208 protein-coding genes, 15 tRNA genes, 1 pseudogene, 2 riboswitches and 1 other annotated feature (2 of these 227 cut by a window edge) are annotated in these 230686 nt (G+C 36.0%); of the genes and pseudogenes, 201 read left to right on the forward strand and 23 right to left on the reverse strand.

What is annotated here, in order from left to right; translation table 11 throughout:
• A protein-coding gene (locus KTB61_RS00830; protein ID WP_075759142.1) for a hypothetical protein crosses the window boundary here: on the forward strand, positions 1-94 show its 3' portion. Its footprint begins 470 nt before the window's first position; 94 of the gene's 564 nt are visible here — the last part of the coding sequence; the start codon falls outside the window, past its left edge; its stop codon occupies positions 92-94.
• On the opposite strand, the gene KTB61_RS00835 is transcribed toward KTB61_RS00830, so the two are convergent.
• Positions 91-1119: a 3-deoxy-7-phosphoheptulonate synthase gene (locus KTB61_RS00835; protein WP_216696610.1), complete on the reverse strand. Its 1029-nt coding sequence runs from the start codon at positions 1117-1119 to the stop codon at positions 91-93. The two genes, KTB61_RS00830 and KTB61_RS00835, sit on opposite strands and share 4 nt — an antisense overlap.
• A gap of 186 nt (positions 1120-1305) precedes the next feature.
• Positions 1306-1450: riboswitch (FMN riboswitch) on the forward strand.
• A 119-nt stretch (positions 1451-1569) separates the two neighbouring features.
• Here KTB61_RS00835 and KTB61_RS00840 point away from each other — a divergent pair.
• Positions 1570-2187: an ECF transporter S component gene (locus KTB61_RS00840; protein ID WP_075759140.1), complete on the forward strand. Its 618-nt coding sequence runs from the start codon at positions 1570-1572 to the stop codon at positions 2185-2187.
• 88 nt (positions 2188-2275) lie between these two features.
• Here the strand turns inward: KTB61_RS00840 and KTB61_RS00845 are convergent, their stop codons facing one another.
• Positions 2276-2665: a thioesterase family protein gene (locus KTB61_RS00845; protein ID WP_075759139.1), complete on the reverse strand. Its 390-nt coding sequence runs from the start codon at positions 2663-2665 to the stop codon at positions 2276-2278.
• 159 nt (positions 2666-2824) lie between these two features.
• On the opposite strand from KTB61_RS00845, the gene KTB61_RS00850 reads away from it, so the two are divergent.
• The 13 genes from KTB61_RS00850 to yajC all read left to right on the forward strand — a co-directional run bounded on the left by KTB61_RS00850 (position 2825) and on the right by yajC (position 18656).
• On the forward strand, positions 2825-3433 hold the full coding sequence (locus tag KTB61_RS00850) for a histidine phosphatase family protein (protein WP_075759138.1): 609 nt from the start codon (positions 2825-2827) through the stop codon (positions 3431-3433).
• A gap of 42 nt (positions 3434-3475) precedes the next feature.
• Positions 3476-3901, forward strand: coding sequence for a DUF1700 domain-containing protein (locus KTB61_RS00855; RefSeq protein WP_216696611.1), 426 nt, complete (start codon positions 3476-3478; stop codon positions 3899-3901).
• 14 nt (positions 3902-3915) lie between these two features.
• Entirely contained in the window at positions 3916-5049 is a 1134-nt protein-coding gene (locus KTB61_RS00860) for a M20 metallopeptidase family protein (protein ID WP_216696612.1), read from the forward strand.
• A 96-nt stretch (positions 5050-5145) separates the two neighbouring features.
• Positions 5146-6633, forward strand: coding sequence for a threonine synthase (gene thrC, locus KTB61_RS00865; protein WP_075759135.1), 1488 nt, complete (start codon positions 5146-5148; stop codon positions 6631-6633).
• 431 nt (positions 6634-7064) lie between these two features.
• The gene (locus KTB61_RS00870; RefSeq protein ID WP_216696613.1) at positions 7065-10715 is read left to right on the forward strand and encodes an isopeptide-forming domain-containing fimbrial protein; all 3651 of its coding nucleotides are present in this window, start codon (positions 7065-7067) and stop codon (positions 10713-10715) included.
• Between the two features lie 15 nt (positions 10716-10730).
• Positions 10731-11021: a hypothetical protein gene (locus KTB61_RS00875; RefSeq protein ID WP_075759133.1), complete on the forward strand. Its 291-nt coding sequence runs from the start codon at positions 10731-10733 to the stop codon at positions 11019-11021.
• A gap of 89 nt (positions 11022-11110) precedes the next feature.
• Positions 11111-11863 (forward strand): PP2C family protein-serine/threonine phosphatase, encoded by a 753-nt coding sequence (locus KTB61_RS00880; RefSeq protein WP_216696614.1) that lies wholly within the window; start codon positions 11111-11113, stop codon positions 11861-11863.
• Positions 11833-13242, forward strand: a complete 1410-nt coding sequence (locus KTB61_RS00885; protein WP_075759131.1) for a serine/threonine-protein kinase — start codon at positions 11833-11835, stop codon at positions 13240-13242. Before KTB61_RS00880 ends, KTB61_RS00885 begins: the two co-directional genes overlap by 31 nt.
• Positions 13239-15326: a hypothetical protein gene (locus KTB61_RS00890; RefSeq protein WP_216696615.1), complete on the forward strand. Its 2088-nt coding sequence runs from the start codon at positions 13239-13241 to the stop codon at positions 15324-15326. The genes KTB61_RS00885 and KTB61_RS00890 overlap by 4 nt, the downstream gene beginning before the upstream one ends.
• 62 nt (positions 15327-15388) lie before the next feature.
• Positions 15389-16090 (forward strand): S1 RNA-binding domain-containing protein, encoded by a 702-nt coding sequence (locus tag KTB61_RS00895; RefSeq protein ID WP_075759129.1) that lies wholly within the window; start codon positions 15389-15391, stop codon positions 16088-16090.
• Positions 16091-16102: 12 nt separating this feature from the next.
• Entirely contained in the window at positions 16103-17200 is a 1098-nt protein-coding gene (gene aroC, locus KTB61_RS00900) for a chorismate synthase (protein WP_216696616.1), read from the forward strand.
• Between the two features lie 10 nt (positions 17201-17210).
• Positions 17211-18335, forward strand: coding sequence for a tRNA guanosine(34) transglycosylase Tgt (tgt, locus tag KTB61_RS00905; protein WP_075760522.1), 1125 nt, complete (start codon positions 17211-17213; stop codon positions 18333-18335).
• A gap of 27 nt (positions 18336-18362) precedes the next feature.
• The gene (yajC, locus tag KTB61_RS00910) at positions 18363-18656 is read left to right on the forward strand and encodes a preprotein translocase subunit YajC (RefSeq protein ID WP_075759127.1); all 294 of its coding nucleotides are present in this window, start codon (positions 18363-18365) and stop codon (positions 18654-18656) included.
• A gap of 42 nt (positions 18657-18698) precedes the next feature.
• Here the strand turns inward: yajC and KTB61_RS00915 are convergent, their stop codons facing one another.
• Complete coding sequence (locus KTB61_RS00915; protein WP_216696617.1) at positions 18699-19544, reverse strand: PHP domain-containing protein; 846 nt, start codon at positions 19542-19544, stop codon at positions 18699-18701.
• 99 nt (positions 19545-19643) lie between these two features.
• On the opposite strand from KTB61_RS00915, the gene KTB61_RS00920 reads away from it, so the two are divergent.
• The 33 genes from KTB61_RS00920 (at position 19644) to KTB61_RS01080 (ending at position 54922) form a co-directional block, all read left to right on the forward strand.
• The gene (locus tag KTB61_RS00920) at positions 19644-20006 is read left to right on the forward strand and encodes a TIGR04086 family membrane protein (protein ID WP_216696618.1); all 363 of its coding nucleotides are present in this window, start codon (positions 19644-19646) and stop codon (positions 20004-20006) included.
• Positions 20007-20164: 158 nt separating this feature from the next.
• Positions 20165-21748, forward strand: coding sequence for a DEAD/DEAH box helicase (locus KTB61_RS00925; protein ID WP_075759124.1), 1584 nt, complete (start codon positions 20165-20167; stop codon positions 21746-21748).
• Positions 21749-21829: 81 nt separating this feature from the next.
• Positions 21830-21973, forward strand: a complete 144-nt coding sequence (scfA, locus tag KTB61_RS00930) for a six-cysteine ranthipeptide SCIFF (RefSeq protein WP_009203580.1) — start codon at positions 21830-21832, stop codon at positions 21971-21973.
• Positions 21974-22077: 104 nt separating this feature from the next.
• Positions 22078-23457: a thioether cross-link-forming SCIFF peptide maturase gene (gene scfB, locus KTB61_RS00935; RefSeq protein WP_075759123.1), complete on the forward strand. Its 1380-nt coding sequence runs from the start codon at positions 22078-22080 to the stop codon at positions 23455-23457.
• The gene (gene secD, locus KTB61_RS00940) at positions 23441-25741 is read left to right on the forward strand and encodes a protein translocase subunit SecD (RefSeq protein ID WP_216696619.1); all 2301 of its coding nucleotides are present in this window, start codon (positions 23441-23443) and stop codon (positions 25739-25741) included. The genes scfB and secD overlap by 17 nt, the downstream gene beginning before the upstream one ends.
• Positions 25742-25808: 67 nt before the next feature.
• Positions 25809-27536, forward strand: coding sequence for a single-stranded-DNA-specific exonuclease RecJ (recJ, locus tag KTB61_RS00945; protein ID WP_216696620.1), 1728 nt, complete (start codon positions 25809-25811; stop codon positions 27534-27536).
• 2 nt (positions 27537-27538) lie between these two features.
• Positions 27539-28363, forward strand: coding sequence for a Cof-type HAD-IIB family hydrolase (locus tag KTB61_RS00950; RefSeq protein ID WP_216696621.1), 825 nt, complete (start codon positions 27539-27541; stop codon positions 28361-28363).
• 17 nt (positions 28364-28380) lie between these two features.
• Entirely contained in the window at positions 28381-29517 is a 1137-nt protein-coding gene (locus tag KTB61_RS00955) for an exonuclease SbcCD subunit D (protein ID WP_216696622.1), read from the forward strand.
• Positions 29514-32039: an AAA family ATPase gene (locus KTB61_RS00960; RefSeq protein ID WP_216696623.1), complete on the forward strand. Its 2526-nt coding sequence runs from the start codon at positions 29514-29516 to the stop codon at positions 32037-32039. The genes KTB61_RS00955 and KTB61_RS00960 overlap by 4 nt, the downstream gene beginning before the upstream one ends.
• A gap of 73 nt (positions 32040-32112) precedes the next feature.
• On the forward strand, positions 32113-33297 hold the full coding sequence (locus KTB61_RS00965; protein WP_216696624.1) for a C39 family peptidase: 1185 nt from the start codon (positions 32113-32115) through the stop codon (positions 33295-33297).
• A 137-nt stretch (positions 33298-33434) separates the two neighbouring features.
• Positions 33435-33507 (forward strand) — tRNA-Val (locus tag KTB61_RS00970).
• Positions 33508-33537: 30 nt separating this feature from the next.
• A tRNA-Met gene (locus KTB61_RS00975) sits at positions 33538-33611 on the forward strand.
• Positions 33612-33712: 101 nt separating this feature from the next.
• On the forward strand, positions 33713-34189 hold the full coding sequence (gene ispF, locus KTB61_RS00980) for a 2-C-methyl-D-erythritol 2,4-cyclodiphosphate synthase (RefSeq protein WP_216696625.1): 477 nt from the start codon (positions 33713-33715) through the stop codon (positions 34187-34189).
• A gap of 1 nt (position 34190) precedes the next feature.
• Positions 34191-35267, forward strand: coding sequence for a GNAT family N-acetyltransferase (locus tag KTB61_RS00985; RefSeq protein WP_216696626.1), 1077 nt, complete (start codon positions 34191-34193; stop codon positions 35265-35267).
• 3 nt (positions 35268-35270) lie between these two features.
• Positions 35271-36863: an MBL fold metallo-hydrolase RNA specificity domain-containing protein gene (locus KTB61_RS00990; RefSeq protein ID WP_075759114.1), complete on the forward strand. Its 1593-nt coding sequence runs from the start codon at positions 35271-35273 to the stop codon at positions 36861-36863.
• Positions 36864-36994: 131 nt separating this feature from the next.
• Complete coding sequence (locus tag KTB61_RS00995) at positions 36995-37189, forward strand: heavy-metal-associated domain-containing protein (RefSeq protein WP_075759113.1); 195 nt, start codon at positions 36995-36997, stop codon at positions 37187-37189.
• A 139-nt stretch (positions 37190-37328) separates the two neighbouring features.
• Positions 37329-38063: a pseudouridine synthase gene (locus tag KTB61_RS01000; RefSeq protein WP_075759112.1), complete on the forward strand. Its 735-nt coding sequence runs from the start codon at positions 37329-37331 to the stop codon at positions 38061-38063.
• Between the two features lie 10 nt (positions 38064-38073).
• Positions 38074-40011: an NAD-dependent DNA ligase LigA gene (gene ligA / locus KTB61_RS01005; RefSeq protein WP_075760521.1), complete on the forward strand. Its 1938-nt coding sequence runs from the start codon at positions 38074-38076 to the stop codon at positions 40009-40011.
• Between the two features lie 30 nt (positions 40012-40041).
• Complete coding sequence (gene metA / locus KTB61_RS01010; protein WP_075759111.1) at positions 40042-40947, forward strand: homoserine O-acetyltransferase MetA; 906 nt, start codon at positions 40042-40044, stop codon at positions 40945-40947.
• Between the two features lie 15 nt (positions 40948-40962).
• On the forward strand, positions 40963-41757 hold the full coding sequence (locus KTB61_RS01015) for a Cof-type HAD-IIB family hydrolase (RefSeq protein WP_083638472.1): 795 nt from the start codon (positions 40963-40965) through the stop codon (positions 41755-41757).
• Positions 41751-42413, forward strand: a complete 663-nt coding sequence (locus KTB61_RS01020) for an HAD family hydrolase (protein ID WP_216696627.1) — start codon at positions 41751-41753, stop codon at positions 42411-42413. Before KTB61_RS01015 ends, KTB61_RS01020 begins: the two co-directional genes overlap by 7 nt.
• 2 nt (positions 42414-42415) lie before the next feature.
• Complete coding sequence (locus KTB61_RS01025; protein ID WP_216696628.1) at positions 42416-44149, forward strand: ComEC/Rec2 family competence protein; 1734 nt, start codon at positions 42416-42418, stop codon at positions 44147-44149.
• A 13-nt stretch (positions 44150-44162) separates the two neighbouring features.
• Complete coding sequence (locus KTB61_RS01030; protein ID WP_216696629.1) at positions 44163-45404, forward strand: bifunctional folylpolyglutamate synthase/dihydrofolate synthase; 1242 nt, start codon at positions 44163-44165, stop codon at positions 45402-45404.
• The gene (locus KTB61_RS01035; protein ID WP_216696630.1) at positions 45391-46569 is read left to right on the forward strand and encodes a tetratricopeptide repeat protein; all 1179 of its coding nucleotides are present in this window, start codon (positions 45391-45393) and stop codon (positions 46567-46569) included. Before KTB61_RS01030 ends, KTB61_RS01035 begins: the two co-directional genes overlap by 14 nt.
• Before the next feature lie 180 nt (positions 46570-46749).
• The gene (locus KTB61_RS01040) at positions 46750-47055 is read left to right on the forward strand and encodes an STAS domain-containing protein (protein WP_216696631.1); all 306 of its coding nucleotides are present in this window, start codon (positions 46750-46752) and stop codon (positions 47053-47055) included.
• 12 nt (positions 47056-47067) lie between these two features.
• Positions 47068-47496, forward strand: coding sequence for an anti-sigma F factor (gene spoIIAB, locus KTB61_RS01045; RefSeq protein ID WP_075759104.1), 429 nt, complete (start codon positions 47068-47070; stop codon positions 47494-47496).
• Complete coding sequence (locus KTB61_RS01050) at positions 47489-48226, forward strand: SigF/SigG family RNA polymerase sporulation sigma factor (protein WP_075759103.1); 738 nt, start codon at positions 47489-47491, stop codon at positions 48224-48226. Before spoIIAB ends, KTB61_RS01050 begins: the two co-directional genes overlap by 8 nt.
• A gap of 76 nt (positions 48227-48302) precedes the next feature.
• Positions 48303-49613, forward strand: coding sequence for a transcription termination factor Rho (gene rho / locus KTB61_RS01055; protein ID WP_075759102.1), 1311 nt, complete (start codon positions 48303-48305; stop codon positions 49611-49613).
• Positions 49614-49767: 154 nt separating this feature from the next.
• On the forward strand, positions 49768-49968 hold the full coding sequence (gene rpmE, locus KTB61_RS01060; protein ID WP_008390552.1) for a 50S ribosomal protein L31: 201 nt from the start codon (positions 49768-49770) through the stop codon (positions 49966-49968).
• Between the two features lie 188 nt (positions 49969-50156).
• Positions 50157-51092 (forward strand): DUF1385 domain-containing protein, encoded by a 936-nt coding sequence (locus KTB61_RS01065; protein WP_075759101.1) that lies wholly within the window; start codon positions 50157-50159, stop codon positions 51090-51092.
• The gene (gene prmC / locus KTB61_RS01070) at positions 51085-51939 is read left to right on the forward strand and encodes a peptide chain release factor N(5)-glutamine methyltransferase (RefSeq protein ID WP_075759100.1); all 855 of its coding nucleotides are present in this window, start codon (positions 51085-51087) and stop codon (positions 51937-51939) included. Before KTB61_RS01065 ends, prmC begins: the two co-directional genes overlap by 8 nt.
• Entirely contained in the window at positions 51932-53005 is a 1074-nt protein-coding gene (gene prfA / locus KTB61_RS01075; RefSeq protein ID WP_075759099.1) for a peptide chain release factor 1, read from the forward strand. Before prmC ends, prfA begins: the two co-directional genes overlap by 8 nt.
• Before the next feature lie 24 nt (positions 53006-53029).
• Positions 53030-54922, forward strand: a complete 1893-nt coding sequence (locus KTB61_RS01080; RefSeq protein ID WP_216696760.1) for an NAD(+) synthase — start codon at positions 53030-53032, stop codon at positions 54920-54922.
• Positions 54923-55043: 121 nt separating this feature from the next.
• Here KTB61_RS01080 and KTB61_RS01085 read toward each other — a convergent pair whose 3' ends face one another.
• Positions 55044-55247 (reverse strand): cold-shock protein, encoded by a 204-nt coding sequence (locus KTB61_RS01085; protein WP_075759097.1) that lies wholly within the window; start codon positions 55245-55247, stop codon positions 55044-55046.
• Between the two features lie 183 nt (positions 55248-55430).
• Positions 55431-55856: an RNA helicase gene (locus KTB61_RS01090; protein WP_075759096.1), complete on the reverse strand. Its 426-nt coding sequence runs from the start codon at positions 55854-55856 to the stop codon at positions 55431-55433.
• A 98-nt stretch (positions 55857-55954) separates the two neighbouring features.
• On the opposite strand from KTB61_RS01090, the gene KTB61_RS01095 reads away from it, so the two are divergent.
• The 3 genes from KTB61_RS01095 (at position 55955) to KTB61_RS01105 (ending at position 58623) form a co-directional block, all read left to right on the forward strand.
• Positions 55955-56410, forward strand: coding sequence for a PaaI family thioesterase (locus KTB61_RS01095; RefSeq protein WP_230973560.1), 456 nt, complete (start codon positions 55955-55957; stop codon positions 56408-56410).
• A gap of 212 nt (positions 56411-56622) precedes the next feature.
• Positions 56623-57654 carry a CobW family GTP-binding protein gene (locus KTB61_RS01100; protein ID WP_216696633.1) on the forward strand — a complete coding sequence of 344 codons (1032 nt, stop codon included), beginning with the start codon at positions 56623-56625 and terminating at the stop codon, positions 57652-57654.
• A gap of 15 nt (positions 57655-57669) precedes the next feature.
• Positions 57670-58623, forward strand: a complete 954-nt coding sequence (locus KTB61_RS01105; protein WP_216696634.1) for a TIGR03943 family putative permease subunit — start codon at positions 57670-57672, stop codon at positions 58621-58623.
• Positions 58624-58699: 76 nt separating this feature from the next.
• On the opposite strand, the gene KTB61_RS01110 is transcribed toward KTB61_RS01105, so the two are convergent.
• Together KTB61_RS01110 and KTB61_RS01115 are read right to left on the reverse strand one after the other, a co-directional pair.
• On the reverse strand, positions 58700-59263 hold the full coding sequence (locus KTB61_RS01110) for a chromate transporter (protein WP_216696635.1): 564 nt from the start codon (positions 59261-59263) through the stop codon (positions 58700-58702).
• Positions 59260-59820 (reverse strand): chromate transporter, encoded by a 561-nt coding sequence (locus KTB61_RS01115; protein WP_216696636.1) that lies wholly within the window; start codon positions 59818-59820, stop codon positions 59260-59262. The genes KTB61_RS01110 and KTB61_RS01115 overlap by 4 nt, the downstream gene beginning before the upstream one ends.
• 174 nt (positions 59821-59994) lie before the next feature.
• On the opposite strand from KTB61_RS01115, the gene spoIIID reads away from it, so the two are divergent.
• A complete protein-coding gene (gene spoIIID, locus KTB61_RS01120; protein WP_075759092.1) occupies positions 59995-60258 on the forward strand; it encodes a sporulation transcriptional regulator SpoIIID in 264 nt (87 codons plus the stop codon).
• A gap of 90 nt (positions 60259-60348) precedes the next feature.
• On the opposite strand, the gene KTB61_RS01125 is transcribed toward spoIIID, so the two are convergent.
• The gene (locus KTB61_RS01125) at positions 60349-61035 is read right to left on the reverse strand and encodes a hypothetical protein (protein WP_230973561.1); all 687 of its coding nucleotides are present in this window, start codon (positions 61033-61035) and stop codon (positions 60349-60351) included.
• An 80-nt stretch (positions 61036-61115) separates the two neighbouring features.
• Between KTB61_RS01125 and KTB61_RS01130 the strand changes: the two genes are divergently transcribed.
• The gene (locus KTB61_RS01130; RefSeq protein ID WP_216696637.1) at positions 61116-62444 is read left to right on the forward strand and encodes a replication-associated recombination protein A; all 1329 of its coding nucleotides are present in this window, start codon (positions 61116-61118) and stop codon (positions 62442-62444) included.
• A gap of 7 nt (positions 62445-62451) precedes the next feature.
• Here KTB61_RS01130 and KTB61_RS01135 read toward each other — a convergent pair whose 3' ends face one another.
• A complete protein-coding gene (locus KTB61_RS01135; RefSeq protein WP_075759089.1) occupies positions 62452-62655 on the reverse strand; it encodes a hypothetical protein in 204 nt (67 codons plus the stop codon).
• Between the two features lie 313 nt (positions 62656-62968).
• Here KTB61_RS01135 and KTB61_RS01140 point away from each other — a divergent pair, with 313 nt between their 5' ends.
• From KTB61_RS01140 to KTB61_RS01185, 10 genes are all read left to right on the forward strand, one after another.
• Positions 62969-63475 (forward strand): SEC-C metal-binding domain-containing protein, encoded by a 507-nt coding sequence (locus KTB61_RS01140; protein WP_075759088.1) that lies wholly within the window; start codon positions 62969-62971, stop codon positions 63473-63475.
• Positions 63476-63647: 172 nt separating this feature from the next.
• Positions 63648-64109: a MarR family winged helix-turn-helix transcriptional regulator gene (locus KTB61_RS01145; protein WP_075759087.1), complete on the forward strand. Its 462-nt coding sequence runs from the start codon at positions 63648-63650 to the stop codon at positions 64107-64109.
• Entirely contained in the window at positions 64102-66291 is a 2190-nt protein-coding gene (locus KTB61_RS01150; protein WP_216696638.1) for an ABC transporter ATP-binding protein, read from the forward strand. The genes KTB61_RS01145 and KTB61_RS01150 overlap by 8 nt, the downstream gene beginning before the upstream one ends.
• The gene (locus tag KTB61_RS01155) at positions 66284-68116 is read left to right on the forward strand and encodes an ABC transporter ATP-binding protein (protein WP_075759085.1); all 1833 of its coding nucleotides are present in this window, start codon (positions 66284-66286) and stop codon (positions 68114-68116) included. Before KTB61_RS01150 ends, KTB61_RS01155 begins: the two co-directional genes overlap by 8 nt.
• Before the next feature lie 52 nt (positions 68117-68168).
• Entirely contained in the window at positions 68169-69158 is a 990-nt protein-coding gene (locus KTB61_RS01160; RefSeq protein ID WP_075759084.1) for a Gfo/Idh/MocA family protein, read from the forward strand.
• 16 nt (positions 69159-69174) lie between these two features.
• Complete coding sequence (locus tag KTB61_RS01165) at positions 69175-69945, forward strand: peptidylprolyl isomerase (RefSeq protein ID WP_083638278.1); 771 nt, start codon at positions 69175-69177, stop codon at positions 69943-69945.
• A gap of 12 nt (positions 69946-69957) precedes the next feature.
• Positions 69958-71352, forward strand: a complete 1395-nt coding sequence (gene pdxR / locus KTB61_RS01170) for a MocR-like pyridoxine biosynthesis transcription factor PdxR (RefSeq protein ID WP_216696639.1) — start codon at positions 69958-69960, stop codon at positions 71350-71352.
• 17 nt (positions 71353-71369) lie between these two features.
• Positions 71370-72758 (forward strand): ATP-dependent Clp protease ATP-binding subunit ClpX, encoded by a 1389-nt coding sequence (clpX, locus tag KTB61_RS01175; RefSeq protein ID WP_216696640.1) that lies wholly within the window; start codon positions 71370-71372, stop codon positions 72756-72758.
• Positions 72759-72934: 176 nt separating this feature from the next.
• Positions 72935-74890, forward strand: coding sequence for a fructose-1,6-bisphosphatase (locus tag KTB61_RS01180; protein WP_216696641.1), 1956 nt, complete (start codon positions 72935-72937; stop codon positions 74888-74890).
• A gap of 32 nt (positions 74891-74922) precedes the next feature.
• Positions 74923-76611, forward strand: coding sequence for a S8 family peptidase (locus KTB61_RS01185; RefSeq protein WP_230973562.1), 1689 nt, complete (start codon positions 74923-74925; stop codon positions 76609-76611).
• 41 nt (positions 76612-76652) lie between these two features.
• Here KTB61_RS01185 and KTB61_RS01190 read toward each other — a convergent pair whose 3' ends face one another.
• Positions 76653-77963: an oligosaccharide flippase family protein gene (locus KTB61_RS01190; protein WP_216696642.1), complete on the reverse strand. Its 1311-nt coding sequence runs from the start codon at positions 77961-77963 to the stop codon at positions 76653-76655.
• A gap of 137 nt (positions 77964-78100) precedes the next feature.
• Between KTB61_RS01190 and KTB61_RS01195 the strand changes: the two genes are divergently transcribed.
• The 16 genes from KTB61_RS01195 (at position 78101) to KTB61_RS01270 (ending at position 93354) form a co-directional block, all read left to right on the forward strand.
• Positions 78101-78547 (forward strand): RrF2 family transcriptional regulator, encoded by a 447-nt coding sequence (locus KTB61_RS01195; RefSeq protein ID WP_075759077.1) that lies wholly within the window; start codon positions 78101-78103, stop codon positions 78545-78547.
• An 11-nt stretch (positions 78548-78558) separates the two neighbouring features.
• Complete coding sequence (gene nifS / locus KTB61_RS01200) at positions 78559-79740, forward strand: cysteine desulfurase NifS (RefSeq protein WP_075759076.1); 1182 nt, start codon at positions 78559-78561, stop codon at positions 79738-79740.
• A gap of 34 nt (positions 79741-79774) precedes the next feature.
• Positions 79775-80212: a Fe-S cluster assembly scaffold protein NifU gene (gene nifU, locus KTB61_RS01205; protein ID WP_075759075.1), complete on the forward strand. Its 438-nt coding sequence runs from the start codon at positions 79775-79777 to the stop codon at positions 80210-80212.
• Between the two features lie 9 nt (positions 80213-80221).
• Positions 80222-81307, forward strand: coding sequence for a tRNA 2-thiouridine(34) synthase MnmA (mnmA, locus tag KTB61_RS01210; RefSeq protein WP_143249365.1), 1086 nt, complete (start codon positions 80222-80224; stop codon positions 81305-81307).
• Positions 81308-81331: 24 nt separating this feature from the next.
• Positions 81332-82207, forward strand: a complete 876-nt coding sequence (locus KTB61_RS01215) for a putative ABC transporter permease (RefSeq protein ID WP_075759073.1) — start codon at positions 81332-81334, stop codon at positions 82205-82207.
• A gap of 148 nt (positions 82208-82355) precedes the next feature.
• Positions 82356-83234, forward strand: coding sequence for a DUF368 domain-containing protein (locus KTB61_RS01220; RefSeq protein ID WP_075759072.1), 879 nt, complete (start codon positions 82356-82358; stop codon positions 83232-83234).
• 152 nt (positions 83235-83386) lie between these two features.
• Complete coding sequence (locus KTB61_RS01225) at positions 83387-84481, forward strand: GntR family transcriptional regulator (protein ID WP_216696643.1); 1095 nt, start codon at positions 83387-83389, stop codon at positions 84479-84481.
• A 62-nt stretch (positions 84482-84543) separates the two neighbouring features.
• Positions 84544-86157, forward strand: a complete 1614-nt coding sequence (locus KTB61_RS01230; protein ID WP_075759070.1) for a xylulokinase — start codon at positions 84544-84546, stop codon at positions 86155-86157.
• A gap of 3 nt (positions 86158-86160) precedes the next feature.
• Positions 86161-86847 (forward strand): L-ribulose-5-phosphate 4-epimerase, encoded by a 687-nt coding sequence (locus tag KTB61_RS01235; RefSeq protein ID WP_075759069.1) that lies wholly within the window; start codon positions 86161-86163, stop codon positions 86845-86847.
• Between the two features lie 56 nt (positions 86848-86903).
• Positions 86904-88388 (forward strand): L-fucose/L-arabinose isomerase family protein, encoded by a 1485-nt coding sequence (locus KTB61_RS01240; protein ID WP_075759068.1) that lies wholly within the window; start codon positions 86904-86906, stop codon positions 88386-88388.
• Positions 88389-88577: 189 nt separating this feature from the next.
• Positions 88578-89252, forward strand: coding sequence for a response regulator transcription factor (locus KTB61_RS01245; protein WP_216696644.1), 675 nt, complete (start codon positions 88578-88580; stop codon positions 89250-89252).
• Positions 89253-89270: 18 nt separating this feature from the next.
• Positions 89271-90734, forward strand: a complete 1464-nt coding sequence (locus tag KTB61_RS01250) for a sensor histidine kinase (RefSeq protein WP_230973563.1) — start codon at positions 89271-89273, stop codon at positions 90732-90734.
• 9 nt (positions 90735-90743) lie between these two features.
• Entirely contained in the window at positions 90744-91514 is a 771-nt protein-coding gene (locus KTB61_RS01255) for a hypothetical protein (protein ID WP_075759065.1), read from the forward strand.
• A gap of 26 nt (positions 91515-91540) precedes the next feature.
• Positions 91541-92146, forward strand: coding sequence for an imidazole glycerol phosphate synthase subunit HisH (gene hisH / locus KTB61_RS01260; RefSeq protein WP_075759064.1), 606 nt, complete (start codon positions 91541-91543; stop codon positions 92144-92146).
• A 10-nt stretch (positions 92147-92156) separates the two neighbouring features.
• Positions 92157-92918, forward strand: a complete 762-nt coding sequence (hisF, locus tag KTB61_RS01265) for an imidazole glycerol phosphate synthase subunit HisF (protein WP_216696645.1) — start codon at positions 92157-92159, stop codon at positions 92916-92918.
• 28 nt (positions 92919-92946) lie between these two features.
• Complete coding sequence (locus KTB61_RS01270; RefSeq protein WP_075759062.1) at positions 92947-93354, forward strand: C-GCAxxG-C-C family protein; 408 nt, start codon at positions 92947-92949, stop codon at positions 93352-93354.
• 109 nt (positions 93355-93463) lie between these two features.
• On the opposite strand, the gene KTB61_RS01275 is transcribed toward KTB61_RS01270, so the two are convergent.
• Both KTB61_RS01275 and KTB61_RS01280 read right to left on the reverse strand, forming a co-directional pair.
• Positions 93464-93655: a YdeI/OmpD-associated family protein gene (locus KTB61_RS01275; protein WP_075759061.1), complete on the reverse strand. Its 192-nt coding sequence runs from the start codon at positions 93653-93655 to the stop codon at positions 93464-93466.
• A 207-nt stretch (positions 93656-93862) separates the two neighbouring features.
• A complete protein-coding gene (locus tag KTB61_RS01280; RefSeq protein WP_216696646.1) occupies positions 93863-98080 on the reverse strand; it encodes a 2-hydroxyacyl-CoA dehydratase in 4218 nt (1405 codons plus the stop codon).
• A 154-nt stretch (positions 98081-98234) separates the two neighbouring features.
• Between KTB61_RS01280 and KTB61_RS01285 the strand changes: the two genes are divergently transcribed.
• The 7 genes from KTB61_RS01285 to KTB61_RS01315 all read left to right on the forward strand — a co-directional run bounded on the left by KTB61_RS01285 (position 98235) and on the right by KTB61_RS01315 (position 103725).
• Positions 98235-98579 (forward strand): LysM peptidoglycan-binding domain-containing protein, encoded by a 345-nt coding sequence (locus tag KTB61_RS01285; protein WP_075759059.1) that lies wholly within the window; start codon positions 98235-98237, stop codon positions 98577-98579.
• Positions 98580-98661: 82 nt separating this feature from the next.
• Entirely contained in the window at positions 98662-99594 is a 933-nt protein-coding gene (locus tag KTB61_RS01290) for a magnesium transporter CorA family protein (RefSeq protein ID WP_075760518.1), read from the forward strand.
• Positions 99595-99614: 20 nt separating this feature from the next.
• On the forward strand, positions 99615-100487 hold the full coding sequence (locus KTB61_RS01295; protein ID WP_075759058.1) for a rhomboid family intramembrane serine protease: 873 nt from the start codon (positions 99615-99617) through the stop codon (positions 100485-100487).
• A 38-nt stretch (positions 100488-100525) separates the two neighbouring features.
• Entirely contained in the window at positions 100526-101959 is a 1434-nt protein-coding gene (pyk, locus tag KTB61_RS01300) for a pyruvate kinase (protein WP_075759057.1), read from the forward strand.
• Positions 101960-102066: 107 nt separating this feature from the next.
• Positions 102067-102384 carry a hypothetical protein gene (locus tag KTB61_RS01305; protein ID WP_075759056.1) on the forward strand — a complete coding sequence of 106 codons (318 nt, stop codon included), beginning with the start codon at positions 102067-102069 and terminating at the stop codon, positions 102382-102384.
• On the forward strand, positions 102381-103343 hold the full coding sequence (locus KTB61_RS01310) for a DUF2953 domain-containing protein (RefSeq protein WP_075759055.1): 963 nt from the start codon (positions 102381-102383) through the stop codon (positions 103341-103343). Before KTB61_RS01305 ends, KTB61_RS01310 begins: the two co-directional genes overlap by 4 nt.
• Positions 103344-103347: 4 nt before the next feature.
• Complete coding sequence (locus tag KTB61_RS01315; RefSeq protein WP_075759054.1) at positions 103348-103725, forward strand: GerW family sporulation protein; 378 nt, start codon at positions 103348-103350, stop codon at positions 103723-103725.
• 292 nt (positions 103726-104017) lie between these two features.
• Here KTB61_RS01315 and rpmB read toward each other — a convergent pair whose 3' ends face one another.
• Positions 104018-104203, reverse strand: coding sequence for a 50S ribosomal protein L28 (rpmB, locus tag KTB61_RS01320; protein WP_075759052.1), 186 nt, complete (start codon positions 104201-104203; stop codon positions 104018-104020).
• 222 nt (positions 104204-104425) lie between these two features.
• Between rpmB and KTB61_RS01325 the strand changes: the two genes are divergently transcribed.
• From KTB61_RS01325 to KTB61_RS01360, 8 genes are all read left to right on the forward strand, one after another.
• Complete coding sequence (locus KTB61_RS01325; protein ID WP_075759051.1) at positions 104426-104782, forward strand: Asp23/Gls24 family envelope stress response protein; 357 nt, start codon at positions 104426-104428, stop codon at positions 104780-104782.
• Positions 104783-104802: 20 nt separating this feature from the next.
• Positions 104803-106437 (forward strand): DAK2 domain-containing protein, encoded by a 1635-nt coding sequence (locus KTB61_RS01330; protein ID WP_075759050.1) that lies wholly within the window; start codon positions 104803-104805, stop codon positions 106435-106437.
• A 21-nt stretch (positions 106438-106458) separates the two neighbouring features.
• Positions 106459-108558 carry an ATP-dependent DNA helicase RecG gene (recG, locus tag KTB61_RS01335; protein ID WP_269145766.1) on the forward strand — a complete coding sequence of 700 codons (2100 nt, stop codon included), beginning with the start codon at positions 106459-106461 and terminating at the stop codon, positions 108556-108558.
• Positions 108559-108571: 13 nt separating this feature from the next.
• Positions 108572-108844 carry an acylphosphatase gene (locus KTB61_RS01340; protein ID WP_075759049.1) on the forward strand — a complete coding sequence of 91 codons (273 nt, stop codon included), beginning with the start codon at positions 108572-108574 and terminating at the stop codon, positions 108842-108844.
• A 108-nt stretch (positions 108845-108952) separates the two neighbouring features.
• Positions 108953-109174, forward strand: coding sequence for an alpha/beta-type small acid-soluble spore protein (locus KTB61_RS01345; protein WP_075759048.1), 222 nt, complete (start codon positions 108953-108955; stop codon positions 109172-109174).
• Positions 109175-109443: 269 nt separating this feature from the next.
• Entirely contained in the window at positions 109444-109992 is a 549-nt protein-coding gene (rsmD, locus tag KTB61_RS01350; RefSeq protein WP_075759047.1) for a 16S rRNA (guanine(966)-N(2))-methyltransferase RsmD, read from the forward strand.
• 13 nt (positions 109993-110005) lie between these two features.
• A complete protein-coding gene (gene coaD / locus KTB61_RS01355) occupies positions 110006-110485 on the forward strand; it encodes a pantetheine-phosphate adenylyltransferase (RefSeq protein ID WP_075759046.1) in 480 nt (159 codons plus the stop codon).
• Positions 110486-110500: 15 nt separating this feature from the next.
• Positions 110501-111109, forward strand: a complete 609-nt coding sequence (locus KTB61_RS01360) for an ATP synthase subunit B family protein (protein ID WP_075759045.1) — start codon at positions 110501-110503, stop codon at positions 111107-111109.
• Here the strand turns inward: KTB61_RS01360 and KTB61_RS01365 are convergent.
• Complete coding sequence (locus KTB61_RS01365; RefSeq protein ID WP_075759044.1) at positions 111095-112003, reverse strand: sporulation protein; 909 nt, start codon at positions 112001-112003, stop codon at positions 111095-111097. The two genes, KTB61_RS01360 and KTB61_RS01365, sit on opposite strands and share 15 nt — an antisense overlap.
• Before the next feature lie 49 nt (positions 112004-112052).
• Complete coding sequence (locus tag KTB61_RS01370) at positions 112053-113267, reverse strand: tRNA(Met) cytidine acetate ligase (RefSeq protein ID WP_075759043.1); 1215 nt, start codon at positions 113265-113267, stop codon at positions 112053-112055.
• A 292-nt stretch (positions 113268-113559) separates the two neighbouring features.
• Between KTB61_RS01370 and pta the strand changes: the two genes are divergently transcribed.
• The 15 genes from pta to KTB61_RS01445 all read left to right on the forward strand — a co-directional run bounded on the left by pta (position 113560) and on the right by KTB61_RS01445 (position 135035).
• The gene (gene pta / locus KTB61_RS01375) at positions 113560-114567 is read left to right on the forward strand and encodes a phosphate acetyltransferase (RefSeq protein WP_075759042.1); all 1008 of its coding nucleotides are present in this window, start codon (positions 113560-113562) and stop codon (positions 114565-114567) included.
• Positions 114568-114594: 27 nt separating this feature from the next.
• On the forward strand, positions 114595-115785 hold the full coding sequence (locus KTB61_RS01380; RefSeq protein WP_075759041.1) for an acetate/propionate family kinase: 1191 nt from the start codon (positions 114595-114597) through the stop codon (positions 115783-115785).
• Positions 115786-115871: 86 nt separating this feature from the next.
• The gene (locus KTB61_RS01385; RefSeq protein WP_216696648.1) at positions 115872-116387 is read left to right on the forward strand and encodes a YceD family protein; all 516 of its coding nucleotides are present in this window, start codon (positions 115872-115874) and stop codon (positions 116385-116387) included.
• A 4-nt stretch (positions 116388-116391) separates the two neighbouring features.
• A complete protein-coding gene (rpmF, locus tag KTB61_RS01390) occupies positions 116392-116577 on the forward strand; it encodes a 50S ribosomal protein L32 (RefSeq protein ID WP_075759039.1) in 186 nt (61 codons plus the stop codon).
• 142 nt (positions 116578-116719) lie between these two features.
• Complete coding sequence (gene plsX, locus KTB61_RS01395; protein ID WP_075759038.1) at positions 116720-117739, forward strand: phosphate acyltransferase PlsX; 1020 nt, start codon at positions 116720-116722, stop codon at positions 117737-117739.
• The gene (gene rnc / locus KTB61_RS01400; RefSeq protein WP_075759037.1) at positions 117739-118425 is read left to right on the forward strand and encodes a ribonuclease III; all 687 of its coding nucleotides are present in this window, start codon (positions 117739-117741) and stop codon (positions 118423-118425) included. Before plsX ends, rnc begins: the two co-directional genes overlap by 1 nt.
• Before the next feature lie 9 nt (positions 118426-118434).
• Positions 118435-121992, forward strand: coding sequence for a chromosome segregation protein SMC (gene smc, locus KTB61_RS01405; protein WP_216696649.1), 3558 nt, complete (start codon positions 118435-118437; stop codon positions 121990-121992).
• Between the two features lie 14 nt (positions 121993-122006).
• Positions 122007-122939, forward strand: a complete 933-nt coding sequence (gene ftsY / locus KTB61_RS01410; RefSeq protein WP_075759035.1) for a signal recognition particle-docking protein FtsY — start codon at positions 122007-122009, stop codon at positions 122937-122939.
• A 1-nt stretch (position 122940) separates the two neighbouring features.
• On the forward strand, positions 122941-124158 hold the full coding sequence (gene ilvA, locus KTB61_RS01415) for a threonine ammonia-lyase (RefSeq protein WP_075759034.1): 1218 nt from the start codon (positions 122941-122943) through the stop codon (positions 124156-124158).
• A gap of 428 nt (positions 124159-124586) precedes the next feature.
• The gene (gene glgB, locus KTB61_RS01420) at positions 124587-126803 is read left to right on the forward strand and encodes a 1,4-alpha-glucan branching protein GlgB (RefSeq protein ID WP_075759033.1); all 2217 of its coding nucleotides are present in this window, start codon (positions 124587-124589) and stop codon (positions 126801-126803) included.
• A gap of 40 nt (positions 126804-126843) precedes the next feature.
• Positions 126844-128028: a glucose-1-phosphate adenylyltransferase gene (locus KTB61_RS01425; protein ID WP_075759032.1), complete on the forward strand. Its 1185-nt coding sequence runs from the start codon at positions 126844-126846 to the stop codon at positions 128026-128028.
• Positions 128029-128040: 12 nt separating this feature from the next.
• Positions 128041-129174: a glucose-1-phosphate adenylyltransferase subunit GlgD gene (gene glgD, locus KTB61_RS01430; RefSeq protein ID WP_075759031.1), complete on the forward strand. Its 1134-nt coding sequence runs from the start codon at positions 128041-128043 to the stop codon at positions 129172-129174.
• Positions 129167-130603 carry a glycogen synthase gene (locus tag KTB61_RS01435; RefSeq protein WP_075759030.1) on the forward strand — a complete coding sequence of 479 codons (1437 nt, stop codon included), beginning with the start codon at positions 129167-129169 and terminating at the stop codon, positions 130601-130603. The genes glgD and KTB61_RS01435 overlap by 8 nt, the downstream gene beginning before the upstream one ends.
• Before the next feature lie 34 nt (positions 130604-130637).
• A complete protein-coding gene (locus KTB61_RS01440; RefSeq protein WP_216696650.1) occupies positions 130638-133088 on the forward strand; it encodes a glycogen/starch/alpha-glucan phosphorylase in 2451 nt (816 codons plus the stop codon).
• A gap of 21 nt (positions 133089-133109) precedes the next feature.
• Positions 133110-135035 (forward strand): glycoside hydrolase family 13 protein, encoded by a 1926-nt coding sequence (locus KTB61_RS01445; RefSeq protein ID WP_216696651.1) that lies wholly within the window; start codon positions 133110-133112, stop codon positions 135033-135035.
• Between the two features lie 94 nt (positions 135036-135129).
• Here the strand turns inward: KTB61_RS01445 and KTB61_RS01450 are convergent, their stop codons facing one another.
• Positions 135130-136776 carry a Na/Pi cotransporter family protein gene (locus tag KTB61_RS01450; RefSeq protein WP_075759027.1) on the reverse strand — a complete coding sequence of 549 codons (1647 nt, stop codon included), beginning with the start codon at positions 136774-136776 and terminating at the stop codon, positions 135130-135132.
• A 158-nt stretch (positions 136777-136934) separates the two neighbouring features.
• On the opposite strand from KTB61_RS01450, the gene glf reads away from it, so the two are divergent.
• The 44 genes from glf to ptsP all read left to right on the forward strand — a co-directional run bounded on the left by glf (position 136935) and on the right by ptsP (position 182412).
• A complete protein-coding gene (glf, locus tag KTB61_RS01455) occupies positions 136935-138032 on the forward strand; it encodes a UDP-galactopyranose mutase (protein ID WP_075759026.1) in 1098 nt (365 codons plus the stop codon).
• A gap of 196 nt (positions 138033-138228) precedes the next feature.
• Positions 138229-139647 carry a tRNA (N6-isopentenyl adenosine(37)-C2)-methylthiotransferase MiaB gene (gene miaB / locus KTB61_RS01460; protein ID WP_216696652.1) on the forward strand — a complete coding sequence of 473 codons (1419 nt, stop codon included), beginning with the start codon at positions 138229-138231 and terminating at the stop codon, positions 139645-139647.
• Entirely contained in the window at positions 139640-142258 is a 2619-nt protein-coding gene (gene mutS / locus KTB61_RS01465) for a DNA mismatch repair protein MutS (RefSeq protein WP_075759024.1), read from the forward strand. Before miaB ends, mutS begins: the two co-directional genes overlap by 8 nt.
• Before the next feature lie 2 nt (positions 142259-142260).
• Complete coding sequence (gene mutL, locus KTB61_RS01470) at positions 142261-144090, forward strand: DNA mismatch repair endonuclease MutL (RefSeq protein ID WP_075759023.1); 1830 nt, start codon at positions 142261-142263, stop codon at positions 144088-144090.
• A gap of 9 nt (positions 144091-144099) precedes the next feature.
• The gene (gene cdd, locus KTB61_RS01475; protein ID WP_143249363.1) at positions 144100-144471 is read left to right on the forward strand and encodes a cytidine deaminase; all 372 of its coding nucleotides are present in this window, start codon (positions 144100-144102) and stop codon (positions 144469-144471) included.
• 3 nt (positions 144472-144474) lie between these two features.
• Complete coding sequence (gene miaA / locus KTB61_RS01480; protein ID WP_143249362.1) at positions 144475-145419, forward strand: tRNA (adenosine(37)-N6)-dimethylallyltransferase MiaA; 945 nt, start codon at positions 144475-144477, stop codon at positions 145417-145419.
• Entirely contained in the window at positions 145412-146695 is a 1284-nt protein-coding gene (locus KTB61_RS01485) for a methionine gamma-lyase family protein (protein ID WP_216696653.1), read from the forward strand. The genes miaA and KTB61_RS01485 overlap by 8 nt, the downstream gene beginning before the upstream one ends.
• Before the next feature lie 124 nt (positions 146696-146819).
• The gene (radC, locus tag KTB61_RS01490; protein WP_216696654.1) at positions 146820-147518 is read left to right on the forward strand and encodes a RadC family protein; all 699 of its coding nucleotides are present in this window, start codon (positions 146820-146822) and stop codon (positions 147516-147518) included.
• Between the two features lie 10 nt (positions 147519-147528).
• Positions 147529-148494, forward strand: coding sequence for a rod shape-determining protein (locus KTB61_RS01495; protein ID WP_216696655.1), 966 nt, complete (start codon positions 147529-147531; stop codon positions 148492-148494).
• 18 nt (positions 148495-148512) lie between these two features.
• Entirely contained in the window at positions 148513-149379 is an 867-nt protein-coding gene (gene mreC / locus KTB61_RS01500; protein WP_075759019.1) for a rod shape-determining protein MreC, read from the forward strand.
• Positions 149380-149392: 13 nt separating this feature from the next.
• Entirely contained in the window at positions 149393-149908 is a 516-nt protein-coding gene (mreD, locus tag KTB61_RS01505; RefSeq protein ID WP_075759018.1) for a rod shape-determining protein MreD, read from the forward strand.
• Positions 149909-152824: a penicillin-binding transpeptidase domain-containing protein gene (locus KTB61_RS01510; RefSeq protein ID WP_216696656.1), complete on the forward strand. Its 2916-nt coding sequence runs from the start codon at positions 149909-149911 to the stop codon at positions 152822-152824. It abuts the gene before it with no gap.
• Between the two features lie 19 nt (positions 152825-152843).
• Entirely contained in the window at positions 152844-153569 is a 726-nt protein-coding gene (gene minC / locus KTB61_RS01515) for a septum site-determining protein MinC (RefSeq protein WP_075760516.1), read from the forward strand.
• Between the two features lie 18 nt (positions 153570-153587).
• Positions 153588-154373 carry a septum site-determining protein MinD gene (gene minD, locus KTB61_RS01520; RefSeq protein ID WP_075759016.1) on the forward strand — a complete coding sequence of 262 codons (786 nt, stop codon included), beginning with the start codon at positions 153588-153590 and terminating at the stop codon, positions 154371-154373.
• Positions 154374-154390: 17 nt separating this feature from the next.
• A complete protein-coding gene (gene minE / locus KTB61_RS01525) occupies positions 154391-154651 on the forward strand; it encodes a cell division topological specificity factor MinE (protein WP_075759015.1) in 261 nt (86 codons plus the stop codon).
• A gap of 13 nt (positions 154652-154664) precedes the next feature.
• Positions 154665-155780, forward strand: a complete 1116-nt coding sequence (locus tag KTB61_RS01530) for an FtsW/RodA/SpoVE family cell cycle protein (protein ID WP_216696657.1) — start codon at positions 154665-154667, stop codon at positions 155778-155780.
• A gap of 9 nt (positions 155781-155789) precedes the next feature.
• Positions 155790-156182 carry a methylglyoxal synthase gene (locus KTB61_RS01535; RefSeq protein WP_075759013.1) on the forward strand — a complete coding sequence of 131 codons (393 nt, stop codon included), beginning with the start codon at positions 155790-155792 and terminating at the stop codon, positions 156180-156182.
• 38 nt (positions 156183-156220) lie between these two features.
• Entirely contained in the window at positions 156221-157192 is a 972-nt protein-coding gene (locus tag KTB61_RS01540) for a D-alanyl-D-alanine carboxypeptidase family protein (RefSeq protein ID WP_230973565.1), read from the forward strand.
• A 1-nt stretch (position 157193) separates the two neighbouring features.
• Positions 157194-158138, forward strand: a complete 945-nt coding sequence (locus KTB61_RS01545; protein ID WP_075759012.1) for a TIGR01212 family radical SAM protein — start codon at positions 157194-157196, stop codon at positions 158136-158138.
• The gene (locus KTB61_RS01550; RefSeq protein WP_216696658.1) at positions 158139-159509 is read left to right on the forward strand and encodes an HlyD family efflux transporter periplasmic adaptor subunit; all 1371 of its coding nucleotides are present in this window, start codon (positions 158139-158141) and stop codon (positions 159507-159509) included.
• Positions 159510-159528: 19 nt separating this feature from the next.
• Entirely contained in the window at positions 159529-160224 is a 696-nt protein-coding gene (locus KTB61_RS01555; RefSeq protein WP_075759010.1) for a YggS family pyridoxal phosphate-dependent enzyme, read from the forward strand.
• Between the two features lie 13 nt (positions 160225-160237).
• On the forward strand, positions 160238-160777 hold the full coding sequence (locus tag KTB61_RS01560) for a cell division protein SepF (protein WP_075760515.1): 540 nt from the start codon (positions 160238-160240) through the stop codon (positions 160775-160777).
• 6 nt (positions 160778-160783) lie between these two features.
• Entirely contained in the window at positions 160784-161539 is a 756-nt protein-coding gene (locus tag KTB61_RS01565) for a YlmH family RNA-binding protein (protein ID WP_075759009.1), read from the forward strand.
• A gap of 9 nt (positions 161540-161548) precedes the next feature.
• A complete protein-coding gene (locus tag KTB61_RS01570; protein WP_075759008.1) occupies positions 161549-162130 on the forward strand; it encodes a DivIVA domain-containing protein in 582 nt (193 codons plus the stop codon).
• Complete coding sequence (aroB, locus tag KTB61_RS01575) at positions 162120-163205, forward strand: 3-dehydroquinate synthase (RefSeq protein WP_216696659.1); 1086 nt, start codon at positions 162120-162122, stop codon at positions 163203-163205. Before KTB61_RS01570 ends, aroB begins: the two co-directional genes overlap by 11 nt.
• Before the next feature lie 2 nt (positions 163206-163207).
• On the forward strand, positions 163208-163711 hold the full coding sequence (lspA, locus tag KTB61_RS01580; RefSeq protein ID WP_075760513.1) for a signal peptidase II: 504 nt from the start codon (positions 163208-163210) through the stop codon (positions 163709-163711).
• Entirely contained in the window at positions 163701-164615 is a 915-nt protein-coding gene (locus KTB61_RS01585; RefSeq protein WP_075759006.1) for an RluA family pseudouridine synthase, read from the forward strand. Before lspA ends, KTB61_RS01585 begins: the two co-directional genes overlap by 11 nt.
• An 18-nt stretch (positions 164616-164633) precedes the next feature.
• Complete coding sequence (gene proC / locus KTB61_RS01590; RefSeq protein ID WP_216696660.1) at positions 164634-165434, forward strand: pyrroline-5-carboxylate reductase; 801 nt, start codon at positions 164634-164636, stop codon at positions 165432-165434.
• A gap of 122 nt (positions 165435-165556) precedes the next feature.
• Positions 165557-165823 (forward strand): 30S ribosomal protein S15, encoded by a 267-nt coding sequence (gene rpsO / locus KTB61_RS01595; protein WP_216696661.1) that lies wholly within the window; start codon positions 165557-165559, stop codon positions 165821-165823.
• Between the two features lie 198 nt (positions 165824-166021).
• Positions 166022-168112, forward strand: coding sequence for a polyribonucleotide nucleotidyltransferase (locus KTB61_RS01600; RefSeq protein WP_216696662.1), 2091 nt, complete (start codon positions 166022-166024; stop codon positions 168110-168112).
• Between the two features lie 259 nt (positions 168113-168371).
• Positions 168372-168938: a nucleoside triphosphate pyrophosphatase gene (locus tag KTB61_RS01605; RefSeq protein WP_216696663.1), complete on the forward strand. Its 567-nt coding sequence runs from the start codon at positions 168372-168374 to the stop codon at positions 168936-168938.
• Positions 168929-170575, forward strand: coding sequence for a LytS/YhcK type 5TM receptor domain-containing protein (locus KTB61_RS01610; protein ID WP_083638274.1), 1647 nt, complete (start codon positions 168929-168931; stop codon positions 170573-170575). The genes KTB61_RS01605 and KTB61_RS01610 overlap by 10 nt, the downstream gene beginning before the upstream one ends.
• 19 nt (positions 170576-170594) lie before the next feature.
• Positions 170595-171314: a LytR/AlgR family response regulator transcription factor gene (locus tag KTB61_RS01615; RefSeq protein ID WP_216696664.1), complete on the forward strand. Its 720-nt coding sequence runs from the start codon at positions 170595-170597 to the stop codon at positions 171312-171314.
• Positions 171315-171467: 153 nt separating this feature from the next.
• Positions 171468-172868 (forward strand): carbon starvation CstA family protein, encoded by a 1401-nt coding sequence (locus tag KTB61_RS01620; RefSeq protein ID WP_075759000.1) that lies wholly within the window; start codon positions 171468-171470, stop codon positions 172866-172868.
• 91 nt (positions 172869-172959) lie between these two features.
• Positions 172960-173826: a DegV family protein gene (locus tag KTB61_RS01625; protein WP_075758999.1), complete on the forward strand. Its 867-nt coding sequence runs from the start codon at positions 172960-172962 to the stop codon at positions 173824-173826.
• Between the two features lie 93 nt (positions 173827-173919).
• Positions 173920-174675, forward strand: a complete 756-nt coding sequence (locus tag KTB61_RS01630; RefSeq protein ID WP_075758998.1) for a threonine/serine exporter family protein — start codon at positions 173920-173922, stop codon at positions 174673-174675.
• A gap of 3 nt (positions 174676-174678) precedes the next feature.
• Positions 174679-175137 carry a threonine/serine exporter family protein gene (locus KTB61_RS01635; RefSeq protein ID WP_075758997.1) on the forward strand — a complete coding sequence of 153 codons (459 nt, stop codon included), beginning with the start codon at positions 174679-174681 and terminating at the stop codon, positions 175135-175137.
• A 22-nt stretch (positions 175138-175159) separates the two neighbouring features.
• Entirely contained in the window at positions 175160-176857 is a 1698-nt protein-coding gene (locus KTB61_RS01640) for a S8 family peptidase (RefSeq protein WP_216696665.1), read from the forward strand.
• A gap of 92 nt (positions 176858-176949) precedes the next feature.
• Complete coding sequence (locus tag KTB61_RS01645; protein WP_216696666.1) at positions 176950-177603, forward strand: tetratricopeptide repeat protein; 654 nt, start codon at positions 176950-176952, stop codon at positions 177601-177603.
• Positions 177604-177619: 16 nt separating this feature from the next.
• Entirely contained in the window at positions 177620-178468 is an 849-nt protein-coding gene (locus tag KTB61_RS01650; RefSeq protein WP_075758994.1) for a MurR/RpiR family transcriptional regulator, read from the forward strand.
• Positions 178469-179707: a GTPase HflX gene (gene hflX / locus KTB61_RS01655; RefSeq protein ID WP_216696667.1), complete on the forward strand. Its 1239-nt coding sequence runs from the start codon at positions 178469-178471 to the stop codon at positions 179705-179707.
• A 12-nt stretch (positions 179708-179719) separates the two neighbouring features.
• Positions 179720-180235 (forward strand): CAT RNA binding domain-containing protein, encoded by a 516-nt coding sequence (locus KTB61_RS01660; protein ID WP_075758992.1) that lies wholly within the window; start codon positions 179720-179722, stop codon positions 180233-180235.
• Between the two features lie 171 nt (positions 180236-180406).
• Complete coding sequence (locus KTB61_RS01665; protein ID WP_006568975.1) at positions 180407-180670, forward strand: HPr family phosphocarrier protein; 264 nt, start codon at positions 180407-180409, stop codon at positions 180668-180670.
• A 32-nt stretch (positions 180671-180702) separates the two neighbouring features.
• Positions 180703-182412 (forward strand): phosphoenolpyruvate--protein phosphotransferase, encoded by a 1710-nt coding sequence (gene ptsP / locus KTB61_RS01670; protein ID WP_075758991.1) that lies wholly within the window; start codon positions 180703-180705, stop codon positions 182410-182412.
• Between the two features lie 122 nt (positions 182413-182534).
• On the opposite strand, the gene KTB61_RS01675 is transcribed toward ptsP, so the two are convergent.
• Positions 182535-182990: an Lrp/AsnC family transcriptional regulator gene (locus KTB61_RS01675; protein WP_075758990.1), complete on the reverse strand. Its 456-nt coding sequence runs from the start codon at positions 182988-182990 to the stop codon at positions 182535-182537.
• A gap of 255 nt (positions 182991-183245) precedes the next feature.
• Between KTB61_RS01675 and KTB61_RS01680 the strand changes: the two genes are divergently transcribed.
• Positions 183246-184661, forward strand: coding sequence for an aspartate ammonia-lyase (locus KTB61_RS01680; protein ID WP_216696668.1), 1416 nt, complete (start codon positions 183246-183248; stop codon positions 184659-184661).
• On the opposite strand, the gene KTB61_RS01685 is transcribed toward KTB61_RS01680, so the two are convergent.
• On the reverse strand, positions 184656-185930 hold the full coding sequence (locus KTB61_RS01685) for a lyase family protein (RefSeq protein WP_216696669.1): 1275 nt from the start codon (positions 185928-185930) through the stop codon (positions 184656-184658). The two genes, KTB61_RS01680 and KTB61_RS01685, sit on opposite strands and share 6 nt — an antisense overlap.
• Positions 185931-186033: 103 nt before the next feature.
• On the opposite strand from KTB61_RS01685, the gene KTB61_RS01690 reads away from it, so the two are divergent.
• The 6 genes from KTB61_RS01690 to KTB61_RS01715 all read left to right on the forward strand — a co-directional run bounded on the left by KTB61_RS01690 (position 186034) and on the right by KTB61_RS01715 (position 192476).
• Complete coding sequence (locus KTB61_RS01690) at positions 186034-186429, forward strand: hypothetical protein (RefSeq protein WP_075758987.1); 396 nt, start codon at positions 186034-186036, stop codon at positions 186427-186429.
• A gap of 16 nt (positions 186430-186445) precedes the next feature.
• Entirely contained in the window at positions 186446-187333 is an 888-nt protein-coding gene (locus tag KTB61_RS01695; protein WP_075758986.1) for a DNA/RNA non-specific endonuclease, read from the forward strand.
• A gap of 17 nt (positions 187334-187350) precedes the next feature.
• The gene (gene hydF / locus KTB61_RS01700) at positions 187351-188553 is read left to right on the forward strand and encodes a [FeFe] hydrogenase H-cluster maturation GTPase HydF (protein WP_075758985.1); all 1203 of its coding nucleotides are present in this window, start codon (positions 187351-187353) and stop codon (positions 188551-188553) included.
• 62 nt (positions 188554-188615) lie between these two features.
• Positions 188616-190085: a glutamate--tRNA ligase gene (gltX, locus tag KTB61_RS01705; RefSeq protein ID WP_216696670.1), complete on the forward strand. Its 1470-nt coding sequence runs from the start codon at positions 188616-188618 to the stop codon at positions 190083-190085.
• Positions 190073-191935 carry an ATP-dependent helicase gene (locus KTB61_RS01710; RefSeq protein WP_075758983.1) on the forward strand — a complete coding sequence of 621 codons (1863 nt, stop codon included), beginning with the start codon at positions 190073-190075 and terminating at the stop codon, positions 191933-191935. The genes gltX and KTB61_RS01710 overlap by 13 nt, the downstream gene beginning before the upstream one ends.
• Complete coding sequence (locus tag KTB61_RS01715) at positions 191925-192476, forward strand: DUF1653 domain-containing protein (protein ID WP_075760511.1); 552 nt, start codon at positions 191925-191927, stop codon at positions 192474-192476. Before KTB61_RS01710 ends, KTB61_RS01715 begins: the two co-directional genes overlap by 11 nt.
• 36 nt (positions 192477-192512) lie before the next feature.
• Here the strand turns inward: KTB61_RS01715 and KTB61_RS01720 are convergent, their stop codons facing one another.
• Positions 192513-192827 carry a DUF1292 domain-containing protein gene (locus tag KTB61_RS01720; protein ID WP_075758982.1) on the reverse strand — a complete coding sequence of 105 codons (315 nt, stop codon included), beginning with the start codon at positions 192825-192827 and terminating at the stop codon, positions 192513-192515.
• A gap of 178 nt (positions 192828-193005) precedes the next feature.
• Here KTB61_RS01720 and KTB61_RS01725 point away from each other — a divergent pair, with 178 nt between their 5' ends.
• Genes KTB61_RS01725 through KTB61_RS01740 form a run of 4 tightly spaced genes read left to right on the forward strand, consistent with a single transcriptional unit; the run spans position 193006 to position 199846 of the window.
• Positions 193006-194172 (forward strand): cation:proton antiporter, encoded by a 1167-nt coding sequence (locus KTB61_RS01725; RefSeq protein ID WP_075758981.1) that lies wholly within the window; start codon positions 193006-193008, stop codon positions 194170-194172.
• Positions 194173-194189: 17 nt separating this feature from the next.
• Entirely contained in the window at positions 194190-195128 is a 939-nt protein-coding gene (locus KTB61_RS01730; protein WP_075758980.1) for a M14 family metallopeptidase, read from the forward strand.
• Positions 195125-196072: a M14 family metallopeptidase gene (locus KTB61_RS01735; RefSeq protein ID WP_075758979.1), complete on the forward strand. Its 948-nt coding sequence runs from the start codon at positions 195125-195127 to the stop codon at positions 196070-196072. The genes KTB61_RS01730 and KTB61_RS01735 overlap by 4 nt, the downstream gene beginning before the upstream one ends.
• A gap of 15 nt (positions 196073-196087) precedes the next feature.
• Entirely contained in the window at positions 196088-199846 is a 3759-nt protein-coding gene (locus KTB61_RS01740; RefSeq protein ID WP_216696671.1) for a phosphoribosylformylglycinamidine synthase, read from the forward strand.
• A gap of 67 nt (positions 199847-199913) precedes the next feature.
• Here KTB61_RS01740 and KTB61_RS01745 read toward each other — a convergent pair whose 3' ends face one another.
• Complete coding sequence (locus KTB61_RS01745; RefSeq protein ID WP_075758977.1) at positions 199914-201188, reverse strand: HlyC/CorC family transporter; 1275 nt, start codon at positions 201186-201188, stop codon at positions 199914-199916.
• Between the two features lie 128 nt (positions 201189-201316).
• Between KTB61_RS01745 and KTB61_RS01750 the strand changes: the two genes are divergently transcribed.
• From KTB61_RS01750 to KTB61_RS13195, 6 genes and pseudogenes are all read left to right on the forward strand, one after another.
• The gene (locus KTB61_RS01750) at positions 201317-201778 is read left to right on the forward strand and encodes a methylated-DNA--[protein]-cysteine S-methyltransferase (protein ID WP_075758976.1); all 462 of its coding nucleotides are present in this window, start codon (positions 201317-201319) and stop codon (positions 201776-201778) included.
• Between the two features lie 145 nt (positions 201779-201923).
• A pseudogene (locus KTB61_RS13315) lies at positions 201924-202990 on the forward strand (MATE family efflux transporter).
• 10 nt (positions 202991-203000) lie between these two features.
• On the forward strand, positions 203001-203558 hold the full coding sequence (locus tag KTB61_RS01760) for a manganese efflux pump MntP (protein ID WP_075758975.1): 558 nt from the start codon (positions 203001-203003) through the stop codon (positions 203556-203558).
• A 134-nt stretch (positions 203559-203692) separates the two neighbouring features.
• Entirely contained in the window at positions 203693-205882 is a 2190-nt protein-coding gene (gene nrdD, locus KTB61_RS01765; protein ID WP_075758974.1) for an anaerobic ribonucleoside-triphosphate reductase, read from the forward strand.
• Between the two features lie 11 nt (positions 205883-205893).
• Positions 205894-206379 (forward strand): anaerobic ribonucleoside-triphosphate reductase activating protein, encoded by a 486-nt coding sequence (nrdG, locus tag KTB61_RS01770; protein ID WP_216696672.1) that lies wholly within the window; start codon positions 205894-205896, stop codon positions 206377-206379.
• A 129-nt stretch (positions 206380-206508) separates the two neighbouring features.
• Positions 206509-207234 carry a LytR/AlgR family response regulator transcription factor gene (locus tag KTB61_RS13195; protein ID WP_216696673.1) on the forward strand — a complete coding sequence of 242 codons (726 nt, stop codon included), beginning with the start codon at positions 206509-206511 and terminating at the stop codon, positions 207232-207234.
• Between the two features lie 300 nt (positions 207235-207534).
• Here KTB61_RS13195 and KTB61_RS01780 read toward each other — a convergent pair whose 3' ends face one another.
• Positions 207535-208542: an ABC transporter substrate-binding protein gene (locus KTB61_RS01780; protein ID WP_216696674.1), complete on the reverse strand. Its 1008-nt coding sequence runs from the start codon at positions 208540-208542 to the stop codon at positions 207535-207537.
• Between the two features lie 356 nt (positions 208543-208898).
• On the opposite strand from KTB61_RS01780, the gene KTB61_RS01785 reads away from it, so the two are divergent.
• The 3 genes from KTB61_RS01785 to KTB61_RS01795 all read left to right on the forward strand — a co-directional run bounded on the left by KTB61_RS01785 (position 208899) and on the right by KTB61_RS01795 (position 212290).
• Entirely contained in the window at positions 208899-210164 is a 1266-nt protein-coding gene (locus KTB61_RS01785; RefSeq protein ID WP_216696675.1) for a glycosyl hydrolase family 18 protein, read from the forward strand.
• A gap of 102 nt (positions 210165-210266) precedes the next feature.
• Positions 210267-210363: riboswitch (glycine riboswitch) on the forward strand.
• A gap of 156 nt (positions 210364-210519) precedes the next feature.
• Positions 210520-211932, forward strand: a complete 1413-nt coding sequence (locus tag KTB61_RS01790) for an alanine/glycine:cation symporter family protein (protein WP_075758969.1) — start codon at positions 210520-210522, stop codon at positions 211930-211932.
• Between the two features lie 70 nt (positions 211933-212002).
• Positions 212003-212290, forward strand: coding sequence for a YerC/YecD family TrpR-related protein (locus tag KTB61_RS01795; RefSeq protein ID WP_075758968.1), 288 nt, complete (start codon positions 212003-212005; stop codon positions 212288-212290).
• Positions 212291-212297: 7 nt separating this feature from the next.
• Here the strand turns inward: KTB61_RS01795 and KTB61_RS01800 are convergent, their stop codons facing one another.
• Positions 212298-212909 (reverse strand): DUF1836 domain-containing protein, encoded by a 612-nt coding sequence (locus KTB61_RS01800; RefSeq protein ID WP_075758967.1) that lies wholly within the window; start codon positions 212907-212909, stop codon positions 212298-212300.
• Positions 212910-213038: 129 nt separating this feature from the next.
• Here KTB61_RS01800 and pcrA point away from each other — a divergent pair, with 129 nt between their 5' ends.
• From pcrA to KTB61_RS01875, 15 genes are all read left to right on the forward strand, one after another.
• A complete protein-coding gene (gene pcrA, locus KTB61_RS01805) occupies positions 213039-215249 on the forward strand; it encodes a DNA helicase PcrA (RefSeq protein WP_216696676.1) in 2211 nt (736 codons plus the stop codon).
• 65 nt (positions 215250-215314) lie between these two features.
• Positions 215315-215581, forward strand: coding sequence for a DUF4366 domain-containing protein (locus KTB61_RS01810; protein WP_075758965.1), 267 nt, complete (start codon positions 215315-215317; stop codon positions 215579-215581).
• A gap of 204 nt (positions 215582-215785) precedes the next feature.
• Positions 215786-215860, forward strand: a tRNA-Pro gene (locus tag KTB61_RS01815).
• Positions 215861-215864: 4 nt separating this feature from the next.
• Positions 215865-215935 (forward strand) — tRNA-Gly (locus KTB61_RS01820).
• A 4-nt stretch (positions 215936-215939) separates the two neighbouring features.
• Positions 215940-216013: transfer RNA gene (locus tag KTB61_RS01825), tRNA-Arg, on the forward strand.
• Positions 216014-216049: 36 nt separating this feature from the next.
• A tRNA-His gene (locus tag KTB61_RS01830) sits at positions 216050-216123 on the forward strand.
• A 27-nt stretch (positions 216124-216150) separates the two neighbouring features.
• Positions 216151-216223, forward strand: a tRNA-Lys gene (locus tag KTB61_RS01835).
• A gap of 21 nt (positions 216224-216244) precedes the next feature.
• A tRNA-Leu gene (locus tag KTB61_RS01840) sits at positions 216245-216326 on the forward strand.
• Positions 216327-216420: 94 nt separating this feature from the next.
• Positions 216421-216495: transfer RNA gene (locus tag KTB61_RS01845), tRNA-Pro, on the forward strand.
• 4 nt (positions 216496-216499) lie between these two features.
• Positions 216500-216570 (forward strand) — tRNA-Gly (locus tag KTB61_RS01850).
• 6 nt (positions 216571-216576) lie between these two features.
• Positions 216577-216650 (forward strand) — tRNA-Arg (locus KTB61_RS01855).
• Positions 216651-216687: 37 nt separating this feature from the next.
• A tRNA-His gene (locus KTB61_RS01860) sits at positions 216688-216761 on the forward strand.
• 20 nt (positions 216762-216781) lie between these two features.
• Positions 216782-216853, forward strand: a tRNA-Gln gene (locus tag KTB61_RS01865).
• Positions 216854-216859: 6 nt separating this feature from the next.
• A tRNA-Lys gene (locus KTB61_RS01870) sits at positions 216860-216932 on the forward strand.
• 286 nt (positions 216933-217218) lie between these two features.
• Positions 217219-219831 carry a cation-translocating P-type ATPase gene (locus KTB61_RS01875; RefSeq protein ID WP_216696677.1) on the forward strand — a complete coding sequence of 871 codons (2613 nt, stop codon included), beginning with the start codon at positions 217219-217221 and terminating at the stop codon, positions 219829-219831.
• Between the two features lie 99 nt (positions 219832-219930).
• Here KTB61_RS01875 and KTB61_RS01880 read toward each other — a convergent pair whose 3' ends face one another.
• A complete protein-coding gene (locus KTB61_RS01880) occupies positions 219931-220185 on the reverse strand; it encodes an HPr family phosphocarrier protein (protein WP_075760510.1) in 255 nt (84 codons plus the stop codon).
• 119 nt (positions 220186-220304) lie between these two features.
• Between KTB61_RS01880 and KTB61_RS01885 the strand changes: the two genes are divergently transcribed.
• The 13 genes from KTB61_RS01885 to KTB61_RS01945 all read left to right on the forward strand — a co-directional run.
• Positions 220305-220856, forward strand: a complete 552-nt coding sequence (locus KTB61_RS01885; protein WP_075758963.1) for a sugar O-acetyltransferase — start codon at positions 220305-220307, stop codon at positions 220854-220856.
• 140 nt (positions 220857-220996) lie between these two features.
• Positions 220997-221950, forward strand: coding sequence for a biotin synthase BioB (gene bioB / locus KTB61_RS01890; RefSeq protein WP_216696678.1), 954 nt, complete (start codon positions 220997-220999; stop codon positions 221948-221950).
• Between the two features lie 28 nt (positions 221951-221978).
• Positions 221979-222533 carry a biotin transporter BioY gene (locus KTB61_RS01895; protein WP_216696679.1) on the forward strand — a complete coding sequence of 185 codons (555 nt, stop codon included), beginning with the start codon at positions 221979-221981 and terminating at the stop codon, positions 222531-222533.
• A 54-nt stretch (positions 222534-222587) separates the two neighbouring features.
• Positions 222588-222820 (forward strand) — a binding site (T-box leader).
• A 180-nt stretch (positions 222821-223000) separates the two neighbouring features.
• Positions 223001-223687: a serine O-acetyltransferase EpsC gene (gene epsC, locus KTB61_RS01900; RefSeq protein ID WP_075760509.1), complete on the forward strand. Its 687-nt coding sequence runs from the start codon at positions 223001-223003 to the stop codon at positions 223685-223687.
• A gap of 3 nt (positions 223688-223690) precedes the next feature.
• On the forward strand, positions 223691-225094 hold the full coding sequence (gene cysS / locus KTB61_RS01905) for a cysteine--tRNA ligase (protein ID WP_075758960.1): 1404 nt from the start codon (positions 223691-223693) through the stop codon (positions 225092-225094).
• Complete coding sequence (locus KTB61_RS01910; protein ID WP_075758959.1) at positions 225079-225516, forward strand: Mini-ribonuclease 3; 438 nt, start codon at positions 225079-225081, stop codon at positions 225514-225516. The genes cysS and KTB61_RS01910 overlap by 16 nt, the downstream gene beginning before the upstream one ends.
• Positions 225506-226246: a 23S rRNA (guanosine(2251)-2'-O)-methyltransferase RlmB gene (gene rlmB / locus KTB61_RS01915; protein ID WP_216696680.1), complete on the forward strand. Its 741-nt coding sequence runs from the start codon at positions 225506-225508 to the stop codon at positions 226244-226246. The genes KTB61_RS01910 and rlmB overlap by 11 nt, the downstream gene beginning before the upstream one ends.
• A gap of 3 nt (positions 226247-226249) precedes the next feature.
• Positions 226250-226843 carry a sigma-70 family RNA polymerase sigma factor gene (locus KTB61_RS01920; RefSeq protein WP_216696681.1) on the forward strand — a complete coding sequence of 198 codons (594 nt, stop codon included), beginning with the start codon at positions 226250-226252 and terminating at the stop codon, positions 226841-226843.
• A 16-nt stretch (positions 226844-226859) separates the two neighbouring features.
• Complete coding sequence (locus KTB61_RS01925) at positions 226860-227585, forward strand: metallophosphoesterase family protein (protein ID WP_230973567.1); 726 nt, start codon at positions 226860-226862, stop codon at positions 227583-227585.
• 60 nt (positions 227586-227645) lie between these two features.
• Positions 227646-227718, forward strand: a tRNA-Thr gene (locus KTB61_RS01930).
• Positions 227719-227907: 189 nt separating this feature from the next.
• Positions 227908-229083 carry a glucosaminidase domain-containing protein gene (locus KTB61_RS01935; RefSeq protein ID WP_075758956.1) on the forward strand — a complete coding sequence of 392 codons (1176 nt, stop codon included), beginning with the start codon at positions 227908-227910 and terminating at the stop codon, positions 229081-229083.
• 33 nt (positions 229084-229116) lie between these two features.
• Positions 229117-230412, forward strand: coding sequence for a hypothetical protein (locus tag KTB61_RS01940; RefSeq protein ID WP_216696682.1), 1296 nt, complete (start codon positions 229117-229119; stop codon positions 230410-230412).
• Positions 230413-230520: 108 nt separating this feature from the next.
• On the forward strand, positions 230521-230686 hold the 5' portion of the coding sequence (locus KTB61_RS01945) for an ABC transporter substrate-binding protein (RefSeq protein ID WP_075758954.1). 842 nt of this gene lie beyond the right edge of the window; only the first 166 of its 1008 coding nucleotides appear in the window; it begins with the start codon at positions 230521-230523; the stop codon falls past the right edge of the window.

Raw genomic sequence — 230686 nt, forward strand, 5'->3', positions numbered from 1 at the left:
TCAGTTAGAATTAATTTTTCTTTTTTTCGGAACTGTACTTGAAAGCTATGTAAATCCATGGCTTATGACAGGAATCATAAAAATGCTGAATTAAACATTTTCAGCCATACGGTACAGTAATGCGGCAGATTTATCCCATCCAAGACAAGGGTCAGTAATGGATTGTCCATAAACTCCATTTCCGATAGACTGATTTCCATCCTCAATATAACTTTCGATCATAATACCTTTTACCAAAGTTTTGATTTCAGGAAGGAAGCTTCTGCTGTGGAGTACTTCCTGGACAATACGAGGCTGCTGATCCCACTGTTTTCCTGAATTAGAATGGTTTGCATCAACAATGACTGCCGGATTTTTCAGCTGGAATTTTTCGTACATATATGCAACACGAATTAAATCTTCGTAATGATAATTTGGAATATTATTTCCATGACGGTTGACGGAGCCACGAAGAATAGCGTGTGTCAGAGGGTTACCATCAGTTTTCACTTCATAACCGTTTGTAATGAAATCATGACAATGCTGTCCAGCGGTAATGGAGTTCATCATAACAGTTAAATCTCCTCCTGTAGGATTTTTCATTCCGGCTGGAATATCAAAACCACTAACAGTTAAACGATGCTGCTGATTTTCAACTGATCTTGCTCCAACAGCAACATAAGAAAGAATGTCTTCCATATACTGCCAGTTACCAGGATATAACATTTCATCAGCCGCAGGCATATGGAAAGCTTCTAATGCATCTACATGAAGCTTACGAACAGAACGAAGACCGCTTGCCATATCTGGAGCTTTCTCAGGATCCGGCTGATGAACCATTCCTTTGTATCCATCACCTGTAGTTCTTGGTTTGTTTGTGTATATACGAGGGATAATTAATAATTTATCCTGTAAATCTTTCTGAACTCTTGCAAGACGTCCAAGATAATCCATAACGGCATCTTCATTATCAGCAGAACATGGTCCGATGATAACAATAAATTTATCAGACTCGCCGGTAAATACCTTGCGGATTTCTGCATCTCTGTCAGCCTTTACTTTCTTCAGTTCTTCACTCAAAGGAAATTCTTCACGTAATTCCTCTGGAGAAGGCATTTTTGCGATTCTGTGCATTCCCATAATCAATTTCTCCTTTACTTTAACAATTCAACTTGTTATAGTTTATCAAATTATAGAGTTTGTGTAAAGAAAGGAAATGATAAAAAAAACTTTACAAATATAAAAACATTCACTATAATGAAAAAGGAAACAGAAAACACTTTCATTTTCTGTAAATTGAATATTGAAGTAGAGAAGAGAATATTTCTCCAACTTCAGGGCAGAGTGAGACATGGATTATGTCAATTCTCGACTGGTGGTGATAACCTTTTACAGGGATAAGTCCACGAGCGCAAGCCGATCAGGTGAGAATCCTGAACCAACAGTATAGTCTGGATGAAAGAAGTAGCAGGATGGTATAAGTTTACCATTCTCATTTGTGAGCCCTGTCGTTTTATGCAATGAAACGGACAGGCTTATTTTTTTGCGAATAGTTTTCGTAAAATAATATTAAAAAAAGGAGAATATATTATGACAGGAGAAACAATGACAATGAAAAGCAACAGAGTAAATGTTAGAACAATTGCAATGACAGGAATGTTGGGAGCATTAGCAACAATTTTGATGTTTTTGGAATTTCCGATTCCAATGCTGATTCCACCGTTTATTAAATTTGATTTTTCCGAATTACCAGCTTTACTGGCAGCATATTCTATGGGGCCGGTTTCAGGGATTGCAGTATGCTTCATTAAAAATATTATTAATTTGCTTCACACTCAGACCGGAGGAGTAGGGGAACTGTCAAACTTTATTTTAGGAGTTTGTTTTGTCCTGCCGGCAGGACTGATTTATAAGAAAAATAAAACGCAGAAAAATGCAATGATTGGAGCAATAGCAGGAGCTGTATTAATGGCAGTTATCAGTGTTTTCTCAAATTATTTTGTTGTGTATCCGGTATATACTAATTTTATGCCAATGGAGGCGATTCTTGGTGCATATCAGGCAATTAATAAGAATGTTAACAGTCTTTGGGATGCATTGATCTGGTTTAATATGCCTTTTACTTTTGTAAAGGGATTATGCAGTGTGGTTATTACGTTTCTTATTTATAAAAGAGTATCACCAATCTTAAAAGGAACAAACCGTTAGAGTAAACTTAAATATTAAGAAATAAAAAAAGAAACATGAGTGATTTCATGTTTCTTTTTTGTTTAAGAACAAACGGTTTGTTGTGATTTTAATCAAATTTATGTTTTGCTTTCTCCATAAATGGTTCTGATTCAACAATGAAACGTTCATGTCTTCCTATTCCCACGCGTCCTTTTGCATCTGTTATTTCAACATGGAATTCAAGACGTTTACGATCAATTTCAGATAAAGTACACTGGCATTTGATGGTTCCGCCGATAGGTGTTGCAGATACGTGGGCAATATTAAGATTCGTACCAACAGTTGTGAAACCTTCATCAAGTTTATCAGACAGCAGTTTTACAGCAGCTTTTTCTACCAGTAAAACCATGGCAGGTGTTGCATAAACCGGAAGACTGCCACTTCCCCATGTGCTTGCAGTATTATCAGAAACCACTTCTTCTGATAAAATGATACTATCTCCAACTTTCATTTCCATAAGCATTTTCTCCTCTGTCATTATATTATCAATATAAATCATAGTATAACAAATACAAATAAAAAATCTATAGTTTCCCGACAAAATTTAAGAATTTTTATAAAACGTCTAAATATGTGATATAATGTCCCAAAGGGACAGGTCATAGGAGGTATTATTTTGAAATTATATATCATTCGACATGGAGAGACAGATTGGAATAAAGAAAGAAGAATGCAGGGAAGTGCCGACATAGAGTTAAATGAATACGGCAGAAAACTTGCCTTTATAACAAAAGAGGCATTAAAAGATATACCTTTTGATATTGCTTATACAAGTCCTTTAAAAAGAGCAAGTGAAACCGCCAAAATCATCCTGGAGGGAAGAGATATACCTTTATATAAAGATAAACGTATAGAAGAAATGAATTTTGGGAAGTATGAAGGAAAATCAGAGGCAGAGCTGATTGCAGTAAAAGATGATTTTATGAATTGTTTTAATTGTCCTGAAAAATATTATCCAAAAGACGGGGCAGAAACACACAAGGAAGTTATTGGAAGAGCAAAAGAATTTTTAGAACAGGTTGTTCTGCCAGCAGAAAAAAAGTATGAACATATGGTTGTTTTTTCACATGGAGCATGGATTCATGGAATGTTAACATATTTATATCAAAGAGAGATTAAAGATTTCTGGCATGGACCAAGACAGCAAAACTGTGGTGTTACAACAATTCAGATTAGCAATGGAGATTGTAAAGTTTTGAAGGAATCAGAAGTTTTTTATAAATAGGATATAATCAGATATTCTTTAAGTTAGAAGATGGAGATAATTATGACAAAAAAAGAATTTATCAGCCAGCTGAAAGATACATTAGAAGGAATGGTACCGGCGTCAGTGTTACATGAGAATATTCAGTATTATGAGAAATATTTTTATGAAAAGATATCAGAAGGAAAAACAGAGGCAGAAATTTCAGAGGAACTTGGGAATCCGCGACTGATTGGGAAATCAATTATTGAAGCAAATGGTGATCAGCAGATATATTATGATGAAGAACCAGAAGAAAAAGAGGAATCTTATACTCGTACCAGAGTATATACTGCAGATTCCAGAAAGTTTAAAATAGGTTGTGCAATTACTGTATTTCTGATTTTAGTGGCATTAATTGCAATTTTTAAAGTTGTTTTGACATTTTTAGGGCCAATTTTTATTATAGGAATCGTAATTTATTTCATTTATCAGATATTACATCGATAAAGAAGGGATCAGGTATGAATATTACAGAAGCAACATCTAAAATAGAAAAAGATCTGATAGAATTTCGAAGATATCTTCATCAGTGCCCGGAGACTGCATATCATGAAATGATGACTATGGAGTATATTCGTGAACATCTGGAAGAATGGGGGATATCTTATCGGATTCTTGATCCATCAGGAATTCTTGCAGTAGTTGGAAGTGGAAAGAAAACCATTGCATTACGGGCAGATATGGATGCATTGGAAGTGATGGAGGAGACTGGATTAGATTTTACATCAAGAAATGACGGATATATGCATGCATGTGGACATGATGGACACGTAGCTATTTTAATGGCGGCAGCAAAAATATTAAAAGAGCATGAAGATGAACTTGATAAAAAAATAATTTTTATTTTTCAGCCTGCAGAGGAAACAGCACAGGGTTCCAGAGATATTCTGGAAACGGGAATTTTAAAAGGTATTGATGCAATTTATGGATTGCATATTTTTTCTGGAATTGAAGCAGGAAAAATTTCCCTGGAACCAGGACCGAGAATGGCTGCTACAAACTGGTTTTCTATTCGAATAGAAGGGAAATCCGGACATGCAGGAAAGCCACATGAGTGTGTGGATGCAGTTACAGCTGCAGCATCTCTTATTATGAATCTCCAGACAATTGTCAGTCGAAATATAAATCCGCTGGAAAGTGCTGTTTTGACAATTGGAAAAGTTACTGCAGGTACAGCAAGAAATGTGGTGGCGGGAGAAGCGGTTTTAGAGGGTACAGTTCGGACTTTTTCGAAAAAAGTTGAAGAAAAAATGAAAGAAAGAATCATGGTCATGGCAGAATCTGCGGCAAAGATGTATGACACAGATATTATGGTGGATTATCAGCCATCGAGTCATCCGGCACTGATAAACGATTACAACATTGTAATGGAAGCCAGGAAAAAAGCCCAGGAAGTATTTAAACCAGAAGAATTTGTTCATGTTCCAGCGATGATGCTGGGAGAGGATTTTTCCAATTATCTTGAAGAAATTGATGGATGTTTTGCATTTGTTGGTGGTGGAGGAGCTTATCCAAACCATCATGGAAAGTTTGATTTTGATGAGAAGGCTTTGATTCAGGGTGTAAAACTTATGCTGACATTTGCTTTTGTATAAGATATTGAGCAAGAAAAGATATTGTAGCAGAGATAAACATATGATATAATCAGAAACCAAAAGAAACACATATTATAGAAGAAAAGGTAGGGAAATATGAATTTAGTATATCGCAGTACAAGAAATGGTGAAGAAACAGCAACTGCATCTGAAGCTATTCTAAAAGGGCTGACCAGTGATGGAGGATTATTTGTCCCAGACAGTATTCCAAAATTAAATGTAGCACTGGAAGATTTAACCAAGATGTCTTACCAGGAGATTGCTTATGCGGTTATGAAAGAATTCCTGACAGATTTTACAGAAGAGGAATTGAAAAACTGCATTAATAATGCATATGACAGTAAATTTGATACAGCAGAGATTGCACCGATGGTAAAAGTTGGAGATGCATACTATCTTGAATTATTCCATGGTTCAACTATTGCTTTTAAGGATATGGCACTGTCTATTCTTCCACATTTACTTGTTACATCTGCACGAAAAAATCACGTGGAAAATGAGATCGTAATCCTTACTGCCACTTCTGGAGATACAGGAAAAGCAGCTTTGGCAGGATTTGCTGATGTGCCAGGTACAAAGATTATTGTATTTTATCCAAAATCAGGTGTTAGTCCAATTCAGGAAAAACAGATGATCACACAAAAAGGTGAAAATACATATGTTATTGGAATCAAAGGAAACTTTGATGATGCCCAGACTGGTGTTAAAAAGATGTTTTCTAATAAAGAACTGGCAGAAGTGATGAATGGAAAAGGATTCCAGTTTTCTTCTGCGAACTCAATTAACATTGGACGTTTGGTTCCACAGGTTGTATATTATGTGAAAGCCTACGCTGACATGCTCAGAAATGGTGCAGTTAAACCGGGAGAACCTATAAATGTTGTTGTTCCAACAGGAAACTTTGGAAATATTCTGGCATCATTTTATGCAAAACAGATGGGAATTCCTATTGGAAAATTTGTATGTGCATCTAATGAAAATAAAGTACTCTTTGATTTCTTCCAGACAGGAGAATATGATCGTAGGAGAGAGTTTGTTGTAACAACATCTCCATCTATGGATATTTTAATTTCAAGCAACCTTGAGCGTATGATTTACAGAATCGCAGGAAATGATCCTGTTCAATGTTCTGCATTTATGAAAGCTTTGACAGAAGATGGTGCTTATACTATTTCAGATGAAATGAAAGCACAGCTGGGAGAATTTTTTGGAGCTTATGCTACAGAAGAAGAAACTGCAGCAAAGATAAAAGAAGTTTATGAAGCAGAGAAATATGTAATGGATACACATACATCAGTAGCTGCAGTGGCATACGAAAAATACAAAACAGCAACTAAAGATCAGACACCAACAGTTATTGCTTCAACAGCCAGCCCATATAAGTTTACAAGAAGTGTAATGGACGCCATTGATCCGGCATATGATACTAAGACTGATTTTGAGCTGGTAGATGAATTAAATAAGATTTCAAAAGTTGCAATACCAAAAGCAATTGAAGAAATTCGTACAGCACCTGTTTTACATAATACAGTATGTGAAACTGAAGAAATGGAAGCAGAAGTTAAAAAGATTTTAGGACTGTAAATATTATACTGTAATTATAAGTTAGAAAAAGCAATTCATGAAAAATGAGTTGCTTTTTTTGTTAACTTATGATACATTGTTGTATAGAAGATAGGGAATATTTGGAAATAAATACAATTTTACCAATTTATCTTATTGATAACAGCATTTCTAACGCATATGCGTTCTACATTTCTGTGAATGATTGATATCCGGGAGATTTTTACAATTGAATAAGACCATTTTTCGATACATTCTGTTTAGACATATTCCGCCATGATCTGATAGTCCGGGGAGCGATAAAATGGATATGATAATGATACTTCTGCATGGTCATGGAGGTGAGTGCAGCCTGTCATAAGAATGAGGGGAGCCTAAAAAGGGTTATGAGACTTTTGTCTGTCGGGAAATGAGGAAAAACTGAGGTTTAGACAGAACAAAGGAGACTTATTATGAAAATGAAAGTTTTAAGGAAAAAATGGAAAGTTTTTATTTTGATAGCAGGCGTTTTTTTATCATGGTTATATTCGTCCATCAGAGTATATGCTCAGTTAAATACAGATGGTGCAGAGAAAATCAATGCAGGATGGAAAGATGAACATCATCAGTTTTCATCGTTTGATGATGAAGATGCATTGAAGGTCGATGCATCCTATGGATTTAAATTGAAAATGACCAGTGAGACTAAAACAATCGTAACAGTGGGAAAAACCACAACGGATCTTCCGGATATTAGTATTCCGGATGAACTAAGAAAATTTACATGGTTTAAAACAAGTGAAAACAAACCAGGAAGCATAGCAGTGAAAAAAACCAATATGGAAATATATCAATGTGAAGCAGACGGAAGTAAGGGACATTGGGAAAAAATCGATCTTTTGATGACAGTATCCGCCATAGAAAAATATGAAAATCAGGATGGATATGTGGCAATAGGAAATGGAATAAGCGGCTGTTCCTATATTGGTATTGAAGAAATGACTATGAAAAGTCAATTTTTTAAAGCAGGAACGCAAACACCTGTGACAATAAAAAGTAATGTGACGTTAAAAGATATTGATACAAAACAGTATATCGGCGTGAAAGCAGATAGTATTCATGGACAGTATGTATCAGGAAATACAAAACTCAGTTACAAAAAAACAAATGGTATGAATATTTACTATGCAGATTTTGAAACAGATTATGACAGTGAAGATTTCACGTGTGCAGGTTTTACTTTTATTTCCAGCTGTTTTGAATATACCTTTGGAAGGAATCTGAATCGTCAGCCGACAAGACAGGAGCAATATGTGGGATCTGGACAAAATATGGTAAAATTTGATTCACCTGATCCAAGGAAGTATATTTCTGATGAAGATCGAAACAGAACTGAAAAGTATCAGGGCAGGAGTCTTGGAGATTCATGGACATATGAAATTGATCAGGCAATAGCAGGTGAAATACCACAGGCACATTATTTTAAAAAATTCATGTTTAAAGATCAGATTGAAAAATGTTTGAAAATTTTGAATGTAAAAATAATGGGAGATGGTAAAGATGTTACCGATGATTTTTCGATTGAAACAAAAGATAATCTGGTAACAGCTTTATTAAAAAATCCAAAAGACCCTTCTTTTTATGAGAAAAGTCTTTATACGATGAAAATTAAAGTAAAAATGGATATACCGGAAAATTCAGGGAAGCAACAGTTAGACAATCTACGGGAAATATGGAAACAGCATGGCCATTATGACTCTACAAGTACTGTATTAACAGAAACAAATAAGGCTGAAACCATTGTAGATGAAAGGACAGCACCAACCAATCAGGTAATAACAGAGATTGAATTGCCGGAAGAAGAGAAAGATGTTCCGGGGTTAAAAATAATTAAGGAAACACCTAAGTATGAATATCAGGCAAAAGATAAGGTGAATTACAAAGTTACTGTAAAAAATACCAATGAAAATGCTGACACTGCATATTTTACTATTCAGGATATTTCATTGCCGGGTAATATGAAAATTCAAAAGGATTCTGTTAAAGTCACCGGAATTGAAGAGGGGCAGTATATACTGGAGGAGGTGAAAAATGGATGGATCTTAAAATCAAAAGGAGATTATGCTCAGCCATGGAATAAGGATATTGTGATTTCATATACAGCTGTTGCAGAGGTGTCCACCAATGGAACATTAGTGGATAATACAGCGTCCGCATGGGCAGCAGGAATTCCACAGACATATGATGATTGTCAGGTTTATATTAATTCACCAAAGACAGAAGTTGTAAAGTCTGCTCCTGAAAAAGTCTATAAACAGGGAGACCATATATCGTATAAAATTGAGCTTACCAATAAAAATCCGGGAACTTTTATGCAAAATATAGAATTCTCTGATCAGATTCGAACGGATGGGGTTCGCCTTGTCCCTGGAAGTCTTGCAATTATGTCAGGAGAAAAAGATATTACAAAGGATTGTAACATTTCATATAGTAAAGACGGAAGAAGCTATCGTGTTTCAACGCCATTGGAGTTGAAAAATGGTTCTATTCCAGCTATTGAATCTGAGACGGGAAGGAGTACAGGAGATTATGATGATTTATGGTTATCAGATAACATACAGGTTACTTATCAGACACTGATCGAGAAAGATGGATTAGAAGGTGCCAGTATTTTAAATACTTTTGTAGCTCCGGCTACAAAAAATACAAATGGTGATCTTATTAAAGAAGATCAGGAAATTCCTTCAGGCGGAGGGAAAGCAGAGGAAACTGTAAAAGTGAAAGCGCCACAGCTTCAGATTGTAAAAGAATCAGACAAAAAGGAATATGGAGTAGGGGAAAAGGGGCTGTATACTTTAAAAATAACCCAGAAAAAAGAAAATCTGATAGCCTGTAATGTTAAAGTGACAGATACATTTGCTCAAACAGGTATGGAGACATCGGAAATAAAAGTGCTTCTAAATGATAAGGATATTACAGATGATTGCAGAATAAATCATATGAGCCAGTCTTTTTGTATAGAAACAGGGAAAAATCTTGGAGAAGATGATATTTTAAAGATTACATATAAAGTATATTTTAAAGAAAAGATTGTCGGGGAAATAAAGAACACAGCTGTTGCAGAAAGTGATAATACTTTAAAAGTTCAGGATGAAAATATTGTTACCCTTCAGTCGCCTGCATTGGACATTGAGAAAGATTCAGACAATACTGTTTACAAAGAGGGACAGATGGGAATCTATCAGCTCAAAGTTACGCAAAAGAATAAAGGAATGATAGCTCATCAGGTTGTTATTGAGGATTCTTTTGAGAAAGAAGGAATGGAGATTTCAGGAATCAAAGTAAAATATAATGGGACAGATATTACAAAAGATTGTGAAATTATTTTATCTGAAGGACAAAATCAATTTCAAATCCATACAGGAAAAGATTTAAGTGATAAAGACCATATATTGATAATTTATCATGTTCTATTTAAGAAAATGATTTCCGGCAATATATTAAATACAGCAAAAACCTATGGAAAAGATGCAGATATATGTCAGGATGAAAATATTGTTACAATGGATGTTGTTATACCTGAATTATCTATATTTAAGAGCTCTTCAAAATCTGTTTTAAAGAAGGGAGATATTAGTGAATATCAGGTTACTGTGCTACAGACAATAAAAGATGCCATTGCTAAAAATGTGGTTATTTCAGACAAATTATATCAAGAAGGAGTAGTAATCTGCACAGATACAATACGAGTAACAGATCCTGAAGGAAGAGATATTACTAAAAACTGTAAAATTAACGCAGATGAAAACAGTTATATTATCCAGACAGGGCAGAATCTCTCTTATGATCAGAAAATGGTTGTTTCTTATAAAGTTAAAATTTTAAAAGTTAAAAGCAAAAAACTTATCAATATAGCATCTGCAAAGGGAGATAATACAAAAAAAGTCAGTGCAAAAAATACGGTGAAATTGCAAAAAGAATCTTATGTAAATGGAACTTCAGGTCAGAATACCGAGGTGCCGAAAACAGGAGAAAAGAGCTGGATACCGTGGCTTGTTCTATTAATCGTCGCAGGCGCTTCCCTTGTTTTTTCTTGCGGAAAAAGGTATAATAGAAAAAAATAATAGGAGTGAGCGCTTATGGCAAAAGATTTTTTTGGTCGGCTGGAAGAGACTATTTCCACAAAAGGGAAGGTCGCTGCTAATAAGGCGAAAGAAGTAGCTGATTCAGCCAAAAGACACAATGATATTCGTGTAGCAAAAAAACAGCTCAATGATCTGTATCAACAGGTAGGAAAGATGTATTTTGAGGAAACCATGGATTATCCTCAGGCGGATTATATTGATTTATTTAATCTGATTGAAAAGCTTCGTGGTGATATTGAGATTCTTCAAAAAGAAATCGATGGAGAAGAAGATACAGAAGAATAAGAAAGACCTTGCAGAGAGTAATTCTTTGCAAGGTTTTTTCTATGCAGGGAAAGCAAAATGATTTCCCTTGGTCTTTGAAAGGAGTATATATGATTCATTCAGTTGAAATGACAGATATTGGAAATGGGCGTCCGACAAATCAGGACGCTTATTTGTTAAAACAAAGAGAATATAAAGGAAGATTGTATTTACTGGCTGCGGTATGTGATGGAATGGGAGGATTACGTCGGGGAGAAATAGCAAGCAGATATATTATTGAAATACTAAAACAGTGGTTTGAAGAATCACTTCCTGCTTTTCTGGAGAATGGAAATATAAAAGATATACAAAAGGAGTTGATTCGTTTAATAAAAAAAGCAAATAGCAATCTTTTACTTATGAGCCAGGGAGTAGAGGATGCCATGGGAAGTACATTAACGTTGCTGTTTGTTATGGATCATCAGTTTTTTGTATTAAATGTGGGAGATTCCAGAACATATTGGTTTGACCACAGAAGAAAGTATGTAACAACGGATCATACGTTGGTTCAGCTTGAAGTTAAAGCAGGACATTTAAGTAAAGAACAGGCACGAAAAGATCCAAGAAGACATATTTTGATACAATGTGTTGGTGTTACAAAAGATATACGAGTGGATTGTTATAATGGACGACTTCGACCTGGGATGGAGTTTTTACTCTGTACCGATGGTTTTTATAGTTTGCTTGAGGAAGAAGAAATATATCAGGTAGATGCATCAGAGGAAATAATGAAAATATGGGTGAAAAGATGTTTTCAAAAAGTAAAGGAGAGGGGGGAGCTGGATAATCTTTCATGTATTTTAATAAAAGTTCCGGAAAAATAATATTAAAAAGATTTCAAATATTGTCTTTGCTGGGAGAAGGAGGAATGGGGAAAGTCTTTTTAGTCCGTGAACAGGGTACAGGAAAAAAATATGCCATAAAATCTATTGATTATAATTTACAGGGATGGAAGGAAAAAAGTGTTTTTGAGGAGGTATCAGGTAATGATGGAATTCCTGATTATTACGGTTATGAGATAGAAGATGGAAAATTATATTTAATTATGGAATATCTTCAGGGAATGAATATGAGAGAATACATTAGAGTTCATGGTATGCCAAATTGCAAACGGTATCTTAAGTGGGGCATACAGTTGTGTCAGATACTGGAGTGGATACATAAGGGAAAAAACAAGATAGTATATATGGATTTGAAACCAGAAAATATTATGATACATTCTTCAAAAAAACTATATCTTGTGGATTTTGGTGCTTCTGTCTATTTTGGAGAGAATAATACTGGCTGTGGAACTAAAGGTTTTGCTGCTCCAGAACAATATATTCCAGGACATAAAGCTGATGTAAAGGCAGATATATTTAGCTTAGGGAAAATATTAGATTACTGCTGTCCTGAAAAAATGAGGAAAAAGATGGGGAATATTATAGGTATCTGTACATCTAAAAGTTTGGATAAGCGTTATAAGGATGTAAAAGATGTGGAAATGGAGTTATTAAAACTGGTAAAAAAAGAAAGGGTAAAAAAACAGATTTTTTGTGCCGGTATTCTGATTATTTTTATTCAGATTTTGTGGAAACCTGAAAAGAAAGAAAATGTTTCTTTTATATCACCATGGAAAAGTCTGGAAAAATGGGAAAATGATGAAGAAGGTAAAAAAGATTATAAAGATTTATGGAGAAATCTTTATCTTTGTGAGAAAGATTCCAAAAGTTTTTTCAGGAAGAAATATATTTTAAAAATGTACATTACCTATGAAGATTATCTTGAAAAGTATGGAAGTCCATTGAAAAAAGCCCTGAAAATAATTGAAGATATGGAGATACAACAAAAAAAGTCAGAGAAAGAGTTTTTATTGAATGAGAAAGTGGAAATTTATGAAAGACTTGCCAATAAAGGTGAGAAAGAGCTTTTTGTATCTTTTATTCAAAGATATATGAAAAAGGAAGAAGAGCCTTACAGGGCATGGAATTATTATCGGCGATATCTGCTTTTTCAAGAAGAACATGGTAAAAAGATATACTCTGATTATGAAATATTTATAAAAAAGTATCCTCATTTTCCAGATGCATATATTGATTATTGTATATATCTGTGCCGTTATAACCAGTGGGAAAAAGCAAAACAGATATATAGAAAAGGAAAGAAGAAGGCAGATATTACTGGTAATAAGGCATCAAAGTTAAAGGAGAGATTGGGATTATGAGTGTATTAAAGATCAAAGGGGAAATAATATTTGGATTTTTCGTTGTTTTATGTTTTGCCTTTTGGACAGGGATACAGGTGAAAGGGGATGAAAAATTATGGGATTTGAAATTTACAGGAGGCGGAAATGCACCATATTTTCAAAGTAGTGTAAAATTAGAGATACAATTAGTAGAAAATGTTTTACCAGATGATATTAAACTGTTTGTGAATCATCAGGAGCAGGACGTTGAATGGCAGGATGAAACAATGGCAGAATTGTATTTCGAAAAAGAAGGAATCTATTCTATTAAAATAGAGCATGAAAGTGGACAAGAAGAAATAAAAACCATATATGTTGAAATAAATTCTCCGGAAAGACCGGAAATTGATGTTGGGGATTATAATCTGGGAACATGGACTTCAAAAAATATTAATATAAAAGCTAGAAAAGGGGAATCTTTGTCAGGAGTTTCACGGTATGAGTATAAATTTTTTGGACAATCATGGACAACTATGAAAGATGGTCAGCTGACTCTTGATGAAAATTTTGAAGGTGTCATTTCCTTTCGGACTGTTTCCAATGCAGGACAAGAGGGAAGCATAGTTACAATACCTGTTCGATTGTGGAAAACTTCACCTGATCCACCTGAATTTGTGCAGAATCATTTTAAGGAAAATGGATGGTATCAAAAAATTCCAGAAATAAAATGTAGGATTTTAAAGGAAAAAGGTCCTGAAGTTTTCTTTTTTGCAAAAATGAAAAATGTAACAACAGGCGAAACCTGTACTATGAAAAATAAGATTCCACAAGCGAAAGAAGATGGAATATATAAATGGTATGGGTGGTGCGTTGATGAAGCTGGAAATATATCAAATCAGTCGGAAACTGATTATGTGAAGATTGATCGGTTAGAACCGCAGATAAAAGTGAAATATATATATCCATTTAGAAATTCTGAATATTGTAAAAAACAAAAAGTAAAAATATATATCAGAGATTTAAATCTGAATAAACAAGATGTTCAGATAGAGACAACTGGGAGAATAGGTTCTCAGTGGAAAAATTTTTCAAATGGATATAGTATTGTTGTAGACTTTTCTTCAGAAGGGAAACAGTATTTAAGTATCAAAGCAAAAGATTATGCAGGAAATCAAAGCAATACCATAAAAAAACAATTTCAAATTGATAATGAGAGACCTAAGATTATTCTTGATGGAATCAGAGATTATGATTCATATAAAAATAATGTAAAAATTAAGATAATGATATCAGATTCCAATCGAAAAAAAGATAGTGAAAGAATTTATCTTAATGGAGACAGATGGATACCAGCTACAATAAAAAAAGATGGCTATTATTGTCTGGAAATATATGCAAAAGATTATGCAGGGAATTTTTCGAAAGTCAAAAGACATTTTATTGTAAATAAAAAGGGAATTAAAATACAATTATCAGATAAAAATCTTCAAAATAGCTATATTCGAAAGAAAAAATTTATTCCGGCTTTTAAGGTGGAAAGTCTAGAACCTGTTCAAGTAGTAAAATATAAAATAAACGGGGAAAATAAGGAATATAGATGGAACGGTAATTTATTGGAAGCAAGGGAACCGATAAAAAGTGATGGGAAATATGTAATAGAAGCATTATTGATTGATTCCTCTGGAAATACGGCAGAGTCAGAAAAAATGAAATTTGTTTATGATACAGAAGCACCTGAGATTATGATGAATGGAATAGATAGTAACCATAACAGCTGGTATGGTCAGAAGATTCGGATCCAGACTAAAAAGAAAGAAGATAAGTTTGTCAGAATAATTTTAGATGGAGTTCCAATAAAGTTTAAAAGAAATCTGGTGATTTTAAAGATATTAGAACCAGGTAAACATCTGATTCATGTTAAATCTACAGACAGAGCAGGAAATTTAACAAATTTAACCATGAAGTTTGCGGTTAAAAAGATTACGCCAAAACAGATGGTCAAAGTGGTAAAAGGGAAACAGAGAAAACAGCATAAAGATGATGATCGATGCTTATTGGTAATATTATTTGTTTTTTTGTGGCTGGCTGTAAGAATTAGAAAAAAGGAAGTTACAAGGTTATAATCTTAATAAATCTATGCTATAATATTATTCATGTATGTTTTATTAGATGGAGGAAAAGAATTATGGCAGAAGAAATAAAAGAAACAAACGAAGACTTTGGAAAAGCACTGGAAGAATCTTTAGAGAAAGCAGAAAACAGTGAAGCAATGGTATGGGCAAATCTGGAACAGATGAAAGAAGAAGGTACAGTTCTTTCCCTGACTGTTGGTGGAGTAGTAAATGGAGGAGTAATCGTTTACGTGGAAGGTGTTCGAGGATTTATTCCAGCTTCTTTATTATCCACAAAGTATGTGGAGGATTTAAATGTGTGGCTTCAGAAAGAGGTAGAGGCAAAGATTATCACAGTTGAAGAAGAAAATCAGAGACTTGTTTTATCAGCAAAGGCTGTGGAAATTGAGAAAGAACATGCAGCTTTACAGGAAAAAATTCAGCAGCTGAAAGTTGGAACAGTGGTAGAAGGTACTGTAGAAAATCTTATGCCATATGGTGCGTTTGTTGATATTGGTGATGGAATCAGCGGATTAATCCATATTTCCCAGTTCAGTAAAAAAAGAATTAAAAGTCCGGAAGAGATGGTAAAAGAAGGACAGAAGGTAACAGTTAAAATTATAAAAGTTGCTGATGGAAAAGTAAGTCTGAGCATGAAAGCTTTAGAAGAAGATGCTGAAGAAGAAAAGAAAGCAAAAGAAACAGGTATAGAATATACAGAGAAAGAGGCAGCAGGAACAAGTCTTGGAGATTTGTTGGCTAATATTAAGTTATAGAGGGGATTACATATGGCAGGATCAAGTTTTGGAACATTATTTCAGATAACCACATGGGGAGAAACTCATGGTGCCGGTCTTGGCGTTGTGGTTGATGGATGTCCGGCAGGTTTAGAACTCTGTGAAGATGATATACAGAAATATCTGGATCGAAGAAAACCAGGACAGTCCCGATATACAACTCAGAGAAAAGAAGGGGACAGAGTTTCTATTTTGTCAGGTGTTTTTGAAGGTAGAACTACAGGAACACCAATTTCTATGGTTGTTTACAATGAAAATCAGAAATCCAGAGATTATAGTAATATAAAGGATGTTTATCGACCTGGACATGCAGATTATACTTATGATATGAAATATGGTTTCCGTGATTACAGAGGAGGAGGTCGTTCTTCAGGAAGAGAAACCATTGGGCGTGTGGCAGCAGGAGCAATTGCAGCAAAAGTCCTTAGTGAACTTGGAATTCAGATTACAGCCTATGCTGAGTCTATTGCCGGAATCAAGATTTCCCGTAATCATTTCAATAAAGATGAAATTCAAAATAATCCTTTTTATATGCCAGATGCACAGGCAGCTGCTAAAGTGCAGGAAAAAGCAGATCGGATGATAAAGGAGATGGATTCTGTAGGTGGAACCATTGAATGTGTTATTACAGGAATGAAACCAGGAATAGGAGATCCGGTCTTTGATAAATTAAGTGCACAGCTTGGAAAAGCAGTTTTATCAATTGGTGCTGTAAAAGGATTTGAAATCGGAGATGGATTTCAGGCGGCAGATGCAAAAGGATCAGAAAATAATGATGCTTTTATGATGCAGGGAGAGAATGTTCTTAAATGTACCAATCATTCAGGCGGTATTTTAGGGGGAATCAGTGATGGAAGTACAATTTTATTCAGAGCGGCAGTAAAGCCAACTCCTTCTATTGCACAGACTCAGAAAACAGTAAACAGAGATGGTCAGGATGTGGAAATTGAGATTCATGGACGACATGATCCAATGATTGTCCCGCGTGCAGTTGTTGTGGTAGAATCTATGGCAGCTATTACAATTCTGGATGGATTATTGAAGAATCTTGCAGCAACAATGGATAATGTAAAAAAACTTTATGAATAATGGTGAAATAATGTATGAATTAATAGCAAAAGATGGAAGAGCAAAGCGAGGACGTCTTAAAACTGTTCATGGCACAATTGAGACACCTGTTTTTATGAATGTAGGAACAGTGGCAGCGATTAAAGGTGCAGTAAGTACAGATGATCTAAGGGCGATTGGAACACAGGTTGAATTATCTAATACCTATCATCTTCATGTGCGAACTGGAGATAAGTTGATTAAAGAATATGGAGGACTTCACAAATTTATGAATTGGGATCGGCCGATTCTTACAGATTCTGGAGGATTCCAGGTATTTTCACTTGCAAAACTTAGAAAAATTAAAGAAGAGGGAGTTTCATTTTCTTCTCACATCGATGGAAGAAAAATATTTATGGGTCCTGAGGAAAGTATGCAGATCCAATCAAATCTCGGCTCAACAATTGCCATGGCGTTTGATGAATGTCCGCCACATCCTGCGACAAGAGAGTATATGCAAAATTCAGTGGATCGAACTACAAGATGGCTTGAGCGTTGTAAAAAAGAAATGAATCGTCTTAATTCATTGGAAGGCACTGTAAATCCTAATCAGATGTTATTTGGAATAAATCAAGGTGGAACCTTTGAGGATATTAGAATTGCTCACGCAAAGACGATTTCAGATATGAATCTGGACGGATATGCTCTTGGGGGTCTTGCCGTAGGAGAAAGCCATGAGGAAATGTACCGTATTTTGGATGAGACAGTACCATACCTTCCGGAAAATAAACCTACGTATCTTATGGGGGTAGGGACACCTGCCAATATTCTGGAAGCAGTAGACCGTGGAGTGGATTTTTTTGATTGTGTATATCCAACAAGAAATGGACGACATGGACATGTGTATACTAATCATGGAAAGCTGAATTTGTTTAATAAGAAATATGAACTGGATCATCGCCCTATAGAAGAAGGATGTCAGTGTCCGGCGTGTAAAAGTTATAGCAGAGCGTATATACGGCATCTGTTAAAAGCGAAAGAAATGTTAGGAATGCGATTATGTGTCTTGCATAACTTATATTTTTATAATACAATGATGGGTGAGATTCGTGATGCCATAGAGGAAGGAAGATACAAAGAATATAAAAGTCAAAAACTCGAAGGCATGATGGGTTAATGATATCTTTAATTATGGAGGAAACAAATGAACGGAACAGGGTCAACAATTTTAATGCTTGTTTTACTGTTTGGAATGATGTACTTTTTAATGATTCGTCCACAGAAAAAACAGGAACAGGAAAAGAAAGAATTAATGGGATCTCTAGAGGTAGGAGATAGTGTTTTGACTGTTAGTGGTTTTTACGGGGTTATTGTGGATACTGTAGATGATAGTACAATCATCGTAGAATTTGGAAATGATAAACATTGTCGAATTCCAATGGAGAAAGCAGCAATTTCCGCAGTTGAAAAGGCAAATGCTCAGCAGGAAGAAGCGTAGAAAAAAGGAACCTGAAATAACAGGTTCCTTTTTTTCTTTTATTTATAAGGTGCCGGCAGATGCATGCTCCAGAAGATTAAATAGATGATCTGGAACATACATACCACCTCTTCCGGTTCCTATGACAATATCCGGTTTGTTGTTTCCGTGAAAGTCAGAACCTCCGGAACCTAAAAGGTGATATTTTTTCTGCCATTCCAGCAGTTTTGTTATCTGCCCCAGATGATGTGTGGAATGATATATTTCCAGTCCTTTTAACCCGTAGGTCATTAATTCTCTGATAAGATTCTCAATTTCAAGATTTGAGAAATGATATTGAAAGGGATGTGCCAGAACGGGAATACCATTTGCATCCAGTATAAGTTTTAAAGCATCTTTAGGATGAAAAAAAGGTTTTGGAAGATAATATTTACAAGTATCTCCTAAATATTTTTTAAATGCCTGATCAGAATTTTTACAAATACCTTCTTCAATAAGAACTCTGGAGAAATGGGCACGGGTAATTACTGTATTAGGATTTCCGTTTTGCAATTTTTCTAAAGTTATAGGGTATCCGTCTTTTTGAAACAGAGCAATCATATCAAGATTTCTCTGCATTCTCTTTTGTCGAAGATCAGAGAGAGTCTGGTTTAAAGTTTCACTTTTATAATTAATTCCATATCCTAATATATGAATTTCATGCTTAGGAGTATCACAGGAAATTTCGATACCAGGAAGGAAATGAATTTTTTGGGGAATGCTACACTCAATAATTTTAGGAATTCCTTCAGTAGTGTCGTGATCGGTGAGGGAAAATCCATAAAGTCCTTTTTCTGTTACCTTTTTAATAATGTCAGCAGGTGAACAAGTTCCATCGGAATAGGTGGAATGAATATGCAAATCTATCATAGTGTCTCCTTTATTTTAGATTTTATATTCTTAGTCTAACACAAAAAGGAATAGATGCCAAAATAATAGCATAAATTGATGATATGAGGAGGATGGTTTATGGAAGCGGGAAAAAAAAGTTTTATTGTAGTTCAGAGCCTGGTTATTTCTTATATTATTACAGGGATTATTTTATGTATTTTGGCCTTTCTTATGTATCAGTTAAGAAGTGGAGATAAGATTGCAAATGTTGGTATTACGATAACCTATATTATTTCTTCTGTTTTAGCGGGAGCCATGGTTGGTAAAAAGATAGGAAAAAGAAAATTTGTATGGGGACTTATAACCGGTATGCTGTATTTTCTGATTTTATTAGGAGTTTCTCTGCTGATTCATGAAAATACACTGCTGTTGTCAGGAGAAAAAATAACCGTATTTTTATTATGCACAGCAGGTGGTATGCTGGGTGGAATGATAGCATGAAGATATTTCCTTGACGTGCCTGAAAATAATATGATATATTTGATAACGTTACTCAAAGCGGATAAGTCTTTATTTTCAAAAGTTTGGAAGATGGAGAACATCTAGGGACTTATTCGCTTTGTTATTTTACGATCAAATAAGAAAGACAAGAAGGTATTATGGAAACAATTCAGTTTAATGACTTAAATTTAAATGAGAAAATATTAAGAGCAGTGAAAGAAATGGGATTTGAAGCGGCTTCACCAATTCAGGCAAAAACCATTCCTTTGGCATTAGAAGGAAAAGATCTTGTGGGACAGGCACAGACAGGAACAGGGAAAACGGCGGCTTTTGGAATCCCGGTATTGGAACTGCTGGATACCAAGTTGAAAAAGCCGCAGGCTATTATTTTATGTCCAACGAGGGAACTGGCAATTCAGGTTGCAGATGAACTTCGAAAATTGGCAAAATTTATGCATGGAGCAAAGGTGTTGCCAATATATGGAGGTCAGAATATAACCAATCAGATTCGTTCATTAAAAAATGGAGTGAATATTGTTGTTGGAACCCCTGGAAGAGTTATGGATCATTTGAGGCGTCATACGTTAAAAACAGATTTTATAAAAACAGTCATTTTAGATGAAGCAGATGAAATGTTAAATATGGGATTTCGTGAGGATATTGAGACGATTCTTGAACAATTGCCAGAGGAACGTCAAACATTGTTATTTTCTGCAACTATGCCAAAACCAATAATGGACTTGAGAAAAAAATATCAGAATAATGCCAAGGTAATAAAAGTTGTTCGAAAAGAATTAACTGTACCTAATATTGAGCAGTATTACTATGAGGTTCGTCCTAAGAAAAAACTCGAAGTTCTTTGCAGACTGCTGGATATGTATGCTCCAAAGTTATCTGTAGTATTTTGTAATACAAAGCGTATGGCAGATGAAGTGGCACAGCAGCTAAAGGACAGGGGATATTTTGCTGAAGGTCTTCATGGAGATTTGAAGCAGAGCCAGCGTGACAGAGTTATGAAAAGTTTTCGAACAGGACGCGTGGATATTCTCGTGGCAACAGATGTAGCCGCAAGAGGAATTGATGTTGATGATGTGGATGCGGTATTTAATTATGACCTTCCCCAGGATGATGAGTTTTATGTTCATCGAATTGGAAGAACAGGACGTGCAGGAAGAACAGGTAATGCATTTACTTTTGTAGCAGGAAAAGAAATATATAAACTTCGGGATATTATGCGTTACTGCAAAACAAAAATTAAAGCGATGCCAATTCCAAGTTATAATGATGTGCAGATGACTAAATCTGAAAATCTGCTTCAGGAAATCTCAGGAATTATTGATGATAATCATATGGACAAATATGTAGAAATGGTTGATGGGTTTATTAACGAAAGTGATTATACAGCTCTTGAGATAGCCGCTGCCTTTTTGAAGAAAAATCTCCAGGAAAATGATACAGAAATAAACTATGATGAATTTGAGGACACAGGTGCAGAAACAGGAATGGCCCGTCTTTTTATAAATATTGGAAGAAAAAATGGTGCAAGACCAGGAGATATTCTTGGTGCAATTGCAGGAGAATCAAATATTTCAGGAGATTTGGTAGGTGCAATCGATATGCATGATAAATATACCTTTGTAGAAGTGCCAAAGGATGTTGCCAGAGAGGTAATGTATAGCATGAAAAGAGCTAAAATAAAAGGGAAAACCATTAATATGGAACCTGCCAATAAAAAGTTATAAGAAAGAAATAGCCATTGTCAACTATAAAAGGATATGATATAATATTCCAAGTTATTTATTAGATAATAGGAGGAAGATAAGATGAAACATATTAAAACTCTGACAAATAAAACTTTACAAAATACTGTGAAAAAAGGTGGATGTGGAGAATGCCAGACATCTTGCCAGTCAGCTTGTAAAACATCTTGTACAGTAGGAAATCAGACTTGCGAACACAGTAAATAATCAAATAATGATTTGTAAGGTGAGGCGTTCCGTGGGGGCCGCCTCATTTCCTTATGTACAGATATTATTGTAAGAATATATAGAATAAAGGGAGAATAAAGAAAGTGGTTCATCAGTATAAGAACAATGGATACAACATGGTTCTCGATGTTGCCAGCGGTTCTGTTCATGTTGTTGATGATCTTAGTTATGAAGTTATTGCTTTATACGAGGATTATTCCCTGGAAGAGATCCAGGAAAAGCTTACACAATATGATGAAGCGGACATTAGAGAAGCATATAAAGAAGTGACAGAATTAAAAGAGGCAGGAGTTTTATTTACAGAAGACTGTTATGAACAGTATATTTGTGAATTTAAAGAACGTCCAACTGTTGTAAAGGCGTTATGTCTTCATATTGCTCATGATTGTAATCTGGCATGCAGATATTGTTTTGCAGAAGAGGGAGAATACAAAGGGCGTCGTGCACTTATGAGTGCAGAAGTTGGAAAAAAGGCATTGGATTTTCTTGTAAAAAGTTCAGGAAACAGGCGCAATCTGGAAGTGGATTTTTTCGGTGGAGAGCCATTAATGAATTTTGATGTAGTAAAAGAAATAGTTGCTTATGGACGTTCTTTAGAAGAAGCTAACAATAAGAAGTTCAGATTCACTCTCACAACCAATGGTGTACTCCTCAACGATGATATTATGGAATTTGCCAATAAGGAAATGGATAATGTAGTATTAAGTGTGGATGGAAGAAAAGAAGTTCATGATTTTATGCGTCCGTTTAGAAATGGAAAAGGTAGTTATGATTTTGTCATAGACAAGTTTAAAAAATTTGCTGATAGCAGAAATCAGCAGAAATATTATGTAAGAGGAACTTTTACACACCATAATCTGGATTTTTCAAAAGATGTATTTCATCTGGCAGATGAAGGATTCCAGCAAATTTCTGTGGAACCTGTAGTTGCACCTGAAACGGAAGACTATGCTATTACAGAAGAGGATCTGCCAAAAATCATGAAAGAATATGATAAACTTGCAAAGGAAATGGTCAAACGTGAGAAGGAAGGCAGAGGCTTTACATTTTTCCATTTTATGATTGACTTGACAGGCGGCCCTTGTGTGGCAAAACGATTATCAGGATGTGGTTCAGGAACTGAATATCTTGCAGTTACTCCATGGGGAGATCTTTATCCATGTCATCAGTTTGTAGGTCAGGAAGAATTTTGCATGGGAAATGTCTTTGATGGAATTTCCAGAGAAGATATTGTAAAAGACTTTAAAGCAAGTTGTGTATATACAAAAGATGAATGTAAAAAGTGTTTTGCAAGATTTTATTGCAGTGGAGGATGCAGTGCTAATTCCTATAATTTTAATGGGACAATTAATGGAACCTATGAAATTGGATGTCAGTTGGAGCGTAAACGTGTGGAATGTGCACTGATGGTAAAAGCAGCACTTGCACTGGAAGAGGAGACAGAAAATGAAGAAGCAGAATAAGAAGGGAAGATATATTGCAGGTCTCGTGGCCTTGATCGTTTTATGTGCATTTGGAGTTTTTATTACAACGAAAGGTATCACAAAGGAAAAGATTGGACGTGCAAGTAATATTGAACTTGGATTGGATCTTGCCGGAGGAGTTAGCATCACTTATGAAGTAGATGGAAAAAATGTATCTGAAAGTGATATGAAAGATACTGTTTATAAGCTTCAGAAACGTGTGGAAGGATACAGTACGGAAGCTGAGGTTTATAGAGAGGGTAAAGACCGGATCAATATTGAAATTCCTGGTGTCTCAGATGCAAATAAAATTCTTGATGAGCTGGGGAAACCGGGAAGTCTTTCTTTTGCAACAATGAAAGAAGTAAAAGTAAAAGAAAACGGTAAAACTACAACCCAGAATCAAATGTCTACAATATTGACAGGACAGAATGTTAAACGTGCAAAAGCAGTAACGAACGAAGATCAGACTACAGGACAGAAAGAATATCTGGTTGCATTGGAATTTGATGCTAAAGGAACAAAAGCTTTTGCAAAAGCTACAAAAGAAAATATTGGAAAACCAATCTATATTATTTATGATAACCAGATTATCAGTGCTCCGAATGTTAAGGAAGCAATTACAAAAGGAGAATGTACCATTGATGGAATGGAAAGTTATGAGGCAGCAGAGAATCTTGCATCATCTATTCGAATTGGATCATTACCTGTAGAATTAAAAGAACTGCGCTCAAATGTTGTATCTGCAAAACTTGGAGTGGATGCCATTGAGACTACAGTTAAAGCAGGTATCATAGGATTTGGAATAGTGTGTCTCATCATGATTGGATTTTATGCACTTCCAGGTGCGATTGCCTGTGTAGCTCTGTCAATTTATCTGCTGATGACTCTTCTGGCATTAAATGGATTCAATGTTACACTGACATTGCCAGGTCTGGCAGGTATTATCTTAGGTATCGGAATGGCAGTGGATGCCAATGTTATCATTTATGCAAGAATCCAGGAGGAAATTGCAGCAGGTAAAAGTGTTGGCGCAGCAATTAAATCGGGATTCGGTAAAGCTGCTTCTGCCATTATCGATGGAAATGTGACCACTTTGATTGCAGTACTGGTACTTTGGTTTAAAGGATCAGGTACAGTTAAAGGATTTGCACAGACTCTTGGAATGAGTGTGGCAATTTCCATGTTTACAGCACTGGTGATCAGCAGACTTCTTATAAATTCGGCATATACATTTGGATTGCGTAATCCAAAATTATATGGAAAAGCAAGAACAATCAAGAAGCGTGATTTTGTAAAAGCAGGAAAGAAATATGTAGCAGTGGCAGCAGTTATCATTGTTGCAGGACTGGCATTTTTGCCAATCAATAAAAGTCAGATTGGTACTGCATTGAACTACGATCTGGAATTTTCAGGAGGAACAGCTTCAACTATTACTTTTGACAAAAACCAAAAAGTTAATGATTCTTTAGAGAAAAAAGTGGTTGCTGCCTATGAAAAAGTAAGCAAATCTTCATCTGTTCAGAGCCAGAAGGTGAAGGCAAATAATCAGATGGTAATCAAAAGCGTGGAATTAAGTTTAAATCAGAGAAAACAAATTGAGAAAACATTAAAAACCGATTACAATGCTACATCTGTAGCTACAGAAAATATCAGCTCAACAATCAGTAGTGAGATGCAGAGAGATGCGTTTATTTCAGTTTTGATTTCTACAGTATGTATGTTAATTTATATTGCAATCAGATTTAAAGATGTGAAGTTTGGATCAAGTGCGATTATTGCACTGATTAATGATGTGCTTGTTGTGTTTGCAGCCTATTCCATTGGAAAACTGGCTGTTGGAGGTACTTTTATTGCCTGCATGCTGACAATCATAGGTTATTCCATTAACTCAACCATTGTAATATTTGACCGTATCAGAGAAAATCTGAAGACTGCAAAACCATATCAGGTTAAAGATGTTGTAAATAGCAGTATCTGTCAGACATTAACACGTACAATTAATACATCTTTGACAACTTTTGTTATGGTATTTGTGTTATTTGTGCTTGGTGTTTCTTCATTAAAAGAATTCTCTCTGACATTAATGGTAGGTGTTATAGGTGGAGCTTTTTCATCTGTATTTCTTACAGGTCCGCTTTGGTATTTTATGAAAACCAGAATAGGAAAGGAAAAAGATAAATACCAGGCCAGACCGGAAAAGCAGCAGGATGAACAGCAAATGCCTAAAAAAATAACAGCAAATCCTAATCGTAAAAAAAAGAAAAAGAAAAAAAGAAAATAAAAATTGTATCAGAAAGAGTATTTAGAAATATCTAAGTGCTCTTTTTCTGACATGATGGAGAAGAAAAATGGAACAGTGGTTTATATATAAAAAAAAGGCAGATTTTCAGAAGATTGCTAAACAATTTCATATAGATCCTGTAATTGCAAGACTTATACGTAATAGAGAAATTATCCAGGAAGATGAAATTAGAAAATATTTGTATGGAAATTTATCTGAAATCTCGGATCCTTTTCTGATGAAGGGAATACGGGAAGGAATAGAAATCCTAAAACAAAAAATTCATGAAAAGAAGAAAATTCGGATTATTTCTGATTATGATGTAGACGGGATTGTATCTAATTACATTTTGTTAAAAGGAATTGATAATCTGGGTGGAAGAATTGACTTTACGATTCCAAACAGAGTGACAGACGGGTATGGGATTAATGAACATTTAATAGAGAAAGCTCTAAAAGATCAGGTAGATACTATTATAACATGTGATAATGGCATAGCTGCAAAAGAGGCAGTTTCCTTTGGAAAAAGCAATGGACTTACTATGATCATAACAGATCATCATGAGGTTCCTTTTGAAATCCTTAAAGATGGAAGCAGAAGAGAAATTTTGCCGCCGGCAGATGTGGTTATTGATCCGAAGCAAAAAGAGTGCAGTTATCCATATCCTTATCTGTGCGGAGCAGGTGTGGCTTTTCAGTTTATGCGTGCATTGTATCATGAGATGGGAAAGGATCAGAAGGAGCTGGAACCATTACTGGCTTTTCTCGCAATTGCAACTGTATGTGATGTAGTAGATCTGACAGGTGAAAATCGTATTTTTGTCAAAGAAGGCTTAAAAAGAATTTCTGAAACTCAAAATACAGGGCTGAGAGCATTGCTGAAAGTGCATGAGATGGAACATAAAGATTTAAAATCATATGATCTTGGATTTGTTATCGGTCCATGTATGAATGCCAGCGGACGTTTGGATACAGCAGAGAGAGTCATGTACCTGTTCCTGGAAAATGATATGGAGACGGCACTTGTTACGGCACAAGAATTAAAGGACTTAAATGAACAGAGAAAGAGACTGACAGAGGAAGGAGTGGAGCAGTCTCTTGAACAGGCAGAAAAATATCTGGAATCAGGGGACAAGGTATTGGTAATTTATCTGCCTCAATGCCATGAGAGTATCGCGGGAATTATAGCAGGACGTGTAAAGGATCGTGTACATCATCCTGTTTTTGTCTTGACAGATGCTGAAGAAGGAATCAAAGGTTCGGGGCGTTCAATCGAACAGTATTCCATGTTTGAGGAAATGATGAAAATAGGTGATGTTTTTACAAAGTTTGGAGGGCATCCAATGGCTGCAGGATGTTCTATGGAAAAAGAAATGATTAATATATTTCGCGATAAAATCAATGAGAATTGCAGCCTGAAGGAAGAAGATTTTATAAAAAAAGTTCATATTGATATTGATATGCCGGTAGATTATCTGAATTTAGATTTGATTCAGCAGCTTTCAATTTTGGAGCCTTTTGGGAAAGAAAATAAAAAACCACTGTTTGCTCATCGAAAACTAAGAATTGAAAAGGTTATGGTATTTGGAAAAGGTAAAAATGTAATTAAATTATCGTTAAAGGGTAGCCAAGGTACCAGAATTGATGGTATGATTTTTGAGGAAGAGGACAGTTTCCGGGAAAAAATGGGGGATAAGCGATTGATTACGTGTACATATTATCCTGTGATCAATGAATATCAGGGATATATTAGCCTTCAGATTAATATTCAGAACTACTTTTTTACGGAGGAATGATTATGAGCGAAATTAAATTAATTGCTATGGATTTGGACAATACTTTGCTGGACAGCGACAAGCAGATTTCAGAGCATACTAAGGATGTATTGAAAGCGGCTATTGCAAAAGGGGTACAGATAGTACCAGCTACAGGAAGGATTTTTAAGGCGATTCCAGAAGAGCTGCGTAATATAGAAGGAGTGCGATTTGCACTTTGTTGTAATGGGGCTACAGTATATGATAAGGAAGAAGATAAAATTATTTATACCAACCACCTATCGAAAGAAACAGTATTTCAGCTGTTTGATGTTATGGATAAATATCATTGTACGCAGGATATTTATAAAAATGGACAGGGTTATATGGAAGGAAGATTCCTGAATCATTTGGAGGATTACAATGTAGAAAAGCATATTTATAAATTGGTTCATGAGACTCGTCTGGAAGTGGATAACCTTAGAGAATACATAGAGAAGGACCCTGAAGGAATTGAAAAAATTCAAGGTTTCTTTGATGATATGGAAGAGCGGGAAAAATGTATAGATGAATTAACCGGATTAAATATTGCCAGTGTTGTCAGCTCTCTGACAAATAATATCGAAATGAATCAGTTTGGGTGTGACAAGGGTGATGGATTGACTCATCTGGCACAATATCTTAATATTCCAATGAATCAGATTATGGCCTGCGGAGATGCTGGTAATGATACAAAAATGATCGAAGTGGCAGGAATAGGTGTTGTTATGGAAAATGGAAGGGAAGAATTAAAGGCAATTGCTGATTTTGTTACAAAAACCAATGATGAAGATGGAGTAGCATATGCGATTGAAAAATATGTTTTATAGAGTCAGAAAGGAGAAGTATGAAGCTTGTTCATGTTGCAGATTTACATCTGGGTAAAACAGTGAATGAAATAAATCTGTTAAAAGATCAAGAATACATTTTACAGCAGATTTTGAAAATTACAGTGGAAGAAGAGGCTGATGGAATATTGATTGCAGGCGATATTTATGACCGAAGTATTCCACCGGCAGAGGCTGTTGTTATTTTTGATCGTTTTCTTACAGAACTGTCGGAAAAAGGTATATTTGTCTGTTGCATTGGCGGCAATCATGACTTTGGAGAAAGGTTGGATTTTGGAAAACACTTTTTTGAAAACAGAGATGTTTATATAGAAGGTATGTTTTCCGGTAAAATCAAAGTAATAGAAAAGAGGGATGCATATGGAAGTATTTATATCCATTTGCTTCCTTTTTTTAAACCAATTCAGGTGAAGGCATATTATCAGGATAAAAAAATAGATAGCCCTGAGACTGCTATGAGAGTGCTGCTAGAGGAGCATAGTGTGAAAAAGGATACAAGGAATATTCTTGTAACTCACCAGTTTGTGACTGGGGCAAATACAATGGAAACATCAGAATCTGAGCAGGAAATACTTGTAGGTGGTATGGGACAGATTTCATATGAGTTGTTTTCTGGATTTGATTATGTAGCCTTGGGACATCTGCATGGTCCGCAAAAAGCCGGAAGAGAAGAAATCCGGTACAGTGGTTCACCATTAAAATATTCTTTTTCTGAAGAGTTTCAAAAAAAATCTGTGGTAATAGTGAATATAAAGGAAAAGGGAAACATGGAAATTCATAGCAGATCTTTAAGTTTTTTACATGATATGCGAACCATAAAAGGCCCCATAAAGAAATTGCTTGACCCTGAGGTGTCAGGACAGGAAAATGTGGAAGATTATCTTAGGGTATGTCTGACAGATCGAGAAGAATTGGTGGATCCTGCAGCAAAACTGAGAATGGTTTATCCGAATCTCATGGAATTAACCATGGAAAAAAATCAGGTATCGGAAGAAAAAGATTATATTATCGGAAGAAAAGAGAAAACACCAATGGAAATGGCAGAAAGTTTTTTGAAATTAACATTTGGTGAGGCTGAAGAGGAAAGAATGAAATGTCTGCAGGCACTTCTTGAGGAAGGAAGGCAAGAATTATGAAACCTTTATTATTAGAATTATCTGGATGGGGACCATATCCGTCTGTCAATAAAATAGATTTCTCCAAAATACAAAAGGGTGAGTTGTTTTTAATTACAGGACCCACAGGAGCAGGAAAAACTACGGTTTTTGATGGGATTACTTATGCGCTTTATGGAGAGGTAAGCGGGAAGACCCGTTTAAAAGACGGTCTCCGCAGTGATTTTGCTATGCCTCAGACCGAAACATATGTGATACTGGAATTTTCTCATGGAAGAAATGTATATAAAGTGGAACGACATCCTAAATATATGAGACCGAAAAAAAGAGGCGAAGGAATGATCGCAGAAAAAGAGGATGCGGTATTATATCTAGAAGATGGTTCTGTTATTTCAGGGGTTAATCAGGTAAATCAGAAAATCCGGGAAATTCTGTCAGTAGATTATCAGCAGTTTAAGCAGTTATCTATGCTGGCACAGGGAGAATTTATGGATTTACTAATAACAAAATCAAAAGATAGAGTAGAAATCTTTCGTTCAATTTTTCATACACAGATTTATGAGAAAATGCAGACTCTGGCAGGTGAAAAAGCAAGGAGCCTGAAAAATGATATCATTCAACTGGAAAATAAAATTGAGGAAGCAGTTTCCGGGATTGAAGAAGACCCTCTGATACATGCTGAGTTGGAAAAGAAGGACTATTATGGTGCTTTTTCCAGAGTTCAGGTTATTAAAAAACAGATTTCGGCAGAGGAACAAAAAATAGAAAAAGAACTCCAAAAAACAGAGGAGAAGTTAAGAAAAATTGAACAATTTTGTCAATCTGTTGTAGACTTACAAGAGCGGGTCCGTAAAACAGAATCTGAAGCAGATTATTTGAAAATTGAGGCAGAAGAGGCTAAGGACCGAAAAAATCATTCCAAAGAAAAAGCTGAATTAATGAAAACTGAGATGATTGAAATCCAAAAAAAGAAAGAACGGAGAATGATTTTAGGAGATGCTTTTAGACGGGTGGAAAAAGGAAAATTGCTGATAGTTCAAAAAGGAGAAATAGAAAAGAAACTGGAACAGCAAAAAATACGATGTGCTGTTGCAAAGCACCAGAAGTGGGAAGAAATAGTTAAAAAGCAACAGCAGATGCAGCAACAATTGCTAACAGACAAACAACAGTTAGACCGATGGAAAGAAAAATATCAGAATGCTGATGAGAATTTATTATCAGAAAAAAATAAGCTGTCTAAAATGCAGTCCAGATATTTTGCAGCAAATGTGGGAATTCTTGCAGCAGAATTGAAAGACGGACAACCCTGTCCTGTCTGTGGTTCGATTCATCATCCCCAAAAGGCAAACACAGTTGAGAATGCACCAAAGCAGAAGGATGTGGAACAACAGGCTCTCCTGGTTGAAACGATCCAGAAAGATTTTCATGAATGTTATCAGAAGTTAATGGAATATCAGGAAAAAATTTCAGTTGAAGAACGGATGTTAATAGAGCTGCAAAAAGATATACCGGAAGAACCAGAATGGAATGATGGATGGAATAGAAGGGAGAAACTTAATGTAGCAGATGAAGAGTCTTTATATCAGCAGATACAAAGAGAGTTTGCACTGTTATGCGGTAAAATAGATGGACTTCCTATGGAAATCAAGGAACTTTTAAAAGAGGAAGATAAAATGCGAAGGGAAGATGCGCAGTTATCGAAGGAAATAGAATCTTTTGAAAAGGAACTTGAAAAGGTTTTGAAAAATGCAGAGAATGATACAGTCGATTACGCAAGGAAAAAAGTTTTGCTTGAAGATGCCCAGCTTAAACTGGAACATCTGCAAAAACAACTTCCTGAACAGTCTTTTGTTGAAAATCAAAAACTGCAGAGAGAGCAATTGCATCAAGAGCAGTTTAAGCTAAAAAAACAGAAAGAAGAAAAACTGGTATACTTAGATCGACTTTGTCTGGCGGGAAGTTCATTAAAAGAAAAACTAAAAAAACGAGATAATCTGGAAAAGAAATATGGAATAATAGGAGATGTGGATCGATTAATTAATGGTTCGAATCATTTAAAGCTTAATTTGGAACAATTTGTATTGATTTCATATTTCAAGGATGTATTGAAAGCTGCTAATTTAAGACTTCGGAAAATGACAAATGGAAGGTATGAGATGTATCGTCAGGAAAATGTCAGCGACGGTAGAAAAAAAGATCATTTGGAAATAGAAGTATTGGATTATTACACAGGAAAGAAAAGATCTGTTCGGACACTTTCAGGAGGAGAATCATTTAAAGCGGCGTTATGTCTGGCTTTGGGGTTGTCAGACGTGATTCAAAGTTATGCAGGTGGAATTCAGATAGATATTCTTTTTGTAGATGAAGGGTTTGGTGCACTTGATCATGAGAGTTTGAATCAGGCAATTGATACTTTAGTACATCTTGCAGGAGAGCAGAGAATGATTGGAATCATTTCTCATGTAGAAGAATTAAAAGAAAGAATTGATCGGCAGATTATTATTAAAAAGAAAAAGGAAGGCAGTCAGATTATCAGCAGTTGATTATATTACAATGAAAACTTGACAGAAAAAGTAATAGTGGTATGATAGCCATTGATAAACAAGGGGGAGACTTATGAATAGATTTTTAAAAGCAGGAGTATGTATGGCTTTATGCATGATTATGGCTTTAAACTCAAAATATATTGCAAATGCACAGGAGATTTCTGAGGCAGATGCAACAACAGAATATCAGACAACAGAAGAGGAGAAAGTCACAACAGAGGTAACAACGGAACAGAAAAAAGAATCAACAACACAGTCAGAATCAAAGGTAACAACGGAAACAAAAACAACAGAAAGGAAAAAACATTCAGCCAATATAGCATCTTCAAAAAAAGTTAAAACCAAAAAAGTTAAAACAAAGGAAGATAACAAAAAAGTTAAGAAGGTTATTCCTAGGATTTACAATGATACAAGATTGAAGATGAAGGATTATAAAGAATATATTAATGGATTTGTTTATTTTAATCAGGCAGATCAGGCATGGAATGAAAATGGATATCAAATCCGTAGCAGCGGATGTGGGCCAACAGCAATGGCTGTTTGTATTTCTTCTTTAACAGGGAAATGGATTACCCCGTTGGATACAACTATCTGGGCGTATAAGCATGGCTATTACAGCGGTGATGGAGCCGTACATGAGATGGTGCCCCAAATGGCCGAAGAATACAAGCTGAAATGTAAAGGTCTTGGAACTGATTATGAAGCGATTCGAAAGGCATTATTAAAAAAACATCCGGTAGTAGCATTGATGGGTCCGGGATATTTTACCAATAATGGACATTTTATTGTTTTAGTTGGAATTGATAAGAATGACCAGGTTACAGTGGCAGATGTAGGCAGCAGACAGAGATGCAATTATAAATATCCTTTGAAAAGCATTATAAAACAGGCAAAAGAAGCATCTGCAGGAGGACCGTTCTGGGAAATATTCAAACAGGTGAAACATAAAAAGAAGATACCTGAACAGCCAAGCAAAGAATTTATTTTTTTATATAATGATATGAAATCAGTTCTGCAAAAGAATTATCAGTTAGTTGTTCCGTTAAAAAAGGGGAAATTGGTACAGGAAGATCAATTTGTGACAGTTTCTTCTTTGGATATTAATGATAAAGTTATAGTTTGCGACATCCATAATGGAATAAAATTTGATGTAGGATTGAAAAATGTGATAGAAGAAGTAAAAAAAGAAGCTATAAATTGTTCTTTTTCAAAAACAGTTACCATTGAACCAAATAAAATGAATCGGATGAAATAAAAATAAATATGGCAGAAACCACGTGTTTCTGCCATTTCTAAGATTAAAACTAAAAAAAATGAAAAAAAGTGTTGACATTTGAATGAAAAAAATGTATATTATTATTTGTCGCGAGGCAAGAGAGACATTAAGTCGATGGGATCATAGCTCAGCTGGGAGAGCACCTGCCTTACAAGCAGGGGGTCACAGGTTCGAGCCCTGTTGGTCCCACTCCATGAAAGTGGATTTATAGTTTAATATGGCGATGTAGCTCAGTTGGCTAGAGCATACGGTTCATACCCGTAGTGTCAGCAGTTCGAATCTGCTCATCGCTACTAACAGAGGATGTATTCATAAGAATACATCTTTTTTCTTTTTATTGGTAGATGTGTGGTATAATAAAATATATAAAAAATCATTTAGAAGGAGAAGGAATATGCGGATTGGAATGGGATACGATGTACACAAACTGGTTGAAGGCAGAGATTTAATTCTTGGCGGAATTCATGTGCCTTATGAAAAAGGTCTTTTGGGACATTCTGATGCAGATGTACTGCTGCATGCCATTAGTGATGCATTGCTGGGAGCGGCAGCATTAGGTGATATCGGAAAGCATTTTCCAGACACGGATCCGGAATTTCATAATGCAGACAGTATGAAACTTTTGGAAGAAGTAGTACGGCTTGTGGAAGAAAAAGGATATAAAATAGAAAATGTTGATGCAACAGTTATTGCGCAAAAACCAAAACTTGCATCATTTATTCCTGATATGAAGAAAAACATCAGTAAAGTATTAAAGGTGACAGAAGATCAGGTGAATGTGAAGGCAACAACGGAAGAACATTTGGGATTTACAGGAGAAGGACTGGGAATTAGTTCAAATGCAGTCTGTCTTTTGACAGAAAGGAAATGACATGAATTTATTTTATGACAGGAAAGAAAATAAAGAATCAATTTATCAGATGTATCAGCAAATATTTGAAGATCCAGAAGCGTTTGCCCAATATTATTTTAGAGAGATTTATCCACATAATCAGGTTTTGCTAGCTGCAGAAGATGATGAAATTAAGGGGATGATACATTTAAATCCATATAATATAAAGATTGGAATTGAAGAACAGAAATTAAATTATATTGTTGCAGTTGCTGTCAGAGAAGAATTTCGAAGACAGGGAATCATGGCAAAAATGCTTAAAAAGTGTTTGAATGATATGGCAGGACAAAGGCAGCCTTTTACTTATTTAATGCCTGCAAATAGAGCTTATTATGAGCCGTTTGATTTTGTGTTTATTATGGATTGGAATGAAACTGTCGTAAAAGGAAAAGAAGCAAAACGAGAGGGAGAAATTCTTCCAGCGGCAAAAGAAGAGTATGAGGATATATCGGTCTTTTTAACCTCATTTATGGAAGAATACGGAGTATATACAATACCGGATATAAAATATCTAAAATTAACTGAGAAAGAAAGTAATAGCTGTGATGGAGGCCTGATGGTCTGGAAAAGAAACGGAGAAATAGCCGGAGTTTTTGCACAGGGGTTGGAAGAGGATACGGTTTTTCTTCGCTGGGCATTTTCAATTAAGCCGGAGAAGATGTTACAACAGATTCAAATGTATTATCCAGGTCGTGAAATTGAAATAACAGGTGGAAATTTGCTTCAGGGAGAAAATAATCCCAAAATTATGGCACGAATTACATCATTACAATCATGGGAAAAGTACTTGAAAGGAGACGAAAGTTTTCGGTTTCAGATATTAGTGGAAGATTCTTTGATAAAAGATAATCAGGGAACTTTCCAATTTGAATATCAGGATACGGAACAGAAAATGACAATTAGAAGAATCGAGGAGAAAGAAGGGATTTCCAAAATATCTATTGGTGATTTGACACAGGTATTTTTTGGGTATCATGCGGAAAAAATTTTAGAACAGTATGAATGCCTGCGCAGTATAATACCAGTTGGTCCAGTTTATATTTCCGAGGAGGTATGACTTATGAAACTGATGTTTATTGGAGCTGATCATGAAGTTACAGGTAGCTGTCACTATGTGGAAGCCTGCGGCAAGAAATTTGTTGTTGATTTTGGAATGGAGCAGGGACAGAATATCTATGAAAATGCTGAACTGCCGGTTAGTGCGGCAAAAATAGATTTTGTTCTTCTGACCCATGCTCATATTGATCATTCCGGAATGTTGCCAATGCTTTATGCAAAAGGATTTCGTGGGAAAATATATGCAACTAAAGCAACGACAGATTTATGTCAGATCATGCTTCGTGATAGTGCACATATTCAGGAATTTGAAGCAGAGTGGAGAAACAGAAAAGCCAGAAGATCAGGAAAAGCTGAAGTTGTTCCGGTTTATACTGTTGAAGATGCAATAAATGTCATGAATTATTTTGTGGCTTGTCCATATGATAAAAAAATTTCGCTGTATGATGGAATAGAGATAAGATTTACCGACATAGGGCATCTTTTAGGGTCTTCTAGTATTGAAGTATGGCTTAGGGAAGAGGATAATGAACGAAAACTTGTGTTTTCTGGCGATATTGGGAATTATAATCAACCGCTGATCAAGGATCCGCACTATACAGACTCAGCCGATTATATTATTATGGAATCTACCTATGGTGATCGGTTTCATGGAAAACATCCTAATTATGTAGATGAATTGGCGGAAGTTATCCAAAGAACCTTTGATCGGGGAGGAAATGTGGTGATTCCATCATTTGCAGTTGGAAGAACGCAGGAATTGTTATATTATATCAGACAGATTAAAGAGGATAATCTGGTAAAAAATCATGGAGATTTTAAAGTAATCGTAGATAGTCCTTTGGCAGTTGAAGCTACTCAGATTTTTAACAGTGATGTGGAAGACACCTATGATGAAGAGGCCATGGAATTGGTACAAAAAGGAATCAATCCTATTACGTTTTCAAATCTTCATTTATCCATTACCACAGATGAATCCAAAGCCATAAATTTTGACCAGGAGCCTAAAGTAATCATTTCAGCATCTGGAATGTGCGATGCAGGAAGAATCAGACATCATCTGAAGCATAATCTTTGGAAAACTGAAAACTGTATTGTGTTTGTAGGTTATCAGGCTTATGGAACATTAGGAAGAGCTTTGGTGGAAGGTGTTAAAGAGGTAAAACTCTTCGGAGAAAATATTTCTGTAAAAGCAGAAATATTACGTCTGGAAGGAATTAGCGGGCATGCAGATAAAAATGGATTGATTCGATGGGTGGAAGAGTTTAAAAAGAAACCGGAAAAAGTATTTGTTGTCCATGGTGAAGATAAAGTTTGTGATATGTTCGCAGAATGTTTGAAAGATGAACATGGGATTGATGCCCAGGCACCTTTCAGTGGAGATGTTTTTGATTTGATATCAGGAAGATGGATTGCATGGGGAACAAAAGAACTGGTTAAGAAAAAAGCACATCCGGCAAGCAGTGCATTTATCCGTCTGAAAACTGCAGGAGAACGGCTTCAGGTAGTAATTGATCATAATGAAAATGGCACAAATAAAGATCTTGCCAAATTTGCTGATCAGATTCTGGCTCTTTGTGAAAAATGGGAAAGGTAGAAACATCGTGTATCAAAAGCCGGAAGTTTTATATGGGACTATCCAAAAGGGAAGAAATCTGTTATGATGTTAGGCGGCGGAATGTTGTAAATGCTTTATGTCTATGGAACAGTAGGAGGAAGAGTTTAAATATGACAGTATTAAAAGCAGAAGATATGATGTGTGACCATTGTGTGGAAAGAATCAAGAATGGATTAGAAGATGAAGGAATACAGGTGGAAGTTGATTTAAGTGAAAAAACAGTTTCCATCGATGGTGATGATAAAGATGTTGAAAAGGCAAAAGATATTCTTGGAGACCTGGGGTTTTTTGCAGAAGAGATTTGAACTGGAGTAGAATTATAATAAAAAAGGGTATTGCGGATGTAATACCCTTTTTGCATTTTCAGAAAGAGTGTGTTACTATCTAATATGGTGTGCTAGGATAAATTAAGAAAGAAAAAGTTCTGTATAAAAGGAGCAGATTATGAAAGAGACAAAAAGAAAATCAGAAGAATCCGTTCGGATTAACAAGTATTTAAGTCAGGCGGGAGTCTGTTCCAGAAGACAGGCAGATGTTTATGTTGAACAAGGGAAGGTTTTGGTTGATGGAATACCAGCTGTCAGTGGAACCCGGGTATTGCCGGGACAAAAAGTGACATTTGAAGGAAAACCGATTTCCATACAGGAAGATCTGGTATTTCTGGCTTTTCATAAACCTAAAGGAGTTGTATGTACATCAAGTAAAATTGAAAAAAATAATATTATCGATTATATAAATTATCCCGTAAGAATATATCCTGTAGGGAGACTGGATAAAGACTCTCAGGGATTGATTCTACTCACCAATGACGGTGAAGCTGCTAATAAAATTATGAAAGCAAGAAATTATCATGAAAAAGAATATGAAGTAACGGTAAATAAAAGAATTGAAAAAGAATTTATTGATGGAATGAGAAGACCGGTACCACTTGATGAAATAGGAGCGGTGACCAGAAGCTGTCAGGTGAGAAAAGAGGGACCAAATCAGTTTCGTATTATTTTGACACAGGGATTAAATCGTCAGATTCGAAGAATGTGTGAATATTTTGGATATCGTGTGACAAAATTAAAAAGGGTTAGAATAATGAATATACATCTGGGAGATTTAAAAGAAGGAGAATATAGAGAATTAACTTCTGACGAATTGCATCAGTTAAAAAAGGAGCTTAATCGTGAGTGATTTAAAACGAATGAAAGAATTAATAGAGATTCTAAATAAAGCAGGAAAAGCCTATTATCAGGAGAACCATGAAATTATCAGTAATTATGAATATGATAAATTATACGATGAGCTTCTTGCATTAGAAAAGGATACAGGGACAATATTGTCTAACAGCCCAACCATCCATGTTGGTTATGAGCTAATGACTGCGCTGGAAAAAGAAGATCATCCATCTCCAATGTTGTCTCTTGATAAGACAAAGGAACCACAGCAGCTGGCATCCTGGCTTGGAGAAAAAGAAGGGCTGCTGTCGTGGAAACTGGATGGATTGACAATTGTGCTGACTTATGAAAATGGCGACCTGGTAAAAGCAGTAACAAGAGGAAATGGCGAAGTTGGAGAAGTTGTAACCAACAATGCAAAAGTATTTGTTAATATTCCAAGGAAAATCAAATATCAAGGAACATTGGTTATTCGTGGCGAGGCAGTTATTCCGTATTCTGTTTTTAAAAAAATGAATGAAGAAATTGAAAATGTGGATAGTCAGTATAAAAATCCAAGAAATTTATGCAGTGGTTCAGTAAGACAACTGAATAATGAAATCACTGCAAAAAGAAATGTTCACTTTTATGGATTTAGCATTGGTGATGTGGAAGATGTGGATTTTCACAATTCTCTGGAAGAAAAAATACAATGGGCTGAAAATCTTGGATTTGATATGGTGGAGTATGTAAGAGTAAATCGTGATAATATCCAAGAAGCAATCCAGAAATTTGCAGAAAAAATAGCTGGTTTTGATTTGCCGTCAGATGGTCTGGTTTTGGCATATGATGATATTGCATATGGAAAAAGTCTGGGAAGAACAGCAAAATTTCCTAAAGATTCCATAGCTTTTAAATGGGCGGATGAAACAGCAGATACAAAATTAAAGGAGATAGAATGGAGTCCATCTAGAACAGGATTAATTAATCCTGTAGCCATATTTGAACCGGTAGAACTGGAAGGTACTACAGTAAGTCGTGCAAGCCTTCATAATATCAGTGTAATGGAAGAACTGGAATTAGGTATTGGAGACGAGATTACAGTGTACAAGGCAAATATGATTATTCCGCAGCTGGCAGAAAATAAAACAAGAAGCGGAAAAATTCATATTCCTGAACATTGCCCTGCATGTGGAGGAGAGACAAAAGTTCAAAATGAAAATGGTATCAAAACTCTAATCTGTACCAATGAATTTTGCAGTGCCAAAAAGATAAAGTCTTTTTCTCATTTTGTTTCTCGTGATGCAATGAATGTAGATGGCTTATCAGAAGCAACCCTGGAAAAAATGATTCATCAGGGATTTTTAAAAGAGCTATATGATTTGTTCACGTTAAGTCAGTATAAAGATGAGATATTGGAAATGGAGGGCTTTGGAGAAAAGTCTTATGAGAAGCTCATTCAGTCTATTGAAAAATCCAGAGATGTACTTCTGGCAAACTTTATTTATAGTCTTGGTATATCAAATGTGGGATTGTCTAATGCAAAACTTATATGCAGACATTTTCAGGATGATTTCAATGCTATTAGAAAAGCAGAAGTTGAAGATTTTATTGCAATAGATCAGATCGGACCAATGATTGGAGAAGCCATAACAGCATATTTTAGAACAGAGCACAACAGGATGGTTATAGATAAGCTGCTGGAATGGATCAGGTTTGAAAAAAATGAAGAGCAGTCCAAGGAACAGATTCTAGAGGGCCGGATTTTTGTAATTACAGGTTCCTTGAATCATTTTGAAAACAGAAAAAAACTTCAGGAGAGGATAGAGTCTCTTGGAGGGAAAGCAACAGGATCTGTATCTAAAAAGACCAGCTTTTTAATTAATAATGATAAAGAATCAACATCATCAAAAAATAAAAAGGCAAAAGATCTTGGAATTCCTATTATTAGTGAGGAAGATTTTTTGCAGATGATTGAAAAATAGAGTTTTATAAAATGAAGGAGATGAAACACTATGCCAATACGTATTGATAGTGATTTGCCTGCAAAGGCTATTTTGGAGGAAGAAAATGTTTTTGTTATGGACAATGAGAGGGCATGTACACAGGATATTCGTCCGCTGCGCATTGCAATCTTAAATCTTATGCCAAATAAACTGGATACAGAACTTCATCTATTAAGAAGTCTTTCTAATACTCCTTTGCAGCTGGATATTGTTTTTTTACAAACAGAGTCTTATGTTCCAACGCATGTTCCAGAATCACATCTTGAAAAGTTTTATAATTACTTTTCAGAAATCAGAGATAAAAAATTTGATGGACTTATTATTACCGGAGCACCTGTTGAGCTAAAAGAATTCGAAGAAGTTGCATACTGGGATGAAGTTGCAGAAATCATGGAATGGTCCAAAACCCATGTAACATCGACTTTACATATTTGCTGGGCGGCACAGGCCGGTTTATATTATCACTATGGAATTAAAAAGAACATTCTGAATAAAAAGATTTCAGGGGTATATGAACACCATCCGGTACATAATAAAATTCCTTTGGTAAGAGGATTTGATGATAAATTTTATGTTCCACATTCAAGGAATACCGGGGTAGATGGTGATGCAATCAGAGCTAACAAAGAACTTACAATTGCAGCAGAATCAGAAGAAACAGGTCCTTATTTGATTTTAAATCATGATGGAAGTCAGATTTTTGTAACAGGACATCCAGAATATGATGTGATGTCACTTCATCAGGAATATGTCAGAGATATGAAAAAAGGATTAAATCCGGACATACCTAAAAATTATTATAAAGATGATGATCCGAAAAAGGGACCGGTAAAATCATGGAGATGTCATGCAAATGCAATGTACTATAACTGGCTGAATTATTATGTTTATCAGGTAACTCCGTATGAGCTGTAGATGAAAGGAATTTTTATGATCAGATTAATTGCCACAGATATTGATGGAACATTAGTAAAAGACGGAACATTGGATTTGAATCCGGAATATTTTGATGTGATTCGCCAATTAAGAAGCAGAGGCGTTTTATTTCTGGCAGCAAGTGGACGTCAGAGAGAAAGTATTACAAAAGTTTTTACACCGGTAAAGGATGATATTGCTTTTATTTCAGAAAATGGGACATGTATTCATTCAAAAGATTATCAATATGTTGATGTAATCCAGCCGGAAGTGGTACGTGCTTATATTGATGAAGCAAGAAGATTTCCAGGATGCGAAGTATCTATTAACAAAGATAATATGGGTTATTTTGAGAATTATGGAGTCTATAATCATTTAGTGAATGATTATGGATATCGTGGGAAAATGGTAGATGATATAGGAGAATACGCAGAAGATGTTTGTAAAATTTCAATGTTTCACCACCGTGATATTGAAAAAGTTGTTGGACAGGATTTTCTGGAACGATGGAACAGGATTATGCATGTAACTTTCTCAGGGAAGTTCTGGATTGACTGCTCTAATAAAGGTGTGACAAAAGGCTCAGCGCTGAAACATTTTCAGGATGATTATCATATTACTCCAGATGAAACGCTGGCATTCGGTGATAATCTCAATGATATAGAAATGCTGCAGAGGGCAAGTCATAGTTTTGCTGTAGCGAATGCAAGAGATGAAGTAAAGGCTGCTGCTAATTTTATAGCACCTTCCTATAAAGAAGATGGTGTGTTACAGGTATTAAAAGCAGTATTAAGAGGTGAATTATGTTAGAAGCTGTTATATTTGATATGGATGGTGTTATTGTTGATACAGAACCTGTTTATTTTAGAGCAATTAATGGTTTTTTGAATCAATTTGGATATCATATGGATAAAAAATATAATGAAAAATTTTTTGGAGTTTCTTCTTATGATGCATGGTCAACCATTAAAAAGGATTTTGCCCTGGAAAATGTTTCTGTTGAAGAATGCGTGCAGGGAATGATGCAAATACGAAATCAGATTATTAAAGAAGAAGGTTATGCTCCAATTAAGGGAACCGTTTCATTGATTAAAGAATTGCATGAAGCAGGAATTCCAATGGCAGTGGCATCTTCTTCTGCTTTGAAAGATATTGAAGAAATTACAAAATATTTCGGTATCAGAGATTGCTTTAAAGATATTGTATCTGGGATAGATGAATGTGAAAATGCGAAACCTTTTCCAGATGTATTTTTAAAGGCAGCAGATAAACTGGGAATCAGACCTGATCGATGTCTTGTGATTGAAGATTCTGATAATGGAGCACTTGCTGCAAAAAGAGCGGAAATGAAGGTAATAGGATATCGAAATCCTGATTTTGGTAATCAGGCACTGGAAAATGCAGATTATATTGTGGAAACCATGGAAGACGTAAATCTAAAATTATGCCGTACAGTGGGAGAGTAATTATGAGAAGGAAAGAAAAGAAAATATTAAAATTTGTATTTCTTTTTGTTGTAGTTTTTGGAATATCTGTATTATCAGAAAATCAGGAGAAAGTAGTTTCAGCCAATGAAAAATTTTCTGTGCATTACATCGATGTAGGTGCCGGAGATGGAGCATTACTTCAGTATGGAGAAGGAGAAAATGCAAAATATGCATTGATTGATGCAGGACCAATCAAATATGAAAGAACAGACGATGCATGGGTTAATACAAGTGATGTTGTTTTAAATTATTTAAAAAGCCATAATATTACGAAATTGGAGTTTGCATTGGTAACGCATCCCCATGTAGATCATATGGGAGGATTTTTATCTATTTTTGAAGATGATGATATCCATATAAAAAAGATTTATGTGAATCAAAATACCATCAATCTGAATAATCCAAATTTTTCTACAACAGATAATCTTTATGACACAGATATTATCCGAAGATTTAATGAAGCTTTAGAAAAAAGACAGAGGAAATCCAAAGAAAAGAAACTGGAAGAATTTGTTGTAGAAGAACCTGTTGCAGGGAAGAAGGTATGGCTTGGACCGGAGGGTGAAGGTATGCTTATGGAAATACTTGGACCGGTTGATACAGATTTTATTTTTGGACGTGCGGTAAGTCTTGTAGCCCGACAGGTAAATAAATATTCAGTGGTCTGTAAACTGACATATGGAACGAATACGTTTTTAATGACCGGAGATACACAGAAAGAGCCTGTACAGGATATGATATCAAAAGGTAAAAATCTTCAGGCACAGGTTTTGAAAGTACCTCATCATGGTAAGCAGGACATTACAGAGGAAAACAAAAAAGGAGATTACACATCAGATCATAAGCTGCTGTTTGACCGTACACAAGGAGCATTGGCTATTGTAAGTAATGGATATAAAAACGTAAACAGATCACCAATGGACAGAACGGTACGGGATCTTGGAGAGTATAACATATATACCACTAGCCATAACGGAAGCATAAAGGTTGTATCTGATGGAAAGAAACTTTCTATTGAAGGCAGCAAGTCGTCAACTGCAGAAGAATATGGAGAATATATACCCAAAACAAGAAGCTCACGGCTTTTAAGTACTGTAAATGTTAAGACAACAGGGGCAAAAACGTTGAATCCTACAAGAAGTGATGCAGCCAATACATATAATTTATATGAGAAAAAAACAGTTACAGTGAGTTTTTCAGCAACAGCACGTTCATTTACTGACCTGACGGCAATTCAGTATAAAGTGGTAAATAAAGGCTGTAGCAATACAAAAGTGTCTTATAAAAATGGAAATCAGGTAACTATAGGGGATGGATTCTGTGGGCGTATTTATGTCAGATTTGTGACACCTCTTGGCTCAACAGTCATGAAATTGCCGGGATTTACTGTGGATACCAAGGCACCTGTATCGGCTAAGATTAAAGGAAATAAAAAAGGTATTAAAACTTTATCTCTATCTTCAAAAAACAGTTACAATACAAAATTTAAAAAATATATTAAGTTATATTTCTCTGCCTCCTATGGAACAAGCGGCAAATATTGCACAAAATATAAAATCGTACCAAAAGGAAAAAGTGCATCCGGATATAAGTGGAAGACAGGAAATAGTGTAACTTATAAGACCAAAAAGAAAAAAGTCAGAGTGTATGTAAGATTTACTGATAAATCCGGAAATATTACAGAACGAAAAACCAATGGTTTTTATATAAAATAAAGGAAGCAGATTCATGACATATGAAGAATCAATAAATTATTTAAATAAAACAGCAGGATTCGCCAAGAAATCACCGATTAATAATATAGAATATCTTCTGGAGTGTCTTGGAAATCCTCAAGATAGCTTACGACTGATTCATGTGGCAGGAACTAATGGCAAAGGCTCTACATGCATGTTCCTGGAAGCGTTACTAAAGGAAAAAGGCATGAGAACAGGAGTGTTTTCTTCTCCTCATTTGCTATGTGTCAATGAACGTATTCGTATCAATGGAGAGAATATTGAAAATCAGTTATTTTCAGAAGTCTTTAAAGAGGTATCAGAAGCTGTAAAAAAAGCAATAGGAGATGGGAGACAGCATCCCTCGTTTTTTGAAATGCTTTTTTTAATGGCAATGGTATCATTTCAAGAAGAAAAACTGGATTATTGTATTGTGGAGACGGGAATGGGTGGAAGATATGATGCCACCAATATGATTTTACCTAAAGTAAGTATATTAACAACAATCAGTATGGACCATATGGAATTTCTTGGAGAGTCACTTGATAAAATTGCTTATCATAAGGCAGGAATCATAAAAGAAGGAGTTCCTGTAATTTCTGCAAAACAGGAAAAGCAATGTATGAGAGTTATACAGGAAGAAGCAGAAAAGAAAAATGCGCCGTTGGAAATACTTTCTGAAGATAATCTTAATTTTATAGAAAAATATGGGAAATATATTGATTTTTTAAATTCCAGTGCGTATGATAAGAAGAGAGTTACTGGTAAAAATGTTGCGGGAAAATTCCAGAGAGAGAATCTAGCTCTTGCCCTGAAAGCGGCAGAATGTATTTTAGGAACATTTGAAGAACCGGTAATTTTTCATGCATTGGAAAAAATCAGAATGCCAGGACGTATGGAAGAAGTACTGCCTGGGGTTTATGTGGATGTGGCACATAATATACAGGGGATTGAAGCTTTCTGTGCTACCGTTGAGGAACACTTTAAAGGCAGAAAGAGAATAATATTTGGAGCTTCCCATAAGAATGAAGAAGATCATATGCGCCATATTCTGGAATCAATGAATGGACTAGAATCATTCCAGACAATTTCCATTAATGGAAGGGTTGTAGATGAAAAAGAATTTCAGAACGCATTTGAAGAAATGATAAGAGTAAAAGATAAAGAAACCATTTGTTTTGTAGTAGGATCATTTTATCTGGTTGGAATAACCAAACAGTATATATCCAGGAGGAAAGAATATGTTAAATTTTAATGAAGAATTAGAAAAATTTCAGCCTTGTGCAGATTTAGAACAGGCAGTGGAAAATATTTATGGCGATGAATTAAAAGAAATTAAAAAGAATAAAACAGAATTATATAAGGCAAATCAGATTATAAAAAAGTATAATCAGGCATTAAATTATGCTAAACAGGGAAATGATGACCTGGCAATGCTCCAGTTAAAGAATGTAGTATCTGCGATTCCTAATTTTGTAGATGCATATCTTTTAATGGCATTGTTATCTGTGAAAGCAGAAGATTTTGAAACAGCCCAGGAAGCTGTTAATAATATTTTTAAAGTTGATCCGGAAAATGAATCTGCAAAGGAATATATGAAGGAATTTAATGCAGAAATTAAGAATCCAGAAGATGTTGAACATGAGTCTGAAGAAAAAGAAAAGAGTAAAAAGTCAACAGAGACTGCAAAAGGAATAAAAAATCCATTTAAAGCAAAATCATTTGATAATACTGATTCTTCTAAAGGACCGATGTTTTACATGGTAACAGGTCTGATCATTGGAGTGATTGTATCTGTAGCGTTGATTTATCCAACAGTAAAAGCAAGTTTTTCTCACAAAACATCTACACAGGTGGAAGATTATAAAGAGCAGATTCTTGCAAAGGACACACAGCTTAAAGCAGGAGAAAAGAAGATTAAAGAGGCACAGGAAGCACAGAAAAAAGCAGAAGATGAGCTGGAAGAGTATATTGGTACCAGTAAAAAAGATGGTATTTATGATCTTCTTTTAAAAGCTTTACAGCAGTATAGTGATAAGAATTACACTGAATCTGCAAATGCACTTTTGGATATAGATCGTAAAAAGCTTACTACAAAGAATATGAAGAGTATTTATGATGATTTAAAAACTAAAGTTTATCCAAATGCACAAAAAGGGCTTTATACAGAAGGATTGAATGCATATTATGCAAAAGATTATAAAAAGGCAGTTGATTATTTTAAAAAAGCAATCAAGATCAGTGATACAGATGTAAACTCTTATTATTATCTTGCAAGAGCTTATGAAGACAATGGAAATACGAAAAGTGCCATTAGCACTTATGAGAAAATAATTAAAAAATTCCCTGGAACAAGAAGTGCTACTAATTCACAGAATCGTATGAATGCATTACAGCAGAAAACAAGCAAGAATTTATAGTTTGTTTTTGTTAAAGGATATACATCATTATTTGAACTACACAAAAGATAAAAGAAAGAAGGATGATCTGGAAGAATCCGCCTTCTCTTTTATCTTTTTTTTATTACATAGGAAATTTCACTATGAAAGAACTTGTATGAACTGATGCTAAAGCATAATAGATTGGAAGGAGAGAGAAAAATGGCAACAGAATATCAGATAGAAAACAGGAAATTATGCATTAAGCTTGATGGAGAACTAGATCATCATATGGCGGAGAAAGTCCGGCATCAATGTGAAATTATATTAAAATCTTATCCGATTCAGGATATAGAATTTGATTTTGAAAAATCAGATTTTATGGATAGTTCAGGAATAGGAGTAATTCTTGGAAGATATAAACAGATTCAGCCAATGGGAGGCAAAGTGTATTTAAGTCATATGAATGATGTTATTCAGCGAATTGTTCATATGGCGGGTCTTGAGAAACTGGTAATAGAAATATAAGGGAGGAATATTATGGTACATTTAGAATTTAACAGTGAATCTGAGAATGAAGGAATTGCACGAGTGGTTACAGCAGCATTTATAATGAAGTTTGATCCCACAGTAGAAGAAATGGCAGATGTAAAAACAGCTGTTTCAGAAGCTGTGACAAATTGTATTGTACATGCTTATAATGACTCAGAGGGAATGATTCAATTTGATTTATGGAATAAAGATAAGACCCTTTATCTTGCGGTTGAAGATTTTGGTATTGGTATTAAGGACGTTCAAAAAGCTATGGAACCAATGTATACAACAAAACCGGAAGATGAAAGAACAGGCATGGGATTTTCTTTTATGGAGGCTTTTATGGATAAGGTAGAAGTTTTTTCTAAGGAAGGAAAAGGTACAAGAGTAGAGATGTCAAAAACTTTTGGAGGAAATGATAATATACATGGATGAGACAAGAAATCTTTTGAGGCTTACAAAAGATGGAGATGTACATGCCAGAGAGAAATTGATTTTAGATAATATGGGATTAATATGGAGTGTGGTTAAAAGGTTTACCAACAGAGGATATGATCCTGAAGATTTATTCCAGATTGGAAGTATCGGCCTGTTAAAAGCAGTGGATAAATTTGATCTTGCTTATGATGTTAAATTTTCTACCTACGCAGTACCTATGATTACAGGGGAGATAAAAAGATTTTTAAGAGATGATGGAATGATTAAGGTCAGTCGTTCTTTAAAAGAAAATGCATATAAAATAAAACAGGCAAGAGAACAGATTTCAATGAAATATCAGAGAGAAGCAACGATAGAAGAAATTGAGAAAGAAACATGTCTGGGTCGAGAAGAAATTGTTGTAGCATTGGAGTCTAATAAAGAAGTGGAATCTTTGCATCAGACAACTTTTCAAGGAGACGGGAATGAAATTCAGCTGTTAGATCGATTAACAAAAGATGAAAATCAGGAAGAAATGATTTTAAATCATGTGCTGCTTGAAGAATCATTAAAATGTCTTAAAGAAGAAGAACGAAAGTTAATTAAATATAGATATTTTTGTGGAAAGACACAGCAGGAAATTGCAGAAATTCTACAGATTTCTCAGGTTCAGGTATCCAGGATGGAAAAAAAGGTATTACGACGTTTGAAAGAACAAATCGTTGGACATTCAGGGAAAATGTGTTAGAATAAGATAAATTAGTATGAAATTAATCAAGTCTGTGGATAATTCATCCATTTTCCCAAACAAAGGAGAACAACTTATGATATATCAGGAAAAATCGGTGGTGGAACTGCGTGAAATTGCCAAAGAACGAAACATATCGGGAATATCTGCTCTTAAAAAAAGTGAATTGATTGAGACTTTAGAAGAGTATGATAAAAAGAACAGCCCTAAAAAAACAACAGGAAAAGAATTTCCTAAAAATATGAAAAGTCTGGATAGCGGTGAAAAGGCCAATGGAATTCTGGAAGTTATGCCAGATGGTTATGGATTTATTCGATGTGAAAATTATCTTCCAGGAGATAATGATATTTATGTCTCTCCGGCGCAGATTCGTAAATTTAATTTGAAGACGGGAGATATTTTATCAGGAGCAATTCGCGTAAAGACTCAAAGTGAAAAATTCAGTGCGTTACTTTTTGTGGAATCGGTAAATGGCTATAAGCCGGATATTGCAGCAAAAAGACAGCATTTTGAGGATTTGACTCCAATTTTCCCAGATGTAAGATTAGGAATGGAAACAAGAAAATCTTCATTGCCAATGAGAATGGTTGATTTATTGTCTCCAATTGGGAAAGGACAGAGAGGAATGATTGTTTCTCCTCCGAAGACAGGAAAAACAACACTGTTGAAACAAATTGCACAAAGCATCAGCAATAATTATAAAGATATCAAATTAATCGTATTACTTATTGATGAGCGTCCTGAAGAAGTAACTGATTTTAAGGAGTCTATTGAAGGAGAAAATGTAGAGGTAATTTATTCAACTTTTGATGAACTTCCAGAGCATCATAAGCGTGTATCTGAAATGGTTTTAGAACGTGCAAAAAGACTGGTAGAACATAAAGAAGATGTGGTTATTCTGCTGGATAGTATTACACGTCTTGCCAGAGCTTATAATCTGACAGTTCCGCCAAGTGGAAGAACTCTGACAGGTGGTCTTGATCCGGCGGCACTTTATATGCCAAAGAAATTTTTTGGTGCAGCGAGAAATATGAGAGAAGGCGGAAGTCTGACAATTCTCGCAACAGCACTGGTAGAAACCGGAAGCCGTATGGATGATGTTATTTTTGAAGAATTTAAAGGAACTGGTAACATGGAAGTTGTTTTAAGTCGAAAACTGGCAGAAAAAAGAATTTTTCCTGCTGTTGACATTGCCAAATCCGGTACGCGAAGAGAAGAATTATTACTTACAAATGAGGAATTAGAAGTTGTAACGGCTCTTCATAAAGAATTATCCGGTAATAAATCCGAAGAATTTTTAGAGCAAATGATGGATCTGTTTAAAAGAACAAAAGATAACAAAGAATTTGTTCAGTATACCAAAAAATCATTATTACGAAGCAAATAAAAGTGTTTTTTTATAATAATGAAAAAATCATTGCAATTTAAATATTACTATGATAAAATAAAAAAGCTGTTTGTAAAATAACAGTGACGAAAGTCGAAGTATGTGTACGTTGGCAAAATCCAACGAATTTGTTTTAGAAGAGGAGATAGATAACATGCGTGAAGGAATTCATCCAAATTATTATCAGGCTAAAGTAGTATGCAACTGTGGAAACGAATTTGTAACAGGATCTACAAAAGAAGATATCCACGTAGAAATTTGTTCAAAATGTCATTCATTCTACACAGGTCAGCAGAAAGCTACTCAGGCTCGTGGACGTATTGATAAGTTCAATCGTAAATATGGTGTTAAGTAGAAAAGTAAGGAATCAGGTTGAGGTTATCATTAATCTCAACCTTTTCTTTTTTTATTGTACAGAGAATTTCTATATAATAAAAAACGCTCCGTGAGGATGCGATTAGATGCAGGTCCTTTAAAAATGGAGGATTTAGGAAGTTAATGCGGACTTGTCCGCTTTGTTTAGTAGTAAAAGGGAGATAAAATATGGCGGTTTTAATTGGCGGTCAGGCGGTTATGGAAGGTGTAATGATGAAGAATATGAATCGTTATGCTGTTTCTGTAAGAAAACCCAATGGTGAAATAGAAACAAAAGTGGATGATTGTGTTAGTTTTTCAGATAAGCATCCGTTATTTAAGCTGCCAATTCTTCGGGGAATGGTAAATTTTGTAGAATCCATGGTCATCGGAATGAAGACTTTGAATTATTCTGCTTCTTTTTTTGAAGATGAGGAAGAGGAAGAATCAGGAAAATTTGAAGAAATAGTAGAAAAGCTTTTTTCAGGAAAAGGTGAAAAAGTCATGATGGGAATCATCATGTTGATTTCTTTTGCGATATCCATTGGATTATTCATGGTACTTCCATATCTTGTTTCAGAAGGTGTGAGTTACTGGATTAAAAATAAATATATTATACTATTAATAGAAGGAATAGTAAGAGTCGGCATTTTCCTTGGTTATATTGTTCTGATTTCAAAAATGAAGGATATTAAGCGTGTATTTATGTATCATGGAGCAGAGCATAAAACGATTAATTGCCTGGAAGCGGGAGAAGATCTGACTCCACAGAATGTTATGAAATATACACGGCTTCATAAAAGATGTGGAACCAGCTTCCTGTTCATTGTTATGATTATCAGTATGGTGTTTTTCTTCTTTATTCGTGTAGATACCATCTGGCTTAGGGTAGTATCAAGATTGCTTCTTTTGCCAGCTGTAGCAGGAGTATCCTATGAATTTATTCGTTTGGCCGGGAGAAGTGACAGTAAGGTGATAGAAAAATTAAGTAAGCCAGGATTATATCTGCAGAAACTGACTACCAGAGAACCTGATGAATCAATGATAGAAGTTGCTATTGCATCGGTAGAGGGTGTTTTTGACTGGAGAGAATATTTAGAAAAGGAACGGGAGAACCATGAATAGAAGAGAATGGGTCCAACATGGGCAGAAAATTCTGGAAGAGCAAAATATCGACAATGCTTCAGGAGAAGCATGGTATATGTTTTCCCATTGCCTGAATGTATCCAGAGAAGATTATCTGTTTGGAATGACAGAAGAGGTATTAGATGAAAAAGGACTGATAAAATATCAGGATATGATAAGAAAACGTGCAGAAGAAAGAATCCCGTTACAATATTTGATTGGAACACAGGAATTTATGGGGTATACTTTTTTAGTAACTCCAGATGTACTGATTCCAAGAGCAGATACGGAAACTGTTTTAGAAGAAGTGATAGCTACAGGAATTCGCCCTGAGAAGATTCTTGATATGTGTACGGGTTCTGGTTGTATTGCCATTAGTTTATCATTGATTTTAAAACCAGGATTATGCATAGGAACAGACATAAGTGAAAAAGCATTAAAGATTGCGAAAGATAATGGCGAAAATCTGTCTCCTATGGTAAAATTTATTCAAAGTGACCTTTTTGAGAATGTAACAGGAACGTATGATTTGATTATCTCCAATCCTCCTTATATTACAACAAAAGAATGTGAAAAATTAATGCCAGAAGTCAGAGATCATGAACCCATGCTGGCATTGGATGGAAAAGAGGATGGACAGTACTTTTACAGGAAAATAATAAAAGAAGCAATGGATTATCTGGAACCAGGAGGAATGCTTGCTTTTGAGATTGGATATGATCAGGGAGAAGCAGTGAAGAAATTAATGGAAGCAGAGGGATTTGTTTCCGTTACAATAAAGAAAGATCTGGCAGGACTGGACCGACTGGTCTTTGGAAACGCAAGAGAAGGAGAGAAACATGTTTGATAAATTAGAAAGTTTGGTAGATCGTCTGGATACAGTACTTCAGGAGTTAAATGATCCTGATGTGGCATCTGATCCAAATCGTTTTCGTGATTTGATGAAAGAACAGAATGATTTAACCCCAATTGTGGAAAAATTTAAAGAGTACCAGGCAGAAAAACAAAATGTAGAAGAAAGTCTGGAACTATTGGATGAAGAAACAGATGAAGAAATGAAAGAACTTGCAAAAGAGGAATTGGCAGAATCCAAGGCAAATGTTGAACGTCTGGAAGAAGAATTAAAAATTCTCCTGATACCAAAGGATCCAAATGATGATAAAAATATCATCGTGGAAATGCGTGCAGGTGCAGGTGGAGATGAAGCTGGACTGTTTGTTGCTGACGTTGCAAGAATGTATCGAAGCTATGCAGAAGGACGCAGATGGAAAGTCAATACATTAAGTTTTAATGAAAGTGGTATTGGTGGATTTAAGGAACTGGTGTTTATGGTTTCTGGTCAGGGTGCATATTCACGTTTCAAATATGAAAGTGGTGTTCACCGTGTGCAGAGAATTCCAGCCACAGAATCAGGAGGAAGAATTCATACTTCTACAATTACAGTGGCAATTATGCCTGAAGTGGAAGAAGTTGAAGTTGAAATTGATTTAAATGATTGTCGTTTTGATGTATTCCGTGCATCAGGAAACGGTGGACAGTGTGTCAATACAACTGATTCCGCAGTAAGACTGACTCATATACCAACGGGAATCGTAGTATCCTGTCAGGATGAAAAATCCCAGTTAAAGAATAAGGATAAAGCTTTAAAAGTACTTCGTTCTCGTCTGTATGAGCTGGAGCAGCAGAAAGCCCACGATGAAGAAGCAGCAAAACGTAAAAGTCAGATTGGTACAGGAGATCGTTCTGAAAAGATTCGTACCTACAATTATCCACAGGGACGTGTTACAGATCATAGAATTAAGCTGACACTCCATAAACTGGATTCGATTATGAATGGGGATCTGGATGAGTTGATTGATAGTCTGACTGCAGCAGATCAGGCAGCAAAGCTTGCAAATATGAATGAAGATTAAGAATAATAAAATCTGAGGTGTATGATGAAAGATGGATTTATAAAAGTTGCTTGTGCAACACCAAAAGTTAAAGTAGCAGATCCTGTATATAATGCCGAAGAAATTATAAAGATCATCAAAGAGACTGGAGCCAATGGGGCCAGTCTTTTGGTGTTTTCAGAGCTAACCATTAGTGGTTACACATGTGGCGATTTATTTTTACAGGAACCATTGTTGAAAGCATGTAAAGAACAGTTAATAAACATAGCCAGATCAACAAAAGATATGAATATGGTCGTAGTAGTAGGATGTCCATTGGTTGTTAAACATAAATTATATAATTGTGCAGCTGTTTTGCATGATGGAGAAATTCTTGGAATCGTACCAAAGACCCATTTGCCAAATTATGGGGAATTTTATGAACTGCGTCACTTCACATCTGGAAAAGATATAGATGAAATGATATGGTTTGGTGATAATCCGGTAAGTGTCTATACCAATCAGTTGTTTGTCTGTGAGGAGATTCCGGAATTAGTGATTGCCTGTGAGGTTTGTGAGGATTTATGGGTTCCATTGCCGCCAAGCACTTTTCATGCAATGGCTGGGGCAACAGTAATCTGTAATCCATCTGCCAGCGTAGAAACAACAACCAAGGAAGTTTACAGAAGAAGTCTGGTTGCCAATCAGTCTGCAAGACTTTTAGCTGCTTATGTGTATGCCAATGCAGGAGAGGGAGAATCTACACAGGATGTTGTATATAGCGGACATCATTTAATCTGTGAAAATGGTTCTGTTCTTGCAGAAGCTGAAAGATTTACCAATGAAATCATTTATGCGGATATTGATGTTCATAAACTGGCAGCAGAACGAAGAAAGATGACTTCTTTCCCAGGTGGAGAGACAGAAGATTATGAAGAAGTTCTTTTTTCATTAGAAATTAAAGATAATAATATTTCCAGAACATTCCCAAGAGCACCGTTTGTACCGGATAATAAAGAGGAGAGAGAAAAACGATGTAATGAAATTTTGTCTCTCCAGTCTATGGGTCTGAAGAAACGTCTGGAACATACCCATTGCCAGCATGCGGTGGTAGGAATATCAGGTGGACTGGATTCTACATTGGCTGTACTGGTTACAGCCAGAGCATTTGATATGCTGAATATTCCAAGAGAAAATCTAATCTGTGTTACTATGCCTTGTTTTGGCACAACAGACCGCACCTATCAGAATGCAGTTTCACTGATTCATGAGCTTGGGGCAACCCTAAAAGAAGTAAATATTGAAAAGGCAGTACGCCAGCATTTTGAAGATATTGGCCATGATGAAAATGTGCACGACGTTACTTATGAAAATTCCCAGGCAAGAGAACGTACACAGATTTTAATGGATATTGCAAATAAGTATAATGGAATGGTTATTGGAACTGGAGATATGTCAGAGCTGGCTCTAGGATGGGCAACATATAATGGTGACCATATGTCAATGTATGCTGTAAACTGTTCAGTGCCAAAAACTCTGGTGAGATATCTGGTATTATATTATGCAGACACTGTTGAAAATAAGAAATTATCAGAGGTATTAATGGATGTTCTTGATACACCAGTAAGTCCAGAACTGTTACCACCTGTAGATGGTGTGATTTCTCAGAAAACGGAAGATCTGGTTGGTCCATACGAACTTCACGATTTCTTCTTATACTATATGATGCGTTTTGGATTCCCTAAATCAAAATTATATCGAATGGCAAAACAGACTTTTGATGGTGTATATGGCGATGAAACAATTAAAAAGTGGCTGGATAAATTCTACTGGAGATTTTTCAGCCAGCAATTTAAACGTTCCTGTCTGCCAGATGGACCTAAAGTTGGAAGTGTGGCAGTATCTCCAAGAGGAGATTTAAGAATGCCAAGTGACGCAAGTCCGTCTGCGTGGATTTAAATAAATCATAGAGTGTTAATCTAAAAAATAAAAGCAACTTTGATGATTAGTGTCTGAATCAGATTCAGATATAAAATCAAAGTTGCTCTTATAATTTAGAAAATCTATAAAATTTCTTTCATTAAGCAAGTTTTGCTACATTTTCGGCCTGTTTTCCACGAGGGCCTTCTGCAATATCAAAGCTTACTTTCTGTCCTTCTTCCAGAGTTTTGAATCCTTCTCCCTGAATGGCTGAGAAGTGTACAAATACATCGTCTCCTTCAGCCTGGGAAATAAATCCATAACCTTTTTCTGAGTTAAACCATTTTACTGTACCAGTGTTCATTTGGGTACCTCCATTTTTTTCTGCTATAAATTGATAGATCATTGAAGATGTAAACAAATTTTGGGTAAAAAAATACAACCGGATACTACAGCTATGCATTCATAGAATTGAATGCAGCCTTTCTCGGTCGTGAACATTACATCTATCAATAACAGTTTCAATCATAGCACAACCTGAAATAATTTACAAATATTTTTTTAGGCTATCAATACTTTTTTGATGCTGAATAGAAAGCTGCTGAGCAAGTAAAAGAGTATCTTTTGAAGCATCACAATATTGACGCCATTTCTGAATAGACTGGATCATTCCCATGGTATATCCGGTAATGCACATTTCTGAAAGATGGCTGGTAGATTTATCAGTCATTGCTTTTAGTTTTGTCATCCATTCAGAATAGTTTTTTAAAAGTTCATTTATTTCTTCAGGTGTATAACCTTCTGCATCCAGTCGCTGACGGGTTACGGAAAGTAGATTTTGATAAGTTTGTTCGTGAGAATTAAGAACCTCTTTAAAATCACAGTCCGTAGTTACTTTACGAATTTCAGGAATTGTTTCCAAAACCATCTGGATATTTTGATAAATGCTGTTTAATAATTGTTCGTTATCCATAATTACACTCCTTTTTCATTAGTTTGCCAATTGGAGGATGATTCTATACAATAAAAATGAAATATGATAGAATATTTGCAGAAATTTCTGGAGGGATTATGAGTAAAGAGACATTTGAAACAAATATTAAAAGAAGAATAGAGGCAATAAATCATATAAAAGATAATAGTATTTTTAATGAATTAAAAGGAAAAATCATAGATTATGATTACGATAATAAAAGCCTGATAATGGAGTATGAAGCAACAGATTTTCATGAAAATGCTTTTGGAATTATGTTTGGAGGATCTCTGGCTGGAATGTTTGATATTACCTTTGGAACTTTAACTGCAGGTCTGGGAGATTATGATGTTGCACCAACGGTACAGCTGTCTACGAATTTTCTGAAAGGGATTCCAACAGGTTCTCTGGTTCGTGTAAAAGCAGAAGCATTATCCACAGGGAAAACGATTATGAATTTTATGGGAAAAGCATATGTAGAAGATAAACTGGTGGGAAGTGCAACGGGAACCTTTATGACGCCAAGACCTTTTAAAAAATATGTAGAGGATTAAAAAATGAAGGATAATCTTATTTATTTTTCTGATATTTAGCAGGAAAGTAAGGAAGAGTTGTATAATAAATTAACAGTGGAAGAAATCAGACAAATGTGGACGAATTTAAGATTATATGTACTTTATGGGTATACCACACTTGAAATGAAAGACTTAGAAGTAGTACAATAAATTTTAAATGATGAATAAATTAAAGAAAGAAGGATAAATCCATGACAAAGATTGATATTATTTCAGGATTTTTAGGTGCAGGAAAAACAACTTTAATCCAGAAATTATTAAAAGAAGCTTTATCAGAAGAGCAAGTTGTTTTAATAGAAAATGAGTTTGGCGAAATAGGTATCGATGGAGGATTTCTGAAAGATGCAGGAATTCAGGTAACAGAAATGAATTCAGGATGTATTTGCTGTTCTCTGGTAGGTGATTTTGGAACAGCTCTTAGAGAAGTTGTTTCTCAGTACCATCCAGATCGTATTATCATTGAACCGTCTGGTGTTGGAAAGCTTTCTGATGTCATAAAAGCGGTTCAGGATGTTGCAGAAGACACAGATCTTATATTAAATAGTTTTGTTACAGTTGCAGATGCAAAAAAATGTAAAATGTATATGAAAAATTTTGGAGAGTTTTATAATAACCAGGTAGAGTATGCCGGATCTATTATTTTAAGCAGAACTGATGCTATGGCAGAAGATAATCTTGGAACATGTGTATCGCTTTTAAGAAAACATAATGGAACAGCAGCCATTATAACAACACCTTGGACAGAACTTTCAGGAAAACAGATTCTTGGAGTAATGGAAGAAGGAAACGATTTGGGAAAAGAATTAATGGAGGAAGAGGATATCTGCCCGGTGTGTGGTGGACATCATCATGACCATCACCATGACCATGAATGCGGATGCGACCACGCTCATCATCATGATCACCATGATCATCATCACGACCACGCTCATCATCATGCAGATGAAGTATTTATCAGCTGGGGTAAAGAAACACCAAAAAAATATAAAAAGGAAGAATTGGAAGATATTTTGAAAAAATTATCACAAAGTGAAGACTTTGGAATCATTCTCAGATCCAAAGGCATTTTACAGTTGACAGATGGAAGCTGGATTCAATTTGATATGGTTCCCGGAGAGTATGAAATTCGTAAGGGAAGTGCTGACTATACAGGAAGAATTTGTGTTATTGGTTCAAAATTGAAAGAATCTGATTTGGAAACTTTGTTTATGATAGGAGCATAAGGGGGCAACATTGATATGTATGAACTTCCGGTTTATCTTTTCTGGGGATTTTTGGAAAGTGGAAAAACAACGTTGATTAAAGATACATTAAGTCAGGATTATTTTAATGATGGAGAGCGGACAATGATACTGACCTTCGAAGAAGGAGAAGTAGAATATGATGCTCAAATGCTTGAAAAGACTAATTCTTTTGTTATTCAGCTGGATAATATCGAAGATTTTACAAAAGATTTTATTATATCCTGTCAAAAAAACTATTATCCTGATAGAGTGATGGTAGAATATAATGGTATGTATTCCATTGAAGAATTTATGGATGTGGTCGATGAAACAGATCTTGAATTATATCAGGCGATTGTCACAGTAGATGCTTCTACTGCAGATATGTATCTTAAAAACATGAGATCGATTTTTGTTGAAATGTTTAAAATGGCAGATTTGGTTATTTTTAATCGCTGTGATGATAATACGAATATTGGAAGTTATCGTCGAAGTATTAAAGCAGTGAATCCAAGAGCTCAGGTTGGGTTCGAACGGGCAGATGGAAGAGAAATGGAAATGGAGGAGATCCTGCCTTATGATCTAAATGAAGACGTCATTGAGATAAAGGATGAGGATTATGGTATCTGGTACATTGATGCTATGGAGAGACCAGAAGTATATGAAGGAAAGACAGTGGAATTTAAAGGAGAAGTCCGAAGAAGTCCGAAAATGCCAGGAGGATTGATTATTCCCGGGCGTAAAGCAATGACTTGCTGTGAAGACGATATTACATTCATTGGATATCTATGTAAACTTAGTAAAACTAAATCTAAAACGTTAAAACGTGTTTTAAATAAAGAATGGGTGATGGTTACAGCTGAAATTCATATAGAATATAATGATGGATATGGGCGAAAGGCACCGGTATTATATGCAAGTCGTATCGAAAAAGCAGAACCACCAAAACAATCTTTAATTTATTTTTAAAAAAAGTGTCTGTAGTAAAATACTACAGGCACATTTTTTGTTACATAAAGGAGTTGGAATGGACTTGTCCGCTTTGTTATAACTGGAATATTATGCCGCAAACTGCTGCAATTGCAATATAGATTACAGGATGTTTCTTGAATTTAACCAAAGCAATATAAAGAATCATACCAAGAAGCAGATGTTTCCAGTTTAGTAAATCCAGATAATGTCCGGTTTTTTTGAATACATTCAGCTGTAAAAAAGCTGTTTTTGCAACCAGACACAGGGCACAGGCAATCAATGCTGTGGAGGCGGGCCGCAGGCCATAAAAAATGTTCTGTACAAGTTTTGCATCTTTAAATCGTTGAAGAAAATTTGCAACAATAATAATGATGATAATGGAAGGAGTAACCAATCCGATGGTGGCGGTAATTCCTCCTATAGGTCCTGCGGTGAGATTTCCTACATAAGTTGCCATATTAACTCCAAGAGGTCCCGGGGTACATTCGGAAACCGCAATCAAATTGGTAAGATCCTGCATGGTAAACCATCCGGTTTCATGCATTATGTCATATAAAAATGGCAAAGTTGCCAGACCGCCGCCAACAGCAAAGAGTCCGGCTTTTAAAAATTCAATAAACAATCGAAGGAAGATCATGAAATATGACCTCCTTTCAGAGCCTTTGTTTTTACAAGACTGAAGATAATACCTAAAAGCCCGGCAATGATAATCAGATAAGCTGGTGATAAATCAAAAATGATAGATAATAAAAAGGTTAATAAGAAAATAAAAACACCAGCAGCATCAGTTATGGATTTTTTCCCTAAACGGATGACTGCATTTAATATCAGAGCACATACACACACTGTAATCCCGCTGAAAGCATGCTGAACAATTGGGTACTGTGCAAAATTTCTAAGAAATAAAGCTACAACGGTAATAATCACAAAAGAGGGGAAAATTACTCCTAAAGTTGCAAAAACTGCTCCTGAAATACCGGATATTTTGTATCCAATAAAGGTTGCAGTGTTAACTGCAATAACTCCCGGTGTACATTGTCCGATTGCATAATAATCCATTAGTTCTTCCTCAGAAGCCCATTTTTTCTTATCAACGACTTCTTTTTGAAGCATAGGGAGCATGGCATATCCACCTCCAAAGGTCAACCCACCGATTTGTACAAAAGTTAAAAATAAATCCAATAATATTTTCATCAATACATCTACCTTTCTTTTCAGAGAGTATAGCACAATAAGACTACTATGAAAAATACATTTTTTTATTGTAACCATATAAAAACAGTATAATGCATAATGAAATAATATGCTATACATACCAGAAGGAATATCAGCATACATTGTAAAAACAATATTTCCAGGGGATTTTTTTTGAAAGATTATATCGCTCAAAGAGCTGTAAAAATTGCTGATTATATTGTACAAAACAATGCCACTGTGAGACAAACTGCTAAAGTATTTGGAATCAGCAAAAGTACTGTGCATAAGGATGTCACAGAACGTCTGGAGCAGATCAATCGATCTTTGGCAGGATGTGTCAGGGAAGTTCTGGATCTTAATAAATCAGAACGTCATATTAGAGGTGGACTAGCTACAAAAGAAAAGTACCAGAATTACAGAAATAAGAAAGAATAAAAGGTCTCTAATGAATAAGGAATAGAGGCGTTAAGCGGACTTGTCCGCTGTGTTATGTATTAAAAAAGTGTCGGACAATGTCCGGCACTTTTATTGTGCTAATAATGTATTCTGAAAGTTTAAAAGACTCTCCATAGGTTTTGATAAGGTTAAATATTGTCTTGTGTTACGACGTAGACTGTTGGCTTTAACTGACTTAAGTTTTGGTGGCTCATCTGCAAAAAAATCTTCTCCTGTGTAAGGTGTTCGAACAATAGAAATATCAACAATTTCATCAAGAAAACGATTCTGATGAAAAATTTTACGGATACATTCTTTCTTATAAGTCGGATGAAGTTTATTCACAGTAAATTGAAAATACAGTGAATTAAAAGACGGATCGTCATTGTCTAAAAGAAACTGATAATCGCCATTTAAAATCATACGGCCTTGTTCTTTTGTCAAAGAGTATTTTGTTTTAAAAACAACGCCTCCTTTACGCTGGCGCTGAACAAGATATAGATCATCATGATTTTCTTCGTAAAAGTAATAAACAAACTGAGGATCCTCTTCAACTCCTTTAAACATTAATACACGGATTGGAAGACTGATCATATATTTTTCCGGAGATTTAGATAAAATATATTCTTCCTGAGTTTTATTATATTCAGTCTGACTGATGTTTTTTGTAACTTCTGTATAAGAAATTTTTTCAACTAATATTTTTCCCATAATAACTCCCGTCATTGCTTGTTTTTCTACTTGTTTTATTATATCAGAGACATATGATAAAATCATGTCCTATTTATAAAAAAACTCTTAAGAATTCATAGATTTTGTGAAAGTGCTGTGTTAAGATATTTTTCTGGAGGAATATTATGGATTTATTTGATTATGCAAGAGAACTAAATAAAGATAAAGAGGCACCCCTGGCTGGAAGGATGCGTCCTGCTACCCTGGATGAAGTAGTGGGACAGTCTCATATTATTGGAAAAGATAAACTTCTGTATCGTGCTATTCAGGCAGATAAGCTCAGTTCAATTATCTTTTATGGACCGCCGGGAACAGGAAAGACTACTCTGGCAAAAGTTATAGCCAATACGACCAAAGCAAATTTTGTTCAGATGAATGCAACAACTTCGGGAAAGAAGGATATGCAGGAGGCGGTAAAAGATGCAAAAGAAGCTCTTGGTATGTTTCAGAAGAAAACCATTTTATTTATTGATGAAATCCATCGTTTTAATAAGGCACAGCAGGACTATCTTCTTCCGTTCGTAGAAGATGGAACGATTATATTAATAGGTGCAACAACGGAAAATCCATATTTTGAAGTGAATCAGGCATTGATTTCCAGGTCTAATGTTTTTCAATTGTATTCTCTTGAAAAAGAAGATATAAAAAAGTTAATTTGTAGAGCGGTATACGACGAAGAAAAAGGAATGGGTATTTATCATGCATCTATAGACGAAGATGCACTGGATTTTCTTGCGGATATGGCAGAAGGAGATGCAAGAAGTGCTTTGAATGCAATTGAACTTGGTATATTAACCACTGAGCCAAATGAAAATGGTGATATTATTATTAATATTGATGTTGCACAGGAGTGTATTCAAAAAAGGGTTACCAGATATGATAAAGATGGAGATAATCACTATGATGTGATTTCAGCTTTCATCAAAAGCATGAGGGGATCAGATCCTGATGCGGCAGTGTATTATCTGGCAAGAATGATTGATGCTGGAGAAAGTGTTACATTTATTGCAAGGAGAATCATGATCTGTGCATCAGAAGATGTTGGGAATGCAGATCCTCAGGCAATTCAGGTAGCTGTTGCAGCAGCCCAGGCTGTGGAAAGAATCGGTCTTCCGGAAGCAAGGATTCTTCTTGCACAGGCAGTAACTTATGTTGCCAGTGCACCAAAGAGTAATGCTGCATATATGGCAGTAGATAAAGCGCTGGAGAGTGTTAGAAATCATAAGAATGGAGAAGTGCCTAATCATCTAAAAGATGCCCATTATAAAGGAGCATCGAAATTGGGACATGGAATAGGATATCGGTATGCCCACGATTATCCGGATCATTATGTGAAACAACAATATTTGCCGGATAATCTCCTTGGAACCCGGTTTTATGAGCCGACAGAAAATGGATACGAAAAAAAAATCAAAGAATATTTGAAATTTATAAAAAACAGAGATTATGAATAATATGCTTTTATTTGTCTGTATCCTTGTTGTTTTTACTCCATTTATAAACAAAGGACATTGCCCAGAGAAAAATAGGATAGAAAAACATTAATACCATCATTCCCCAGAAATATTCGTTTCCGGTAATGGCAAAAAATAATGTCAGGCCAACGACTGCGATCAGTGATATTATAAGAATAACTGCAAATATTTGTTTTAAAATAGATTTCATTTTTTATCCTTTCAAATTAAATTTTGACAACATATCAGTGCTGATCATATTGTAAAGATCATACTTTTTGCTATCCTATCATATTTTTTATAATATATCCATGTTTCTGGATAAGAAAATGTATAGAAATATAAAATGAGGAGATAATACAAATATCCAATCAGAGATTGGATGAGAAATACTTATCCTCCCCTTTAAGAAGCCCCTGTTCTGCAAAGATGCAGAATAGGGGTTTTTGTATTGAAAAAAAATATAAAATTTGTTATAGTAGCAAGAGTAAATAACATTTTTAAGAGAAAAGGTGGAAAGATTAATGGCATTATTACAGGATTGGCGTGATTACGCATATAAATTCGATGACAGAACAAAAGAAGGACAGCAGTTCTGGCTGACATATTTTAATATTGAAAAAGGGATCTATGAAAAGATTCTGGCAGATAAAGATGTTGTTGTAACAGGAACTGTTAAAGAGTTGGCAGAAAAGTTTGAGACAGATTTACAGATGTTTGTTGGATTTTTAGATGGAATCAACGACAGTTTAAAAGAACCAAACCCAATTGATACAATGGAAGAAGATACACAGGTTTCTTTAGATATCGATTTTGAAAAATTGTATTACAATATGGTTGGATGCCGTGCAGAGTGGTTATATACATTAGATGCATGGGATGATATTCTTACAGAAGAAAGACGAAAAGAACTTTACAAAGAATCAAGAAATTCAACAACTGTTGTAAAAGGTAAAAAAATTGGCCGTAATGATCCATGTCCATGTGGAAGTGGAAAGAAATACAAAAAATGCTGCGGTAAAAATGCATAAATAGTAAATAATATTGTAATTTATCAGGAAAGATGCACTGTAATCAAAAAAAGATTACAGTGTATTTTTTATAAAAAGTTCATAATTTTATAGTTGAAACAATGTATACACTGTGATAGTATATTAGTCGACTAACTATTAGACGCCTAATTAATTTTGGAAAGGAGATAAGATGTATCGCAAGGATGGTATTTTTTCATTATTAGGGAAAATAAATCATAGAAATTTTGTATATGGCATGCGCCTTTTAAAAGGAGAAAATGTTCATCCAGGTCAGATGCCATTACTTGTTACCCTTAGTAACAAAGACGGACTTGTCCAAAGAGAGCTGGCAAGAAAACTGGGTGTGAAACCGTCAACATTAAATGTAATGGTAGGGAGGCTTGAAAAAAACGGAATGATTATTAAAAAGCAGGATCCCGATGACCAGAGAAAGAGTCGGATTTTCATTTCCGAAAAAGGAAGATCCATTGTGGAGTCCATCAAAGAGAGGGCTGATAACATAAATACACATGTGGAAGATTTCCTTACGGAAGAGGAGAAAAAAGAGCTTAGAAGGCTTCTTACAAAATTAGATGATTGTTTAAAGCAGCGAATAGAACTTGAATTTGGAAAGGAAGAAAACAATGCTTAAATTATTTCGATATTTAGAAAAAGCATATCTGCCTATTGCAGGAATTGTGATTCTGTTGATTATGCAGGCAACATGCGAACTATCATTGCCAACCTATACGTCTTCTATAGTAAATGTAGGTATCCAGCAGGGTGGTATTGAAGATGCGGTGCCTGAAGTAATGAGAGAAGAAACTTTTCAGGGACTTTCAATGGTAATGAAAGAGAAAGATGCAGATAAAATGAGAAAAGCTTATGAGCTTTATAGTAAAAAGCAGGTAAGTGATTCAAAATATAAAACATATAAAGAAGGAAAGTTATATGTTCGTAAAAAAATTTCTGCAAAAGAAAGAGCAAACCTGGATAAGTCTATGGCAAAAGGTATGCTGACAATGTCATCTCAGATGGCAAAACAGATGGCTGCTAATCCTCAGGCAGAAGCAGGTTTGAGTAAAAGTCAGAAAAAAATGATGAAACAGATGGAAAATATGAATGTTGATGATATGCCAGACAGTATTATCAGTCAGGCAGCCATCTCTTTTGTAAAATCAGAATATAAGGCTATTGGAATGAATCTTGAAGATATTCAGACAAAATATATGCTGAAAACAGGTGCAATAATGATTGGTATTGCTCTTCTTGCCATGGCAGCCGCAGTATCTGTAACTTTATTGTCTGCGAGACTTGCAGCAAAATTAAGTCGTATTATAAGAGATAAGATTTTCAAAAAAGTTATGGATTTTACTAATTCAGAATTCGATAAATTTTCAACAGCTTCATTAATTACCAGAAGTACCAATGATGTTCAGCAGATTCAGATGTTTGTGACAATGATGTTCCGAATAGTTGTATTTGCACCGGTCATGGGGATTGGAGGGATTTTTAAAGTATTGACCACCAATGCACAGATGACATGGACTATAGCAATTGGAGTAGCAGCCATTATGATGGTAATCTTTGTTTTATTTACGGTTGCTATGCCAAAATTTAAAATTCTACAGAAGTTAATTGACCGGTTGAATCTTGTAACAAGAGAAATCTTGACAGGGTTGCCTGTTATTCGTGCATTCAGTACAGAAAAGCATGAACAGAAACGTTTTGATAAAGCCAATATGGATTTGATGAAAACCAATCTTTTTGTAAATCGTGCAATGACTTTTATGATGCCGGTTATGATGTTAATCATGAACGGACTGACAGTTTTGATTGTGTATGTAGGTGCAGGAAACATTGATCTCGGAAGGATGCAGGTAGGAGATTTGATGGCATTTATCCAGTATGCAATGCAGATTATTATGTCATTTTTGTTTATCTCTATGGTTTCCATTATGATGCCGCGTGCACAGGTAGCTGCAGAACGTGTTAATGAGGTGCTGGATATGGAGATTATGATCAAAAATCCAGAAGAACCAAAAGAGTTTATCCCTGAAAAGAAGGGAGAAGTAGAGTTTAAGGAAGTTTATTTCTGCTATCCGGATGCTGACGAAGCAGTTTTACATAATATCAGTTTTGTAGCACCGGCAGGGAAAACTACTGCATTTATTGGAAGTACAGGAAGTGGTAAATCTACATTGATTAATCTGATTCCAAGATTTTTTGATGTAACAAGAGGAAGTATTTTAGTTGATGGAAGGGATATTCGAGAAGTAAAGCATGAGGATTTGTGTGAGAAAATCGGATATGTACCTCAGAAGGGTGTTTTATTCTCTGGAACTATTGAGTCAAATCTTAAATATGGAAAAGAGGATGCAACACAAGAGGAAGTAAAACGTGCAGCCCAGATTGCTCAGGCAACAGATTTTATTGAAGAAAAAGAAGAAAAATATAAGTCTCCGATTGCACAGGGAGGAACCAATGTATCTGGTGGACAGAAGCAGCGTTTGTCTATTGCAAGAGCAGTAGCAAAAGATCCGGAAATATATATTTTTGATGATAGTTTTTCTGCACTGGATTATAAGACAGATTTAGCACTGCGAAATGCATTGGAGAAGGAAACCCATGGAAGTACAAAGTTAATTGTTGCACAAAGAATTAGCACCATTCTTCATGCGGATCAGATTATTGTTCTTGATGAAGGAAATATCGTGGGAAAAGGTACCCATGAGGAATTATTGGAAACATGTCCGGTATATCAGCAGATTGCAAAATCACAATTGTCTGAAGATGATCTTAAGAAGGCAAAGGGGGTGTCAGCACATGAGTAATGGAAGAAGAAGAGGACCGATGGGTCATGGACATGGACCGGCAATGGCAGGTGAAAAAGCGAAAGACCTAAAAGGAACTATGGTGAAGCTGCTGAAATATATTCGAAAATATTATGTGCCTATTTTGTTTGTTATTGTTTTCGCAATTGCAAGTACAATATTTAATATTGTTGGACCAACTATTTTAGGAGATGCTACAACAGAAATATTTAATGGATTGATGAGAAAAGTCAGTGGAAGCGGTGGAATTGATTTTGATAAAGTAACCGGGATTCTGATGACACTTATGGGATTATATGTAATCAGTGCAGTGTTCTCATTTGTTCAAGGACTGATCATGACTCATGTATCCAATAATATTACTTATCAGATGAGAAAGGATATTTCAGAGAAAATTCACAGAATGCCGATGAAATATTTTGAAAGTAGAACTTATGGAGAGGTACTTTCTCGTGTAACCAATGATATTGATACACTTGGTCAGAGTTTGAACCAGAGTATGACACAGATTATTACATCTGCAACACAGATTATAGGTGTTGTTATTATGATGGTTCGTATTAATATTCCAATGACAGTTGTGGTACTTTTAACATTGCCATTGTCTATGGGGCTGATTGGAGCAATAATGGGAAAATCCCAGCCATATTTCAAGGCACAGCAAAAGCATCTTGGAGAATTAAATGGGCAGGTTGAAGAAATTTACAGTGGACATAATATAGTGAAAGCCTTTAATAAAGAAAAAAGTGTTATTAAAGATTTTGAGGAAGTCAATGGGCAGCTGTATCATTCTGCCTGGAAATCACAATTTTTCTCAGGTGCAATGATGCCGTTAATGCAGTTCGTAGGAAACCTTGGTTATGTACTGGTGGCAATTCTTGGCGGATTTATGGTTGTTAAAAATACAATTGAAGTAGGACAGATTCAGTCTTTCATACAATATGTAAGAAGCTTTAATCAGCCAATTACCCAGCTGGCACAGGTTGGGAATATGATGCAGACAACTGCAGCTGCAGCAGAACGTGTTTTTGAATTTCTGGAGGAAGAGGAAGAAAAAGAGGTAGCAGAAAATCTGGTGCCAATTGAATCTCTAAATGGAAATGTAACTTTCGAGCATGTTCATTTTGGATATAATCCGGAACAGACAATTATCAATGATTTTTCTGTAGACGTAAAAGAAGGACAAAAAGTGGCCATTGTCGGACCAACAGGAGCAGGAAAGACCACATTGATTAAACTTTTAATGAGATTTTATGATGTTAATGGAGGAGCAATTAAGATTGACGGACATGATATAAGAGAATTTATCAGAAGTGATATACGTCAGATGTTTGGAATGGTTCTTCAGGATACATGGCTTTATAATGCATCCATTCGTGATAATATTCGATATGGAAAACTGGATGCAACAGAAGAAGAAATACAGGGCGCAGCCAGAGCTGCATTTGCTCATCATTTTATCGTGACACAGCCAGGTGGATATGATATGGTAATAAATGAAGAAAGTAATAATGTTTCTCAGGGACAAAAACAGTTATTAACAATTGCAAGAGCAATTCTGGCAGACCCGAAAATACTGATACTGGATGAAGCAACCAGCTCTGTTGATACAAGAACAGAGGAGCGGATTCAAATGGCAATGGATAATCTGATGGAAGGACGAACCAGTTTTATCATAGCACATCGATTATCAACCATTCGAGATGCAGATGTTATCCTTGTAATGAATCACGGAGATATTGTTGAACAGGGAAACCACGAGGAACTTCTTGCCAAAGGTGGCTTTTATGCAGATCTTTATAACAGTCAGTTTGAGAGTGCTTAAAGTCTGAATAGAAAAACTGTTTATGTCAGTATTCGATATAAGGAGGATGATTATGGTACGTCTGGCAACTATTGGTACAAATTTTATTACAGATTGGCTTATGGAAGGAGTTTTAGAGCTTCCAGATATTGAATTAGTAGCAGTATATTCAAGGAGTATGGAAAAGGGCAAGGAATTTGCTGCCAAATATGGAGTAGAAAAAGTTTATGATAACTATGAAGAAATGGCGAAAGATCCTGAAATTGACGCAGTATATGTGGCAAGTCCTACATGCTGTCATTATATACATTCCATTACAATGATGAACTATGGTAAGCATGTATTATGTGAAAAACCAGTTTGTTCGAATCGTAAAGAACTGGATCTTTTGATTCAGGCTGCAAAGGATAATGGCGTTATATTTATGGAAGCAATGAAAAATGTCCATTCACCAGGATTCTATGCAATGATGGATAATCTCCATAAAATAGGAACTGTTCGGCGTGCAACCATTCAGTATTGTCAATATTCTTCAAGATATGACAAGTTTAAAAATGGGATTATTGAAAATGCATTTAATCCTAAAATGTCAAATGGGGCATTGATGGATATAGGCTCTTATTGCATTCATTTCCTTGCCAGTCTTTTTGGAGCACCGGAAAAAATACTATCAGATAGTATTATTCTGGAAAATGGTATTGATGGAGCAGGAAGTATTATAGCATCTTATGGGGATAAACAGGCAGAGTTAATGTACTCTAAGATTACAGATTCCAAACTTCCAACACAGATTCAGGGTGAAAAGGGATGTATGATAATTGAACAATGTCCTATAATTAAGAAAATTACTATTATTTATAGAGACGGAAATAGAGAAGAACTTGAATTTGAAGGAAGAGACAATCCAATGATTTATGAAACAATGGATTTTATAAAATTAATTGAAGAAAATAATGTGGATCATGAATTCCTGAAATCTTCCTGCATCGAAATGGATATTACAGATGAAGTGAGAAGACAAAATGGAATTGTTTTTCCGGCAGACAAGATTAGAGAACAATAAAAGGAGACATTCAGTTATGAAAAAGAGACTAATTGCAGGATGTCTTATGTTTACAATGATATTCTGTGCAGGCTGCAGTACAGCAAAAAGTGAAGATTCATCCAAAACAACGACGGAAAAAAAGAAGGAAGATAAGGTTTTAGATAAATATAAAGTTCCTGAAATCAATGGTGCAAAAAAGACAGATCAGCTGGGAGAAGTATCAAAAGGAGAAACCATTGCGGTAATGAAAGTTAAAGGATTTGGTGAAATGAAATTCAAATTCTTTTTGAAAAAAGCACCTCTGGCAGTGAAAAATTTTGTGACATTGGCAGCTAATGGATACTATGATGGTCAGATATTCCATAGAGTTATAAATGATTTTATGATTCAGAGCGGAGACCCTACGGGAACAGGAACAGGCGGAGAAAGTATCTGGGGAAAAGAGTTTGAAAATGAAACGTCAGGTGATCTTCTTCCTTTAAGAGGCTCTATCTGCATGGCAAATGCAGGACCGGATACCAATGGGAGTCAGTTTTTTATTGTACAGGCAAAATCTGATACTGCAGAAGAAGCTTTAGATGCAGGAACTATAAAATTAACAGAAAAACAGGAAAAACTGTTTAGAGAACAAGGAGGATATCCTTCACTTACAGGAAGCTATACAGTATTTGGACAGATGATTGAAGGATATGATATACTGGATAAAATTGCTGCTGTTGAGACACAGGATTCAGGCAGCGGAGAAGTCAGTCATCCGACAAAAGACGTGGTAATTGAAAAAATAACAATTGAAAGTGCAAAATAAGCAGGTGGTTTTATGTTAATTGTTGGATTGGATCCATCTAAAAAAGAACCACTGTATGAACAGATTTACACTTGTATTAAAGAAGAAATCAGAACAGGAGCTTTGCCCTTTGGGTCGAAGCTCCCTTCTGCTAGAAGGATGGCGAAACACTTAGATGTAAGTAGAAATACAGTGGATCTGGCATATGGACAGCTGGTGGCTGAAGGTTATATTGAATCTAAACCCAAACGAGGATTTTATGTTTGTCAGGTGGAAGAACTGGCAGCTTTAAATATTCCAATAAAGAAAGAGGAAGAAGAGACGGAAGTTAAGGAAGAAATCATTCCTTTTGATTTCTCACCTAATGGTGTTGATATGACACAATTCCCATATCATATATGGAGAAAAATTTTAAAGGAAATAATGATTGATGACAACAGTGAGTTATTTCAAAAAGGAAACTATCAGGGAGATCTGGAACTTCGTCGAGCTATCATGTATTATTTAAGACAGTCTCGTGGAGTACATGTAAATACCAATCAAATTGTTCTTGGTGCAGGAATGGAAAATCTTCTTTTTGACCTTCGACAAATGCTTGGAAATCATCAGATTGTTGGAATCGAAAATCCTGTTTATCCCAATGCATATGCTATATTAAATGAACTTGGATTTGGAATTCAGCCTGTTTCTATGGATGAAGATGGACTTAGTGTGAGTGAACTGGAGAAAACCTGTGCAAATCTTGCCTATGTCACGCCAGCACATCAGTATCCGACAGGTGTTGTTATGCCTGTAGGCAGACGTAGTCAGCTGATTCACTGGGCAAAAGAGAAAGAAGAACGTTATATAATAGAAGATGATTATGATAGCGAATTTCGTTATCATGGAAAACCTATACCAGCTTTGCAGGGACTGGATCAAAGTGATAAAGTAATTTACATGGGAACATTTTCAAAGGCGATTGCACCGGCGATTCGTATCAGTTATATGGTGCTTCCCCAAAAATTAGTGCCTGTTTATAAAGAAAAATGCAGTGCATTTTCATGTTCTGTATCCAGAATAGACCAGAGGATTCTGACATTATTTCTTTCAGAAGGACATTTTGAAAAGCATCTGAATCGAATGAGAAATATTTATAAAGAAAAACACGATTGTTTATTAAAATGTATGAAGGAAATGCCGGTGGATACAAAAATTTCAGGACAGGGATCAGGACTGCATGTAATTGCTGATTTTAATATAAGCAATGATGCATCCTTTCAACAGAAACTGGAAGCAGAAGGTGTAAAAATATATCCATTGTCAAAATATTATATCCAGGGGAAACCGGAAAAAGAACAGTATATTTTAGGCTTTACTAGAATGGAGAAAAAGGATATCATAGAAGGAACTAGGAAGATGAAAGAAGTACTATTCCAGTTAAACTAAGAAATGAGGAACCGAACATGTCAGAAGAAAAGAATAGCAATGAAATAATAGAAGAAGTAGTCAATGAAGATGATCATAAGGAATTAGAGCATTACTGTTATCTTTGCAGACGTCCGGAATCAGTTACAGGAAAAATGCTGACACTTCCAAATGATATTTATATTTGTACTGATTGTATGCAAAGGACTTTAGACTCAATGAGTCAGGGACAATTCAGTTTTATTGATGCAAGAAATATGGATCTGGATCAAATGGATATTTCCAAATTGATGGGAGATTTTCAAAATATGCAGCCAAAACCTGCGGTTAAGAAGAAAAAGAAAGACAAGAAGGAAAAACAGCCATTAAATCTTCAGAATATTCCAGCACCTCATAAAATTAAGGCAATGCTGGATGAATATGTAATTGGTCAGGATTATGCAAAAAAAGTAATGTCTGTGGCAGTTTATAATCATTATAAACGTGTGGTGACCAACACAATGGATGAGATTGAAATCGATAAGTCTAATATGCTGATGATCGGACCAACAGGAAGTGGTAAGACATATCTTGTGAAAACACTGGCAAGGCTGCTTCAGGTGCCGCTTGCCATTACAGATGCAACATCGCTGACAGAAGCAGGCTATATCGGAGATGATGTGGAAAGTGTTTTATCAAAATTACTTCAGGCTGCAGATAATGATGTGGAAGAAGCAGAGCATGGTATCATTTTTATTGATGAGATTGATAAAATTGCAAAAAAACAGAATACTAACAGTAGAGATGTCAGCGGAGAATCTGTCCAGCAGGCACTTCTGAAATTGCTTGAAGGTGCAGAAGTTGAAGTTCCTGTAGGAGCAACCAGCAAAAATGCTATGGTACCGCTTACAACGATGAATACTAAAAATATTTTATTTATTTGTGGAGGTGCTTTTCCAAATCTTGAGGGAATCATTAAAAAACGTATGAGAAGGAAAACATCCATTGGTTTTGAGGCTGATTTAAAAGATCGTTTTGATAAAGCGGAGAATATCATTGCCAATGTAACCAATGAAGATTTAAGGGAATACGGTATGATTCCTGAATTTATAGGAAGACTTCCGATGGTATTTACTTTAGAAGGATTGACGAAAGATATGCTGGTCCAGATTCTGAAAGAACCAAAGAATGCGATTTTAAAACAGTATCAGAAGTTACTGGAGTTAGACGAGGTAAAATTGGAATTTGATGATGGTGCGCTGGAAGCAATTGCAGAGAGGGCATTGGAAAAGAAAACAGGAGCAAGGGCACTGAGAGCTATTATAGAAAAATTTATGCTGGATATAATGTATGAGATTCCAAAAGATGATTCTATTGGAAAGGTAGTCATTACCAGAGAATATATTGAAAATCATGGAAGTCCAGTGATTCAGCTGAGAGATCAGTAAAATATCAAACAGACAGGTTTCTATTTATAACAGAAACCTGTCTGTTTTTTTACACATATTTTCATTTTTTTTAAATGAAAATATGTTATAATATTAAAGTAAGGCAGCAAGGAGTTTTGAGGGTGAGTTTTTCCAATTGTTGCTTTTTTTATTTTTTAATAATGGGAGGTTACTTTATGGATCAAATCAAGTACTTAAAAGAACTTGCTGTGCGTTATCCAAATGTTGCGGCAGCATCCACAGAAATTATCAATCTTCAGGCTATATTGCATCTTCCGAAAGGTACAGAGCATTATATATCAGATGTTCATGGAGAATATGAAAAATTCAGTCATATTATACGTAATGGATCTGGAGCAATAAGAAGTAAAATTGAAGATGAATTTGGAAATACATTGACAACAGAAGAAAAGAAAAATCTGGCATCTGTTATTTATTATCCGGAACAGAAGATGGATATAATGGAAGAAAAACTTCCAAGAAATGAATTGTTAGAATGGCATCATGATACAATGGTGCGTCTGGTCCATGTGGCTAGAGCTGTCGGGAATAAATATACACGTTCTAAAGTCCGTAAGGCAATGTCACCGGAATTTGCTTATGTAATGGAAGAATTGATGGTGGAGCATCGAACAGCAGATAAGAAAAAGTATGTTGAACAGATTCTTGAAACTATCATCACAACAGGAAGAGTACGTCAGTTTATTGCAGCAATGGCACATTTAATTCAAAAACTATCTGTTGATCAGTTACATGTTATAGGTGATATATATGATAGAGGACCAGGACCACATCGAATTATGGACTGTATTATGAAATCTGCTAATGTGGATATACAGTGGGGAAATCATGATATGCTGTGGATGGGAGCAGCTTCTGGTCATAGGGCATGTATTTGTAATGTTGTAAGAATTTGTGCGAGATATAATAATCTGGATGTATTGGAAAATGGATATGGAATCAATCTGATTCCGTTGGCAAGATTTGCACTGGAATGTTATAAAGATGATCCGTGTGATGTATTCCATGTATCCGGAGAAGTAAACCAGGAGAATATCAGAGAAGCGGAATTGAATAAAAAAATGCATAAAGCTATTGCCATTATGCAGTTTAAAGTAGAAGGACAGCTGATCAAAAGACGTCCGGATTTTCTTATGGATGAACGTCTGCTGCTAGATAAAGTAGATTATAAAAAAGGCACGATTATGATTGATGGACAGGAATATAAGCTGAATGATACAAATTTTCCAACTATTGATCCTAAAGATCCATATAAGCTGACAAAAGAAGAAGAATATGTTATGGAGCATATGGTAACTGCATTTAAATATTGTGCTTATCTTCAGGAGCACGTTAGATTTTTGTTTTCAAAGGGTAATTTATATAAAGTCTGCAATGATATGTTGTTATATCATGGATGTGTTCCGTTAAATGAGGATGGAACATTTAGAGAAGTCCAGATTCAGGGAAATAGCTATTCAGGGAAAGCCCTGTATGATGTTCTTGATCATTTGGCACGACAAGGATACTATGAAGATAAAGACATAGATGCCCGCCGATATGGACAGGATATTATGTGGTTTATCTGGTCTAATGAGAATTCTCCAGTTTATGGAAAAGCCAAGATGGCTACGTTCGAGAGATATTTTCTGGAAGATTCAGATATTAAAAAAGAGAAAAAAGATTATTATTATCAATGGTATGAAAATGAAGAAGTTATCAATCAGATTTTAAAGGAATTTGGCTTAGATCCTGAAACAGGGAAAATCGTAAACGGGCATATGCCGGTGGCAGTGAAGAAAGGCGAGAGCCCAATTAAATGTGGTGGCAAATTGTTTGTTATTGATGGCGGGTTTTCAAAAGCATATCAAAAAACAACAGGGATAGCAGGATACACGTTGGTATCTAATTCATATGGATTGAAGCTGGTTGCTCATGAACCGTTTGTATCAAGAAGTGTGGCCATTAGAGAAGAAACAGATATTCATTCTGATACAATTGTTATAAAAAAAGTTACCAGACGAAAATGTGTTGAAGATACAGATATTGGAAAAGAGATTAAAGGAAAAGTGGCAGATCTGGAACAGCTGCTTTGGGCATATCAGAAAGGTCTTTTGAAAGAACAGATATAAAGGACAAGATTCCATCATATATTTATAAAAAAATGAGGTGGAAAATGGACTGTTACGGAGTAGCGGAAAATGATGATTATTTTGAGTTTATTGCAGAATACAGCGGGGTATTGGAAGATGTAAAAGAGCAGATGCAGACAGAATGTGTAACGGTAATTAATAATCGATTTTCCATTGCTTATGTTCCTCGCAGGGGAATGGATTTATTTCGCAGTGGCGATTATCAGTATAATGCCATTCCACGGTGTTTTGGACTTATGGATCTTTCCGTAATGGAAGATGCAGGAGTGGCACCGGTTCGAAGATCCGGTCTGGATTTATATGGAAATGGTGTTTTAGTAGGAATTGTCGATACAGGAATAGATTATCAGAATTCTGTTTTTCAATATGATGATGGGACAACCAAAATATATTCCATATGGGATCAGACTATCAAAGATGAAGAAAAAAAATCTATTCTCGGATATGGTAAAGAATTTTCAAAAGAAGAAATCGAAAAAGCACTTCAAAGTGAAAAACCAGTGACAAAAGTACCATCGACGGATGAATCCGGACATGGTACTTTTTTAGCTGGGTTAATTGCCGGAAATGAGGTATCGGAAGAAGGATTTTCAGGAGTTGCTCCCAATGTTCAGCTGATTGTGGTTAAGCTTCGGCAGGCAAGGCAGTATTTAAAAGAATATTATTGTCTGGATCCTTCTTTTGAAGCTTATTCGGAAACTGATATAATGCTTGGTGTCCGGTATATATCAATTATAGCAGAAGCTTTGCGAAAACCACTGGTTATTTATATGGGGATAGGAACAAGCCAGGCATCCCATCTTGGCACCGGACCTCTAGATCAGTATCTTGGTACGATTGCCCCGTTAAAAGGAGCAGCAGTGGTAACAAGTGGAGGAAATGAGGGGCAGGCAAGACATCATTATTCTGGAACGGTTTCAAATAGTGCAAGTAAAGTGGAACTGAAAGTTGGAAGTTCAGAATATGGCTTTACACTGGAATTGTGGGGAATGCCACCTAATGGATATTATGTGGATATTGAATCACCTTCTGGACAGAGAACAGGAAGAATTGCCGGAGGAATTCGCGGGCAAAGGGAAGTAACATTTTTACTGGAAAGAACCAGGCTGTATGTAGATTATTTTACTGTTGATACATCTGCAGGGGCTCCGGTTATTGTTATGAGATTTTGCAGACCTGCAGAAGGCGTATGGAATATTTATGTAAGTGATGACGGAATGGGCAGCAGGGAATTTGATTTATGGCTGCCATTGACTAATTTTTTATCGGAAGATACATTTTTCTTAGAATCAACACCATATAATACGCTGGTGGCACCTGGAAATATGGATTTACTGATGTGTGTATCCAATTATAATCAGAATAATGAGAGTATTTATATTGATAGCAGTCGTGGATTTCCAAGAAATGCTATAAAACCAGATTTTGCGGCTCCAGGAGTGGAGGTATTGGGACCGCTTCCTAAAGGCCGATTTGGAAGAAAAACAGGGACCAGTGTATCAGGGGCAATTGTTGCCGGGATGGCAGCATTAATGCTGGAATGGGGATATGTGGAAAAAAACGATGTGGAAATAAATACAACCAGGATAAAAAATTATCTGATTCGGGGAGCTGATCGAGATGCGAACCGGAGTTATCCTAATCAGGAGTGGGGATATGGAACAGTGAATCTTTATGAAACATTTTTAAGAATAAGGTAAGTGGATTGAAGAAAAAGAGTGGAGAAATGATTTTCTCCACTCTAAAAATTGTATAATTCTTTTTTTAGATAATGAAAGTTTAATGTAACAAGTGTAATGGAACTTGCCATTAATCCCCAAAGATATCCGTAAATCCCCTCAATTGGTATGATGAAAACAACAAAAATAATTCGAATAATCAAAGAAATACTATTGTGAACAAAGGTAATTTTGGTTTTTCCAAGACCATTTAAGATGCTGGTTAAAGTTCCTGAAAGATATAAGAATGGACATAAGAAAGAGAGAGAACGCAGGTAAGCCCCACAGGAACTATTGTGAAAAACAACTTTTCCAATCCATGGCCCCATTGTGAAGAAGCCAATAAAGCCGAAGAATCCAAGAAGCGTACAAAAAAGAAGAGGGTATTTTGAAGCTCGATGGAGAGAAAGAATATTTTTTTCTGCTTTTGCAGCAGAAACTTTTGGAAGAAGCATTACAGCTAGAGAGTTTGTAATTGTTGATGGAAATAAAATAAAAGGCAGTGCCATACCAGTGAGGATTCCATAAGTTTCAATAGCATTATGCTGATTTCCACAAAAACGAGTCATCATCATTGGAATAAGAATGCTTTCAACACTTTGGAGAAGTGTGACAGATAATGCGTTACAGGTTAGTGGAATACCTAAAGTGAGAAGTTCCTTAAAGAGAGAAGCGGATGAATGCACAGGCTGTTTTTTTATATTATTACTGGAAAAATGAAAATAGAGAGTAAGGATGAAAGACACCAGTTCTCCAATTACCATTCCAAGAACAGCAATCATTGCAGGAACAGGAAGTTCGGCATAAAAGGTTATGGAAATCAGGAAAATACTCAGAACTCTGGATATCTGCTCAATACATAGAGAAAGAGCAGGCAGTTCTGACTTTCCAATACCAAGAGAGTAACTGTGGATACATGCTTTGATGCCTACAAAAGGCAGTGCAAAAACAGCAATCTTTAAACATGGGATACAATCATCTTCTTTCAGGAAAATGTGTCCGATATCATCTGCTGTAAAAAAGATAGTAACAGAAAAAATAATGGAAAGTGTAACGGTAAAAATAGTTGCGATTTGAAGGACTTTTCTTCCTTCTGATTCTTGTCCCTGAGCTTTTCTTGATGCAGCAATATTAGAAAGGGCAGTTTGGAATCCTTGAAAGCAGACAGAAAAACCTACAAGATAAATTGGAAAAATCAGCTGGTATACTCCCATTTGATGAGCACCAATCAGACCTGCCAGAAATATTCTATTATAGAATCCAATAAAACGGGAAAACAGGTTGGCTGTAGTTAAGATCAAAGTTCCATGGATGAAAGGACTCGACTTTTTCATAAAGATACCTGATATACTTTTTTTAATTGTATGAAAATAAAAAATAGTATATGACCATTTTTAGTTGACATTAAAAAATGTCAGTGATACTATATCAATGGAAATCCTAGTTAAATAGTCGGGATTGAGGTGAGGCAATGAAATTATCAACAAAAGGACGGTATGGATTGCGTGCATTGGTGGACATTGCTGTTTACAGCGAGGAAGGGCCAGTGTCAATCAGTGCCGTTTCAAAAAGACAAAATATCACAATACGATATTTGGAACAGCTTCTCCCAAAACTTAAAAAAGCAGGAATTATAAAAAGCATTCGTGGAGCACAAGGTGGATATTATCTTGCTAAGCCGTTGGAAGATATTTCAGTTGGAGATGTACTTCGGAGTTTGGAAGGAGATCTGAATCTTGTGGAATGTTCCGAGATTACAGGAGATGGGAAAGAGTGTGTTGGATCAAAATATTGTGTGACGAAGACTGTCTGGAAGAAGATTAACGATAGTATCAGAGAAACCGTTGATTCCATCTGCTTAAAAGAATTGGTAGAAGAGTCAAAAGAAATACATAATAATTGCAAAACAGAAAGGTAGGAATATAAATTATGGGTAAATTAATTTATTTAGATCATGCAGCAACAACAGCAGCAAGGCCGGAAGTTGTCGAGGCAATGCTTCCATATTTTACAGAAAATTTCTGGAATCCATCTAGTGTGTATACACCAGCAGCACAAAATAGAAAGGCAGTTGATAACAGCAGAGAAATTATTGCCGATTCATTGGGAACAGATGCTGCAAATATTTATTTTACAGCTGGAGGTTCAGAATCAGATAACTGGGCATTAAAAGCAACAGCAGAAGCTTATCAGGACAAAGGGAAACATATTATCACCAGCACCATTGAGCATCATGCAATTCTTCATACTTGTGAATATCTAGAGAAAAAAGGATTTGAGATAACTTATGTTAATGTCGATGAAAATGGGATATTAAAGCTGGATGAGCTGGAAGCCGCAATCCGTCCGGATACGATATTAATATCTGTAATGTTTGCAAATAATGAGATTGGAACAATACAGCCAATAAAAGAAATTGGTGAAATTGCTCAAAAACATGGTATAATCTTTCATACAGACGCTGTGCAGGCATATGGACAGGTTCCGATTAATGTTGATGAGTATCATATTGATATGTTAAGTGCAAGTGGTCATAAATTAAATGGACCAAAAGGTATAGGATTTTTGTATATTCGCAAAGGATTAAAACTTAGATCTTTTGTTCATGGGGGTGCACAGGAAAGAAAACGTCGTGCCGGAACAGAGAATGTGACAGGAATCGTGGGACTTGGTAAAGCGGTGGAAATCGCTTTTGATACAATGGAACAACGAACAGCTAAGGAAACAGAGCTGAGAGACTATACTATTGACCGTATTCTCTCTGAAGTACCATATTGCCGTTTGAATGGAGACAGAAAGAGACGTCTTCCTAATAATATTAATATTAGTGTACAGTTTATTGAAGGAGAATCATTGCTTATTATGCTTGATATGGCTGGAATTTGTGCTTCCAGTGGTTCTGCTTGTACATCAGGATCTTTAGACCCTTCCCATGTACTTCTGGCAATTGGACTTCCTCATGAAATTGCTCATGGATCATTGAGAATGACACTGGGTGAAGAGAATACAAAAGAAGATATGGATTTTGTTGTAGACAAATTGAAAGAAATCGTAGAAAAGTTGAGAACAATGTCACCTTTATATGAAGATTTTGTAAAGAAAAACAGCTAAAAAGATAAGTATGAGATAACAGGAGGAATTGATTATGTACAGCGAAAAAGTAATGGACCATTTCCAGAATCCTAGAAATGTTGGAGAAATTGAAAATGCAAGTGGTGTTGGAACAGTTGGAAATGCAAAATGTGGAGATATTATGAGAATGTATCTGGATATTGACGACAATGGAATTATCCAGGATGTCAAATTCAAAACCTTTGGATGTGGTGCTGCGGTTGCCACAAGTAGTATGGCAACAGAACTGGTAAAAGGGAAGACAATTCAGGAAGCTTTACAGGTAACCAATAAAGCTGTAATGGAAGCTCTTGATGGGCTTCCACCAGTAAAAGTTCATTGTTCCCTATTGGCGGAGGAAGCAATTCATGCAGCACTTTGGGATTATGCAGAAAAACACGGAATAAAAATTGAAGGTCTGGATAAACCTAAGTCAGATATCAGTGAAGGAGAAGAAGAGGAAGAATATTAGGAGGAGATTGTGAAAGAAAAAGTAGTGGTTGGAATGTCGGGAGGAGTTGATTCCTCTGTGGCAGCATATTTGTTAAAAGAACAAGGATATGATGTCATTGGTGTAACCATGCAGATCTGGCAGGAGGAAGAGGAAATTGTTCAGGAAGAAAACGGCGGATGCTGTGGACTTTCAGCAGTGGACGATGCCAGAAGAGTTGCACAGACACTGGAGATTCCTTATTATGTAATGAATTTCCGGCAGGATTTTAAAGAGAAAGTGATTGATTATTTTTGTGATGAATATCTCAATGGGAGAACTCCAAATCCCTGTATTGCATGCAATCGTTATGTAAAATGGGAATCTTTATTAAAACGTTGTCTGGATATTGGAGCAGATTATATTGCCACTGGCCACTATGCTCGGATTATACAGTTAGATAATGGCAGATATACTTTAAAAAGATCAAAAACACTGGCAAAGGACCAGACATATGCTTTGTATAATTTAACTCAAAATCAGATGTCCAGAACTTTGATGCCAGTAGGACAGTATTCAAAAGATGAGATTCGCGAGATAGCAGGCAAAATAGGTCTTCCTGTTGCAGGAAAACCAGATAGTCAGGATATTTGTTTTGTAGAAGATGATTATGGCAAATTTATTCAGGACAATACAGGAATATCTATTCCAAAAGGAAATTTTGTAGATACTCAGGGAAATATTCTTGGAGAACACAAAGGAATTATTTATTATACAGTTGGACAGAGACGAGGATTGGGATTATCACTAAAACAGCCGGGATATGTCATCAGAGTTGATAAAGATACCAATGAAGTGATTATCGGAACAAAGGAAGAACTGTTTTCCAATGTTTTGTATGCAGATCATGTGAATTTTATGTCTGTACCGGAACTTACGGGGGAATTAAGAGTAAATGCAAAAATCCGTTATAATAGTCCAGAGGTTCCATGTACTATTTCTATGGTAGATGCTGACAAAATAAAAGTTTTATTTGATCAGCCCCAGAGAGCAGTTGCACCAGGTCAGGCAGTTGTGTTTTATGATAATGACATGGTTGTGGGAGGTGCGACGATATTGAAAGGCGCTAACGAATAAAAATAGAAAGAGCGAGGATAATCTATGTCAGTTTATTATGTGGTTTTATCATTTTTTGTATATGGATTTTTAGGATGGTGTACGGAAGTTGCATTTGCAGCTGTAAAGGAGCGCTATTTTGTAAACCGTGGATTTTTAAATGGTCCAATTTGCCCGATTTATGGACTGGGAGTAACAGCAGTTGTATTTTTTTTGACAAGGTATCGAGAAAATCTTCTGCTTCTTTATATTGCATCAGTTGTTCTGGTAACAGTTCTGGAGGGACTTACCGGATGGCTGATGGAAAAGATTTTTCATGCCAGATGGTGGGATTATTCGGAGATGCCTTTGAATATTGGAGGATATGTTTGCCTGTTGTTTTCTTTAATCTGGGGTGTTGCCTGTGTATTAATTGTTGATTTTATACATCCTGTGACAATGAAGCTTCTTTCTTGGATTCCATATTATGCAGGGTGTGCAGCTCTTGTTTTATTCATGATCGGAATGTTTGCTGATCTATATGTAACAGTTGCATCTATTCTGAAGATGAACAAACGCCTTGCTGCTATGCAGGAAATTGCACAGGAATTGCATAGAATATCTGATGAGATTGGTGAAAATATTTATGAAAATGTTAAAGATGCCATGGATCATCATAATGAGATAAAACAAAAGTCTAAAGAGTTATCTGACGGTATGGAACAGAAGAGAAAAGAGATAACAGATGAATTTGAGCAGCGTAAAAAGAAAATGAAAGCGGAGAGAGATCAGCGCAGACAGGAATTGATAGATAGATATCATGAAATATCTGAAATGATTCAACAAAACAACCAGCGTTTGCTTAAGGCGTTTCCTAGAATTCATGCAAAAAGAAATCAGGAAATCCTCAATTATATAAAAAATAGAATGAGCAAAAAATAAAAATCTACATAGTTATTGCGTTGATTTAAGTAAAAATAAAATATGGGAATTGTTAAAAGACAATAAAAATATAAATGAAATACTTTAATAGGACAAAAAGGTGTGATACAATAACTGAGTTATTAATTTTTAATTAGGAGATAGGAGTATGATAATTAATTTTATACGAGGTTTTTGTATGGCATTGGCAGACAGTGTTCCTGGTGTATCAGGAGGAACAATAGCATTTCTGCTGGGATTTTATGATAAGTTTATTACTTCTCTGGATTATTTAATGTCTGGAACCAGGCAGCAGAGGATGGAAGCAATTAAATTTCTCATAAAGATCGGTATTGGATGGGTTATAGGAATGGGTGCAGCAGTATCTGTTCTGGCAAGTATTTTTGATGATAGAATCTATGAAATCAGTTCTGTGTTTCTTGGTTTGATTATTTTTGCAATTCCAATTATCTGGAAAGAAGAAAAGGAATCACTTCAGGGAAAATATCAGAATATTCCATGGGCAATACTTGGAATTATTCTTGTTGCAGCAATTACTTATTTTAATCCGGTTTCTGGAAAAGGAATCAGTGTTAGCGTGGAGCATCTGACTATTACACTGGCAATTTATATTTTTGCTGTAGCTATGGTTGCTATTTCTGCAATGGTACTACCTGGAATTTCAGGTTCTACCATGTTATTAATCTTTGGATTATATATTCCCATTATTTCAGCGGTAAAGGAATTGCTTCATTTGAATTTATCTTACCTTCCTGTATTGATTATTTTTGGACTTGGTGTGCTTACCGGAATTGCATTAGTCATTAAAATAATTAAAAATGCTCTGGATAAGCACAGATCCCAGATGATTTATTTTATTATTGGAATGATGATGGGATCATTATATGCAATTATTATGGGTCCTACTACTCTTGAGAATACAAAGCCTGCAATGGATATGAGCACATTTAAACCAATATTTTTTATTATTGGAGCAGTAATTATATTTGGATTAGAAAGATTTAAAACAATTTCTACAGATAATTAAATTTTAAGAAAGGCGATATGATACGTGTATCATATCGCTTTTTTTTGTAAATTATTAACAAAATCGATGATAGAATCTTGTAAAAAGTGTCAGATGCAACAACTTGTCGCTATGACCGTACAAGTTTTATAATGGATTTATAGGAGGATATCATGGAAAAAATATCAGGAGAAATGAAATATTATTCAATAAAAGAATCTTTAAAAAACGATATTTTGTCAGGTGTTTATCAGCCTGGAGAGAAGATGCCTTCAGAGTATCAGCTGGTAGATTTTTTTGGTGTAAGTCGTCATACCATTCGAAAAGCCCTTTCTATTTTGGAAGATGAGGGATATATCATAGCCAAACATGGAAAAGGGACATTTTGTACAGAGAGAGTAATTCATAAAAAAGAATCTATGAACATTGCAGTGGTGACAACTTACATATCTGATTATATTTTTCCAAGGTTGATTCAGGGAATTAATCAAGTGCTTGCCAGGCATGGATACAGCTTGATTTTTAAAACGACTGGAAATAGCCGCAGAGGAGAAACGGCATGTCTGGAAGATGTTCTCACAAAGGATATTGATGGAATGATTATCGAGCCCAGTAAAAGTGAAATTATATGTCGCCATCCAAAGCTTTTTGAAACTTTTGACAGTTATGAAATTCCTTATGTGTTTATTCATGGAGTATATGCGGAAATGAAGGATAAACCACATATTTTGATGAATGATTGCAAAGGAGGATATTTACTTACAGCTTATTTAATACAACTGGGACACAAACATATTGCTGGTGTCTTTAAAGCTGATGATTATCAGGGAAAAGAACGCCATAAAGGATATGTTAAAGCCTTACAGGAAGCAGGTTATGCCTATGATCCTGATATGGTCGTATGGTTTCATACAGAAGACAGAGAAATTAAACCAGCCAATATGATTTTACAGATGAAGCAATCAGGAAAAGAAATGGATGCGGTAGTTTGTTACAATGATCAGATTGCATTATCTGTTATGATGAAGCTGCAAAAAAACGGAATTTCCGTTCCTCAGAATATTTCCATTACGGGGTATGATAATTCCTTTTTGGCGCAGTTTAATTCGATTCCATTGACAACCATTGCACATCCACAGGAAAAACTTGGAGAAATGGCAGGACAGCTTTTACTGGAAAAAATTAAAGGCATTCCAGAAGAACAGTCTGCAATTCCACGATTGATTGAACCGGAGTTAATCATTGGAAAATCCTGCATGAGAAGATAAAGATCCATGAAAAAAAGAATGAGATGCCGTAGTAGTAAAACGTCTGAAAAGGAGGCTTCAAATTGGGAAAAAACGAGCTGAAAGAATCGATTGTAAGCGGAAAAACAGCATTGGGAATTGAATTTGGATCTACGAGAATTAAAGCGGTTCTTGTTGATGAAAATAATGTACCAATTGCGTCTGGAAGTCATGACTGGGAAAATCGTTTGGAAAATAATATCTGGACATATCGTTTGGAGGATATCTGGAAAGGACTCCAGGATAGTTATGAAAAAATGTCGGAAGATGTTAAAAAGCAGTATCAGGTGGAACTTAAAACTATTGGGGCAATTGGTTTTAGTGCCATGATGCATGGGTATATGGCTTTTGATTATAAGGGCAATATTCTTGTACCATTTCGTACCTGGCGTAATACAATGACTGAGGCGGCTTCATTAAAACTGACAGAAGTATTTCAGTATCATATTCCTCAGAGATGGAGCATTGCCCATCTGTATCAGGCAATCTTAAATGGAGAAGAGCATGTTAAGGATATTTCATATCTGACAACTCTGGCAGGATATGTTCACTGGAAGCTTACTGGAAAAAAAGTTCTTGGTATAGGTGAGGCATCAGGAATGTTTCCGATCAATGTAGAGACTCATAATTATAATAAAGATATGATGACGGAATTTGATAAACTGATAGCAGATAAAGATTATCAATGGAAGCTGAAAGATATACTTCCGGAAGTTTTAATGGCAGGAGACAGGGCCGGAACATTGACGGAAGAAGGGGCTAAACTTCTTGATCCTTCAGGAAAATTAAAAGCAGGAGTGCCACTTTGTCCTCCGGAAGGTGATGCGGGAACAGGAATGGTGGCAACGAACAGTATTGCCAGAAGGACGGGAAATGTATCTGCAGGAACCAGTGTATTTGCAATGATTGTTTTAGAGAAAGAATTATCCAAAGTTTATGAGGAAATTGATCTTGTAACAACACCAACAGGAAATCTTGTTGCAATGGTACATTGTAATAACTGCACATCGGATTTGAATGCATGGATAAATTTGTTTAAGGAAGTTGCTGAAAGTCTTGGAATAGAAAATTTGCATAAAAATAGGTTGTTTGAAATTTTATATAATAAAGCTTTGGAAGGGGACTCTGATTGTGGAGGACTTCTGGCTTACAATTACTTTTCTGGTGAGCATATTACAGGATTAGAAGAAGGAAGGCCATTATTTGTACGCCGTCCAGATAGTAGATTTAATCTTGCCAATTTTATGAGGGTGCATCTATTTACCGCTCTTGGTGCTCTGAAAATTGGGTTTGATATTTTAATGAAGCAGGAAGGTGTGAAAGTTGATCAGCTTTTTGGACATGGAGGATTGTTTAAGACTAAAGATGTAGGTCAAAAGATAATGGCGGCAGCAATTAACGCACCAGTTGCAGTAATGGAGACTGCCGGAGAAGGTGGCGCCTGGGGTATGGCTCTTCTTGCTTCATATATGATGAGAAAAGCAGAAAGAGAGATTCTGGATGATTATCTTGCAGAGAAGGTATTTACGGGAAATAAAGGAAAGGAGATTCTACCAGATGAAAAAGATGTAAAAGGATTCAATCTATTTATGGAACAGTATATCAAAGGAATACCAATTGAAAGAGCAGCTGTTGATACATTAATAATGGAAAGGTAAAATATGTTAGAACAATTAAAACAGCAGGTGTATGAGGCAAATATAGAGCTTCCCCGGAGAAAATTGATTACCTATACATGGGGCAATGTCAGTGGAATTGACAGAAAAAAACAATTGTTTGTTATTAAACCAAGTGGAGTAGATTATGATAAGCTTACTCCAGAGGATATGGTTGTTATGGATCTGGCTGGAAATAGGGTCGAGGGAAAGCTAAATCCATCTTCTGATATGCCTACACATTTGGAGTTATATAAAGCATTTAAGGAATTAGGTGGAATTGTACATACACATTCTCCATGGGCAACATCATGGGCACAGGCAGGACGAAATATTCCCTGTTATGGAACAACTCATGCTGACTATTTTTATGGAGAAATTCCATGTGCGAGATCTTTAACTAAGAAGGAAACAGAAGAAGCATATGAGAAAAATACAGGGTTAGTTATCATAGAAGCCATTCAAAATAAAAATCCTGAATCTGTGCCAGGAGTGCTGTGTATAAATCATGGACCATTCACATGGGGGAAAGATGCGGCAGAAGCAGTTCATAATGCAGTGGTATTAGAAGAAATTGCTAAAATGGCATATAGAACAGAATTTTTAAATGGAGAAGCAAATCAGGCCCCACAGTATTTACAGGACAAACATTTTTTCCGTAAACATGGGGAAAATGCATATTATGGACAATAAATGAAAGTAAACGAAGAAAATTATATAATGAGTGTATTTTACAAGGAGGTAGCAGAATGAATAACATGCCTAAAATTAAAGTGGGAATTGTTGCAGTCAGTCGTGACTGTTTCCCGGAGAGCTTGTCTGTGAACAGACGAAAAGCACTTGTTGCAGCATATAAGGAAAAATATGATGAATCAGATATCTATGAGTGTCCGGTGTGTATTGTAGAAAGTGAGATTCATATGGTGCAGGCACTGGAAGATATAAAACAGGCAGGATGTAATGCTTTGGTGGTATATCTTGGAAATTTTGGACCGGAAATATCAGAGACTCTTCTGGCAAAGCATTTTGAAGGGCCAAAGATGTTTATTGCGGCAGCAGAGGAAAGTGGAGATGATCTTTTGGATGGTCGTGGAGATGCTTTCTGCGGAATGTTAAATGCCAGTTATAATCTGAAACTTCGGAATATAAAAGCATATATTCCGGAATATCCGGTAGGAACAGCCGAAGAATGTGCAGATATGATACATGATTTTGTTCCGATTGCAAGAACTGTCAAGGCTTTAAGTGAACTGAAGATTATCAGTTTTGGACCACGTCCATTAAATTTTCTCGCATGCAATGCACCTATAAAAGCATTATATAATTTAAATATTGAAATTGAAGAAAATTCCGAACTTGACTTATTTGAAGCTTTCAAAAATCATGATAGAGATGAGAGAATACCAGAAATCGTGAAAGAAATGGAAGAAGAACTTGGAGAGGGAAATAAAAAACCGGAAATTCTTTCTAAATTGGCTCAGTATGAGCTGACATTAAAAGATTGGATTGAAGAACACAAAGGTTATCGTAAATATGTAGCTATAGCGGGAAAATGCTGGCCGGCATTTCAGACTCAGTTTGGTTTTGTCCCATGTTATGTTAACAGTCGTCTGACTGCACAAGGTATTCCGGTATCCTGTGAAGTTGATATTTATGGGGCATTGAGTGAGTTTATTGGAACTGTTGTAAGCGAAGACACTGTAACATTGCTGGATATTAATAATACAGTACCTGCGGATATGTATGAAGATAGCATCAAAGATACATATGGATATGACCAAAAGGAAACATTTATGGGATTCCATTGTGGAAATACTGCTTCCAGCAAACTATCTTTCTGTGAAATGAAGTATCAGAAAATTATGGCAAGAACTTTGCCGGAAGAAAATACTCAGGGAACACTGGAAGGTGATATAATTCCTGGTGATATTACTTTCTTCCGTTTGCAGAGTACGGCAGATACAAAACTGAGAGCTTATATAGCACAAGGTGAAGTTCTACCGGTTGCAACAAAATCTTTTGGAGGAATTGGAGTATTTGCAATTCCAGAGATGGGAAGATTTTATCGTCATGTATTAATTGAAAAAAATTTCCCACATCATGGAGCGGTTGCTTTTGGTCATTTTGGCAAAGCCCTGTTTGAAGTATTTAAATATATAGGAGTCGATGTTTCAGAAATTGGATTTAATCAGCCAAAAGGAATGTTGTATCCAACGGAAAATCCATTTATCTAATAAAAAAGTATTGAGAAAGAACTGTGCTAATGCATGGTTCTTTTTTTATTACATAGGAAATTCCTTTGAATTTCCTATGTAATTTAATAAAAAAGAGTGTCAGAAAAGTAGAAAGATTCACATTTTTTACATAATAGTGTGATAAAATAAATTTAAAATAAGGGGAAAGTAGACTGGAGGAAGGAAAAAATGGGTGATTTAAAAATATTAGTTGTAGATGACGAAAGCAGAATGCGTAAACTGGTTAAGGATTTTCTTATAAGAGCGGGATATCAGGTATTGGAAGCTGCAGATGGTGAAGAGGCTGTTGATATTTTTTTTAGTACAAAAGGAATAGATTTACTTGTTTTAGATGTTATGATGCCTAAAATGGATGGATGGGAAGTTGTAAAAGAGGTACGAAAAGTATCAAAAGTTCCTATCATTATGTTAACAGCCAAAGATCAGGAACAAGATGAACTGCAGGGATTTGATCTCGGGGTAGACGAATATATTTCGAAGCCTTTTAGCCCTAAAATATTAGTTGCCAGAATAGGTGCAATTTTGAGAAGGACCAGTCAGATAGAAGGAGAAAATATTGAATCTGGTGGAATTGTTATGGATGTGGGAGCACATCATGTATTGATTGACGGAAAAACAATTGAATTAAGCTTTAAGGAATTTGAGCTTCTTCAGTTTTTTATGACCAATGAGGGAAGGGCGTTAACAAGAGAGAATATTTTGAATCAGGTCTGGAACTATGATTATTTTGGAGATGCCAGAACTATTGATACACATGTAAAGAAGCTGCGTAGTAAATTAGGAGAAAAAGGAAAGTATATTCATACCATATGGGGTATGGGATACAAATTTGAGGTTGAATAGAAATTGAAGAATAAAATAATGAAAAATCAGTCAATAAAAATAAAGATGACTTTAATGCTGATTATTATTATGACTGTAACAATATTAATGTCAATACTTATTAATCTTACAATGTTAAAACCTTATTATATTTTGAAAGAAAAGAAAAATATTACATCAGCATATGAGGAAATACAGTCGCTTTTTCAAAAGGATACAGTGAAAAAGGAGGAAATTGACCAGGTTGCACGAAAATATAATTACAGGGTTCTGATCAGTGATCCGGTGAATCAGATGATATATAGTTCTGAGGATGAACGGGGCGTTATGTATAAAGATATGAAGAATATCCTAAAGAATTTTGATAGAATTCAAAGTCAGGTTGAAAAAAAAGGATATGCAGTTACTACTATATCAAATAAAAGCTCTGGAACAGGTATTAATCTGATAGGATATCTGGATGGTCAGTATACGGTTATTCTTAATACTCCCATGGAAAGTATAAAAACCAGTGCAGCCCTATCAGGAAGGTTTACTGCCTATGTTGGAATAATGCTGATTATTGCAAGCGGAATTGCCATGTACATTTATAGTAAAAATTTTACAGAACCTATTGAGGAAATGGCAAGGGTGGCAAATAGAATGTCCAATCTCGATTTTGATGTCAGGGTTAAACCTTACGGAGAAGATGAGATAGGTAAGTTAGGTAATAGTTTAAATGACTTATCCGGGAAACTGGAAATGACTATTTCAGAATTAAAAACAGCTAATAATGAACTTCAAAAAGATATCGAACAAAAGATTCAGATTGATGAGATGAGAAAAGAGTTTCTGTCTCATGTATCTCACGAATTAAAAACACCAATTGCATTAATTCAGGGATATTCTGAAGGTTTGAAAGATAATATTTTTGATGATGAGGAAAGTAAAAATTTTTATTGTGATGTTATTGCTGACGAAGCACAGAAAATGAATCGAATGGTTCAGAAACTTATGACATTAAATCAAATAGAATTTGGAAATAATCAGGTGGAAATGGAACGATTTAATATCTCTGAACTGATTCAAAATATGGTGGATTCCAATAAAATATTATTGGAAAAAGATAACGTTTCCATAGTATTTAATGAAGGTCCGGTTACTGTATGGGCGGATGAATTTATGATAGAAGAAGTGGTCAGCAATTATCTAAGTAATGCCAGAAATCATGTCAGTGAAAATGGAGTCATTCAAATCAGTTATTGTTATCATGGTGATAATCTCCGTGTAAAAGTATTTAATAGTGGAAAACATATCCCGGAAGAAGATCTGGATAAACTGTGGATAAAATTTTACAAGGTGGACAAAGCCAGAACAAGAGAGTATGGCGGAAGCGGTGTTGGATTATCTATTGTTGAGGCTACTATGAAAGCTCATGGAAAAGATTATGGAGTTTCTAATATTTCAGGTGGCGTAGAATTCTATTTTGAAGTAGAATTAGATAAGAATAATATTGAAGGATAGGATGATAAAATGTTAAAAGATTATTGTGAACAAATAAAAGATGCTGATTTAGTACTGGTGGGAATAGGAAAAGAGCTTCATGCCAATCGTTTGATTGATTATGAAAAAGAAATAGATAATTCCTATTATCAGAATCTTCTGGGAAAGGAAGATGAGAAATCAGTTTGGATGAGAAATGTATATGAGAGATATTATCTTCTGACACTTGGAGATGTAGATTATTTTAAAGCACTGGAGGAAGTGCTGGAGAATAAGAATTATTTTGTTGTTACAAGTAACGATGATGGTCTTGTCTATCATTCCAGATTAAAAAAAGATCGAATTACATCTCCATGTGGAAACGGTGATTTTTTTCAGTGTAGCAAGCCATGTAGTGAACAGTTGTATCCTGCAAAACCCGGACTGGAAGATTTAATTTCCTATTATGAGTCAACCGGTAAAATTGAAACATTGGAATGTCCTAAATGTGGTCAGCAATTTATTTTTAATGTCCGCACAGAAGATACAAAGGATGTTTATATTGAAGGTGCTTATTTAACTTCCTGGGCGAATTATACAAAATGGCTTCAAGGGACTTTAAATAAAAAGATTTTTATATTAGAATTAGGGGAAGGGTTCGAAACACCAAGTCTGTTCCGCTGGCCTTTTGAGAAAGTTGCATTTTATAATGAAAAGGCAACTTTTGTAAGAGTACATAAATCTCTGTATCAGATGAACAAGGAATTAAAAGGTAAAGGGATAGCAGTACAGATGGACAGTAAGGAGTTTCTGGGTCTGTAATAATAAAACATAAGAGGAGGCAGCGTATGATTGCAATTATTGATTATGATGCCGGAAATATAAAAAGCGTTGAAAAGGCTTTGAATTTTCTGGGAGAAGAAGCAGTGATAACACGGGACCACGATGAAATACTTAAAAGCGATAAAGTGATTCTTCCTGGAGTCGGGGCTTTTGGAGATGCCATGGAAAAGCTTCACAAATATGGTCTGGTTGATACAATTGGACAGGTTGTAGAAAAGGGTATACCGTTTCTTGGAATATGTCTTGGACTTCAGCTGATGTTTGAAAGCAGTGATGAGGCTCCAGGAGTGAAGGGACTGGGTATTTTACCTGGAAAAATTTTGAGAATTCCTAAACAGGAAGATATGAAGATACCTCATATGGGCTGGAATAATATTAAAATAAAAGATGGGGCAAAATTATTTAAAGGATTGGAAAAAGATCCATATGTATATTTTGTTCATTCCTATTATCTGGAAGCAGATGACGAGAACATTGTTGCAGCAACAACAGAGTATGGAGTAACAATTCACGCCTCTGTTGAGAAAGATAACGTCTTTGCCTGCCAGTTCCATCCGGAAAAGAGCAGTACGGTAGGACTTCAGATACTTAAGAATTTTATTTCACTATAGGAGGAATGGCATGCATACAAAAAGAATTATTCCATGTCTGGATGTAAAAGGCGGACGTGTTGTAAAAGGTGTAAATTTTGTTAATTTAATTGATGCAGGGGATCCTGTGGCTATTGGAGCTGCTTATGATAAAGCAGGAGCAGATGAACTGGTATTTCTTGATATTACAGCATCATCAGATGCAAGAAATATTATGATTGACATGGTAAGAAAGGTTGCAGAAACAGTATTTATTCCATTTACTGTTGGTGGCGGGATTCGTACCGTGGATGATTTCAAGGCAATTCTCAGGGAGGGTGCCGATAAGATTTCTATCAACTCTTCTGCAATCAATACACCGAATCTGATCAATGATGCAGCGGATAAGTTTGGAAGCCAGTGTGTTGTTATTGCCATTGATGCCAAGAGAAGAGCAGATGGTTCCGGATGGAATGTTTATAAAAATGGTGGACGAATTGATGTTGGACTTGATGCTGTGGAATGGGCTATGGAAGCTAACCGTCGTGGTGCAGGAGAAATTTTGCTGACCAGTATGGATTGTGATGGAACAAAAGCAGGGTATGATAATGAATTAACCAGAATTATTGCTGAAAATGTTGATATTCCGGTTATTGCATCCGGCGGAGCCGGAACAAAAGAACATTTTTATGATACTTTAACAGAAGGAAAAGCAGATGCAGCACTGGCGGCATCTTTGTTCCATTTTAATGAGCTAAAGATAACTGATCTGAAAGATTATCTGGCTGGTCGGGGAATCAGTGTCAGAAGATAAATTTTGATAGAAAAAAGGAGACGATCATATGAATTCAAAAGCAAAAAAAGCCGATGAAAATCATAAAAAAGGCTATAATTGCGCTCAGGCAGTTGCGTGTGCATTTTGTGATGAAACAGGAATTGATGAAAAGACAATGTTTCGTATGATGGAAGGCCATGGGCTGGGAATGGGTGGTATGCAGGGAACCTGCGGTGCCATTACAGGAGCAGTAGCGGTTTTAGGAGCTGTAAACAGTAATGGAGATTTAGAACATCCGGTTTCTAAATCTGATACTTACAAATTGTCTAAAGAATTGGTAGAACAATTTCAGGAGAAAAATGGTGCCATTGCCTGTAAAGATTTAAAAGGTGTTGAGACAGGAAAAATGGTAAGAAGCTGTCCGGGATGTATTGAAGATGCAGCTACTATTCTGGCAGATATTTTGAAAAAGTAATAGCAATATATTAAAATAAAAATACTATACCACAGATGCCATATGACGTCTGTGGTATAATTTTTTTAGAGCATATTTTCTAATATTCCATTTTCAGAAAAGAGTAATTTTAACTGTAATGGTCAAAAACTGCAAGGGTTGATACATAATGTCTCATTTCTTCTCTGCTACTGATATGGCGGGCCTGTTCAATAACAGCATCTTGTTCTGATTTAGAAAGGGAAGAAAACTGTTCCATGGCTTTTGAGTTCTTTGCTAATTCCATGGCAAGTCCCACAGGCATTTCATTATTTGAATGCATTTCTATCACCTCGGTTACAGTATGAGTTGTCTTTTGGAAAAATATACGATATATATGTATGTCAAAGAATCATAATTTTGTATCTTTTCAAATTATTAGAAGTTTTTAATGAAAAAGTTGAGAATAAAAAACACATGGACCACAAACCATCCAGCCCAGGCCGTTAGGCCAGGAAGGCGGTTGCGGGCATGTGTTTTTATATTTCCTTTATGATTCTAAATTCTTTTCTGCTGCAGAGAGCATCAGTTTGATTCGGTTAATCTGGTTGACTTCGCTGGCTCCCGGATCGTAATCAATGGCTACGATATTTGCTTCAGGGAATGCCTGACGAATTTCTTTAATAACACCTTTTCCAACCACGTGGTTTGGCAGGCATGCAAATGGCTGGGTACATACAATATTTGGTGCCCCGCTATGAATCAGTTCTACCATCTCACCAGTCAGGAACCACCCTTCACCGGTCTGGTTTCCGATGGATACAAATGGTTTCGCATAAGCAGCCAGATCTTTGATATAGGCAGGAGCTTCAAAACGTTTGCTCTTTGCAAGTTCTTTTCTTAAGGTTTTTCTATATGTTTCCACAATTTTGATTGCGGCATTACATACAATAGCAGTACTCTTGGATTTTCCAAGATAACGGTATTTAAAATTACTGTTATAAAAACCATACATGAAGAAGTCAAGTAAATCAGGTACAACAGCTTCTGCACCCTCACGCTCCAGAAGTTCCACAAGATGATTGTTTGCATCTGGAAGGAATTTAACAAGAATTTCTCCAACGATACCAACGCGAGGTTTCTGAATATCTTTTAAAGGAATACGATCGAAATCACGGATGATACCACGGATATTTTTCTGGAAAGTCAAGAAGTTTCCTTTGACAATATCCTGTTTACATTTTGCTTCCCATCGTTTGTGGAGTCGATTGACAGATCCTTTTTTCTTTTCATAAGGTCTGGTACGGTAGACAACTCTCATAAATACATCTCCGTAAACGATTGCCTGAACAGCACGGTTCAGGAGACTTGGAGTTAATTTAAATCCACTGTTTTTCTCAATTCCCTGTGTACTGATACCAATAACCGGGATATGGCCATAGCCGGCTTTTTCAAGAGCACGACGGATAAAGCTGATATAGTTTGTTGCGCGGCATCCACCACCTGTCTGTGAAATTGCCAGAGCGATTTTGTCAGTATCATATTTTCCTGACAATAATGCATTCATCAGCTGTCCAATTACAATCAAGGAAGGATAACAGGCATCATTGTTTACATATTTAAGTCCTGTATTTACATCTTTCATTCCATTTTGTTCCAGAATCTTGACGTTATATCCACATGATTTCAAAGCAGGTTCCAAGAAAGTAAAATGAATTGGAGACATCTGAGGAACAAGGATTGTATAGTCCTTGGCCATTTCTTTTGTAAATTCTATACGTTTAATGGCAGCAGATACCGGTTTTGGTGTAATTTTGTGTTTTTTTCGAACTCGGACAGCACTGATCAAAGAACGGATACGGATTCTTGCAGCACCTAAATTATTAACTTCATCGATTTTCAGTACAGTGTAAATACGTCCGGATTTAGTTAAGATATCTTTTACAGTATCTGTTGTAACAGCATCCAGACCACATCCAAAGGAATTCAGCTGAATAACCTCTAACTGTTTGTTGGATTTTGCATAGTTGGCAGCTGCATACAGTCTGGAGTGATACATCCATTGGTCGGATACATTTAACGGACGCTCTACATTGGACAAATGAGAAATAGAATCTTCCGTTAGTACAGCAATACCATAGGAGTTGATTAATTCCGGAATACCGTGATTAATCTCAGGATCGATATGGTATGGTCGACCGCACAAAACAATACCTGTTCTTCCGGATTCTGCCAGATATGCCAGTACTTCTTCACCTTTGGTCTGAATGTCTTTTCTTACAGCTTCCAGTTCATCATAAGCCTTAGTAACTGCATGTTCCACTTCATTGGATGATACAGTAAAATGCTTTTTCATTTCTTCAAAGAGGCGGGATTTTAATGCATCTTCATTATCCAGTGCAAGGAAAGGATTCATGAAGTTTATACCCTTCGTTTGAAGTTCCTCCATATTATTTTTAATATTTTCTGCATAGGACGTAACAATCGGACAGTTATAATGATTGTTTGCCCCCTCTGTTTCGTCACGTTCATACGGAATACATGGATAGAAAATATCTTTAACTCCCTGTTTGATCAGCCACATGACATGCCCATGAGCAAGCTTCGCAGGGTAACATTCTGATTCGCTTGGAATGGATTCAATTCCCAGTTCGTAGATTTTTCGGGATGATTCCGGAGAAACCAAAACTTTGAACCCAAGTTCCGTGAAGAATGTAAACCAGAAAGGATAATTTTCATAAATATTTAAAACTCTAGGAATACCAATGACGCCACGAACGGCTTTTTCATCAGATAAAGGTTCATAATCAAAGGTACGGTGGAGTTTATAATCATACAGGTTAGGTACATGGTCAGCATTTGGCTCTTTTCCAATGCCTCTTTCACAGCGGTTACCTGTAATGTATCGGCGACCATTGGAAAACTTGTTGATGGTAAGCAGACAATGGTTGGTACATCCTTTACATCTTGTCATAGAAGTATCAACACTCATGGCAAAAATTTCTTCCAGTGGAAGCATGGATGTTTCATGTCCCTTTTCATAGCGTTCTCTGGCAATAAGAGCAGATCCAAAAGCTCCCATAATTCCGGCAATATCCGGTCGTACAGCATTACATCCGGAAATACGTTCAAAACTTCTAAGAACAGCATCATTATAGAAGGTTCCACCCTGAACCACAATGTGTTTTCCAAGATCGCTTGGATCTGTTAATTTGATAACTTTATATAAAGCATTTTTAATAACAGAATAAGCAAGACCTGCTGAAATGTCTCCAACACTTGCTCCCTCTTTTTGTGCCTGTTTAACTTTGGAGTTCATAAATACTGTACATCGGGAACCAAGATCAATTGGATTTTTAGCTGTCAGGGCAACTTTTGCGAATTCCTCAACAGAATGATTTAATGACTTTGCAAAAGTTTCAATAAATGATCCACATCCGGAAGAACATGCTTCATTTAACTGAACATCATCTACAACACCGTTTTTAATACGAATACATTTCATATCCTGACCACCGATGTCAAGAATACAATCAACATTCGGTTCAAAAAATGCCGCTGCATAGTAATGAGCGATGGTTTCAACTTCACCGAAATCAAGATTTAATGCTGCTTTTATCAAATGTTCTCCATAACCGGTTGAGCAGGAAGATACAATCTTTGCAGTATCCGGCATCTGCTCATCTATTTCATGAAGAGATTCGATAACTGCATGTAAAGGACTTCCGTTGTTATTATTGTAGTAGCTGTACAATAATTCTCCATCTTCACCAGCCAGAGCAACTTTTGTGGTAGTTGAGCCGGCATCGATTCCAAGATAACAGTTTCCCTTATATGTAGAAAGATTTCCACGTTTTACAACATGACGGTTATGATCCTTTACAAAACCTTTATATTCCTGTTCGTTTGCAAAGAGTGGTTCTAAACGGTCAACTTCCTGTTTCAGTTCAATTTTTTTCTCAAACTGTTTTAATAAATCTGTAAAATTTGTTGTAACATCTTCTTTGGCATTTAAAGCAGCACCAACGGCTGCAAATAAATGAGAATGGGTTGGAGCAATAATTTCTTCATCTTTTAATTCCAGAGTACGGATAAATGCATTTTTCAATTCTGGAAGGAAATGAAGAGGACCTCCTAAAAATGCAACATTTCCACGGATTGGTTTTCCGCAGGCAAGTCCACTGATGGTCTGATTAACAACTGCCTGAAAAATAGAAGCTGCAAGATTTTCTTTGGTTGCTCCTTCGTTGATCAGTGGCTGAATATCGGTTTTAGCAAATACACCACAACGTGCAGCAATTGGATAAATGGTATCAAAGTTTTTAGCATATTCATTTAAACCAGAAGCATCTGTCTGCAGAAGAGAGGCCATCTGGTCAATAAAAGAACCAGTACCTCCAGCACAAACTCCGTTCATTCTCTGATCAATTCCATTGGTAAAGTAAATTATTTTTGCATCTTCTCCGCCAAGTTCTATTGCAACATCAGTATGAGGTGCATAATCCTGCAAGGCTGTGGATACACAGACCACTTCCTGACAGAAAGGAATTTCTAGATAAGAAGAAATAGAAAGACCTCCAGAACCTGTAACGGTTGGAGCAAAAGTTGTTTCTCCGATTTGGTCTTTTGCTTTTTTTAATAAGGAAGCTAAAGTTTCCTGAATTTTTGCAAAATGTCTTTGGTAATCTGAGAAAAGTATATTATGTTGTTCGTCGATAACGGCGACTTTGACTGTTGTAGAGCCAATATCAATTCCTAATCGTTTCATCTTTTCGTATACCTACTTTCTAAATTTGCATTATTCCTTATTATAATAGAAAAACAAATATTTGCAAAGAGGAATAGAATATTTTTTTTAGGTGAGAATAATGGAAACAAATATTGAGATTTGAATAGTCTAATAAAAAAGTAAAGGTAATGTCATGGCAGATCAGAAAAAGTGTAACGGAAGTATTTATGTTGTGAAGGAAAATGATACTTTATACCAGATTGCAGGAGCCTATGGAATTCGGGTAAAGGATATCATGCGTCAAAATCCTTATGTCAATGTATATAATCTTCAGCCGGGAGATGAGTTATGTGTTCCGGGATTTACTCCGGTTATATCTGGAGCATTTATTCCATATGTGGTAAAAAAGGGAGATACCATTCTTGATATAGCGAAATCTAACAAAACAACAGTTGAAAATTTAGCAAAATCTAACAAAAAAATAAGAGATTTGACCCTTCCAGTTGGTACAGTACTGTTAATTGACAAAGCAAATTGAGTTATTTATAATGAAATAAGATATGCAAAAAGCGGTGCCTTGCCCTGGAGCATACGCACCGCTGGCAGGAGAGGAGTTAAAGATGATTAAATATTATCGGACCATGGACAATCAAATTAATGAAATCAGTGAATCTATGGAGGGAACCTGGATATCGTTGATACATCCCACTGCTGCAGAGCTGGTTCAGATTTCCAGGGAACATAAAATCGATCTTGATCATTTAAAAGCTCCTTTAGATGAAGAAGAACGATCACGTATTGAGGTGGAAGATGATTACACACTGATCATCGTAGATATTCCGGTAACTGAAGAGCGTAAAGAGAAAGAGTATTTTCTTACGATACCATGTGGTATTATTTTGGGACAGGATGTGATCATTACAGTTTGTCTGATGGATACACCAGTGTTATCTGACTTTCGTGATGGCAGAGTACGCAATTTCTGGACATTTAAACGGACAAGGTTTATTCTTCAGATGCTGTACCGGAATGCATCATTATATCTGCAGTATCTTCGTTCTATTGACAAGAAAAGTGATGAGGTTGAAAAACAGCTCCATATCTCCACTAAGAACCAGGAGTTAATTGAGCTTTTAGAGCTGGAAAAGAGTTTGGTTTACTTTTCCACATCCCTGCGGGGTAATGAGCTGGTTCTGGAAAAGTTATTAAAAATTGAAAAGATTAAGCAGTATCCGGAAGATGAAGAGCTTTTGGATGATGTTATCATCGAAAATAAGCAGGCAATCGAAATGGCAGATATCTACAGTAATATCTTAAGCGGAACTATGGATGCCTATGCTTCAGTTATATCCAACAATCTGAATATTGTTATGAAGGTTTTGGCGGTTATTACCATTGTAATGTCCATTCCGACTATGATTGCAAGTTTCTGGGGGATGAATGTTCCGGTTCCTATGGCGAAATCCCCTTATGGTTTCTTGATATTGGTAATATCTTCTTTAATTCTTACTGTTATTGGTGGATTTATATTAGGAAGAAAAAAGATGTTTTAAAAAAATAAGAAAGGTTTGTTATGTGGCTGAATAAACTTGAGGAAAAATTTGGAAAATATGCGATTCCCAATCTTCCAAAGATTATTGTAATATTATATGCAATTGGATATGTGATTCAGATGATTTCTCCGGATTTATTTGATTTGATGCAATTAAATCCGTATCTGATTATGCATGGACAGATTTGGCGACTTTTTACATTTTTAATGGTAGGACCTAGTACAAGTTTAATTTTTATTATATTTGTTCTTCTGTTTTATTATTCCGTTGGTTCTTCTCTAGAACAGGTCTGGGGAACATTTCGGTTTAATATGTACTATTTTATTGGAGTGTTAGGAACAATCCTTGGAGCGTTCCTTACATATGCAGCACTTAGATTTTCACAAGGTGAACTGGCAGGAGCTGCAGTATATATGGATACTTTTTATCTGAATATTACATTGTTTCTGGCATATGCCATGATGTTTCCGAATATGCAGGTATATCTATACATGATATTGCCAATCCGCGTAAAATGGCTTGCGTATCTGGATGGGATATATCTGGGCTACATTTTTTTAACATCAGGCTTTACAGTTTACGGAATTTCGGTTAAAGTATCAATTGTAGTGGCGTTATTAAATTTCCTGTTGTTCTTTTTCTCAATGAAGAAGATTCGAAGCCGGGGGGCGTCTTTTGTCAGCAGAGTATCTGGACAGAGACGGCACAGGGAATTTAAAAACAAGACTAATCCTAAGGGAAGAAAAAAGAACGGGGCTGTGCATGAATGTGCTATATGCCATCGTACGGAACTGGACGATCCAACATTGGAATTTCGTTATTGTTCCAAGTGTGATGGGGATTACGAATATTGTCAGGATCATTTGTTTACCCATAAACACGTAAAGAAGTGAGTTGTTAATATTATATATGAGATTTAAAGGAGAAAATTATGCTAACCAAAAAGACTAAAATTATTTGTACTATGGGACCGGCAACAGATGATGATGCCGTTTTAAAACAGCTGATGCTGGAAGGAATGGATATTGCTCGTCTGAATTTCTCTCATGGTGACCACGAGGAACAGTTAGGCAGAATCAAAAGAATCAAAAAATTTAGAGAAGAATTAGGATTGCCGATTGCTATCCTGCTTGATACAAAAGGGCCTGAGATCCGAACAGGATTACTTTCAACAGATGGCGATGTTGAATTGAAGGAAGGACAGGAATTTGTCCTTACAACAAGAGAAGTGGAAGGTACAAATACTATCGTAAGCATTACATATGCTGAACTTCCAAATGATGTAGAACCAGGAAATACCATTCTGATTGATGACGGATTGATTGAAGTTCGTGTAAAAGAGATCAAGGATGGGACAGACATCGTATGTGAGGTAGTAAATGGTGGTCTGCTTGGAAGCCGTAAAGGTGTTAATGTACCAAATGTAAAAGTAAACCTTCCTTCTATCACAGAAAAGGATAAAGCTGATATTGAATTTGGTCTGGAAAACGGAATCGATTTCATTGCAGCTTCCTTTATCCGTAATGCGGATGCTGTAAATGAGATCAAGGCAATCATTGATAAATATAAAATGAACGTTGGGGTTATCTCCAAGATCGAGAACATTGAAGGTGTTGAAAATATCGATGCCATCATCGAAGCTTCTGAAGGTGTTATGATCGCGCGTGGTGACCTTGGTGTTGAAATCCCTGCAGAAGAAGTACCATTCTTACAGAAAGCGATCATTAAAAAATGTAATAAGGCATTTAAACCAGTTGTTACTGCAACACAGATGCTGGATTCCATGATCCGTAACCCACGTCCGACAAGAGCAGAAGTAACAGACGTTGCCAATGCGATCTATGATGGAACAGACGCAATCATGTTATCTGGTGAAACAGCAAAAGGAAAACATCCGGTTGAAGCAGTTCGTATGATGAACCAGATCGCAATTTCAACAGAACTCCATCTTGATACAAAGATTCAGGATTACCGTTCTGTTTATGTGAATCGTGGAATCTCTGCTGCTGTAGCATACTCAGCAGTACAGACAGCACATAATATCAGTGCAAAATGTATCCTGGCTTCCAGTATGTCAGGATTTACAGCAAGAATCGTATCAAAATTCAAACCAGATGCACAGATTATCGGATTATCTCCAGATGAATCCATCGTGCGTAAGATGCAGTTATACTGGGGTGTACGTCCATTCAAATCTCATAAAGCAGAAACAACAAAAGATTTACTGGATGAAGCAACAGATATTGTATTAGATGCAGGACTTGCTGAACAGGATGATATCCTTGTATTAACAGGTGGAGGCCCAGCTGATCACCGTGGAAAAGGTGTTACAAACATGCTGAAAGTTGTTAAAATTGGTGAATAATCGACAGTAATATATGGTAAAATGGGGATGTAGTAATACATCCCTTATTTTAATTTCTTAAAATTAAAATACTCTTGGCGGATGTGAAGGTATCGGGAGGGAGAGTAATGGAAATAGCTGAGCAGTTATACATATCAGAAATTTTAAGATCTGGACAAAAAATAATAAAAAGTAGAATCAGGGAGAAAAAAGGAATTCCTGGATTGTATTGTATTACCTTGTCTCAGTGGAAGTCTGGAATTCTGGAGATTTATTCATATGAGGATTTGATTTCTCCTTTTTACGAATCATGTGATATAATAATTGTTGGACTTGCTGCTGGAAAAGATGATGCAATAGTTTTGCTCCGGCGGATGGTGGATGACATGTTTCATTCTGGAATGATAAATGACGTAGGGAAATTCTTTTGTGGAGAAAAAGTATGAGTATTATATTTTTGATTTTAAAAATATTGGGAATCATTTTATTAATACCAGTTATATTGCTACTGATTCTTTTCATCTGTCCGATCTGTTATCGGTTGGAAGGGGAATTTGATGGAGAAAATCCTAAAATAAAAGGAAGAGTATCATGGGCGTTGTTTTTCTTGCGAATAAAAGGATGGTATGAGGAACAACCAGGGATTATTGTCCGGATTTTTGGGCTTCCAGTATATCGAACCGATGGGAAATGGGCGATTTTAGGAAGAAATGATAAAAAAAAGCCGGTGATAGTAAATGAAGTATCAGCACCTCAAAATAAGGAAAAAAAATCTCAAAAAGATATTTCTGAAAAAATAGCTCATCATATTTCGCGTGAAACAGAGAACTCTGTACAAAAATCTCAAAGTCCTGTTGAAGATATTCTGGATCTTCCATGGGATGAAGAGTTTGAAGAAGAAAATGATTCAAAGGAACTGATAAAAAAGGAAAATGAGAAAAAGAAGAAGTTTATTGGTAAAAGAATCGTCAGATTTATAAAAACATGGTATCATAAGTGTAAAGTGTTTATAAGGAAGTTACAGGATGGTTTAGACAAGATTTATACAATGAAAGAATTCTTTTTTGAAGATAAAGAGATTCGTCTGGCATTATCCAGAGTAAAAAAATATGGAACAGATGGAATTAGATATCTGCTTCCTCAAAAAGTAAAAGGTGTTTTAAAATTTGGACTGGATGATCCTGCGGAAACAGGTAAGGTCCTTGGTTATCTGGCTGTGTTGATTCCGTTGTATGAAGATCATCTGGAGATAACACCGGATTTTACTCAGAGTATTTTGAAAGGTCATCTTCTGATATCAGGACGAATCAGAAAATATAAATTGTTAAAGCTTGCGTGGATCGTTTTCCGGGATAAAGATTTATTAAAACAAAAAGATCGTGTGGTAGAAATGATAGGAGGTTAGTCATATGAGCAAAGAAAATTTTAATGAAACTGTTAGCTCTTTATTTAACGGAATGGAGGGGTTTTTAACATCCAAGACCGTAGTAGGAGAGCCGATTTATATCAAAGATACAATCATTCTGCCATTGGTGGATGTGTCTTTTGGAATGGGCGCAGGAGCATTTGAAGCTGACAAGAAGAATAAAAGCGGTGGAGGAATCGGAGGTAAGCTGACTCCTAGTGCTGTTTTAGTTATTCGTGATGGACAGACTAAACTTGTAAATGTTAAGAATCAGGAAACAATCGTAAAACTTCTGGATATGGTTCCGGACGTGATCGATAAATTTACAAAAAAAGAAGAAACTCTTGAGGATATTGTTGAGGATTTAGAAAAAGAAGAGTAAATAATAATATTATAACCTGAGGAATCTGTGGAAAGACAGGTTCCTTATTTCTTTGTTGTGCATAAATTATATGATAGGAAATATGGGGAAGCATTTATGAAACGGGTATGGGGAATTGCTTTTTTTTTCTTTGGGATAGGGCTCCTGACAGGCTTTTTTATCAATCAGGAGTTTACGAGAGTTATGGTGTGTCTGGTAAGCTGGATGTTTGGATATTGTTTGTTCTTTCATTAAAAAAGAACTGGACAATGTCCAGTTCTTTGTGGTTTTATATTAAATAAATCATAACAGATTAAGCACGTTCAACCTTACCAGATCTTAAGCAAGAAGTACAAACGTACATTTTCTTTGCTCCGCCTTCTGTTTTAACTCTTACAGATTTAATATTTGATTTCCACATTTTGTTTGATCTTCTATGTGAGTGACTGACTGCATTTCCAAAATGAGCGCCTTTTCCACAAATAGCACATTTTGCCATGTTAGCACCTCCTTCTTCAAATCTTTTCCCTTTTTTATTCCGGGCTCGACAACTATTTCATTCTAACAGATTGAATTATAAAAATCAAGAATAAAATTGCTTTTATTTTTGAACGATATTATTTAGAAGGAGTAATATTTCAATATTTCTTCAGGACTAGACGAGTTTCACTGGATAATGTATAATCATGATATATGAATTCTCGGTTGGAGGTAATAATTTATGAAAGGACATATGAATACAAAAAATGGAGAAATCTCCATTGAAAATCAGGTAATTGCAAAATATGCAGGAATTTGTGCCCTTGGATGTTTTGGCATCGTTGGAATGGCCATGGTCAATGTAAAAGACGGAATCGTAAAACTGCTTACCAGAGATAATATAAGAAAAGGTGTATTTGTTTCTGTAAAGAATAACAAGATCACGATAGATTTTCATATTATTGTATCTTATGGAGTTTCCATTTCCACTGTAGCTAATAATTTAATGGAATCTGTAAAATACAGAGTCGAAGAGTTTACCAGTCTGGAAGTAGAAAGAATTAATATTTACGTTGAGGGCGTAAAAGATATAGGATAAATGATGGAGGCAGAAAGAATATGAAGCAAATAGATGCGTCTTTGTTACAAAAGATGTTAATTGGCGGTGCAAAACGATTAGAGGCACATAAAGAATATATCAATGAACTGAATGTATTTCCTGTTCCTGATGGAGATACAGGTACGAATATGACTATGACAGCCATGGCAGCAGCCAAAGAAGTTGGAAATGTCATGGAAGTGACTATTAAAGAAGTGACAAGAGGATTATCTGGTGGATCGCTTCGAGGAGCAAGAGGAAACTCAGGTGTAATTTTATCACAGCTGTTTCGTGGCTTTTATAAAGGTGTGAAGGATAAAGAGGTTCTTGATACAAAAGCAGTAGCCGAAGGATTCAAACATGCTGTTAGTACAGCTTATAAAGCAGTAATGAAACCCAAAGAGGGAACGATTCTGACCGTTGCAAAGGTTACTGCAGAAAAGGCTGTAAGAATCGCGAGAAAAGAAGAAGAATTTGAAAAGTTTGCTGAGATTGTAATGGAAGAAGCAAACGATATTCTTAAGAAAACACCAGAAATGCTTCCTGTTTTAAAAGAAGCAGGTGTTGTGGATTCTGGAGGACAGGGACTGGTAGAATTTTTACAGGGAACCGTTGATGTTCTGCTTGGTAAAGAAATTGATCTTTCAGATGTACCAAAAACAACGGGGAAAGTGTCCACTTCAGATGTTCCTTCTCAGGGAGAAGATATTAAATTTGGATATTGTACAGAATTTATTGTCATGACAGAAAAAGAATGGACAGATGAGAACGAACAGGATTTCAAAAAATATTTGTCAGGAATAGGAGATTGTGTAGTTGTAGTAGGGGATGAAGATATAGTGAAAGTTCATGTTCATACCAATCATCCTGGAAAGGCTATTGAAAAAGGATTGTCCTATGGTGCTCTGACAAGTATGAAAATTGATAATATGAGAGAGGAACATGAAGAACGTCTTCAGCTTCAGGCGGAGGAATCCAAAAAAGAAGAACCTCGGAAACCATATGGATTTGTGGCTGTTTCAATTGGAGAAGGATTAAATGAGATTTTTCGTGGATTAGGTGTTGATTATCTGATTGAAGGCGGACAGACTATGAATCCTAGTACAGAAGATATGCTCAATGCCATTGATCAGGTGAACGCAGATACAATCTTCATTTTACCAAATAATAAAAATATTATTCTTGCAGCAACACAGGCACAGTCGCTGGTGGAAGATAAGAATATTATTATTATACCGACAACCACAGTACCGCAGGGAATTTCTGCGTTTATAGGTTTCGAGGCGGAACAGGATGTTGAAACTAATGAAGAAAATATGAAGGAAATTATCGAATGTGTAAAGACCGGTGAAGTAACCTATGCAGTTCGTGATACTTCTATCAATGGAAAAGAAATCAAAATTGATGATATCATGGGAATTGATGATGATGGAATTCAGGAAGTGGGAAGCAGTATTGAGACCGTTACATTAGATCTTATTAATGATATGGTTGATGAAGACAGTGAATTAATCTGCATTTATTATGGACAGGATATGAAAGAAGAAGATGCACAGGCGCTTCTTGAAAAGGTTGAAGAAAAGTATGAAGATTGTGATGTTCAGCTTGAGTATGGTGGACAGCCAATCTATTATTTCCTGTTATCTGTAGAGTAAAAGAATCAGGAAAGGAGGAGCATGTCAGGCTCCTCCTTTTTTCGATGTATCAAAGAAGAGAAAGTTCTCAAATATAGAGAGGAAAAGTTAATGGATGGGACAACGAGCATAATAGAATTAAAGGGAATTGGAGAAAAAACAGGAGCTGCATTTGCAAAGCTTGGCGTGAGTAATATTGACAGTTTGATTTCTATGTATCCAAGGTATTATCTTACCTATGAAGATCCCATTGATATTTCAGAACTTCAAGTGGGACAACGAGCCTCTGTTTTTGTAAGAATCAGTTCTGAGATAAATATACGTTATATCAGAAAGATGAAAATTGTAACATGCCTTGGAAAGGATCATACGGGAACAATGACTTTTACATGGTTTAATATGCCGTATTTGAAAAAACAGCTTCACCGAGGAGAAGATTATATATTGACAGGTACTCCTGTTTTTAAAAATGGACGACTAACTATGGAACACCCGGAAATTTTCACACAGGAAACTTATCAGGCACAGAAGCAGACATTACAACCGGTATATCCAATGACTACAGGACTTACCAATAAGATTGTCTCTAAGGCAGTTAAACAGACAGAAAGTTATATCAGGACAATCCCAGAATACCTTCCCGAACAGATATTATCCTGTTATCATCCTATGGATTATAGTGAAGCAATTTGGAATATCCATTTCCCTGAATCCAGAGAACAGCTGATTGCAGCAAAAAAAAGACTGATATTTGATGAATTTTTTATTTTTATTTCTGCAATGAAAATGTTGTCACAAAATGAAGAAGGCGGAGAGCATGGTTATAGAATTCCTGTTTGTAAAGAAGTAAAACAGCTGATAGAAGGTTTGCCTTACCAGCTGACTGGAGCACAGAAACGGGCGTTAAAGGAAATGACAGAGGATTTAAATTCAGGGAAGATTATGAACCGTCTTGTTCAGGGTGATGTAGGTTCAGGAAAAACAATTCTGGCAGTGATTTTGCTTTTAATGTGTGCAAAAGCAGGATATCAAGGAGTTTTAATGGCACCTACGGAAGTGCTGGCTAATCAGCATTTTGAGACTTTTGAAGAACTGTTAAATCCTTTTGGTATAAAGACAGTTCTTTTAACAGGATCAACAAAGCAAAAGGAAAAGAAAGAGCGGTATGAACAGATTAAGAAACATGAGGCTGATATAATTATTGGAACTCATGCTTTAATACAGGACAAGGTTGAATATGACCAGCTGGCATTGGTTATTACAGATGAACAGCACAGATTTGGAGTAAGACAAAGAGAAAAATTATCTATGAAAGGTGAAAAACCACATGTTCTTGTTATGAGTGCAACACCAATCCCCAGGACTTTAGCCATTATTCTGTATGGTGATCTGGATGTATCTATTGTAGATGAACTTCCTTCAAATCGGTTACCGATTAAAAATTGTGTTGTTAATATAAGTTATCGTCCTACGGCATATAGATTTATGGAAAAACAGGTGAAAGAAGGGCGACAGGTATATGTAATATGTCCCATGGTGGAAGAGAGTGAAGCAATGGAAGGAGAGAATGTCATTCAGTATGCAAAAATACTGGAAAAAAATTTCTCTCCATCTGTACGAATCAGCTATTTACATGGTAAAATGAAACCAGCTGAAAAACAGAAAATTATGGATGACTTTTCAGAAGGAAATATTGATATTTTAGTTTCAACAACGGTAGTGGAAGTAGGAGTTAATGTTCCTAATGCCACAGTAATGATGGTTGAAAATGCAGAGCGTTTCGGACTTGCTCAGCTTCATCAGTTGAGAGGTCGTGTTGGACGGGGAAAACATCAATCTTACTGTATTTTTATGACCGGATCTAAAAAGAAAGAAACGATGGAAAGGCTGGAAGTACTCAATAAATCCAATGATGGTTTTTATATTGCAAATGAAGATTTAAAATTACGTGGACCAGGTGATTTTTTTGGAGTGAGACAAAGCGGGATGATGGATTTTGTTCTGGCAGATATATATACAAATGCAGATATTATGAAGCAGGCATCAGATGCGGTGAAACAACTGGAGGAAGATAATTTTGATTTTTCACAGTTAAAAAATAGTCGTTTAGAAAAACAGATCAGCCTTGCACACAAATTATAGGGAGGATATTAAGATGGTACGATATTATTTGAGATTTACAGGAAGAGTTCAAGGTGTCGGATTTCGTTTCTTTGTCAATATGAATGCAGAACGATATCATTTAACTGGATGGGTGAAAAATATGTATGATGGTTCAGTAACTGCAGAAGTTCAAGGGACAAGACTTCAGGTGCAGCAGTTTTTAGAGACAATTAAATATGGAAATCGATTTGTTAGAGTGGATGATATTGAAGTTGAAGAAAGCCCATTGTGTGAAAATGAAAAAGGATTTAGAGTTCGTTATTGAAATTTGAAAAAAATGTTAGTTTATGTAAAAACTCCTAGTGTATCTTTTGTTTGTTGGCACATACTATCAGCGTAACAAATAACTACAAAAGAAATGGAGGAAATTCAAATGGAAGAACGAACTTCAGCAAGAAGCAAAGGATCAAACAGAGTTGAAGTGCCAGAAGCAAGAGGGGCATTAGACAGATTTAAGTTTGAAGTAGCAAATGAAATCGGGGTAGACTTAAAAGAAGGATATAATGGACATCTGACAACAGCTCAGGCTGGTTCTGTAGGAGGAGAAATGGTCCGTAAAATGATCCGCAGACAGGAAGAAGAAATGTCCCGATAAGGAAAACAAAAGACAAATCAGTTATGTAAACTGGCGGGCTGCAGATGAAAAATCTGTAGCCCGCTTAATTATTTTTAGTTCATGGAAAGGCCTTGTCCGTTTTGTTCCCGGAAGAAAATTTTGTAATGGCAGATACAAGAAGTATAAAAATGCTTTTCCTTTTTTGTAAAAACAGATTGTATGAAGTATTGAACCTGCTGAAATTTAGTTGACAAAATCTGTGTATATAATAAAATAAAGAAAAGTAAAAAATAAGGAATGTTTGTTAGATGAGAGTTATAGCAGGAAGTGCAAAAAGTTTAAAATTAAAGACTATAGAAGGAATGGAGACAAGACCTACACAGGATCGAATAAAAGAAACTCTGTTCAATATGATTCAGTATGATATCCCTGGCTGTTTGTTTCTGGATTTATTTGCAGGAAGTGGCGGAATAGGAATTGAAGCACTAAGCAGAGGAGCAAGGGAAGCATATTTTGTTGAAAGTGCAGGAAAGCCAATCCGGTGTATTAAAGAAAACCTGAGACATACTCATTTAAATGAGTATGCTACAGTTATGGCTACAGATGTGTCCTCTGCTATTGGAAAACTTTCAGGCAAAGTGTTTGATTTTATTTTTATGGATCCTCCATATGCTAAAGGATTTGAAAAAAAGATTCTGACACTTTTAGATCAGTCATCAATTTGTGGGCAGGATACTATTGTGATCGTGGAATCGTCTCTTGATACAGAAATTTCAGAAGAATGGTTTGAGAATCTTAAGATTATACGTGAGAAAGACTATAAAACAAACAAACATACATTTCTGAGGAAAGCTTAGGAGGAAGAGGAAGATGAGTATTGCCGTTTATCCCGGAAGTTTTGATCCGGTAACTTATGGGCATTTAGATATTATTGAACGTTCTGCAAAGGTATTTGACAAATTAATAATTGCCGTTTTGGTAAACAGTGCCAAAACCCCTTTATTTACAACAGAAGAAAAAGTTCAAATGATTAAAGATGTAACTAAACATTTGGATAATGTTGAAGTAACCTCTTTTTCAGGATTACTGGTTGATTTTGCCAAAGAACATAATGCCAATGTTTCTGTTCGTGGATTACGTGCCGTGACAGATTTTGAATATGAGCTTCAGATTGCACAGATTAACAGTAAACTGAATAAAGAACTGGATACTATGTTTTTTACTACAAGCATTGATTATTCATATGTGAGTTCGACTATTGTAAAGGAAATTGCTTCATATGGAGGAGATGTATCAGATATGGTACCTGCGTCTGTAGAAAAATGTCTGAAAAAGAAGTTTGAAAAATAGGAGGGACTGCAAAAAATGAGTGAGAAGTATTTACATGAAATGATAGATGATATTGAAGTACTGATTGATGAGGCAAAGCCTGCACGATTTAGTCCTGGCAAGGTTATCATGGATAAAGATGTTTTGATGACTGTAATTGAGGAATTGAGAAAACAGATTCCAGGTGAGATTGAGAGAAGTCATAAGATTATTATGAATAAAGAGTCTATTTTGGAAGATGCAAGAGTAAAAGCTCAGGAAATGCTTAATCAGGCTGCTTCGGAGGCAGGAACTCTGATTGATGAAAATGAAATTGTTGAAATGGCAAAAATGAGAGCGGATGAAATTGAAACAACCGCCCAGAATCATGCTCAGGGACTGATTCATAATGCTAATGAAGAAGCTGATCAAATACGTGTTGGAGCATTACAATATGCCAGAGAAATTATGGAAGATGTCCAAGGATATGTGGAAAGTGTAAGAGATGCACAGAAAAGTGTTTTTGACCAATTGTTATCAACTTTAGATTCTGATCTGGAATCTATTAAAGTTAATGGGCAGGAAATAGATGAACAGCTTTCAGGAGTGACTATGCCACGTGTCAAGACCAGAACTGTTGAAGACTTTCTGTCAAAAGAGCAATAAAGCTAAGATACCGCTGATAACAGCAAAAAAGGATTTTAGGAACACATAAGGAAAAAGTGAAAGCTGACTTTCTTTACATACGCTTTTGGTCTGCATTATGCTACAGATGCCGCCAAAAGAACTGATAGCACAGAGGATGGCGATTTTTACAGAAAGAGGAATTGGAAGGGATCCCCAGTAAGTAATTCCGGTAGTGATTTCCAGACATCCAATAATAATATCAGAAAAAACCCCAAAGGGTCTAAAGGAAGTTAAAAGATTTGTACCAATGGAAAACAGCATAATATAAATCCCAATAGCAAAAATTGAGTGTAAAGCATCGAAAATGATTTCATCAGTAGTTTTTTTAGGGGCAAATCCCTCTGGCTGTTGATGGATATAGAGAAATTGCTTTTCTCGGCTTAAGTTGAGAAGAAACAGAAAAAAGCATATATTTGGTGCATAAAGGCAAAAAAAGAAAAGAGGGACAGGTACCCTGCTATGTAATATTAAAGTTAAAGTATAACCAATGGTGAACATTGGACTTACATTGTTACATACTGCAAGAAGGAACTGCCCTTCTTTTTTTGTGTAGGAACCGGATAGCACAAGATCATTAATGATTTTTCCGCCTAGAGGATACCCGCAGAAAAAGCCAAGAATGAGAGTGTAGGCCAAATCTCTGTTTAAAAGAGGAAATAACCGGTAAATCGGGAAAAACAGCCATGAAACATAATGAAGAGTATGATATTTATTCATGAAACCGGTAAGAAGTAAAAAGGGAAGCAAGGTAGGGACAATAGTTCCGGACCAAAGAAGAAGACCGTTTCGGGCACCTTCAATGGATTGTTCCGGGAAAAAAAGAAGAATAGCTGTGAAGCATAAAAAAAGAATCTGGGAAACTATTTTTTTCATATAGAACCTCCTGCCACATATAATATATTTTATGTGGCAGGAGAGAAAACTAGACGATAATTTGCTGATCTTTCCAGCAGATACCGAATTTTTCACCTAGAATCATTTTGTATAGAGAATCGGCCTGTCTTTCGGAACTTAAAAGAAAATTCTGTTCAGGAGATAGAGCATCTTTCCACGGACGAAGATGCCGAACCATTGGAACAGAAGCGTTTCTTTTCATTTCAGAAATCAAAAAGGAGGATTCTTTTTTAAACCCCAAAATCTGATAGTAAAGAGAATAATCCAGATTGTTAATTATTTGATAATGTGATTTTGTAATATTTAGTATAATGTGCAACAGGTTTCTGCTGATGCGTGTCCAGGTAAGATGTTTGCTTTTACAGTCAGCTATTAGCTCTGTGCATGTAATATCCGGACGATAATATTTGTGAAGCATATCCTGGAAGTCCGATGATATTTCCCAGAAATCAGTAAGGTTGGGGTGGAGAATCAGCAATGTTTTTAAAATTTCTGAAAAATCATCCATTGTAACTGGAGCATCAGATTGAAGATGCTCTTTTAATATACATTTACAGTTTTCAGGAATTTGTGAAAAAATTGACGGATTGTCAGGCTCTTTTTCTATTATATTTCGAATAGCAGAGGCAGAACTTATTTTAGAGGTCAGCTGATTTTCATGATGACCACTGCCGGTACGTGAAAGACTAAAAGGTTTTATAGAACTTTTACTGGAAAGCAATGCTTTAAGATATTCCAGTCCAAGAATATTATTTGGTTCTCTTATAACGGGAAGCCATGATGAATCCGGGCAGTGTTTGGTGAAAGCTATTTCCTGTGCTTTTGGAAACGGATGGCCGAGTTTTATTAACTGGGATGTTTCTGATGAAATTGTGTTTTCGTATTCTAGTAGAAAAGAAGCGATTTCCTTTAAAAGGGAAATATTTCCGCATTCACTTCCAAATGATAATGTATCAATGATGCCCAAATGATTTAGAAGAGAAACACTTCCCGAAGCAAAATACGGAGCTGAACCGCATGCGAAATATAAAGGAAGTTCAATGACCAGATCAGCACCATTTTGTAATGCCATCTGGGTTCGAATCTGTTTTTCCAGAATGGCAGGAGTACCTCTTTGAACATAGTTTCCACTCATTAATGCAACAATATATTCTGCACCTGTTTCTTCTTTTGTTTTCTGGATATGGTATGCATGTCCGTTATGAAAAGGGTTGTATTCACAAATTATTGCGGCGGTTTTCATAGACCTGTCCTTTCTTTCATATTTTTTTCAGTAATTGTATTATAAATGAGAATGAAAAAAAAGTAAAACTGCACAAAAAATGAAAAATAAAGATTGAACATCTTGTCATATAAAACAAAAGAATGTAGAATGAATATAGTTATGTAATAAACGGAACCGGTTTTATAAATACGGTTTGAACTAAAATGTACAACGAAAAATACATATGCAAATGTTGTATACAAGATGATGATGTTGTATAATTTGAAAGGATTAAATTCATCTTTGTGGAAAGTTGAAAGGAGCAACGCAAATGAGTGTTATTGATGAAATCAAGAAAAAGGCAAAGGCTAACAAAAAGACAGTCGTATTGCCTGAGACAACAGACATTAGAACTTTAACTGCAGCAGCAGAAGTGCTGGAAGAAGGAATTGCAGATGTCATTTTAGTGGGAAAGAAAGAAGATATTCTGGCAAAAGCAGGAGAATTGGATATTTCAAAAGCTGTTTTTGTCGATCCTGCAAATTGTGAAAATCTCAATACATATATTGAATCTCTATGTGAAGCAAGAAAAAGTAAGGGATTACTTCCGGAAGATGCCAAGGAAATTCTTCTCTCTAATCCTTTATTTTTTGGAGCTACAATGGTTCGCGCAGGACATGCAGACGGTATGGTGGCAGGGGCCATTAATTCATCAGCAAATGTACTTCGTGCAGCACTGCAGGTTGTAAAAACAGCACCAAATACTGAAATTGTTTCTGCATTTATGTTAATGGATACTCAGGCAAAAGATATGGGGTCAAACGGATGTTTTGTGTTTGCAGACTGTGGTCTGAACCAGAATCCTAATCCGGAACAGCTGGCAGCAATTGCATCAAGTTCTGCAAAAACATTTAAACAGCTGATTGGGGATGTACCAAGAGTGGCCATGCTTTCTCATTCAACATGTGGAAGTGCAAAACATGATGATGTAACTAAAGTAGTAGAAGCAACAAATATTGCAAAAGAAAAATATCCGGAGTATCTGATTTGTGGTGAATTACAGCTGGATGCAGCTATTGTACCTGAAGTTGCAGCAACAAAGGCACCAAGAAGTGAAGTCGCAGGAAAAGCAAATGTTTTAGTATTCCCAGACCTTGATGCTGGAAATATCGGTTATAAGCTGGTACAGAGACTGGGTAATGCTCAGGCATACGGCCCTATTACTCAGGGAATTGCAAAACCTGTAAATGACTTATCAAGAGGATGCGTAGCATCTGATATCGTAGGTGCGGTTGCAATTACATGTGTGCAGGCAGCGGCATTAGAAGAGGATAAATAGAAATCAGACAAGTAAGGAGAATAGTAAATGAAAGTTTTAGTAATTAACTGTGGAAGTTCATCATTAAAATATCAGTTAATCGATTCTGATACAGAAACTGTACTGGCAAAAGGACTGTGTGAAAGAATTGGAATTGATGGTGCATTAACACATCAGCCTGCAGGAAAAGATAAAATCAAATCTACACCTGCAATGCCAGATCACAAGACAGCAATCGGAATTGTGCTGGACCAGCTGACAGATAAGGAAAATGGTGTTGTAGAAAGTCTTGATGAAATTGAAGCAGTTGGACATCGTATTGTACATGGTGGAGAAAAATTTACAAAATCCTGTATCATTACAGATGAAGTTATAAAAGAAGTTGAAGAATGTAGTGTATTTGCACCGCTTCATAATCCTGCCGGATTAATTGGTGTACGTGCATGTCAGGAATTAATGCCAAATCTTCCAATGGTGGCAGTATTTGATACAGCATTTCATCAGACAATGCCTGAAAAAGCTTATTTATATGGAATTCCTCGTAAATATTATGATGAAGACGGAATTCGTCGCTATGGTTTTCATGGAACTTCTCATCAGTTTGTTTCAACAGAAGCTGCAAAGATGTTAGGAAAAGATATTAAAGATTTAAAGATTATTGTATGTCACCTTGGAAACGGAGCAAGTGTAACAGCAGTGGAAGGCGGAAAATCTGTAGACACTTCCATGGGATTGACACCATTGGAAGGATTGATTATGGGAACTCGTTCCGGAGATTTAGATCCTGCAATTATTGAATTTATTGCAAATAAAGAAAATAAAACAGCTTCTGAAGTATTAAATATTCTTAATAAAGAGTCAGGAGTATACGGATTATCAGGAGTATCCTCTGATTTCAGAGATGTAAAAGCAGCAAGAGCAGAAGGAAATGAAGCTGCAACAGCAGCATTAGATGCATATGTTTATCGTGTGGCAAAATACATTGGGGCATATACAGCGGCAATGAATGGAGTAGATGCAATTGCATTTACAGCTGGTCTTGGTGAAAACGATGATATTACACGAGCAGCGATTTGTGATTATCTTGGATATCTTGGTGCAAAGCTGGATGATAAAAAGAATGATGTTCATGGAGAAAATGCAGTAATTTCTGCTGATGACTCTAAAGTTGCACTTCTTTGTGTTCCAACAAATGAAGAATTAATGATTGCCAGAGATACAGTTGCATTGGTAAAATAGTTTCCTGACAAAAAAGTAAGGGAAATTCCTTGACAAACTGTTGTTGCATTCGTATAATAGTACGGTATGATTTTTTAGGAGATAGTATGAAATTACAGTTATCAAAATTTATTTCGACACCAAATTATGCAGAAACACAGGAAGCATATGTTGATATGGATGAGATTAAGCTAAAAGGTGTGTCTTATCCCATCCGTAAGAAAGATAAGTTTCCGGTTACATTTCAGAATACTGGGAAGAATACGGTTTCCTGGAGTTTTAAGACGGAGATGATTCTTGGGATTCCATGTGATCGATGCCTGGATGAAGTGTTGTATACCGTCATTGTAGATGTAATGGAAGAAGTGGATTTTGATCATCTGAATCAGGAAGATGGCGAGTTCTCATATATTGAGGACAGAGAACTGGATATGGATTTACTGATCTTCGATGAAGTTGTTCCGAAGCTTCCGTCAAAGCTTTTATGCAGAGAAGACTGTAAAGGACTTTGTCCGGTATGTGGAACAAATCTGAATAAAAAAGAGTGTGGCTGCGATCGTACGGTGGCAGACCCTCGTATGGCAGCTATTCAGGATATTTTTAAGAATTTTAAGGAGGTGTAAACCAATGTCAATTTGTCCAAAGAATAAATCATCCAAAGGAAGAAGAAACAAACGTAGAGCAAACTGGAAGATGACTGCTCCAACACTTGTTAAATGCAGCAAATGTGGTGCGCTGATGATGCCTCACAGAGTATGTAAAGCCTGCGGATCTTACAATAAAAAAGAAATTGTTGCAGCACATGCTGAATAATTTGTACGTGGAAGCGTACTTTCGGTGAAAGCATCATACGTTTAGGCGTATGGTGCTTTCCTTATCTCAAAGAACTTTTTTGTTTCATAGGAAATTGCCACTTTGAATTAGTAAAGATTTCTAGAAAAGGAGTAAATCAATTATGGAGAAATTAGTGAAAGTTGCACTGGATGCAATGGGTGGAGACAATGCGCCAGGGGAAATCGTAAAAGGTGCTGTTGATGCAGTAAATGAAAGAAATAATATTAAAGTATTTCTAGTTGGGAAGTCAGCAAAAATCCATGAAGAATTAAAAAAATATCGTTATAAAAGCGAGCAGATAGAAGTGGTAAATGCAGAAGAAGAAATTTCTTGTGACGAATCACCGGTGGAAGCGATTCGTAAGAAGAAAGATTCTTCCATGGTAGTTGCAATGAAGATGGTTAAAGATCAGACTGCAGATGCATTTGTTTCTGCTGGAAGTTCTGGAGCTGTACTGGTAGGAGGTCAGTTCCTGGTGGGACGAATAAAAGGGGTAAAGCGAGCACCTCTTGGTGCAATTATGCCTACAGCTAAGGGAGTTATGCTTTTGATTGATGCAGGAGCAAATATGGATGCCAAGCCGGAATATCTGGTGGAATTTGCCAAAATGGGATCTATTTATATGGAACATGTAATTGGAGTTCAATCTCCAAAAGTTGCATTGGTTAATGTAGGTGTGGAAGAAGCAAAAGGAAATCAGCTGGTAAAAGAGACAGCTCCTTTGTTAAAGGCCTGTGAAGGATTAAATTATACCGGAAGTATTGAGCCAAGAGATGTGCCATATGGTGCGGCAGATGTAGTATTATGTGATGCTTTTGTTGGAAATACCATATTAAAATTATCAGAAGGATTATCAGGAGTACTTGTTAAAGAGATTAAGGCAGGAATGATGAGTACTTTAAAAAGTAAAATAGGTGCTCTTTTGGCTAAGCCTGCATTGAAAAAAACATTAAAAAGATTTGATGCATCTGAATATGGCGGTGCACCACTTCTTGGATTGAATGGATTGGTAGTGAAAGTACATGGGTCTGCTACTGCAAAAGAAATGAAAAATGCAATTATTCAATGTATTACATTTTCAGAACAGGAGATAAATGAAAAAATAAAGGCTGAAATTACAAGGGAAAAAGGACAGAAGTAATGAAAGAAAAAAAAGTGGAGGAATTACAGAATAAAATTGGAATAAAATTCCATAATCAGAAACTTCTTACTCATGCTTTGATACACAGTTCTTATGCAAATGAACGAAAAATGAGTAAAGACAAGAATAATGAACGTTTGGAGTTTTTAGGAGATGCGGTTCTGGAATTAGTTACAAGTGATTATCTGTTTCGAATATATAAGAAAGAGCCGGAGGGAAAGCTTACAAAATTACGTGCAAGCCTTGTATGTGAGCCAACACTGGCAATGTGTGCCAAAGATATTTCTTTAGGAGATTATCTGCTTTTAAGCAGAGGAGAAGATATGACAGGCGGAAGGGAAAGGGATTCTATTCTGTCGGATGCATTCGAAGCTGTAATTGGAGCTATTTATCTGGATCAGGGATTGGAAGCGGCAAGAACATTTATAGAAACATATTTAATGAAAGATGTGGAAAATAAAGTTTTATTTTTTGATGCAAAGACACATCTTCAGGAAATTGTTCAGGGAGAGGGAAATGAAACACTGCAGTATGTCCTTGTAAAAGAAGAAGGTCCGGATCATAAAAAGCAGTTTACCATTGAAGCAAGACTGGGAAATACAGTAATTGGAACAGGTGTTGGAGGAAGTAAAAAGACTGCAGAACAGCATGCGGCATTTGAAGCGATAAATAAATATAAAAAGTAGAGGATGGACATGTATTTAAAAAGTATTGAAGTCAATGGTTTTAAATCTTTTGCCCATAAGATGATTTTTCAATTTAATAATGGTATTACTGGAATTGTTGGTCCAAATGGCAGCGGGAAAAGCAATGTGGCAGATGCGGTCCGATGGGTTTTAGGTGAACAGAGTGCCAAGCAGTTGCGTGGTGCTAAAATGGAGGATGTTATTTTCTCAGGAACGGAATTAAGAAAACCTATGGGTTCAGCATATGTGGCTATTACAATGGATAACAGTGACGGAAGTCTACCTATACAATTTGAAGAAGTAACAGTTGCAAGAAGAGTCTATCGCTCAGGAGAAAGTGAATATTTGATTAATGGAAGTCCGTGTAGAAGGAAAGATATTGTAGAACTTTTTTTTGACACTGGTGTTGGTAAAGAAGGATATTCAATCATTGGACAGGGTCAGATCGATCAGATTTTAAGTGGAAAACCTGAAGATAGAAGAGAACTTTTTGATGAGGCTGCTGGAATTGTAAAATATAAAAAGAATAAGGCAGAAACTCAAAAATCGCTTGATGCGGAAAGAGAAAATCTTGTTAGAGTAACGGATATTCTTACCGAATTGGAGCGTCAGATTGGACCGCTCAAAAAACAGTCTGAAAAGGCGAAGGAATATCTGATTTATAGAGATCAGTTAAAGGAAAGGGATATCAAGCTTTTTTTACTGGAAAATAAAAAAATATCAGAAGAGCTTCAGTTGCTGGATGGAAAAATTGAAATTGCCACAAGAGAGATGAATGAAGCCAATGTTAAAATGGAAAAGGCGAAGGAAAAGTATGAAAAGGAAGATCGGCAGTTAAAGAATCTTAATGATAAGATCTCTCAGACAACCAGTGATATTTCTGAAGATAAAGTGAATGTACAACGTCATGAAGGTGAGATAAAAGTTCTGGAAGAACAAATCAATACCGAAAGAACAAAACACACCTATCATTTGGAAGAAAAAGAGCGTATTGAAGAAGAAATAAACGAAAAAAAGCACCAAATTGAAGAAATCCAGGCAGAAGCTGATATGATTCGCAGGCAGTTCGAAGATACTACCCGGATACGTGTAGAAAGAGAAAGTGAAGCTGCTCTTTATCAGAAAGAAATTCAGGAACTGGAGGAAGAATTATCTGGTTTACAGGAACAGATCAGTGACTTTAATAGCAATCAGATGAAAGTTTCCAGTCAGCTGGAAAGATTTCATACCGTAGAAGAACAACTACAGGTTCAAATCGAAAATTTAAAACATCAGAAAATCATGCTTGAGCAGGAATTATCAGGTGGACATGTTAGTCGTCAGCAATTGGAAAATAAAATAGCGGATTTAAAAAGAGAGAAAGAATCACTGACAATACAAATAAGAAATAGTCAGAGAATTACAGAAACTTTGGAAAAAGAGGGACAGGAACTGAATCATATTCTGGCACAAAAAAAAGAAAAGTTTCATCGAATGCAGTCTAATTATGAAACATTGAGAAATATGTCAGAGCGTTATGACGGATATGGATATGGCATAAAAAAAGTAATGGAGCAGAAACATAAAGTTCCTGGTATTATTGGTGCTGTTGCAGATATTGTTAAGGTGGATTCTATGTATGAGTCAGCTATTGAAACTGCATTAGGCGGAAGTATCCAAAATATTGTAACGGATACGCAGAATACTGCTAAGGAATTGATAGAGTTCTTAAAAAGAAATCGATATGGAAGGGTTACTTTTCTTCCTTTGGATGCTGTCAAAGGAAAATCATTTGCCAGGCGCGAGATACTTTCTGAACCGGGTGTAGTTGGCCCGGCCAATGAACTGGTATCTTATGATCAAAGGTATTCTGATTTATTTGCATCTCTGCTGGGACAGGTGCTGGTCGTAAAGGATATGGATGCAGGAATTAGTATTGCAAATAAGTACCATCATTCTGTCCGTATTGTTACCTTGGATGGTGACGGATTAAACCGTGGGGGTTCCATGTCTGGTGGCGCATTTAAAAATAAAGGGAATTTGCTTGGGAGAAATCGGGAAGTAAAAGATTTAAAAGAAAAGCTTGAAAAAATACGGGTAGTACTTCAGGAAAATGAAGACAAATGTTATGAAAATGAAAAAAGAGTCAGAGAATATCAGGAAACTGTGGTAAGATTAAACAAAGAATATCAGCAGATATTATTGGAACTGAATACTCAGGAAATGTCGCTGTCAGCTTTTTCTCATCAGGAGGAAGATCTTACGAATAGAATTGGAACTCTTAAACAGCAGATAGAAGTATTGGAAACAGAAAAAGAAAATGCTGTTGTTGATGCCAGAGAACTTCTTGATAAGAAAAATGATTTGGAGATTGCCAATAAAACGGACGAGCAAAAAATTGAGGAAATAGAAAATAAACTTGCTGTTCTTCATAAAAAAGCTGATGAGCAGTCCCGGATTATCGCAGAAATTCATATGAAATCCGGACAGCTGAAACAAAAACTGGAATTTGAAGAAAGCAATCATGCCAGAGTGCGTTTTGAAGTGGAAAAATTGGTATCTGGTCTGAAACTGAATGATGAAAATGCAAGAAATACCACTGGAACAGTTCAGAAAATAGAAGATCAGATCAGACAGCTGAAAATGTACATCCGGGAAACATCCGATGCTCTTGAAATGAAAAAAGAAAATCTGGAAAAGATGAAAACAGAAGTGGAAGCCCGAACAGAGATTTATAAGAAAACCATGAAGGAACGGGAAGAAATTATGGAACGTGCCAGCGGTTATGATAAAGAAGTTTTTCGTCTTACAGGTGCAAAAGAGAAGCAGGAAGAAAAACAGCAGGAATTGCTGGATTACATGTGGGATAATTATGAAATTACCTATAATCAGGCAAAGGTAACGATTACAGAAGAAATAACAGAAAGTCTTACCCGGTTGAAAGAAGAAATAACGGATATTAAGAGCAATATTCGTACATTGGGGCCGGTTAATGTCAATGCCATTGAAGATTACAGGGAAATTTCGGAACGTTATGAATTTTTACAACGGCAGCACGAAGATATTGTGAAAGCAGAAGCGCATCTAACATCTCTGATTAAGGAACTGGAAGATGCCATGCGAAGACAGTTTGACGAAAAATTTAAAGATATTCAGGATATGTTTCAGAAAGTGTTTGTTGAACTATTTGGCGGAGGAGTTGCAAAATTGGAACTGACAGATGATGATGTTCTTGAATCAGGCATTCGTATTATTGCACAGCCACCAGGGAAAAAACTGCAGAATATGATGCAGCTTTCCGGTGGTGAGAAAGCTTTAACGGCAATTTCACTTCTGTTTGCAATTCAGAATCTGAAGCCTTCTCCATTTTGTCTGTTAGATGAAATCGAGGCAGCATTGGATGATTCTAATGTTACAAGATTTGCAAGATATTTACACAAACTTACGAAAGAAACACAGTTTATCGTAATAACACATAGAAGAGGAACCATGATGGCAGCAGATGTTCTTTATGGAATTACAATGCAGGAAAAAGGTGTATCAACACAGGTTTCTGTGAATCTGATAGAAAAGGATCTAGAAGAATAATAGGAGGAAATGGAATGGCAGAGAAAAAAGGTTTTTTTAGCAGACTTGCGCAAGGGTTGTCTAAGACCAGAAATAATATTGCGGCAGGATTTGATTCTATTTTCAGTGGATTTTCTGGAATAGATGATGATTTTTATGAAGAGTTGGAAGAAATTCTGATTATGAGTGACATGGGAATTGATACAACCATGAATATCATTGAGGATTTGAAAGTTAAAGTAAAGGAACAAAAAATTAAAGAACCTGAAGAATGCAGGAAGCTTCTGATCGATTCAATAAAGGATCAGATGAAGCTGGATAAAGATGCATACGAATATCAGAATAAAAAAAGTGTAGTACTTGTAATTGGTGTTAACGGAGTTGGGAAAACCACTTCTGTTGGAAAACTTGCAGCAATACTGAAAGGACAGGGTAAGAAAGTTCTTCTGGCCGCAGCAGATACCTTTCGTGCAGGTGCTATAGATCAGCTGAAAGAATGGGCAAATCGTGCAGGTGTTGATATTATCAGCCAGTCAGAAGGAGCTGATCCTGCTGCAGTAGTATATGATGCGATAGCTGCGGCAAAAGCACGTGATGTTGATATTCTGCTTTGTGATACTGCAGGACGTCTTCATAATAAAAAGAATCTGATGAACGAATTAAGCAAGATTAATCGAATTATCCAGAAAGAATATAGTGAAGCATATCTTGAGACTTTGATTGTTTTAGATGGAACTACAGGACAAAATGCACTGGCTCAGGCAAAGCAATTTAAAGAAGCAATGGATATTTCAGGTATAATTCTTACAAAACTTGATGGAACAGCAAAAGGTGGTATTGCCATTGCTATTCAATCTGAATTGGGAATACCGGTAAAATATATTGGAATTGGTGAGCAGGTGGATGATTTACAGGAATTTGATTCAGATATGTTCGTCAATGCATTGTTTGAAAGAGGAGAAGATTAAAATGTTAGAATTATATGATTTTGAAGAAGCATATGATAAAGTACAGGAGGTTGTGCTTCCTACAAAACTGATCAAAAGTGATTATTTTTCTGAACAGACAGGGAATCAGGTTTATTTAAAACCTGAGAATATGCAGCTTACAGGAGCTTATAAAATCAGAGGAGCATATTATAAAATCAGTAAACTGTCAGAAGATGAAAAGAAAAAAGGTCTGATCACGGCGTCGGCGGGAAATCATGCACAGGGAGTTGCGTTAGCAGCCGCTAAACAGGGAGTAAAGGCGACAATTGTTATGCCTACAACAACCCCGCTGTTAAAAGTTAACAGAACCAAGGATCTTGGAGCGGAAGTTGTATTGCATGGAGATGTTTATGACCAGGCATGTGAACATGCTCTTGCATTGGCGGCTGAAAAAGGGTATACTTTTGTTCATCCATTTGATGATCTGACGGTTGCTACCGGACAGGGAACCATTGCTATGGATATTTTCAAGGAACTTCCAACAGTGGATTATATTCTGGTACCAATTGGAGGAGGAGGACTGGCAACAGGCGTTTCAACACTGGCCAAACTTTTAAATCCAAAGATTAAAGTAATCGGTGTTGAACCGGAAGGTGCAGCTTGTATGAAAGCATCATTGAAAGCAGGAAAGGTTGTTTCATGCGATCGTGTAAATACTATTGCTGATGGTACTGCAGTACAGACTCCAGGAAAGTTGATCTTCCCATTTATTCAGGAAAATCTGGACAGAGTTATAACCATAAAAGATGAAGAATTGATTCCTTGTTTTCTTGATCTGCTGGAAAATCATAAAATGCTGGCAGAGAATTCAGGGCTGTTAACTATTGCAGCACTAAAACACCTGAATGTAAAGAATAAAAAAGTTGTATCAATCATCAGTGGAGGTAATATGGACGTTATTACCATTGCATCTCTGGTGCAGCATGGATTGATCATGAGAAACCGAATTTTTACAGTTTCAGTATTTCTCCCAGATAAACCAGGAGAATTGACAAGGGTTTCTCAGGTGATAGCAAATGCACAGGGAAATATAATAAAGCTGGAGCATAACCAGTTTGTTAGCATTAATAGAAACAGTGCAGTGGAACTTACAATTACCATGGAAGCCTTTGGAACAGACCATAAAGAGAAGATTATTGAATCACTAAAAGAAAAAGGCTATGAACCTAAAATCAGAGACTCAAAATCAGTATTTTAATATAATAGATTTTTGACAAAATATTCTTAGTTTATTGTTTTAAAATTTGTGCAATTTGTTGAATTATTCTCTGAAATTTGGTATAGTAAAGATATGGAAACAATAAGGAATTAGTAGTGTCTTGTAATCGGACATCATGTCACATTCTTTGCTATACACTGTATAAACATAGATGGATTTTCGGCGTAAATGCCCCTTGCAAGAATAAGCAGAGGGAGCATTTACGCTTTTTTGTTTTATGAGAAGTTGACGTTTCACTTGCCGGGGGTGACTTTTCGTATATAACAACAGTATTCCGTTTGGTTTTGGATGCTAACAGCCTTATTGTATGAACGAATCACAGTATTATTGCCATAAAAAGAGAGGCAGTAGCTGAGATAACAGTGTCTTGTTTCAAGATGAACAATTGAGAAGGAGGAACTTGTACTATGAATGAAGCTATTAGTCGTGATGACTTGTACTTATTTCAGACTGGGAAAGCACAGAAAGCGTACCTTACGTTTGGGTGTCATTATCTAGAAGAAAGCAAGACTCACAGATTTGCTGTATGGGCACCAAATGCGAAATCAGTAAGCGTTGTTGGGGATTTTAACTTTTGGAATCCATTGGCACATCCGATGAAGCGTGACAAGGATGGAATTTATACGATTGAAATAGCAGGCCTGAAAAAAGGTGACTTGTACAAATATTATGTTGAGGGGTATGACGGAAAATGCCGCTATAAAAGTGATCCGTTTGCGTTCTGTTCAGAATGTCGTCCTGATACAGCATCTAAAGTATGGGATTTTGATGATTTTAAATGGGCGGATAAAAGATTTATTAATCAGCGTAAGAAAAGGCAGGCATTGAACCAGCCAATGTCTATTTATGAAATTCATCTGGGAACATGGAAAATGCCGGAAGAGGAGGATCGGGAGTTTTATAATTATCGTGAGATTGCAGATTTGCTGATACCATACTTGCAGAAGATGGGATATACACATGTTGAGCTGATGCCGATTACAGAATATCCATTTGATCCTTCATGGGGATATCAGGTAACAGGATATTATAGTGTTACATCTAGATATGGAACTCCAGAAGATTTTAATTATTTTGTAAATGAAATGCACAAAGCAGGAATCGGAGTTATCCTGGACTGGGTACCTGCACATTTTCCTAGAGATGAGCATGGACTGGCAATGTTTGATGGAACTCATATTTATGATCATGCAGATCCTAGAAAGGGCAGTCAGCCTGACTGGGGAACATTGCTGTTTAATTATGGTAAGCCGGAAGTTCAGAGTTTTCTTGTTTCCAGTGCAGTATTTTTTGCAGATGTGTATCATGTTGATGGAATTCGAATTGATGCTGTAAGTGCTATGTTGTATTTGGATTTTGGAAAACAGCAAGGAGAGTTTGTACCAAATGAGGATGGAACAAATATTAACTATGAATCTATTGATTTCCTTAGAAATCTGAATAAGGCATTACGTACCAGCTATGAAGGATTTTTAACTATTGCGGAGGAATCCACAGCATTCCCTAAAGTTACCAGTGATATTGATGATCCGGACGGACTTGGGTTTGTATATAAATGGAATATGGGATATATGCATGATACTCTGTATTATATGGAGCTTGATCCCCTGTTTAGAAAAGATAATCATGGAGCAATAACATTTTCTATGGATTATGCATATAGCGAGAATTATATTCTTCCATACTCTCATGATGAAGTGGTTCATGGAAAAGGTTCCATGATCAATAAAATGTATGGTTCATATGATGAAAAATTTGCTTCTTTAAGAACTCTGTATGGATTTACATATGCACATCCAGGGAAAAAATTATTATTCATGGGTGGAGAGTTTGCACAGTTTGTTGAATGGAGAGACAAAGAACAGCTTGACTGGTTCCTGATCGATGATTTTGAGATGCATCGTTCATTTAATCAGTATGTGATGAAATTAAATAATCTGTATAAAGATGAGCCGGCATTATATGAGATGGATATGAGCCCTGAAGGATTTGAATGGAGACTTCAAAGAGATGCAGACCATGGTGTTGTTGCATTTATCAGAAAAGGAAAGAAACGCAGAGGGAAAAAACAGGAGCAGATTCTGTGTGTATGTAATTTTACTCCGATAGAACGGGATAAATATCATATTCCGATGGCAACAAAAGCAAAGCTTACAAAGATTCTTGACAGTAATGATCTGAGTTTTGGTGGAGACGGTGATGTCAGCGAGGGTAAAGTAAATACGAAACGTATCAGAGTCAAAGGCGGAAAGGGCAAGTCAGCATATCAGGATACAGCATTGATTTCTTTGAAACCATTAAGTGTTGTTTTCTATAAAGTTGAGGAAGTTGAAACAAAACCTAAAAAGTCTACAGGAAAAAAAGAGGCAGATAAAAAAACAGAAACGAAAAAAGCTGCGACAGCAAAAGCAGCAGAAAAAAAGAGTAAAAAACCAGTAAAAGCACAGGTGAATCAAAAGGAAAAAGCTGAAATAAAGGAAGTAAAAAAAGAAGTGAAAAAGGCAGCTAATGATATCCAGGAGGCACCGGCAGCTGGAAATGATAAAAAAGAACAGGAAGCCAAAGCCAAAATAGAAAAGGAGAAAACAAAAAGCAATAAAACAACTACTAAAAGTAAGAAATAAATAATGATCAAGGATCAAAATATTAGGAGGAAAAAGAGTTATGATTAACAAAAAAGAGATTGTTGCAATGCTGCTCGCTGGAGGTCAGGGAAGCAGACTGTATGCTTTAACTCAGAAAAAGGCAAAACCTGCAGTTTCATACGGTGGAAAATATAAAATTATCGATTTTCCATTATCAAACTGTTCCAATTCAGGAATTGATACAGTAGGTGTTCTGACACAGTATGAACCATTAGAGTTAAACTCTTATATTGGAACTGGAGGACCATGGGATCTTGACAGTATCACAGGTGGAGCATATGTATTACCTCCATATGTAAGAGGAGAACAGGGTAACTGGTATCGTGGAACAGCCGATGCAATTTATCAGAATATTAATTTCATTGATAATTATGATCCAGAATATATTATTGTATTATCTGGTGACCAGATTTGTACAATGGATTATAATAAAATGCTTGCATATCACAAAGAAAAAGGTGCAGATTGTACAATTTCTGTATTGAATGTTACATATGAAGAAGCAAAACGTTTCGGAATCATGAATACAGATGAAGATAACCGTATTTATGAATTTGAAGAAAAACCTGCAGAGCCTAAGAGTACAAAAGCTTCAATGGGTCTTTATATCTTCAATTATAAATTGATTCGTCAGTACCTGATCGATGATGCAAATGATCCTGATTCTGCACATGACTTTGGAATGAATATTATTCCTCGTCTATTGGAAGAAGGTAAGAAAATGTATGCTTATGATTTTGAAGGATACTGGAGAGATGTAGGAACTATCGACAGTTTATGGGAAGCAAATATGGAATTGCTAGATCCAAATTCTCCGGTAGATCTGGATGATGATAAAATGAAAATCTACACAAGAAATTATGCATTACCTCCTCATTTTGTTACAAAAGATGCAACAGTTAAAAATAGTATTTTAGCAGATGGATGTGTAGTTGAAGGTGACGTTGAAAATTGTGTTATTCATCCTGGCGTTAAAATTGGAAAAGGTAGTGTTGTTAAAAACAGTGTAATTATGTCTAATACAGTAATTCGTGAGAACTGTACAATTGACAAAGCACTGATTGACGAAGAGGTTGTTGTTGAAAAAGGATGCACTGTAGGTGAAGGTGATAATGTAACTGTTATAGGATATCGCAGTGTAGCTTTGGAAAATGCAACTATCGAAGACGGTGCAATGGTTTACCCAGATAGCATCTTACACTAGGAGGATTGAAATATGAATAATCGTATGTTAGGAATTATTAATGCAGGGGAAGAAAATAGAAAATTAAGAGATTTGGTTCGTAGCAGAAGTACATCTGCACTTCCAGTTGGCGGACGTTACCGTGCAGTAGATTTCTTAATAAGTAATATGGTAAATGCCGGTATTAAAAATATTGGATTGTTAACAAGAAAAAATTATGATTCTCTTTTAAATCATGTTGGATCCGGTAAAGCTTACGGATTAAACCGTAAAAATGACGGATTGTATATTTTCCCTCCATATATTACAGGAGCATCTGTGACTGGAGAATATACCAGCGTTATGGATGGATTACGTGGAACACTGAACTTCCTGAGAAAAGCAAAGGAAGAATATGTGCTTTTGGGACGTTCTTATGTGGTCTTCAATGCAGATTTTAATGATATGCTGGATAAACATATCAAATCAGATGCAGATATTTCAGTAATGTATTTTGATATTGATGGGGATGAAACAAATGTAGACTATGACGGAGTTTACATGAAAACAGATGATGAAAGCGGACAGATTATCAATATGTGCTATTCTGACGGAAAACAGCGTTCCAATAAGAAAAACATGGATGTTTATATTATGAAGAGAACACTGCTGATTGATCTGATTGAAGATGCAGTGGCACATAATAAGAAACATTTCTTCTTTGATGTAATCATTCCTAATTTTGATCGTCTGAAAATTCAAGGATATGAATTTAAAGGATATGTAGGATGCATTACTTCAGTGGAAGCATATTATAATGTTAATATGGATTTATTAAAACCAGAAGTTATTGAAGAATTATTCCATGGAAGACCAATTTATACCAGAACAGCTGATGGTTCTCCTGCCAAATATGGAAAAACAGCTGATGTTAGTAACAGCCTCATCTGTAGCGGATGTGAAATTGATGGAAAAGTTGAAAATTCTATTGTTTTCCGTGGATCTCAGATTTCTGAAGGTGCAGTTGTCAAGAATTCTATCGTTATGGCAGAAGGATTCATTGCCAAAGGTGCTGAAATTGATCATACAATATTAGATCGTCATGTAAAAGTTTACTCTAATGCTCATTTGGCAGGTTCATCTAATCATCCTGTATTTATTCCGAAAGGAGCTAGTATTAATGAGTAATGCAGTAAACGTTCTATTGGTTGCAGCAGAATGTGCACCTTTTGTAAAACTTGGAGGACTTGCCGATGTTATGGGAACTCTTCCGAAAGAATTAAACAAAATAGGTGCAGATGCCAGAGTTATGATGCCTTTTCATAGCCAGATGAAATATAAATATGCAGGTCGGACCAGACATTTAACAGATTTTTATATTGTATTTAACGGATCACATGTTTATGTGGGAGTTGAAGAACTGGTTTATAATGAAGTTGTTTATTATCTGATTGATAATGAAGGATATTTTGGAGATGCTGTTTATAGAGGCGGAGTTGCAGAAGGAGAGCAGTATGCTTTCTTCTGCCGTGCTGTAATCGAAGCTGCAAGCCGTGTATTTATTCCAGATGTGATTCACTGTAATGACTGGCAGACAGGATTAATTCCTATTCTGCTGAGAACACAATATGGACATTGGGATATTGGTCGTTCAAAGACTATTTTTACAATTCATAATATGATGTATCAGGGAGAATTTGGATTTGATCTGTTCCAGCAGTGGCTTGGAATTGATCCTAGATATGATACCCCTGAATTCATGCATAATTATGAATGTGCAAGTTTTATGAAGGCAGCCCTGGTCTTTGCAGATCGGTTAAGTACAGTTAGCCCTACTTATGCACAGGAAATCAGGAATCCGGCTTTTGCTTATCGTCAGGAAGGTATTTTAAATGCAAGAGCTGGAGATACATGGGGAATCTTAAACGGAATGAATGTTGAAGAGTTTGATCCGGAAACAGATCCTCTGATCCCTTACCATTTTAATAAAGATGATCTTTCAGGAAAGAAGAAAAATAAAGAGAAATTGATCAGTAGACTTGGTCTTTCCATTACACCTGAAGTACCGGTCATTGGTATGGTTTCACGTCTGACAGAGCAAAAAGGTCTTGATTTGGTTAAATACATGCTGGATGAAATTGTCTGTACAGAAGATGTGGCAGTTGTTATTCTTGGAACTGGAGATTATGAGTATGAAGAATTCTTCCGTTATATGGAAGGAAAATATAAAGGCAGAGTATGCTCTTATATTGCATATGACAATGAAATTGCACATCTGATCTATGCAGGAAGTGATTTATTCCTGATGCCATCTAAGTTTGAACCATGTGGTATTTCACAGATGATAGCATTAAGATATGGATCATTGCCTATTGTTCGTGAAACAGGTGGTCTTAGAGATACAGTGCAAAGTTATAATGAGTACGAAGATACCGGAAATGGTTTTTCCTTTGCAAACTATAATGCACATGAGATGCTCAATGCAATTCGTTATGCTTTAAGAACTCTTGAGAGTCCAAAAAGAAAGCAGGGATTAATAAAAAGAGCTATGGAATCTGATAACAGTTTTTCAAAATCTGCTAAAAAATATCTTGAAATGTATAAAAGCATCTTGTAGAATAGATACATCAGTTTGAAAGGAGAGAAAAACTATGAAAGGACACAGTAACAATAAGGTAAAAGGCATTGTTACAAAGATAGAGAATAAGTTAATTAACACCTTGGGTACTACTCTAGAAGATGCTACCAATGATGAAATTTATAAAGCAGCAGCAGGATGTATACGTGATGATATTATGACTCAGTGGGCAGCAAGCCGAAAAAAAGTAGAAGATACGGGAGCTAAGAAACTGTATTATATGTCAGCAGAGTTTCTGATGGGACGTGCTTTTTCGAATAATCTGATTAATGAAGGTCTATACAACGATTATAAAGCCGCATTTGAACAAATGGGAATTGATTTTGATGTAATCGTTGATGAAGAACAGGATGCAGGATTAGGAAATGGTGGTCTGGGAAGACTTGCTGCATGTTTCCTTGAATCTCTTGCAACATTGGATCTTCCGGTTATTGGATGTGGTATCCGATATGAATTTGGATTATTTAAACAGAAAATTATTGATGGAACACAGATTGAAGTAGAAGATGACTGGCTTCGAGATGGACATATCTGGGAAGTTGAACGTCCGGAACTGAGTGTTGAAGTGCACTTTAACGGAACAATTGAAGAACACTGGACAGAAGATGGTCTTAAGATTGAACATAAAGACTATAATACAGTTGTTGCAGTTCCATATGATGTACCAGTTATTGGTTATAAGAGTAATACACCAGCAACTTTACGTCTTTGGAGTGCAAGAAGTAAACAACGTTTTGACTTCCATTCCTTTAATGAAGGTATTTATGATAAAGCTATGGCAGATCAGGCATTTGCTGAAGTTATTTCAAAAGTGCTGTATCCTGCAGATGATCATATGCAAGGAAAGATGCTTCGTTTGAAACAGTTCTATTTCCTTACATCTGCTACAATGCAGCTTGCTGTAAGACATCACAAAGAGCATAGAGGAGATTTACATACACTTCCTGATTATGCAGTAGTACAGATTAATGATACACATCCAACTCTGGCTATTCCTGAATTAATGAGAATCCTTATGGATGAAGAAGGTTTTGGATGGGATGAAGCTTATGATATTGTAAGTAAGATTTTCAATTATACAAATCATACTATTATGTCAGAAGCATTGGAATGCTGGGATGAAAATATGTTTAAGCTTCTGCTTCCACGTATTTACCAGATTATTTGTATTATGAATGAAAAATACTGTAATAAGCTTCGTACTTATTATGGAAATGATGAAGGAAAGATTGCATACATGGCAATTATTGGAAATGGACAGATTCGTATGGCAAACTTATGTGTAGCTGTTTGTCATCGTGTAAATGGTGTATCTCAGCTTCATGGAGATATCATCAAACAGCAGCTTTTCCATGATTCTTATAATATTTATCCTCAGAAATACCTTGCGATTACCAATGGTATTACACATAGAAGATGGTTTGCTCTGGCAAATCCGGAATTGTGTGAACTGGTACGGGAAAATGTAAAAGGTGATATTTTGAAAGATTATCATCATTTTGAAGAAGTACTTCCATTAAAAGATGATCCTGTCTTCTGTAAAAAATATGATGAAATCAAACAGAAAAATAAAGTACGTTTTGCAAAATATCTGGAAGAAAAACAGGGAATCAAAATTAATCCAAATTCTATTTTCGATGTACAGTGTAAACGACTTCATGAGTATAAACGTCAGCTTCTGAAATGTCTGCACATTATTTATATGTATCAGCAGGTTAAGAAGAACCCTGATTATATCACAACACCAATTACATTTATTTTTGGAGCAAAAGCAGCACCAGGATATGTAAGAGCAAAAGACATTATCCGTCTGATTAATTCTATTGGTGATATGGTCAACAGCGATCCAGCAGTTAAAGATAAAATGCAGGTTGTTTTTGTAGAAAACTATTCTGTATCTGTTGCAGAAATGCTGATTCCAGCAGCTGATATCAGTGAACAGCTGTCAACTGCAGGATTGGAAGCTTCAGGAACAGGAAATATGAAATTCATGATGAATGGTGCAATTACATTGGGAACAATGGATGGTGCCAATGTTGAGATTTATGAACAGGTGGGAGAAGATAATATCTTTATCTTTGGTGCAACTGTTGATGAGATCAACAACATGAAACGTTATCATACTTATAATCCTGGAACAATCTTTGAGAAGAATCCTCAGATCAGAGATGTATGTAACTGTCTGGTTGATGGAGATCTTCCAAGATATGGTAAGAGAAAATACTCTGATATTTATCAGTCACTACTGTTTGGTGAATTTGGACAGCCAGATCAGTATTTTGTATTGTACGATTTACCATCATATATCGAAGTTTATGATAAAGTATATGACAGTTATGTAAATCATCATGATGAATGGGTTAAAATGGCAGTTGTTAATACTGCAAAATCTGGATTCTTCTCATCTGATAGAACAATTGCAGAATATAACGAAAAGATTTGGAAACTTAAGACTGTAAAATAGGAAAAGAGTAGAGACAAAATTATGATTCATAATGCTTCAATAGAAAAATATAGAGCTCCTATTGGTGCAGTTGAAAAAGGCGAAGACATTACACTTCGCCTTTTTGGATTACCAAAGAATACAGACAGTGTAGATGTCATATATTATTCGGAGAATTTTCATCGGGAGCTTAGGATGAAACAGAGGGGAGATTGCTGTGAAAAGGTAATAACCATGCCAGAAGAGTGTTGTATAATCTGGTATTATTTTCGTATTTGGGAAGCTGATCATTGCTATTTTTATGGAGCAAAACCAGGAGTTACACAGGGAGAAGGAACAACATATGGTGAGTCTCCGGGATGTTTTCAGATAACAGTGTATGAAAAAGGTTTTGACACACCAAGATGGATGTCAAAAGGGATTATGTATCAGATTTTTCCAGATCGTTTTTGTAAAGGTAATCCAAGAAATCTTGAGCGTGGTGAAAATCATCATCGAAGAATGGGCAGAGATGTCTATATTCATAAAGAATGGGAAGAACGACCATTATTTGGTCCGTTGCCGGGGAAACAGTTTTATGATCCATGTGACTATTTCGGAGGAGATTTGGAGGGAATAATTTCACAACTGGATGAATTGAAAAAATTAGGGGTAACCTGTATTTATTTAAATCCAATTGGAGAGGCTGCCTCTAATCACAGATATAATACTTCTGATTATAAAAAGGTGGATCCGTTTTTAGGAACTAATGAAGATTTTAAACGCCTTTGTAAAATTGCAAAAGAAAAAAGAATTCATGTAATTTTGGATGGAGTATATTCCCATACAGGTGATGATAGTGTTTATTTTAATAAGAAAGGCAATTATCCAGGGTATGGTGCGTATCAGGGACCTGAGTCACCGTATTATGACTGGTATACTTTTCATGAAGATGGAACCTATGAAAGCTGGTGGGGATTCCAGTCACTGCCGGAAGTGAAGGAAATGAATGATAAATTCGTGAACTATATTATCACAGGAAAGAATTCTGTTTTAAAACATTGGTTGTCTTTAGGTGCTTCAGGTTTTCGGCTGGATGTAGCAGATGAACTTCCAGATGAATTTATTTTCCTCATGAGAAAGACACTAAAGAGCGTTTTTAAGAATCATGTTCTTCTTGGAGAAGTATGGGAAGATGTTACCACAAAAGAAAGTTATGGCATCAAAAGAAAGTACGCATTGGGAGATGGACTGGATAGTGCTATGAATTATCCATTTAAGGTAAATACTACTAATTATCTTCTTGGATATGTGGATGCTTATGCCATGCAGGAATTTCTGCTGGGACAACAGTGTAATTATCCTAAACCGTTTTATTATGCTGTTATGAATTTGTTATCTTCTCATGATATTCCAAGAATACGTACAACATTTGCATCTGGAATGAATGAAACGCTTCCATCAAGAGAAAAACAGGCTGAATATGTTATTACATCGAAAATGGATAAACAGGGTGCGCGGCTGACACGTCTTGCAATGGCTATACAGTTTTTTATTCCTGGAATGCCATGTATTTATTACGGAGATGAATATGGAATGCACGGTTTTATGGATCCATTTAACCGAGAAACATTTTATAAAAATGATGTTCAGGTATATCAGGAATTGAAAGAGATAACCAGTTTAAGGTCTAAGGAAAAAGTTTTACAAACTGGTTATGCATTGTATTTTGCTGTTAATAAAAATGTTCTCGCTATGGTACGTTTTGTAGCAAATCAAAAGGATGTATTCGGAGAAAAATGTGGAAATAAAGCACTTCTGATGTTGGTAAATCCCACAGATCAAAAAGAAAAAGTAGTATTTGACTTACGGATGAAAAAAGAAGGGGTGCCAGAAAAAGAACATAAGGCATTAATTCAGAATTTAGAAAATAAAGTGATTCGTGAAGAAGTAGCCCCATTTGATTACAAAATAATTGAATTATCATGAAAAGACGGAGCTTAATCTGAAAATAAAAAACATCTGGATTGAACTTTTCCCTTGTTAATAGACAGGGATGATTCAATCCAGATGTTTTTTCGTACTATTCTACAATATCTTCTTCGCTATCATAATCATCATTGATAGAAAGAGCAATATTCATACCATGATCTGCAATTCTTTCTAAAGCAGATAACATATCAGAAAACAAAAGGCCGGCCTGTGGATCGCAATCACCCTTTGCCATACGTTTAATATGATGCTTTTGATATTTTCGTTCCATAGAATCGACTGATGTTTCAAGCTCGTTAATTCTAGGAAGATATTTATCGGAGTCATCATTCATAAAAGCTTCAATGGAAAGAATTAATAGTTCGGCAACAGAACCATACATCATAGCAATTTCTTTTTTTGCATTGATACTTAATGCTGCATTGTGTTTTACTTCGGTTTTGGTGAAATCTGCAAAATTCTCAGCGTGATCTCCGATACGTTCAATATCATTTACCACATGGAACATGGAACCAAGAATTGCACGGTCAGCAACAGGAAGAGTCAGCTGATTGGATTTTACCAGATAATCTGTAATGGCATGACTGATAAAGTTTATATCTTCCTCTCGTTTATATACTTTTTCAATATTTGAATCATCTGCATTCAAAAAGCCTTCCATAGATAATTCCAAATTATCTTTTGCCATATCAGCTAAGCGTTTGATTTCTTTTTTTGCTTGCGGAATAACAGCAGCAGGTGTATTCATACTATGTTCGCCAATATATTGCAATTCGTTATGATGAACTTTTTCATCTGTTCCTGGAATAATCTTAGTTGTAAGATTAACAACAAAATTGGTCAGCGGGAACATTAGAATTACTTCGATTACTTTAAACGTTGTATGTGCATTTGCAACACCACGGCCCAGATTACCACCGGAAATATTCAGGAAAAAGTTTGTGATAGGTTCAAGGGCAAAGGTCAATCCGATAAAGATAACGATGCTGCCGAAAATATTAAACAGAAAATGGATCATAGCTGCACGCTTAGCACCTTTGTTTCCACCTAAACTTGCCAGCAATGCAGAAACACAGGATCCGATATTACATCCTAAAATAATAAAGAAGCAAATTGGTAGTTCTAATAAACCTTGAGAGGCCATTAAAAGGACGATGCTTACTGTAACAGAAGAACTTTGGAGGATAGCTGTAATAATAAATCCAAACAATACTCCCAGAAAATGATTATCAAGACTTTTCAATGCATTCATAATGATGGGAGATTCTTTCAGTACAGACATAGAACCAGACATTGTGGTTAATCCCATGAATAAAACACCAAAACCTAAAATAACTTCTCCGAATTTCTTGATTGTGGGGTTATCAATAAACATAACCATAATGACACCAGTCATTAAGAAAACAGGGGCAACCTCAGAAAGGTTAAAGGATACCAGCTGGGAAGTAACCGTAGTACCAATGTTAGCACCAAGGATAACTCCGGCAGCCTGGGACAGGTTCATTAATCCTGCATTTACAAAACTTACAACCATAACAGTTGTTGCACTGGATGATTGGATAATACCGGTAAATATGATACCTACGATCATAGCTGTCAGACGATTTGTTGTAAAAATTTCAAGAATTCGGCGAAGTTTTGCGCCAGCAGCTTTTTCAAGTCCGTCACTCATCAGTTTCATTCCATACAGGAAGAGGCCAAGACCTCCAATCATTGATAAAATAATTGTGTAATCCATAATGTAGTTTCTCCTTCTTAACGTTATCTTAACGTAAACTTTACTTATATTTTACTTTAATACCAGCGGCGATACAAGGAAAACGTTGTTATTTTTTTGGATATTCAGTATAATAACTAATAATGAGAGATATTTAACATGTCGATAAGGAGAGAATAATGAAAAAATACGATTTTTTGCTCGTAGGTGGAGGACTTTTTAACGGAGTAATAGCATATGAAGCAAAAAAAGCAGGAAAAAAATGTCTGGTTATAGAAAAGAGAGATGTATTAGGAGGAAATATTTACTGTAGAGAAGTTGAAGGAATTATGGTTCATGAATATGGAGCTCATATTTTCCATACCAGTAATGAAGAAGTTTGGAATTACGTATGTAATCTGGTAGAATTTAATCATTATGTCAATTCACCGGTTGCAAATTATTATGGAGAAACTTATAATCTTCCATTTAACATGAATACATTTAGCAAAATGTGGGGAATTTCAAAACCAGATGAAGCTAAAAAAATCATTGAAGAGCAGAGAAAAGCTATCAAAGGAGAACCAAAAAATCTGGAAGAACAGGCCATCAGTCTTGTAGGTACAGATGTTTATGAGAAACTGATTAAGGGTTATACAATGAAACAGTGGGGAAGGGAATGTAAGGATTTACCTGCATCAATTATTAAGAGACTTCCTGTACGCTATATTTATGATAATAATTATTTTAATGATCCTCATCAGGGGATTCCTAAAGGTGGATATAATGTATTGATCGACAAGCTTTATGAAGATTGTGATGTTGTTCTGGGAAAAGATTTCCTTGAAGATAAAGAAAAATATATGGATATGGCTGAAAAGGTAGTTTACACAGGAACAATAGATTCTTATTATGATTATTGTTATGGTAAATTGGAATATCGAAGTTTAAGATTTGAGCATGAATTATTGAATGAGGAAAATCATCAGGGAGTTGCTGTTATGAATTATACAGATGGAGAGACTCCGTATACCCGTAAAATTGAGCATAAACATTTTGAATTTGGAACTCAGGAGAAGACAGTTATATCCAAAGAATATCCGGCAGAGTGGGAAGATGGAATGGAGCCATATTATCCTGTAAATGATGAGAAGAACAGTGAACTATATGAAAAATATAAAGCTCTTGGAGATAAAGAGGAAAAGGTATGGTTTGGTGGACGCTTAGGTGAATATAAATATTATGATATGGATAAAGTTATTGAATCTGCATTAAAATTTGTAAAGGAAAAATTATAGAAGAATTTGACCTCAAATTAATAATAATTATTTTATGAAGAGTCTGAGAAAATATTTCTCAGATTCTTTTTTTGTTTCATTAGGAAAGATATTGACCGCTTTGTTTAGTTAGGAAATTCTGGTCTTTCAGGCTGGACGAACTTTGCCTGGTAGGGTATAATTAAATCTGTATGCAATGAATCAGAAGGAGATAAAAATGAGTATTTTAGAATATAAAAATGAGACACAGCGTCAGATGCATTTTATGGATGAGATGAAAAAATGGGTGCAGGAAAAGACGGAAGAATTGGGACGTCCACTGACTTGTCATGTAACAACCTTTGGGTGTCAGATGAATGAAAAGGATTCTGAAAAACTACTTGGAATTTTGGAAACCATGGGTTATCAGGAAGTAGAAACAGAAGAGGCGGATTTACTGCTGTTTAATACCTGTACAGTCCGTGAAAATGCCAATACCAAACTTTATGGACATTTAGGACAGGTAAAAAAGATGAAGGAAAAAAATCCTCATATGATGATAGGATTATGCGGATGTATGATGCAGGAGCCGCATGTTATTGAGAAAATAAGAACAAGCTATCGTTTTGTTGACGTAATTTTTGGTACACATAATATTTTTAAATTGGCAGAGTTGTTAAAAGAGAGAGTTGACGCAGGAAGTCTGATCGTTGATATATGGAAAGATACTAATCAGATTGTGGAAGACTTACCAAGTGATCGTAAATTTTCTTTTAAATGTGGAGTAAATATCATGTATGGATGCAATAATTTTTGCAGTTATTGTATTGTTCCGTATGTAAGAGGCAGGGAACGTAGTCGTAAACCGGAAGATATTATCAAAGAAATAGAACAGGTAGTATCAGAAGGCGTGAAAGAAGTAATGCTTCTTGGACAGAATGTAAATTCTTATGGAAAAACTCTGGAAAAACCAATGACATTTGCTCAGCTGCTTGGTGAAATTGAAAAAGTTGAAGGACTTGAAAGAATTCGTTTTATGACACCTCATCCAAAAGATCTGTCAGATGAACTGATTGATGTAATGGCTCACTCAAAAAAAATATGCAGTCATATGCATCTGCCAATGCAGTCAGGAAGTACCCGATTGTTAAAAGAGATGAATCGCCATTATACAAAGGAAGATTATCTTAAACTGGCGCAGAAAATCAAAGACAGAATTCCTGGAGTATCTTTCACAACGGATATTATTGTTGGATTTCCGGGAGAAACAGAAGAAGATTTTGAAGATACTTTAGACGTTGTAAAAAAAGTAGGTTTTGATAGTGCTTATACTTATGTATATTCTAAGCGCACTGGTACTCCTGCAGCAACTATGGAGCATCAGGTGGATAAAGATGTCATCAAAGAACGGTTTGACCGACTTTTAGCATTGTTAAAGGAAACATCTGCAATAAATTGTAAGAAAAAAGTTGGAGCTATCGAAGAAGTTCTGGTGGAAGAGGAAAATACCCATGAGGATGGAATGATTACTGGTAGACTGGAAAATAATCTTCTGGTTCATTTTAAAGGATGTAAGGAGCAGATAGGATCAATTGTGAAAGTAAAACTTATGGAAGAAAAAGGCTTTTATTATATGGGAGAACAGGTGAATGGCTAAATTAACACCAATGATGCAACAGTATATGAAAATAAAAGAGGAAAATAAAGACTGCATACTGTTTTATCGTCTGGGGGATTTTTATGAAATGTTTTTTGATGATGCAATCACTGCATCCAGAGAACTGGAAATCACACTGACTGGAAAAAACTGCGGATTGGAAGAGCGGGCACCTATGTGCGGTGTTCCTTATCATGCGGCCGATTCCTATTTAAATAAGCTGGTGGAAAAGGGATATAAAGTTGGAATTTGTGAGCAGGTAGAAGATCCAAGTCAGGCAAAAGGAATCGTAAAAAGAGAAATAGTTAGAATTGTAACGCCAGGAACCAATATTTCCCAACAGAGCTTAGATGATGAAAAAAATAATTATCTAATGTGCATTTTTTGTAATGATGGAAGTTATGGAGTTTCACTGGTAGATATAACAACAGGAGATTTCCGTACCACGTCTATGGACAGTCTTTCTAAAGTGCAGGATGAAATTTTTAAATTTGCTCCTGCAGAAATTATTTGTAACGATGCATTTTTTATCAGCGGGATTGATCTGGATTATCTAAGAGATAAGATGTCTGTTATGATTTCCGGAATTGAACATTTCTATTTTGATGAAGATCAGGCAGTAGAGAGAATTAAAGAGCAGTTTAAGGTTGGAAATCTGGAAGGCCTTGGATTGAATGATTATCCTATGGGAATTATTGCGACAGGTGCTCTTCTTGGATATCTTCATGAAACTCAAAAAAGTTCTCTGGATCATCTTATGCATATTACACCTTATGAGACAAGTCAATTTATGATTATTGACAGTTCTAGCAGAAGAAATCTGGAGCTATGTGAGACATTGAGGGATAAGCAGAAAAAAGGGTCCCTCTTATGGGTCCTTGATAAAACAAAAACTGCAATGGGTGCCAGAATGTTGAGAAGTATGCTGGAACAGCCGCTTGTTGATAAGAGTAAAATAGAAGAGCGTTACGATGCTCTGACTTCGCTGACCAAGCAGGCAATTGTCAGAGAGGAGTTAAGAGAATATCTCAATCCTATTTATGACCTGGAACGTCTTATGACGAAAGTCAGCTATAAAACAGCCAATCCAAGAGATATGATAGCATTTAAGACTTCCCTTCGCTGGCTTACCCCTATTAAAACCATATTGGAAGAATGCAAAGATCCTTTGCTGACTCGTTTAAAAGAAAATCTGGATACATTGGAAGATATTTATCAGCTTCTGGAAGATTCTATTGTGGAAGAACCGCCAATTGCCATTAAGGAAGGTGGTATTATCAAAGATGGATTTAAAGAAGATATTGATAAATTGAAGAGGGCAAAAACAGAGGGAAAACAATGGCTGATTGACCTGGAAGAACGAGAGCGGAAGGCAACGGGAATAAAAAATCTTAAGATAAAATTCAATAAAGTATTCGGATATTATCTTGATGTAACTAATTCATATAAAAATCTGGTTCCTGATCACTATATTCGTAAACAGACTCTGGCAAACTCTGAACGTTATACAACAGAAGAACTGAATCAGCTTGCAGATACAATTCTCGGATCTGAAGATCGTCTGTATGCACTGGAATATGAGACTTTTGTGATTATTCGTGAAACACTTGCTGGAGAGATGGAACGAATTGCCCAAACAGCACATGTGATTGCTCAGATAGATGCGTTGGCATCACTAGCATATGTGGCAGAACGAAATCATTATGTCAGACCCAAATTAAATATTCGTGGAACTATTGATATAAAAGATGGAAGACATCCTGTGGTAGAACAGATGATTCAGAATGATATGTTCATCGCAAATGATACATATCTGGATAATCGAAAAAATCGAGTTTCTATCATTACAGGACCTAATATGGCAGGAAAATCAACCTATATGAGACAGAGTGCATTAATCGTGCTGATGGCACAGGTTGGCTCTTTTGTCCCGGCGGCAAAAGCAAATATTGGAATTGTTGATCGTATTTTCACAAGAGTTGGGGCATCTGATGATCTGGCTTCCGGACAAAGTACATTCATGGTCGAAATGAGTGAAGTTGCCAATATATTGAGAAATGCAACTAAAAATAGTTTATTGATTTTGGATGAAATAGGAAGAGGAACCAGTACGTATGATGGCCTGTCGATTGCATGGGCTGTAGTGGAATACATAAGTAATCCTAAATTATTAGGTGCAAAAACCTTGTTTGCAACTCATTATCATGAACTGACGGAATTGGAAGGAAAAATTGACAGTGTAAATAATTATTGTATCGCAGTAAAAGAACAGGGTGATAATATTGTCTTTCTGAGAAAGATTATAAAGGGTGGAGCAGATAAAAGTTATGGCGTGCAGGTGGCAAAACTTGCAGGGGTACCGGATGCCGTGATTCAAAGAGCGAAAGAAATATCCAGAGAATTAAGTGATCATGACATTGCATCTGCCGCACAGAATATTCAGCCTTATGGAGAGGCAGAACAGCTGTCCTTTTTCCAGCAAAGTGATGAACCGACAATGGAACATCCGTTTATGGCAGAATTGAGAGAAAAAGATTTGTCTGATATGACTCCGTTAGAAGCTCTGAATTATCTTTACCTTTTACAGGATAAGCTGAAAAATGAGGAATAATTATGGCAAAAATACAATTACTGGATCAAAAGACAATTGATAATATTGCAGCGGGAGAGGTTATTGAACGTCCTGCTTCTGTAGTAAAAGAGCTGGTGGAAAATTCTATTGACGCCAAGGCTAATGCTATAACTGTTGAAATCAAAGACGGTGGAATGACATTAATCAGAGTAACAGATAATGGATGTGGAATTCCAAAGGATCAGGTAAAAACTGCTTTTTTGCGCCATGCAACAAGTAAAATCCAATCTGTGGAAGATTTGATGACAGTTTCTTCTCTGGGATTTCGAGGGGAGGCTTTATCAAGTATCAGTGCAGTAGCTCAGGTTGAACTGGTTACCAAAACATCAGAAGGATTTAGTGGAGTATCTTATAAGATTTATGGTGGAGAAGAAGAAGGATTTTCTGATATCGGAGCGCCGGACGGAACAACATTTCTTGTGAAAAATCTCTTTTATAATACACCGGCAAGAAGAAAGTTCTTAAAAAGTGCTGCTACAGAAGCGGGTTATGTAGAACAGATCATGGTTCATATGGCATTAAGTCATCCGGAAGTATCTTTTAAATTCATTCATAATAATAAGAACAAGATATATACTTCAGGAAATGGGAATGTTAAGGATATCATATACCATATTTACGGAAGAGATATTGCGGGGGCATTGATTCCGGTCAATGGAGAGTCGGAAAATGTATCCTTATCGGGATTTGCAGGTAAGCCTTATATTTCCAGAGGAAATAGAAATTATGAAAGCTATTTTATCAATGGAAGATATATAAAAAGTTCATTAATATATAAAGCAGTAGAAGAAGCATATAAAACATTTACCATGACTCATAAATATCCTTTTGTATGTCTGGATATCAAAGTCCGTTCGGAATTACTGGATGTCAATGTCCATCCGACTAAAATGGAAATGCGTTTCCGAAATGGAAGCGAGATATATGATCTTTTAGTTGAGAAGATTAGAGAATGTCTCCTTTCCCAGGATCTGATCCCTCAAGTAGAAGTGGTAAAAGAAAAGAAGATTGAAAAGAAAACTGAATTATCCCAAAAGGATAAAACTACTTCTTCGATTCAAAAGATGCCAGAACCTTTTGAATCTGTCAGAAGAGCAAAGGAAGAACAAAAAAAATCAGTTTTTGCCGGTATAAATTATAATATTCAAAAACAATCCATTTCAGAAAATATGGAAAAAACTCCACCTGTTCAGATGACGTTGAATGAAACATCAATTTTAGAGGAGAAAGCCAGATCGGACAGAAGAGTTATTGGACAATTGTTTCAGACATACTGGCTGATTGAATTTGAAGATCAGTTATTTATCATGGATCAACATGCGGCACATGAGAAAGTTAATTATGAAAAGCTGATCAGGGATTTTAAAAATAAAGATATATACAGTCAGGGACTGGAACCACCAATGGTTATAACTGTTTCAATGACAGAAGCAGAAATATTATCGAAATATAAGGATGTTTTTGCACAACTTGGCTTTTCCATTGAGGCTTTTGGGGGAAATGAATTTTGTATCCGTGAGGTGCCGGCAAATTTATATGGCCTTGGTGAAAAAGATATTTTTATAGAACTTCTGGATTCTATAAGTAAGGAGCATGGAAATACAGGAATAGAAATGATTACCAATAAAATTGCTTCCATGGCTTGTAAAATGTCTGTAAAGGGGAATCAGAAAATGTCATCGTGGGAAGTTGAACATCTGCTGGATCAGCTGATGACTTTGGAAAATCCATATCAGTGTCCTCATGGCAGACCAACGATTATAAAAATGACTAAATATGAAATTGAAAAGAAGTTTAAGCGTATTATTTAGGAGGCGTATATGGAAGACAGAGAGTTGTTGAAAATGGCAGATCAGGCTAAAAAAAATGCTTATGCCCCTTATTCAAAGTTTCAGGTTGGAGCAGCATTGTTAACGAAAGATGGTCAGGTTTTTACCGGATGCAATGTAGAAAATTCTTCCTACGGAGCAGCTATTTGTGCAGAACGCTCTGTTGTGGTACAGGCAGTTAGCTTTGGAAAACAGGATTTTGAAGCTATTGCCATTGCATCAAATGGAGAAGGAACAGTATATCCATGTGGGATCTGCAGACAGGTTCTTCATGAATTTTGTCCGGATATTAAAGTTATATGTCAAAGCAACAATGGATATGAAGTTTATCGATTATCAGAATTAATGCCGAAAGGATTTTAATAAATGAAACCAATGGTAATTTTAACAGGACCAACTGCTGTGGGAAAAACAGAATTATCTATAGGACTTGCTCAAGCCATTGATGGAGAAATAATTTCTGCTGATTCCATGCAGGTTTATAAGAAAATGAATATAGGAACAGCCAAAATCCGACCAGAGGAAATGAAAGGAGTGCCACATTATTTAATAGATGAACTGGATCCGGCGGAAGAATTCCATGTGGAGAGATTTCAGCGAATGGCAAAAGATGCATTGAAAAAAATATATGCAAAAGGCAAGGTTCCATTGATTGTGGGAGGAACAGGATTTTATATACAAAGCTTGTTATATGATATAGATTTTACAAAGGAAGAATCAGACCATAGTTATCGGGAATCGCTGATTTGTAAAGCGGAAACAGAGGGAAAAGAAGTTTTACATAAAATGCTTTTTGAAATTGACCCGGTATCTGCCGGAAAAATTCATAAAAACAATGTAAAAAGAGTTATTCGGGCATTGGAATTTTATAAAATGAATGGATATCCTATATCCAAACATAATGAAGAAGAAGCCGGAAAACAATCACCTTATAATTTTGCTTATTTTGTTCTGAATGATAAAAGAGAAATATTATACGAAAGAATCAATCAAAGAGTGGATTTGATGGTTCAGGAAGGGCTGATTGAAGAGGTAAAAAACCTGAAACAGGAAGGATATGAGAAATCCATGGTTTCCATGCAGGGGATAGGATACAGACAGGTATTTGACTATCTGGAAGGGAATATGTCTCTGAAAGAGACCATAGAAAAAATAAAAAAAGATACCAGACATTTTGCTAAAAGGCAATTAACATGGTTTGGAAGAGAAAAGGAAGTAACTATGATTGATAAATCCCAATATCAGTCAGAGAAGGAAATATTACAAGATATATTAAAGACATTAAAAGAGAAAGGCATATATCATGGATAATTTAAAGAAATATTACCAGGAATTAGGTGTAGACGGAAAAGTTTATGATTTTTTAAATAAGATAGAAGATGGGTTAAAAGAACGTTTTGCAGAAATTGATGGAATCGCAGAATTAAATCAGCTGAAAATACTTAAGGCGTTCCAAAAATATAAAATTGCAGAAGTGCATTTAGGGGCAACAACCGGATATGGATATAACGATGCAGGAAGAGAGGCTTTGGAAGCTGTATATGCAGATGTATTTGGTACAGAAGATGCACTGGTTCGACCGCAGATTACATGTGGAACACATGCGTTAGGATTAGCGCTTTCAGCTAATTTACGTCCGGGAGATGAAATACTGGCTATTTCTGGAAAACCTTATGATACGTTGGAAGAAGTAATCGGAATCAGGGAATCAAAAGGATCCCTGGCAGAATATGGTATCACATATTCACAGGTGGATCTTCTTTCTGATGGAAGTTTTGATTATGAAGCTATAAAAAAAGCGATTAACAAGAATACAAAGCTGGTTCATATTCAGCGTTCTAAAGGATATGCCACAAGACCAACTTTATCTGTAAAGCAGATTGGTGAAGCAATTGAATTTATAAAAAAGACAGATAAGAATCTGATTGTAATGGTCGACAATTGTTATGGTGAATTTGTTGAAGAAACAGAGCCATCTAATGTAGGAGCGGATATGGTCGTAGGCTCTTTGATAAAAAATCCGGGTGGAGGTTTAGCACCAATTGGAGGATATATCTGTGGAAGAAAAGATCTGATCGAACAATGTTCTTATCGATTAACAACACCAGGGCTTGGAAAAGAAGTTGGGGCGACTCTTGGAGTAAACCGACAGTTTTTCCAGGGACTGTTTATGGCTCCGACTGTTGTAAATGCAGCAGTAAAAGGTGCGGTTTTTGCGGCGAATCTTTATGAAAAACTGGGATTTCGTGTAATTCCTGATGGAACGGAAAGCAGACATGATATTATCCAGGCAGTAGAATTAAATGATCCGGAAAAACTGATTGCTTTCTGTGAAGGAATTCAAAAAGCCTCTCCAATTGACAGTTATGTGACACCTGTACCATGGGATATGCCGGGATATGATAGTGAAGTTATTATGGCAGCGGGGACATTTGTATCAGGAGCGTCTATTGAATTAAGTGCAGATGGACCGATGAAAGAGCCATATGCAGTATACTTCCAGGGGGGACTTACCTATCCTCATGCAAAATATGGAATTATTATGTCATTACAGAGGATGGTAGAAAAAGGGTTGTTAGAAATTTGATAAAATACTAAGAAAATTTTAAGGAAAACCCTAGATGGTTTTCTATACATCCATTGGAACTTATGGTAATATTTATAGATGAGAAATGTTTTTGTGTTCTTTTCCGGTTGGAAAGGAATAGAAAATGAAGAAAAAACATCAAACCCTAAAAGAGATACCAGTATCTGAAAGACCTTATGAAAAATGTGAAAAGTATGGACCTGAAATGCTGTCTGATGCAGAGCTTCTTGCGGTGATTCTTAGGAATGGAACCAGAGATAAAACGGCAATTGAGCTAGCGAGAGAAATTATATCATTACATCCATATTATCAGGGAATTCTCGGTATTTTCCATTTGTCTCTGGAGGAATTAAAAAGGATTGATGGAATAGGACTTGTAAAAGCAGTGCAGGTTCAATGTATTGCTGAATTATCTAAACGTCTTTCTGCATCGAAAGCACAAGATAAGATTAGTTTCCATTCGCCTGGATCTATTGCAGACTATTATATGGAAAAGATGCGACACCTGAATCGTGAAAAGATGATTTTAATTTTTTTTAATGGGAAGAATAAGGTCATCAAAGAGCTAACGATTTCCGTTGGTACAGTAAATCAGACGGTGGCATCTCCAAGAGAGTTATTTGTAGAAGCATTTCGCTGTGAAGCAGTATCTGTTATCATGGTCCATAATCATCCGTCAGGTGATCCTACTCCAAGCAGACAGGATATTCTGACGACTAAGAGAATGAAAGAAATTGGAGAATTTGTCGGAATTCCACTGTCTGACCATATTATCATCGGAGATCATTCTTATGTGAGTTTTCGCGAAGAACAGATGATGTAAGGAGATTAATATGAAAAAAGGTCAGATAGGAATCGAATTGGGAACAAGAAATTTGAGAATTTGTATACAGGGCAAAGAACAGTTTCTTAAAATGAAGAATCTAATTGCAATGGATTGTTATGGAAAGATTTCTGCAATAGGAAATGAAGCTTTTCTGATGCTGGAGAAGGAACCGCGGGAGATTCAGATGATCGCGCCTGTTCATTGTGGTGTGATAGGGGATTATACCAATATGCGTCTTTTGCTTACTTCAGTATTTCGAAAGTATTTTCGTCATTTCCGAAAATATACGGTAAATGTTGCTATACCTGTAGATATTACAGGAGTTGAGAGAAGAGCATTTTCTGATTTAATATGGGAATCTGTACGACATTTGAGAGAAGTGCATCTTATTCCCAAACCGGTACTTGCTGCCATGGGAAATGGAATAGATGTTTCTAAACCCTCTGGAAATCTGATAGTTGATTTTGGCGCTGGAACAACAGAAATATCAGTTATTTCTTTGGGAGGAATTGTAAGCAGCCGTTTGATTCCTTTTGGGGGAAATCAGATTGATCAATGGCTTGTCCATCAGATGAAACGAGAGTATAATATAAATATTGGAAAGAAAAGTGCAGAACGTTTAAAAATGCAATATTCCAAATGTGAGAATGATAAATCTGTGATAATCAAAGGAAGGGATCTGGTCAGTGGATTACCTAGAAAAACCTGGGTTCCAGTACTTGCTGCAGAGAAGAAAGTCAGGGACTATATTCATGAAATAACCATGGAGACAAAAGCTCTGCTTGAGATTGTTCCACCGGAGCTTGCTTCAGATATTATTGCTCATGGTATATATACTTCAGGTGGTGGAGCAGCATTTTCCAAAGCAGAAAGCTGGATGGAAGAGGAATTGGGCATTCAGGTGCATAGCATGAAAGAACCAGAAGATAGTGTTATACGTGGCCTGAAGATACTCATTGATGAATGTAAATAATGAAACGAGGATAGTTGTATGAAGTTGCAAAGGAAAAAAATGAATTCAACCCATTATCTGGTGATTTTTATTGCTGTCTGCGGATTACTGATTGGTGTCAGTGTATTTGCAGGAGGTGTACTTACACCGGTTAAAAATGTTGTTACAATGATTCTGTCACCAATGCAGAAAGGTATTAATTCAGTGGGAAATTCGGTGTTTTCATGGAATGAAGATATTAAGACAAAAAAACAGCTGAAAGCTGAAAATGAACTGCTCCAGGAAAAACTTAATGCAATGAAGATGCAGAATCGGATTCTGCAGCAGGATCAGGTAGAGCTGGAGAGACTTCAGGACCTGCTTAAATTAAAGGCAAAATATAAAAAATATCACACTGTGGGTGCCAGAGTAATCAGTAAAGGTTCAGGAAACTGGTTTGAGATTTTTGCGATAGACAAAGGTAGTAAAGATGGAATCAAGAAAGATATGAACGTTATTGCAGATAACGGACTGGTAGGTATCGTATATGATGTAACATCTCATTCTGCGAAAGTAAGAACAATCATAAATGATACAAGTATGGTAAGTGCCATGTTTTTAAAAACAAAAGATAACTGTATCGTGAAAGGAAGTCTGGATACTATGGCAGACGGGTATCTGGAAGTTGTATATATTGATAAAGATGCAAAAGTGAAAAATGGGGATGAACTGGTTACTTCTTATATCAGTTCAAAATTTAATGAAGGTATCACCATTGGAAAAGTATCCGATATTAAACTGGATTCAACAAAGCTTACAAAAACAGCCAGAGTAACCCCGATCGTTGATTTTAAACATTTAAAAGAAGTTTTGGTAATTACGGATATTAAGAAGACAGAATCATTAGACGAAGGAACGAAAGAATAGCAGGTGAAATCAAATGAGTATAAAAAGAATTGTATTTTATATTATATCAGTGATTACCTGCTTCCTTTTGCAGACAACAGTTTTTGATTTTCTGAAACTGGCAGATGTAGTACCTAATATCTTATTGATTCTGACTGTTACCATGGGATTTATCCGAGGTAAAAAAGAGGGAATCGTAATCGGTTTTATATGCGGGTTATTGATTGATATTTTTTCAGGTGATGTTCTGGGACAGTATGCACTGGTTTATTTGTTGTTTGGATATGCCAATGGATGGTTTCATACACATTTTTATGAGGATGATATTTTACTTCCTATGGGGCTTCTGGCAGTAAATTCATTGGCTTACAGTGTTGTGATTTTCTTTTTCTTTTTTGCATTGAGAGGAAGATTTCATTTTTTCTCATATCTGTGGCACATTATGATTCCTGAAGCAGTTTATACAGCGATTGTGGCATTGGTAATTTATAAAATACTTTTGGCAATTGATGTTCGAATCAGCGATGGTGAAAAAAGGAGTATGTTCTAAATGTTACGAAAAGTTTATCAAAAAGCAGAAAAATTACTGGAAAATCGTCTGTTAGTCTTGACGGTTTTATTTGGAGTGCTTTTTTGTATTCTTGTTTACAGAGTTTTTATTCTCCAGATTGTTCAAGGGGAATCTCATAGACAGGATTTTACATATAAAGTTGAAAAGACAGTGAAGATTTCCGGGACAAGAGGAAATATCTATGACAGCAATGGAAAGCTGCTGGCTTATAATAAGCTTGTTTATACAGTGACATTTCAGAATGATAATGCATTTAAGACTCTTGCAGAAAAAAATGACACTTCTGAAAACTACGAAAAAAACCGTATTATTTATGAAGTGATTAAAATACTGGAAAGTAATGGAGATACATTTATCAATGATATCCCAATAGAAATTACAGGCAGTGGCAAGTTTCGTTTCACAGAAACCGGATCTCGGCTGGAAAAATTCAAAAGAGATGTATTCGGAATTGGTAAAGATACATCCGATTTATCAGCTTCTGAAAAAGAATTAAGAGAAAAACAGCTGAATGCATCAGCCAAAGAAGTGTTTGAATATTTAAGAAATGGAACTCTTGGTTCAGCAGGAACCGGAAAAATGTTTGACATTGATAAAAAGTATTCGAATAAAGATGCTCTGAAAATCATGTCTGTTCGTTATAGTGCTTTTTTAAGCAGGTATTCTCAATATATGAAGGTAACCATCGCCAATGAAATCAGTAACAAGAGTATTGCGGAAATCGAGGAACGAAGTGGAGATTTACCGGGAATAGATATTTCTACAAAATCTATTCGTGTTTATAATAAAAGTGAGGCAATGTCCCATGTGGTAGGTTATACAGGAACGGTTAATACAGATGAACTGGAAGAGTACAATAAAGGAAAAAGCGAAGATGATAAGGATTATTATTCCATGGATGAAACTGTTGGAAAAGCCGGGATTGAGAAGGAACTGGAATCTTATCTTCATGGAGATAGTGGAAGTCAGACACTTATTGTAAATAATATTGGGAAAATTGTAGATACCACAAAGACGGTTAAGGCAGGGACAGGTAATAATGTAACGTTGTCAATAGACAGTGAACTTCAGGAATATGTGTATAATCTTCTGGAGAAAAAAATTGCCGGAATCGTTCTTTCAAAGTTGACACCTTCCGATAGTAAAGGAACAAATCGTGAGAATATTAAAATTCCAATTAAAGATACTTACTATGCATTGATTGGAAATGGAATCATTGATCTGGAAAATTTAAATGGCAATGATGCGACGCCTTATGAGAAGAAAATATATAAAAAGATTCAGAAATTAAAAGATTCAGCTATTGATTCAACAGTTGATATGATTATGAACAGTCACAAATCTTACAAGAGTGAAAGTGATGAAAGACAGGCATATGCAACTTATGTGTATAAATTGCTGACCAGTAAAAAGATTTTATTAAGCAGTTCAATTGATACTAAAGATAAGACATACCAGAAATGGGAAAATGAAAAAATAGGTTTGGGAGAATTTTTTCGATATGCAATAAATAAGGAATGGATTGATATTTCTAATCTGAGTATTAAAAGTAAATATAATGATACTGAAGAGATAATGAAAGCACTTGCATCATATATTGAAGATCAGTTGATAGAAGCAGATGATTTTGATATGACTGTTTGTGAACAAAAGATTGATACAGGAAAATTATCTGGAAGAGAAGTTTGTTTATTGCTGTATGAACAGGGAATTCTTAAGAAAAAAGGTGATAGTGATTATACAGGACTTAAGTCAGGTTCTTTGAGCAGTTATTCTTTTATTTACAATAAATTAAAGAAACTGGAGATTACACCTGCACAGCTGGGATTAGATCCTTGTTCTGGTTCTATAGTAATTACAGATTCAAAAACGGGAAAAGTTAAAGCAATGGTAAGTTACCCGGGATATGATAGTAACAGGCTTTCAAATGGAACAGATTCAGGATATTACAGACAGCTTGCCAATTCCACATCAACACCATTATATAATCAGGTGTTAAATCATAAAACTGCTCCAGGATCTACATTTAAACCATTGTGCGCTTTGGCGGGATTAAATGAAAAAGTGATTACTACCGGAACGACGATTAATTGTACCGGATTATATGATAAAATTACTCCAGCAGCTAAGTGCTGGAAATATCCGGACAAGCATGGTTCAAAAAATGTTTCAGGTGCAATAGGAGCATCTTGTAATTATTTCTTTTATGAGGTAGGATATCAATTAGGAAATAAATCGGGAACATACAGTAGTAAACAAGGACTTAAATATCTGGAGAAGTATGCAACGGAACTTGGAATAAATAAAAAATCAGGTATTGAGCTGGATGAAGCTTCACCTCAGGTGTCAGATGAGACATCTGTTCGTTCGGCTATCGGACAGGGGCGAAACAGTTTTACTCCAAGTCAGATTTCCAATTATGTGACGACTCTGTCAAACAGGGGTACAGTCTTCGATTTGAGTATTCTTGATAAGATTACAAATGATAATGGAAAAACCATAAAGAAATATAATGTAAAGAAAAAAGGAAAAGTAACATACAAAACAGAATACTGGGATGCAGTCCAATCCGGTATGCGTCGAGTAGTAACAGGAAAAGACAGTTCTGTAAGCAGTATTTTTAATGGAACAAAGGTTGAGATTGCAGGTAAAACCGGAACGGCACAGGAAGATAAGAAACGTCCAAACCATGCGTTATTCATTTCTTTTGCGCCATATAAAGATCCGGAAATTTCTGTAACTGTGGTAATACCGTATGGATATACATCTTCCAATGCAGCATCTGTAGCAAAAGATGTTTATGAATATTATTTTGCGGGAGATAAGAAAAAAGCACAGCTGGAGAAGAAAAATAATATTGCCACTGAGGCAGCTTCAAGTGTTGCAGGAGATTAAGGGAAAGGTGAGGGATTATATGAAAGATCCTGTATTATTAAAGGGAAATAATTATGGTCTGACAATTGTACTGGATTCAGAGATGGATTTTCGAAAATTAAAACAGGTCGTAAAAGAAAAGTTTATACAGGCAAAGGATTTTTTTAACAGTAAGAAGCAGATAGCTGTTAAAATTGAAGGAAGAAAACTCAATTCCATACAAATGAGAGAGTTGCTGGATATTATTTCAGAAAACAGTTCTTTAGAAATCGCATATATTATTGAAGATGATAAACTGGCAGATAACATTTTTAAAGAAACAATGGATCAATATATCCATTTAAAAGAAAAAAAGCAGGAAGAGGCTAATGTTACTTCTGGACAGTTTTATAAAGGAACCCTTCGATCAGGACAAAGTCTTGAATCAGATTCAAGTGTTGTTGTTGTGGGTGATGTTAATCCTGGAGCAACAGTGATGGCTAAAGGGAATGTGGTTATACTTGGTTGTGCTAAGGGGTATGTTTATGCAGGAACAGATGGAGATGAGAAATCATTTATAGCTGCGCTGGATATGCAGCCTATGCAGGTAAGGATAGGAAATATGATAGCCAGATGCTCTGATGAAGAAAAAGATAGGAAGAGAAAGAAATTTGGCAGAAGCAAAAATGACTCACAGATAATGGAAGCGCAGATTGCATTTGTTGAAGATGGAAAAATATATATTGAACCAATATCAAAAGCGCTTTTAAGTGAGATTACAGTTTAGTGAATGGAGGAAATAAAAATGAGTGAAGTTATTGTCATTACATCCGGAAAAGGTGGGGTAGGAAAAACTACAACAACAGCAAATGTTGGAACCGGTCTTGCTAAAGAAGGGAAAAAAGTAGTACTGATTGATACGGATATAGGACTTCGCAATCTGGATGTGGTTATGGGTCTGGAAAATAGAATTGTATATAATCTTGTAGATGTTGTTGAAGGTAACTGTCGTATGAAACAGGCATTGATCAAAGATAAAAAATATCCAAATTTATTTTTACTTCCTTCTGCACAGACAAGGGACAAGACTTCTGTTTCTCCGGAACAGATGGGAAAACTGGTGGAAGATTTGAAAGAAGAGTTTGATTATATCATTCTGGATTGTCCTGCAGGAATCGAGCAGGGATTTAAGAATGCTATATCTGGTGCAGACAGAGCTTTAGTGGTGACAACACCGGAAGTTTCTGCAATTCGTGACGCAGACCGGATTATTGGTCTGTTAGAAGCAAATGAAATACATAAGATTGATCTTGTAATCAATCGAATCCGTATGGATATGGTAAACCGTGGAGATATGCTTTCAAAAGATGATGTTCTTGATATTCTTGCAATTAATCTTATTGGAATTGTACCGGATGACGAAAATATTGTTATTTCCACAAATCAAGGGGAGCCACTGGTGGGAACTTCAACTCCGGCAGGTAAAGCTTATGAAAATATATGCAAACGTGTCCTGGGGGAAAATGTCCCTTTTATGGAAATTACTGGACCAACATTTTTCCAGAAGCTTGCCAGTGTATTTAAGAAATAGGGAAGGAAGCGAGGAATATGGGAATATTTGATAATTTTTTTAAGAAAAAAAGTTCAGGAGAAGTTGCAAAAGATCGTTTAAAACTTTTATTGGTTTCGGATCGTTCCAATTGTTCACCTGAAACTATGGAATTGATCAAAAATGATATTATCAAAGTAATTTCAAAATATATGGAAATTGATCCAGAGGGATTGGATATTCAGATTACGCAAAACAGTGAAGAATCGGAAGGACCGGCCTTATATGCCAATATTCCGATTCGAGAACTAAAGAAATAGCATGGAGTGAAAAATGTTTCGAAACTATCGACTGAAAAATTATAATTTTAAACTTATTTTGACAGTTTTAGTCCTTTCTGCCATGGGACTGGTATTTATTCATAGTGCAAATCCTTCTTTTGTAGTAAAACAGGCGTTGGGAATTGTGATGGGATTTATAGTTATTGTAGCTGTTTCTATGATTGATTTTCAGTTTTTTACAAGAAATTCAGAATTATTGTATATTTTGAATCTTGTATTATTGTTGGGGGTAAAATTTTTCGGAAAAGAAGTTAACAATGCAAAACGATGGTTTTCCTTAGGACCCCTGGGAACATTCCAGCCTTCAGAGTTGACAAAAATTATTATGATCATTGTAGTAGCTGTTTATCTCGTAAAGCATCAGTATGATTTAAATGAGCCAAAGGTACTTGGAAAACTTGCGTTATTATGTGCACCTCCTTTATATCTCATATTAAGTCAGCCTAATCTGTCTACTACACTTGATATTTGTTTTATTATTATTGCCATGGTGTTTGTGGCGGGGCTGGATTCAAAACTGATTATTAGAGTGTTTGCGATTGGAATTCCGCTTTTGGCAATCTTTTTATGGTATGTTCAGATGCCTGGACAGATATTGTTAAGACCTCATCAGGTGGAGAGAATTGTCTCTTTTCTTCATCCGGAAGATTATGCTGATTCAACAGCACTGCAGACAAGCAATTCTGTAATGGCAATAGGATCTGGAGGATTATTTGGAAAAGGATTTGGCAGCAGTACCATTTCTAATGTATCAGCCAGTGATGTAAATCTGGTTTCTGAACAGCAGACTGATTTTATTTTTTCTGCTGTCGGTGAAGAATTTGGTTTTGTGGGATGTATCGTCGTAATGGCGGTTCTCTTTATACTGGTTCTCCAGTGTATTGGGATTGCAAGAAAAGCAGATAATCTTATTGGAATGTATGTAGCAACGGGAGTTGCCAGTTATATGGGATTTCAGTCGTTTATTAATATTGGTGTTGCAACTGGAACATTGCCAAATACCGGATTGCCATTACCATTTATCAGTTACGGTTTAAGTTCGATACTTTCAGCTTCTATAGGAATAGGGCTGTTGTTAAATATTCATTTGCAAGGAAAAAGATATTAGGAGGTTAATATGAATGTAGGATTAGTTGCTCACGATGGAAAGAAAAATCTTATGCAGAATTTGTGTATTGCATATCAGGATATTTTAAGGAAACATAAGATTTATGCGACCAGTACTACTGGACGTGTCATTGAAGATGTGACAAATTTGAAAATTCATAAGCTTTTAATTGGCCATTTTGGCGGGATGCAGCAAATGGGTTCTAAGATTGCCAACAATGAAATAGACCTTCTGATTTTTCTTCAAGATCCTTCTAATAAAAAGAGGACACCTGATTTCTATAATGTATTAAATCTTTGTGATAAATATAATATTCCATGCGCCACAAATCTTCCTACAGCGGAAGTTTTGATCCTGGCACTGGACAGAGGAGATTTAGATTGGAGGAATATGTACAAATAGACTGTCATCAGACGGTCTTTTTTTACAAAAAAACGTATATGAAGAAATTAGTTTGTATTTTTATGTCTGTCATTTTAATGACTCTTTCAGGTTGCCAGATATTTGGCAATGATGGAAGTTTAACAACTTCATATGAGAGCCATTACGAGAAGAATGAAACAGAAATTAAAGAAAAAACATTGGATACCATGTGGCAGTCAAAAGCTGCTCAGGTTGGAGTTGTTTCAAAAAAAGATGCAGATCATGTCACATATTCGAATGTAAAAGAAGCTTTGCTCGTAAATAATGAAACAAATGAAGTTCTGGTAGCGCAGAAAGTATTTGATCAGGCATTTCCTGCAAGTACAACAAAAATCATGACAGCGTTACTGACACTGGAAAATTGTGACTTGAATAAGATAGTGACTATAAAAAAAGATATTAAGTTTAAAGATGGAGCGGCAGTGGCATTGCATTTAAAAGCAGGCGATAAGATTACGGTGGAAGCATTATTAAATGCTTTGATTGTTATGTCCGCTAATGATGCAGCAATTGCTCTTGGAGAAGAAATTGCAGGAAGCGAAAAAGCATTTGTAAAAATGATGAATCAGAGAGCTAAAGAGCTGGGAGCTACTAATACGCATTTTGCCAATCCAAATGGATTGCATCTTGAAAATCATTATACCACTGCTTATGACCTGTATTTAATATTTAAAGAACTTACGAAACATAATGAATATTTTGATATTGCAGGAAAATCCAGCAGTTATATAGAATATACCAATAAGAAAAATCAGCTGCAGACATATGATATGGCAGCAACCAATCAGTATATACTTGGAAACTATACACTGCCTCATCAGGTATTTATGATTGGAGGAAAAACAGGAACAACAACACAGGCGGGTTCTTGTCTGATTATTTTAACCAAAAATAAAAAAGGTGAAGAATTTATTTCTGTTATATTAAAAGGAAAAGATAAATCTTCTCTCTATCATACGATGTCAAAGATTTTGTCAAAGGAAAATTAAAATGGAACGATATCAGACTTACAGTAGTCATTTGAAAAAAATATATGGAGAAAAAGTATATAAGCTTCCAGTAAATCTTCCTGTTTCCTGTCCCAATCGAATGGATGGAAATGGGTGTACTTTTTGTGGGGGTGTGGGAACCGGATTTGAAGCAATGAGTGCTATGGTTCCTGTAAATGAACAATTAATGACAACAAAAGAAAAAATAAAGCGACGTTATAAGGCAAAGAAATTTATTGCTTATTTTCAAAATTATACCAACACATTTCTTCCATTGTCTGATTTTAAAAAATATATAGAAGAGGCTGCGCAGGTTAAAGATATTGTCGGGATTTCTGTTTCAACAAGACCAGATTGTATCAACCGTGATTATCTTCAGGTACTTAGTGATATTTCAGATCAGTATAACATTAGAATCAGTATGGAATATGGTCTTCAGACTGTAAATTATCATACATTAAATCAGATAAATCGAGGCCATACTCTTGCGGAATATCTGGATGCTGTTCTGATGACAGCTTCATACAATTTTGAAATCTGTACTCATCTTATTTTAAATTTGCCGGGAGATTCTATGGAGGATGTTATAGAGACAGCTAAAATAGTCTCTGCACTCCCGGTACAGATTGTAAAACTTCATTCATTATATATTCCAAAAGGTTCAACATTGTATGAGGAATATGAACATGGTAAAATAACTTTATGCACAGAAGAAGAGTATTTAAACCGTTTGACAGAGTTTATCTGTCATGTTCGTAAGGATATGGTTATTGAGAGACTTTTCAGCAGAGTTCCCAAAGAGGATGCAAGTTTTTCTAACTGGGGAATCAGCTGGTGGAAACTTCGCGACATGTTTGACAGATTAATGGAAGATAAGGGGTATATTCAGGGTTGTAAGTGTAATTATCTCAATGGGGCAGCATTAGACCGATGGAGGATGGAGTAGATGGCAAGAAAAAGGGAAAAAGTTCGTTGGAATATCGGCATGATAGTTTTCTTGATAATTTTTATATATGTGATCATCAATGTGCTGATTTTTTTTGGAAAGAAGAAGCTGACAGTTTATAAAGTCACAGAGGATAGGATTACCAATACTTTTTCGCTTACAGGTATTGCAATAAGAAAGGAAGTATTATTAAAAGCATCACACAAAGGATATATTACATATTATGTGGAGGAAGACAGGCGAATCAAAAAAAATGGAACAGTGTTTATTTTGGACAAAGAGGGAAAGGCACAGGATATTTTTGCGAAACAGCTTGAAGCTATGCATGATAGAGGAACAGTAACAGATGACAGTGAAGTTCGACAAAAGATTGTGGAGTATCAGTCTGTCTACGATGATAATCATTTTTCGGATGTATATGATCTGAAATATGATCTGAAGAATGTAATTTTAAATATTAGTGAATCATCTATGAAGAAAGTTGTAGATGCTGTAGGGGAAAAAATCGGATCAGAGGAATTTAAAACACAAAAGAGTCCTGCCAGTGGAATTGTAACATTTTATTCAGACAATTTTGATGGAAAAGAGCCTGATGATATAAGACAATCTGACTTTATACAGGATAATTATCGAAAAATAAAATATAACTCATCTGATAAAGTCAAAAAAAACAATGTGGTTGGAAGGGTCAGCGAAAGTGAAAACTGGACAGTGGTAGTTTCACTTACAAAATCTCAATATGATCAGTTGAAAAAAACAGATCGTGTAACAGTGAAATTTATGTTGGATCAGAATACAACTTCTGCAGATATTAATGTGAAGAAAATAAATAGTCAATATTATGGATACCTAAAATTTGATGATTGCTGTATTCGTTATATTAATGAACGGTATTTGGATCTTGATATTACGTTAGATTCTTATAAAGGGCTGAAGATTCCTAATACTGCTTTAGTAAAAAAGGAATTCTATCAGGTGCCAAACTCTTTCCTTTCTAAGGGAAATGATGGGAAACAGGAGGGATTTAGCGTTCGGACTACAAATGATAATGGTGAAGTTAAAGTTGAACAAAAGGATTATAAGATTTATAAAAAGACAGAGAAGTATTGTTATCTGGATCCTGAAGAAGTTGGAGAAAATATTATGCTTCAATCAATGGATTCGGATAAGACTTTTTTGATAGAAAAAACAAAATCGCTTTATGGAGTGTATTGTACAAATCAGGGATATGCAGATTTCAGACCGGTAGAACTGGTTATAAGAAAAGATAATTATTCCATTATTAAAGAGAATACAAAAAATGGGGTAGATCTTTATGATTTTATCGTATTAGACAGTACCACCATTAAGGAAAACCAAATTATATATTGACAAAGAAGGAAGTGGGAGAATGTTAATCGAAAACTACAATCAAGTAAAGAAAAATGTTGAACTGGCATGCAAAAGGGCAGGAAGGGATCCCAGAGAAGTTACTATTATTGCAGTCAGCAAAACGAAGCCTTTAAGTATGGTAGAAGAGCTCCGAAAAGATAAGGTAATGGATTTTGGTGAAAATAAGGTTCAGGAGCTGAAAGACAAATATGAGCAGATCAGCTGGCCGGTTCGCTGGCATTTGATTGGCCATCTTCAGACAAATAAAGTAAAATATATTGTTGATAAGGTTGCCCTGATTCATTCTGTAGATTCTGTAAAACTCGCAAGCCAGATTGATAAAGAGGCACAGAAACATAATGTAAAAGAAGTGCCTATTCTTATTCAGGTCAATTTTGCTGCAGAAGATACAAAATTTGGATTAGATCCTAAAGATGTATTTGATGTGGTTAATGAAATATCAAAACTCGAACATGTAAAGATTAAAGGGTTAATGCAGATAGCTCCTTTTGTTGAAAATCCAGAGGAAAATCGCCCTTATTTTGCTGCTATGAAACAATTATCTGTTGACATCAAAGAAAAAAACTTTAATAATGTAGATATGAGTATACTCTCAATGGGAATGACTAACGATTATGAAGTTGCGGTTGAGGAAGGTTCAACTATGATAAGGGTTGGAACAGGAATCTTTGGTGAGAGGAATTATAATATATAGCGGAGGAAAAGAAATGAAGGGTACGGTCGACAAATTACTAAATTTTATGAAGCTGACAGAAGATGAAGAGTATGATGAAGAATACGAAGAATATGAAGAAGATGATGAGGAAGAAGTAAGACCAGAGAAATTCTCATTTTTTAAGAAAAAAGAATCTGCAGCTGAAGAACCAGAGGTTGTCAGCCAGCCTGTTGAACCAAACAGAGAAGCAAAAAAACGTAGATTTACCAGTGCAGGAAGCAGTAAGGTGGTTTCGATGAATGGAAGAGGAGTAGAAGTGTATGTTATAAAACCTCAGGATTTTGCAGAGGCACAGACAGCAGCGGATCTTCTGAAAGAAGGAAGAACAGTTGTGATTAATCTGGAAGGCATAGAACTTACTGTTGCTCAGAGAAGTATTGATTTTATTGGTGGAGCAACATATGCAATCAACGGATCTCTTCAGGCTGTTTCCAGTAATATTTTTATTGCTGCACCAGATAGTATTGAAGTTAGTGGTGATTTAAAAAACGAGATTATGAATGAGAATACTATTTCTCCACAATTAAAGTAGGAAGTTATGAAGGAAGAAGAATTATTAAAAAAAAGACTTTCAGAACTTGCAGAAAAGGCATTTTCTCAAAATATATATACGTATACTCATTTCCTAAGTGAATATGAACAGAGTATTTATAAAGAAATGCAGAAGGAATTAGCATTTGTGGACTCTCATCTGGAGGGAGGACATGAGTATTATACCAGAGCTTTTGTAGTATTTGGTTCAGAGGATATGTTTGGATATGAAGGTGAGATTCCTTTGGCATGTGCCAAAGTCTCACCTCTTTTTGATAAATATGCTGAGAATCTGTCTCATCGAGATTATCTTGGTGCCATGATGAATCTTGGAATAGAAAGACATCAGACAGGTGATATTCTGGTAGATGGAAAGACTGCATATGTGTTTTGTTTTCGGCACATAGGTGAATTTCTTGAGGAAAATTTCACGAAAGTGCGACATACGCAGGTAAAAACAGAAATTATTCCCTGGAAGGAAATGGGATTTTTACAAAAATTTATGGAAAAAGAAGGATTTGTTGCATCCATGCGTCTCGATGCATTAATTTCCATGGCATTTGGAATTTCAAGAAAAGTCAGCGAAAGTCTTTACAAAAGTCAAAAAGTATTTTTGAACGGTAAAATACTGCAAAAGGGTGACCAAAAGATAAAACCAGGAGATGTAATATCAGTCAGAGGGTATGGTAAATTTCTGGTAAAGGAATTAGGAAAACAGTCCAAAAAAGGACGGCAGTTTGTAGTATTAAAGATCTTTAAATAGGAGGATAACATGATTACGCCGGTTGAAGTATTAGGGAAAGAAATAAAAAGAGGCTTTGGATATAAAGCAGTTGAAGTGGATGAATTCCTGGAAGAACTTGCCAGAGACTATGAAATCATTTATAAGGAGAACAATGAGCTTAAAGAGAAGGTGGCAGCTTTGACAGAAAACCTCAGTCACTATCGAACTATTGAGGAATCACTAAAAAAAGCACTTGTTCTAGCCGAAGAGACATCAAAGGAAACTATTGAAAATGCTTCTAAAACTGCCAAAATGATGGAGAATGAAGCTATTGCTAAATCAGATGAGATGATTCGTCAGGCTGAAAAAGAGGCAGAACACATCCGTACCAGTGCACAGGAGGATTTTCAGGAGGAAAAAGCTGAATTTCTCCAGCAGATTAATAATTATAAAAAATTGATACATAAACTGGAAAGTGATTACTGCAGTTATAAATCAAGAATACTGCAATTTATCAACGGACAGCTGGATATATTAAATAACCCGGTGTATGAAATGGAGTTTCAGGTAGCTGGAGAACAAGAGAAAGAACAGGATGAGGAATATGTGCAATTTGGAATTGAATCATAAAATAGAAATAAAGAATGAAGGAAAAAAGGCTTATGATATCTATTTGAAAGATTCTTTTGGTGATTTACTGGAAACAATGGATTTTATGGAATTGGAGAATCGTAAAGTTTGCATAGTAACAGAAAGTAATGTGGCTCCAATTTACTTAAAAGAGATGTATCAGAGGATTTCTTCAAAGGCAGCAAAAACGATAACTTTCAGTTTTTCTGCAGGAGAGGCCAACAAACAGTTAAGAACTATTGAATCTTTATATGAACATCTGATTAAACATCATTTTGATAGAAAGGATTTGCTGGTAGCGCTGGGCGGTGGAGTTGTAGGCGATATGACAGGTTTCGCAGCAGCAACGTATTTAAGGGGAATTGAATTTGTACAGATTCCAACTACTTTGCTATCTCAGGTTGATAGCAGTATTGGAGGAAAAACCGGAGTGGACTTTCTTCAGTACAAAAATATGGTTGGTGCGTTTCATCAGCCAAAGCTTGTTTATATTAATACTTCAACGTTAAAATCGCTACCAGAAAGGGAGTATTTTTCTGGTATGGGTGAGGTTATCAAACATGGTCTGATCAAAGACAGCAATTATTATCAATGGATTAAAAATCATGTTGAGGAAATTAAGGCAAGAGATGATGAAATTTTAAAAGAAATGATTTATAGAAGCTGTCTGATCAAAGGCGGAGTGGTGGAACGGGATCCAAAGGAAAAAGGAGAACGTGCACTTTTGAATTTTGGGCATACTTTGGGACATGCTATAGAAAAACTCAAGAATTTCACATGGCTTCATGGGGAATGTGTTGGTGTAGGATGTCAAATGGCTGCTATGATTTCAAAGATAAAAGGGAATATTACCTTACAGGAGATGGAAGATATCGGTCATGTATTTAAAGAGTTTGGCCTTTGGAAATCTATTGATGGATTATTGGCAGAAGATATTATCGCGGCAACAAAATCTGATAAAAAAATGGAAGGAAAACAGATTAAGTTTGTATTGCTGGACAAAATCGGGGAAGCCTATATTGATCGTAGTGTGACAGATGATGAAATGAAAGCAGTGTTAGATAAATGGAATTAAAGATGAAAAAGCATATAAGGATTTTTGGTGCAGTGGCAGGACTGGTGATGATAGACCAGATTTCAAAAATATGGGGATTAAATGAACTGAAAGATAAAAATGCTATTTCTGTGATTCCGGATATTTTTGAATTACGTTATTTGGAAAATCATGGAGCCGCTTTTGGAATTCTTCAAAATCAGCAATGGATATTTGCCATTATTACAATTATGGCACTGGCTGTATTAACCTGGATATATTTTAAATTGCCGGAAAACAGGAGATATTTGCCGTTAAAGGGATGCTATGTATTTTTGACAGCGGGAGCCATAGGGAACTTTATTGATCGTATGATGAATGGATATGTTATTGACTTTTTCTATTTTAAGCTGATTGATTTTCCTATTTTTAATGTGGCAGATATTTATGTGACAATATCTATGGCAGTTTTAATTGTTTTGCTGCTGTTTTACTATAAAGATAATGAACTGGATTTTTTAAGTCGGAAAGGGAAAGATGGAAGATAAGATAGAAATCATCATAGCAGATGAACAGTCAGGTAAAAGGCTGGATCTGGTATTAAGTGAGGAATGTCAGGAGTTTACCAGAAGCTATATTCAGAAGCTGTGTAAAGATAAAAAGGCTTTTGTAAACGAAAAAGTTTCCAAAGGAAATTATAAATGTAAAAAAGGTGATCGGATCAGTCTGATGATTCCAGAACCGGAGGAACTTTCCATAGAGCCAGAAGAGATGGAACTGGATATTGTTTATGAAGATCAGGATGTAATTCTTATAAATAAACCTAAGAACATGGTGGTCCATCCGGCGGCAGGTCATTATACAGGAACTCTTGTAAATGGACTCATGGCTCATTGTAAGGATGGATTATCTGGAATCAATGGAGTCTTAAGACCCGGGATTGTCCACAGGATTGATAAAGATACCACAGGAATTCTTATTGTATGCAAAAATGATATGGCACATAAGAGTATTGCAAAACAGCTGAAAGAACACTCTATAACACGAAAATATCATGCCATTGTATATGACAATATAAAGGAAGATGAAGGAACCATAAATGCTCCCGTTGGAAGAAGTCAAAGAGATAGAAAAAAGATGGCCGTTAATCCTGCTGGAAGACATGCAGTGACCCATTATAAGGTACTTCGTCGTTTAAAAAAAGGGTTCACGTATATTGAATGTCAATTGGAGACGGGAAGGACTCATCAGATTCGTGTCCATATGGCATCCATAAAACATCCTTTGCTGGGAGATGATGTATATGGACCTAAAAAACAAAAATATTCTCTGGAGGGACAATGTCTTCATGCAAAAGTTTTAGGCTTTATACATCCAAGAACGAAGAAATACATGGAATTTGAAGTTCCGTTACCAGATTATTTTAAAGAACTACTTGAAAAACTTGATTAGCAACAGGAGGAAAGCATAATGAAACTTGGATTTATCGGATGTGGAAATATGGCACAGGCCATGATTACAGGAATTTTAAAACAGCAGGTTGTTACAAAAGAAGAATTGATTGCCTCAGGACCTACAGCGTCTAAAATGGAGCGGGTAAAAGAGAAATTTGGTATTATTTCAACAACAGATAATCACAGAGTAGCATTAGAAGCAGATATACTGGTGTTGTCTGTTAAACCTCAAATGTATGAAACTGTGATTAAAGAAATAAAAGAAGATGTAAGAAAAGATCAGATTATTGTAACTATTGCAGCGGGAGTTACAATGAATCAGGTAGAAAGACAGTTTGGTCAGGAAATAAAGATTATTCGTACAATGCCTAATACTCCAGCTCTTGTGGGGGAAGCTATGGTGGGTATGTGTTGCAATGATTATGTGGAAAATGAAGAGTTCGAAAAAGTTCGCAGTTTGTTTGAAAGCTTCGGAAAAGTCGAAGAGGTTACAGAAAACCTGATGGATGCAGTGGTAGGTGTCAGCGGAAGTTCACCTGCATATGTATATATGTTTATCGAGGCTTTGGCAGATGCAGCAGTTATGCAGGGGATTCCGAGAAATAAGGCTTACACATTTGCTGCTCAATCAGTTTTAGGAAGTGCCAAAATGGTTCTTGAGACAGGAGAACATCCAGGAGCTTTAAAAGATGCTGTCTGTTCACCAGCAGGTACTACTATTGAGGCAGTCAGAGTTTTAGAAGAGAAGGGTATGCGTAGTGCTGTGATCGAAGCAGTAAATAGTGCCAGTGAAAAAAGCAAGGAAATGGGGAAATAACTGTTTACAATAAGATACATATATGATATATTATAAAAGTTGTTTGACCGATACTCAGATTTGGGCACTCCAACCCTTTCCTGGTATCTGGCGTCATAGGATAGATTTAAGGAGGAAGAAACATGATTTCAGCAGAAAAGAAAGCAGCTATCGTAGCAGAATACGGTAAAGATGCAAAAGACACAGGTTCACCAGAGGTTCAGGTTGCTATTTTAACAGCAAGAATTCAGGAACTTCAGGAACATTTTGACAAACATCCAAAAGATCATCATTCAAGAAGAGGTCTTTTAAAGATGGTTGGTAAAAGACGTAACTTATTAGCATACTTAAAGAGCAAAGATGTTGAAAGATATCGTTCATTAATCGAAAGATTAGGATTAAGAAAATAATTTTAAAAACAGGCACCTTTCTTCACATAGTGTGAGGAAAGGTGTTTTCTTTTGATAAAAACTATGATATACTTAATAAGTTATTGAGGCGTTTCCCGAGACTACTGAAAAGCCAGTTATCAGAATAGGGCAGCTGTTTTTTCAGTTGTTTCGGCGCCTTATGATAAATAATATATGTTTTTTAAAGGAGACGAAAAGATGACAAAGCAGTTTAGCATGGAGCTGGCAGGTCGTACTTTAATGGTTGAAGTAGGACGTGTTGCAGCACAGGCCAATGGTGCAGCATTTATGCATTATGGGGATACAGTTGTTTTATCTACAGCAACTGCATCTGAGAAACCAAGGGATGGAATTGACTTTTTTCCATTGAGTGTAGAGTATGAAGAAAAATTATATGCTGTAGGAAAGATTCCGGGAGGATATTTAAAGAGAGAAGGAAAACCTTCTGAAAATGCAATTCTTACAGATCGTGTAATCGACCGTCCTATGAGACCGTTATTCCCGAAAGATTATCGTAATGATGTTGCGTTAAATAATCTGGTAATGTCTGTTGATCCTGATTGCAGTCCTGAGCTTACAGCTATGCTTGGATCTGCAATTGCAACAGCTATTTCAGATATTCCGTTTGATGGACCAACAGCTTCAACAATGGTTGGTCTGGTAGATGGTGAGTTTGTAATTAACCCAACAGCAGCGCAGAAAGAAGTTTCTGACATGGCATTAACAGTAGCATCAACAAGAGAAAAAGTTATTATGATCGAAGCTGGAGCCAATGAAGTTCCGGAAGATGTTATGCTGGAAGCCATTTTTAAAGCTCATGAAGTAAATCAGGAGATTATTAAATTTATTGATACCATTGTAGCTGAATGTGGAAAAGAAAAGCATGATTATGAACATCATGTGGTTAATCCTGAAATGTATGATGACATGGTTGCATTTATTACACCAGAAGCAATGGAAGAAGCTGTATTTACAGATGATAAACAGACCAGAGAAGCTAATATTCGTGCAATTGAAGAAAAACTAGAAGAACGTTATGCCGAAAATGAAGAATGGCTAGAGCAGATTGGAGAAGCTGTATATGCATTCCAGAAAAAGACTGTTCGTAAAATGATCTTAAAGGATCAGAAACGTCCGGATGGTCGAGATATTAAACAGATTCGTCCACTACATGCAGAGGTTGATTGTCTGCCACGAGTTCATGGATCTGCAATGTTCCAGCGTGGACAGACTCAGGTTATGACAGTGACAACTTTAGGATCATTATCTGAAGCACAGCGTCTTGATGGAATTGATGTAACAGAGACAGGAAAGAGATATATGCATCATTATAATTTCCCATCATATTCTGTTGGGGAAACACGTCCTAGCAGAGGTCCTGGACGTCGTGAAATTGGACATGGAGCACTGGCAGAGAGAGCGCTGGTACCTGTTCTTCCAACTGAAGAGGAATTTCCTTATGCTATTCGTACAGTTTCTGAGATTATGGAATCAAATGGTTCAACTTCTCAGGGAAGTATTTGCGCATCTTCTTTATCACTGATGGCATCCGGTGTACCGATTAAAGCACCTGTAGCTGGTATTTCTGTTGGTCTTGTAACAGGAGAAACTGATGATGATTATATTATTCTCACAGATATTCAGGGACTGGAAGATTTCTTTGGAGATATGGACTTTAAGGTTGCAGGTACAGATAAGGGTATTACTGCCATTCAGATGGATATTAAAATCCATGGTTTGACAGAGCAGATTATTAGAGAAGCTATTGCAAGAACAAAAGAAGCAAGAACTTATATTCTTCATGAAGTTATGAATCCTGTTATTGGAACAGCAAGAGATCATGTAGGAAAATATGCACCAAAAATTTCTCAGTACACCATTGATCCTGAAAAGATTTCTGAAGTTATTGGAAAACAGGGTAAAACAATCAATGCAATTATTGACGAAACAGGTGTTAAGATTGATATTGATGAAAGCGGAAGAATTGATATTCTCAGTGAAGACCAGGCAATGATTGATAAAGCAATCAGTATTATCAAGTCAATTGTGGAACCATTAAATGTGGGAGATATCTATGAAGGTGAAGTTGTAAGAATCATGCCGTTTGGCGCATTTGTCCAGCTGTCTCCAAATAAAGATGGAATGGTTCATATATCCAAATTATCAAAAGAAAGAGTTGAAAAGGTTGAAGATGTGGTAAATATCGGAGACAAAGTGGCAGTAAAAGTGTTAGAGATTGATAAGATGGGAAGAATTAACCTGAAATTAGAAGAAAAAATTGATGATTAATTATTGAAAGGTAGAAGGAAGGATTTCTTGCAACAGAGAAACCTTCCTTTTTTCATTACATAGGAAATTCCTTTGAATTTCCTATGTAATAAAAAACGCTCCGCGCGGATGTGCAAAGGAAAGCAGTTAAATCTGCTGCGCATCGGCACGCAAAGCGGAGCAAGTCCCTCATGATTGAGGGATACAGGGAGTTGATAGCGGACTTGTCCGCTTTGTTCTAAAATAGAAATTTGTTAATATATGCAGAAGGGAAAAATTTATGGAGAAAATAGTACTGGCATCGGCATCACCACGGAGAAAAGAATTATTTGAGCTGGCAGGGTTATCGTTTGATATTGTGTCCAGTCAGGTGGAAGAGGTGATTACTAAAGAAAAACCATGGGAAGTTGTCATGGAACTGGCATCACAAAAAGCATGGGATGTATGGAAACAAACGGGGGGAAAGCAAATCATTGTAGGAGCCGATACAGTTGTTGCCTATGATGGGAAGATTCTTGGAAAGCCAGAAGATAAAGAGGATGCAGCAAGGATGCTTTCCATGCTTAGTGGAAATACACATCAGGTGTATACAGGAGTATCGGTTATTTACAAGGAAAAGGAATGGAACTTTTATGAAGAAACAAAAGTTCAGTTTTATCCTTTGAACCAGAATGAAATTCAGACATATATTCAGACAGGAGAGCCGATGGATAAAGCAGGAGCTTATGGAATTCAGGGGAAAGCAGCACCGTTTATTAAAAGTATAGAAGGAGATTATTATAATGTAGTAGGTTTTCCGATTGGCCGATTTCTTCAGGAAATGAAGAAGGTGATGGGGTGCAGATAGAGTTATTTAAAAATGTTTTGTGGAATGTCAGTATTATTATAATCTTGGGTTTTTTTCTTGCTAAGACTTCAATCATTCGACATATGATGATTTCCTGGGAAACCGGTTTAAAAGAAAAAATGGAAGTGGCAGTCTTACTTGGAGGAATTGGAATAGTATCTACATATATGGGTGTCAATATACACGGAGCTATTGCAAATACACGTGTGATCGGAGTGATGTCAGCCGGTCTGATCGGAGGACCGGTTACCGGAACTGTGGCTGGTCTGATTGCCGGAATCCACAGATACCTTATAGATGTTGGCGGATTTACGTCTGTTGCCTGTATGGTATCCACCATTATAGGAGGAATGACAGGAGGTCTGTTTTATCATCATTTGAGACGTATAAGATTTTATCACTGCGAAATATTTTTTATTACCGTATTTGAAGAAATACTTCAGATGGTTATTATTCTGCTGTTTACAAAGCCTTTCGCAGATGCACTTTATCTGGTGAAAACGATTTTTGTACCAATGGTGCTTGTTAATTCTACAGGTGTTGTTTTATTTATAACAATGATGGAGTCAGGCTGCAATGAACAGGATCAGGTAAATGCCAGAAGTGTGAAGGATGTATTTCACATTGCACAGTTATGTCTGCCTTATCTGAGAAAAGGCTTATATGATAAAAAGGCATTGGAAAAAGTGTCAGAAATCGTTATATGTAATTCATCAGTATCAGGTGTTGCGATTGCCGATACGTCCAGGATCCTCACAGCATCCGGTATTGCAGTAAAGCTGAATGATGATTATTTGAAAATTCAAAAGTCAGGGCTGGCAAAAGTTTTTCTGCCTCAAAACAATAAAGAAAATCAAAAGTATTTCTGGTTTAGTACACCAATCCAAAAGGAAAATCAGATAGTTGGTACTTTGATTTTATGTAGTGAGAAAATACGATGGAATATAGAGCAAATGAAAGAATTCGCGATGGGTCTTTCCAGTATTTTTTCTACGCAGCTTGAATTATCCCAACTGGAATATGAGCAGAAATTAAGAAAACAAGCTGAGTATGGAGCACTGCAGAGTCAGATTAATCCGCATTTTTTATTTAATTCAATTAATACAATCAGTTCATTTTGCAGAAGGGATCCAGATAAGGCAAGAGAATTACTGATTGCTCTGGCAGAATGTTTCCGGAAGTCATTGAATCACCCGAATGCCATGGTAACTATTGAAGAAGAAATGGATCATGTCCATGCTTATTTGAAACTGGAAAAAGCAAGATTTGGAGATTCACTGGAAATTAATGAAGATATTCAGGAGAATCTGGAGGTAATGATTCCTTCATTTTCACTGCAGCCTATTGTAGAAAATGCTGTGAAGCATGGAGCAAGAAAAAGCAGGGAGGGGACTGGGAAAATATGGATTACAATAAAACGAAAGAAACAAGGGGTGGAAATTGCTGTTTGCGATAATGGACCGGGAATTGAGAAAGAAGTCATACAAAAGCTTTACAAAGGTGACATTGACAGCAGACATGTAGGTATGCAGAACGTATACCATCGTTTATTGAGCATATATGGAAATCAGTGTATATTTCAGATAATTTCTCATGAGACAGGAACAAAAATCAGTATTAAAATATTAAATGATTGAAATGAAGGAGGGAGTATTCATGAGAATATTGATTGTTGATGATGAAGAACCGGCAAGAAGTGAATTGAATTATGAAATAGAAAAAATCCTGCAGGAGGCAGTAATCGAAGAAGCATCCAGTGGCGGTGAAGCTTTACAAATGGCTGTTCAGAAAAAATATGATGTTGTTTTTGTGGATGTTCAGATGAATGATATTGAAGGAACTGTTATAGCCAGGACATTGAAAAAAATTGACTCTGAGGTGCAGATTATCATGGCAACAGCTTACGAAGATTATGCTGTTGAGGCTTTTGATATAGATGTAACAGATTATATTTTGAAACCTTTTGATCCGTCAAGAGTTAAACGTGCACTAGAACGTGCAGAACAAAATATTAAAAGAGAAACAAATTTTCAAGGGGAGGGAAATCACAGGATTGCTGTAATGGCTGATAAGAAAAACATTATAATTGATATTCGGAAAATTATTTACATTGAAACGGAACAGAGAAATTGTCTGATACATACAAAAAGAGAGCAGTACAAGGTATCTCAATCTATAGGATGGTTTGAACAAAAGTTAAGTCCAAAAGGTTTTTTTCGATGCCATAAAGGAATTTTAATTAATTTAAATTATGTAACAGAAATTGTAACATCTTTTCATAATGCAGTTAGCGTAAAAATGGAAGGAATGGGTGATTTGGAAATCCCGGTCAGCAGAAATAAAATCCATGAGTTGAAACAATTATTTTCTGCTTGATTTTTTTACATTTCGTGCACAAAAATTGACAGTTTATACCTCTATATATACAGATAAAACAAATAATATATATAAATTGCACAAAAAGCCGTACAATTAATAACAGAAAAAAGGAACCGTAAAAGGAAGTTTTGAAAGAAGAGGTGAAATATTATGATTACTTTTTTCATTGCATTACTGTTACTGATTGTAGGCTATCTTATCTATGGAAAGATAGTAGAAAAGAACTTTGGACCAGATGATCGGCAGACTCCATCTTTGAGAATACAGGATGGAATTGATTTTGTTCCAATGAAAACATGGCGTTGCTTTCTGATTCAGCTGTTAAATATTGCCGGACTTGGGCCGATTTTTGGCGCACTTCTTGGAGCTGAATGGGGACCTATCGTATATTTCTGGATTGTTTTAGGAACAATTTTTGCTGGTGGTGTGCATGATTATATGACTGGAATGATTTCTACCAGACATGATGGAGCCAGTGTTTCAGAAATTGTTGGAATTTATCTTGGCGGTGGAATGAAAAATGTCATGAGAGTTTTTTCTGTTATCCTTCTTGTTTTAGTAGGAACAGTCTTTGCTACGGGACCTGCAAATCTTCTGGCAATGCTTACACCAAAAACATTTGATGCAAAATTTTGGCTCGTAGTGGTACTTATATATTATTTTCTGGCGACATTACTTCCGATTGATAAAGTAATCGGAAAACTTTATCCGATTTTTGGTATCTGCCTGATTATTATGGCAATAGGCGTTGCTGGAGGGTTAATTGTAAAAGGATATCATTTACCGGAAATGACGCTTGCAAATCTTCATCCGGCACATCAGTCTATATGGCCTTTTATGTTCATAACAGTAGCCTGTGGTGCAATTTCAGGATTTCATGCAACACAATCACCAATGATTGCAAGATGTTATACCAGCGAAAAAGATGGAAGAAAGATATTTTACGGTGCAATGGTTTCTGAAGGTGTCATTGCATTGATCTGGGCAGCAGCAGGTGTAAGTTTTTATAACGGAACAGGAGGTTTGTCTGTAGCTCTTGCAAAATTAACACAAAATGGAGTTGTATATGAAATATGTCATACATTATTAGGGCCTGTTGGTGCCGTACTGGCAATGATCGGTGTTATTGCCTGTCCGATTTCTTCTGGAGATACTGCGTTTAGAAGTGCAAGATTAACATTATCTGATTGGTTTAAGATTGATCAGAAAGCTACAAAACCTAGATTAGCATTAAGTGTTCCTATTTTGGCAGTTGGTGCATTGTTATCACAGATTGATTTTCAGATTGTCTGGAGATATTTTTCATGGAGCAACCAGACGCTGGCAATGATTGCGTTGTGGGCAGCTTCCATGTATTTGGTTAAGAACGGAAAGATGTGGATCATGACGGTTATTCCGGCAACCTTTATGTCAGCAGTAACAGCTACATATATTATGATTGCTCCTGAGGGATTCCATTTATCTTCGAAGATCGGATATCCTGTTGGAATTATTTTTGCAGTTATATGTTTTGGAATTTTTTTATACAAAAAAAATAGAAAGAAATTATAAAAAGCTATGGAAAACCTTTGACGGCATCCCTGAATTTTTGATATGATACAAAATAGGAGAAAATTCCTATTAAAAAGAAAGGGATACAAAAATGGATAAAATAGCAATTGTAACAGATAGCAACAGCGGAATCACACAGCAGCAAGGGAAAGAACTGGGAATATCTGTGCTTCCAATGCCGTTTTATATTGATGAAGAATTATTTTATGAAGATATAACACTTACGCAGGAAGAGTTTTATAAAAAGCTTGCGGAAGATAGGGATATTAAAACTTCACAGCCAGCACCTGGAGATGTTATTGACTTATGGGAAAAGTTGTTGAATGATTATGATAAGATTGTGCATATTCCAATGTCCAGTGGGTTAAGTAGTTCCTGTGAAACAGCAATGATGCTGGCAGAGGATTATGATGGACGGGTTCAGGTAGTAAATAATCAGAGAATTTCCGTTACACAGAGGCAGTCAGTACTGGATGCTGTGAAACTGGCAGAGACAGGAAAATCTGCCGAAGAGATAAAAGATATTCTCGAAAAAGAAAAGTTTGACACGGGAATATATATTGTGGTTGATACCTTAAAGTATTTGAAAAAAGGTGGAAGAATCACACCTGGGGCAGCAGCCATAGGAACTGTTTTAAGTATTAAACCGGTTCTGCAGATCCATGGAGAGAAACTGGATGCTTTTGCTAAGACCCGTGGAGTTAAAATGGCCAAGAAAAAAATGATTGCTGCAATACGAAAAGAACTTGAGAAACGATTTCCAGATGGCAATTTTGCAGAGCATGCCTATTTAGAGGCTGCTTATACCGGTAATAAAGAGATTGCCATGGAATGGGCAAAGGAACTTCAGGAGGAATTCCCAGGAATGGAATTCCATATGGATCCATTGTCATTAAGTGTTGCATGCCATATTGGATATGGAGCACTGGCTGTTGCATGGACACATAAGATTAAATAAAAAATAAGTTAAAAATCCTTATGCATTATAGTATAAGGATTTTTTTTGTGTTAAGATAGCTCCGGATATCAATTTGGTCAAAGGTGAAGAAAGATGAATTTAAATAAAATATTGAATTTTTCCATGGAAATTGGAAAAGAAATGTTAATAGCGGGTGCTGGAGTGTCCAGAGTAGAAGATACCATTGAGCGGATCTGTAAGGCATATGGAGCCTGTGAGACCAACGTATTTTCCATTACTTCCAGTATCGTAACTTCCATTAAAGATGAAAATGGAACTGTCATAACACAGACAAAAAGAATCCGTAATTATCATACAGATTTTACAAAACTGGATCAGCTAAATTCTTTATCACGATATATGTGTCAGGAACTTCCAGAAATCGAAGAAATTGAAAGACGGCTAATAGAGATAAAAAATGGAGAAACAATTGGTTTTAAAAGAGAATTGATTGCCTCGGCAATGATCGCAGGTTTTTTTGCGCTTTTCTTCGGCGGAGGTATACAGGAAGGATTGGTTGCAGCTTTTACAGGAGCTTTCATAAAATCTTTTGAGCAGTATATGAATAAATTTACGATAAATTATATGTTTTTAAGATTTATGTCCTCATTTTTTGTAGCTTTATTAGCATGGACCATCGCCCAGACAGGGGTTGCCAGTGATTTTGGAAAAGTTATCATTGGGAATATTATGTTCCTGGTTCCGGGAGTTGGATTTGTCAATGCTCTTCGAGATATGATAGGAGGAGATATCATGTCCGGAATCTTGCGTGTATGTGAATCTATCATGTTAACGATTTTTCTTGCCGGTGGTTCTTTTACAGCTTTGTTGATATTGGGAGGGATGTAGCAGATGGAAAAAGTAATATTGCAGATTATTGCAAGCTTTGCAGGAAGTGTTGGATTTGCCATGCTCTATAATCTTAGAGGAAAAAAGGTATGGACCTGTGGATTAGGCGGGATGGTATGCTGGATTTGTTATCTGATCATGGAGCAGATAACAAATAGTTTTTTCCTGATGAATATGGCAGCAGCTGTAGTAGCTATATTGTATGCAGAATTGATGGCAAGATTTTTAAAAACACCAGCAACCGTACATTTGATCAGTGCGATCATTCCGTTGGTTCCAGGAGGATATCTGTATTATGCAATGCAATATGCCATTGCAAAAAATGGAGTGATGTTTTATATTTATTCACAAAAAACAATTGTTGCAGCTGCAGCTATTGCCTGTGGTATTATGATGGCATCATCTCTTTGCAGACTTTTCATAGAAATGATTCATTTTTATAAAAATAAAATCATAGAGTAAAGAAAAAGAAAGAAAATGAAATATGGATGAAGATGAAAAACTGGAAAATCAGTTTAATCTGGCTTTGGACCTGAGCCCTGAGGAACGGGAAAAAACAATGGATCTGGATGTTGGTTATAATATGCAGGATAATGTATGGGAAGTAATTTTTCAGTATACAGGAAATCTCCAGGATATAAAGAGGGGACAGGGAATAAAAATAGAACCGTTAAGCAACGGATATGCTATTGGTTTTGTGCCGGAAGAGCAATTACAGGCTTTTGCTTCACTTCCTCAGATTGTATATGTGGAAAAGCCAAAAGCATTGCTGCTTTCACAGGAAAGAGGAATTGCAGCTTCTTGTCTTTTGCCTGTGAAAAGAGCACCATTATCTCTGACAGGAAGAGGGGTATATGTGGCGGTAATTGATACAGGAATTGATATATTTCATCCGGATTTTATAGACTCTGAGGGGAATACAAGGATTGCTGCTTTGTGGGACCAGACAATTCCAGGTAATCCTCCGGAGCCTTTTTCGTCAGGAACAATAGTTGAAAAAGAACAGATTAACCGAATTCTTCGTGGAACAGAACAGTGGAAAGTGATACCCGGAAATGATCCAGGAGGACACGGTACTCATGTGGCATCTATTTGTGCAGGGAATCAGGGCGTTGCTTCTTCATCAGAGCTTCTTGTTGTAAAACTTGGAAATTTAAATGAACGTGGATTTCCGAGGACATCTCAGCTGATGATGGCATTGGAATTTGTTATAGATTATGCTCAGAAGAGAGGAGTACCCGTTGCGGTCAATATTAGTTATGGAAACAATTATGGAGATCATAGAGGGGGATCTTTACTGGAAACATTTATAACGCAGATTTCGGGGAAATGGAAGAATACCATTTGTATTGGTACTGGAAATGAAGGAGATACCGGAAGACATAAAAGGGGAAAGCTAAGAAAAAGCTCAGAGGAAATCGTATTTAATATTGCTCCGTATGAACAAAATATGAATCTGCAGTTATGGAAACATTTTGTGGATGATTTTTCGATAGTTCTTATGTCGCCATCGGGAACTGTTCATCAGATACAGAGACAGAACGGGAAAATGAGTTATGACTTTGGAAGTACACTGGTATATGTTTTTTACGGGACACCAACGCCTTATAACCAATGGCAGGAAATTTTTTTTGCTTTTGTGCCAAAAACACAGGCAATGGAAAGCGGGCAATGGAAAATTCTTTTGTCACCGGAAAGACTGGTCAATGGAAGATATTATTTCTGGCTTCCTGTTTCCAGCGGGACTAATGCAGCAACAAGATTTTTGGAACCAAGTACGACTATGACGTTAACGATTCCATCAACAGCAGATAAAATCATTGCGGTGGGGGCCTATAATGTACAGTATGACTCCTATGCAGTCTTTTCTGGAAGAGGTGATGAGGAACTATGTGTAGAAAAACCTGATCTTGTGGCACCTGGGGTTGGAATCCTAGGAGCATCTCCTGGAGGTGGAGATACATTAATGTCCGGAACTTCCATGGCGACACCATTTGTAACAGGCTCTGCAGCTCTTTTGATGGAATGGGGTATTGTGAAAGGAAATGATTTATATTTGTATGGAGAAAAGGTAAAAGCATATTTTCATAGAGGAGCAAGAGCAATGAGAGGTTTTTCGGTATATCCCAATTCACAGGTGGGTTATGGGGCACTTTGTGTGGAGAAGAGTCTTCCAATCTAATTGCATTTGAAAAATGCAATTAAAAAAGTTCTTTTTTTGTGCTATACTTATCTACAAATGTTATAAGATATACAAAAAGCGGGAGAGTAATTATGAATAGTAAAATAAAAGGATTAATAATTGCAGGGATAATTTTTCTTTTGATTTTAACAGGTTTCTGTGGGTATGGATATATTTCACAGAAAATAACGGCAAATCAGGGAATTGAGCATTTAAACAAAAAAGAATACCAAAAAGCCTATGAAAAATTTTATCAGGCCTCAGAAAAATTTACATTATTATGGACAAAACAAAAAACCGATGTTTTATTTTATAAGGGAGAAGCATTGTATCAGCTGGAACGATATGATGATGCGGTTAAAGTTTATGATAAATTGATAAAAAAAGGGGAAAGCCGTGCCTATTCTTTTAAAGCATTTTGTTATGTAGGAAAAGGTCAGGAAGAGAAGGCAAAACAGATTTGTGATGAAGGTATCAAAGAGATACCTGACGCAGGAGATATTTACTGTACTAAGTATGCAATTTATGCAAAGCAGAAGAAATATAAAGAAGGATTAAATGTTCTTGAGACGGCATTGAAACAGGTTAATCTTAAAAATGAAGACGAAGTTATGTTTACACGAATCAGTGCATATGAATCTATGTTTCAGTATGATACAGCATATAAATATGCAAAAGAATATGTAAAGAAATATCCTAAAGATACTAGAGGAAAAAAAGAGCTGACTTTTCTTGAAACAAGATAAACCTATGGAGGGAAATATGCAAACAAAAATATCTGTTAGAGATCAAATCTTTTCTACATATGATAGTTTATATGATGCAGAAAAGAAGGTCGCAGATTATCTGATCAATCATCCATCAGAAGCAATAGAAATGTCGGTGTCTGAACTGGCAGCATGCTGTGAGGCCAGTCAGGCTACGATCGTACGTTTTTGTAAGAAAATCGGATGTAAGGGATTTCATCAGCTAAAAATAAAAATGGCGGGGGAACAAAGACAGCAGGAAGATCAGGTAATCTCCAATGAAATCAATTTAAATGATATGGAACAATCCATACAGAATATTCTGGGGAGTAAGATAGAAGAACTTAATGCTACGTTTCATAATTTTGATCCGCAGGAATTAAGAGAAATTATAGACATTATTTTACATGCAAATATGATAGAATTTGCTGCGATGGGAAATACTGTTCCTATTGCACTGGATGGGACTTATAAATTCAATCAGCTTGGCCTTAAAGCTGTAACTTCGACTATATGGGAAACTCAGGAGGCTTTTGCAAGGACCTTGCAGGAAGGAGATGTTTTGTTTGCTCTTTCGGCATCTGGAGCATCCAGAAGACTGATGAAAATTGTAAATATTGCTAAGGAAAATAACGTAAAGACTATTGGTATAACCAACCAGGGAAAATCCCCTTTGGCAGAAGAATGCGATTATACGATTCTCACAGCAACAAGAGAACATATTTTTTATGATCAGGTAAGCTTTACCAGAATGGCAGCCATGGCAGTTATAGATAGCTTGTTTTTATTTTTGTTTTCAACAAAATGTGATTCTTTTAAGAATGTAGCACTACATGAAGAGTCAGTGGCAGAGGATAAATTATAGATGGAAGAAATTATAAAAGAGTTTAAAGAAAAAGTTATATTAGTAGCGGTTGCAACTGAAGATGTTCACGATACGGAAGAATCGCTGGATGAACTGGCGGAATTGGTAAAGACGGCAGGGGCAGAAGTTGCAGCTAGAGTAATTCAGATAAGAGAAACTCCTCACCCCGGGACGTATATTGGAAAAGGGAAAGTGGATGAGGTTCAGGCATTACTGTTTGGAACAGATGCTACAGGAATTGTATGTGATGATGAGCTTTCACCGGCACAGATTAGTAATCTGGAAAGATTTTTGGATACAAAAGTCATGGATCGTACCTTGGTAATACTTGATATTTTTGCTAAAAGAGCATTTACCAGAGAAGGGAAGATTCAGGTAGAGCTGGCTCAGCTAAAATATAGAGCTTCCAAGCTTACAGGGCAGGGAACAGCGTTGTCAAGATTAGGTGGCGGAATTGGAACCAGAGGTCCGGGAGAAAAGAAACTGGAAATGGATCGTCGTCTGATTCGGACCAGGATTTCTCATTTAAAAGCTGAATTAAGGGCTGTTGTAAAACATCGCGAGGTCCAAAGGAAACAAAGACAGAGAAATCATATGCCGGTTGTGTGTATTGTTGGATATACCAATGCTGGAAAATCCACATTGCTCAATTATTATACAGATGCAGGTGTCCTGGAAGAAAATCAGCTATTTGCCACTTTGGATCCTACAACAAAAAATGTTTTACTGGATAGTGGACAGACAATTTTAATGACGGATACTGTTGGTTTTATCAGAAAGCTTCCACATCATCTGGTAGACGCCTTTAAAAGTACGTTGGAGGAAGCAAAATACAGTAATCTGATCGTACATGTTGTAGATGCTTCCAATTCGCAGAAGGACAAACAGATGGAAGCAGTATATGAAACATTGGAGCAGCTGGGAGCAAAAGATTCAACTGTAATTACGGCGTTTAACAAGATGGATTTGGTAGAAGAGGATGAGATCCTCAAAGATCCGATGGCGGAAGCCGTTGTAAAAATTTCTGGAAAAACAGGGGAAGGTACAGATATTCTTTTGGATGTTATTGAACAGATGCTGCAAAAGCAGAAATTGTATCTGGAAAAACTTTATGAATATAACGAAGCAGGGAAAATACAGATCATTCGAAATCATGGACAGTTGATAAAAGAAGAATACAGGGATGATGGAATTTATATTGAAGCCTATATTCCAAAAGAGATTCTTGGTGTTATTTAGGAGGATGAGTAAATGATAATTCAAAAGGTGATTAATAATAATGTGGTCAGCACTTTTGATACAAATAATAGAGAAGTAATCCTGATGGGAAAGGGAATAGGATTCCGAAAAAAAGCAGGAGATGAGCTGGATAAAAATAAGATTGAAAAAATATTTACTCTTGATCAGAGAGCAAATTCCCCATTTGTACAGGAGGTAATGGCGATTATTCAGGAATTTTATGAGATTCCGTTAAACCCGGAAAACCCTTCTTATCAGAGATTTGCAACTCATCTTGAGTATCTGGAATCAGGGATTCGGTCACAAAATTACGTGGTCGAAGAGGATGAAGAAGATGATGTGGAATTTTATGAAAGAAATCAGAAAAAATATCCGGAAGCCTATGTATGCAGTCAGAAAATCGTAGAGCATATTGAAGGACATTATCAGTGTAAGTTGTCAGCAGATGAGAAAATGTATCTAATTATTTATGTGAAAAGATTAATTCTGGAAATAGATCAGAAAGGACGAAATTTTATTGACTTATAACCATAGATTTGGTATTATTTATGTATTGAGATTGGATTGTGACTGGTAAGGCAGGCAAGACCTATTTAATAAGTGTTTTACATTTGTTAATAGGTCTTTTTTTGTGCTTTTTCATGTATACAATCTAAACACAAGATACATTATATTTTAAAGTAGAGAAGGAGAAGAATTATGGTATCAAAGAAATTTGTCATCGAAAATGAACAGGGATTACACATGAGACCAGCAGGAGTTCTTGCTAAAGCAGTTACTAAATTTGAATCTGATGTAACAATTGTATTCGAAGATAAGAAAATCAACGCAAAAAGCTTACTGAACATTATTGGTGCTTGTATCAAATGTGGTTCTGAAATCGAATTAGTATGTGAAGGTCCTGATGAAGAAGCAGCTCTTGCACATGCAACAGAATTAATCGAATCTGGATTAGGTGAATAAGAACAAATATTTGATAAAGGACAGGTGGCAATATGTATAAAGGTATAGGCGCATCTGCAGGAATCGGTATTGGTAAAGTCGTTGTAATCAAAGAACAGGAACTGGATTACAAAAAAGTTACTATTGAAGATACTGAAGCAGAAAAGAAACGTTTAAGTGATGCTATTGAAGTATTCATTGAAAAAACAACTGCATTAGTTGAAACAATGAAAGTCACAGCAGGTGAACAGGAAGCTGAGATTTTAGAAGGCCACATTCTGATGATTCAGGACCCAGCAATCGCAGAGCAGATTGAAGCCAAGATTGATGGCGAAAAAATCAATGCAGAAGCTGCAGTAGAAGAAGCATGTGATTTCTTTGCACAGATTTTTGCAATGGCAGAAGATGAATTAACACAGCAGAGAGCTTCTGACTTGGGAGATATCAAGACAAGATTGATCAAGATCTTACTTGGTATTGAAGAAGTTGATATCAGTGCAGTTCCAGCAGGAACAATTCTGGTAGCAGAAGATTTAACTCCATCTATGACAGCAGGAATTAAACCTGAAAATGTAGAAGGTGTTTTAACAGAAATTGGTGGTAAAACATCTCACTCTGCTATTATCTGCAGATCTATGGAAATTCCAGCGGTTCTTAGTATTGAAAATATTACAACTATCGTTAAAGACGGTGACGAAGTTGTATTAGATGGTGCTACTGGTGATGCATATGTAAAACCAGAAGCTTCTGTTGTAGAAGAATATAAGGCTAAGAAAGCAAAATATTTAGAAGAAAAAGCAGCTTTAGCTAAATTTGTTGGTCAGAAATCTCAGACTGCAGACGGACATGTTGTGGAACTGGTTGCAAATATTGGTGGACCAGAAGAAGCACCTGGTGTTTTAGAACGCGACGGAGAAGGTGTTGGTCTGTTTAGAACAGAATTCTTATTTATGGAAAGTAATGATGTTCCATCTGAAGAATCTCAGTTTGAAGCATACAAAAAAGTTGCAACAACTCTGGAAGGAAAACCAGTTATCATCCGTACATTAGATATTGGTGGAGACAAAGCTCTTCCATATCTTGGACTCCCAACTGAAGAGAATCCTTTCTTAGGATTCAGAGCAGTACGTTTCTGCTTAAAGAGACCGGATATCTATAAACCACAATTAAGAGCGCTGCTTCGTGCAAGTGCATTTGGTAAGATTCGTATCATGGTACCATTGGTAACATGTGTTGATGAGCTTCGTGCTGTAAAAGCTCTGATTGAAGAAATCAAAGCTGATTTGGATGCAGAAGGAATTGCATATGACAAAGACATTGAAGTCGGAGTTATGATGGAAACTGCTGCTGCAAGTTTAATTGCAGATATTCTTGCAAAAGAAGCAGATTTCTTCAGTATCGGAACTAATGACTTGACAGGTTATACAATGGCAGCTGACAGAGGTAATCCTGATGTTGCTTATCTGTACTCTGCATATAATCCAGCAGTTCTTCGTTCTATTAAGAACATTATTGGAGCTGCTAACAAAGAAGGAATTATGGCAGGTATGTGTGGAGAAGCAGCAAGTGATCCATTATTAGTTCCAGTATTACTGGCATTTGGATTAAATGAATTCTCTGTAAGTGCTACAGCAATTCTTGCAACAAGAAAAGTTATGTCTTTATGGACAATGGACGAATGTAAAGCATTAGCTGAAGAAGTAATGCAGTTAGATACAGAAGCTGAAGTTAAGGCATTATTAGAGGAAAGAGCAAGAAGCTAATATTAATTCTTCAAACAAAATGAAAAATATCTCCAGACATATTATATGGCTGGAGATATTTTTTGTTACTAAAGATCTTGTTACACTAAAATGTAACAAGTACTTTTTGAGCGAGTCTTGAATTATTCAGATTTATTTTTATATTTTCTAGAAGATACTCCCCGATTTTCTACAATGGTTGAAAATACAATGAATGTGTTGGTTTTACCGAAATGCTGAAGTTCGCCAATGAACAGATCAAGTTCCATGGTACTTGGAAAGGCTACTTTTATTAATACAGAATAGTTGCCGGTTACACAGTCGCATTCTAAAACGTTTGGATGTGCATCCAGATATGGATAAACTTCTGGTTTCTGTGAAGGGCTGATTTCCAAGTTTACATAAGCTTTGATATGATAGCCTAGTTTTAGAGGATTCACAATGGCTTGATATCCTGTCAAGATGCCATCTTTCTCCAGACGTTCAATTCTGGATGAAACAGCAGGAGAAGTTAGAAATACTTCTGAGGCAATAGCTTTTATAGGGGTTCGTGCATCCTTTTGAAGAATGCTGATGATTTTTCTGTCGATAGCGTCCATACGATGTCTCCTTTGCAAGTAAATAAAAAATAAAGTCTTTTAAAGTATAATACAGTTTTTGGCTGATTTCAAATATCTTTCCTTAATTATTTTAAGTGTATACAAAATTTGTTTCAAATTATTAAGTGAATGTTATGAATTCAATTAAAATTATAATTCATGAGGAAAAAGTATTTACGGAAAAATTTTTCGATGATATGCTCGTTTACATGAAATGAAGACATAAACACAGTATACAGAAAAGAGGATATGATGATGTTAACGAGAATGGAAAGTGATTCAATTGGAACTTTAAATGTACCTAAAGAAGCATATTATGGTGTACAAAGTATGCGGGCAGCAGAAAATTTTCAAATCACTCACCAGCCTATGCATCCGGTTTTTATTGATTGTATTGTAAATATAAAAAAAGCAGCAGCAATTACCAACAGAAAAGCTGGAAAATTATCGGTTGAAATTGAAACAGCCATCGTGACCGCGTGTGATGAAATTTTAAAGGGAATGTTTCGGGATCAGTTTATTGTTGACGCAATTCAGGGAGGTGCAGGAACATCAGCAAATATGAATGTGAATGAAGTTATAGCCAACAGAGCAATTGAACTTTTGGGAGGAGAAAAGGGCGACTACAGCATTGTGCATCCAAATGATCATGTAAATATGTCTCAGTCAACTAATGATGTTATACCAACAGCGGGAAAGTTAACAATTCTGAAGATTTTGCCAGGGACCATCGACTGGCTGCGAAGACTTAAAGATATATTATTGATAAAAGCGACAGAGTTTGATGATGTTGTAAAAATGGGCAGGACACAGCTTCAAGATGCTGTACCAATGAAACTCGGACAGAGTTTTCATGCATATGCGTCTGTTGTGGAAAGAGATATCCATCGATTGGAATCAGCTATGGAAGAAATGAAAACAGTGAATCTGGGAGGTACAGCTATAGGAACGGCGATTAATGTTGATTCATACTACTTATCCAATATTATCTATCAGTTAAATGTCATAACTGGAATGACATTGAGACAGTCAGAGGACCTCGTTGATGCAACCCAGAATTTGGATGGTTTTGTCACTGTCTCCAATGCATTAAAAACATGTGCAGTAAATTTATCAAAAATAGCCAATGATCTAAGACTATTGTCTTCCGGACCCAAGACAGGAATTGCAGAAATTCAGCTTCCGGCAAGACAGAATGGCTCATCTATTATGCCGGGAAAAGTAAATCCGGTCATACCGGAAGTGGTATCTCAGGTTGCATATCTGATAATTGGCCATGATTGTACAATTACAATGGCAGCAGAAGCCGGACAGCTGGAATTAAATGCTTTTGAGCCTGTACTTTTTTATCATTTATTTGAATCTGTAGATACTCTTGGAGAAGCAGTAAAAACTTTTGTGGAACATTGTATTGTGGGAATTACAGCAAATAAGAAACAGTGTAGAAAGTATGTTGAAGCAAGTGTAGGAATTTCTACTGCCCTTTGTCCGTATATTGGTTATAAAAAGGCAGCAGAAATTGCTAAGAAATCATTAAAAACTAATAAAACAGTTTCAGAACTGGTTTTAGAAAGTGGTTTAATAGAAAAAAACCAATTGATTCAGATTTTGAAGCCGGAAAATATGACGGAACCAAAATATGAAAATAATAGAATAAGAGCGGTTTCATAAATTTAAAAGATTCTCTTGTTGTTTAGGTGTCAGGTACTTTTTTAATAATGTATGCATTTTTTCCAGATCTCCATCACATTCGATGGAGATTTTTTCTGCCAGATCGTAACCAATGACAGGTACAAGCTGAGTGAGGGCAGACGTAACAGAATGAAGATGTTTTTCGCATCCTTTTTCACTGGCTGTAAGAGGGACAATACATTTTTCACAAAAAAGTGAGACGCCATTTGTGAGAAGTTCCAGGCTGGTTAACAAATTGTCAGCAATTAGAGGTAAAAAGGCATTTAATTCGAATTGTCCATTTGCTGCAGCAATAGAAATGGCAGAGTCATTTGCCATAACCTGAATTGCCACCTGACTGATCATTTCAGGAAGAACAGGATTTACTTTTCCTGGCATGATGGTGGAACCTTTTTGTAACGGTTTTAAATGGATTTCACCATATGGAGAGGAATTCATAAGACGAAGATCATTACTGATCTTCATAAGATTCACTGCAAGACCTTTTAGCAAACCGGATACTTCTACAAAAACGTCCTGATTTTGAGTTAAATCCATAGGATATTCTGCTCTGGATAAACCTATGCCTGTTATGTCTCTCAGATGCTCAATGACTCTGAATGTGTATTTTCGGTTGGCGTTGCTGCCTGTTCCTACAGCGGTTCCACCTAAATTTACCTGGCGGAGACGTTCTTCAACTTTATATATGCGCCATCGGTCTCTGGAAATAGCCTGGGCATAACATCCGAATTCATTCCCTAAGGTTATAGGAAGAGCATCTTGTAGCTGAGTTCTCCCCATTTTTTTTATGGAATCAAACATATTTTCTTTCTGCTGTAAACTTTCCTGAAGTTTTGAAACTTCTTTGCTTAGTTTACGAATCCATTGGATGGAGGCAATTCGTAACGCAGTTGGATAGATATCATTGGTAGACTGGAAACGATTGACATCATCTAGAGGATCAATTGTTATTATATGACCTGATAACTCCATCGCATGTTCTGCAAGAACTTCATTAACATTCATATGAGTTGATGTGCCGGCTCCACCTTGCAGAGGGTGAGTGATAAATGGCGACATATCATTCTTTGATAAAATATTCTGACAGGCACTGAGAATATAATCTGCTTTCTGGCTATCCATTAATTGGAGTTCTTTCATAGTATGTACTGCAGCGGATTTTACTGTTATGATAGCCTGAATCAAAGAAGGATGCACTGTACGGTCGTTTAATTTAAAGTTTTCATAGGCTTTTTGTGTTTCATTCATGTAAGTAACCTCCTTTGGATGATATTATACAGACAAGTCATGAAAATTTCTAGGATTTCTAAAGAAAATGATATATACTATCAAGAGGGAAAGGAGTGGGATTTTGAAGATAATTTTGTGTCTGGATGATCAAAATGGAATGATGTTCAATCATAGGCGGCAGAGTCAGGATAGAGCTTTGCGACAGTATATTAAAGAAATGACCATAGATGATAAAGTATGGATGAATAATTATTCCAGGGCATTATATCAGGATTTTTCTCATGCAGAAGTTTGCGAAGATTTTCTTTATCAGGCAGAACATGGAGATTACTGCATAGTAGAAGATCAGAAAATTGCTCCATTGAAGGATAAGATAGAAAAGCTCATCATATTTCGGTGGCAAAAGAAATATCCGGCTGATATGAAACTGGATTTGAATCTGGAAAGCTGGAATCTGATTGAACAGGAGGAGATAGAAGGATCTTCTCATTTAATTTTAAAACAAGTATATCAGTGAAAAGGAGAATTATAAAATGAGGTTGAAGAAACAGATTTATGCTGTAATCATGGCAGTATTACTGGCTGTTTTCATGACAGGATGCAGTGAAGTAGAAAGTCAGACAGGTAATCATCAGAATATTAATTCAGAGAAAACTATTTCGGAAAAAGATATTCCTGCTTATTCAGGAGAGATGACAATTGCGCTTAACAATAATGAACCAGATTTTTCAGAAGAGGAAATGACAAAAGATTCTTATGAATCCTACAGTAATCTGGATTCCGAGGGAAGATGTCAGACAGCCCAGGCATGTATCGGGAAGGATATTATGCCAACTAAGAAGCGTGAAGCTATTGGAATGATTAAACCAACAGGATGGCATACTGTAAAATATGATAGTGTGGATGGAAAATATTTATATAATCGGTGTCATTTAATCGCACACCAGTTAACTGGTGAAAATGCCAATGAAAAAAATCTGATTACAGGAACCAGATCTTTTAATGTGGACGGAATGCTGCCATATGAGGAAATGGTTGGCGATTATGTTCGTGAAACTGGTAATCATGTGCTTTATCGTGTGACTCCGGTTTTTGAAGGTGATAATCTGGTTGCTAAAGGGGTTCAGATGGAAGCTATGTCTGTGGAGGATAAAGGAAAAGATATTGAATTCAATGTATTCGTATATAATGTGCAGGATGGAGTAGATATAGATTATGAAACCGGAGAAAGCTCTCTTTCTTCGGAGAAAAGCAAAACGACAGATAATTCTTCAGTTGTTATTCGAGGGAATAAAAGATCTAAAGTTTATCACTGTCCTGGTCAGAAAGATTATGAGAATATGGCAGATTCCAAGTATCTTGTAATTTTTCATAGTGAGAAAGAGGCAAAAAAAGCAGGGTATCGTAAGGCACAGAGATAAGAAAAGGAGGAATGTAAATGAGTTTAAATCAGACACCAAGAGGTGATCGAATACATATTGCACTTTTAGGAAAGAGAAATGCAGGAAAATCTAGTCTTGTAAATGCTCTGACCAATCAGGAGCTTGCAATTGTATCAGATATAAAAGGAACTACAACAGATCCTGTATATAAGGCAATGGAACTTCTTCCTTTGGGTCCCGTTGTTATGATTGATACTCCAGGTCTGGATGACGAAGGAGAGCTGGGAGAAAAACGTGTAAAAAAAGCAAAAGAAGTATTAAACAAAGCAGATATTGCTTTAATCGTAGTAGATGCGGCACAGGGAATATCATCTTTTGAAAAACAGATGATAGAAATCATTGAGAAAAAGAATCTGCCTTATATTAAAGTTTACAATAAGATTGATCTTGGAATCATGCCATGGAAGGAGAATCATGCGATTTTTGTCAGTGCTGCTGATGGAACAGGAATTGAAGAATTAAAAGAGAACATAGGGAAGTTATTACCACAAGAGGAAGAAAAATTTCAGATTGTAGGAGATTTGATACAACCATCAGATTTTGTTGTATTGGTGGTGCCAATCGACAAAGCTGCTCCAAAGGGAAGGCTCATTTTACCACAGCAGCAGACGATTCGAGATATTCTGGAAGCGGATGCCACAGCAATCGTGGTAAAAGAATATGAGCTGAAAGAAACATTGGAAAATCTTGGAAAAAAACCAGCTTTGGTAATTACAGATTCCCAGGTGTTTTCAAAAGTTGCTGCGGATGTTCCAAAAGATATTCCACTTACATCATTTTCTATTCTTTTTGCACGGTATAAAGGAGATCTGGGAGAAGAAATAAAAGGGGTTAAAGTGTTAGACACCCTTAATGATGGAGCTAAGATTCTGATTGCAGAAGGATGTACCCATCACAGACAGTGTGATGATATAGGAACAGTCAAAATTCCAAGATGGCTTCGCCAGTATACAGGAAAAGATTTTAATTTTTATACCAGTAGCGGAAATTCATTTCCAGAGGATCTTGAGACTTATGATTTGGTGATTCACTGCGGAGGATGCACTTTAAACCGAAGGGAAATGAAAAGCCGGATTGCCCGTGTCAAGGCAGCAGGTGTTCCAATTGTAAATTATGGAGTGTTAATTGCAGCCATTCAGGGTATTTTGAAGAGAAGCTTAGAACCGTTTCCTCTTTACAAAGAAGAAGAATTTCAGTAGAATAAGAAAAGAATTTAATATAGAAAGTTCTAATTACAGAATTTTTAGAATAGGAGAAAACAATGAGCAAAGTAAGAACAAGATTTGCACCGAGTCCTACCGGAAGGATGCATGTTGGAAACTTAAGAACTGCCTTATATGCATATTTAATTGCACGTCATGCAGGTGGAGATTTTATTTTAAGAATTGAAGATACAGATCAGGTAAGACAGGTCGAGGGAGCAGAAGAGATTATTTATAATACTTTGGAAAAAGCTGGAATGAATCATGACGAGGGACCGGATAAGGATGGCGGAGTAGGTCCATATGTTCAGAGTGAACGTCAGGCACAGGGACTTTATCTGGAATATGCAAAAAAATTAATTGAAAAAGGGGAAGCATATTACTGTTTCTGTGATCAGGAACGTCTGGATACTTTAAAGGTTAAGTCAGGAGATGTGGTTATCAGTCATTATGATAAGCATTGTCTTGGACTGAGCAAAGAAGAGGTACAGGAAAAACTGGATGCAGGAGTTCCATATGTTATTCGCCAGAATAATCCGACAGAGGGAACAACATCTTTTGTGGATGAAATTTATGGAGAAATTACAGTAGATAACATTGAGCTGGATGATATGATTCTGATCAAATCAGATGGATATCCAACATATAATTTTGCTAATGTTGTAGATGACCATTTAATGGGAATTACTCATGTAGTTCGTGGAAATGAATATTTATCTTCCACACCAAAATACAATAGGCTTTACGATGCATTTGGATGGGAGAAGCCAGTCTATATCCATTGCCCGCTGATTACAGATGAGGATCATCATAAATTAAGCAAGAGAAAAGGACACTCTTCCTTTGAAGATTTACTGGATCAGGGATTTTTACCAGAAACAATCGTAAACTTTGTTGCACTTCTTGGATGGAGTCCAGGGGGCGAAAAAGAAATATTCTCATTAAAAGAACTGGAAGAAATCTTTGATTATACTCACATGTCCAAAACTCCTGCAGTTTTTGATACAAAGAAAATTGCATGGATGAATGGAGAATATATTAAAGCGATGGATTTTGATCGTTTTAAAGAGATGGCTATGCCATATGTTAAAGAAACCATCCATAGAGAGATGGATTTTGATAAGATCCTTTCAATGGTAAAAACAAGAATTGAATTGTTTACAGAGATTCCTGGACATATTGATTTCTTTGAAAAAGTTCCAGAATATGATATTTCCATGTATAAACATAAAAAGATGAAAACAACACCAGAATCTTCTTTGGATGTATTAAAGGAAATTCTTCCGGTTATTCAGGCACAGGAAGATTTTACAAATGATGCTCTGTATGAGATGCTTCTTGCTTTTGCTAAAGGTCATGAATATAAAAACGGGTATGTTATGTGGCCGGTTCGTACTGCAGTTTCCGGAAAGCAGATGACACCAGGAGGAGCTACAGAGTTAATGGAACTTCTTGGAAAAGAAGAATCTGTAAAACGTATACAGAAAGCAATTGGAAAACTGGAGGCAGAGATACCGTGTCAGGCTTAAGCAAAGCACAAAAGGAAGCCGTGGAACATAATAATGGTCCAATGATGGTTCTGGCAGGTCCAGGTTCAGGAAAAACCACTGTTATTACCAAAAGAGTTCAGTATCTGATTGAAAAATATCATATAAAACCAGAGCGAATCCTGGTTGTTACATTTACCAGGGCAGCTGCTGGAGAAATGAAAGAGAGGTTCCAAAGGGTGGCAGGAAAATTCCTGCCGGTTTCCTTTGGAACCTTTCATTCTGTATTCTTTACAATTCTAAAATATGCATATCATTATCAGGTGGATAATATATTGCCCGAACATAAGAAGTATGATTTGATTCGTGAGATTATATATAACAGACATTTAGAAATTGATGATGAAGGCGATTTTATCAGAGGGATCATACAGGAGATCAGTCTGGTGAAAAGTCAGATGCTTACATTGGAATATTATCATAGTACCAGCTGTTCAGATGATATTTTTCAATGGGTATTTAATGAATATGAGAAAATGCTGCATCAAAATCATTGGATTGATTTTGATGATATTCTCATATATACATATGAACTATTAAAAGAACGAGCAGATATAAGAAAGGCATGGCAGCAGAGATTTCAATATATATTAATAGATGAATTTCAAGACATTAATAAAATTCAGTATGAAATTGTCAAAATGATGATGGGAAAACAGAAAAATCTTTTTATTGTGGGAGATGATGATCAGTCAATTTATAAGTTTCGAGGTGCCCGTCCAGAGCTGATGCTTGGATTTCCAAAAGATTTTCCAGAAACAAAAAAGGTGATTTTAAATGTAAATTACCGTTCGGGAAAAGAAATCGTAGAATTTTCAGAATGCATCATAAAACACAATAAAAAACGTTTTCCAAAAGAAATGCAATCATATCGTGGAACTGAATATCCGGTGGAAATTCGCACATTTAAAGATCAAAGGGAAGAAAATAAGCATATTGTTTATACAATTAGAGAGGAAATGGCAAAACAGAAACCCCTTTCTCAGATAGCTATCCTAACAAGAACAAATCAGGGACCAAGATCGCTGATAAGTGCTTTAATGGCATACAATATTCCGTTTTATATGAAAGATACTGTTCCCAATCTATTTGATCACTGGATTTCCAGGAATATCATGGATTACATGAAACTGGCATTAGGGGATAGAAGACGAAGTACATTTTTACGGGTCATGAACCGTCCCAAGCGTTATATTAGCAGAGAACTACTGACAGAACCGGAAGTTTCTTTTGAAAGTCTTTTGGAGAAGGCAGAAGACAAACCATGGCTTGTAGAGTATATTGAAGAAATGCAGGAGGATATACGTATTTTATCAACCATGACGCCGGCAACTGCAATAACTTATATTCGAAAGTCCATTGGATATAATGCATATATAGCAGAATACGCACGCTTTCGAAAACTGCGTGAAGAAGAATTAATGCAGGTGCTGGAAGAGCTAAGTGATTCGGCTAGAGGATATGATACATATGAAGAATGGTTTGAATATATCCGGGAATTTACTGAAGAACTTAACCGTCAGTCAAAAAGCAACCAGGAGGAGAAAAAAGGCGTTGTTATTTGCACCATGCATGGCGCTAAAGGACTTGAATTTGACAGGGTATTTCTTCCTGATATAAATGAAGGTATTTTGCCTCATAAAAAGGCGATAAAAGAAGAGGATATAGAAGAAGAGCGAAGAATGTTTTATGTTGCAGTAACAAGAACAAAGAAAAATTTACATGTACTTTCTGTAAAAAAGATGTATAATAAAGATAGTAATGAATCAAGGTTCCTGACAGAACTTAATGAGTATAAAAATCAAAGGAGGAAGGAACATGATGGAAGATAGAGAGATACCAAGACCAGGTGAATTTTATCGGCATTTTAAAGATAAATTATATCAGATTGTTACAGTTGCAACACATACTGAGACGGAAGAGAAGCTGGTTATTTATCAGGCTCTTTATGGAGATTTTCAAATATATGCAAGACCTGTTTCCATGTTTTTAAGTGAAGTTGACCATAAAAAATATCCGGAGGTAAAAGCCAAATATCGTTTTGAAAAACTGGCTATGGATTCCTCAGCTGTAAAAGAAAAATCAAATATACATACATGGAAATCAGAAGAGGAAAAATTCAGTAATAAGATGAATGACAGACAAGACGCTGAAAGCAGTATAAAGCCGTTATCTGCTTTTTTAGATGCCTCAGACCATCAGGAAAAGCGAAATATATTGATCCAGTATAAGGAAGATCTGACCGAAGTGATGCTTGATTCTATGGGAATATCCATGGATTGTGTTTTAAATGGTAAAGGAAAAGAAGAAAAGTTTTATGAATTGGATAAGATTCTTCAGACAAAGATCCAATATGAAAAAAAGCCCCGATAATCAGGGCTGATGTGTAAGGAAGTAGGAGAAGAATACTTATGCTTCTTCATCTTCTTCATCAAGAATGGCATCCAGAGCATCTGTTACCATCTGGTATTCTTCATCGCTGTCAATGTTATCCAGACTGAAAGAATCCTCATCATCTGGAGAAGTTATATAACGATAAATAAGTAAAGCACTTTCTTCCTCATCACTTTCCAGATCTTCAATGGATACAAGGGCAATGTAATCCTGACCGTCTACTTCAAACAGACTGATAACAGCACAATCAAGGATAGATCCATCTTCCAGTTCCAGATGTAGGATAGGATTTTCTTCTTCTACGTAAACATCTTCTTCAAATTCGCTCATTATTACACCTCATTTCTTTTTTTTCACTATACTAAATATAGAAGAAAAAAGCAAGAAAAGTATCTGGTGTCGTCTATAATTGACAACATATTTTTTGTATGATACGATACGAGACGGTAGAGAAGAATTGACAAAAAAGATGACGGAAAAGAGATGACATGAAAAGAAGGAGAAGAAAATGGAAGAATACAAATTTTTGCTGGATTTTGCAATTATTCTGGCACTGACAAAGTCATTTAGTTTGATTTCAAGGAAGTTTAATATGCCGCCGGTAGTGGGAGCGTTGCTGGCAGGTATTATACTAGGGCCTGTTGTTTTAGATGTTGTAACACCTTCTGAGACAATACTGAATCTGGCGGAAGTCGGTGTGGTTGTATTGATGTTTGAAGCAGGTCTGGAAACAGACATTAACGAGTTGAAACGGAGTGGTCTATCTGCTTTTATTATTGCATTATGTGGAGTAATGGTTCCACTGATTATGGGTGCAGCAGTAACTTATGTCCTTGATAAGAATGTTATGGAATCTGTATTTATGGGTGTTGTGCTTACGGCAACTTCCGTAAGTATTACTGTAGAAACTTTGCAGGATATGGGAAAATTAAAAGGAAGAGTAGGAACTGCAATTCTTGGTGCAGCAATTATCGATGATATCTTGGGAATTATTCTTCTTTCAATGATGACAAGTGTGGGTAATTCTGGAAGTTTTAATCTTGGTTCTATTATGCTGATCATAGGAAAGATGGCAGCATTTTTCGCTATTGCAGGAATTGGAGGATTCTTTGTGGAGAAATTCTTTGAATGGATGGCTGGATACAAAGATCAGAGTGTTCAGAGAAACCGACGCAGAGTAGCTGTATTTGCTTTGGCATTTTGCTTCGGACTTGCATTCCTGGCAGAATTATTTGGAATTGCAGATATCACAGGTGCATATCTTGCAGGTATAATATTATGCAGAACACCACAAAATTATTATATACATAGAAAAATAGATATTATGTCTTATATGCTGGTGACACCGATTTTCTTTGCAAGTATAGGATTAAAAGTAGATGTTCATGGAATGAGCAATGCTCTGATTATATTTACCGTTATCCTTTGTGTAGCTGCAGTAGCTAGTAAAATATTAGGATGTGGTATTGGTGGATTATTATGTAGATATAATATCAGAGAATCTCTGCAGATTGGAGCAGGAATGGTATGTCGAGGAGAAGTGGCACTGATTGTTGCACAGAAGGGAATCGGAGTAGGATTATTATCTGAGACTTATTTTGCACCGGTTGTAATTATGGTATTGGTTACAACATTACTTTCACCAATTTTGTTAAAAGTTCTATTTACAGAATAGAGAAAAGAGGCTTAAACATGATAGAGACAGTGGTATCTGTAAAATTACCAATTGGGGAAATGTTAAAAATTAAAAAGAACTCTTTACTTCCAGATCAGATGAATGGACAAGAAAAAAGAATTTGTCTGGTATCAGGAATATATGGAGATGAACTTGGGGGACAGTATATCTGTGGACAGGTTATAAAAAGGATCAAAGAAGATTATTCTTTGCTGACAGGAATTGTTGATGTTTATCCGGCAATTAATCCATTGGGATTAGATGCACGAACCAGAGTTGTACCTATTACTGATATAGATTATAGTACAGTTTTTCCCGGAGATATTAATGGAGGAATGGAAGAATATACAGCAGCAAAACTGATGGAAGATATGGAAGGTGCTGCCTGCTGTATTGATATTCATTCCAGTAATATTTTTCTTCAGGAACTGCCACAAGTGCGCCTTAATGATGACTTTGATGACAGACTATTGCATTTATCCAGGTTGATGAATACAAATCTGGTGTGGATTCATCCATCTGCAACAGTTAATGAAGGAAGTCTTGCGTACGCATTGAATAAAAAAGGGATACCGACTCTTGTAACAGAGTCCGGGGGAGCCTTTCGTATAAAATATGATTATTGTGAGCAGATTATTGATGGGATATTTACTATAATGAATGAGTTAGGAATATGGAAGGGAAAAGGCCATTCGAGAAAAAAGGTTCCTATTATAAAAGAAGATGAGATTTCCTATCTGAATTGTGAATCCAGTGGAATCTTTGTATCAAGAAAAAAACTAAATGAATATGTAAAACAGGGGGAAGTTATCGGGACTATAACTAATCCTTTATTTGGAGCTGTGGAAGAAGAGATAATTGCACCTGTAGAAGGTTTGATTATGACGTTACGAGAACATCCGGGAGTTACAGAAGGTTCTCTTGTGGCAAGAATTGCAGGAGGGAAGCATTTATGAAAAAAGAAATATTATACTCCGCAAGCAGCTATCTGAGAGACGACTTTAATATAGTAGCTTATCGTTTTGGGAAAAATGATGATATGTCTGAGCCGGCAGCCTGTATTGTAGGATCAATGAGAGGAAATGAATATCAGCAGATGTATATTTGCTCTTTATTGGTAAAGCGACTGAAAGAACTGGAAAACCACGGGGCAATTGTAGGTAATAATGAGATTCTGATTATACCATGTATTAATAATTTTTCCATGAATGTTGGGAAAAAATACTGGGTGTCAGATAATAGTGATATTAACAGGCAGTTTCCTGGAAATTTTGATGGTGAACCCACCAGCCGGCTGGCAGCTAATTTTTTTGATAAGGTAAAGGGTTTTCGTTATGGAATACATTTTCCATCTTTTTATCGAAAAGGTGATTTTATTCCTCATGTCAGAATGCCTTCTACGGGAAAAGAAAGCACCAGTCTTGCAAATTTGTTTGGACTTCCTTATGTAATTACAAGTAAACAAAGGAATTTTGATAAAACAACTTTAAATTATAACTGGCAGATTAATGGGACAGATGCTTTTTCTATATATTCGGGAGAAACAGGAAATATAGATGAAGTCCTGGCAAAACAAGCAGTATCTGCTGTTCTTCGGTTTTTGACCCGTATGGGAATTTTAAAATATAATTGTCATAATGGGTATATTGCGAGTATTATAGAAGAAGAGGATATGATTTTAATCAAAGCGGAAAGTGCAGGCTTTTTTCGAAGGTTTGCGGGAGTGAATGAAGAAATAAAACGTGGACAGCTGCTGGGAGAAATCTTAGATCCTTATGAGGGAACCATTTTGTCAGAGGTTCGAGCAAGTGTTGATGGAATTATCTTTTATGCATCGAACCAGCCAACAATATTAGAAAATGCGACAGCATTTCAAGTGATAAAGAAACTACATGAGTAAATATGGGAGGGAAACATGGGAAAAGTTAAAAGAGTCTATGTAGAAAAGAAAAAAGACTATGCAGTTAAAGCAAAAGAACTGTTGGAAGAACTACGGCAGTATCTGGGACTTGAAATCGAAGACATCCGTGTTCTGATTCGCTATGACATTGAGAATCTTTCAGATGCAAGTTATCAAAAAGCATTAGGAACGGTATTTAGTGAACCTCCGGTCGATGATGTTTATGAAGAAACATTTCCTTGCGGTGAGAATGAAGTATGTTTTAGTGTGGAATTTCTTCCTGGACAGTTTGACCAGAGAGCAGATTCAGCAGAACAATGTGTAAAACTTTTAAATGAAGATGAGGAAGCTGTCATTCGCAGTGCAACTACTTATGTAGTAAAAGGAAATTTAACTTCAGAGCAGTTGGAAGAGATAAAAAGTTATTGTATCAACCCTGTAGATTCCAGAGAAGCAGGGGAAGAAAAACCGGATACCCTGGTTATGGAATTTGATGAACCGGAAGATGTTAAGATTATTGAAGGTTTTCAGGGGATGGAAGAAGGAAAATTAAAAGAATTGTATGATTCACTGAATCTGGCAATGACATTTAAAGATTTTCTTCACATCCAGAATTATTTTGCGGGAGAAGAAAAAAGAGATCCGTCTATGACAGAAATTCGTGTGTTGGATACATATTGGTCTGATCACTGTCGTCATACAACTTTTTCCACAGAACTTACCAATATTGAATTTCAGGATGGATTTTATCGTGCACCTCTTCAGGATGCATATGATCAGTATATGGAAGATCATAAAAGTATTTTTGCAGGAAGAGATGATAAGTTTGTATGTCTGATGGATATGGCATTAATGGCTATGCGTCGTCTGAAAAAAGATGGAATGCTGGACAATATGGAAGAAAGTGATGAAATCAATGCATGTAGCATTGTTGTACCTGTTTCCATTGATGGTCAGGAAGAGGAAGAGTGGCTTATTAGTTTTAAAAATGAAACACATAACCACCCAACAGAAATTGAACCATTTGGTGGTGCTGCAACCTGTCTGGGAGGTGCTATCCGTGATCCTCTTTCTGGACGTTCTTATGTTTATCAGGCAATGCGTGTCACAGGAGCAGCAGATCCGACAGTTTCATTAAAAGAAACATTAAAGGGAAAACTTCCACAGAGAAAAATTGTTACAGGGGCAGCTCATGGTTACAGTTCTTATGGAAATCAGATTGGGCTGGCTACAGGAATGGTTAATGAAATCTATCATCCTGATTATGTGGCAAAACGTATGGAAATTGGTGCAGTTATGGGTGCGGCACCAAGAAAGAATGTAGTGCGTGAGAATTCTGATCCTGGTGATATTATTATTCTTCTTGGAGGAAGAACAGGTCGTGATGGATGTGGAGGAGCAACAGGCTCATCTAAAGTTCATACAGAAGAGTCTATAGAAACATGTGGTGCAGAAGTACAGAAAGGTAATCCTCCAACAGAACGTAAAATTCAGCGTTTATTCCGTAGAGAAGAAGTAAGCCGTCTGATTAAGAAATGTAATGACTTTGGTGCAGGTGGAGTATCTGTGGCAATTGGAGAACTTGCTGATGGATTAACAGTAAATCTGGACAAAGTACCTAAAAAATATGCCGGTCTTGATGGAACTGAATTGGCAATTTCTGAGTCTCAGGAACGTATGGCTGTTGTTGTAGATCCAAAGGATGTAGATAAATTCCTTGAATATTCTGCAGAAGAAAACCTGGAAGCTGTTGCAGTTGCTACTGTAACAGAAGAACCAAGGCTTGTTTTATCATGGAGAGGAAAGGAAATTGTTAATCTTTCCAGAGCATTCCTGGATACAAATGGTGCACATCAGGAAACTGAAGTATATGTTGAGATTCCTCATCGTGTGGAATCATACTTTAACCGAAAAGATGAAGCTGAATCTTTCAAAGAAATGTGTAAGAATGTATTATCTGATTTGAATGTATGTTCTCAGAAAGGTCTGGTTGAAATGTTCGACAGCTCTATCGGAGCAGCAACAGTAACCATGCCATATGGTGGAAAATATCAGTTGACACCAATTCAGACAATGATCGCAAAACTTCCGTTGTTAAAAGGTGAGTCTGATACGGTTACAATGATGAGTTATGGATTTGATCCGTATCTTTCCAAATGGAGTCCGTTCCATGGAGCTGTTTATGCGATTACAGAATCTATTGCAAAAATTGTTGCTTCTGGTGGAGATTATAGAGATATCCGTTTAACATTCCAGGAATACTTTAAACGTCTTGGTAATGATAAGGAACGTTGGGGACAGCCTGTTGCAGCACTGTTAGGTGCATATCAGGCACAGCTTGGATTTGGTCTTGCATCCATTGGAGGTAAAGACAGTATGTCAGGAACCTTTAATGATATTGATGTACCACCAACATTAGTATCTTTTGCAGTAGATGTTGCAAATGTAAAAAATGTTATTACTCCAGAATTGAAGAAACCTGGAAATAGACTGATACGCTTATGTATTCCAACGGATGCGTATAACCTTCCGGTTTACAGTGAAGTGAAGAAGATTTATAGACGAATTCATAAATTAATAAAACAGGGTGTTATTAAATCTGCTTATGCAATTGGCTCAGGCGGAACAATGGAAGCTGTTGCCAAGATGGCATTTGGTAACCACTTAGGAGTTATCTTTGATAGTGAAATCACGTTAGAAGATTTAACAGATCCTCATTTTGGCTCTTTTGTTGTTGAAACAGACACGAGGGATGTTCATAAACTTGGTATTCCAGGACTTTTGATTGGTGAAGTAACTAAAAAACATGAGTTTGTATTTGGAGATGAAGTGGTAACTCTTGAAGATGCACTGAATACATGGAAAAAACCATTAGAGAGTGTATTCCCAACAAAATCAGAAGGAAGTCAGGATACATTAAATATTTCCCGTACTTACAATAAAGGTAATATATATGTATGCAAGAATAAGGTTGCCAAACCAAATGTATTTATTCCTGTATTCCCAGGTACAAACTGTGAATATGATTCTGCACGAGCTTTTGAGCGTGCAGGAGCCAATGTAATTACAAAGGTATTTAAGAATCTGGATGCTCAGGGAATTCGTGATTCTGTAGAGGTATTCGAAAAAGCAATTAAAGAATCACAGATGATTATGTTCCCTGGTGGATTTAGTGCCGGTGATGAACCAGATGGTTCAGCAAAATTCTTTGCAACAGCATTTAGAAATGAAAAGCTGAAAGAATCTGTTATGGATCTGTTAGAAAACAGAGATGGATTGGTTCTTGGTATCTGTAATGGATTCCAGGCACTGATTAAACTTGGTCTTGTTCCACAAGGAAAGATTGTAGAACAGACAGCAGACGCTCCAACATTAACTATGAACCGTATTGGACGACATATTTCAAAGATTGCATATACAAAAGTTGTATCTAATCTGTCTCCATGGTTTAACAAAGTAAATGTAGGAGATACATTTAGTATTCCTGTATCTCATGGAGAAGGACGTTTTGTAGCAAACTATGATGTTATTGAAGAACTTTTTGCAAATGGTCAGGTTGCAACACAGTATGTTGATTTAAGTGGAGATCCAACTATGGATGAAGATTATAATCCAAATGGTTCTTACTTTGCAATTGAAGGTATTACAAGTCCAGATGGAAGAGTTCTTGGAAAGATGGGACATTCTGAAAGACGTGATAGTTATGTTGGAATTAATATCTATGGAGATAAGGATCAGAAAATCTTTGAATCTGGTGTAGATTATTTTAGATAGAAATAGAAAAATAAGACCATGACTCTCAAATTGAAGTCATGGTCTTATTCATTACATAACATATTTCTTATTCAGTTTCAGTATGAGATTTTCTTTTCATGTGAATCGTTTCCATGCGATTTTTTTCAACATGATCAATCTGAAAAATAAACTGTTGATCTTCAGCGGTTTCCCCTTCTTCTGGGAGGTGATCCAGTAGTTCGATCATATAACCGCCAAGTGAATCGTAGTCTTCAGATGTAATATCAGTATCAATCAGATCATTTAGATCGTCCAGTTTCATGGAAGCATCTACAAGATAGGATCCATCATCCAGCTGCTGGAAACTGTTCATTTCATCTTGGTCATATTCATCACGGATTTCACCAAAAATTTCTTCTACAATATCTTCTAATGTAATAAGTCCAGCAGTAATTCCATATTCATCTAATACAATAGAGAAACTAACAGATTTTTCCCGCATTTGAGATAAAAGGCTGGAAACTTTTTGTGTTTCATAAGTAAAAAAAGGTTCTCTTAGAACATCTTTTAGCTGGAAAACTTCATCACGATGTTTTGTTCTGTAAAAATATACATCTTTTAAATATACGATGCCAACAACTTTATCTTTGCTTCCTTCGTAGACTGGGAGTCTGGAAAAACGTGCTTCTGTAAATGTTTCCATAACTTCATCATATGAGGAATCAATAGAGACGAAGGATACATCGATTCTTGGAATCATTATGTCTTTGGCAATTGCATCCTTAAAATCAAAAACATTGTTTAACATATCCTTTTCATCATCTTCAATAACCCCGTCTTCATGACTGACATCTACAATGGTGCGCAGCTCCCTCTCAGTCATAATTTGTTTGGATTGTTTAGAATCAATATGAAGCAGAATCAGCAGCCCTGTTGAAAGTTTATTGATGATAAAAACAACAGGAGTTAAAAGTCTGGTAATAAAATAAATGCTGGAAGCATAAGATAACGCAAGCTTTGTGTTCTTAATAGTTGCATAAGTCTTTGGTGTAATTTCACCAAAAATTAAAACAAGAACAGTCAAAATACCAGTTGCAATACCAGCTCCCATATTGCCGAAAATTTCAATGGCCAGGGTTGTAGATAAAGATGTAACAGATATATTTACAAGGTTATTTCCAACCAGAATGCTGGAAAGCATCTGACTGGGATTCTCGATAAGCTTCAAAACGGTTTCTGCCCGCTTATCACCATCTTCTGCTATTGCACGAACTGCATGCTGGTTAACTGTTGTTAAGGCAGTTTCTGCTGAAGAAAAATAAGCAGAAAGAGCTAATAAAATAATAATTCCTATAAGCTGGAATATGACACTGGGGTCCAAATTAAAATCCCTCCTAGATAAAATTAAAAAATTGTTTTCATGTTCAATTACCACAATTTTACGAAAGAAATTAAGACTTGTCAACTCTATTCAATCTGATACAATATATATGTAAAGGAGATGGGCATATGAGATACTATTACGATTATAATTTTCCAATCGGAAGATTAACAATTGTGGATGACGGGCATGGCATATGTGGCATACATTTCCACACACAAGGAAGAGACGTCGGAATGAAAAGAGAAACCCCAAATATTCAGAATACTGCATATCAGCTGACGGAATATTTTGCTGGAGAGAGAACAGAATTTGATCTTCCCTTATCTTTTCATGGAACAGAATTTCAACAGAAGGTTTGGAAAGCATTGTGTGAGATACCTTACGGACAGACTTGTACATATAAGGATATTGCAGAGAAGATTGGAATTCCAAAGGGCTGCAGGGCGGTTGGAATGGCGAATAATCAGAATCCAATAGCTATAGTGGTGCCATGCCACAGAGTAATTGGAATTAATGGATCTTTAACTGGATATTCAGGAGGACTGGATTTAAAAGAATTTCTTTTAGAATTGGAACATGCACTTTAATCGTCTTTTCCAGGTGATTTATTAAGAGAAGGAGTATTATGTCTTGACATAATATTCCTTTTATTTATACAATAAGAAGTTGTGTATTATGAGCAGAAACGTTTCGGTTATTAATAAGATAAGAGGCAAAGAGGGAAAGAAAGATATGAAAGGGAAAAAAGAGAATATAGAAGAAAATAAAATGGGAACTATGCCGGTATCTAAGCTGGTAATTTCTATGTCATTTCCCATGATGATTTCAATGACTGTTCAGGCATTATATAATGTTGTAGATAGTATTTTTGTATCCAGATTAAGCGAGCATGCATTGACAGCAGTATCAATGGCATTCCCCATACAGAATTTGATGATTGCTGTTGTAGCAGGACTGGCTGTCGGAATTAATTCTCTTCTTTCCAGAAGTCTGGGAGAAGGGAATCAGGAAAAAGTAAATAGCTGTGCTGATCATGGGTTGTTTCTGGTGTCTATTGGTTATTTGATTTTTTTATGTACAGGTCTATTTTTGTCCATGGATTTATGGTAAAGCAAACAAATATTCCGACCATTGTTCAAGGAGGAACAATGTATCTGAGAATATGTTGTATCTGTTCCTTCGGACTTATGGGGCAGATGACTTTTGAAAGACTTCTTCAGTCTACAGGAAGAACTATTTATACTATGATTACTCAGGGAATGGGAGCACTGATCAATATTATTCTGGATCCTATTCTTATTTTTGGATATTTTGGTTTGCCTAAAATGGGAATAGCAGGAGCAGCAACTGCAACTGTTATTGGACAGAATGCAGCTTGGATTCTCGCTATGTTTTATTATGCAGTCCATCGGGTCTGTTATGCAGTTGGAATTATGGCAGTTGGATTGGTTATTATCCAAACGATACCTGGAAGGCTATTAATGCTGTTTGATGCTTCGGAAACGATGTTGCAGATTGGTGTTCCGGCCTTAAGAATTATTAGTCTGAGCTTTGTTTTTGCAGGATATTGCGTTATTTTATCAGGGGTATTTCAGGCTTTGGGAAATGGAATCTACAGTATGATGGTTTCTGTTGCAAGGCAGTTAATAGTATTGCTTCCAGTAGCATTTTTATTTTCAAGGATTGGGGAATTATCCATGGTTTGGTTTGCTTATCCAGTTGCAGAAATTGCTTCTGTGGCAGTAAGTACATTTTTTTACCGAAGAATTAATCATCATATAATACATTACATAAGATAGGAGAAAAAACATGGATTTTTTGACACTGTTGATTTTATCAGTAGGACTGGCAATGGATGCTTTTGCAGTATCGATTTGTAAAGGACTTGCTATGAAAAGGGCAACTATTGAAAAAGCTTCTGTGGTAGGATTGTGGTTTGGAGTTTTTCAGGCCGGAATGCCCGTTTTAGGATACTTATTAGGGACACAGTTCAAAGAGCAGATTACAAGGGTAGATCACTGGATTGCTTTTATCCTTCTGGGAATGATCGGAATGAATATGATAAAAGAAGCAGAATCTGAAGATGAAGAAGCAGATGATTCGCTGGCTGTTAAGGAAATGTTTCTTTTAGCAGTTGCCACCAGCATTGATGCTTTAGCTGTTGGAATCACGTTTGCTTTTTTAAAGGTAAATATTGTTGAAGCAGCTTCTACGATTGGAATCAGCACATTTGTTATATCTGCAGCAGGAGTAAAAATCGGGAATCTATTTGGGACAAAATATAAATCTAAAGCAGAACTGGCAGGAGGAGTAATTCTGATACTTTTAGGTATGAAGATTCTTTTGGAGCATTTAGGAGTGTTATAAAGAATTATAAAAAGATGAAAGATTTCCTTTCTTTTTTTCATAAAACGGTGTATGATAGGGATGCAGCACAATATGTTGTGTCTGAAGAATGAACTAATAACAATATTTGGTATAAAATATATGAGGTGGAAAATATGAATTCTGAAGTAAAAACGAAGATAATCAAACGAAATGGAGAAGAGGTAGAGTTTAATATTGAGAAAATCAGTAATGCCATAGGCAAAGCAAATAAAGAAGTGCCAAAGATTCATCAAATGAATAAATATCAGATTGTTGCCATTGCAGATAATGTTGCACAGCAGGTAAAAACATCTTCCCACGCGGTTAACGTGGAAGATATCCAGAATATGGTTGAAACAGGAATCATGGAGATGAGAGGTTATGAGGTAGCACAGAAATATGTGAGATACCGTTATAAGAGAGAAATCTCCAGAAAATCAAATACAACAGATGATGGAATTTTGTCATTGCTGGAGAACATAAACGAAGAGGTTAATCAGGAAAATTCTAATAAGAATCCAGTAATCAATTCAACGCAGAGAGATTATATGGCTGGAGAAGTCAGTAAGGATTTATCCAAACGTGTTCTGCTTCCAGATGAAATCGTCAAAGCTCATGAAGAAGGTATCATCCATTTTCATGATTCTGATTACTTTGCTCAGAAAGAACATAATTGCGATTTGATCAATTTGGAAGATATGCTCCAGAATGGGACAGTTATTAGTGAAACTATGATTGAAAAACCCCATTCATTTTTTACAGCATGTAATGTGACTACACAGATCGTTGCTCAGGTTGCAAGTAACCAATATGGAGGACAGTCATTTACACTTGCTCATCTTGCCCCATTTGTAGATATTAGTCGTAAGAAACTTCGTCAAAATGTTATTCGAGAAAGAAAAGCATCTGGTGAAAGCATGGATGAAACGATTATTGATAAGATTACTGAGATGCGTCTTTATGATGAAGTCAAACAGGGAATTCAAACTATTCAGTATCAGCTTGTTACATTGATGACATGTAATGGACAGGCACCATTTGTTACTGTTTTTATGTATCTGGATGAAGTGCCGGAAGGACAGATAAGAGACGATCTTGCACTTGTTATTGAAGAAGTGCTGAAACAGAGAATCCAGGGAGTAAAAAATGAAAAAGGTGTATGGATTACACCTGCCTTTCCAAAGCTGATTTATGCATTGGATGATGATAATATTACACCGGATTCAAAATACTGGTATTTAACAGAGCTGGCAGCCAAATGTACAGCAAAACGTATGGTTCCGGATTATATATCAGCAAAAGTAATGCGGCAGTTAAAACAGGGAGATGTGTATACCTGTATGGGATGCCGTTCTTTCCTTACAGTGGAAGATTCACAGAGAAATCCTGATGGAAGTCATAAATATTATGGACGTTTTAATCAGGGGGTTGTTACGATCAATCTTGTTGATGTGGCATGTTCTTCTTATGGAGATATGAGTAGATTCTGGGAAATTCTAGAAGAACGTCTGGAATTATGCCATCGTGCTTTAAGATGTCGCCATGAAAGGCTGTTAGGAACTGTTTCAGATGTTGCACCGATTTTATGGCAGCATGGAGCACTTGCACGTTTGAAAAAAGGAGAAAAAATTGACAAATTGTTATACAATGGATACTCAACTATTTCTCTTGGATACGCGGGTCTTTATGAAATGTGCGTCAGAATGACGGGTAAATCACACACTGATCCTGCTGGAAAAGAATTTGCATTAAAGGTAATGCAAAAACTTAATGATAAATGTAAAGAATGGAAAGAAGCAGAAAATATCAGTTATTCTGTATATGGAACTCCAATGGAATCTACCACATATAAATTTGCCAAGTGTCTTCAGAAACGATTTGGAATTATTGAAGGAGTTACAGATAAAAATTATATTACAAATAGTTATCATGTTCATGTAACGGAGGAAATCGATGCATTTACCAAATTGGAATTTGAATCAGAATTCCAGAAATTATCTCCGGGAGGAGCTATCAGTTATATTGAAGTCCCTAATATGCAGAATAATATCCAGGCAGTATTGACTGTCATGCAGTTTATTTATGATAATATTATGTATGCGGAATTAAATACTAAAAGCGATTATTGTGAAGTATGCGGTTATGATGGAGAAATTAAGATAGAGAAAGATGAATCCGGGAAATTAATTTGGAAATGTCCAAACTGTGGAAATACTGATCAGGATCATATGTTTGTTGCACGGCGGACATGTGGTTATATAGGAACTCAATTCTGGAATCAGGGTCGTACACAGGAAATAAAAGATAGAGTTCTTCATTTATAAAAGGTGATAATATGTATTATGGGAATATAAAAAAGTGTGATATTGCCAATGGACCAGGAGTTAGGGTCAGCCTTTTTGTATCAGGCTGTCGAAATTGCTGCCCTGGATGTTTTAATAGGGAAACCTGGGATTTTCAATATGGACAGCTTTACACACAAGAGACGGAAGATCAGATTATTAAAATGCTGAGACCCGATTATATTGAAGGTTTTTCTCTTTTGGGAGGGGAACCATTTGAGGAAGAAAATCAGGAAGTTTTGTGTAAGTTGTTAAAGAAGATTAAGACCTTTTATCCAGATAAAACTGTATGGTGTTATACAGGATACATATTTGATTCTGATCTGCAGGAAGGTGGAAAAAAATATACAGAAAATACTAAAGAAATGCTATCATATATTGATATACTTGTAGATGGACAGTTTATTGAAGAAGAAAAAGATATTTCCCTGCAGTTTAGAGGGAGCAGAAATCAGAGGATTATAGAGATAAATAATTAGAAAAAGAAGTATTTTGCATGAAAATGTAGAATACTTCTTTTTTTTGTACTGAAAATATAGTAAAAATATGTTATCATTAACATAGATTTTGATTCTATGAGTTAAAGTAATAAAGTGAGGGTTATATCAGTGGTCCAAAGAATTGTCATATGCGATGATAATAAAAAAGAACTGGAGGATGCCGCAAGGCTTATTCGGGAATTTTTTGATGAAATAAAAAAAGATATAGAGATTACACAATATAGGAGTGGACAAAGTCTTGTTGAAGATTGCCAGAATGGGAAAATATATCCTGATATGTTATTTATTGATATTGAAATGAATGGTCTGACGGGTATTGAAACTGTAAAGTACATTAATCAATCTATACCGCAATGTTCTGTGGTTTATATGACGAATTATCTGGAATATGCCACAGAAGTATATACTACGGATCATATATATTATGTAATGAAATATGAATTAAAGCAACGTCTTCCGGAAATCTACCAGAAATGGCTGCATTTAAATCAGGAATATAATGAAAAAGTTCAGATTCCAATAAAGAACAGTGGATTTGAAATTGTGCGATTAAAAGATATTTTATATGCAGAACGAAAGAACAGAATAACATATATTTTTACAGAGAAGAAGGTTATTCAGACAAAAATGAAGATAGTGGAACTGGAAGAAATTCTAGATGAGTCGAAGATTGTTCGATGTCATGCAAGTTTTATGGTTGGAATGTGTCATATCATAAGATTCCAGAGAGAAGAGATTCTTGTAAAGGATGGTACTAAAATTCCAGTCAGCCGCAGATATCAGAAAGAAGTACGTGAAAAGTATCTGCAGTGGTTCGAGTCACATTTATTCTAAATTTGCAATGAGAGTCAATATATGCAAAATTAGACAAAAAAATGACAAAACTGGAAAAGATTTTATAGATAAAGTGAAGTATAATATAAATGTGCGTCAGGGGAGGATAATTCATCAAAGGGGAATTAGAAAGTATAGATGCCACGGTACGATATGTCATAAATCAATATGGTACAAGGATGTTTGTTTAGAGGATATTGTCTTGTGTAGGAGCAGAGACGATATCCCGGACAACATAAGTGAAACGTTAAAATGTTGCCGGAAGTTGTTGAGACTTCCGGCTTTTATCATTTAAAATGATCAGTAAGATGCTTTTTTTGCAAAAGATTGATCAATAAGTTTATCAAATGGAACATTTTCTTTTAACTCACCGGCATCTTTTAAAATATCCTGGAGCAGGTTAAAACCATCTTTGGAAAAATCTGGAGTTGTTTTATAAGTGTCCTGTTCTTTATAGCGCTTTATGATCTTTGTCAGGTCGTTCTTGGATACATCAGGAAATTGATTGCCGATGACTTCTGCAATATCTTCTGGAGAATGTTTTTCGACATAGGATTGGCCTTTTGCGATGGCATTGGTAAAACCCTGAATGATATTCGGATTTTTTTTCAGGTAGCTTTTTTTTGCACAGTAGGCTGTATATGGTACAAATCCGCTTTCTACCCCAAGGGAAGAAACTACATATCCGGCACCTTGTTTTTCAAGAGCTGTTGCATTAGGTTCAAATTCTACAGTAAAATCACCAGTACCTCCTGCAAATGCCCCAGAGGTATTGGCAAAATCAATATTTTGAATTAGATTTACATCTTTTTCTGGATTTAACCCATTTTGTTTTAAAATATATTCAAGAATCATCTGTGGCATACCGCCTTTTCTACCGCCAATTAAATTTTTTCCTTTTAAATCTGTCCAGTGAAAATCTTTGATTTTTTTTCTGGATACGAGAAAATTGCCGGCACGCTGGGTTAACTGAGCAAAACAGACAGCATAGTCTTTATTACCTTCATTATATTGATATATAGCAGCTTCCGGTCCCATAAAACCAATATCTGCATTATCAGAAATAACGGCGGTCATTGTTTTATCTGCACCAAAACCTGTATCAACTTTTAGATCTATTCCTTCTTCTTTAAAATACCCTTTTTCAATTGCAACATATTGAGGGGCATAAAAAATAGAGTGTGTAACTTCGTTTAAGGTGACTTTTGTCAGTTTGTCAGTTTTTTTATCCTTTGGATCACAGCCGGTAGAAAAGATACAGACTATGGAGACTGAAAGCAGTAATGCGAAGATTTTTCGAAATCTCATAAATGCTCCTTAAAATATACGTTGGTATAGTATATGAAGAAATAGAGTAAAATGTGAAAAGCTATTGAGTGGATATAGAAGAGATTATTAATTGTGTTTAACGGAGAAAAAAAGAGGAGCCGGAAGAATTAACTTCCGGCATTATGAAAAAGTATGAAAAAAAGTTTTAGCAAAGTTAGCAATGTATATTAGCTACTTGCTATAGTCATAGTTTAACCATAAAATGTGAAAAAAATGTGATAATAATTTGATAAAAATATGTTGTGAAATTTTTTTTTGAAAAATATATAAAATCTGAATTTCGTAAGTATAGTTGTTAAAAAATATTTATAGAATGAAAGAAAAAGGATGTTTCCATGATACATGTAACAGAAGCAGGAGAAACGATAGAATCTATTGCATATAGATATGGAGTATCTTCTCAAAGTATTATTTTCAACAATCAATTGAGGAATGAAAAACTGGTTATTGGGCAGGCGCTGTTAATTTTAATTCCGGAAATTGTATATGAAGTTTCTGCTGGGGATTCTTTGTTTTCTATCAGCCAGAAGTATGGAATTTCAATAAAACAAATTTTAAGAAATAATCTATGGATATTGCAGGATTCACTGCATCCAGGAGATGTACTGGTTATATCTTATGAGGAATCGAAGAAAGAAATTTTACAGATTATGGGATATGCATATCCGTTTATCTTAGAAGAAATATTAAATGAAGTTCTTTTATATGTGGGAAAGCTGTTGATTTTTTCATATGGATTTACAAGAATGGGGGATCTTATACCTCCTCATGGAGAAGAACGTTTGATTCAGAAGGCAATTAAAATGGGTGTAGACCCGATTTTGGTTTTGACACCTTTCTCTGAAAATGGAACTTTTAGTAATCAACTAGTAAAGGCAGTAGTAGAAGATCTTCCCATGCAGGAACGTTTGATTGAAAATCTTCTTTTAGAAGTGGAAAGTAAAAAATATAGAGGTGTAGATATAGATTTTGAGTATATTCTGGCAGAAAACCGAGATGGTTATGCTGCTTTTGTGAGAAATTTAAGGGAAGTTATGTCAGCAAAGGGATATCAGGTATCAGTGGCACTGGCACCGAAGATTTCGAAAAACCAGCCGGGATTGCTATATGAGGGAGTAGATTATAAGGCTTTAGGAGAGGCTGCAAATACTGTATTTTTAATGACTTACGAGTGGGGATATACATATGGGCCGCCTATGGCTGTGGCACCATTAAACAAAGTTCGTCAGGTTTTGGATTATGCAGTAACAGAAATACCAGAAGAAAAAATTTTAATGGGGATTCCAAATTATGGATATGACTGGCCATTGCCATATGAATCAGGTATTACAAAAGCAGAGACCATAGGAAATGTTCAGGCAGTAGAACGTGCACTGGAGTATGAGGCAGTCATAGAATTTGATGAAATAGCAAAATCTCCATATTTCCATTACAAGGCAGATAATATAGAACATGAAGTATGGTTTGAAGATGTAAGGAGTATTGAAGCAAAAATTCAGCTGATTACATCTTATGGTTTTTTGGGAGCAGGATACTGGAATCTGATGCGTCCTTTTCGTGCAAATTGGATGTATTTAAACAATATGTACATATTAGAATAAAAATCGTTGAAAAAAACAAAAAATACTTGCAAAAACAGTATATTTTCGATAAAGTATACATTGCGGATTAAAAATGATGAACATGGTTTTCAGAAAAATGAAAACAAAATCTCTGGAGAGTCTCATAAGTGAGCGCCGAAGGTGTACGGCTATAAGAAAGAACAGCCAATCTCTCAGGCAAAAGGACAGAGCTTTATAAGCAATGTAATGTGTAGATACTCTTTAGGGGCTGATGTTTTATCAGCTCTTTTTTTGCGTTGCGGCAACCGGGAAGACTTGAAAGTTATTTTATGCGTAAAAGAAGTTATCAGAAATATATTCGTATGATAAATTTTAATTTTTGGGAGGAAAAACAATGTTTAAAACATTAAATGATGCTCTGGTGAGCATTGACAACCTTGTTTGGGGGCTGCCCCTGATTATATTAATTTTGGCAACGGGAATTTTTCTAACGCTGCGTTTGAGAGGCCTTCAAGTGAAACATCTTGGAAAAGCATTGCATTATATTTTTCACAATGAAGAAGATGGAAAGGGAGAAGTAAGCAGTTTTGGAGCATTATGTACAGCACTTTCTGCAACCATTGGAACTGGAAATATCGTAGGATGTGCTACTGCAATTGTAGCAGGAGGTCCAGGAGCTTTATTCTGGATGTGGCTGGCTGCTTTTTTTGGAATGGCTACAAAATATGCGGAAGGAATGCTTGCTGTAAAATATCGTGAAATTGATGAAGATGGACATGCTTTAGGCGGACCATTTTACTACATTGAAAAAGGAATGGGAAAAAACTGGAAGTGGCTGGCAAAACTATTCTGTATCTTCGGTACCATGGTTGGTTTATTTGGAATTGGTACATTTACACAGGTGAATGGGATTACTACTGCTGTGCGAAATTTCTTTGATCCCAATAATGTACATACAGTGAAACTGTTTGGAATGGATTATTCATGGAGCATCATCATTGCAGGAATTATTCTAACTGTTTGTGTAGGAATGGTTGTTATTGGTGGAATTAAGCGTATTTCCAAAGTATCTGAAGTTATTGTGCCGTTTATGGCAGTTACATATATTACAATATGTCTTTTGGTCGTTGTAACACATCTTCCTCAGGTTCCGGGAGCTTTTGTGGAAATTGTTCAGTCTGCATTCGGATTAAGGGCAGCAGTTGGAGGAGCAATGGGAGCTATGATGGTTGCAATGCAGAAGGGAATTGCACGCGGGATTTTCTCAAATGAAGCAGGGCTTGGTTCTGCACCGATTGCAGCTGCTGCAGCTCAGACCAATGAACCTGTGCGTCAGGGATTGGTATCAATGACAGGAACGTTTATTGACACAATTGTTGTATGTACAATGACAGGTTTGACGATTGTGATTACCGGAAGCTGGAATGTTGGTCTGGATGGTGTTGATGTAACTACCAGAGCTTTTTCCTTGGGACTTCCGTTTCCTGAAAGAGTATCAACCTTCTTACTGATGATGTGTCTGGTATTTTTTGCATTTACGACTATTCTTGGATGGGACTATTATAGTGAACGTTGTCTGGAATATTTGACCAATGGAAAACAAATTTTTGTAACAGTATTCAAGTGGTTGTATATTCTGGCTGTATTTATTGGACCATTTATGACTCTGGAAGCAGTCTGGACAATTGCAGATATTTGTAATGGATTGATGGCATTTCCGAACCTGATTGCCTTGCTGGCTCTAAATGGAGATGTGGTATCGGAAACTAAAAGTTATTTTACGAGATTAAAAAATATAAAGGGATAAAATACTTCTTTACTTTAGCGTGCTGATGCTGTATATTTGGAATAGAAGCATAGAAAGGAAGTAAAAGCCAATGAGTAAGAAGATTAAGACAGAGGCTGTGAAAAGATTGTTTCAGGCTGTTTTAACGTTGGAGACAGAAGAAGAATGTTTTACATTTTTTGAGGATTTATGCACAGTAAATGAATTAGAATCGTTGGCCCAGAGATTTGAAGTTGCATCTATGCTGAGGGACAAGCATACTTATCTGGAAGTTGCAGAGAAGACAGGTGCCTCTACAGCAACTATCAGCAGGGTAAATCGTTCACTGAATTATGGAAGTGACGGCTACGATATGGTATTTAAAAAAATGAAGAAATAGGATTTTCCTATTTCTTCTTTTTTTCACCTTTTTTTCTGTTTTCCTCGGGCTGATACAGTTCATCAATCATTTTTTCAATGACTTGCTTTCGAAGATAAATATCATATCCCAGTAAAGCGATAAAAGAAAACTGTTGTAAAAATTTTTTTTCAGAGTCCTCAGAAATACCGGAAAATGTTTCCTGGGCTTTTTGGGCAGTATCTAAAATAGATTGCTTTATGGCCGTGGTATGATCGTGTTCTATGCTATATAATTCCTCATAAATTTTATAAAATGCATTCTTGTCCTTGCTGTCATAAAAATGTTCTGTGAGGGGATCTAAAATGGATTTAATATCAGATATTGACAGAAAATTTTTGAGATAATAAATATAAATCAAAAGAATTATATGGTTTTTAGAGTACTTCTTTTTGTAAGAAGGTGGTAAAAGCTGATTCTTTGAATAATTGTTTATCATTGTTTTTGTAAAAATTTTATCTGTATCAAATCGCTTTGTATTTAAAAGCTGTTCCTCAAGAAAAGTTGTAACCTGATCCATGTAAAGATCAATATTAGGAATATCTTCGGGCAGTACATAATCAAGTTTCATCCATTTTTCTAATTTGTTTTCGAATTCCATAGTCTTCTCCTTATTTCGTAATTACATTATACGGTTATTTAAACTATCTGACAAGAGCTCGATGCATTTTGACTACGGATATGATATACTAAAAATCATTCCAATTAGAATTTAGAAAGGGATAAAATTATGGGGAATTATGATACATTAAATGAACAGCAGAGAGAGGCTGTTTTTTGTACGGAAGGACCGTTATTGTTACTGGCAGGAGCGGGCTCCGGTAAAACAAGAGTACTCACTCACAGAATTGCTTATTTAATTGAGCAGGGAGTAAACCCGTATCATATAATGGCGATAACATTTACTAATAAAGCAGCAAGAGAAATGAGAGAACGAGTGGATAATCTGGTTGGATATGGAGCTGAACATATCTGGGTCAGTACATTTCATTCCACCTGTGTCAGAATCTTAAGACGCCATATTGATAAACTTGGTTATGGAAATAGCTTTACGATTTATGATGCTGATGATCAGAAATCTTTAATTAAAGATATTTGCAAACGTTTTAAAGTGGATACTAAACTGATGCCGGAAAGACGGATCATGAATGCAATTTCTTCTGCAAAAGATGAGTTTATTACACCTTCTGAATATGAAATGAAATATCAGTTTGATTTTAAAAAGAAAAAGATTGCGGAAATATACAAAGAGTATCAAAAACAGTTAAAATCTAATAATGCATTGGATTTTGATGATTTGCTGTTTAAAACTGTTGAACTGTTTCAGTTTCATCCGGAAATTTTAGATTATTATCAGGAAAGATTTCGTTATATAATGGTGGACGAGTATCAGGATACCAATACTATTCAGTTTCAGCTGATAAGCATGCTGGCAAGGAAATATCGTAATCTTTGTGTTGTAGGTGATGATGATCAGTCAATTTATAAATTTCGCGGTGCCAATGTTAAGAATATTCTGAATTTTGAGAATGTATTTCCTGATGCAGTTACAATAAAGCTTGAACAAAATTACAGGTCTACAAAAAATATCCTGAATGCTGCCAATGAGGTAATTGCCAACAATGAGGGAAGAAAAGAAAAAAAACTATGGACAGAGAATGAAGAAGGAGATTTAATTGAATTTCATCAGTATGGGACAGAATATGAAGAAGCAGGGCAGATTGTAAATAAAATAGAAGAATTATCCAATGATGGTTATGAATTTAAAAATATGGCTGTATTATACAGGACCAATGCTCAGTCCCGTGTATTTGAAGAGCGTTTTATGCTGAAAAATATTCCTTATAGAATTGTTGGAGGAACTAATTTCTATCAGAGAAAAGAAATAAAAGATATGATTTGTTATCTGAAAGCAGTTGACAATGGTATGGATGACCTGGCAGCAAAACGAATCATAAATGTTCCGCGTAGAGGAATTGGGGCCGCATCCATTGATAAAATTCAGACATATGCTATGGAACATAATATGGGATTTTTGGATGCCTGTTTTTCTGCGGCGGACATTACCACTTTAGGAAATGCTAAAAAGAAGATACAGACTTTTGCAGATTTAATAAGTGATTTCAGGAGAAAACAGCAGGAAAGTTCTCTGGAGGAATTGTTTCATTATATAATTGAGCAGACAGGTTATGTAGAAGGATTGAAAGCAGAAGGAACAGAGGAAGCAGAAGGAAGAATTGAAAATATCAATGAACTTCTAAATAAAATCGTAACTTATGAAAAAGAAGCTGAAGAATCGGATCTTTCTGGACTTTTGGAGGAAATAGCCCTTGTAGCTGATATTGATAATCTGGAAGAATCAGATAATAGAGTGGTACTGATGACATTACATAGTGCAAAAGGACTTGAATTTCCTTATGTATTTATTTGTGGTATGGAAGACGGTATTTTTCCAGGATATATGACGATCATGTCGGAAGATGAGGAAGAGATGGAGGAAGAACGTCGTTTATGTTATGTAGGTATTACCCGTGCCAAGGATAAATTGTTTTTGAGTGCCGCACAGAGAAGAATGATGCAGGGAAGAACACAATTTAATAAGGTGTCTCGTTTTGTAGATGAGATACCAAAAGAGCTCTTGAAACTGGATCAAGGAATTAATTTGAAAGATAAGCGTCTGGAAAAAGCTTTGTTTTCTTCTAACAGGAATCAAAAATTTAGAAAGCCCTATCAGGCAAAATCCTTTTCTTCTACACAGATAGAATCTCTATCTTACAATGTGGGAGACTATGTTAAGCACATGAAATTTGGATGTGGAAAAGTGACGGAAATTGTTTCTGGAGGTCGTGATTTTGAAGTAACAGTAGATTTTGAAAAATGTGGAGTAAAGAAAATGTTTGCCTCTTTTGCAAAATTGAAAAAAGTGGATGAAAATCATTAAAAAAGTTAGTAATGAAACAGAATAAGTGATATAATAAAAAAAACACATAAGAAAGGGTGAATGACATGAAAAATTTAGAGGAATTATTAAGTGTTGCCAAGGTATCCGATATGATCGGCAAGAAGGAGAAAGAAGAAAATAAGATTGTGTGGGCTCTTGCTATTATCGGTGCAATTGCAGCCGTAGCAGGAATTGCATATGCAGTTTATAAATATCTGACACCTGATTATATGGATGATTTTGATGAAGATTTCGATGATGATTTTGATGAAGATTTCTTCGATGATGAAGAACTTGATGTAACGGAAGATGACATTGACGAAGTAGAATAAAAAAGTCTGACAATAGAGCATCTGAAAAATCAGATGCTCTATTATATTTTTTTGACAGGAAAGCAGTTAAAACCGCATAAAATCGACATTTTTTATAAGTTATAAAAAAATTAAAAAAAATGTTGACATTTGCAGAGACCTTCTGTATAATAAATCTTGCTGTTGAGGAAAACAGTTAAACGAGAGAAAATCTCAGTGTAATTCCGGGGTGTGGCTCAGCTTGGCTAGAGCGCTTGATTTGGGATCAAGAGGTCGCAGGTTCGAATCCTGTCACCCCGATTATGCGGGTGTAGTTCAATGGTAGAACTCCAGCCTTCCAAGCTGATCACGTGGGTTCGATTCCCATCACCCGCTTTTTGAGTCTGTAGCTCAGCTGGATAGAGCAACGGCCTTCTAAGCCGTGGGTCGGGGGTTCGAATCCCTTCAGGCTCGTTTTTCTTTTTAAGAAAGAAATGAACAGATATTATGGTGGGTATAGCGCAGCTGGTTAGCGCGCCAGATTGTGGCTCTGGAGGCCGTGGGTTCGAATCCCATTACCCACCTTATATTTATGCTTATAGCAGTATTAAGGGTGTGTAGCTCAGGTGGTAGAGCACTTGACTTTTAATCAAGTTGTCCGGGGTTCGAATCCCCGCACGCTCACTTTTGGATTTATCCAAATGTGCGGATATGGCGGAATTGGCAGACGCGCTAGATTTAGGTTCTAGTGTCTTAGGACGTGCAGGTTCAACTCCTGTTATCCGCATTAAAAAAATAAAAAAAGTGTTGACAAATGATTCGAACTAGCGTATAATTAATTTTGTTGTGAGTGAAGAATAGTTAACACTTAAATATACCAACGGGGTGTGGCTCAGCTTGGCTAGAGCGCTTGATTTGGGATCAAGAGGTCGCAGGTTCGAATCCTGTCACCCCGATTATGCGGGTGTAGTTCAATGGTAGAACTCCAGCCTTCCAAGCTGATCACGTGGGTTCGATTCCCATCACCCGCTTTTTTTGAGTCTGTAGCTCAGCTGGATAGAGCAACGGCCTTCTAAGCCGTGGGTCGGGGGTTCGAATCCCTTCAGGCTCGTTTTTCTTTTTTTAGAAAGAAATGAAGAAGTATTACGGTGGGTATAGCGCAGCTGGTTAGCGCGCCAGATTGTGGCTCTGGAGGCCGTGGGTTCGAATCCCATTACCCACCTTTTTTTTATAAAATAATAATGGGCTATCGCCAAGCGGTAAGGCACAGCACTTTGACTGCTGCATTCGCTGGTTCGAATCCAGCTAGCCCAGTTTTAAGGGTGTGTAGCTCAGGTGGTAGAGCACTTGACTTTTAATCAAGTTGTCCGGGGTTCGAATCCCCGCACGCTCACTTGTATGTCAATTATTTTGAAAAAATGATTGACATATGAAAAATATTTGATTATTATATTTTCAAATAAAAGGGAGTAGCTGGCGCAGCAGGCGTTTGCGGTGTCGTCAAACTCGGCAGAATTTTTGCCCGTATCGTAATGAAACAGCGAGACTTTTATTGCATTTATTTAGATGCAATAAAGGTCTTTTTTTATTACATAGGAAATTCTTTTGAATTTCCTATGTAATAAATACCGATAACCGTTCAATAAAAAATAACAATATAGAAAGAAGGAGAAGTGTTTATGAAAGAGTTCTATCAACAGACGAAAACAGAAGTCCGAAAACAGCTCAATGGTTCTCTAAAACCGTTGACAGATGAACAAGTTAAAGCACATCAGGAGCAATATGGGAAAAATGAACTGGTGGAAGGAAAAAAGAAAAGCACATTTCAGATCTTTCTGGAACAATACAAAGATTTTCTTGTAGTTATCCTGATAGTTGCTGCGGTGATTTCCGGCTTTTTAGGTGATATTGAAAGTGCATTGGTTATTTTGATTGTTATTACAGTGAATGCGATTTTAGGGACCGTTCAAACTCTTAAGGCAGAACAGTCTCTTGCAGGGTTAAAAAAATTATCATCTCCAAGTGCAAAAGTTTTGCGTAACGGTCAGATTGTAAAAATTCCATCCAGAGATGTTACAGTTGGAGATGAAATCGTCCTTGAGGCAGGAGATCAGATACCGGCTGATGGACGTATTCTTACTAGTGCAAGTCTGAAAGTAGATGAAAGCGCATTGACTGGAGAAAGTGTTGCTGTTGATAAAGAAGATTTGGTTTTAGATGAAACAGTAGCATTAGGAGATCAGAAGAATATGCTGTTTTCTGGAAGCTTTGTAACATATGGGAGAGGTTCTTTCCTGGTGACAGCAACCGGAATGGAAACAGAAGTCGGGAAGATTGCGGCTTTATTAAAAAATACATCAGAAAAAAGAACTCCGTTGCAGGTGAATCTGGATCAGTTCGGACAAAAATTATCAATTTTTATCATGGCTTTCTGTGCTCTTTTATTTGGAATCAATGTATGGCAGGGGAAACCAATGGGTGATGCATTTATGTTTGCAGTAGCTTTGGCTGTTGCCGCAATTCCTGAGGCATTAAGTTCTATAGTTACTATTGTTTTGTCATTTGGAACAAGAAAAATGGCAAAAGAAGGAGCAATTATAAGAAAGCTGCAGGCGGTTGAAGGTCTTGGAAGTGTATCTGTTATATGTTCTGATAAAACAGGAACGTTAACACAGAATAAAATGACTGTGGAACACTATTATGTAGAGAAAAAGTGTTATTCTGCGGATGTTCTGACAAAAGAAAATCCATTAATACAACAGTTGCTGAATGCAAGTATTTTATGTTCTGATGCAACAGTTATAGATGAAAAGGAAATCGGAGATCCTACAGAGACAGCTTTGATCAGTCTTGGAAATAGACTTGGAACAAATGCAGAGAAAATCAGGGGGAAATACCCGAGAATTTCAGAAGTTCCTTTTGATAGTGATCGAAAATTAATGTCAACTCTTCATAATCTGAATCAGGGACGAATTATGATTACGAAAGGTGCAGTGGATGTACTTTTAGATCGTCTTACGCAGATACAGATTAAAGGAAATGTCTGTCCGATTACAGAAGAAGATAAAAAAGAAATTCAGAGACAAAATCAGGAATTTTCAAAAAAAGGATTAAGGGTATTGGCTTTTGCTTATAAGAAAATGGATAGCATAGAAGAAATTACTGATGAAGATGAAACTGATTATATATTCCTAGGTCTCATCTCCATGATGGATCCTCCAAGAAAAGAATCCAAAATGGCAGTGGCTGAATGTATCAGGGCAGGAATGAAACCTGTCATGATTACAGGTGATCATAAGGTAACTGCCGCAGCCATTGCTAAACGAATTGGTATTCTGAAAGATGAAAAAGAAGCCTGTGAGGGAATGGAAATCGATGCTTTATCAGATGAAGAGTTGCAGGATTTTGTAGAAGGAATCTCTGTATACGCAAGAGTATCTCCGGAACATAAGATCCGTATTGTCCGTGCGTGGCAGGAAAAAGGGAATATTGTTGCAATGACGGGGGATGGAGTTAATGATGCTCCAGCATTGAAGCAGGCTGATATCGGTGTGGCAATGGGGATTACCGGAACTGAGGTATCAAAAGATGCATCTTCTATGATTTTGACAGATGATAATTTTGCCACCATCATTAAGGCTGTGGAAAATGGAAGGAATGTATATGAAAATATAAAACATTCAATCCAGTTTCTGCTATCTGGAAATTTTGGAGGGATTCTTGTGGTGTTGTATGCATCTGTTCTGGCTTTGCCGGTTCCATTTTCAGCAGTACATCTGCTGTTTATCAATTTGCTGACGGATAGTCTTCCTGCAATTGCTCTTGGACTGGAACCTCATACCGATAAGGTAATGGAACAAAAACCGCGACCGATGAATGAATCTATTCTTACAAAAGATTTTCTATTAAGAATCGGTATGGAAGGCTTTGTAATATCTGTTATGACAATGATTGCATATATGATTGGATTAAGAATAGGGAATCCATTGCTTGCACGGACAATGGCGTTTGCCACATTGTGTATGTCACGCCTTGTACATGGTTATAACAGCAAATCAGATTCACCGGTTATTTTTACAAAAAGATTTTTAAATAATAAATATCTTGCAGGAGCATTTTTAGTCGGGACAATATTGATTACAACAGTTGTTATGGTGCCAGGATTGCATGCTATGTTTAAAGTACAGACATTGGGAATCTGGCAATTATTGATGGTATATGGTCTTGCATTTTTAAATCTTCCGATTATCCAGTGTTTAAAGGCCATCATATGCAGACTGAAAAAAGCATGAGAAAGATAGAACAATTAAAAGCATAGGAATAATAAATCCCCCATAAACCAGATCAGATATCTAATTTATGGGGGAAATTATTTAAGTATTACTTTGATTTTAATTATCGTTTGTTTTTTCATGATATAAAAAAGGTTTTATAGCTTCATCTAGTTTATCAATCTCTTTTTCACCATATATAGTTAACTTTAATGGGCCGTTTAATTCCAAACTGAAAATTCCCATAATAGATTTGGCATTAACAATATATCTTCCTGAGGCTAGGGTAATTTCAGAATCAAATCGAGCAATCATATCGGCAAAATCTTTAACGCTGTTAATCGAATCTAATAAAATTGTATAGTTCTTTTTCATGGGTAATCCTTCCTTTTCTTCATATTTTGTATTCATCCTACAATTTTCTTAAAAGAAAGTCAAATTCCTTTTGCCAATGAATCATTTATGGTAAAATATTATAATCGGAGGGACACAAAATGACAGAAAAGCAAAAGATGTTATTGGGAATTATGTATCATGCAGACGATGAGGCATTGATTGCGGAGAGAACTGCTGCAAAAAAACTAACTTACCAGTACAATCAGCTTCAGATTGATAACAAGGAACAACGAAAAAAAATCATAAAGCAATTAATTGGAAAAACAGGAAAGAATTTTCATTTAGAATCTCCGTTGTACTTTGATTATGGATACAGAACCCAAATTGGAGAAAATTTTTTCTCTAATTTTAATCTGACAATTCTGGATGGAGGAGGGGTTACCATTGGAAGCAATGTATACATTGCTCCTAACGTGAATATTTATACAGCACAACATCCAACAGATATAAAACGAAGGAATATGGGCTTGGAATGGGCCTTGCCTGTTACCATAGGAGATAATGTATGGATTGGTGGAAATGTGACTATTCTTCCGGGAGTAACTATAGGAGATAATGTCACTATAGGTGCAGGAAGTGTTGTAACAAAAGATATTCCGTCAGGGGTTGTTGCAGCAGGAAATCCATGTAAAGAGATACGGAAAATATAACAGAATATTCTATTTTTTTTGGATAAATAAAGCAGTGAAAAACTGCTTTATATTTTAAATAATTGTTAACCGATATTTAAAATAAGGTTGACAATATAACGAATCCTGTGTATACTTCAGAAAGCAGGGAGGAAATTACTATGAATAAACAAATAGTGGAAGAAATAACAGCAGGAAAAAGACTTGGACGTAAAGATGATTTATCTTTTTTGCTGGAGGGAGATTTAGAATGGTTATGTCAATGCGCAGATGAAGTAAGAAAATATTTTAAAGGTAATCAGGCTAATTTGTGTACGATCATTAATGGGAAAAGTGGAAGATGTGGAGAGGATTGTAAATTTTGTGCACAGTCTCATTGCCATGATACGGGAGTTGAAAGTTATGGATTTCTTCAACCTGAAGTTATTAGAGAAGACTGTAAAAAGCAGGAAGAGAAGGGTGTTCATCGATATTCAATAGTTACAGCCGGACGAAGCCTTACAGGAAATGAGTTTGAAAAAGCTTTGGAAGCTTACCGTATGATTGCAGAAACCTGCGGAATTCATTTGTGTGCATCTCATGGCTTATTAACCCAAGAACAGTTTTATGAACTTTACAATAGTGGCGTAAAACATTATCATTGTAACCTGGAAACATCAAAAAGATTTTTTCCTTATATCTGTACAACACATACATGGGAAGAAAAGGTGGAGAATATAAAAAGAGCAAAAAAGGCAGGATTAAAAATTTGTTCTGGTGGAATCTTCGGAATGGGAGAAACCTGGCAGGATCGAATTGATATGGCGATTTCCCTGCAGGAGCTTGGTGTTGATTCTATACCTTTAAATATGCTGATTCCGATTAAGGGTACTATGTTAGAAAATAGAGAATCTTTATGTGAAGATGAAATATTAAGAATTATCGCTATTTTTCGTCTGATTAATCCGGAAGCTGATATACGGCTTGCAGCAGGAAGGCTGCTGATGGAACATTCCGGTAAAAGGGCATTTTTATCAGGAGCCAATGCAGCTCTAACTGGTGATATGCTCACAACCAGCGGAAATAATACAAAACAGGATATTGATATGCTGCTAGAGGCAGGATATACTATATAATCTGGCAAAAAATGAAAGGAAAAATATTATGGAAAAACATCAATTACAAACAAAGGATATTACAATCATTGGCTTAATGGCAGCATTGACATGCATCTTAGGACCCTTGTCAATAACGCTTCCATTTACACCGGTTCCTATTTCTTTTACGAACCTGGCTATTTATTTTATCGCAATGGTCATTGGATGGAAAAGAGGTACCATCAGTTATCTTGTATATCTGCTTCTAGGTGCAGTTGGACTTCCTGTTTTTTCAGCTTTCAGTGGTGGACTGGCAAAATTGGCAGGACCAACAGGTGGATATTTGATAGGTTTTATATTTATGGCAATTATTAGTGGATGGTTTGTTGAAAAATTTAATGGAAATCCAGTGGCATCAGTTATAGGAATGATTATTGGAACAGCTGTTACATATGCATTTGGCACTTTGTGGTTATGTTATCAGATGCATCTCACATTTATTCAGGGGCTTTATGCAGGAGTGATTCCTTATCTTCCAGGAGATTTTATTAAGATGATCATTGCTGTAATTTTGGGAAGTGCAGTTAAAAAAACTGTTGGCAAAATGGAAATGGCATCATAGAAAACCCAAAATGTCGGTTGACATTTCATTGGAAAAAGCATAAACTAATCATAGTCAAATGCTGAGAGCAGAATTAGTACCATTATTGGAACTGTCAGAGAGAAACTGTCACCGGCTGAAAGCAGTTTTGAGGAAAGATTTTGGGAATGCATCTGGGAGCAGACGAAACGAACAGTTAAAGTAGTTTCGTACGTTGCCGGCGTTAACGGATTTTTGAGAGGAAGCTTTTCACTGGTAGTGATAGAGCTTCTATAAAGAGTGGAACCGCGGATTACTTCGTCTCTTTTATGAGACGGAGTTTTTTTATTACATAGGAAATTCCCTTGAATTTCCTATGTAATAAAAAAAGCTCTGCGAAAACAGACTTGTCCGTGTTGTTCTTTTACCAGGAAAGACCTTGTTACGCTAAAGAGTAAAAGTCTTTCCATGAATATTATTAAGCAGAATTTGGGAGGTAATGTAATATGATGGGTTTTCGAAAGTTTGCGAAAAGCCAGTACGATACGATTAAAATGAGGGATCCGGCATTAAAGGAAGAAAAGGAAGTATTTCTGTATCCTTATGTAAAAGCACTTTATTGGTACCGCATTGCACATAAATTATATGAAAAAGGACATTTTTATACTGCACGAAAGATTTCACAGAAAATGGCACGAAAAACTGGGATTGAGATACATCCGGGTGCACAGATTGGAGAAGGATTTTTCATCGATCATGGTCATGGAGTTGTAATAGGAGAAACTACCATTATCGGGAATAATGTTACATTGTATCAGGGAGTTACTCTTGGAGGTACAGGTCATGAGACAGGAAAACGTCATCCGACGATTGAAGATAATGTAATGGTTAGTTCCGGAGCAAAGGTTTTAGGTTCTATTACAATTGGAGAAAACTCAAAGATTGGTGCGGGAAGTGTTGTTGTATCTGATGTACCGCCTAATTCAACGGTTGTCGGTGTACCTGGTAAGGTTATTAAGAGAGATGGCGAAAGAGTCAATCGTATACAAAGTTTTGATCTGGATCAGATGGATCTTCCAAATCCAATTGATCTGGATCTGGAAAAACTTGCGAAGGAAAATGCTGAATTACGTCAGGCATTGCAGACTTTTATTGCACATTGCGAAAAGTTTGAACATATAAGAAAGGAAAAATAACAGATGAAAATTTATAATACCCTAACAAGACAAAAAGAAGAATTTGTTCCAGTAAAACCAGGAAAGGTTGGTATGTATGTATGTGGGCCAACAGTATATAATTTTATCCATATTGGAAATGCCAGACCGATGATTATTTTTGATACTGTTCGACGTTATTTTGAGTACAAAGGATATGATGTGAATTATGTATCAAATTTTACAGATGTAGACGATAAGATCATTAAAAAAGCAAATGAAGAAGGCGTTAGTGCAATGGAGATTGCAGAACGTTATATTAAAGAATGCAAACAGGATATGGAAGGTCTGAATATTAAACCCGCAACACATCAGCCAAGAGCAACAGAAGAAATTGATGGCATGATTGCGATGATTCAGAAACTGATTGAAAAAGGTCATGCCTATGAGGTTGATGGAACTGTTTATTTTAAAACACGATCTTTTAAAGATTATGGAAAACTTTCAAAAAAGAATATTGATGATCTGGAAGCAGGGCATCGTGAGATTAAAGTAACTGGAGAGGAAGGAAAAAAAGATCCTCTTGATTTTGTGTTATGGAAGCCTAAAAAAGAAGGAGAAATTGCATGGAACTCTCCATGGGGAGAAGGTCGTCCGGGATGGCATATAGAATGCTCAGAAATGTCCAAAAAATATATTGGAGATACCATTGATATTCATGCAGGAGGAGAAGATTTGATTTTCCCTCATCACGAAAATGAAATTGCACAAAGTGAGGCATGTAATGGAGAATGTTTTTCAAAATATTGGATGCATAATGGATTTTTAAATATTGATAATAAAAAAATGTCCAAATCTGCAGGAAATTTCTTTACTGTAAGAGAAATCAGTGAGAAATATCCTTTACAGGTTATTCGATTTTTTATGTTAAGCGCACATTACCGTACTCCATTAAATTTCAGTGATACTCTGGTTGAAAGTGCGAAAACAGGTTTGGAAAGAATATTAAACGCAGTAGATATCTGTCGTGATGCGGCAGCGAAAAAAGACACTGATGATATTTCACCAGAAGCTTTGGAGCATCTGGATATTATAAAAGAACTTGTAAAGAAATTTGAAGATGCCATGGAAGATGATTTTAATACAGCAGATGCAGTGGCAGCAATTTTTGAAATTGTAAGAGAGTCCAATTCAACTGTGAAAAAATATGGATCAGCATATGCAGCTTCTGTTCTTAATACGTTTGAAACCTTATGCGGAGTATTGGGAATTGAAACAAAAAAAGAAGAGGAAATACTGGATGAGGAAATTGAAAAGCTGATCGAAGAACGTCAGCAGGCACGTAAAGAAAAGAATTTTGCACGTGCAGATGAAATACGTGATCAGCTCCTTGAACAGGGAATCGTATTAAAAGATACAAGAGAAGGTGTAAAATGGAGCAGAGCTTAGTTAAGAAGATACAAGGAAAACTGGACCTTTCAAATCTGGATCCTAAAAGTTATTCTCCACTTGGATTGGCATATATCGGTGATGCGATTTATGAAATTATTATTCGTACTATTGTGCTTGCAGATGGAAATATGAGTGTAAATAAGTATCATAAAAAATCCAGTAGTATGGCAAAAGCTTCAGCGCAGGCAGCATTATATAAAAAAATTGAAAAAAATCTTACAGAAGAAGAAGTGGCAGTTTACAAGCGAGGAAGAAATGCAAAGTCAGGTACTATTGCAAAGAATGCATCAATGATGGATTATCGTAAAGCCACAGGATTTGAAGCATTAATGGGGTACTTGTATTTAAATGGACAGATGGATCGTTTGATAGAACTGGTAGGAAAAGGTTTTGATTTGGGAGAGAAACATGAATCATAAAGAATATTTAATTGCAGGGCGTAATGCAGTGATTGAAGCATTACGAGCAAAAAAACCAATTGATAAGATATTTATTTTGGATGGTTGTCAGGATGGACCTATTCGAACTATTGTAAGAGAAGCAAAAAAAACAGATGCTATATTAAAGTTTGTGGATAAGGATCGTTTAAATCAATTGACAAATGAACATCATCAGGGCGTTGTTGCCATGGTAGCGGCATATGAGTATGCATCAATTGACGACTTGTTTGAAAAAGCAGAGGAAAAGGGAGAATCTCCTTTTTTCATTCTTCTTGATGGAATTGAAGATCCTCATAATCTTGGCGCAATTATCCGTACAGCTAATCTGGCAGGTGCCCACGGAGTTATTATTCCAAAACATCGTGCTGTTGGATTGACGCCAACAGTTGCAAAAACATCTGCTGGTGCAATCAATTATACACCAGTTGTAAAAGTAACAAATATCGCCAGGACAATGGAAGAGTTGAAAGAGCGTGGCATGTGGTTTGTGTGTGCCGATATGGATGGAGATACTATGTATGATCAAAATCTGACTGGATCTATAGGCTTGGTTATTGGAAATGAGGGATCAGGGGTGAGTCGTCTTGTTAAAGAAAAATGTGATTTTATCACATCAATCCCGATGAAAGGAGACATTGACTCCTTAAATGCATCAGTAGCAGCAGGAGTTCTTGCTTTTGAAATTGTCAGACAGCGGATGGGAAAATAAAAAATGAAAAAATATGATCAGTGTTTGGATCAGGAACTTTTAATTAAAATCAGAAGTGGTGATGATGAAGCCATGGAATACCTGATGGAAAAGTACCGGGGCCTGGTAAGAACTGAGGCAAGAAAGTTTTTTCTGACCGGTGGGGACGAAGAAGATTTGATTCAGGAAGGAATGATCGGATTGTTTAAGGCTGTCCGAAGTTATCAGGAAGAGAGAGATGCAGCATTTTCAACATTTGCAACGATTTGTGTACGCAGACAGATTTATTCTACTGTGACTGCATCAAATCGAAAAAAACATGGCCCGTTGAACAATTATATTTCTATTTTTGGCAGTTTTACAGAAGAAAATGGAAAGCTCAATGAAGTTTTGGAGGATTCGTTGGAAAATCCGGAAGAACTTTTGTTGAGAAAAGAGAAAATCCGGAATTATTATGATATAATAAATGAAAAGTTAAGTGATTATGAAAAACAGGTCATGGAGCATTATCTTAATGGTGATGATTATACCCAAATTGCCAAAAAACTGGGGCGGACGGATAAATCCATTGATAATGCCATTCAGAGGATTCGAAGAAAGTTAAGTCAGGATTCTTAGGATGGAAAGGTAAGGGATGAGTATGGAAAATATTTATGTGATATCAGATCTTCATGGACAAGGGGCAGCATTTTTTCAGATGCTTGACAAAATAAATTTTTCCAGTCAGGATAAGATGTATATTATTGGAGACGTGATTGATCGTGGACCTGATGGTATCAAACTTCTTCAATTTATAAAAAATCAGGATAATATGGAACTGATGCTGGGAAACCATGAAGATATGATGTTAAAATCCTTTGCCAGGGAAACAAGTAAATTATGGATTGATACATGGATGTTTAATGGAGGAGGAACGACTCTTCGGGAATTTAAGAAGATGTCATTGGGAGAACAGGCGGAATGTCTTGCATATATTAAAAGTCTTCCTTTGTTTAAAATCCTGAATATAGGAGGAGTAGAGTATTTTCTTGTTCATGCAGGATTGGAGATGAAAAATGAATCATTGGAAGAGACCTGTATGAATCTGGATATAGATGATGCACTGTGGATTCGTGAGCCTTTCTTCAATTCAGATATTATACCTCCATTTTATATTATTTTTGGACACACACCTACGGGAGCATTGATCAGATATTGTCATACGTTGCCAGAGATTCAGCAGGAAAACGGTAAACAGTTTCATCTGGTATTCTGGAATAATAGAATAGGTATTGACTGTGGAGCTGCTTATGGAAAGAATCTTGGATGTCTGCGTTTAAATGATATGGAACAATTTTATGTAAAAATATATAAAGAGTAAAAAACTTTTGGAAACCCGTTGACATAAAGAAAAAAATATGATAAATTAGTCAACGGTTATGCTGCTGTGGCACAGGAGGTAGCGCACCTCATTGGTAGTGAGGAGGTCACGGGTTCAACTCCCGTCAGCAGCTTGAATGTATAGATGGCTGAAACATCGAATTTATGCGGTGTTTTGGTCATTTTTTATTACATAGGAAATTTCCTTGAATATTCTATGTAATAAAAAAGCTTGCGCAATTATTTGATTTTAAAAGGAAATAAATATATACTGTATTTGGGTTAAAGGAATAAGGATAGGGAATGAGGAAAAGGAGTAAAATATGATAAGAGTAAAGCTTAGAAAAATTCTCGTCTTTGTACTAGGATTGATTTTCCTTGTAAACCAGCCTGTTATGGCAGCAGAAAGCAGTGGGCAGATAGGAAGTACAACTACAGAGCAGGAACAAAGTATTCAGGTTCCAGATATGGATCCTTATGTAGAATCAATTGATGGAATAGAACATAAAAATAAAAAGAAAAAAGAAGAAACACAGAGAAATATTCAGGCACCAGAGAATACTGTTACGAAATCTTCGGTAATGACAGGTAAAATCAAGATAAAACTGTTAAACGATATTCGACAACTGGAAGCAGAAAAAAATAATCTTATACATGCAAAAGAAGTACATGATGCAATAAGCCGGCTATATCAAAAACTGGAATCAATTTCCAGAAAGGAAGCTTTTCCGCTGGAAATTCTTTTAACGGGTGTGGAAAAGAAAAATACAACATCTATTGATTATAATGTGAATAGAGAATTGTTTAAAGTTGCCATACTGAAAGATGATTACTTAAACTCCGTATTAAAGAAGTATACATTTGGGTTTCAGAGCGGACTTTCCGGTATTAACGCTATGAAAGAGGATCAGGTTATTCATTTGAAACCGTATCTGGATCGACAGTTTTTTGAAACAGGTCGAGGATTGAAGCAAAGAGAACAGACAATTCAGCAACTGAATCAAAAGATTGAAAAGAAAAAAAGGGATATTCGAAATCTGAAAGAGGGAGAAGACAGAGTATTTTGTCCGACCAATCTCCTGGAACCAAGCAATTTGTCTGTTGAAGAAATAGAATGGATGTTAAAGGGAACAGCTTTGGAACAGCTGGCTCCGGCATTTTATAAATGTGAAGATGTGTATGGTGTAAATGCAGTAGCGATTATGGGGATTGCTATTCATGAAAGTGCATGGGGTACCAGCAGGAGAGCGAGAGAAGATAATAACCTGACAGGATATGGAGTAACGTCAGATAGTGCAAAGGGAATAAATGCGCAAACTAAGGAACAGAATCTATTGATGACAGCTAAATTATTAAAAGAGAAATACCTGATTCCTGGAAGTGTCTATTACCATGAAAATCCAAGTCTTGTGGGAGTAAATTACCATTATTGTGTTGGCGATGAATGGGCAGCAGCAGTGACAAATTATGGATATAAACTAATGGATAAATTAGAGTAAAATCAAGGAAATAAATGGAAAATGAAAAAAATAATGAAAAAAGCAGTAATTATTTATCTGTGTATTATGATGATTGTTATATTTCCGCAGGAAGCCGTTGGAGCGACACCAGATTATTTTGAAAATCCCAATAATATTTACAAAAAATTTGAGAAGCAGATATATAACCAACAGTATCAGGTGAAATATGCTTTTTTAAAAGAAAGTGCTCCTGTGTATAGTGACTTATATGGTTCAGAAAAAATAGGGAGAGCTCCTAAATATTCCGGAGTTATGGTGGTTAGTGGAACAGATGCCTATGTCCAGGTAATCTTTGAGAAGAAAAAGGGCTATGGAATCGGGTGGATGAAACGTAAAAAATATAAGGAAATCTCAAGTTTATATAATGGTGCTGAAAAGCAGCTGTTGGCAGATGGAGCCTATATTTTTTATAATGTCAATTCAGATAATGATCTGGAGACTGTCTTGAAATTTCAGGGAAATCAACAGTATGTTATAAATTTTTCTGATGATAAGAATGATTTTTCTTTAAAACAATGGAAGTTAGTAAGAGAATATGATCATTTTTATATACAGGACGTAAAAACAGGAAAATATTTGTCAGAAAACCAGGAGAACCAAATTAAACTGGTAGGCTTGAAGCAAAATATAAGCAATAGGTTCGGAAAGACAGATGATCAAGGACCGGTAACATGTCAATGGAAAGTAAAAAGAAATGGGAAGAATGTAAAACCATACCGCAATTTTTTACAATATGATCCTGCTTGGGCAAGAAAAGATTATGGTAATGTGAGTGATTACAGTGGGAAAATGGCTGCAGCAAGTTGTGGAGTTGTTGCCATTACCAATGCAGTTTATGCCCTTAATGGACAATTTATTGATCCAATGCTTTTAGCAGATTATGCAGTGGAAAAAGAATATCGGATTATAGGATCAGGAACAGATGATGGAATATTCCAGGCAGCTGCCAGACAGTATGGTGATGCTTACGGATTCTATTATGTGGGAACAACGCATAGTACATTACGTATGAAAGATTATCTGAAAAGGGGTTGTGTAGCTGTTTCCCATGTACCGGGACATTATGTTACCATAGCAGATTTTAACCCCAAAAATAAGAAATATCTGGTTCTGGATTCTCATCCGATCCAGAAACGTCCAACGAATCCTTTTGGAAACTGGTTTTTAAAACATCGCCTGGAATCAGGTGGACTTGCATCATCAGGATACTATATTTATAGTCCGGTTAAAAATATGGACGATTATAAGAAAATTACAAATATAAATTTTTTTAAAAATATCTCCCTTTTTATACTTCCTATATGGTAAAAGGTACACCATGCCTTTTCCTTGACACTCCTCCTATTATGGTGATATAATTTAGCACATAAAAGCGTTGAAGTATCAACGTAGCACAGGGTATAGGAGGAAAAAAGTATGACCTTAAAAAAAGTGATAGCAGCGGGTATGACAGCAGTAATGGCAATGTCAGTATTGACAGGATGTTCAAAGAAAGATGACAGCAAAGATCAGAAGAAGATTGGAGTTGTTCAGTTAGTTGAACATGATGCTTTAGATGCTGCATACAAAGGGTTTAAGGAAG

Source organism: Anaerostipes faecalis, assembly GCF_018982945.1.
GTDB lineage: Bacteria > Bacillota > Clostridia > Lachnospirales > Lachnospiraceae > Anaerostipes > Anaerostipes faecalis.

Bases quoted from the DNA above. Each gene is read 5' to 3' on its own strand.
- KTB61_RS00835 (WP_216696610.1), bottom strand. From the start codon at position 1,119: ATGGGAATGCACAGAATCGCAAAAATGCCTTCTCCAGAGGAATTACGT.
- KTB61_RS00840 (WP_075759140.1), top strand. From the start codon at position 1,570: ATGACAGGAGAAACAATGACAATGAAAAGCAACAGAGTAAATGTTAGA.
- KTB61_RS00845 (WP_075759139.1), bottom strand. From the start codon at position 2,665: ATGGAAATGAAAGTTGGAGATAGTATCATTTTATCAGAAGAAGTGGTT.
- KTB61_RS00855 (WP_216696611.1), top strand. From the start codon at position 3,476: ATGACAAAAAAAGAATTTATCAGCCAGCTGAAAGATACATTAGAAGGA.
- KTB61_RS00860 (WP_216696612.1), top strand. From the start codon at position 3,916: ATGAATATTACAGAAGCAACATCTAAAATAGAAAAAGATCTGATAGAA.
- thrC (WP_075759135.1), top strand. From the start codon at position 5,146: ATGAATTTAGTATATCGCAGTACAAGAAATGGTGAAGAAACAGCAACT.
- KTB61_RS00870 (WP_216696613.1), top strand. From the start codon at position 7,065: ATGAAAATGAAAGTTTTAAGGAAAAAATGGAAAGTTTTTATTTTGATA.
- KTB61_RS00875 (WP_075759133.1), top strand. From the start codon at position 10,731: ATGGCAAAAGATTTTTTTGGTCGGCTGGAAGAGACTATTTCCACAAAA.
- KTB61_RS00880 (WP_216696614.1), top strand. From the start codon at position 11,111: ATGATTCATTCAGTTGAAATGACAGATATTGGAAATGGGCGTCCGACA.
- KTB61_RS00885 (WP_075759131.1), top strand. From the start codon at position 11,833: ATGTATTTTAATAAAAGTTCCGGAAAAATAATATTAAAAAGATTTCAA.
- KTB61_RS00890 (WP_216696615.1), top strand. From the start codon at position 13,239: ATGAGTGTATTAAAGATCAAAGGGGAAATAATATTTGGATTTTTCGTT.
- KTB61_RS00895 (WP_075759129.1), top strand. From the start codon at position 15,389: ATGGCAGAAGAAATAAAAGAAACAAACGAAGACTTTGGAAAAGCACTG.
- aroC (WP_216696616.1), top strand. From the start codon at position 16,103: ATGGCAGGATCAAGTTTTGGAACATTATTTCAGATAACCACATGGGGA.
- tgt (WP_075760522.1), top strand. From the start codon at position 17,211: ATGTATGAATTAATAGCAAAAGATGGAAGAGCAAAGCGAGGACGTCTT.
- yajC (WP_075759127.1), top strand. From the start codon at position 18,363: ATGAACGGAACAGGGTCAACAATTTTAATGCTTGTTTTACTGTTTGGA.
- KTB61_RS00915 (WP_216696617.1), bottom strand. From the start codon at position 19,544: ATGATAGATTTGCATATTCATTCCACCTATTCCGATGGAACTTGTTCA.
- KTB61_RS00920 (WP_216696618.1), top strand. From the start codon at position 19,644: ATGGAAGCGGGAAAAAAAAGTTTTATTGTAGTTCAGAGCCTGGTTATT.
- KTB61_RS00925 (WP_075759124.1), top strand. From the start codon at position 20,165: ATGGAAACAATTCAGTTTAATGACTTAAATTTAAATGAGAAAATATTA.
- scfA (WP_009203580.1), top strand. From the start codon at position 21,830: ATGAAACATATTAAAACTCTGACAAATAAAACTTTACAAAATACTGTG.
- secD (WP_216696619.1), top strand. From the start codon at position 23,441: ATGAAGAAGCAGAATAAGAAGGGAAGATATATTGCAGGTCTCGTGGCC.
- recJ (WP_216696620.1), top strand. From the start codon at position 25,809: ATGGAACAGTGGTTTATATATAAAAAAAAGGCAGATTTTCAGAAGATT.
- KTB61_RS00950 (WP_216696621.1), top strand. From the start codon at position 27,539: ATGAGCGAAATTAAATTAATTGCTATGGATTTGGACAATACTTTGCTG.
- KTB61_RS00955 (WP_216696622.1), top strand. From the start codon at position 28,381: ATGAAGCTTGTTCATGTTGCAGATTTACATCTGGGTAAAACAGTGAAT.
- KTB61_RS00960 (WP_216696623.1), top strand. From the start codon at position 29,514: ATGAAACCTTTATTATTAGAATTATCTGGATGGGGACCATATCCGTCT.
- KTB61_RS00965 (WP_216696624.1), top strand. From the start codon at position 32,113: ATGAATAGATTTTTAAAAGCAGGAGTATGTATGGCTTTATGCATGATT.
- ispF (WP_216696625.1), top strand. From the start codon at position 33,713: ATGCGGATTGGAATGGGATACGATGTACACAAACTGGTTGAAGGCAGA.
- KTB61_RS00985 (WP_216696626.1), top strand. From the start codon at position 34,191: ATGAATTTATTTTATGACAGGAAAGAAAATAAAGAATCAATTTATCAG.
- KTB61_RS00990 (WP_075759114.1), top strand. From the start codon at position 35,271: ATGAAACTGATGTTTATTGGAGCTGATCATGAAGTTACAGGTAGCTGT.
- KTB61_RS00995 (WP_075759113.1), top strand. From the start codon at position 36,995: ATGACAGTATTAAAAGCAGAAGATATGATGTGTGACCATTGTGTGGAA.
- KTB61_RS01000 (WP_075759112.1), top strand. From the start codon at position 37,329: ATGAAAGAGACAAAAAGAAAATCAGAAGAATCCGTTCGGATTAACAAG.
- ligA (WP_075760521.1), top strand. From the start codon at position 38,074: ATGAAAGAATTAATAGAGATTCTAAATAAAGCAGGAAAAGCCTATTAT.
- metA (WP_075759111.1), top strand. From the start codon at position 40,042: ATGCCAATACGTATTGATAGTGATTTGCCTGCAAAGGCTATTTTGGAG.
- KTB61_RS01015 (WP_083638472.1), top strand. From the start codon at position 40,963: ATGATCAGATTAATTGCCACAGATATTGATGGAACATTAGTAAAAGAC.
- KTB61_RS01020 (WP_216696627.1), top strand. From the start codon at position 41,751: ATGTTAGAAGCTGTTATATTTGATATGGATGGTGTTATTGTTGATACA.
- KTB61_RS01025 (WP_216696628.1), top strand. From the start codon at position 42,416: ATGAGAAGGAAAGAAAAGAAAATATTAAAATTTGTATTTCTTTTTGTT.
- KTB61_RS01030 (WP_216696629.1), top strand. From the start codon at position 44,163: ATGACATATGAAGAATCAATAAATTATTTAAATAAAACAGCAGGATTC.
- KTB61_RS01035 (WP_216696630.1), top strand. From the start codon at position 45,391: ATGTTAAATTTTAATGAAGAATTAGAAAAATTTCAGCCTTGTGCAGAT.
- KTB61_RS01040 (WP_216696631.1), top strand. From the start codon at position 46,750: ATGGCAACAGAATATCAGATAGAAAACAGGAAATTATGCATTAAGCTT.
- spoIIAB (WP_075759104.1), top strand. From the start codon at position 47,068: ATGGTACATTTAGAATTTAACAGTGAATCTGAGAATGAAGGAATTGCA.
- KTB61_RS01050 (WP_075759103.1), top strand. From the start codon at position 47,489: ATGGATGAGACAAGAAATCTTTTGAGGCTTACAAAAGATGGAGATGTA.
- rho (WP_075759102.1), top strand. From the start codon at position 48,303: ATGATATATCAGGAAAAATCGGTGGTGGAACTGCGTGAAATTGCCAAA.
- rpmE (WP_008390552.1), top strand. From the start codon at position 49,768: ATGCGTGAAGGAATTCATCCAAATTATTATCAGGCTAAAGTAGTATGC.
- KTB61_RS01065 (WP_075759101.1), top strand. From the start codon at position 50,157: ATGGCGGTTTTAATTGGCGGTCAGGCGGTTATGGAAGGTGTAATGATG.
- prmC (WP_075759100.1), top strand. From the start codon at position 51,085: ATGAATAGAAGAGAATGGGTCCAACATGGGCAGAAAATTCTGGAAGAG.
- prfA (WP_075759099.1), top strand. From the start codon at position 51,932: ATGTTTGATAAATTAGAAAGTTTGGTAGATCGTCTGGATACAGTACTT.
- KTB61_RS01080 (WP_216696760.1), top strand. From the start codon at position 53,030: ATGAAAGATGGATTTATAAAAGTTGCTTGTGCAACACCAAAAGTTAAA.
- KTB61_RS01085 (WP_075759097.1), bottom strand. From the start codon at position 55,247: ATGAACACTGGTACAGTAAAATGGTTTAACTCAGAAAAAGGTTATGGA.
- KTB61_RS01090 (WP_075759096.1), bottom strand. From the start codon at position 55,856: ATGGATAACGAACAATTATTAAACAGCATTTATCAAAATATCCAGATG.
- KTB61_RS01095 (WP_230973560.1), top strand. From the start codon at position 55,955: ATGAGTAAAGAGACATTTGAAACAAATATTAAAAGAAGAATAGAGGCA.
- KTB61_RS01100 (WP_216696633.1), top strand. From the start codon at position 56,623: ATGACAAAGATTGATATTATTTCAGGATTTTTAGGTGCAGGAAAAACA.
- KTB61_RS01105 (WP_216696634.1), top strand. From the start codon at position 57,670: ATGTATGAACTTCCGGTTTATCTTTTCTGGGGATTTTTGGAAAGTGGA.
- KTB61_RS01110 (WP_216696635.1), bottom strand. From the start codon at position 59,263: ATGATCTTCCTTCGATTGTTTATTGAATTTTTAAAAGCCGGACTCTTT.
- KTB61_RS01115 (WP_216696636.1), bottom strand. From the start codon at position 59,820: ATGAAAATATTATTGGATTTATTTTTAACTTTTGTACAAATCGGTGGG.
- KTB61_RS01125 (WP_230973561.1), bottom strand. From the start codon at position 61,035: ATGATTTTATCATATGTCTCTGATATAATAAAACAAGTAGAAAAACAA.
- KTB61_RS01130 (WP_216696637.1), top strand. From the start codon at position 61,116: ATGGATTTATTTGATTATGCAAGAGAACTAAATAAAGATAAAGAGGCA.
- KTB61_RS01135 (WP_075759089.1), bottom strand. From the start codon at position 62,655: ATGAAATCTATTTTAAAACAAATATTTGCAGTTATTCTTATAATATCA.
- KTB61_RS01140 (WP_075759088.1), top strand. From the start codon at position 62,969: ATGGCATTATTACAGGATTGGCGTGATTACGCATATAAATTCGATGAC.
- KTB61_RS01145 (WP_075759087.1), top strand. From the start codon at position 63,648: ATGTATCGCAAGGATGGTATTTTTTCATTATTAGGGAAAATAAATCAT.
- KTB61_RS01150 (WP_216696638.1), top strand. From the start codon at position 64,102: ATGCTTAAATTATTTCGATATTTAGAAAAAGCATATCTGCCTATTGCA.
- KTB61_RS01155 (WP_075759085.1), top strand. From the start codon at position 66,284: ATGAGTAATGGAAGAAGAAGAGGACCGATGGGTCATGGACATGGACCG.
- KTB61_RS01160 (WP_075759084.1), top strand. From the start codon at position 68,169: ATGGTACGTCTGGCAACTATTGGTACAAATTTTATTACAGATTGGCTT.
- KTB61_RS01165 (WP_083638278.1), top strand. From the start codon at position 69,175: ATGAAAAAGAGACTAATTGCAGGATGTCTTATGTTTACAATGATATTC.
- pdxR (WP_216696639.1), top strand. From the start codon at position 69,958: ATGTTAATTGTTGGATTGGATCCATCTAAAAAAGAACCACTGTATGAA.
- clpX (WP_216696640.1), top strand. From the start codon at position 71,370: ATGTCAGAAGAAAAGAATAGCAATGAAATAATAGAAGAAGTAGTCAAT.
- KTB61_RS01180 (WP_216696641.1), top strand. From the start codon at position 72,935: ATGGATCAAATCAAGTACTTAAAAGAACTTGCTGTGCGTTATCCAAAT.
- KTB61_RS01185 (WP_230973562.1), top strand. From the start codon at position 74,923: ATGAGGTGGAAAATGGACTGTTACGGAGTAGCGGAAAATGATGATTAT.
- KTB61_RS01190 (WP_216696642.1), bottom strand. From the start codon at position 77,963: ATGAAAAAGTCGAGTCCTTTCATCCATGGAACTTTGATCTTAACTACA.
- KTB61_RS01195 (WP_075759077.1), top strand. From the start codon at position 78,101: ATGAAATTATCAACAAAAGGACGGTATGGATTGCGTGCATTGGTGGAC.
- nifS (WP_075759076.1), top strand. From the start codon at position 78,559: ATGGGTAAATTAATTTATTTAGATCATGCAGCAACAACAGCAGCAAGG.
- nifU (WP_075759075.1), top strand. From the start codon at position 79,775: ATGTACAGCGAAAAAGTAATGGACCATTTCCAGAATCCTAGAAATGTT.
- KTB61_RS01215 (WP_075759073.1), top strand. From the start codon at position 81,332: ATGTCAGTTTATTATGTGGTTTTATCATTTTTTGTATATGGATTTTTA.
- KTB61_RS01220 (WP_075759072.1), top strand. From the start codon at position 82,356: ATGATAATTAATTTTATACGAGGTTTTTGTATGGCATTGGCAGACAGT.
- KTB61_RS01225 (WP_216696643.1), top strand. From the start codon at position 83,387: ATGGAAAAAATATCAGGAGAAATGAAATATTATTCAATAAAAGAATCT.
- KTB61_RS01235 (WP_075759069.1), top strand. From the start codon at position 86,161: ATGTTAGAACAATTAAAACAGCAGGTGTATGAGGCAAATATAGAGCTT.
- KTB61_RS01240 (WP_075759068.1), top strand. From the start codon at position 86,904: ATGAATAACATGCCTAAAATTAAAGTGGGAATTGTTGCAGTCAGTCGT.
- KTB61_RS01245 (WP_216696644.1), top strand. From the start codon at position 88,578: ATGGGTGATTTAAAAATATTAGTTGTAGATGACGAAAGCAGAATGCGT.
- KTB61_RS01250 (WP_230973563.1), top strand. From the start codon at position 89,271: ATGAAAAATCAGTCAATAAAAATAAAGATGACTTTAATGCTGATTATT.
- KTB61_RS01255 (WP_075759065.1), top strand. From the start codon at position 90,744: ATGTTAAAAGATTATTGTGAACAAATAAAAGATGCTGATTTAGTACTG.
- hisH (WP_075759064.1), top strand. From the start codon at position 91,541: ATGATTGCAATTATTGATTATGATGCCGGAAATATAAAAAGCGTTGAA.
- hisF (WP_216696645.1), top strand. From the start codon at position 92,157: ATGCATACAAAAAGAATTATTCCATGTCTGGATGTAAAAGGCGGACGT.
- KTB61_RS01270 (WP_075759062.1), top strand. From the start codon at position 92,947: ATGAATTCAAAAGCAAAAAAAGCCGATGAAAATCATAAAAAAGGCTAT.
- KTB61_RS01275 (WP_075759061.1), bottom strand. From the start codon at position 93,655: ATGCATTCAAATAATGAAATGCCTGTGGGACTTGCCATGGAATTAGCA.
- KTB61_RS01280 (WP_216696646.1), bottom strand. From the start codon at position 98,080: ATGAAACGATTAGGAATTGATATTGGCTCTACAACAGTCAAAGTCGCC.
- KTB61_RS01285 (WP_075759059.1), top strand. From the start codon at position 98,235: ATGGCAGATCAGAAAAAGTGTAACGGAAGTATTTATGTTGTGAAGGAA.
- KTB61_RS01290 (WP_075760518.1), top strand. From the start codon at position 98,662: ATGATTAAATATTATCGGACCATGGACAATCAAATTAATGAAATCAGT.
- KTB61_RS01295 (WP_075759058.1), top strand. From the start codon at position 99,615: ATGTGGCTGAATAAACTTGAGGAAAAATTTGGAAAATATGCGATTCCC.
- pyk (WP_075759057.1), top strand. From the start codon at position 100,526: ATGCTAACCAAAAAGACTAAAATTATTTGTACTATGGGACCGGCAACA.
- KTB61_RS01305 (WP_075759056.1), top strand. From the start codon at position 102,067: ATGGAAATAGCTGAGCAGTTATACATATCAGAAATTTTAAGATCTGGA.
- KTB61_RS01310 (WP_075759055.1), top strand. From the start codon at position 102,381: ATGAGTATTATATTTTTGATTTTAAAAATATTGGGAATCATTTTATTA.
- KTB61_RS01315 (WP_075759054.1), top strand. From the start codon at position 103,348: ATGAGCAAAGAAAATTTTAATGAAACTGTTAGCTCTTTATTTAACGGA.
- rpmB (WP_075759052.1), bottom strand. From the start codon at position 104,203: ATGGCAAAATGTGCTATTTGTGGAAAAGGCGCTCATTTTGGAAATGCA.
- KTB61_RS01325 (WP_075759051.1), top strand. From the start codon at position 104,426: ATGAAAGGACATATGAATACAAAAAATGGAGAAATCTCCATTGAAAAT.
- KTB61_RS01330 (WP_075759050.1), top strand. From the start codon at position 104,803: ATGAAGCAAATAGATGCGTCTTTGTTACAAAAGATGTTAATTGGCGGT.
- recG (WP_269145766.1), top strand. From the start codon at position 106,459: ATGTCAGGCTCCTCCTTTTTTCGATGTATCAAAGAAGAGAAAGTTCTC.
- KTB61_RS01340 (WP_075759049.1), top strand. From the start codon at position 108,572: ATGGTACGATATTATTTGAGATTTACAGGAAGAGTTCAAGGTGTCGGA.
- KTB61_RS01345 (WP_075759048.1), top strand. From the start codon at position 108,953: ATGGAAGAACGAACTTCAGCAAGAAGCAAAGGATCAAACAGAGTTGAA.
- rsmD (WP_075759047.1), top strand. From the start codon at position 109,444: ATGAGAGTTATAGCAGGAAGTGCAAAAAGTTTAAAATTAAAGACTATA.
- coaD (WP_075759046.1), top strand. From the start codon at position 110,006: ATGAGTATTGCCGTTTATCCCGGAAGTTTTGATCCGGTAACTTATGGG.
- KTB61_RS01360 (WP_075759045.1), top strand. From the start codon at position 110,501: ATGAGTGAGAAGTATTTACATGAAATGATAGATGATATTGAAGTACTG.
- KTB61_RS01365 (WP_075759044.1), bottom strand. From the start codon at position 112,003: ATGAAAAAAATAGTTTCCCAGATTCTTTTTTTATGCTTCACAGCTATT.
- KTB61_RS01370 (WP_075759043.1), bottom strand. From the start codon at position 113,267: ATGAAAACCGCCGCAATAATTTGTGAATACAACCCTTTTCATAACGGA.
- pta (WP_075759042.1), top strand. From the start codon at position 113,560: ATGAGTGTTATTGATGAAATCAAGAAAAAGGCAAAGGCTAACAAAAAG.
- KTB61_RS01380 (WP_075759041.1), top strand. From the start codon at position 114,595: ATGAAAGTTTTAGTAATTAACTGTGGAAGTTCATCATTAAAATATCAG.
- KTB61_RS01385 (WP_216696648.1), top strand. From the start codon at position 115,872: ATGAAATTACAGTTATCAAAATTTATTTCGACACCAAATTATGCAGAA.
- rpmF (WP_075759039.1), top strand. From the start codon at position 116,392: ATGTCAATTTGTCCAAAGAATAAATCATCCAAAGGAAGAAGAAACAAA.
- plsX (WP_075759038.1), top strand. From the start codon at position 116,720: ATGGAGAAATTAGTGAAAGTTGCACTGGATGCAATGGGTGGAGACAAT.
- rnc (WP_075759037.1), top strand. From the start codon at position 117,739: ATGAAAGAAAAAAAAGTGGAGGAATTACAGAATAAAATTGGAATAAAA.
- smc (WP_216696649.1), top strand. From the start codon at position 118,435: ATGTATTTAAAAAGTATTGAAGTCAATGGTTTTAAATCTTTTGCCCAT.
- ftsY (WP_075759035.1), top strand. From the start codon at position 122,007: ATGGCAGAGAAAAAAGGTTTTTTTAGCAGACTTGCGCAAGGGTTGTCT.
- ilvA (WP_075759034.1), top strand. From the start codon at position 122,941: ATGTTAGAATTATATGATTTTGAAGAAGCATATGATAAAGTACAGGAG.
- glgB (WP_075759033.1), top strand. From the start codon at position 124,587: ATGAATGAAGCTATTAGTCGTGATGACTTGTACTTATTTCAGACTGGG.
- KTB61_RS01425 (WP_075759032.1), top strand. From the start codon at position 126,844: ATGATTAACAAAAAAGAGATTGTTGCAATGCTGCTCGCTGGAGGTCAG.
- glgD (WP_075759031.1), top strand. From the start codon at position 128,041: ATGAATAATCGTATGTTAGGAATTATTAATGCAGGGGAAGAAAATAGA.
- KTB61_RS01435 (WP_075759030.1), top strand. From the start codon at position 129,167: ATGAGTAATGCAGTAAACGTTCTATTGGTTGCAGCAGAATGTGCACCT.
- KTB61_RS01440 (WP_216696650.1), top strand. From the start codon at position 130,638: ATGAAAGGACACAGTAACAATAAGGTAAAAGGCATTGTTACAAAGATA.
- KTB61_RS01445 (WP_216696651.1), top strand. From the start codon at position 133,110: ATGATTCATAATGCTTCAATAGAAAAATATAGAGCTCCTATTGGTGCA.
- KTB61_RS01450 (WP_075759027.1), bottom strand. From the start codon at position 136,776: ATGGATTACACAATTATTTTATCAATGATTGGAGGTCTTGGCCTCTTC.
- glf (WP_075759026.1), top strand. From the start codon at position 136,935: ATGAAAAAATACGATTTTTTGCTCGTAGGTGGAGGACTTTTTAACGGA.
- miaB (WP_216696652.1), top strand. From the start codon at position 138,229: ATGAGTATTTTAGAATATAAAAATGAGACACAGCGTCAGATGCATTTT.
- mutS (WP_075759024.1), top strand. From the start codon at position 139,640: ATGGCTAAATTAACACCAATGATGCAACAGTATATGAAAATAAAAGAG.
- mutL (WP_075759023.1), top strand. From the start codon at position 142,261: ATGGCAAAAATACAATTACTGGATCAAAAGACAATTGATAATATTGCA.
- cdd (WP_143249363.1), top strand. From the start codon at position 144,100: ATGGAAGACAGAGAGTTGTTGAAAATGGCAGATCAGGCTAAAAAAAAT.
- miaA (WP_143249362.1), top strand. From the start codon at position 144,475: ATGAAACCAATGGTAATTTTAACAGGACCAACTGCTGTGGGAAAAACA.
- KTB61_RS01485 (WP_216696653.1), top strand. From the start codon at position 145,412: ATGGATAATTTAAAGAAATATTACCAGGAATTAGGTGTAGACGGAAAA.
- radC (WP_216696654.1), top strand. From the start codon at position 146,820: ATGAAGAAAAAACATCAAACCCTAAAAGAGATACCAGTATCTGAAAGA.
- KTB61_RS01495 (WP_216696655.1), top strand. From the start codon at position 147,529: ATGAAAAAAGGTCAGATAGGAATCGAATTGGGAACAAGAAATTTGAGA.
- mreC (WP_075759019.1), top strand. From the start codon at position 148,513: ATGAAGTTGCAAAGGAAAAAAATGAATTCAACCCATTATCTGGTGATT.
- mreD (WP_075759018.1), top strand. From the start codon at position 149,393: ATGAGTATAAAAAGAATTGTATTTTATATTATATCAGTGATTACCTGC.
- KTB61_RS01510 (WP_216696656.1), top strand. From the start codon at position 149,909: ATGTTACGAAAAGTTTATCAAAAAGCAGAAAAATTACTGGAAAATCGT.
- minC (WP_075760516.1), top strand. From the start codon at position 152,844: ATGAAAGATCCTGTATTATTAAAGGGAAATAATTATGGTCTGACAATT.
- minD (WP_075759016.1), top strand. From the start codon at position 153,588: ATGAGTGAAGTTATTGTCATTACATCCGGAAAAGGTGGGGTAGGAAAA.
- minE (WP_075759015.1), top strand. From the start codon at position 154,391: ATGGGAATATTTGATAATTTTTTTAAGAAAAAAAGTTCAGGAGAAGTT.
- KTB61_RS01530 (WP_216696657.1), top strand. From the start codon at position 154,665: ATGTTTCGAAACTATCGACTGAAAAATTATAATTTTAAACTTATTTTG.
- KTB61_RS01535 (WP_075759013.1), top strand. From the start codon at position 155,790: ATGAATGTAGGATTAGTTGCTCACGATGGAAAGAAAAATCTTATGCAG.
- KTB61_RS01540 (WP_230973565.1), top strand. From the start codon at position 156,221: ATGAAGAAATTAGTTTGTATTTTTATGTCTGTCATTTTAATGACTCTT.
- KTB61_RS01545 (WP_075759012.1), top strand. From the start codon at position 157,194: ATGGAACGATATCAGACTTACAGTAGTCATTTGAAAAAAATATATGGA.
- KTB61_RS01550 (WP_216696658.1), top strand. From the start codon at position 158,139: ATGGCAAGAAAAAGGGAAAAAGTTCGTTGGAATATCGGCATGATAGTT.
- KTB61_RS01555 (WP_075759010.1), top strand. From the start codon at position 159,529: ATGTTAATCGAAAACTACAATCAAGTAAAGAAAAATGTTGAACTGGCA.
- KTB61_RS01560 (WP_075760515.1), top strand. From the start codon at position 160,238: ATGAAGGGTACGGTCGACAAATTACTAAATTTTATGAAGCTGACAGAA.
- KTB61_RS01565 (WP_075759009.1), top strand. From the start codon at position 160,784: ATGAAGGAAGAAGAATTATTAAAAAAAAGACTTTCAGAACTTGCAGAA.
- KTB61_RS01570 (WP_075759008.1), top strand. From the start codon at position 161,549: ATGATTACGCCGGTTGAAGTATTAGGGAAAGAAATAAAAAGAGGCTTT.
- lspA (WP_075760513.1), top strand. From the start codon at position 163,208: ATGAAAAAGCATATAAGGATTTTTGGTGCAGTGGCAGGACTGGTGATG.
- KTB61_RS01585 (WP_075759006.1), top strand. From the start codon at position 163,701: ATGGAAGATAAGATAGAAATCATCATAGCAGATGAACAGTCAGGTAAA.
- proC (WP_216696660.1), top strand. From the start codon at position 164,634: ATGAAACTTGGATTTATCGGATGTGGAAATATGGCACAGGCCATGATT.
- rpsO (WP_216696661.1), top strand. From the start codon at position 165,557: ATGATTTCAGCAGAAAAGAAAGCAGCTATCGTAGCAGAATACGGTAAA.
- KTB61_RS01600 (WP_216696662.1), top strand. From the start codon at position 166,022: ATGACAAAGCAGTTTAGCATGGAGCTGGCAGGTCGTACTTTAATGGTT.
- KTB61_RS01605 (WP_216696663.1), top strand. From the start codon at position 168,372: ATGGAGAAAATAGTACTGGCATCGGCATCACCACGGAGAAAAGAATTA.
- KTB61_RS01615 (WP_216696664.1), top strand. From the start codon at position 170,595: ATGAGAATATTGATTGTTGATGATGAAGAACCGGCAAGAAGTGAATTG.
- KTB61_RS01620 (WP_075759000.1), top strand. From the start codon at position 171,468: ATGATTACTTTTTTCATTGCATTACTGTTACTGATTGTAGGCTATCTT.
- KTB61_RS01625 (WP_075758999.1), top strand. From the start codon at position 172,960: ATGGATAAAATAGCAATTGTAACAGATAGCAACAGCGGAATCACACAG.
- KTB61_RS01630 (WP_075758998.1), top strand. From the start codon at position 173,920: ATGAATTTAAATAAAATATTGAATTTTTCCATGGAAATTGGAAAAGAA.
- KTB61_RS01635 (WP_075758997.1), top strand. From the start codon at position 174,679: ATGGAAAAAGTAATATTGCAGATTATTGCAAGCTTTGCAGGAAGTGTT.
- KTB61_RS01640 (WP_216696665.1), top strand. From the start codon at position 175,160: ATGGATGAAGATGAAAAACTGGAAAATCAGTTTAATCTGGCTTTGGAC.
- KTB61_RS01645 (WP_216696666.1), top strand. From the start codon at position 176,950: ATGAATAGTAAAATAAAAGGATTAATAATTGCAGGGATAATTTTTCTT.
- KTB61_RS01650 (WP_075758994.1), top strand. From the start codon at position 177,620: ATGCAAACAAAAATATCTGTTAGAGATCAAATCTTTTCTACATATGAT.
- hflX (WP_216696667.1), top strand. From the start codon at position 178,469: ATGGAAGAAATTATAAAAGAGTTTAAAGAAAAAGTTATATTAGTAGCG.
- KTB61_RS01660 (WP_075758992.1), top strand. From the start codon at position 179,720: ATGATAATTCAAAAGGTGATTAATAATAATGTGGTCAGCACTTTTGAT.
- KTB61_RS01665 (WP_006568975.1), top strand. From the start codon at position 180,407: ATGGTATCAAAGAAATTTGTCATCGAAAATGAACAGGGATTACACATG.
- ptsP (WP_075758991.1), top strand. From the start codon at position 180,703: ATGTATAAAGGTATAGGCGCATCTGCAGGAATCGGTATTGGTAAAGTC.
- KTB61_RS01675 (WP_075758990.1), bottom strand. From the start codon at position 182,990: ATGGACGCTATCGACAGAAAAATCATCAGCATTCTTCAAAAGGATGCA.
- KTB61_RS01680 (WP_216696668.1), top strand. From the start codon at position 183,246: ATGTTAACGAGAATGGAAAGTGATTCAATTGGAACTTTAAATGTACCT.
- KTB61_RS01685 (WP_216696669.1), bottom strand. From the start codon at position 185,930: ATGAATGAAACACAAAAAGCCTATGAAAACTTTAAATTAAACGACCGT.
- KTB61_RS01695 (WP_075758986.1), top strand. From the start codon at position 186,446: ATGAGGTTGAAGAAACAGATTTATGCTGTAATCATGGCAGTATTACTG.
- hydF (WP_075758985.1), top strand. From the start codon at position 187,351: ATGAGTTTAAATCAGACACCAAGAGGTGATCGAATACATATTGCACTT.
- gltX (WP_216696670.1), top strand. From the start codon at position 188,616: ATGAGCAAAGTAAGAACAAGATTTGCACCGAGTCCTACCGGAAGGATG.
- KTB61_RS01715 (WP_075760511.1), top strand. From the start codon at position 191,925: ATGGAAGATAGAGAGATACCAAGACCAGGTGAATTTTATCGGCATTTT.
- KTB61_RS01720 (WP_075758982.1), bottom strand. From the start codon at position 192,827: ATGAGCGAATTTGAAGAAGATGTTTACGTAGAAGAAGAAAATCCTATC.
- KTB61_RS01725 (WP_075758981.1), top strand. From the start codon at position 193,006: ATGGAAGAATACAAATTTTTGCTGGATTTTGCAATTATTCTGGCACTG.
- KTB61_RS01730 (WP_075758980.1), top strand. From the start codon at position 194,190: ATGATAGAGACAGTGGTATCTGTAAAATTACCAATTGGGGAAATGTTA.
- KTB61_RS01735 (WP_075758979.1), top strand. From the start codon at position 195,125: ATGAAAAAAGAAATATTATACTCCGCAAGCAGCTATCTGAGAGACGAC.
- KTB61_RS01740 (WP_216696671.1), top strand. From the start codon at position 196,088: ATGGGAAAAGTTAAAAGAGTCTATGTAGAAAAGAAAAAAGACTATGCA.
- KTB61_RS01750 (WP_075758976.1), top strand. From the start codon at position 201,317: ATGAGATACTATTACGATTATAATTTTCCAATCGGAAGATTAACAATT.
- KTB61_RS01760 (WP_075758975.1), top strand. From the start codon at position 203,001: ATGGATTTTTTGACACTGTTGATTTTATCAGTAGGACTGGCAATGGAT.
- nrdD (WP_075758974.1), top strand. From the start codon at position 203,693: ATGAATTCTGAAGTAAAAACGAAGATAATCAAACGAAATGGAGAAGAG.
- nrdG (WP_216696672.1), top strand. From the start codon at position 205,894: ATGTATTATGGGAATATAAAAAAGTGTGATATTGCCAATGGACCAGGA.
- KTB61_RS01780 (WP_216696674.1), bottom strand. From the start codon at position 208,542: ATGAGATTTCGAAAAATCTTCGCATTACTGCTTTCAGTCTCCATAGTC.
- KTB61_RS01785 (WP_216696675.1), top strand. From the start codon at position 208,899: ATGATACATGTAACAGAAGCAGGAGAAACGATAGAATCTATTGCATAT.
- KTB61_RS01790 (WP_075758969.1), top strand. From the start codon at position 210,520: ATGTTTAAAACATTAAATGATGCTCTGGTGAGCATTGACAACCTTGTT.
- KTB61_RS01795 (WP_075758968.1), top strand. From the start codon at position 212,003: ATGAGTAAGAAGATTAAGACAGAGGCTGTGAAAAGATTGTTTCAGGCT.
- KTB61_RS01800 (WP_075758967.1), bottom strand. From the start codon at position 212,909: ATGGAATTCGAAAACAAATTAGAAAAATGGATGAAACTTGATTATGTA.
- pcrA (WP_216696676.1), top strand. From the start codon at position 213,039: ATGGGGAATTATGATACATTAAATGAACAGCAGAGAGAGGCTGTTTTT.
- KTB61_RS01810 (WP_075758965.1), top strand. From the start codon at position 215,315: ATGAAAAATTTAGAGGAATTATTAAGTGTTGCCAAGGTATCCGATATG.
- KTB61_RS01875 (WP_216696677.1), top strand. From the start codon at position 217,219: ATGAAAGAGTTCTATCAACAGACGAAAACAGAAGTCCGAAAACAGCTC.
- KTB61_RS01880 (WP_075760510.1), bottom strand. From the start codon at position 220,185: ATGAAAAAGAACTATACAATTTTATTAGATTCGATTAACAGCGTTAAA.
- KTB61_RS01885 (WP_075758963.1), top strand. From the start codon at position 220,305: ATGACAGAAAAGCAAAAGATGTTATTGGGAATTATGTATCATGCAGAC.
- bioB (WP_216696678.1), top strand. From the start codon at position 220,997: ATGAATAAACAAATAGTGGAAGAAATAACAGCAGGAAAAAGACTTGGA.
- KTB61_RS01895 (WP_216696679.1), top strand. From the start codon at position 221,979: ATGGAAAAACATCAATTACAAACAAAGGATATTACAATCATTGGCTTA.
- epsC (WP_075760509.1), top strand. From the start codon at position 223,001: ATGGGTTTTCGAAAGTTTGCGAAAAGCCAGTACGATACGATTAAAATG.
- cysS (WP_075758960.1), top strand. From the start codon at position 223,691: ATGAAAATTTATAATACCCTAACAAGACAAAAAGAAGAATTTGTTCCA.
- KTB61_RS01910 (WP_075758959.1), top strand. From the start codon at position 225,079: ATGGAGCAGAGCTTAGTTAAGAAGATACAAGGAAAACTGGACCTTTCA.
- rlmB (WP_216696680.1), top strand. From the start codon at position 225,506: ATGAATCATAAAGAATATTTAATTGCAGGGCGTAATGCAGTGATTGAA.
- KTB61_RS01920 (WP_216696681.1), top strand. From the start codon at position 226,250: ATGAAAAAATATGATCAGTGTTTGGATCAGGAACTTTTAATTAAAATC.
- KTB61_RS01925 (WP_230973567.1), top strand. From the start codon at position 226,860: ATGAGTATGGAAAATATTTATGTGATATCAGATCTTCATGGACAAGGG.
- KTB61_RS01935 (WP_075758956.1), top strand. From the start codon at position 227,908: ATGATAAGAGTAAAGCTTAGAAAAATTCTCGTCTTTGTACTAGGATTG.
- KTB61_RS01940 (WP_216696682.1), top strand. From the start codon at position 229,117: ATGAAAAAAGCAGTAATTATTTATCTGTGTATTATGATGATTGTTATA.